The sequence below is a fragment of the Micromonospora sp. NPDC049497 genome (assembly GCF_044465805.1).
GTDB lineage: Bacteria > Actinomycetota > Actinomycetes > Mycobacteriales > Micromonosporaceae > Micromonospora.
This window is the reverse complement of sequence record NZ_JBITMC010000007.1, coordinates 57672-254209: the sequence shown is the minus strand read 5'-3', so window position 1 is coordinate 254209 and position 196538 is coordinate 57672. Positions and strand designations below refer to the sequence as shown.

Genomic DNA, 196538 nt, shown 5'->3' with positions numbered 1-196538 from the left:
GCGTCGACAACCTCGCCGACTGGATCGCCACCCGCGGCTACATCTCCTGACCCACACCAGAAAGGGCCGGCCCCCACAAGGGGCCGGCCCTTTCGGTGTCCGCGACGTGTCCACTCGGTGTCAGTGACGTCGGGCTGACGACCTCACCCGGACACCCCGATGTCAGTGACGTCGAGTCGATCACGTTCCGAAAAGCCCGTAGGTGCGCCTGGCACCTGGCCGTGGTGGTCGGTCCGGGTCAGGTGCCGGGCTCGCGTTGCTGTCGGAGCCGTTCGTCGAGCCGTCCCAGCTCGTAGATGGCGTTGAGGTCGGTGGGCAGCCGGGTCACGTTGTCCGGGGCCGGGTCGCCGTCCGACGGTGGCACGACACCGGAGGGACCGGATGCGGCCGGCACACCGGGCCAGGTCGGACCGCCGGTTTCAGCCGGCGTGACCGCCGGGCCCGGGACGGAACGGCGCCGCCGCCACAGCAGGACCAACGCGGCCACCGCGAGGACGCCGGCGCCGGCGGCGTACGCCATCCGCCGGTCCGCGCCCTGCTCGGACCCGGCCGGCGGCGCGGCGCGGCCCTCTCGGGTACCGGGCGTCGGGCCCGGCCGTTGCGGCACCGCGGCCGCACGACGGACCGCGTCCGTGGCGACGGAGGACGGCCGGGGCGCGCCCGGCGTCGGTCCGGCCGAGCGGGACAGCGGGGGCGACGGGTCGGACGGGCTCGCCGTCGGGGAACCGACCGACGGGGTCGCCGAAGGTGCCGGGGTGGCGTCGGCACCACCGGGCAGCAGGCCGTCGACCAGATCCCCGACACCTCCGAGGAGGTCACCGACCGGGCCGGTGGAGCCGGACGGCGTCGGGGCGGGAGCGAGCGCCAGGATGAGGGCGAGTACGGCGGCGGCGGGCATGAATCACCTCGGAGGAGCTCAATGTCCGGGGCACCGTACCGCAGACCGGTGATCAAGTGGTGACGGCGTGACACGCCCCGGTCGTCCGGCGGGGCCGGACGACCGGGGCGCGCGGACGCCGCCGGTCGCGGTCGACGTCAGAGCGGCAGACCGCCGACCTGCGTGTTGATCCAGGACCGGATCGAGGGCAGGTCGCCGTAGATGGACGGTCCGGTGGCGCACGTCGAGTTGTTGTTGCCGGAGCGGCTGGTCGCGCCGATCAGGTTCCACACCCCGTTGATCCTGCGGACCTGCGGGCCGCCGGAGTCGCCGTAGCAGGCGCCGGAGTTCCCGCCGGTGTTGTTGGTGCAGATCTCGTACGGGCCGTTGATGCCGATGCAGCGGCTGTCCGACACGATCGACGTGTCCAGTTCGTGTGCGACGGTCGGCGCGGAGCCGCAGCCCCGGTACGGGCAGGTCAGGCCCCAGCCGATGATCCGGGTGGCGGTGCCGACCGCGCCGGAGGTGCTGGGGATCGGTGCCGGTGCGTACCCGACCGAGCTGGAGAGTTGCAGCAGCTTGACGTCGATCGTCGGGTGGCTGACCGACCGGGTCACGCCGACCACCGTGCCGCCGCTGGTGCGGTTGACGCTGCCGACCCGCACCGACGAGGGCGTGGAGCAGTGCCGCGCGGTGACCACCCAGTTGGCCTTGACGAGGGTGCCGGTGCAGCCGGAGGTGTAGACCAGCCACGGGTAGTTCTCGGTGGCCGGTCGACCGCCGACGACGAACGGCGTGACGTCGAAGTCGTACGTGCCGGCGGGTGCCGCCTGCGACGCGGCCAGGCTGCCGGCGAAGAGGGAGTTGACCCGGCTCGCCTCGGTGGAGCTGGGGTACGCGTTGCGGCACGAGATCGGCGCGCTGCTGCCGGACATCAGGTCGGAGCAGAGGCCGGTACGCCGGTCGGGCAGCCCGAGGATGTGGCCGAACTCGTGGCTGGCGATGCGGGTGCGGTCGTACCCCTGGTTGACGGCGGTCCAGCCCATCCAGATCCGGCCGGAGCCGAGGCCGGTCACCTGCGCCCGCGGCCACCCGCTGTCGACGTAGATGGTCACGCTGGCCGGGGTGCCGGGGACCAGCCGGACGTTGGTGACCCGACTGTTCCAGATCTGGGCGGCCTGGTCGAAGTTGGTGCGGAACTCGCCGGCCCGGCTGGCGTCGTAGTAGACGGTGCGGGCGGCGGAGGCGGGCGCGCCGGTGGCGACCTGCACCCCGGCCGCCGCCAGCACCGCCGCCAGCACGGCACCGGCCGCGCGCAGCAGTTGTCGTCGGATCATCACGAACTCCCCTGCGGTGATCGGCGGCCCGAGGCCGCCCACTCATTGATGTACGCGAATGTTAGATCGAGAAGTCTCGATGTCCGACATACCGGAAGCGTCATACCGACGCCGACCCCGATCTCGACCCCTGTCGGCAGCTGTTACCCGGCCGTTACGGCTCGGCGAAAGTCCGGTGGCGTAGCCGCTCCACCGTGGAGCCCACACCGCTACGGCGACGCGGCCGGAAGGTGGTGACACAGGAGACACACCGAGGAGGACGTCATGCGGATCAGGAATGGACTGACGGTCCTGGTGGTCGTGCTCGCCGGACTGGCCGCCGGGGGCGGCACGGCCGGCGCGGGCACGGCGACGACGGGCACGACGACGGGTACGACGAGGGCCGCGGCGACCGGGTCGCCGTACTGCGGGATCACCTGGGGCAGTGTGGAGAAGACCGCCGGCGATCTGAGCGGCGCTCCCCTGGCCGCGGTGCGCACCGGCCGGCACGACTGCTTCGACCGGGTGGTGTTCGAGTTCGCCGGTGCGGTGGAGGGCTACTCGATCGCGTACGGGGAGACCTGGACCGACGGCGAGGGGCTGGCGCTGTCGCCGTACACCGCCGGGGACCAACTGCTGCGGGTGTCGCTGCGGGCCCCGGCGTACGACGACGACCACCTGGCCACCGTGCCGTACCGGGTCGGCGACCGCGCGGCGAACGTCCTGCGGTACCGCACCCTGCGGGACGTGGTGTTCGGCGGCAGCTTCGAGGGCTACACGACCTTCGCCGTCGGGGTACGGGCCCGGCTGCCCTTCCGGGTGTTCGTGCTGGCCGGCCCCGGCACGCACAGCAGGATCGTGCTCGACGTCGCCCACCAGTGGCAGGAGTAGGTCAGGTGACCGACCAGGGCGGGCCCGCCACACCGGCCGTTCCGGCAGGTCACGGCGGGCCCGCCCGGCGCTACGCTGACGGCATGGACGGCCGCCTGCTGGTGGTCGAGGACGACGCCTCCATCCGGGAGGTCGCCGCCCTCGGCCTGCGCCGGGCCGGCTTCCACGTGGAGACCGCCGTCGACGGGCGCGCGGGCCTGGCGGTGTGGCGGTCGCGTCCGGTCGACCTGATCGTGCTCGACGTGATGCTGCCCGGCCTGGACGGCCTGGAGGTGTGCCGGGAGATCCGCCGCACCAGTCAGGTGCCGATCCTCATGCTCACCGCGCGCACCGACACCGTGGACGTGGTGGTCGGTCTGGAGTGCGGCGCGGACGACTACCTGCGCAAGCCGTTCGACCTGCCGGAGCTGGTGGCCCGGGTGCGCTCGGTGCTGCGTCGGGTCACCGGGCCGACGGCCCGCACGACGATCGAGGTGGGTGGGCTGACCATCGACCCGGCGGGTTTCACCGCCCGCCGGGACGGGCGGGAGCTGCCGCTGACCGCCACCGAGTTCCGGTTGCTGCTGGAGCTGGCCCGCCGCCCCGGCCAGGTCTTCACCCGCGAGCTGCTGCTGGAACAGGTGTGGCAGCACGGCTTTCTCGGCGACTCCCGGCTGGTCGACGTGGCGGTGCAACGCCTGCGGGCGAAGGTCGAGGTGGATCCCGCGCACCCCCGGCTGATCCGGACCGTCCGCGGGGCCGGCTACAAGCTGTCCGCGACCTGAGCCGGGTGCCGGGATGCGGGCGACGGGAGCGGTGGCGCCGGGTCGACTGCGCCGCCGGCTGACCGTCGCCTTCCTCCTCGTGGCCGGAGTCTCCGCCGGGTTGCTCGCCGGTGGCGCGTACCTGCCGCTGCGGCAGGCCCGCTTCGACGGCTCACTCCAGCAGGCCGCGGCCGACGCCCGCTACCAGCTGGTCCTGGCCGGACAGTTCGCGCCGTTGACCGAGCAGCGCCGCACCGAACTGCTGACCAGCTTCGAGGGCAGCGGCCGGCACGTGGTGCTGGTCGACGGCGAGACGTACCCGTCACACCCCGGGTACGCGCCGTCGTTGGGGGCGCAGCTACGGGCCACGGTCGCGGCCGGCCAGCTCGGGTACGAGCGGACCGCGCCGGAGGTACGACCCCGGCTGCTCACCGTCGGCGGGCGGGTGCCGGGCTCCACCGCCGAGCTGTACGTGGTCACGGTCGAGGACGACATCGCCGCCGGCCTCGACCAGCTGCGTACCGCGCTGCTGGCCGGCTGGGTGTCGGTGGTGCTGCTCGCCGCCGGGGTGGGTCACCTGCTGGCCCGGCGGACGCTGGAGCCGGTCGGCCGGGCCAGTCGCGCCGCGCGGGCGCTCACCGAGGGGTTGCTCGACACCCGGCTGCCGGTGCGCGGGCGGGACGAGTTCAGCGCGTGGGCGGCGTCGTTCAACGAGATGGCCGAGGCGCTGGAGGGGAAGATCGAGGCGCTGTCCCGCGCCCAGGACCGGGAGCGGCGGTTCACCGCCGACGTCGCGCACGAACTGCGTACGCCGGTCACCGCCCTGGTGGCCGCGGCGTCGCTGCTGCGCGACCACCTGGACCAGCTCCCCACCGACGCCCGGCGGCCGGCGGAGCTGCTGGTCACCGACGTGGTGCGGCTACGCCGTCTGGTGGAGGACCTGATGGAGATCTCCCGCCTGGACGCCGGCCGGGAGGTCGTCACCGTCGTCCCGGTCGACGTCACGGCCCTGCTGCGGGGGCTGGCACGGCAGCGCGGCTGGGTGGACCGGGTCACGGTCACCGGACCGTCCACCACCCTGGCCACCGACCCGCGCCGGCTGGAACGGATTCTCGCGAACCTCGTCGCCAACGCGGTGGAGCACGGCGGTGGCGAGGCCCGGGCCACCGTCACGACCACTGGTCCGTCCGTCGTCGTCGAGGTCGGCGACGAGGGGCCCGGCATCCCCGCCGACCACCTGCCGCGGATCTTCGACCGCTTCCACAAGGTGGACGCGGCCCGGTCGGGACGGGGCAGCGGCCTGGGGCTGGCCATCGCGTGGGAGAACGCGCGCTTGCTCGGCGCACGGCTGGACGTGCGCAGCGCGCCGGGCGTGGGCACGTGCTTCACGCTGGAGCTGCCGACCGCCGGAGGCGAACCGGGCGGTGCGCGGTGAGGCGCCGTACCGTCGCGGTGGTCGCGGCCGTCGCTCTCCTGGCCGGCGGCTGCGCCACGGACCGCTCCGGCGCACTCGGCCCGGCCCCGACCGCTCCCCCGCCGACCGGCGCCGTCGCACCGACTCCGTCCCCGACGCCGTCGCCGACCACCGCCGCGCCGTCGGGCGCGGTCCCCCGACCGTCGGTCTCCGTGCCGGCGACGACCGCACCGGCGGCGTCGCGGCCCGGCACGGTCACCATCGAGCTGTGGTACGTCCGCGACGGGCACATCGCGCCGACCCGGCGTACCCGTCCGGCGACCGTGGCGACGTCGGGGCTGGCGCTGGCCGAACTGGCCGCCGGGCCGACGGCGGTGGAGGCGGACGCCGGCCTGGCCACCCTCCTGCCGGCCGCCCTCGGCATCACCCGGATCGCCGACGGCGTCGCGGTGGTGGGCGCGGTGCCGGGCGACGGCGACGACCGGGTACGGCGGCTCACCGAGGCGCAGGTGGTGTACACGCTGACCCAGTTCCCCACGGTGCGGCGGGTCCGCTTCGGTGCGGGACCGCCGATCGGCCGCCCGGAGTACGCCGACCTGCTGCCGCCCATCGTGGTGACCGCCCCGACGATCGGCCAACGGGTAACCACCCCGGTCGTCGTGACCGGCACCGCCGACGTGTTCGAGGCGACGGTCAGCGTGCGTGTGCTCGACGCCGCCGGCCGCGAGGTGGGCACCGCGTTCACCACCGCCACCTGCGGCACCGGCTGCCGGGGCGCCTTCCGGGTCACGGTCGGCTACCGCGTCGGCCGGGATCAGGTCGGCACCGTGGAGGCGTACGAGGTGTCCCCCGCCGATGGTTCCCGGACCAAGGTCGTGGCGGTGCCGGTGCTGCTGGTCGGCTGAGGCCCGTTCAGCGGTACGAAACGTATCCGTTTCCGCTAGACGGTGCGACGCTCCTCATAAAACGCTGAGAACGACGTCCACCCTCAACTAGGGTCAGTACGACATCGTTTCATGGGGGTGTGCGATGCAGGTCGGCAGGCGGTGCGGTGCGGAGGCGGTGGTGCCGGCGGCACGCGGCGCGGGTGGGGCGGACCTGCTGACCACCGTGATCGACCTGCTGCGCGAGGTCGGCTACGACCGGATGACCATCGACGCGGTCGCCGCCCGGGCACGGGTCAGCAAGGCCACCATCTACCGGCACTGGCCCGGCAAGGCGGAGCTGGTCGCCGACGCCCTGCGGCAGCGGCAGACCCGGGTGCACACCCCACCGGACACCGGCTCGCTCCGCGGAGACCTGCTGGAGCTGCTGCGGGCCACCGCCGCGATCTGCGTCGCCGACGCCGACCTCATGCAGGCGCTGACCTTCGCGATGCGCACCAGTCCCGAGCTGGAGCGGCTCATCCGCCACCACGTCATGCCGGCCGGCCGGGTGGCCAGCACCGCCGTCCTGGTCCGCGCCGCCGCCCGTGGCGAGATCCCGCCCGAGGCCGGCGAGCGCGACCTGTTCCACGACCTCGCTCCGGCGCTGACCATGTCCCGCGTCCTCGCGCACGGGCTGCCCGCCGACGACGAGTTCCTCACCCAGGTCGTCGACCAGGTGCTGATCCCCGTGCTCTGCCACCGCAGCCCGCAGACCTGACCACCTCGCACACTCACGGAAGGCACGACATGCCTGGAACCACCTCGACCATGCCCGGTGGGCCGGACGCCGAGGTCTCACCGTCCACGCCGCACCCACGGCGCTGGATCGCCCTCGCGGTCATCGCGATCTCCCAGCTGATGGTGGTGCTCGACGCCACCATCGTGAACATCGCGCTCCCGCAGGCCCAGGCCGACCTCGGCATCTCCAACGCCGACCGGCAGTGGGTCGTCACCGCGTACACCCTGACCTTCGGCGGCCTGCTGCTGCTCGGCGGTCGGATCGCGGACTACTGGGGCCGCAAGCGCACGTTCCTGGTCGGCATGGTCGGCTTCGCGATCGCCTCCGCCATCGGCGGCCTGGCCACCACCGGCGGCATGCTCTTCGCGGCCCGTGCGCTTCAGGGCGCGTTCGGCGCGTTGCTCGCCCCGGCCTCGCTGGCGCTGCTCACCGTCCTGTTCACCCAGGCCACCGAGCGGGCGAAGGCCTTCGCGGTGTACGGGGCGATCGCCGGCGGTGGCTCCGCCGTCGGCCTGCTGCTCGGCGGTGTGCTCACCCAGTACGCCGACTGGCGCTGGTGCCTGCTGGTCAACATCCCGATCGCCGCCGTGGCGCTGTTCGCCGCCATCCCGCTGGTGCCGGAGAGCCGGGCACACGGCAACACCCGCTACGACGTGCCCGGCGCCGTCGTGGTCACCGCCGGCCTGGTGTCCCTCGTGTACGGCTTCACCAGGGCCGCCGAGGACGGGTGGGACGCCACCGCCACCATCGGGTTCATCACGGCCGGCGTGGTGCTGCTCGCCGCGTTCGTGGTGATCGAGATGCGCTCGTCCCACCCGCTGCTGCCGCTGCGGATCCTGCTCGACCGCAACCGGGGCGGGTCCTACCTCACCTCCACCCTGGTCGGTGCCGGCCTGTTCGGCGCGTTCCTCTTCCTCACGTTCTACTTCCAGAACAGCCTCGGCTACACGCCACTGGAGGCCGGTCTCGCCTCGCTGCCGATCACCCTCGGCGTGCTGATCGCCGCCGGCGTGGCCAGCCAGCTGATGCCCAGGATCGGTCCCAAGCCCCTGATGCTGGCCGGCACGATGCTGGCCGCCGCGGCCATGCTGTCACTGACCCGGATCGACCTGGACACGTCCTTCCTGGCGCACCTGCTGCCCGCCCAGGTGCTGCTGGGCCTCGGGCTGGGCTTCACGTTCGTGCCGCTGTCCAGCCTCGCCCTGGTCGGGGTGCCCGAGCACGACGCGGGCGCGGCCAGCGCGACGCTGAACGCCACCCAGCAGATCGGCGGCTCGCTGGGCACCGCACTGCTCAACACCTTCTTCACCAGCGCGGTGACCGCGTACCTGGCCAGCCGCGTCCCGAACCAGGCCACGGCGGCGCAGGCGCAGATCGAGGGCTACACGGTGGCGTTCGCCTGGGGTGCCGGGCTGATCCTGCTCGCCGGTGTGGCCACCCTGGTGCTGGTCAAGGTGCGCAAGGACGAGATCCCGTCCGGCGGCGCGGTGCACGTCGGCTGACGCTCGACTCCGACCGCACCCGTGGCCGCCGACCCCGTACCGGGCCGGCGGCCACGCGCCGTTGCGCCCCGCCGAGGTCAGCCGGCGTCCGGGTAGCGGCAGGCGGACCGCCCGGCCGCCGCCCGCTGCTCCCCGTCCAGGACCGTCGGGACCGTGCGGCCGTCACGGCGCACCGACCGGGCGTCCAGCACCTCCGTCGGTCCCTGGCCGCCCAGGCACGCCACGGCGACCACCGGCACCGGATCCGCCCCGATCACCGGCGGCACCGCCCAGTCGACGTCGGTGCCCGCGGCGGCGTCGACGAGGGCGATCTGGTGCCACCGCCGGGTGTCCGGCAGCGCGGAATCCGCGGGGAACCGGGCGGCAAACCCCACGACGTCCACGCGCGGGCCGGCGGCGGCGAGCCGCACCCGCCCCTTCGCCGCGGGCCGCACCGTCAACCCGATCGCCGCCGGTGGGGGCAGTCCCTCGTGGCAGGTCCCCGGACCCATCCCGGCCGGGGGCAGGCCGTGCACCAGCGCGGAGGTCAGCACGCCGCCGTCGGGCAGCCGGTACCACCGCACGTCCGGGGTTCCGGCCGTACCGTCGATCAGCTTCTCCCCCAGGCAGTAGCCCACGAGCCCGATCCGGCAGCCGGGCGGGACCGTGTAGAGCACCGGGTGGTCCCGGGCCGGGCCGCGCCGGACGTGGACGCCGCTGCCGTACGTCTCGGCGGTGAAGGCGGCCGACGCGTCGGGGCCGGGCGGGCACCCGCCTGCCGTCGGGGCCGCCACGGGCGTGTCGCCGCCGTCGCCGGTCAGCACCACCCCGGCCGTCGCGGTCGCCGCCACCAGGGCCCCGGCCAGACCGTACGCCAGCGGCCGTCGCCACCGGCGCGTCGGCCCGCTGCCCGACGGCATCCGCCGCGCCGTGGAATCCGGCGCCGGCGGCGCGGTCGGGCGCGCGGGAGGGCCTGTCTCGTCCGCCTCGTCGGGACCGGTCGGCGCGGCGGCTGCCCGGGTCACCTCGTCGTCGAGGTCGTGCCAGCGCCGCCGCCAGTCCTCGACGTCGCCCCCGCAGGCCCCGACGTACGCGAGCACCACCTCCAGGGTCGGCTTCCGCAGCCCGTTCGCGGCCTCCGACAGCGTCGTCGCGCTGTAGCCGGCCGCACGGGCCAGCGCGCGGTAGGTGGGGTTGCCCGCCTCGACCCGCACCTTGCGCAGGTCATAGGCGAACGCCTGAAGGGGGCCGGCACCCGGGTCCACCGGTCGTTCCTGACGGGCCACGCTGACGGTACTCCTCACGCTCCGAGCCGAATCCATCATGGAGTGTCACGTCGCATCCTCCCGAATGGATCAAGGGTCCGTTCAGGTGGCCCCCACCCCGGGCGCCACACGCCTGTCCGGAGTTGATTGATCGCCTGGTCGGAGTGGCCCGACCAATCAACGCGGCGACTACAAAAGCGGTGGGACGACACAGGGCCGGCGGTCGGACGTCCCGTCCCCACCCCGGGACACGGCGACGACGCCGGGTCCGGGGACGCGAACCACACCGGTTCCCCGCCGGCCCGGAACACCACTGCCAGGAGGGCAGACATGCGCACCATCGGAAGCCGGATCGGCGCACTCACCGCAGGAGTGCTCCTCAGCGGCTCGCTCGCCGTCGCGGCCACACCGGCGTCGGCGTCGGCATCGGAGGCACCGCGGGCCGACGCCGCGCCCGTCCGGACCGTCTCCGCGCCGGTCGGGACGCTCGCGATCCAGGGCTGCGCCATCACGCCGTACAAGGTCACCACGCGGGGACCGATCAAGGGCAAGGTGAAGACGGTCAACTGCTCGGGCTGGCAGGTCTGGTACGGCATGCAGGTCCACCGCTGGCACGGCTGGACCCGGATCGCCGGCCGCGACGCCTTCGCGGGCTCGTCGGGCACGAAGGAGTACACCGTCAAGGCCTGCAAGTTGGGCACCTTCAACTACCGGATGTACGTGGGCCGCAACGGCGGCTTCCCGCGCGCCGTCCAGATCAGGAACAGCGGATCCGTCCGCCGCTCCTGCTGACCACGTACGCCGGAACCGGGCGCCCGCCCCGACACGACTGGGGGCGGGGCGGGCGCCCACCGCCCCCAGGGAGGCAGCACGTGACCAGGACCGCGCTTCTCGCCGCGGGCACCGCCCTGCTGGCGCTCACCGCCTGCGCCGCGACACCGGCGCCGGCCCGGCCGGCCGGCGAGGTCACCGTCGTCGCCTTCACCGAGACCTCGCACGAGCCCGGCGGCGCGGCGTACGAGACCCGGGTGAGCGTCCACCTCGCCCACCACGACGGAATCCTCGACGCGATGCGCTTCGAGACCCGGACGGGCGGCAGCCTCGTCGAGGAACGGCTGTGGCGGTCGGACCGCCCCGACACGGTCGCCGTCCGCTCCTGGCCGGAGTGCCGGCAGTCGGACGAGCCGATGCCACCACCCCGGCCGGAGACGGTCGAGCAGGTGCTCACCGAGTACTTCGGTCCGCGTACCCCGGCCGGCACCCCGGCCGCCGACGGCCGGACCTCGTGGACGGACCGCCCCGACGGCGGCATCGTCCGCACGTTCACCGACGACGGGAGCGGCTACCCCGGCGGCCGTACGGTCACCATCGGGGCCGACGGCGACGCGGGCACCACGATCGGCGCGGCCACGGTCGCGCCCGCCACGGAACTGTCCGGGTGGACGCCCGGCTGGGACGTCTGCGTCCCGTACGCCTGACGTCCCCGTACGCGTCGACCGGCGCCCGCCCCCGACGGGCGCCGGTCGACGCCTCAGCGCCTGAGCGTGCAGGTGAGATCGAAGAGAGCTCGCCTCTGTACCGGACTGTCGAAACGAGTTCGCCGTCCGTGATGACGTCGATCAGACGAAGGGTGCCGCTTGCGGGGAAGCGCTCGGACGCGCGCGCGTGGCACCGGCAGAGAACGAGCGGCAGGCAGGTGGGCACGACCACCCAGTTTGTGAGCATAGAAGTACACCGTTTCCAGTGAGAAGTCCGCAGCAAGAGGGAGCGCGGCGCACACAGGCGACGCGCCACGAATCAGCGCTCGGGAGGTCTCACAGGGTGTACAACGGCGTGTCCTCGACTCAGACGATGTCGTTCGGCAGAACGGTAGTGGCGCACAGCGGTGTTGCTCCACTGGTTTACGCCCGCTCCGCGACGGTCGACCGGGCCAGGGCGGGACGGCCGTCAGCCCTTCACGCAGACCACCTGCTTGAGGTGGGCGACCACCTCGACCAGGTCCTCCTGCTGCGCCATCACCTCGGTGATGTCCTTGTACGCGCCGGGGATCTCGTCGACCACCCCGGCGTCCTTGCGGCACTCCACCCCGGCGGTCTGCGCGACAAGGTCGGCGGTGCTGTACGTCCGCTTCGCCTGCGCCCGCGACATCCGCCGCCCGGCCCCGTGCGAGGCCGAGCAGTACGCGTCCGGGTTGCCCTTGCCGCGCACGATGTACGAGCCGGTGCCCATCGACCCGGGGATGATGCCCAGGTCCCCCCGGCCGGCCCGGATCGCGCCCTTGCCGGTGACCAGCACGTCCACGCCGCCGTAGGTCTCCTCGGCCACGTAGTTGTGGTGGCAGCTGATCGGCTCGTCGAACCCGGCCTGCGGGAACGCCTCCCGCACCACACCGCAGAGCAGGGCGAGCATGACGGCCCGGTTGCGCCGCGCGTACTCCTGCGCCCACCACAGGTCCCGGCGGTACGCCTCCATCTCCGGGGTGCCGGCGAGGAAGACCGCGAGGTCCCGGTCGGGCAGGTCGACGTTGTGCGGCAGGTGCCGCGCCACCGCCATGTGCCGCTCGGCGAGTTCCTTGCCGATGTTGCGGGAGCCGGAGTGCAGCATCAGCCACACCCGGCCGGCGTCGGCGCCGCCCTGCTCCAGGCAGACCTCGACGAAGTGGTTGCCACCGCCGAGGGTGCCCATCTGGTGCCGGGCCCGGTGCTCCAGCTGCGCGACCCGCCGGTCGAGGGTGCCGAACCGCCGCCAGAAGTCGTCCCAGCCGGCCTGCTCCAGGCCCCGGACGCGGCGGGGGTCGACCGGGTCGTCCCGCTTGGCGAAGCCGACCGGGATGACCGCCTCGACGGCCGAGCGCAGCCCGGCCAGGTCGTCCGGCAGGTCCGCGGCGGTCAGCGACGTACGGACGGCCGACATGCCGCAGCCGATGTCGACACCGACCGCGGCCGGGGACACGGCCTGCCGCATCGCGATGACCGAGCCGACCGTCGCGCCCTTGCCGAAGTGGACGTCGGGCATCACGGCGACGCCCTCCACCCAGGGCAGAGCGCCGATGTTGCGCAGCTGCTTCGCCGCCTGCGCCTCGATGGCGTACGGGTCGGTCCAGACGCGGACGGGCGCGCGGGTGCCCGCCAGCGGGGTGTAGCCCATGGTTGTCTCCTCGGGTCGTCGGCTCGCCGCCCGTCTTTCGACGGCGACCGGAAGTCGTCAGCCGGCACGGCTGGGAGGGTTCCGCCACGTCAGGCGTGCGGAAGGGACGCCGCGGTCGGGTCGGCGGGGTGACGCGTCAGGTGTGGACGTGCGTCACGCCGCCGGGCACGACCGGCGCGGGCGTGGATTTCGCAGAGCGGTGTCCGACCGTCCGCCGCCACGCGGGACCGTACGTGTGCGCGATGGTCCGGTGCGCTGCTCCACGATGTCCCTCCCCTGCGGCTCGTCGGTCGACAACGTGCGGACAACGCTAGGTCGGGCGTGCGGTGACCGCAATGGATATTGCCGCCCCGGCCGGCGATAGGGTCGGTGCCATGCGGAGCAAGCGGGAGCTGACCGAGGCCGTCCGGCGGGACCGGCGCGCGGCCCTGGTCGTCAACGCCCGCTCCCGCCGGGGCCGCCACCACTACGAACGGGCCCGGACGCGGCTCGCGGCGGCCGGGTTCGACCTGCTCGGAGAGTTTCCCGTCGACCGGCCCGGCCAACTGGAGCGCAGCCTCTCGGCCGCCCTCGACCTCAGGCCGGACCTGCTCGTCGCGGGCGGCGGCGACGGGACGCTGAGCACCGCCGCGCGCCTGCTCGCGCACACCGACGTCGCGATGGGCCTGCTGCCGCTCGGGACCACGAACAACTTCGCGCGTACGGTGGGCATCCCGTTGCACCTGGACGGCGCGGTGGCGGTGCTGACCGAGGGCAAGGTCATCGACCTGGACCTGGGGCTCGCCGGTGACGTGCCGTTCACCAACCACGTCGGTGTGGGCCTGTCGGCGGACATCATGCTCCGGACCCCGCCGCGGCTGAAGCGGGCCACCGGGCGGCTCGCGTACCCGGCGACCGCGTTGGCGCTGCTGACCCGCCACCGTCCGCTGCGGGCAACCGTCCGGGCCGGCGGCACCGTGCACGAGTTCGTCACCCACCAGCTGTACGTGGCCAACGGCGGCTTCCACGCCGGCCGCCCGATCACGGCGGACGCCAACGCCGACGACCGGCTGCTGGTGGCGTACCCGGTGGGCGGTGCGACCCGGCGGGACCTGCTGCGGCACACCGCGCGCAACGCGGCGACGGGTCACCGCCGGACGCTGGGCGACGCGCCGTTCCTCGCCGTCGACGAGCTGTGGCTGGAGACCGACCGGCCGGCGGGTGTCGAGGTCGACGGCGAGCTGCACGGCCGGACACCGGTACGCGTCGGCCTGGCCCCGAACGCGCTGCGGGTGATGGCGCCGGCGGACAGCCCGGACCGCTGAGCGCCACGCGGGTCCGCTCACTGGGCCGCCTCCTGGCGGCAGCCGACCGCAGAGTGGTGCACCAACGGGTCGCGAATCACGTACGCGACGAGCCCTGCTCCCTCAACTACTGATCCCCACCGTGCGGCGTGCCCGGTTCCCGGACCGGGCGCGCCGCCGTGCCGGCCGGCAGGTGGGATCGCACCGGCAAGGGGTACCCCGGTCGGATGAGGCCGGACACCGAGGCCGTGGACGTCGACGAGCCGCTCGCCGTGGACGTACCTCCGGCGCCGCACGACGCCAGCGGCGAGCGCGTACCGACGCGTGACCTGGCGGCGCTGGCACCGGCCGCGCGGCCGGCGCGGCGCTGGACCCCACGGCGGGTGGTCGCCACCCCGGCGGCGCTGGACCACCCACACGGACGGCGGATCGCCGCCCGGGTCGAGGCCCTCGGCATCGAGGTCGAGCGGTTGCGCGCCAACCGCCTGACCGGGATCCGCGGCGAGACCGAGCGGGAGACGTACGCGCGGGCGAAGGCCACGCTGGCGATCGTGGTGAGCCCACCGTCGCGCCGGAAGCTGCAACCGATCGCACCGAGCGCGGACTGGCGGTTCGACCTGGCGGAGGGCTGCCCGGCGCACTGCCAGTACTGCTACCTCGCCGGTTCGCTGTCCGGCCCGCCGGTCACCCGGGTGTACGCGGACCTCGAGGGCATCCTCGCCGGGTTGGCCGACTACGCCGGCCGGGGCACGGTGACCAGCCGCAGCGCCGAGCGGGCCGAGGAGGGCACCACGTTCGAGGCGTCCTGCTACACCGACCCCCTGGCGCTGGAGCACCTGACCGGGAGTTGGCGGCGGGCCGTGGAGCACTTCGCCGCCTGGGAGGCGCCGGTGCAACTGCGCTGGACCACCAAGTACGCCGACGTGGACACGTTCGTGGGCCTGCCGCACGCCGGGCGCACCCGGGTGCGCTTCAGCGTCAACGCCGCACCGGTCAGCACGCGCCTGGAGGGCGGCACCGCCACCGTGCCGGACCGGCTCGCGGCGCTGCGCCGGCTGGCCCTCGACGGCTACCCGGTCGGCCTGACCATCGCCCCGATCATGCCGCTGCCCGACTGGCCGGAGCACTACGGCGCACTGCTCGACCACGTCGCGACGGCCGTGGCCGGGGTGCCCGGCCTGGACCTGACCGCCGAGCTGATCACACACCGGTTCACCCCGGGCAGCAAGGAGGTGCTGCTCGGCTGGTACCCGCGCACCCGGCTGGAGATGGACGAGGAGTCCCGCCGCCGCAAGTACGGGAAGTTCGGCGCGGTGAAGTACGTGTACCCGCGCGAGGTGATGACCGAGCTGCGTACGTGGTTCGAGCGGGAGCTGGCCGCCCGGGTGCCGGGCTGCCGTATCCTCTACTGGACCTGACCGATCGCGTAGCATCGGCCGCCGTGGCCCTGATGCGCGTTGACTGCTACTCCGAGGTGCTCGGCCTCAACACGTCCCTGACGGTGATCCTGCCCCAGCGCGCCTCGTCGCAGATCGGCATGGCCGGCAGCGCCCCGGCCGGCGACCCGCCGGTGCTCTACCTGCTGCACGGCCTCACCGACGACGACACGATCTGGCTGCGCCGCACGTCGATCGAGCGGTACGTCGCGCCGCTCGGCCTGGCCGTCGTCATGCCGCAGGTGGGTCGCAGCTTCTACTGCGACGAGGAGCACGGCAACCGCTACTGGACCTTTCTCAGCGAGGAACTGCCGGCCCTGTGCCACGACTTCTTCCGGCTCTCCGACGCCCGGGAGGACACCTTCGTCGCGGGCCTGTCGATGGGCGGCTACGGAGCGGTCAAGTGGGCGCTGCGGGACCCGGACCGGTTCGCCGCGGCGGCCAGCCTCTCCGGCGCCCTGAACGTCGCCAACCGCCGGCACGACCCCACGCACCCCGTGGACCCGCGCGTCTGGCACACCGTCTTCGGCGAGCGCGCGGTGGCCGGCACCGACGACGACACCGTGGCGCTGCTGGACCGGTACGGCGCGGACGGCACCGACGGTCCCGCACTCTACGTCGCCTGCGGCACGGAGGACTTCCTGTACGACGACAACCGGCAGTTCGTCGACACCGCCCGCCGGCGGGGCGTCCCGCTCACCGTGGAGTTCTCCCCCGGCGCGCACGACTGGGCGTACTGGGACGCGACGATCCAGGACGTGCTGGAGTGGCTGCCACTGCGGCACCGGCCGGCCGGCGGGGCGTGAACCCCGCCGCCCGGGCCGTGGGCGGTCAGCCGCGGCTGAGCACCACCTTCAGCGCGCCGGTCTCGGCCGGGCTGGCGAACACGTCGTACGCCCGCATGATCTCCTCCAGCGGGAACCGGTGGGTGACCATCTGCCCGGTGTCGAACTGCCCCGCCACCAGCATGTCGAGCAGCCGGGGCGTGGTGCGCGTGTCGACCAGGCCGGTCGTGATGGTGACGTTGCGGATCCAGAGGTCCTCCAGGTGCAGCGTCGCCGGCCGGCCGTGCACGCCGACGTTGGCGACCCGGCCACCGGGCCGGACCAGCGCGGCGCACAGCTCGAACGTGGCCGGCACGCCGACCGCCTCGATCGCCACGTCGGCGCCGAGACCACCGGTCAGCTCGCGGACGACCGCGCGTGGGTCGTCGTCGGCGGAGACCGTGACGTCCGCGCCGAACTGTTTGGCGGCCTCCAGGCGACTCTGCGCCTTGTCCACCACGACGATGTGCGCCGGGGAGAAGAGCCTCGCGGTGAGGATCGCGGCCAGCCCGATCGGTCCGGCGCCCACGATCACCACGGTGTCGCCGGGACGCACCTGCCCGTTCAGCACACCGACCTCGTACGAGGTGGGCAGGATGTCCGCGAGCAGCACCGCGGCCTCGTCCGACACCGTCTCCGGCAGCTTGTACGTGGACAGGTCCGCGAACGGGATGCGGGCGTACTCGGCCTGCACGCCGTCGACCGTGTGCCCGAGGATCCAGCCGCCACCGCCGAGGCACTGCCCGTAGCTGCCCTCCCGGCAGTAGCGGCAGGTCCCGCACGCGGAGATGCACGAGGCGAGGACCCGGTCGCCCACGGCCAGGCCGGCCACCCCCTCGCCGATCTCCACCACGGTGCCGACCGCCTCGTGGCCGAGCACCCGGCCGGGCTGGACCTCGGGCACGTCGCCGCCGAGGATGTGCAGATCGGTGCCGCAGATCGTTACGGCGTCCACGCGGATGACCGCGTCCCGCGGGGAGACGATGGTCGGGCGTGGGACGTCCGTCCAGGACCTGTTTCCGGGGCCGTCGTAGACGAGTGCTTTCATGGCTCCTCCTTCCGCCGTCGTCACCTCCCACGCTGCTCCCGTGGGGTGCGGCGGGGCAGGGCCGGAGGTCCCCCGGCGGCGGGTCGGCGGTCCGGTCCCCCGGGCGGCGGAGCGGTCAGGCGCCCACGGTGCCGTCGACGCCCTCCCGGATGAGGTCGGCGTGCCCGTTGTGCCGGGCGTACTCGTGCATGAGGTGCAGCATCACCAGCCGCAGTGACACGGTGTCGTCCCACCGGGCGTTGTAGCCGGTCACGTCCAGCGAGTCGGCCTCCCGCTCGATCCGGCGGGAGTGCTCCACCTCGTCCTGCCAGGCGGCGAACGCCTCGGAGCGGGTCGCGTCCCGCGCGTCGTACGCCGCCTGGAAGTCACCGGAGTCCGACCAGACCAACCCGATGTCCTCGCCGGCGATCACCCGCCGGAACCAGGTGCGCTCCACCTCGGCCATGTGCCGCACCAGGCCGAGCAGCGACAGCGTGGAGGGGGGCATGGACCGCCGCCGCAGTTCCTCGTCGGTGAGGCCGTCGCACTTCCAGGCCAGGGTGGCCCGGTGGTAGTCGAGGAACGCCCGCATCATCTCCCGCTCGTCCCCGACGACCGGTGGACCGATCCGCTCGGTGGGCACGTCGACACCTCCTCCTCCGGCGGCCCCGCGGGCCGTGGAGGAGTGATCATGCCTCAGCGGGCGGAGGAGCGGGCGACCGGCACGTCGAAGTACCGGTCCGGGTACGGCTCGTCGCGGTAGCGGTAGTGCCACCACTCACGGTCGTAGTTGACGAACCCGGCGTCGGTCATGAGGCTACGCAGCAGGTGCCGGTTGGCCCGCGCGGTCGCGTCCACGCCCCGGCTGTCGGTGTGGGCGAGCGGGTCGAAGCAGTCGAAGCCGGTTCCCATGTCGACGCTGTTGTCCGGGAACCGCTGCGCCCGCGGCGCGGTGCACGGCACGAGGGGCCGACCCGGGTCGTACGCCGGCTGCGGGGGCGTGGGCACGTCGACGAGCGTCAGGTCGACGGTGCTGCCCCGGCTGTGCGCGGTGGGCGCGCCGAGATACCCCCGGTCGAACAGCTCCGACTTGGCGACCCGCGGGTAGAACTCGCCCTTGGCCTGCTCCTCCCCCGGCCTCCGCCCCCACGCCACGAAGTCGTCGACGGCGCTCTGCGGCCGGTAGCAGTCGTACACCTTCAGGCTGCGGTTCCGGGCGAGCGCGGCGTCCTGCGCCCGGCGCAGCGCCTCCGCGGCGGGCCGGGTGAGCAGGCACAGCGGTTCGTCGTAGCCGGCGACGGGACGGCCGACGAAGGTGTGCGCCGTGGCGTACCGGATGTCGGTGCGGATGCGCGGGTCGACGTCGGTGAGCACCACCAGGTCGGGCGCCGGCGTGGGCGCGCCCGTCGCCGTGGGCTCGGGCTCGGGTGCCGGGCGGTCGCAGGCGCCGGCCAGGACGGCCACCGCCAGCAGCGCGGCCATGCCGACGGATGCGGGCGTACGCCGGGCGACCGGGCCGGGCCGCCGGGAGGTCCCCCGGCAGCGCGTCACGGGCGGCGGTCGTACCGCTGCCGTACCACCCGGCGACGCAGGAGCAGGGCCACCAGGACCGCACCGCCGGCCACCGCGCCGAGGGCCGGCCACGGCACGCTCGGCCCGCCGCCGAGGGGACCGCTGGCGGCCGCCTGCCGGGCGTCCCCGGTGGCGACCGGTGGCGGCGGGGCGGACGGGGAGGCGTCCAGCTCGCCCGGGTCGACGAGGCGACCCACGGTGGCGGTCCGCGGCAGGGAGAAGCCCCAGTCCAGCAGGGCGGCACCCTGCTCCCAGCCTCGGGCCGGCTGCGGCTCGGCGCCGAGCAGGGTCACCACCAGGCGGCGCCCGTTCCGTTCGGCCGCACCGACGTACGTGTGCCGCGCGAGGTCGGTGAAGCCGGTCTTGCCGCCCAGCGCACCGGGATAGCGGTAGATGAGCTGGTTCTCGTTCTGGATCTCGAATCCCTTGGTGCGGTGCACCCGCTGGGCGGGGATCAGGTGGGTCTCGGTCAGCGCGTACCGCCGGAAGGTCGGGTCGGCGAAGCACGCCCGGGCGATCAGCGCCAGGTCGTACGCGCTGGTGAACTGGCCCCGGCCGTCCAGCCCGGACGGGGTCACCGCGTGGGTCTGCCGCGCGCCGAGGCGGTGCGCGTACTCGTTCATGGCGCGGACGCCGCCGGCCGCCCCGTCGGATCCGCCGCCGAGGCGGGCCAGCACGTTGGCGGCCTCGTTGCCGGACTGCAGCAGCAGCCCCAGCCACACCGTCTCCACCCGGTAGCGACCGCCGGCCACCAACCCCACCGCCGACGAGCCCGGCTCGATGTCCATGTCCTCGTCGGTGACGGTGACGACCTGGTTCGGGTCGAGGCGGGGCAGCATCGTGGCCGCGAGCAGCAGCTTCTGCACGCTCGCCGGGGTGCCGTACTCGTGCGGGCCGCAGCCGCCCAGCACCTGCCCGGTGTCGAGGTCCGCGACCAGCCACGACGTCGCGGTCACCCCGGGCGGCCGGGTGACCCCGGCGGGGATGACCAGCCCGGCGGTGGCCAGCGCCGGCCCGCCGACCGCCCGCTCCGCCGGCACCGCCGGGGGTGGTGCGGGACGCGGCGGGCGGGACACGCGGGGTGCCGGCACGCGCGGGCACGGCATGTCCGCCGCGCCCGATCCGACCGGAGTACGCGCCGCCGGGTCCCCCGCCTGGTCCGCCACGTCCGGCGCTCCCGGAGCCGCGGGGGCTTTCGGGGACGTGGACCGGTGCGTTCGCGCGGGGTTCGCCGACGCCCCGGCCGGTGTGGCCGGGACCAGCGCGCCGGGCAGGAGAACGGCGGTCGCCGTGGCCGCCAGCAGCCGAGCTCTCATGCCCCTGACCCTAGTCGGCAAGATCGGCGTCGTGGGCGTGGTTGACCCCGCCCGGCCTTCGGAGATCTTGGTACGGGATGGCCCCTGGAGGGGCCGTTCGCCACCAAGATTTCTCCGGGTCCCGAATGCCGGGAGCCAAATGATCGGATCGGTCAGGAACCGACGGGCGTACGGGGGCCGGCGTCGCTGTCCGCCACCGGAGCGTTCCGGGTGGCGGCCAGGCTCCAGACGATCGACGCGGCGAGGGTGGCGACGATGACGCCGAGGGTGACCGGGATGGGCAGCTTCCCGACCGGGGTCTCCGACAGGATCAGCTTCACCCCGGCGAAGGCGAACAGGAACGCCAGCCCGTAGTGCAGCTTGGTGAAGCGGCGCAGCAGTCCGGCCAGGCAGAAGTAGAGGCTGCGCAGGCCGAGGACGGCGAAGGCGTTCGCGGTCCAGACGATGAAGGTGCTGGTGGTGATCGCCAGGACTGCGGCGACCGAGTCGACGGCGAAGATGAGGTCGGTGGCCTCGACCGCGATCAGCACGACGAACAGCAGCGTCGCCACCCGCTTGCCGTCGATCCGGACGAAGAAGCGCTCCCCGTGGTAGCGGGCGTCGGTGGGGACGATCCGGCGGACCGCGCGGACGACCAGGTTGCGGTCGGGGTGGATCTCCTGGTCGTGCTGGAAGGCCATCTTCCAGCCGGTGTAGAGCAGGAAGGCACCGAACACGTACGCGGTCCAGAAGAACGTCTCCAGCAGTTCCGCGCCGACGAAGATGAACACCAGGCGGAACAGCAGCGCGCCGACGACACCCCAGAAGAGCACCTTGTGCTGGTACGCCGGGGGCACCGCGAAGTAGGTGAAGATCAGCGCGAAGACGAAGACGTTGTCGACGGAGAGCGCCTTCTCGATGAGGTAGCCGGCGTAGTAGGCACCGGCCGCCTCGTCGCCCTGCCACAGCCAGAGCAGGACACCGAAGGCGAGCCCGGCAGCGATCCAGATGGCCGACCAGACCGCCGCCTCGCGGAAGCCGATGACGTGGTTGTCGCGGTGCAGGAACAGGTCCACGGCGAGCATGAGGGCGATGGCGACGGTCAGCGCCACCCAGGCCCACCACGGGACGGGGAAGGACATTGGACTCCCTTCGACCGGCCGGCGCACGTCGCCGGCGAGCGGGCCGAAGGTCTCCCCGAACCGCCGTGGCGGCGGCCCGCACCGCCGGGACCGGTGTGGATCCGTACTGACGGCGGCGCGTCCGGTGGCGGGTACTCCCCCTCGAACTACGTACTAGTATTCACGAAGTGCTGTTCGCTTGTCTAGCGCTTCGGCCGCGCGATTCCCGTTGAACCTTCCGACCCCCACCCCCGTATCCATCGCCGGAAGCAGCGGACGGATCCGGGTCGCGGTGGGAGCGATCCCGGGACCTCCGCCGAACGTTCGAGGGAGGCCAGGGAACCGTTCCACCGACGCGGCGCGAATTCTCGCCGGCCGCCGTCGCCGTTCCGACGTCCTCCCGTCACACCGCGCCCAGGGTGGTCCGACACCCACCGTCGGCCCGCGCGCGGTCACACCAAGGATGAGGTGCATGGTCACGCGTACGCAGAAACAGGCCGTCCTCAAGCTCGGCGGGATCGGCGCCGTCGCCGCCCTGCTGCTCGGCGCGGGACTGCAGTTGGCCTCCGCCGGTGAGAACAGCCGGGGCACGCGGGCCGCCGGCGCGGTCACGGTGAGCTGCCCGTCGGTGGCCGACAGGGTCGGTGCCGTACCGGCCGCCGCTCGGGCCGGCGTGGATCAGGAGCTGCGCAACCTGGAGCAGCAGATCGTCAACGTCAACGCCCGGCTGGCCCGGGAGCCGGGGCAGGCGGCCAACCAGCTCAACGACATCGCCGGCAAGCGGCGCGCGGTGCTCGACCGGATCCGGCTGAACATCACCCGCGTCGGCGGCACGGCCCCGGCCGGCCTGGAGTCCCTCGCCGGGTGCGTCCTGAACGGCGCGGACAACGCGGGGAACGGGAACACCGGCGACGCGGGCGGCGTCGCCGGTGCGCGTACGGTGAACTGCCCGAGCGTCAGCGACAAGCTGCCCGCGATCCCCGCCGCGGCGGCGGCCGGCGTCGAGCGGGAACTGGGCAACCTGGACCGGGAGATCGCCAACGCCAACGCCCGCCTGGCCCGGCTGGCGGTCAAGCCGGAAGGCGGGCCGAACTTCGTCCAGAACGCCATCCTCGGCCCGCTGAAGAGCAAGCGGACCGCCGTCCTGGACCGCATCGAGATCGACATCAACCGGGCCGGTGGCCAGCGGCCGAACCTCGACGCACTCGCCACCTGCACCCTGAACTGACCCGGCGACGACCGACGGGCGGCGCTCGGCTCCCGGCGCCGCCCGTCCCCGTCAATACCCTGCGTACTTCCTCACAAGCCGTTGTCCACGGCGTCACCCTCCGACTAGAACCGGAGCAACGATCGCCCGGATCTCCCGGCGACGGTGGCGAGGTGATGGCCGTGGCTCTGATCTCCTACGACGACACCGATTCGGCGGCGTTCGCCGCCACCCGCGAGCTGCCCCCGGCGAGCCTGGATCGCTGGCGGCACGCGGTGCACCACCACCTGCGCCTCCGCACGACCACCACGCTCCTGGACCTGGGCGCCGGCACCGGGGCGTGGGCGTCGGCCTTCACCGAGTGGTTCGGCGTACGGGTGGTGGCGGTGGAACCGGCCGCGTCGATGCGGGACCGCTGCGCCCACCGGCCCCTGCTCGCCGGGGACGCCACCGCGCTGCCCCTGCGCGACTCCAGCGTCGACGCCGCCTGGCTGTCCACGATGGTGCACCACATCCCGGACCTCGACGCGGCGGCCCGGGAACTGCGCCGGGTGCTCCGGCCCGGCGCACCGGTGCTCGTCCGCTCGCCGTTCCCCGGCCGGCACCAGCGGATCGGCCTGTTCCACTGGTTCCCCGAGGCGATGCGGGTGCTGCGCACGTACCCCGATCTGGCCCGCGTGCGCACCGCGTTCGCGGCGGCCGGGTTCCCGGTGAGCAGCGTGGAGCCGGTCGCGCAGACCACCGCCACGTCCCTGGCCGACTTCGCGCGACGCCTGGACCGGCAGGCCCACACGCCCCTGCAACTGATCAGCGACGCGGAGTACGAGGCGGGGGTGGCCCGGCTGCGGGCCGCCGCACCGCACGTCACGGGCCCCGTCGTGGACCACCTCGACCTGCTGGTGCTGCGCTGAGACACGGACCCTAGGCGATACCCCGCAGCCAGCGCCGCTGCCAGGGCGTCTCCACCGCGCGGGGGCGGTAGTGCGCGCGTACCCACGGCACGGCCTCCCCGGCCGGCAGCCCATCGAGGACGGCGAGGGCGGCCAGGGCCGTCCCGGTCCGGCCGGTACCACCGCGGCAGGCCACCTCGACCCGCTCGCCCGCGTGGGCCCGGCGCAGCGCCTCCCGCAGCGCGTCGAGGGCGTCGGCCCGGTCCACCGGCACCCAGAAGTCCGGCCACCGGATCCGCCGGTGCGGCCACGCCGGCAGCGGCCCGTCCGCCAGCAGCAGGGCGAAGTCCGCGGGCACGGCGGCCGGGTCCCCGATGCGGCGTCCGCGCACGACGGCACCGCTGGGCAGGACGACCACACCGGGGGAATCCGCCCAGCTCGCTTCCGGTGTCACGCGACCTCCTCGGCGTCCCGATCCGATCCACCATCACTGTCGCATCCGTTACCTTTCAGTGCGCTCTAGCGAGCACAGGGTTGAAGGTAGTCCCGCCTTGCGGTGGGACGGTCCCGGTCTGATCCGCGTGCGCGGTGCCGGGTTGACGTTTCACGGCCACCGGCCCCGTGAGCGGGGTCTTTAAGGTCGGCTCCACGTCCTGCCACCGGGCCACTCCCGGCGGTTGCTGCGTTGGCCGCGAGCGCGGCCAGGTTACGGGCGGCGTTGAGGTCCCGGTCCAGGCCCACGCCGCAAGCCTGGCACTCGTATTTACGTTCGGACAGGGCGAGTTTGGCTTTCACTGCGCCGCATGCCGAACAGGTTTTCGAGGATGGATACCAGCGGTCGGCCACGAGCAGCCGGCCACCGTTCCAGGTGGTCTTGTAGGCGAGTTGGCGGCGCAGTTCGGCGAACCCGGCGTCGGCGATGTGCCGGGCCAGACGCCGGTTGCGCAGCATTCCGGTGACGTGGAGGTCTTCGACCACGATCACGCCGTGCTCGCGGGTCAGTCGAGTGGTGAGCTTGTGCAGCCCGTCGCGGCGCAGATGGGCGACCCGAGCGTGCGCACGCCCGAGCCGAGCCTGAGCGCGCCGCCACCGATTCGACGGACGCCGGCCGGTACGCCGATCCGGACCCACCTTGCGAGACAGAGCCCGCCCGAGTGCCCGTAGCCGTGACTGCGCGTGGGCGAGGTGTCGCGGGTTCGCTACCAGCTCGCCGGTGGACAGCGTCGCGAGGTGCGTGATGCCGAGGTCCACACCGATCACCGAGCCAGGCCGGGCCGGAGCGCGTTCAGCGCGGTCGACCTCGACACAGAACGCGACGTGCCAGCGTCCGCCGTCACGGCGCACAGTCGCGGACATGATCCGGGCGGTGCCGGCCTCGACGCGGCGGGCGAGTTTGCGGGCCGACTCGTGCAGCTTCAACCGGCCCAGTCGGGGCAGCACCACATGTTTGCGGTCCGGCTCGACGCGGATCGCGCCGGTGGTGAACCGCACGGCAGGGGTGGCACGGCGTCGGGACTTGAACCGGGGAAACCCCACCGGCCGGCCCGCGCGCTTCCCGGATCGGGAGTCGGACCAGTTCTTCAACGCCCTGGCCAGGGCGTCCAAGCCGGTGTTGAACGCCTCCTTCGAGCACTCCCGCCACCACGGCGCCACGTCCTGCTTGGCGACGTTCCACGCTTTGCGCAGGGCGGGAAGCGACCACGACACCACCTGGGTCAGCTGCTCGTCCGGGACGCCGTAGGAACGTTCCGCAACCCGCTGGTCCATGACCGCCTTCACCCGTGCCAGGGCCCAGTTGTGCGCGACCCGCGCCGCGCCGGCGTGCGCGAGCACCGCACGTTCCTGCGACGGAGTGAGGTCAAGCGCGAACCGGTACGCCTGGATCGCCTTCACGACGGGGCGTCCTGCGTGGCGGCTTCGACCGCGCGGCGGGCGCGATTCGCTGCGGCGCGGCGGCCGTACAGGCGAGCACACGACGACGTCAGAATCTCGGTAACGTCACCCACGAGGTCATCGTCCACCACGGCCGGATCAACCACCAGCAGCCGGCGGCCCTGCGCCGCGAGGGCCGCCTCGACACACTCGGCACCGAAGCGGACGAACCTGTCACGGTGCTCGACCACGATCGTCGACACGGCAGGGTCGCGCAGCAGAGCGAGGAACTTCTTGCGATGTCCGTTGAGCGCCGAGCCGACCTCGGTTCCCACGCGCGACACGGAAAGCTGCTGGCTCGTGGCCCACATGGTGACCCGGGCGACCTGCCGGTCCCGGTCGGGTCTCTGACCGGCCAACGACACACGTGCGTAGACGACAACCCGCCCCGCCTGCGGCACGGCAGTCAGCGGCTCGCCGACCATGACGAGCCGTCCGAGCCGGTACTTGGCAACGGGCAGCGCCCCGTCCGCGTAACGCCGCCGCGCGGTCGCGTACGAAACGCCGGCGCCGCCGCCCACTCCTTCACGTTCACAAGGTGACTTAGCACGCTCATGAGCACCAAAGCCACCGCTGCGCTGACCGTTAACGACCCCCGCGGTGAGCGGGAGCGCCGGCCTCAAGGGTGGCGAAGACAGTGCCGCCCCCGGAGCCCTGACGGGCGCCGGGGGCGGCACGAGGTGTCGGTGTGCAGGTCGCCTCTCGGCGAGTGGCACGGCGCGGCTCCAGCCGAACGGTATTCCGCGACGGCGATTTAGGTGAGGCCCGGGGACACTGGACACACCGACACCCGACTCAACACGCTACCCCGACTCCGCCTTCCCCACCCCCACGTGACGGACACCACGCCGACCGCCGTCAGCGGACGCCGTCGCGGTCACGCGACGAGGGCGCGTCGGACCAGGCACTGCGGTAGAGCGTGCCGCGGCCGGCGGGGTCGGGCACGCCGTGCGACCCGACGGGTGGCGTCTCCGGTTCCACGGGGACGGCGGCCGCGCGGCGGGTCCGGATGATCCGGGACACCACGAACCAGCCGACAGCCGCCACGACCGCGAGGATGACGACGTTCTGGAGCACGCCGACGTACCCCTCGACGAGGTGCCAGTTGTCCCCGAGCAGGTACCCGGCCATCACGAACGTGCTGTTCCAGATCAGGCTGCCCAACGTGGTGTAGACGACGAACGTCCGCACCGGCATCCGCTCCACCCCGGCGGGGATGGAGATGAGACTCCGGAAGATCGGGATCATCCGCCCGAAGAACACCGCCTTGGTGCCGTGCCGCAGGAACCACTCCTCCGTGCGGTCGACGTCGGTGAGCTTCACCAGCGGCAGCCGCTCGACGATCGCCCGCACCCGCTCCCGGCCCAGAGCCGCGCCGATCCAGTACAGGGCGAGGGCGCCGACCAGCGATCCGAGGGTGGTCCAGAAGATCGCGCTCACCACGCTCATCCGGCCCTGGCCGGCGACGAAGCCGGCGAGCGGAAGGATCACCTCGCTGGGGATCGGGGGAAAAAGGTTCTCCAGGGCGACGGCCAGGCCCGCGCCGGGTCCGCCGAGCCGCTCGACCAGGTCGGTGACGTAGCCGACCAGGCCGTCCTGCGGCGGAGCGGCCTCCCCCGTGGTGGTGCCGGCGGCGAGCAGGGCGTGCGCGGTGCGAGACATGGGCTACACGCTACGAACCGTTCCTGAGAGCCCGCCACGAGGCCCACCGCCTATGCTGCGGGTCGTCGCGGGGAGAGGAGCCGACGGTGCGTACGTCGTTGCGGATCGCCGTCGCCCAGCCACCGTGCCGGGCGTACGACGTCGCCGCGAACGCGGCCCACCACGCCGCCGCGGTCCGCGCGGCCGGCGCCCGGGTGGTGGTGTTCCCCGAGCTGTCGCTGACCGGGTACGAGCTGGACGCACCCGTGGTCCCCGAGGACGATCCGCGGTTGGCGGCGCTGGTGGCGGCGTGCGCCGACACCGGCACGCTCGCGCTGGCCGGCGCACCGGTGCGCGGCGACCACATCGCCACGCTCGCCGTGGACGGCACCGGGGCGCGGGTGGCGTACCGGAAGATGTTCCTCGGTGGCGCGGAGCCCGGCCGCTTCTCCCCCGGCGACGCTCCGGCGGTGCTCGACGTCGACGGTTGGCGGCTCGGCCTGGCGATCTGCAAGGACACCGGCGTGCCGGAGCAGGCGGCGCGGACGATCACGCCCGGCGTCGACGTGTACGTGGCGTCGATGGTCGACCTGGCCCGGGACGCGGCGGTCCAGGACGAGCGGGCGGTCCGGATCGCCACCACCCACGGGGTGTACGTGGCGGTGGCGAGCTGCGCCGGGCCGACCGGCGGCGGTTTCATCCGGACGGCCGGCCGGTCGGCGATCTGGTCGCCGGACGGTACGGTGCTGGCCCGGGCGGGCACCGGGCCGGGCGAGGTCGTCGGGGCGGTCCTCGGCTGAGGGGCCGGCGCGCGTCGCACCCCCTTCGACGCGGGCCTCGACGACGCTCAGTCGTCGTCCTGCCCGCTCCCGCCGGAGGTCGTGTCGACCCGGTCGAGCAGGGCGTCGAGCTGGGACGCGACCTGGGGGGAGAGGCGGTTGTCCTCGACCGCCTCCACCAGCCGCTCCCGCAGGTCCTGGACACGCTTGTCGCGGTCCTTCGGCTTGCTCCGGCTCAGTTCGGCGAGCTTGTCCGCCACCTCCTCGGCCGTCTTCGGGTCGATCTGACCGTCCCTGCGTGCCTGCAGGAGCACGGCGGCGAACTCGCCGGCCAGCTGCCGCAGGCTGACCTGCGCCGGTCGGGCGGTGACCGGCGGCGGGGCCGACGTGGCGGGTGCCGGTGGAGCGGAGCTGCTCGGCGCCTCGGTGGGGGCCGTGCTCGACGGAGCGGCCGGTCCGGCCGTGGTGGGCCGGTCGCGGTCGTTGTCGAGGGTCAGCACCGCGACCAGGCCCACGAGCAGGGCGAGGCCGGCGGCGACCAGCGCGGCGATCGGCCCGTTCGAGCGCCGGCGGGGCGGTGCCGCCGGGACGGGACGCGGGGTCGCACGGCCGGCAGCGACGGGTGGGGCGGCCGGCGTCACCGAACGGTCGACGAGGGTCGGGGGGTGCGCCACCGCCGCACCGACGGCGGCGTCGCGGCCCGGCGCTCCGTCGGCCGCCGACGGCAGGACGGCCGTGTCCTGGTCGGTCGGCCGCGCAGCGCCGAAGCGGGTGGCGAGGTGCCCGGCGCCGGGCCGGCGGGCGGGGTCGGCGTCGAGGCAGGCCAGGACGAGCCCGGCGACGTCGGCGGGGAGACCGGGCACCCGCAGCGGCGGCACCGGCGTCCGCCGGGTGTGCACCTCGAGGGCGTCCTCCCAGGTCTGCACGGGCCGGGGGGCGCGGCCGGTGAGGGTGCGGTAGAGAAGCGCGCCCAGGGCGTAGACGTCGCTGGCCGGATCGGGGGGCCCGGGACGCATCCGCTCCGGCGCGAAGTACGCGGGCGTACCCATCAGCAACTCGCCGGTCTGGCCGGCGAGCGGGTGGTGCGGCCCGGCGAGCGCGGCGATACCGAAGTCGAGCACCTTCGCACCGGTGTCGGTCAGCATCACGTTGCCCGGCTTGATGTCGCGGTGCACGACGCCGATGCGGTGGGCGGCGGCGAGCGCGGCGGCGACCTGTCCGGCCATCCGGACGGCCTCCGGCCAGGGCAGCGGGCCGCTGGTGAGCCGGTCGGCGAGGTTGCGCCCCTCGACCAGTTCCATCACCAGGTACGGCACGACGACACCGCCGGCGAGGGTCGCCTCGCCGTAGTCGTACACCTGGGTGACGTGCGGGTGGCTCAGCCGTGCGGCGGCGCGGGCCTCCCGCTGGATGGTGGCCCGCAGCTGCGGGTCGGTGGCGAGTTCCCCGGCGAGGGCCTTCACCGCGACGGGCCGGTGCAGGACCTCGTCGTCGGCGCGCCACACCTCGGACATCCCGCCGCGGCCGATGCGCTCGCGCAGGACGTAGCGGTCGTGCAGCCGAAGGCTGGTCGTGAACGGCGACATAGGCGCCCAGTCTGCCTGGTCGATGCCGGCAGTCACCACCCGCCGTGCCCGGTTAGGTGCTCTTAGCCGTGGATGGTCCCGCTTTCGGCCGACGCCCGGAGTGGCCGGGGTAACGCCGACGCACGCCCGCCGGTCCCGACCGTGGACGACGTCGGCCGTTCCGCGGGGCAGACGCGACGCCGGACGGTGTCAGGAGCAGCGGGGTGTGGCGGGCACCGGTGCGGGTTGGATGCGATCGGCGAGGCGGCGCAGGGCGCTCGCGGCGACGCGCCGGGTCGGCGCGAGCGGCGCGCGGCGGGGGCGGTCCGGACGGACCGGCGCATCCGGGCGCGCCGAGTTGACGTGCCGGAGCACCGCGTCGACGGCGACGACGTACCCGGTGGGCTGTTCCATGGTCATCTCCTCGGGACAGGTCCGGTGGAGGTCCGGACGACGAGTTCGGTGGGGAGCAGGACGTGGCCGGCGACCGGGTCCTCGGGGGGGTCGAGCAGAAGTTCGGCGGCGAGCCGGCCCTTCTCCTCGGCGGGCTGCCGCACGGTGGTCAGACCGGCTGCGGCGGCCTCGGCGACATCGTCGAAGCCGGTCACCGCGCACGGCGGCCCGCCGGCGGCGGCGAGGGCGCCCAGGACGCCGAGGGCCAGGACGTCGGAGCAGGCGAGGATCGCCGTCGGGCGGTCGGGGGCGGCGAGGACGGCGGCCACGGCCCGAGCGCCGGCCGTCCGGCTGTTGCCGGCCGCGGTGAGCAGGGTCAGCTCCGGCCAGGCCACGCCGACCTCGGCGAACGCGTCGGCGAAGCCGGTGAGCCGGCCGCGGGTCGTGGGGTGCGGGACGTCGGCGACGTCGGCGAGCCGCAGCTCGCCGGGGGGCGCGTCGGGCAGGACGGTGTCGCCGAGCAGCGCGACCCGGCGGTGGCCGAGGGCGGCCACGTGGGCGGCGGCCGAGCGGGCCGCGGCCCGCTCGTCGATCGCGACGTAACGGTCGGCAGGGCCGGCGTCCACGCGCGGCGCGGTGGTGACGAAGGGCAGGTTGCGGGCACGGATCGCGTCGAGGGCCGCGGTCTCGTCGCCCGCGCAGTAGACGCAGAAGCCGTCGACTCCGGCGTTGTCCACCGCGCGCCGGGCGCCGGCGGCGTCGGCCGGCAGCGGCACGAGCAGCAGCCCGGTGCCGTGCCGCTCGGCCGCCGACGCGACGCCGGCCAGGAAGCGGACCGCGAAGGGGTCCGTGAAGGCGTACGACAGCTGGGACGTGAACAGCACCCCGACCGCCCCGACGACGCCGCGCCGCAGCGAGCGGGCGGTGGGGTTGGGCCCGGGGTAACCGATCTGCCGGGCGGTCTCCAGGATCCGCTCCCGCAGCGCGGCGGAGAGCTGGTCGGGCCGGCAGTACGCGTTGGAGACGGTGCTCCGCGAAACGCCCACGGCGTCGGCGACGGCCTGGAGTGTCGGCTTCACGGTCACCTCTCGCTGGCTTCTGGATCGATTCAGCTTTCTGTATCGATCCAGAGATTAGCGACAGTGACCACCGCCGGTCAATACCGGACGCCGGGAGAAAAACGACGCACCCCGCCGGGCCGAGGCCGGACGGGGTGCGATGGGCGCGCGAGCGGGTCAGGACACGCGGGCGACAGCCCCGTACATGCTGACCTCGGCGACCGACGGGCGGGGCTGCGGGGCACCCTCGGCACGCCACTCGGCCACCGAGGTGATGCCCGGCTCCACCACGTGGAGCCCGTCGAAGAAGCGGGTGAACTCGTCCAGGCTGCGCAGGTTGATCACACCGTGCGGACCGCCACCCTTGGCAGCCGCCCTCGCCTCGGCGGCGACCTGCGGCGGCAGGTAGTCGTGCGTGGCGTGCGAGGCGGCCAGGTAACTGCCGTCCGGCAGCGCGTCGAGCAGCCGCCGGACCACCGCGTACGGGTCGTCGCCGTCGGGCACGAAGTGCAGGATGGCCACCAGCATCAGCGCGACCGGCTGGGACAGGTCGATGGTGCGCCGCAGGTCGGGGTGGTCGAGGATCTTCTCCGGGTCCCGCAGGTCGGCGTCGATGTAGGCGGTCGCGCCCTGCGGCGAACTGGTCAGCAGCGCCCGGGCGTGCGCCAGCACGATCGGGTCGTTGTCGACGTACACCACCCGGGACTCCGGCGCGATGGACTGGGCGACCTCGTGGGTGTTGTCCGCGGTCGGGATCCCGGTGCCGATGTCGAGGAACTGCCGGATGCCCGCCTCGCGGGTCAGGTAGCCGACGGCACGCTGGAGGAAACGGCGGTTCTCCAGGGCCGACGTGCGGATGGTCGGGAAGGCCGCCGCCATCGCGTCACCGGACTCGCGGTCGGCCTGGAAGTTGTCCTTGCCACCCAGCCAGTAGTTGTAGCGGCGGGCCGGGTGGGCGACCGAGGTGTCGATGCGATCGCTGGGATGGGCGGAACCGGTCGTCGCACCTGGAGCATCGGTGGTCAAGGCAGCCTCCATGACTCTGTGCCACCCGCGATGGTGGGTCCGTCCACTGTCGCCGGACCCGACCATGCTAGTGCCACATCGGGTCGTGGCGCGGCCCCCGGGAGCGACTCATTCCCGGTACAGGTCGTCCAGGATGCGATGGAGGATCTCCGGCGTACGCTCCGGCGGCTCGGCCTCCACGCAGAGCCGCTCCATGGCCACCGCGTAGTAGTCGAGGTCGTCGCGCTTGTCCAGGTAGAGCGCACTGGTGAGCTGTTCGATGTAGACGATGTCGGGCAGCTCCGCGTCGCCGAAGCGCAGGATGGTGAAGGCCCCTCCGGCGGCGGCGTGCCCACCCGCGGCGAACGGAATCACCTGGAGGCGGATGTGGGACGACTTGGTCGCCTCGATGAGAGCCTCCACCTGGCCGCGCATCACCTCCGGCCCGCCGATCGGCCGGCGCAGCGCGGCCTCGTCGAGCACCACCCACAGTTGCGGCGGGCTCTCCCGGCGCAGGAGGTGTTGGCGCTGCATCCGCAGCTCGACCCGGCGTTCGATCTCGCCCGGGGCGGCACGGCCGTGGCCGAGCAGCACCACGGCCCGCGCGTAGTCGCGGGTCTGGAGCAGTCCCGGGACGAACTGCACCTCGTACGTGCGGATCAGGGACGCGGCGGCCTCCAGCCCCAGGTACGCCTGGAACCAGGTGGGCAGCACGTCGGTGTACCGGTGCCACCAGCCGGGGCTGTTGGCGTCGCGGGCCAGCTTGAGCAGCGCGTCCCGCTCCTCGGGCACCGTGACCCCGTAGAGCGTGAGCAGGTCGGCGACATCGCGTTCCTTGAAACCGACCCGGCCCAGCTCCATCCGGCTGATCTTCGACTCGGAGGCCCGGATCTCCCATCCGGCGCCCTCGCGGGTCACTCCGCTGGACTCGCGCAGCCGGCGCAGCTGGGCGCCGAGGAGGATGCGCAGGACGGTGGGGCCGGTCGCCGGACCTCCCTCGGCGGGAACCATCGCCACTGCCGCCCTCCGCACGCCGGAACCCATGCCGGGCGGGCCACCGCCGACCCGACCGACGTGTAAGCATGCCATGGACGGTCAGTGAGGTGAATGCCTCCGGACCGGATAATCGGTCCCTTCCGCCGGACGGCAGGTCAGTCGATCAGGTGGTCGAAGTCCCCGTCACGGGCGCCGAGGACGAAAGCCGCGATCTCGTCGACGGTGTAGATCAGGGCGGGCCCCTCGGGGTGACGGGAGTTGCGCAGGGCGATGCCGGCCCCGCCGGGCAGTTCGGCCAGCTCGACGCAGTTGCCGCTCGGGTTGCTCCGGCGACTCTTCTGCCAACGCAGCGGCGGGAGCTGGTTGATGGGAACGCCGTTCGGTGGCTGCTGCTGCATGGGCGTCTTCCTCTTCGAGCGCCCCGGCCGGTGCCCGGTGTGCAGACGGTGCTGGCACGAGGGGCGGGCATCGACGAAAGCGCTTCCTGCACGTGCATTTGCTATTGCATCTGCATTAGACAGCGAGCATGATAACGCACGTGCGCGGTACCCATCCGTTCACTTTGAGTTACCTGAAACTGGGCTGCCACCAGGGAAAACACCGCGCGGCGCGGAGGCGCCGAGCGACCGCCGGCGAGGCCGGGGGAAACAGCGTGACGGGAGGGCTCGTGGCGGATCCGTTGACCATCGCGTCCGGCATCTGCGCCGCGGGAGCTCTCCTCTCGACCTGGCAGTTGCGCCGGCGCGCGGTCCACGCCGAGGCCGAGATCGGGCTCCTCCAGGCCGAGCTCGCCGCCGAACGGCACGCTGCCAGCCACGACCCGCTCACCGGGCTGCCCAACCGCCGGGCCTTCTACCGGCTCGCGACGACCCTGCTGACCGACGCGGCCGGCCGGCCCCTGATCGCCGTCGTCCTGGACCTCGACGACTTCAAGCAGATCAACGACCGCTACGGGCACGCGGCGGGCGACCAGGTGCTGGTGAGCGTGGCCGAGCGGTTCGCGGCCTTCGCCGGGGACAACCTGGTGGCCCGCCTCGGCGGCGACGAGTTCGCCGGGCTGCTGACCACCCCGACCGTCGACGGCCGGTGGATCGAGCACGCCACCCGTCGCCTCTGCGAAACCCTCGCCGCGCCGATCCCGCTGGGCGGGTTCAGCCTCCGGGTCACCGCGTCCGTGGGCCTGGCCCCGGTCACCGGGCCGACCCAGCTCACCGAGGCCCTCGACCACGCGGACGCGGCGATGTACCGGGCCAAGAGCCTGGGACCGGCCCGCACGCGGCGGCAACTGGTCGAGAGCGCCCCGCTCGCCGACTGAACCCCTACGCCGGCAGCCGTGCGGCGCTGCGGCCCCGCGTCGAGGAGGTCGCCGGATCAGCGGCACCCGGGTCTGGCCGGCGGCCGGCGCGACGTACTGGGTCGGCGAGGCGCTGCACAAGACCGACCACGTAGACGCCCGACCCCAAGCCGCACACCACTGGCCGCACCACGAAGGCCCTCGCGCTCAACAGCGCGCACCTGGCCCGGCTGCTCGTGGAGCAGCCGTACCCGCCGCCGGAGGCGCACAGCGCCGCCGTGGGACCCAGCCGCGAGCCGGGCTGACCGGGCCGGGCCGCCACGACGAAACGGTCAGCGCCAGCCGTAGCCGGTGCGCAGCGCCAGCCCCACCCGGTCGAACCGCGGCCGGTCCAGCACCGCGCCCTCACGCCGGATGCTGTCCTCGCGCATGGTCAGCACCCGGTCCAGGCGTACCCAGCTAGCGCGGTTGTCCCGGTCCCACGAGCCGGGCCCCAGCGCGAGCCAGTGGCGCTGGCCGTCCCGCTCGCTCTGGCTGGACAGCATCAACCCGAACAGGGTCCGGCTGTGCCGGCCGACCACCAGCACCGGCCGGTCCTTGCCCTGCCGGGGATCGTCCTCGTACGGCACCCAGGTCCAGACGATCTCCCCCGGGTCGGCCTGTCCGTCGGGCTCCGGCGCGTACGTCAGCTCGCGCCGTTGCAGCGCCGCGACGTGGCGCCGCCGGGCGACCTGGGCGGGCGCGGGCCCGGGACGCCGGGGCCCCGGGATGACGCCGCCGAGACGCGCGGCCACGTTCCTGAGAAGACCTGCCACGGCGGGCAGCCTATCCCGCGTGGTGCGGGCATGATCGACGGCATGACGCCTGCCCTGCCGGACGACTTCCCCGTCATCGAGCGCCACGCCGTGCGGGTGGTGGTCCTCGACGCCGACCAGCGGGTGCTGCTCTTTCACACCCGGGACCCCGAGCACCCTCGGCTCGGCACCTGGTGGGAACTGCCCGGCGGGGGGATGGACCCGGGTGAGACGTACCTCGACACGGCCGTCCGGGAACTGCGCGAGGAGAGCGGCATCGTGGCGCTCCCCGCGCAGGTGGGACCGCCCGCGTGGCGGCGCCGGGCGAGCTTCCTGCACCGTCGTACGCGCCACGTCCAGGACGAGGTGGTCGTCACGGTCCGGCTCACCGGTCCCGGGCCGGAGGTCGACGAGGCGGACCGGCTGGCGTACGAGCGGGAGGACTACTTCGGCTTCCGCTGGTGGCCGGTGGACGAGATCGTGGCCGGGCGGGAGCGGTTCTACCCGGGCCGCCTGCCGGACCTGCTCCCCGTCCTCCTGGCTGGCGAGGAGATCGACGAACCGTTCGAGCTGTGGTCGTGACGTACGGCGCGGGACCGGGCACAGTAGGGCGGTGACCGATCTGCGCCCGCCCCTCGCCCGGTACGCCGAGCGCCTGCACGCCACGCTCGGCGACCGGCACCACGTCGCCTCCCCGCTCGGCGCCTGGCTGCTGCTGGCCCTGAGTGGACCGGCCGCCACCGCCGGGACCCGGGACGATCTGGAGTCGGTGCTCGGCATGGACGTGGACGCCGCCGCCGCGACCGCCCGCGCGCTGCTGGACGATCCACACCCGCTGGTCGGCGCCGCGAGCGGGGTGTGGCACCGGCCGGGGTCCGACACGCGCCAGCTCGACGACTGGTCGGCGGGCCTGCCATGGCGTACGGCGACCGGCCCGCTGCCCGACGGGTCCGCTCTGGACGCCTGGGCCCGGGAGCACAGCCTGGGGCTCGTGGAGCGGTTCCCGATCACGGTCGGGCCCGACACCCTGCTGGTGCTGGCCAGCGCGCTGGCCACCCGGATCTCCTGGGCCGACCCGTTCACGGTGACCGAGGCGGACGCCCTCGGCGCCGGCAGCCCGTGGGCGGGGACGCTGCGGTGGGTGCTGCGGACACCCCCGTACGGTCACCGGTGCTGGATCGCCCGCACCTCGCGGGCGGGGGACGTCGTCGTGCACGCCGCGCCCGCCCGGCCCGCGGACGACGGGGCCGGACTGCTGGTGGTGTCGGTGGCGGCGATGCCCGACGTGCCGCCGGTCGACGTTCTCGCCGCCGCGCACGACATCGCCGCGCAGGCCGCCGCCGGCACCGGCGGACACCGGGCCGGCTCCCTCTACGACCTCCCGCTCGGCGACACTCCGCTGTGGACCGTATGCGAGGAGCCCACCCGGACATCCGCACCCGACGGGCGAGCCGAGTCCGTCGCGGCGGTGCTGCCCGCGTGGTCGGCGGAGAACCACCACGACCTGTCCGCGCCCGCCCTCGGCTTTCCCGCCGCCGCGCGCGCCCTCGGTGACCTGCTGGGCGCGCCGGACCCGCCGTTCGAGGTGGCTCAGGCGGCGGTGGCCCGGTACGGCCGCTTCGGCTTCGAGGCCGCCGCCGTCACCGCCTTCGGGGTGGCCGCCGGCCTTCCGCCCGAGGGGGTGATCCGGGTCGCGGAGCTGCGCTTCGCCCACCCGTACGCCGTGGTCGCCGTCGCCACCGACGACCGTGCCGGCGGCGCGGCGGCCGGACCCTGGCACGGTGTCCCGGTCTTCTCCGCCTGGGTGGCCGAGCCGGAGGAGGTGCCCGAGGCCGACCTCGCGGACCCGCCGATGCAGTGGTGAGTCCGCTCAGCTCTCGTGCGGCGGGCGCGGGATCGGCTGGGCCATGCCGTCGAAGTCGCGGGGCAGCTGGGCCACCATGTCGCGGAACTCCTCGACGGTGACCGCCTCGCGCAGGGTGACGAAGACCGCCGCGGCGCCCACCCGGGCCGTCTCGTCGTCGACCCCGGCCCGCTCGGACACCCGGCGCAGGAAGTCCGCCGGCCCGCCCCCCTCGGCCGGACCGTCCCACGCTCCCGGGCCCGGCTCGGCGAGGTAGCCACCGGTCTCGTCCGGCAGGTGGCCGGCCAGGTCGGCGACGTCCCCACCGGTCATCCGGTCGACCATCGTCTGCAGCACCGCGCGGGAGATCACGGCGGCCTGCGCGGTGGGAAGGCCCGACCGGCGGGACACCGCGTCGACGAAAAGGGGAAACCGCACGCCGCCCTCCTGACCTCACCGGACCCGCCGCGCTTACCCCCATCGGCTCCCGGCAAACGACCGCGCCGGGCTCGTCGATCTTCGCGTTGCCGGGCGCGTCAACGCTCCGGGTCGTCGTCGGCGAGGACGTCGAGCAGCAGGGCGGCGGTCCAGCCGAAGGCCGGTGAGCCGAGCCCGACGCCGGTGTCCGGGTGGAAGTACTCGTGGCATCCGGACCGCGCGACGAGGTCGATCATCGACTGCCGCAGGCCGGCCGCGAGGTCCGGCCGGCCGTGGTCGCGCAGCCCTCGACGCAGCAGCCAGGCCAGGTTCAACCAGCTCGGGCCGCGCCAGTAGCGCAGCGGCTCGAAGTCCGGTGCGGTCCGGTCGTGACTGGGCAGCGGCCGGTCCATCCGGCGGGCCACCCCGAACCGGGCCGAGCACGCCTCCTCGATCACCGTCGCCGCCGGGCGGGCGGGCAGGTCGGGCAGCATCAGGGGCATCAGGCCGAGGGCCGTCCGGGCCGGGATCAACCGGTCGGTACGCAGGTCGCGAGGCTGGAACGTCCCGGTGACCGGGTCGTACAGCCGCCGCAGGAGGGCCTCGGTGATCCGCGCCGCCCGCTCCCGGTGCGGACCGGGGTCCGCGCCGACCACCGTGGCGATCCGGGCGAGGGCGTGTTCGGCGGCACCCGCGGCGGCGTTGAGCAGCGGACACTCCACCAGCCACGGATGCCGGTCGGCGAGCCCGTCGTCGCGGTAGCGCTGCTCCCGATAGGAGGCCACGATCGCGACGTAGCGCGCGTAGTCCAGGTCCGTGGGGCGGTGCGCGGCGTCGGCGTGCGCGGTGTCGTGCCGGCGGTACGCGGACATGACGGCGACGTCGGCGGGCACCGCCGCCATCGGGGCGTCCCAGGCGGGGCTGTTGTCCACGCCGGACTCCCAGGGGTGGACGACCGCCGCCAGCCCACTGCCGGCGACGTCCCGGTGGGTGGCGAGGTAGCGCTGCTGGGCCAGCAGTCGGGGGTAGAGCCGGCGCAGCTCCGACCGGCCCTGCTCCGACGGCGCCCGGCGGTACGCGAGCCACGCCGCGAGCGCGTGCACCGGCGGCTGGATCAGCCCCGACGTGGCGGCGGTCGGCGCGGCGTCGGCGACGGCCGAGTGCCAGAACTCCGGCCCGGGGAAGTACGAGCCGACCGGCAGCGCCGCGTTGAACACGATGTGCGGCACCCGCCCGTCGGCCCACTGGGCCCGGAACAGGCTGGCCAGCTCCCGCCAGGCGCGCTCGGGACGGACGTGGGACCAGCCGATCGCGATGAACGCCGAGTCCCAGCTCCACTGGTGCGGGTAGAGGGTCCGGGACGGCACCGTGTGGTCGTGTTCCCAGTTGCTCTCCAGGGTGTCGACGGCGAGCTGCCACAGCTCCGCGGGGGCGCGCACCGCACCGGTGCTCGTCCCGGTCATGCCGCCGCCGCCCGGGGCTGGGCGTGCCGCAGCACGGTCGCCGCCTGTTGCAGGGCCCGGACCGGGTCGCCGCGCAGCCGGCACTCCAGCGCCAGCCACCCGGTGTAGCGGATGTCCAGCAGGGTCCGCAGCAGCAGTGGCCAGTCCAGGTGGCCGGCACCGGGCTGGTAGCGGTTGGAGTCGCTGACCTGGACGTGGCCCAGGTACGGCGCGGCGGCGCGCAGCGCGGCGGGTGCGTCGTCCTCCTCGATGTTCATGTGGAAGGTGTCGGCGACCACCCGCACCGAGGGCAGGCCGACCGCCGCGCAGAGGGTGACCGCGTCGTCGAGCCGGTTGACCATGTGGTCCTCGTACCGGTTCAGGGGCTCCAGGAAGAGGGTGACCCCCTCGGCGCGGGCGTGCTCGCCCAACTCGCCCAGGGCGTCGACGAGGACCTGCCGGTCGCCGGCCGGCGACCGGGGCGGGTCGAACGGCGGCAGCCGGCGGGAGAACATCCCCCACGCGGCCGGGGTCATCGCCCCGATACCGCCCACCTCGGCGATGACCGACAACTGCGAGCGCAGGTTGCGCACCGCGTCGCGGGACCGCTCGGGGTCGAAGTCCCCGATGAAGTGGTCCATCTCCACGCAGACGGTGGGCATCACCACCCCGGCGGCACGGGCCCGGCGCAGCTCGGGCAGCCGCCCGGCGAACGACAGGTCACCACGGCCGCGCAGCTCGACGGCGTCGTAGCCGAGCGCGGTGGCGAGGGCGTACTTGCGGATCAGGTCGGTGCCCGGCAGGAGCTGTTCCTGGCAGGCCAGTGGAATCGTCATTCAGAACCTCAGCACGACTTGGAGGACGTCACCGTCACCGCGGTCGAGCAGCGCCAGCGCGTCGGCCACCGCGCTGGCGTTGACGACGTGGCTCACCAGCGGCAGCGGGTCGACGCTGCCGTCCGCCACCAGTTCCATGAAGGTCCGTGCGACACGCTCACCGGTCCACCGGCCGGCCATGCCGGGTGCCGGAGTCGGCCCGGAAACCTGGGCCGCCACCAACTGGATCCGGTTGTGGTGGAACTCCTCGCCCAGGCCGAGGCCGTCGGCCTGCCCCTGGTAGAAGCCGGCGGCCACGACGCGGCCGGCGTGGGCAGTGGCCCGGATCGCCTCGTGCAGCGCCGGGTAGGCGCCGGACAGCTCCAGGCAGACGTCCGCACCCCGACCCCCGGTCGCCGCGCGCAGCACGGCGGCGGCGGAGTCGGTGCCGGCGTCGACGACCGTACGCGCGCCGAGGCGGGCGGCGTGCGCCAGCCGGCTGGGCACCCGGTCGACCGCCACCACCCGGGCACCGGACAGCGCCGCGAGCCGGGTGGCGAGCAGACCGATGACGCCCTGCCCGAAGACCCCGACCCAGTCTCCGAGGTGCAGGTCGGCCGCGAGCACGGCGGTGAGGGCGATGGCGCCGGGGCGGGCGAAGACCGCGGCGAGCGGGTCGAGCCCGACCGGCAGCGGGTGTACCGCACCGGCGGGGAGCACCGCCTCGGCGCGGTGTCCCCAGATGCCCCACACGATCTGGCCCCGTTGCCGGTCGGCGACGTCCGGCGCGACCTCGACGATCTCACCGACCTCCTCGTAGCCGAAACCCACCAGGGGGTACGGCACCGAGGTCTGGCGGGGGACGAACATCCGGGTGACGTCGTCCCAGTCCTTGCTGAGCCGGGGGTTGCTGCCGCGGTAGAGGGTCAGCTCCGTGCCGGCGGAGATGCCCGAGTAGCAGGTGAGGACACGAACCTGGCCGGGGCCGAGCGGATCCGGGGGAACGGGCTCGAGGCTGATCTGTCGAGGCCCGGCAAGAGAGACAACCCAGTTGACCATGAGTCACATCCCGGTAGCACTGGGTTTCATCGTAGGCAAAAAATCGTTATATGTCTTGTAATTGATCAATCGAAGGGGTTCAATCCGTCATGTACCCTTCGAGAGGAGTGCCACCGATGTCAGCACCTCCGATGCGGACGATCGCCGCCACCCTGATCATGGCACTAGCCGGGACCACCCTGCTGGCCTGCGGCGACGACGAGTCCGAAAGCGACAGTAAGAAGATCACCGTCTGGAGCCTGGAGGACGTGGCCGACCGGGTCACCGCCACCCGGGCGATCATCGCCGACTTCACCGCGAAGACCGGCGTCACCGTCGAGCTGGTGCCGGTCAGCGAGGACCAGTTCCCGTCCCTCATCGCCTCCAGCGCCGCCGCCGGCGAGCTGCCCGACGTGGTCGGGTCCGTCTCCCTGGCCGGTGTCCGCACCCTGGCCGGCAACGACCTGCTGCACCCCTCGGCGAATGCGGAGGTCGTCGAGACGCTGGGTCGCCAGACGTTCTCCCCCCGGGCGCTGGAGCTCACCGCCGACGGCGACACGCAGCTGTCCGTCCCGAGCGACGGGTGGGGCCAGCTGCTGGTCTACCGCAAGGACCTCTTCGACGCCGCCGGGCTGCCGGCTCCCGACACGTACGAGAAGATCGCCGCCGCGGCGGCGAAGCTGAACACCGGCGGAGTCGCCGGCATCACCGCGGCGACCGCCCCCGGCGACGTCTTCACGCAGCAGACCTTCGAGCACCTCGCACTGGCCAACAACTGTCAGCTCACCGACGATTCGGGGGCGGTGAAACTCGACTCGCCGGAGTGCGTCGAGGCGTTCCGCTTCTACGGCGACCTCATGCGCACCAGCTCGGTGAAGGGCGCGCAGGACGTCGACACCACCCGGGCCACCTACTTCGCGGGCAAGGCGGCGATGCTGGTGTGGTCGCCGTTCATCCTCGACGAGCTGGCCGGCCTGCGCAACGACGCCAGACCGACCTGCCCGCAGTGCCAGGCCGACCCCACGTGGCTCGCGAAGAACAGCGGATTCGTGACCGCGATCAAGGGGCCGAACGGCACCGAACCGGCCCAGTACGGTGAGATCAGCTCCTGGGCGGTGCTCGACGGCGCCGCCGCCGACTCGGCGAAGTCCTTCGTGGAGTACATGCTGGACGACGGCTACCCGCGCTGGTTCGGCATGTCCCCCGAGGGCCGCTTCCCGGTCCGCAAGGGCACCGGCGGGGAGCCGGAGAAGTTCCTCACCGCCTGGAACACCAGCCAGGCCGGCGTGGACGCGAAGAAGCCCCTGGCCGAGGTCTACGGCGACCAGGTGCTCGCCGAGCTGCGCCGCAGCCCGGACACCTTCTCCCGCTGGGGCCTGACCCAGGGCCAGGGCAAGCTCGTCGGCGCGATCCTCGGCGAGCTTCCGGTGCCCAAGGCGCTGGCCGACGTCGTCTCCGGCAAGTCCGACGCGGCGGCGGCGGCCGGACGGGCCCGCAAGGACGTGGAGGCGATCAAGGCGGGCGTCAATTGACCACCACCGCGCCCGGTACCGGCCGCTCCCCCACCCGGGAGCGGCCGGCCCCGGCCCGCCGGCGGGGGCCGCTGACGCTGCGCCAGCGGGAGTCCCGCGCCGGGCTCGCGCTGGTCGCGCCGACCCTGCTGGTCACGATCGCGGTGATCGGCGTACCGATCGTGTGGACGGTGGTGCTGGCCTTCCAGCGCGTACGCCTCGCCACCCTGCGCAAGACCGGCCTGTTCGGCGAGTTCACGCTGGACAACATCGACCGGGTGCTCAACACACCGGGGTTCGCCGACACCCTCTGGACGACCCTGGTCTACAGCGTCGGCAGCACCGCCGGCTCGATCCTCCTCGGCCTGGCGGCGGCACTGGTCGTCCGCCGACCCTTCAGGGGCCGCACCCTGGTCCGCGCCTCGATGCTGCTGCCGTACGTGGCGCCGGTCGTCGCGGTCACCTTCGTCTGGCAGGTGATGCTGGATCCGCAGCTCGGCATCGTCAACGACTGGGGGCGTCGGTTCCTCGGCTGGGACACGCCGGTCGCGTTCCTGTCCCAGGAGTCCACCGCCCTGGCCACGGTCATCGCCTTCGAGGCGTGGCGCTACTTCCCGTTCGCGTTCCTGTTCCTGCTCGCCCGGCTCCAGGCGGTCCCGGGTGAGCTGGAGGAGGCGTCCCGGGTCGACGGGGCCACCCCCACCCAGCGGTTCCGGCACATCCTGCTGCCCCAACTGCTCCCGGTGATCGCCCTGCTCGGCGTGCTGCGGTTCATCATGACGTTCAACAAGTTCGACGACGTCTACCTGCTCACCGGCGGCGCGGCCGGCACCGAGGTGGTCAGCGTCCGGGTCTACACCTTCCTCACCGCGCGTACCGACATCGGCGCGGCGGCGGCGCAGGCGGTCGTGCTGGCCGTGGTGCTCATCGTCTTCGTCGCGGTCTACCTGCGCTTCTTCGGCGGACGGAGGGCCGACTGATGGACCGGGACCGGATCGAGACGGTCGGCCTGCGCTGGCTGCGCCGCCTGGTCGTCGCCGTCTTCCTGCTGGTGACCCTCTTCCCCTTCTACTACATGCTGGTGCTCTCGGTGCGCCCCATCGAGCGCCTGCTGCTCGACCCCGGTTCCCTGGTCGTGGGGCTGGGCGAGCTGACCGTCGAGACGTACGCCGAGGTCCTCAAGGCCGCCGAGGACGGCGGCCAGGGTTTCCTCACCTTCATGCGCAACAGCGGCCTGGTCGCCGTGGCGGCGACGATCCTGACGCTGGTGGTGGCGATCCCCGGCGCGTACGCGGTCTCCCGGCTGCGGTTCTTCGGTCGGCGGCAGGTCGACGTGCTGTTCCTGGCGGTCTACCTGTTCCCGTCGATCGTCATCGCGATCCCGCTGTTCGTGGTGTTCACCCGGGTCGGGCTGCGCGGGTCGCTGTTCGGGCTGGTCCTCGTCTACATCTCGCAGACGCTGCCGGTCTCGGTGTACATGCTGAAGAACTACTTCGAGACGATCCCGGTGAGCCTGGAGGAGTCGGCGGCGATCGACGGGGCAGGGCGGCTCGGCATCATCCGGCGGGTCAGCCTGCCCCTGGCCGCGCCGTCGATCATGGCGGTCGCCCTGTACGACTTCATGATCGCCTGGAACGAGTTCCTCTTCGCGCTGCTGTTCCTGGTCGACAAGCCGAACCGGTGGACGGTGTCGCTGGGGCTGGCGCAGCTCGCCGACGGGGTGGAGGTGCCCAAGACGGTGCTGATGGCCGGCTCGGTCATCCTCACCCTGCCCATCGTGATCCTCTTCTTCGCCAGCGAACGGCTGCTCACCGAGGGCCTGACCAGCGGCGCGGAGAAGGGCTGACCGGCGCGCGCCCGCCCGGCCCGCGCCCCGCAAGATCGTGCACGATCAGGGAGGTAGTGGCCTCGCGGCGCCCGCGAGGCCACTACCTCACGGGTGCAGCGTGATCTTGTCCACGGCCTCCCCGGTGCCGGCTCGCGCTCCCCGGGGAGCGGTTACGGTGGCGCCATGGGCAAGCCGACCCGCTGGGTGACCGAGACCGGTCCCGAGCACACGCAGTGGTACATCGACCGGTTCCGCCGGCTGGCGGCCGACGGGGTGGACCTGGCCGGGGAGGCCCGACTGGTCGACGCCATGGTCGCTCCCGGTTCCCGGATCCTCGACGCCGGCTGCGGCACCGGCCGGGTCGGCGCCGCGCTCGCCGCGCGCGGCCACACCGTCGTCGGGGTGGACGCCGACCCGGCGCTGGTCGAGGCGGCCCGCGCCGACCACCCCGACCCCCACTGGCTGGTCGCCGACCTGGCCGAGCTGGACCTGGCGGCGGCCGGGGAGCCCGAGCCGTTCGACGCCGCGGTGGTGGCCGGAAACGTGATGGCGTTCGTGGCACCCGGCACCGAGCCGGAGGTGCTCCGCCGCGTCGCCGCGCACCTACGGCCCGACGGGGTGGCGCTGGTCGGCTTCGGCCTGGACCGGGGCTACCGACTGGCCGACTTCGACGCCGACACCGACGCGGCCGGACTGCGCCGGGAGCACCGCTTCGCCACCTGGGACCTGCGGCCCTGGCACGAGGAGAGCGACTTCGCCGTCACCGTGCTGCGCCGCCCCGCCGCCTGAGCGACGGCCCGCCGGCTGATCGCGCCCCTCGACTGATCCCGCCCGCCGGCTGAATCGTCCGTCGGCTGGGCCGCGGTCGCGGCCGGACACGGTGCGGGCGGTCAGGCCGGTGCGGCGACCTCCCGGGCGGAGGCCGGGTCGAGGGTCGCCCCGGCCGGCACGAGACTGACCAGGCTCGCCGGGAGGCGGGCCGGGCGGACACCGGAGTAGCCGAGCATGCCGAGCACGTCCCCGCCGGCCAGCACGTAACGACGGCCGAGGTCGGTGACCACTGACACCGCACCGCCGGTCGCGCCCGGCGCGGCCACCGACTCCACGACCGCACCCCGCCCCGGCTCGACCACGACGTGGTCGGCGAGCACCGGCCCGCCGGGCGTTGCGGGCGCGGTTCGCGGGGTGGTGGCCAGGTCCGGCAGCCGTACGCCGAGGCGCACCTCGGCCGCGCCGCCGTCGTCGCCGACCCGAGCGCAGAGCGCACCGGTGTCCGGTGCGGCCAGCTTCGGTGGCACGGCCGGCGGCGCCGTCGGCCCGGTCGGGGCGAGGTCGGGCACCTTCGGCAGCTCGGCGAACCGCCCGAGGGTGATCGGCTCCGGCTCACCCTGGCCGGTGCGGGCCAGCAGCAGACTGGCCTGCATCTCGGTGATGCCGGCCAGTCCGTCACGGAGGGCGACCGCGTACTGGCGGCCATTGCCGACGTTGCGGACCAGGTAGACGTCGCCGACGCGGGCCCCGTCGACCTCGTCGGACCGCTCCCCCGCACCGGGCAACGCGAGCGGCGCCAGGTCGCTGCCGGCCGGCAGGGTGTTGAGCAGGGCCGGCGCGACCGCGACCGCCCGGGCCCGGGTGGTCGCCAGCGCCGCCAGCACGCGGTCGGGGTCGCGGATGAGGTGGCGGCGCTGCCGCCAGACGAGGTGCAGCGCCCCGTCGGGCCCACGGAGGAGCAGCCCGTCCTCGCCGAGCGCCCGGCCACCGCCGCCGGAGACACCGATCAGCACCGCCGAGCGGGGCGCCGCACGGTCGGGGTCGAGGCCGGCCACGGAGCAGACCGTCCACGGGGTGTCGGCGAGGCGCCTCGCGGCGGGCAACGAGTCCGGCGCGTCGGCGATGCCCAGCGGCAGGCCGCGCGGCACGCCCTCGATCGACCGGCGGGACACCAGCACGGTCTTCGGACGGTCCGCGCCGATGATGAGCAGGGCCGACGCGTAGTTGAGCACGGGATGCAGTTTCTGCTCCCGGTAGACGAACCGGGCGCCGGACTCCTTCTCCACGATCACCGCGCCGGCGTCGCGCCACTTGGTCCCGCCGCCGGCGAACAGCCCGTAGAGGGCGAAACCACCCAGCACGATCGCCGCCACCAGGACGCTGGCCAGCCCGGCGCCGGCCAACCGCCGGAACGGCGACTGCACCGGGTCGGTCTCACGCATCACCAGTGCGGCCACCGCCCGCTGGATGGTGAACTGGTAGGAGTGCAACTGGTCCTGCCGCGACGGCATCGGGTCTCCTCCGCTCGGTGGCCGGCACAGGATAAGCGTTCCGTCGATGTCCCGAGGACCCGGTGTAGCCAGCGCGCGGGATCCCACCCGGGCTAGGCGATCGGTACCCCCCTGGGTATGGTTACGGTGGAGGTGAGGACGTGAAGCTACGACCCGAGATGACGACCGACGCGCTGACCCGACTCAAGCGTGCACGTGGGCAGCTCAACGCGGTGATCGAGATGATGGAGAACGGCGAGGACTGCCGGGCCACGCTGACCCAGCTCGCCGCCGTCTCCAAGGCTCTGGACCGGGCCGGCTACAAGCTCATCGCCTCCGGGATGCGGCACTGCAACACCGCCCGGGAGAAGGGTGAGCAGCCCGAGATGACCGAGGACGAGCTGGAGAAGCTGTTCCTGGCCCTGTCCTGACCACGATCTCCACCGTCCGCGCCGCTTGAGGGTGGCGCGGACGGGTAGCCCGCGTCACATCAGTCCGCCTGCTATATACCCCTGGGGGTATATAGCGGTATGGAGAGGAGCACCCGATGACACTGGACATCTCCGTCATCTCGACCTCGTCGCTCGGCGACCGGAGCTACCTGGCCTCCGACGGCCGGATGGGCATCGTCGTCGACCCGCAGCGCGACATCGACCGCGTCCTGTACCTGGCCGGTGCGAAGGGCGTCCGGGTCACCCATGTCGTGGAGACGCACATCCACAACGACTACGTCTCCGGTGGGCTGGAACTCGCCCGCGTCACGGGTGCGCACTATCTGGTCGCGGCGGCCGACGAGGTCGGCTTCGACCGGATGCCCGTCTCGGACGGCGACGAGGTGGCGGTCTCCGACACGCTGCGGCTGCGGGTGGTGGCCACGCCGGGCCACACCTTCCACCACCTCTCGTACGTCCTCGACGAGGCCACGGCCGGCGACTGGCGGCCGGTGGGCGTCTTCACCGGCGGATCGCTGCTGTTCGGCACCACCGGCCGTACCGACCTGCTGGGCAAGCAGCACGCCCACGACCTGGCCCACCGCCAGTACGCCTCGGCGCAGCGGCTCGCCGACCTCCTCCCCGACGGGGCGCAGGTGTGGCCGACCCACGGCTTCGGGAGCTTCTGCTCCGCCGGCCAGTCCGACGCCCCGGAGTCGACGATCGGACGCGAGAAGCAGGTGAACCAGGTGCTGCGGCTGGCCGCGGACGACTTCGTCACCGAGACGCTCGCCGGTCTGGACGCCTATCCCGCCTACTACGCCCACGTGGGGGTGGCCAACTTCGCCGGTCCCGCGCCGGTCGACCTGACCCCGGTCAGCCGGGCGGACGCCGCGGAGCTGCGGAAGCGGATCGCCGACGGCCAGTGGGTCGTCGACCTGCGGCACCGCAAGGCGTACGCCGCGTCGCACCTCGCCGGCACCGTGAGCCTCGGCCTCGACGGCCCGATGTCGACCTGGCTCGGCTGGCTGATCGACTGGGGCGTCCCGATCACCCTGCTGGCGGAGACGCCGGGGCAGGTCGCCGACGCCCAGCGCGAACTGGTCCGGATCGGCATCGGCCGGCCGGCCGCGCAGGCCACCGGCGGGACCGACCAGTGGGCGGTCGACCGCGAACAGGTACGCGAGCTACGCACCGCCGACTTCGCGGCCCTGGCCGCGGCCCGCGGCGGCACCGTGCCCGGCGGCCTGCCGGCGCCCGATGTCGTGCTCGACGTCCGGATGACGAACGAGTGGCGCGAGGGCCACGTCGACGGTGCCGTGCACATCCCGCTGCCGGACCTGCCGAGGCGGATGGACGAGGTACCGGCCGGCGTCGTCTGGGTGCACTGCGGATCCGGCTACCGCGCCACGGCCGCCGCCTCACTGCTGGCCAACGCCGACCGGGAGGTCGTCGTGATCGACGACAAGTTCGGTCAGGCCGAGGCCGCCGGCGTCGCCATGGCCCCCGGCGCCTGACCGGATCCCCCGGGGCCCGGGCGGCGCGACCAGCGCCGCCCGGCCCCACGTTCCTTCCCCTGAATGAGGAGACCATGAGCAACCCCGAGACCACCCGTACCGCCACCGTCGACGCCGCGACGCTGCGCGAGCTGATCGCCTCCGGGCGTCCGCCGCGCCTGCTCGACGTGCGTACCCCGGCGGAGTTCGAGACCTCGCACATCCCCGGCGCCTACAACGTGCCGCTCGACCTGCTGAAGGAGCACCGCGAGGAACTGCGCAACCACCTCAACGAGGACGTGGTGCTGATCTGCCGTTCGGGCGCCCGCGCCGCCCAGGCCGAACAGACCCTCGCCGGGGTGGGGCTGCCCAACCTCAAGGTCCTGGGCGGCGGCATGATGGCCTGGCAGGCCGCCGACGCGCCGCTGAACCGGGGCGCCGCGCGCTGGGACCTCGAACGGCAGGTCCGCCTGGTCGCCGGCTCGATCGTCCTGGTCAGCATCCTGGGCTCGGTCCTCGTGCCCGGTCTGAAGTGGGTCGCCGGTTTCATCGGCGCCGGGCTGACCTTCGCCGCGGTGACCAACACCTGCGCGATGGGGATGCTGCTCGGCAAGCTGCCCTACAACCGCGGCGCCAGCTGCGACCTCGACACCGTCGTCGGTCAGCTGCGTACGGGCCCGACCGCCGGGCAGCGGGCCTCGCGCTGACCGTCGGACTGGCCGTCCTCATGCCGGTCGTCGCCACCCGGCCGGAAGCGGCCGGGTGACGGCGACCCGGGCACGGTTCAAGGGCGCAGGATCAGCCGGATCGGGTTGCCCTGCTTGCTGTGCACCCGCTCCACCGCCTGCTCCGCCTCGGCCAGCGGCAGCACGTCGCTGATCGACCCGCTGAGGTCCAGCCGCTTCTGCCGCGTCAGCGACACCAACTGCTCGACGTGCTCGGCCTCGGAGCCGTAGTGGCCGAGGATCGCCTGCTGGAAGTAGTTGAACGAGCTGTCCGACGGGATCGTGACCGGCTTGTTGGCGATTCCGGCGAGCACCAGCCGTCCCCGCCGGCCGAGAACGGTCAGCGCCTGTTCCCGGACCGGGGTCACGCCGGCGAAGTCGAACGCCACGTCCAGCCCCCGCCCGGCGGTCAGGGCCAGGACCGTGTCCCGGAACGCCGGGTCCGCCGGGTCGAGGGCCGCGTCCGCGCCGAGCACGAGGGCCCGGTCGCGCGCGGCGGCGAGCGGCTCGACCGCGATCACCGGCGCCGCGCCGACGACGCGGAGCAGTTGTACGGCGTGGGCACCGAGACCACCGACGCCCCAGACCGCGACCGCCTCCCCGGGACGGGTACGCGCGGTGTCGGTCACCGCCGCCCACGGGGTGGAGACCGCGTCGGGAATGATGCACGCCTGCTCGAACGGCAGGTCGTCGGGGATCGGCACCAGGGTGTCCCGGCTGGCCACGGCGTACTCGGCCCAGCCGCCGTCGTAGTCGACGCCCCGGGTGAAGATGGTGCCGCGCTGGTCCCGTTCCCCGGCCTGGAGCAGCACCCGTTGGCCCGGTTGCCAGCCCTCGACGCCGTCACCGAGGGCCTCGACCACCCCGGCGACCTCGTGTCCCAGCGTCACCACGTCGCCCGGGAGGTAGAGCGGGGTCAGCGTGCCGTCGATCAGGTGCACGTCGGAGAGGCACACCCCGGCCGCCATCACCTTGATCCGCACCTGTCCCGGCTGCGGCTCGGGCACCGGTACCGACTCCAACCGCAGCGTCCGGTCCTCCAGGTGCAGCCGTCCGGCCAGCATGTCCGCCACGTCCACGTACTCCCTGTCCGGCCGCCGGTCGGCGGCCTCGACTGTCCGGCATACCCGACGACGCGGGATGAATGCGGGATGTCCCGGCCCTACCGCTTGACGATCTCTCTGCCCTAAAGGACGGAGATTCCCTCCACGCTGCGCGTGGAACACGCGGCGTCCGGGCGGATTCCTGCTTCGTCGCGCGGTGCCGGCACGAGTGCCGGTCTTACCTGCGCTCCACAGGCGTTTGAGTTGTCCCAGCGTCCCTGGGCCAACACGTTGATCGCCGCGTTGACGTCCCGGTCGTGGATGGCCCCGCAGGGGCAGGTCCACGATCGGACGTTCAGCGGCTTGGGACCGTCGAGCCGGCCGCACGCCGAGCACGTCTGCGACGTGGGCGCGAACCGGTCGATCTTTGCGAAGGTGCGCCCGTACCGGGCGGCCTTGTACTCCAACATGCGCGTGAACGCCGCCCAACCGGCGTCATGCACGGACTTCGCCAGCCGGGTCCGGCCGAGACCGACGACGCACAGGTCCCGTGCGTCAGTACATCGAGCAGCAGAACCGCCCGGTCCAAGGCACCGCCCAGACCTTGGCGGCACTCCCAGCGCGGCCCTTCACCCCCGCCCTAAGGGCGGAGCACTGGCCCGCATCCCGGTAGCATCCGGCGGATGGGCGCACGATTCGAGGAACTGGCCTGGCGGGAAACCCCGATCGGCGCCGTCAGCCTGCGCCGGCGCCGCGACCCGACGCTCGGCGTCGAGGTGTACGAGGTGAAGCTCGACGACGAGTACCTGATGTCGAGCCTCTTCCCGGTGGCGGAGATCGAGCTGGCCCGGTTGGGGCTGGCCGCGCTGGCCGGAGGGGACCTCGACGTGGTGGTCGGCGGCCTCGGCCTCGGCTTCACCGCCCGCACCGCGCTCGACGACGACCGGGTCCGTTCGCTGGTGGTGGTAGAGGCGGTCGAGGACGTCATCGACTGGCACCGGCGTGAGCTGCTCCCCTTCGCCGCCGGGCTGGCCACCGACCCGCGGACGCGCTTCGCGCGGGCGGACTTCTTCGCGGCCGTCGCCGAGGGCACGGGCTTCGACCCGGACGACGCGGCACGGCGGTTCCACGCCGTCCTGTTGGACGTGGACCACTCCCCCCGCAACGTGCTGCACCCCAGCCACGCCGCCTTCTACACGCCGGAGGGCCTGCGCCGGCTGACCGCACACCTGCACCCGGACGGGGTGTTCGCGCTGTGGTCGGACGACCCGCCGGACGCCGAGTTCGAAAAGGTTCTCGGCGCGGTGTTCCGCACCGCGCGGGCCCACGTGGTCCGCTTCCCCAACCCGCTGACCGGCGGGGAGTCGGCCAACACGGTCTACGTCGCGCAGCGCTGACACCGGCCGGCCCAGATACCTACGGGACCGTAGGTTACCGTGGGGTAGGCGACTGGGTGGCACCGTGAGGAGAGACACATGGACCTGAGCGAACGGCCCTGGCTGCGCAGCTACGCACCGGACGTGCCGGCGACCATTCCGTCGTCGGAGGAGTCCCTGGTGGACCTGCTGCGGAACTCGGCACGCCGGTTCGGTGCCCGCGAGGCGCTGGACTTCTACGGCGCCACCACCAAGTACGCGGACCTCGCCGGCCAGGTGGAGCGGGCGGCGGAGGCACTGCGCCGGCTGGGTGTCGGGCGCGGCGACCGGGTCGCACTGGTCCTGCCGAACTGCCCGCAGCACGTCGTCGCCTTCTACGCGGTGCTGCGGCTCGGCGCCGTCGTGGTGGAGCACAACCCGCTCTACACCGAGCAGGAGCTCACCCACCAGCTCGCCGACCACGGCGCGCGGGTCGCGGTGGTCTGGGACCGGATGGCGCCGCTGGTCCTGCGTACCGCCGGCGCCACCGCCGTGGAGACGGTGGTCGCGGTGGACCTCAGCCGCGCCCTGCCCCGGCTCAAGCGCTGGGCGCTGCAGCTGCCGCTGCCGGCGGCCCGCGCCACCCGCGCCGCCATGACCGGGCCCGCGCCCGGCGCGCTGTCCTGGGAGAAGCTGGTCACCGCCGCCGGCCCGCTCGCCGCCGACCACCCCGCGCCGGGACCGGACGACACCGCGCTGCTGCAGTACACCGGCGGCACCACCGGCACGCCGAAGGGCGCCGTCCTCACCCACCGCAACCTGCGCGCCAACGCCGCGCAGGGCCGCGCGTGGGTGCCCGGTCTGCGCGACGGCGCCGAGACGGTGTACGCGGTGCTGCCGCTGTTCCACGCCTACGGCCTGACGCTCTGCCTCACCTTCTCGGTGAGCATCGGGGCGACCCTGGTGCTCTTCCCCCGCTTCGACCTGGACCAGACCCTCGCCGCGGTCCGCCGCCGCCCGCCGACGTTCCTGCCCGCCGTCCCGCCGATCTACGAGAAGCTGGCCACCGCCGCCCGCGAACGCGGGGTGGACCTCACCTCGGCCCGGTACGCCATCTCCGGCGCGATGGCGCTGCCACCGGCCACGGTGGAGCTGTGGGAGTCGGTGACCGGCGGGCTGCTCGTGGAGGGCTACGGGATGACCGAGACCTCCCCGGTGGCCCTGGGCAACCCGGTGTCGCCGGCCCGCCGGCCCGGGACGGTGGGCGTACCGTTCCCGTCCACGGAGGTCCGGATCGTCGACCCGGCGGACCCGACCCGCGACCGCGCCCCGGGCGAGGCCGGCGAGCTGCTGATCCGGGGTCCGCAGGTGTTCGCCGGCTACTGGCGGCGGCCGGAGGAGACGGCGGCGGTGCTGCTGCCCGACGGCTGGCTGCGCACCGGGGACATCGTGGTGATGGACGACGACGGTTTCGTGACCGTGGTGGACCGGATCAAGGAACTGATCATCACCGGCGGCTTCAACGTGTACCCGTCGGAGGTGGAGGAGGCGCTGCGCCGGGTGCCGGGCGTCCACGACGCCGCCGCCGTGGGGCTGCCCTCCGACAGCGGCGGCGAGGAGGTCGTCGCCGTGGTGGTCCTGCACACCGACTGCACCCTGGACGAGGCGGGGATCCGCACGGCGTGCCGGACGCACCTCACCGGGTACAAGGTGCCGCGTCGGGTCGTTGTGGTGGAAGACCTGCCACGCTCCCAGATCGGCAAGATCCTCCGTCGCGAGGTCCGCGACCGCCTGCTCGCCGACTGAGTTGTCAGCGCGACATCACCCGAGCAGCGACGAGCGGGAGGCGAGGTCCTCCCGCTCCTCGGGGGTCATCTCCTGATAGCGGCTCCAGAAGGTCTGGAAGGGTGCTGTCAGCTCCGTGCCGTAGGGTTCGCTGGTTGCGGCCTGGCGGAGGGTGAGTCTGCCGTCCAGGACCGCGGTCGCCATCTCGCGGAGTAGCGGACTGTCGCTGCGGGCGAGCTGGTCCAGGACCCGGCGAAGGGCCCGGGTTCGTTGCTCGTCGCCGTCGGTGATGTCGTCCTGGTGGTCCATGACGGTCACGCCCTCGCGCCGGCGAGGGGGTGGTCGTAGCGGCCACCACCGGGGAGTGCGGGAAGGGCGACGGTGTCGAGGTCACTGAGTTCGCGGGTGAGGGCGGCGCGGAAGACGAAGACGGCGGCGGCGATTTGCTGGCAGAGTTTGGTCGCCTCCCCCCAGAGCCGGAACATGTTCGCGACCTCCGCGGCGGCAACGCCGTAGCCGACGAGCGCGCCGACGCCAGTTTGCGCAGTGACGGTACCGGCAGCGGCGGCGACTCCGGTGATGATGGCGGCGTCGACGAGGCTCTTGACGACACCCCCGAGAGCTTCACCGGCGGACCAGACGGCGTCGGCCATCTCCCGGTATGCCTTGCTGATGGCGGACAGGGGGGCCCGGAGGTCGGCGGTGGCGTTGGCCGTGGTGGTGAAGTAGCGGAAGGCGCCGTCTCCGGCCACTCCGTGCCAGAGGGGACGCAAGGTGGTGGTGCCGGACTGGACGTTGTAGGCCAGGTCGTGCAGGGCGCCACCCACGTTGTCCACGACCGGCCCCATCCTGGCGAGGGCTTCCCAGTCTCCGGAGACCTGGCTCTGAAGCCTGCCGATGGGGTCGAAACCGAAGACGCGGTCGAAGACCTCGTTGAGCCAGTTGGCGGGGCTGATGTGGTCCATCCAGCCCAGGGCGTTCGCGGGCTTGTCGGGGTCTCCCGGAGTGTCGAGATGACCGCGAACGTCTCGGACGTCGACGAAGTCCGCCGGGGTGCACGGGTTGTTCGCCAACTCCAGTTCCAGAGGGGTGATGCACCGGTCGAGCGCTGGTGGCAGGGTCCGGTCGAGAAGGTCGGCGTTGGCCAGGTCGGTCGTGCGGTAGTAGCCGGCGGAGGCTCGCAGTTCGGGAGCGGAGTTCTCCAGGAGGCAGGCCAGCCGGTTGAGGGTGCTGTCGATGACGTCCACGGCGTGCTCGTGGGCGGCTCTGGCGATCTGAATCTGCTCGCCGCCCGTCGCGACGTCGGCGTGACGATTGAGGTAGGCGCGGATCTCCCGCACGTCGGCGGCGGCACGATCGACCTGCCGGGCGAAGCCGACCAGCGCTTCCGGTTCAACGGACAGCGTCATCGGTGACCGCCTAGTCCGCGAGAAAGATGCCGGTCACACCCACCACCGCGAGAGCGACGGCGACCGCGAGAACGTACAGCCGCGCACGCGGCTCCCGGACGACGTAGGTGGCCAGGCCGAACGCGCCACTGAGAATCGCCACCCCGTACCACAGGAAGCTCGCCGGCGTGGCCTGACCGATGAAGAGCATCCAGGTGGCCGTCACCGCAACGAAGATCGTGGCGTAGGCGACGCTCTGCCGCAGATTCCGGTAGGCCGTGTGCTGCAATCGGTCGACCGACTCACGGTAGTCCCCCACCGCCGCGGCGCGTTCCTCCTCGCTGACCTGCCGTCGCCTTCTGCGGCTACCAGACCTCTGGCTCCCACTCATGCCGCCGAAGATACCAACGACGGTCTCACCGTCGCGGCCCTGAACAGCCGGACCATCCGGGCCGCGACCAGTCAAGATCCGTGCACCTATCGCCGCTGCCGGCGGCGAACTAGCCCTGCTTGCGCCGGTGGAGCAGGTCAGAGCCAGGTGTCGCGCATGTCCAGGGTGGTCCGGTCGAGGCTCTCCAGCAGGTCGAACTGCGGGCCGGTGCGGGGCAGCTCGTACCGGAAGAAGTAGCGGGCGGCCTGCCGCTTGCCGGCGAGGAAGTCCCCGTCCGATTCGTCCGCCCCCTCCACGGCGAGGAGCTGCTCCAGCCACATCCAGGCGATCACCACGTGCCCGACCGCCTCCAGGTACACACTGGCGTTGGCCAGCGCCACCTCCGGGTCGCCGGTGCTCCACAGGCGGCGGGTGACCAGGGCGACCCGGTCCAGGGCGGCACCGAGCGCCCCGGCCAGCTCGGCGGCCTCCCCCTCGGCCTTCCAGGCCCGGGTGACGGTGGCGCGGATCGTGTCGAGGAGCAGGGCAAGACCGGCGCCACCGGCCATGGTCGCCTTGCGGCCGAGCAGGTCGAGCGCCTGGATGCCGTGGGTGCCCTCGTGGATGGCGTTGAGCCGGTTGTCCCGCCAGTGCTGCTCGACGTCGTAGTCGCGGGTGTAGCCGTACCCGCCGTGCACCTGGATCGCCAGGTCGTTCGCGGCCAGGCACCACTGCGACGGCCAGCTCTTCGCGATCGGCGTGAGCAGCTCCAGCAGCAGGTGCGCCCGCTCCCGGTCGGCCGGGTCCGGTGCGGTCCGCTCCTCGTCGAGCAGGCGTCCGCAGTAGAGGATCAGCGCGAGCGCGCCCTCCACGTAGCTCTTCTGCGCCAGCAGCATCCGGCGCACGTCGGCGTGGGCCACGATCGGCACCTGCGGTGCGGTGGGGTCCTTGTCGGCTACCGGCCGTCCCTGCGGGCGCTGCCGGCCGTACTCGACCGACTTGAGGTAGCCGGTGTAGCCGAGCGCGGTGGCGCCGGCACCGACCCCGATGCGCGCCTCGTTCATCATGTGGAACATCTGCGCCAGGCCCTGGTGCGGCTCCCCCACCAGGTAGCCGACGGCGCCGGGACGACCGCCGGGCCGGTGCACACCCTCGCCGAAGTTCAGCAGCGTGTTGGTGGTGCCCCGGTAGCCCAGCTTGTGGTTGAGGCCGACCAGCACCACGTCGTTGCGGGCGCCGAGCGCGCCGTCGTCGTCGAGCAGCACCTTCGGCACGATGAACAACGAGATGCCCTTCACCCCGGGTGGGCCGCCGGGAATGCGGGCCAGCACCAGGTGGACGATGTTCTCGGCCAGCTCGTGGTCCCCACCGGAGATCCACATCTTGGTGCCGTACAGCCGGTACGTACCGTTGTCCTGCGGCTCGGCGCGTGTGGTGACGTCGGCGAGGGAACTGCCGGCGTGCGGCTCGGACAGGCACATCGTGCCGAAGAAGCGACCCTCCACCATCGGCCGGACCCAGGTGTCCACCTGCTCGGCGCTGCCGTGCGCCAGCAGCAGGTTCGCGTTGCCGAGGGTCAGGAACGGGTACGCGGACGTGGCCACGTTCGCGGCCTGGAACCAGGCGAAGCAGGCGGCCTGCACGACGTGCGGCAGCTGCATCCCGCCGATCGAGGAGTCCATCGTCGCGGCCAGCAGACCCGTCTGCGCGAAGGCGTCGAGGGCCTCTTTCACCTGCGGGATCATCCGCACCCGGCCCTCGTGCACGGTGGGTTCGGTGCGGTCGGCGGCCCGGTTGTGCGGGGCGAACCGCTCGGTCGCCACCCGCTCGGCGAGGTCCAGCACCGCGTCGAACGTGTCGCGGGAGTGCTCGGCGTAGCGGGGACGCTCGGTCAGCCGGGTCACGTCCAGCCAGTCGTGCAGCAGGAACCGCAGGTCACGCCGGGAGAGCAGGGTGGACGACACGGGGGTCTCCTTCCGTCGGGCCGGACCGGGCGGACGCTCAGCCGCGGCGCAGCCCGACGATGCCCTCCCGCAGGTCATCCTGGCTGATCGGACCGGCCGGCGCACCACCGGTCGCCTCGCTCATCGCCTTGGCGAGCTGGACGCGGCGCAGTACCTCGCGGATGTCCGCGCCGGTCAGGCCCGGGCTGACCGCGGCCAGGGCCGCGGGGTCGACGTCGTCGGCGAACATCCGGAAGCCCGGCCCCGCGTGCCGGTCCACCAGCTCCCGGATCATCTTGGCGATGATCTCCGCCCGGCCGCCCTCGTCGGGTGTCGGGATCGAGAGCTTGACGTCGAAGCGGCCGGAGCGGACGAGGGAGGCGTCCACCCGCTGCGGGAAGTTGGTCGTGGCCACGACGATGACGTTCGGGTTCTCCTCGATTAGGGTGTTCATCTCCTGCTTGAAGATCCCGGCCACCGCGTTGACCGCCTGGCTGGCCGCGTCGCCACCGGCCCCGGCGTAGCTGATGATGCTGTCGAACTCGTCGAACAGCAGCACCGTGGGCTCCCGGTAGCGGCGGGCCTCGCGGAAGATCTGCTTGATGTTGCGCTCCGAGCCGCCGAGCCACTTGTCCAGGATCTCGGGGGTGCGGATCTCCTTGAAGTTCGCCCCGATCTCGTTGGCCAGCGCGCGGGCCAGCATGGTCTTGCCGGTGCCGGGCGGGCCGTACAGCAGGATGCCCTGCGGCCGGCGCGCTCCCCACCGTGCCATCACGTCCGGGTGGCGGAACGAGATCGCGATCTCCCGGAACCGCGCGACCACCTCGTCGAGGCCGCCGACCTGGTCGAGGGTCACCGACTCGCTGCGGGGGGCCGCCGGACGCGGCGGCGGGGTCGTGCCCGCCGGACGCCGCAGCACGTACGTCCGTCCGCGCAGGACCCGGGGCTCGGGGTCGTCGCCGGCGAGGTCCCGCACCACCTGGAGCACCACGGCGACGGTCGCCCCCAGGTGCGCCGGGGCGACCGTCGCGACGGGCACCTCGACCCGTACGGTGACGGTCCGGCCGGCGGCGGACGGCGCGTCGACGACCTCGGGGCGCAGGTCCAGCGCCTCGGCCTCGGCGAGCACCGCCGCGGCGGCGGGGTCGGCGGCCGGGGGCCGGTCCACCACCGTCGTGTGGGACGGGTCGTCCAGGCCGAGCCGCCGGGACGCCTCGGCGGCCATCCGGCCCACCCGCACGCCCAGCGACCCGGTGGCGACACCGGTCGCGGCGAGCCGCCGCACCAGGAGCACACCGGCCGGGCTGGCCATGCCGAGGGCGAGCCAGCGTAGGGCGGCGTCGGCCGTGCGGTCCCCCGCTCCGGTACGGATCTCGGCGACCATCCGCAGCATCCGGTCGGCGGTGTCCGGGCGCAGGGTGATCCGCACGCCGGTGACCGGCGGCGGGAAGTCGCTGCCCAGTAGCAACTCGACCGGCTCGGTGCGGGCCGCCGCCAGGAGGGCGTCGGGGTCCACGATGGTGACACGGGCGCCGAAGCGCTCGACGGTGTCCTGCTCCGACATGATCTCCGCCCTCCACCCGGCAGTGACCAGCCAAAGTCTGACACCCGAACCACCCCACCGCCACCGGACCACCCCCGACCCCCCGATCCCGCCCCGCCCGCGATCTTGCACTTTGTGCCGCGGCATAGGCCACAAAGAGGACAAACAAGCGACCGAAACTGCAAGATCGCGGCGGAGAGGGGGCGGGAGCGCGGGGCCGGGGTGGGGACAGGGGGTGGGGCGGGACGGGGTGGGGGATTAGTGGCGGCGGAGGGTTCGGCGGATCTGGGCCATGACCCGGTTCGGCGTGATCGGCACCACCGAGATCATCAGGCGGCCCGACTCGTCGAGGACCGGGGTGATCACGTACAGGCGGGTGCCTCTCCGGCGCAGCAGCGGCGCGGTCGCGCGCAGGCGGGGGGCGCGCAGCGCAGTGGAACCGCCCTCGCCGGTGGCCCGGTTGACGCCCTGCGCGAGGCCGGGGTCGAAGGCACCGACCTGGGCGGATACGGCCCGGCGCCGCCCGGTGGGCCCGGCGCCGGCGAGCAGGTCGGCGGCCCGGAAGCGGATCCGCAGCGTCGTACCGTCCGGACCGGCCGCGAGCTCCTCCGTCTCCCCCGGGATCTCCTCGGCGCTGACGCTGATCCGGTCGACGCCCAGCGCCGTCAGGTCCGGCACCGGCGTGCCGGCGGTGATCGCGAGGATCCGCTCCCCCCGGGCGTCGGTCTCCCAGGCCAACGCCGTGACGTCGAGCTTCACGGCCCAGTCCGGGGCGGTCGTCACGTCGAAGCAGGAGTCGGGCACGCTGCGGCCCGGAGCCCGGAAGCCGGGGTACGCGGCGTACCGCCGGTCGCCGTCGACGACGGTGGCGGGCACGCCCGTCCGGGCGTCCTGCCGGATGACGGCGAGCAGGTCGTCCAGCGTGCCGTCGCGGGTCAGCGCGAACCGGATGCGGGTCTCCGCGTTGAGCTGAAGCGCGATGTCGTCGGTCAGGTACGCGGCGACCAGCCGGCCCACGCCGGCGTGCACGAGCTGCTGGGTGTCCCGGTCCAGGCGGAGCAGGTCGTCCTCGATCAGCTTGGCGATCTCGTGGTCGAAGCGGCGGCCCAGCACCGCGTCGCGCTGTTTGCCGGGGCCGATCAGGTCGGCGACGAACGCGGTGGTCGCCTCGACCGTGCGCAGCCGGTCCGCGTGCCGGCTCAGGTAGGTGATGTTGGTGCCGCTGAACCGGCGGACGGCGTGGTAGTACTCGTAGTCGGCCAGCACCGAGATGCGCCGCGCCCGGTAGCAGGCCTGAAGCGTGAACGGCAGGTCGCTGCCGATCGGCATGCTCTCCGGGTAGCGGATCCGGTGCCGTTCCAGCAGCTCCCGGCGGAACAGCTTGGTGTTGGCCAGCGACCGGGGCAGCGGCGAGTCGAACAGGTCCAGGTCCGGTTCGGTACGGGCGAAGATGTCCTGGTAGATGTGCCGGCTGTTGACGCCGACGACCTTGCCGAGCACCACGTCGGACCGCCACTCGTCGGCCGCCTCGACCAACCGGCGCAGGGCGTCGCGGCCCAGGTGGTCGTCGGCGCCGACGAAGAACACGTACCGGCCGGTGGCCACGTCCAGCCCGCGGTTGAAGGGGCCGGCGGGTCCGCCCGAGTTCGGCTGGTGGAGGACGGTGAACACGCCGGGGTGGCGGGCCGCGAAGCGGTCCAGCTCGGCGCCGCTGCGGTCGGTGGACCCGTCGTCGACGGCCACGACCTGCAACCGGTCCAGTCCGATGGTCTGGTCGACCAGCGAGGTCAGGCAGCGGGTCAGGTACGGCATGGTGTTGTAGACCGCCACCACCACGCTGACGTCCGGCGTCCTCATCGCCGGGTCGCCTTGGTCCCGGAGGAGGCGGCGCTGTCGAGCAGGCGACGGTAGAGCGCGTCGAGCCGACCGGCCTGCGCCTCCCAGGTCCAGCCGGGCAGCGGCGAGTCCGGCCCGTCGTAGACGCTCCGGTAGCGCCGCGGGTCGGCCAGCACGGCGCGGATCGCGCGGACGAGGTCGCTGACGTCCCGGGCCCGGAACACCTCGCCCTGACCGGTGGCGCGGACGGTCTCCGCCATCGTCCGCACGTCGCTGACCACGATGGGCAGTCGCGCGTGCGCGTACTCGAAGAACTTGGTGATCAGCGCGATCTCGTGGTTCGGCCAGTGGTGGATGGGGATCAGCCCGACGTCGGCCGCGCCGAGGAACGCCGAGACCTGCCCGTGCGGCACGTACGGCACCACGTGCACCCGGTCGGCGACACCGAGCCGCGCGGCGGCGGCGCGCACCTCGAGGACGTACGCGGCGGACGGGTCCCCGGCCACGAGCGCGAGGTGCACACCGTCCAGTCGGGGCAGTGCCGCCACCACGTCGCCGACGCCCCGCTGCACCGCCATCGCGCCGCTGTAGACCAGCAGCGGGGTGTCGCGGCCGACGCCGCAGAACTGCCGCAGGTCGGGCACCGGCCGGGCGTCGGCGGGCGGGACCTCGGCGACCACCGGGGCGTTGAGCAGCACGGTCGGCGGTTCGGTCAGGTCGTGCTCGGCGCGCAGCAGGTCGGCGAGGGTGTCCGACACGGTGACCACGGCGTCGACCGCACCGACGTACTCCCGCACGTAGGCCAGGTGGGCGGGCAACCACCGCACGTTGTCGCGCCGGGGCTTGGCCCCGGGCAGCCACTCGTGGGCGTCCCACACCAGGCGGACGTCGCGGCCGGCGTCGCGGGCCCGCCGTACCGCACGGGCGGCCACCCCGAGCATGCGGAAGTCGTGGGCGTGGACCAGGTCCGGTGCCAGCGCGTCGAGCACCGGGCCGAACGTGCGCTCGTAGGTCCACAGGCCCGGCTCCAGCCGCCGCCAGGCCCGGTCGCCCTGCACCGTCCGCCACAGGGCGACCTGGGCGTGCTCAACCGGACGGCGGGCGAGTCGCGCCGCCCGCAGCGGCAGCCCACCCCGGTCGACCAGGCGCCGCCGCAGGCCACGCACACCGCGCGGCGCCGCCCCGGCCGGAGCGGGTCCGCCCATCGGCAGCACCCGCACGTGCGCCGGGCCGAGACGCCAGTCCCGCTCGGTGTCGGTACGCGCACAGCCCAGCAGCGTGACCTCCCAGCCCGCCTCGGCCGCCGACCGGGCCGCCTTCTGCACGCGGGAGTCCCCCTCGACCCCGTTGTCCACGAGCATGACCACGCGGCCGGCACTGTCACCGGAAGTGGTGCCGTCGAACTGCACGAATGGTTCTCCGATTCATCGTGTCCCGAGTCGGTGCCCGGCGAGTGTACGGCAGTTCCGGGCCGGCGAAATCGCGCCCGGCCACGGCTCACGGCGCCGCACAAAGGCGCTCTGAACAGGGCGGCAAGCATCTGATATCCGGCTGTATACGTACTGGACTCCTGTTCCTCACCCGCCTTTTCCCCGGTGCCGGTTAGGTCGTGCGTACCGCGCCGCCCCGCTTCTCCGCACCGTCCATTCCGGCCGGCAACGGGAATTCGGAACGTGGCCGCCATCAATGAGTAGGCGGAAATTCATGTCGCGTACACCTGACGTCAGCGTCGTCATCCCGACCTGTGACCGGCCGGACCTCGTCACCCGGGCCGTGCGCAGCGCGCTGGCCCAGTCGGTGCGGGAGATCGAGGTGCTCGTCGTCGTCGACGGCGCGGACGCCGACACGCAGGCGGCCCTCGCCGGGGTCGAGGATCCCCGCCTGCGCGTCCTGCCGCTGCCGGAGCGCGGTGGCGCGCCGAACGCCCGCAACGTCGGCGTCCGGGCCGCCCGGGGACGCTGGACGGCGCTGCTGGACGACGACGACGAGTGGCTGCCCCGGAAGCTGGAGACGCAGCTGGCGCTGGCCGCGACCGCGTCGGTGCCGCTGCCGATCGTCGGCAGCCGGCTGGTCAACCGCACCCCACGGGCCGAGTTCGTGCTGCCCCGGCGGCTGCCCGAGCCGGGCGAACCGATCTGCGAGTACCTCACCGTCCGGCGCGGGCTCTTCCACGGTGACGGCTTCATCCAGACGTCCACCATCATGGCGCCCACCGAGTTGCTGCGGCGCGTCCCGTTCACCGTCGGCCTGCGCCGCCAGCAGGAGCTGGACTGGACGCTGCGCGCCCTGGCCCACGACGACGTCGCGCTGCTGATCGCACCCGAGCCGCTGGTGCTGTGGCACCAGGACGAGGACCGTCCCCGGATCAGCCTCTCGTCGCCCTGGGAGGCGCAGTGGGAGTGGCTGCGGGCGAGCCGGCCGCTGCTCACCCCGAAGGCGTACGCGGCCATCGCGATGAGCATCGTCGCGTCGATGGCGGCGACGACGCGCAGCCTGACGGTGTTCCGGATGCTGCTGGCCGACGCCCGCCGCAACGGCCGTCCCAGCGCGGTCGACTACCTGACGTACCTCCAGATCTGGCTCATCACGCCGCAGCTGCGCCACGCCGTGCGGGACCGGATCCTCGACCGCCGCCGCCGCCGTCCCGTCGCGTCGGCGCGGCCGGCGGCGGTCGTCGACCGCGTCCTCACGGCGCAGGTCCCTCCGGTGGGCGCGCCCCCGGCGTGGGATCGTCGACCGTGACCTCCTCCGCGACCGCTCCCCGCGTCGTCGTCTGGCGCAGCCACCTGCTCCCCGGTTCCGAGACGTTCGTCCGCAACCAGGCGGACGCGCTGACCACCTGGCGGCCGTCCTACCTGGGTGCGGTCCGGGTGGCCTCGCCGCTGTCCCGGGACACCGATGTGCTCGCCTTCGGTGACGGCGCCCGGGGCAGTCGCGACCTGCTCGCGCTCAAGGTGACCGGCCGCTCCGGCCGGCTCACCCGGACGCTGGCCGCGCTGCGGCCGACGGTGGTGCACGCCCACTTCGGCGGTGACGGGTGGCTGGTCAGCCGGGCCGCCGCCGCCCTCGGTGTCCCGCTGGTGGTGACCCTGCACGGGCAGGACGTCACCCGCCAGCCCGCGCTGCCCGGTCTGCGCGGCGCCCGCCAGCGCCGCAACCTGGGCGAGGCGTTCGACCGGGCCGCGCTGGTCATCGCGGTCAGCGGGTTCATCCGGGACCGGGCGGTCGCCCTCGGTGCGGACCCCGCGAAGGTACGGGTGCACCACATCGGCGTACCGGTGCCGGCCGCGCCCGCCGCCGGTCCGAAGCGCTGGGACGTCGCCTTCGTCGGCCGGTTCGTGGCGAAGAAGGGCATCGACGACCTGGTCGAGGCGGTCGGCCTGCTGGCACCCGAGCGGCCCCGCGTGGTGTTCATCGGCAGCGGACCGCTGGAGGAGCCGCTACGGGCACGCGCCGCGCACCTCGGCCTGGACGCCACGTTCCTGGGCGCGCAGCCGCCGGCCGAGGTCGCCCGCCACCTCGCCGCGTCGAAGCTGCTGGCCGCGCCCTCGAAGACGGCGCCCGACGGCGACACCGAGGGGCTGCCGACGACCGTCCTGGAGGCGGCGAGCCTCGGGCTGCCGGTGGTGTCGACGTACCACAGCGGCATCCCGGAGGCCGTGGTGCACGGCGAGACCGGCCTGCTCGGGGCCGAGGGCGACCGGCACGCCCTCGCCGCGAACATCCGACGGCTGCTCGGCGACGGGACGCTGCGGGACCGGCTGGGCCGGGAGGGGCGCCGGCACGTCGAGGACCGCTTCGACCTGCACGCGCAGACCCGACGGCTGGAGCGGCTCTACGACGACGCCGTCGCCGCGCGCTGAGCGAACCGCGCTCCGCCCGGACAGGGTCGCACCCGATCCCGGATGTAGTGGCATCGGCGGTCCTTCGAGGCCACTACATCCGGGATGTTGCGCGAACCAGGTGGGCTGGTCGGTGCGGTCAGGCGTTGGCGGAGGCCAGGGCGGGGGCGCGCCGGTCGTCGACCGGGGTGGCCGTGCGCCGGTTGGGCAGCGAGAGCCGGATCACCTTGTGCCACGCGGAGAAGACCTGCCGGGGCAGCGAGCCGGTGACGTACTTCAGCCCGTACCGGTCGAACAGCGCCCGCACCTCGGGGGCGATCTCCTGGTAGCGGTTGCTCGGCAGGTCCGGGAAGAGGTGGTGCTCGATCTGGAACGACAGGTTGCCGGTCATGATGTGCATCAGCCGGCTGCCGCTGATGTTGGCCGAGCCGAGCATCTGCCGCAGGTACCACTCACCGCGCGTCTCGCCCTCGATCGACGTCCTGGAGAAGGTCTCCACGCCCTCCGGGAAGTGCCCACACATGATCACCGAGTGGCTCCACAGGTTGCGGAGCAGGTTGGCGGTGAAGGTCGCGGCGAGCGTGCTGAGGAAGGACGGACCGGACAGCAGCGGGTGGATGACGTAGTCCTTGAGGACCTGGCGACGGATCTTGCGGCCGACCGCGCGGGCCCGGGCCCGGAACTCCGGGGCCTTGTGCCGGCCCTTCTGCAGGTTCTTGCCCAGCTCCAGGTCGTACGCGGCGATGCCGTACTCGAAGAAGCAGGCGTTGATGAAGTTCCACAGCGGCTGGCCGAGGTGCATCGGGTGCCACTTCTGGTCCTCGTCGACGCGCATGATGCCGTACCCGAGGTCGTTGTCCTTGCCGAGGACGTTGGTGTACGTGTGGTGCAACTGGTTGTGCGAGTGCTTCCACTGGTCGGCCGGGGAGACGTGGTCCCACTCCCAGGTGGTCGAGTGGATCTTCGGGTCGCGCATCCAGTCCCACTGGCCGTGCAGGACGTTGTGCCCGACCTCCATGTTCTCCAGGATCTTGGCGACCGTCAGCCCCGCGGTGCCCACCACCCAGGCCGGCGGGAACAGCGAGAAGAGCAGCACCGCCCGACTGCCCATCTCCAGGCTCCGCTGGGTCTTGATGACCTTGCGGATGTAGCGCGCGTCCCGCTCGCCCCGGTCGGCGATCACGCGGTCGCGGATCGCGTCGAGTTCCTTGCCGATGATCTCGATGTCCTCGGCCGTGAGGTGGGCGATCGGGTTGACGGGCTTCTTCTGGATCACGGTCACGTCGGTGTCTCCGATCAGTGGTCGATGTCGCAGGGGCCGGCCGCGGCCGACACGCAGGTCTGGATGAGGACGCCGTCCCCGGGAACCGCCGTGGTCAGGGCGCCGTTGCGCAGGTCGCGGACGGCGCCCTCGCGCAGCGGCAGAACGCAGCCGTAGCAGATGCCCATCCGGCAGCCGGACGGCATGAGCACGCCGGCGGCCTCACCGGCGTCGAGCAGCGGGGTGGCGCCGTCGGCGGCGACGGTGACACCGGAGCGGCCGAAGCTGACCGTGCCGCCCTCACCGGCGGTGACCACGGTCGGCCGGAACCGTTCGGTGTGCAGCCGGTCGGCCCGTCCGGCGGCCGCCCAGTGCGCCTCCAGGGCGTCGAGCAGGCCGACCGGCCCACAGGCCCAGGTCTCCCGATCGAGGAGGTCCGGCACGAGGGCGTCGAGGTCGCCGACGGAGAGCAGCCCGGCGGTGTCGGTGTGCCGCTCGACCAGCCGGAGCGCCCCGGCGTCGGCGAGGGCGCGCAGTTCCGCGCCGAAGATCACGTCCGCCGGGGTGGGGGCCGAGTGCACGACGACCACGTCGGCGCCGGCGAGGGCACCGGACCGGAGGATGCCCATGACCGGCGTGACGCCGCTGCCGGCGGTCACGAACAGCACCCGCTCCGGCCGCGTCGCGGGCAGCACGAAATCGCCCCGCGCCTGGTCGAGGTGGACGACCGTGCCCGGGCGTACGCGGCGGACCAGGTGGTTGCTGACCACCCCGTCGGGGATGGCCTTCACGGTGATCGCGATCGGTCCGGTACGCGGGCCCGGCGAGGACGTGACCGAGTAGGCCCGCCACTGCCGGACGCCGTCGACGTCGACGCCGAGCCGGACGTACTGCCCGGGGGTGTGGCCGCGCCAGTCGCGGCCGGGACGGATCACCAGGGTCGCCGCGTCGGCGGTCTCCGGCCGGACGTCCAGGATCCGGCCGCGCAGGTCCGCACCGGCGCGCAGGGGCGCGACCAGGTCGAGGTAGTCGTCGGGCAGCAGCGGGGTGGTGACCGCCGCGGCGAGCCGCAGGATCCTGCCGCGCAGGGATGGTGCGGCGGCAGACCGGGGGACGGTGGTGGTCATATCCCGATCGTCGCGGCAGAATGGCATAAAAGCTTCACCTCCGAAGGTGAACCGGGCCGACTCTTTTGTTCGGAGGTGACAAAGGTGCCGGAAAGCTTCGAGGCCACGCGGCGCGCCGCCCACCTCGAACTGGACGAGCGGGTAGCCGGAGCGCTGCGGGACCGGCTGCCGGTGCTCGCCGAACGGACCATCACCGCCATCACGGCCGAGGTACCCAGCTACTCGGGCACCCTAACCGGGCAGATGCGCGAGAAGATCGAGACCGCCGTGCAGCTCGCACTCGGCACGTTCCTCCAGCTCATCGAACGCCCGCAGGGCGGCGACCCGAGTACGCCGCTGGTGTCGGCCCTGGAGGCCGCCTACGCCCTGGGCAGCGGGGAGGCCCGCTCCGGCCGGAGCATGGACGCGCTGCTGGCCGCGTACCGGGTCGGCGCCCGGGTGTCCTGGCGGGAGATGGCCACCACCACCGTGCGGGAGGGTCTCACCGCCGCGACCGTGGCCGAGTTCGCCGAGCTGATGTTCGCCTACATCGACGAGCTGTCCGCGGCCAGCGTGGCCGGCCACTCCGACGAGCTGGCCAGCGCCGGCCGCGCCCAGCGCCGCAACCTGGAACGCCTCGCCGGGCAGTTGCTCGCCGGCGAGCGGGAGGAGGCGCTGCTGCGCAGCGCTGACCGGGCGGACTGGCCGCCGCCGCAGACGCTCACCGTCGTACTGCTGCCCCGGGCGAACCTGCGGGCGGCGCTGGCGCTGCTGCCCGAACACACGCTGGAGGGGCCCGACGACCTTCCGGTGGCCGGGCCGGGCGAGGATCTGGCGGTGCTGCTGGTGCCGGACACGCACGGCGACCGGCGACGGCAGCTCGCCCGGGTGCTGCACGGACGCCGGGCGGTGGTCGGGCCGGCACGGCCGTGGACCCGGGCGGCGTCGTCCTACGAGCGGGTCACCCGGGCGCTCGCCCTCGGCCGGCGACCGCCCGCCGAGGGGCCACCCCTGGACACCGAGGAGCACCTCGCCGAACTGGTGCTCGGCGCGGACCCGGAGGGTCTCGCCGACCTGCGCGCCCGGGCCCTGCTCCCCCTGGCGTCGCTGCCGCCGGCCACCGCCGAGCGGCTCACCGAGACGCTGCGGTCATGGCTGCTGCACCACGGCCGGCGTGACGACGTCGCCGCCGACCTCTTCGTGCACCCGCAGACGGTCCGCTACCGGATGGGCAAGCTGCGCGAGCTGTACGGTGACCGGCTGCACGATCCCGCCACGGTCCTGGACCTCACCCTCGCCCTGGCCTTCCCACCCGAGCAGGGCGACGAGGCGTCGTCGCCGCCCTGACCTCGGCGCGGACGGGGCCCGGGTTCCCACCCGGGCCCCGCTGCCGACGCCGGTTCGGCGTCAGCGCTCGCGGCGCAGGCCGGCCCACTGCAGGACGGCGAAGCCGGCCACCGCCGCCGCCTGGGCGGCGACCACGGCGACCCCGAGCGCGGTCGGCGAGAGCCAGCCCCCGAGGAGCAGGCCGACACTGTCCACCGCCCAGACGAGGTTCCCCACGACGACCACGGCGGCGAGCCGCCGGTTGATCCGCGGGCGGGAGGCGAGCAGCCACAGCGCGGTGGCGTACCCGAGCAGGAAGATCCCCACCGGCACGAGCAGCGCCGTCGGGAGGCCGAGCGGCTCGGGGAGCGCGGTGGCCCCGGGCAGGGCCACGAGCCCCAGGGTGCCGGAGGCGAGCGCGTCGATCCGCAGGGCCAGGCGCAGCAGCGACCGGTCCTGCCGGGCGGGTGCGGCGGTGCGGGCGGTCAGGTCGGTGGTCATGGTGACTCCCTCTCTCGTCGGGAGCACCACCGTCGGCCGGAATCCGCTGCCAGGACGACACCGCACACTGCCATCCGCTGCCAGTTGGCAGGAACATTCCGGGCGGATCTGCTACAACCGGCCGCGCAGGTCGGCGGCGACGAGCCGGGCGGCGGCGTTCTGCCAGTTGTGCAGAGTCCGCTCCGGGACGTCCCGCCGGAACCACGCGAGGGCCTCCCGGCCGGTCGCGTCCAGCCCCCGCGTCTCGACATGCCGACGGTACGGGCGGATGCCGACCACGTAGGAGAAGTAGAGGGCGTTGTAGTAGCGCCACTCCCCGCTGGTGCCGAACTCCCCCTCCCGGGGCTTGAGCCGCGTGATGCTCTCCAGCAGCAGGCCCTTCAGCTCGGCGGCGCGATCCAGCGGCTGGCCGTCCACGCCCCGCGCGGCCAGCCGCTTGTCGACCTCGGGGTGCGCGGCGAGCGGGCTCGCGACCAGCCGTCCCAGGTCGCCGTAGTGGCTGAGCGCCCGGCGGGTGAGCCGGACGAACTCCGCCTCCTCCAGCGCGGCCAGCTCCGGCGTACCGTCCCGGCGGGGCAGCGCGTCCGCCGCCGAGCGCAGCTCGGCCCTCGTCTCCGCCACCGCCGGGGCGCCGGGAAAGGCCAGCCGGTCCAGGGCGTTCTGGAACGGGCTGGCGAGCACCTGGACGGCGATCGCGGCGGCCACGGTGCCGAACAGCAGCGCGACGACCGCCGGACCGGACCGCGGGGCGACCAGCAAGGCCGCCGCCACCTGACCGCCGAACAGCGCCGCGGCCACGCCGGCGGCCAGGGCCGAGCGGACCATGTCGGCGCGCAGCGTCTCCCCCTCGGCGAACGCGTCGAACGCGGCCACCGCGAGACCCAGCAGCACGAGGTCCACCCCCACCCCGGCGAGGGAGACCGCGCGGGGCAGCACGTCCCCCGGCAGCAGCACGAGCGTCAGGCCGAGGCCGAGCAGGAGGGTGACCACGACCGTCACGCCGGCCGGCGCGGCCGGCCGCAACGCCCGGCGGTGCCGCAGCACCAGCACGAACGCGCCGAACAGCGGCAGGACGGCCACCGCGCCGGCCACCACGCGGGCCGGCGCCCCGGCGAGCAGCCCGGCCGCGCCGAGGACCACCAGCACCCCGGCGGTGACCGGCGCGGCGGCCCGCCAGACCCGGTCCAGCCGGGCCCGCGCCCCGAGGCGCTCGGGCAGCAGGAGCAGCAGCACGCCGGTCCAGGCCAGGGCCGGCAGATGGGCGAGGCCGCCGCCCAGCTCGGCCAGCCGCCGCCCGGCCTCGCCGCCCGCCGCGACCGCCAGGCCGTCGCAGGCCAGCACCAGGGCGTACGCGAGCAGGCCCGCCCCGGCGCGGCGCAGGACCGGCTCCCGGGGGTTGCGGGCGATCAGGTACAGACCGAGCCACCAGGCGAGGCCGAAGGCCACCACCGCGACGGCGGTCACGTCAGGTCCACGCGTCGTCGAGGCACCACGCCATCGTGCCGTACCGCCGGACGCGGGGCGGGGCCCGGTCGGTGCGTCCCGACCGGGCCCGGTGCCGGTGTCAGCTCTCGTCGGGGGTCAGCCGGACCCGGCGCAGCAGTTGGGCGTTGACGGCCACCACGATCGTCGAGGCGGACATCAGCACCGCCCCGACCGCCGGGCTGAGGGTGAACCCGGCCCAGGCGAGGACACCCGCGGCGAGCGGGATCGCCACCACGTTGTAGCCGGCGGCCCAGGCCAGGTTCTGCACCATCTTCCGGTACGCCGCCCGGGACAGCCGGATCACGCCGGTGACGCCGCGCGGGTCCGACGACGCGAGGATCACCCCGGCGGACTCGATCGCCACGTCGGTGCCGGCGCCGATGGCCAGGCCGACGTCGGCGCGGGCCAGGGCCGGTGCGTCGTTGACCCCGTCGCCGACCATCGCCACGGTCAGGCCCCGGCTCTGCAGCTCGACGACCGCCCGGTCCTTGTCGGCCGGCAGGACCTCGGCGAAGACCTCGTCGACGCCGGGCCGGAACCCGAGGTCGGCGGCCACGGCCTCGGCGACCGCCCGGGCGTCACCGGTGATCATGGCGATCTTCTTGATGCCCTGCTCCCGCAGTTCGGCGATGGCCGCGCGGGCCTCCGGCCGGACCTCGTCCTCGAGGGCGAACGCGCCGACCGCGACCGGTCGGTCGCCGTCGGCGAGGCGGACCAGGTGCAGCACGGCGGCACCTCGCTTCGACCAACCCTCGGCGGCGGTGGTCAGCTCGTCCGGCACGGTCACCTCACGCTCCCGCAGGAGGGCGGGGCCGCCGACCGCCCAGGTCGTCTCGTCGACGACGGCCTGCACGCCCCGGCCGGTCAGCGACCGGAAGTCGCGGGCGACGGCCCGCAGGCCGCGCTCGGACGCCACCGCGACGATCGCCTTGGCGAGGGGGTGCTCACTGTCCGCCTCGACGGCGGCGGCGACCCGGAGCACCTCGTCCTCCGTCGTCCCGCCCGCGGCGGCGATGCCGGTGACGGTGTGCTGCCCCTTGGTGAGCGTGCCGGTCTTGTCGAACAGCACCGCGTCGACGGTCCGCATCCGCTCCAGCGCCAGCCGGTCCTTCACCAGGACGCCCGCCTTCGCCGACAGCGCGGTGGACAGGGCGATCACCAGGGGAATGGCCAGCCCGAGGGCGTGCGGGCAGGCGATCACCAGCACCGTCACGGCGCGGGCCACGGAGTTGTCCAGGTTGCCGACGGCCCACCAGACGACGAAGGTGACCACCGCGGCGGCCGTGGCGATGTAGAACAGCATCGCCGCGAACCGGTCGGCGAGCACCTGGGCCCGGCCGCCGCTGGCCTGCGCCTGGGCCACGAGCCGGCCGATCCCGGCCAGCGCGGTGTCCTCGCCGACGGCGTCGACACGGACCCGCAGCGACGAGTCGGTGGCGACCGTGCCGGCGACCACGCGGTCGCCGACGCCGCGCGGCACCGGCCGGGACTCCCCGGTGATCATCGACTCGTCCAGTTCGGCGGCGCCGTCGACGATCCGCCCGTCGGCGGGCACCCGCCCACCGGAGCGGACCAGCACCACGTCGTCGACGCGCAGGTCGGCCACCGGGACCCGGGTCACCGCGCCGTCGTCGGCGACCCGCTCGGCGTCGTCGGGCAGCAGCGCGGCGAGGGCGGCCAGGGCCCCCTGCGCCTGGCCGATCGCCTTCATCTCCTGCCAGTGGCCCAGCAGCATGATCGTCACCAGGGCGGCCAGCTCCCACCAGAAGTCCAGGTCGAAGGCGCCGAGGCTGGTGAGCAGCGAGGCCGCGTACGCGACCGTGATGGCCATCGAGATCAGCAGCATCATGCCGGGGGCCCGGTCCCGGACCTCGCGCACGCCGCCGACGAGGAACGGCCAGCCCCCGTAGAAGAAGACGAACGATCCGAGGACCGGGCCGACCAGGTCGATCCCGGGGAACTCCAGTGAGTAGCCGAACCAGTCCATGACCATGTGACTGGTGACCACGATCGGTAGGGTCAGCGCGAGGCTCAGCCAGAACTTGCGCCGGAACTGCTCCGGGTCGTGACCGGCGTGCTTGTCGTGCCCGCCCCCGTGACCTGCCTGGGGATCATGCCCCCCGCCGTGGCCGCCGTGGGCGTCGTGCCCGGCGGTGTGCTGCGCCATGGCGCCCGCGGTGCCGCCGTGTGTCGTGGGTTCGTCTCTCATCCCGTCCACCTCCACAAGCAAGCTATACCCCTAGGGGGTATAAGGCAAGTACCCCCAGGGGGTAGGGACCTTCGTCTCTGGGCGACGGGGCCTTCCGCCGTTACCGAGCCTCCCGCAGAGGGGCAGCCTGAAGGGGAGGGAACAGCAAGGCGACCACCCGATGAGGGCGTCGGTGACGAATCGCCCCGACCGGCGGGGCCGGGACGGCCAGACTCGGCCCCGACACCACCCGACGTTCGCCTGGACGTCCCCGTCAGACCGAGGAGCCGTCATGAGTCGCACCTTCACCCGGCGTCGCCTGCTCGGCGGGATCGCGGGCACGGCCGCCCTCGCCACGACCGCCGGCGCCGTCACCTGGGCCAACCGCCGCCCCGGCCTGGTCGCCCCGGACGCCGAGCTGGTGGCGCGCGTCGAGGCGGCCCGCCGGCACCCCGGCGCGACCACCGTCACCGCACGGCTGCGGCCCCGGCCGGTGACGCTCGACCTGGGCGGGCCCACGGTCTCCACCTGGGGATACGCCGAGGACGCCCCCGGCCCCCTGCTGCGCGTCCGGGCCGGTGACCGGCTCCGGATCGAGGTACGCAACGACCTGCCGGTCCACACCAGCGTGCACTGGCACGGCGTCGCCCTGCGCAACGACATGGACGGGGTGCCCGGCCTGACCCAACCGCCGATCCAGCCCGGTGGCCGGTACGACTACGTGTTCACCGCCCCCGATCCGGGGACCTACTTCTACCACCCGCACACGGGGGTCCAGCTCGACCGGGCGCTCTACGGCGTGCTGATCGTGGACGACCCGCACGAGCCGGGCCGGTACGACCACGAGTGGGTCCTGGTGCTCGACGACTGGGTCGACGGCACCGGCCGTACCCCGGACGACGTGCTCGCCGCCCTCACCACGATGGGTCACCAGGGCGGCATGCCCGGCATGGACGACGGCGGCATGCCGGGCATGGACCACGGTGGTATGGACCACGGCGGCCACGGCGGCATGGACGGCGGACCCGGCGACACCGGCGGCATGGAGATGCTGACGTCGCCGCTGCTCGGCGGCGCCGGGGACGTCGCGCACCCGTACCACGTCGTGAACGGTCGCGTCCCGTCGGCGCCGCGAACCTTCCGGGCCCGGCCCGGCGAGCGGGTCCGGCTGCGGATCGTCAACGCGGGCTCGGACACCGCCTACCGGGTGGCGCTCGGCGGGCACCGGCTGACCGTCACACACACCGACGGCTTCCCGGTCGTGCCGGTCGACACGGACGCCCTGCTGCTGGGCATGGGTGAGCGGGTCGACGTGGTGGTGACGCTGGGCGACGGCGTGTTCCCGCTGGTCGCCGCCGCCGAGGGCAAGCCCGGTCAGGGGCTGGCGGTGGTGCGTACGGGCGGGGGCGAGCGGCCACCGTCCACCGTGCGGCCGACGGAGCTGGACCGCGCGGTGCTCGACACCGGCACCCTGCGGGCGGCCGACGAGGTGACCCTGGCCGACCGGCGGCCGGACCGGGTGCACCGACTGGAGCTGGGCGGGTCGATGATGCCGTACCGCTGGACGATCAACGGGGCGACGTTCGACGAGGCCGAGCCGTTGACCGTGCAGTGGGGCGAGCGGGTGCGACTGCAGTTCGTCAACGACACCGACATGTTCCACCCGATGCACCTGCACGGGCACACGTTCGCGGTGACCGGCGGCGGCGTCCGCAAGGACACCGTCGTCGTGGTGCCGGACCGGACGGTCACGGTGGACTTCGACGCGGACAACCCCGGTCGCTGGATGACCCACTGCCACAACGCGTACCACGCCGAGACCGGCATGATGACCACGCTGGCGTACCGGGCCTGACCGCCGGGGCGGACACGACCACCGGGCTGCCCGGTGGTCAGCGGGCGACGAGTTCCCCGAACCAGCGCCGACCCGCGCCGAAGACGGCCCGGACGCCCAGGCCCACCGACACCGCCACGCCGTGCACCGCCCGCGTGTCCAGCCGCGCCCACCGGAACGCCGAGCCCCGGCTCAGCTCGCCGTCGGCACGGCGGGACACCAGGCGGGCCTGCCCGCACCACAGGCCCGGCCCGGGTGCTTCGAGTTCCACCAGGACGCTCCCGTCGGGCCGGATCAGCTCCCGACACCGGGCGAGCAGCGCCGCCGGGTCACCGCCGATGCCGATGTTGCCGTCCATCAGCAGCACGTGCGCCCACCGGCCCTCGGCGGGCAGGGGCGCGAAGACGTCCCGCCGGAGGGCGACCACTCCACGGGACCGGGTCAGGTTCACCGCGTACGGGGAGACGTCGACACCGACCGCCGCGTGCCCGGCACGGGCCAGCGCGAGGGTGAGCCGGCCGGGCCCGCAGCCGACGTCCAGGGTCGGGCCGCCGCACCGGGCGACCACCTCCCGGGTCGCCGGTTCCGGCGGCCCGTGCCAGCGGTGCACCGGCAGCTCGCTGCGCTGGCCGTCGCTGTGCTGCAGCCAGTGCGCGGCCGGCCGCCCGCCCAGGGCGGCGGCGAACGCGTCGCCGGCCGGCTCGCGGGTAACGGTCCCGACGGCGGCCGGCAGCAGGTCGGAGGTCACCGGACGGCACCGACGACGGTACGGCGCAGTGCCGTGACCCGCCCGGCGAAGCGGCTCGCCGGCACCTCGCGCGCGACCGCCAGCGCGTCGGACCATTCGTCGACGTCCCGGAGCACCGCCAGGGGCGCCACCCGCAGTCCCCGCCCGACCAGGGCCGCCCAGGTGTGCCGGCCGGTCTGCGGGGTGGACATCGGAACGTGCCGGAGGGCGTCGGCGTGCCGGGGATCGCGCAGCCCGACCACCCACCACCCCCCGTCGACGGCACGACCGAGCGTCGCCTCGGCCACGCCGAGACGCCGCACCGCCGCGCGCAGCCGCACCGGGTCCACCTGCGGGGTGTCCATGCCGATCTGCACGACCGGACGGTCGCCGAAGGCCGCGGCCACGTCGGCGTGGGCGTTGGCCAGCCGGTCACCGAGCCCGTCGCCGCGCTGCGGGAGCACCGTCCAACTCCGCACCGCGTCGGTCAGCGCGGCACCGTCCTCCGCGTCGGTGAGTTCTCCGTGCAGCGCCAGCACGGGAGTCACCCCGGGGGTCGCGCGGACCGCGTCCAGGGTGTCCAGCAGGGCGGCGGCGGCGATCCGGGCCGCCTGCGCCGGCGTGGCCGGTGGGCAGAGCCGGGTCTTGACCGCACCGGGCACCGGTGCCTTCGCCATCACCAGCAGGACGGTCACCGGGCACCGCCGACGGTACGCAGGACACCGGCGAAGTCGCGGGTGGCCCGCCACGTTCCCCGCACCGATCCGGACACCTTGGACCGGGTGCCGGCGGCACGCGGGGCGTAGGTGACGTCCCGCTCGTGGATCTGCCATCCGGCCGCCGCGGCGCGGATCAGCAGTTCCAGCGGGTAGCCGAAGGCGCGGTCGGTGACGCCCAGGGCGAGCAGCGCGTCGCGGCGGGCCACGCGCACCGGGCTGAGGTCGTGCAGGGGCACGCCCCGGTGCCGCAGCAAGGCGGCGACCAGGGCCGTACCGGCCCGCGCATGCCATGGCCAGGCCGCGGCGGAAACCGGTCGGCGGCGTCCCACGCTCAGGTCGGCCGTGCCCGCCGCGACCGGCGCCACCAGGGCGGGCAACTCGGCGGGGTCGAAGGAGCCGTCCGCGTCGAGCACGCAGACCAGGTCCGCCTCGGCGGCCTCGATGCCGGTGTGCACGGCCGCGCCGTAGCCGCGCCGGGGCTCATGGACCACGCGGGCGCCGTACGCGGCGGCGACCTCCGGCGAGCCGTCACGGGATCCGTTGTCCACCACGATGGCCCGGTAGCCGGGCGGCAGGGCGGAGAGCACGCCGGGCAGGGCGGCGGCCTCGTCGAGGCAGGGCAGCACCACGTCGATCGGTGTCGGCATACCGCCGACGCTAGGGCGGCGCACGAGGGGCCGTGGGCGAATCCGGCCTTACGGATCTCTTACCACCTGATCGGTTCTTACCGGACGGTGACGTTCCTGCGGTTCGGCTGTCGCCGGGCCGTACCGGGCCGTACCGTCCGGTCGACATGGAAGCCACCACCACCCGGCCCGAGGTTCCTGCGAGCACGCCGGAGCGCCGTTCGCGCGCCGACCTCACCGTGCTCGGCGTCGAGGTCGGCCTGGTCGGCGCCGCCGTGGCGGTCGGCGCGGTCCTCAACGCACGCGGCGTGGGCCTGCACGCCGACGCGGCCCCGCTCTTCGCCACGTGGGGGCCACACGTCGGCTGGGGTACGCCGGCGGCGGTGCTGGTCGCGCTCGGTGTGCTCGGCCCCGGGCTCGCCTGGGCCCGTACCGCCGGCTGGGTCCCGTTGCTCGGGGCGGCCTGGGTGACCTCGGTCGCCTGGACGCTGGCACTCGGCCTGGTGGACGGCTGGTCCACGGGTCTCACCGAGCGGCTCACGCCCCAGGCGGAGTACCTGCACGAGGTGCCCCGCGTCACCGACGTCGCCGCCATGCTGGCCGGGTTCACCGGCCGGATCCTGGACTTCCAGCCGGACTCCTGGTCCACGCACACCGCCGGGCACCCACCGGGCGCGCTGCTGGTCTTCGTGGGGCTGGACCGGGTCGGACTGGGCGGTGGGACCGCCGCCGCGCTGGCCTGCGTCCTGGTCGGGGCGACCGTCACCGTGTCGGTGCCGGTGGCGCTGCGGGCGCTCGGCGCGGTCGACGCCGCCCGTGCCGTGGTGCCGTTCCTGGTCCTGCTGCCCGGGGCGGTGTGGGTGGGCGCGTCGGCCGACGGGCTCTTCGCCGGGGTGGTCGCCGCCGGCCTGGCCCTGCTCGCGGTACGCGGACGCGCGGCACCTGCGGCCGGCGGACTGCTGCTGGGCTTCGCGCTGCACCTGTCGTACGGCTTCGTGCTGGTCGGCCTGCTGGCCCTCGCCGTCCTGGCGCTGCGGCCCTCGGGCCGGCTGTCCGCCCTCACGGCCGGCGCGGTCGGCGTCGGCGCGGTGGTGCTCGCCTTCGAGGTAGCCGGCTTCCGCTGGTGGGACGGGTACCAGTTGGTCGTGGAGCGCTACTACCAGGGCTGGGCGGCCGACCGCCCGTACGCCTACTGGGTGTGGGCGAACCTGGCGGCGCTGCTGCTCTGCGCCGGTCCGGTGCTGGGGCCGGCGCTGCGGCGGGCCGTCCGCGCGGGCGTCGGGGCGGTCCGGGCCGGGCTCCGACGGGCGGGTGGGCCGCGCGCGCTGCCGATGGTGGTCGGGCCGACGGTGCTGCTGCCGGCGACGGCGGCGGTGGTCGTCCTCGCCGCCGACCTGTCGGGGCTGAGCAAGGCGGAGGTGGAGCGGATCTGGCTGCCCTTCGCGGTGTGGCTGCTGGTGGCGACCGTCCACCTGCCGCCGGGTGCGCGCCGCTGGTGGCTCGCCGGGCAGGCCGCGACGGCGCTGGCGGTCAACCACCTGGTGTGGACGGTGTCCTGAGCCGCCCGACCGCGCCAACCCGCCGCCCCGTGGTCGGCGGGCCGGCGCGGTCGGTGTCAGGCCGCGACGGCCGCCGGTTCGCGCAGCGGATCGGTGGCGAACGCCGCCACGCCCTCGGCGAAGCCGACGCGGGCGGTGTAGCCGAGCAGGTCGGCCGCTCGTCGCGGGTCGGCGACGACGTGCCGGACGTCGGCGGAACGGGCACCCCCGACGACCACCGGCGCCGGCCCGCCCATCGCGGCGGCCAGGGTGGCCGCGAGGTCGCCGACCGTCCGTGGCTCGCCGGAGCAGACGTTGACCGGCACCAGATCCTCCGGTGGCGGCGTGCGCAGGGCGTGCAGGTTGGCCCGTGCCACGTCGGTGACGTGGACGAAGTCGCGGCACTGCCGGCCGTCCTCCAGCACCCGGGGCGGCCGGCCGTCCGCCAGGGCGGACCGGAAGATCGAGGCGACCCCGGCGTACGGGGTGTCGCGCGGCATCCGGGGTCCGTAGACGTTGTGGTAGCGCAGCGCCCACACGCCGCCCCCGGTCTGCCGGGCCCACGCGCCGGCCAGGTGCTCCTGGGCGAGCTTCGTGGCGGCGTACGTGCTGCGGGGCTCCAGCGGGGCGTCCTCCGGCACCAGTTCGGGCGCGAGGGTCTCCCCGCAGCGGGGGCAGGTGGGGTCGTAGCGGCCGGCGGTCAGGTCGTCCGGGCGGCGCGGGGCGGGGCGGACCACGCCGTGCGCCGCGCAGGAGTAGCGCCCCTCGCCGTAGACCACCATGGAGCTGGCCAGCACCAGCCGCGACACCCCGGCGGAGTGCATGGCGGCCAGCAGCACCGCCGTGCCGAGGTCGTTGTGGCTCGCGTACGCCGGGGCGTCGGACGGGTCCAGGCCGTGGCCGACCATCGCCGCCTGGTGACAGACCGCGTCGACCCCGCGCAGCAGCCGGTCGAGCAGGTCCGGGTCCCGCACGTCACCGACGATCGGGGTGTGCCGCCGGGACCATTCCGGCAGCTCTCCCCCGTGCGCCTCGGGCAGCAGGGCGTCCAGCGCCACCACCTCGTGCCCCTCGGCGGCGAGCAGGTCGGCGACGTGCGACCCGACGAAACCGGCCGCGCCGGTGAGCAGTACGCGCATGCCGGCCAGCGTAGGGCGGTCGGCGGCGGTCGGTGCCGACTTCGTTCCGCCGTAAGCAGCTCGCAACATGTGCGCCCCCACCGGGCGGCCCACCCGGGCCCGGTAAGGCTTCGGTAATGCGCCAAACCCGGCCCCGACGCCCGGCGCGGACCTAGCCTTCCGGGAGTGGACGCCGCGGGCGGCGCGGCGCCCCGGACGAGGAGGACCGGTGAGCAGCGACGACGCCTCTCCCGCCGGGAACGACCGCGCCGGGACGGGGTACGGCTTCCCGCGGCGCTGGTGGCGGACCCTGGCCGCCCACCCGCCGCCCGGCGTTGACGGTCTCCCCCGGCGGTGGCGCAGTCCGCTGCGGGGTCCCTGGCTGACCTCGACGTTCGGCCTGGTCCTGCTCGTCACCCTGCCCCTGGTGATCGTCACCGGGCTGCTCGACTACCTGGCGTACGGCCCGCGGTTCTCCCAGGCGTTCCCGAGCGACGTCGGATGGCTGCGGCCACCCGCCGTGGACTGGCCGACCCGGCCGTCCTGGCTGTTCCGGGTCACCCAGGGCCTGCACGTGACGCTCGGGATCATGCTGGTGCCGGTCGTCCTGGCGAAGCTGTGGTCGGTGCTGCCGAAGCTGTTCGACTGGCCGCCGGCCCGCTCGGTGGCCCAGGTGCTGGAACGGCTCACGCTGCTCCTGCTGGTCGGCGGGATCCTGTTCGAGATCGCCACCGGGCTGCTGAACATGCAGTACGCGTACCTGTTCGGGTTCGACTTCTACACCGCGCACTACTTCGGCGCGTGGGTCTTCACGGCCGCCCTCGTCGCGCACGTGGCGCTCAAGCTGCCCCGGATGGTCACGGCGCTGCGATCCCGTCCGCCCCGCCGGGAGCTGGCCACGCCGCGCGCCGCCACCCGCCCCGAGCCGCCCGACCCGGACGGGCTCGTGGCGCCCGCACCGGGGGCGGCGACGGTCAGCCGGCGCGGCGCGCTCGCGCTGGTCGGCGGCCTGTCCGTGCTGCTGGGGGCGCTCACCGTCGGGCAGAGCCTGGACGGTGTGTGGCGGCGTACCGCCCTGCTGCTGCCTCGCGGCCGGCAGCCGGACAGCGGTCCGAACGGGTTTCCGGTCAACCGCACCGCGCTCGCCGCCGGGATCCGCCCGGACGACACCGGGCCGGCCTGGCGGGTGACGCTGCGCGCCGGCGACCGGCAGTTCGCCCTGGACCGCGCCGCGCTGCTGGCCCTGCCGCAGCACACCGCACGCCTGCCGATCGCCTGTGTGGAGGGCTGGTCGACGCTGCAGACCTGGACCGGCGTACGCCTGCGCGACCTCGCCGCCGTCGTGGGCGCCGACGACGTCGACGCCGCGACGGTACGGTCGCTGGAGAAGGCGGGCCTGTTCAGGCAGGCCACGCTCGCCGCCAACCAGGTCCTCGACCCGGACTCGCTGCTCGCGCTGCGGGTCAACGGCGCCGACCTGACCCCGGACCACGGGTGGCCGGCGCGGATCATCGTGCCGGCGCTGCCCGGGGTGCACTGCACGAAGTGGGTGGCCGAGATCGACTTCACCCGGGCGCCCCGGTGAGGGCCGTCTACGGGGCACCGCTCCGGCATCTGCTGCTGATGGCCGGCGCGTTCGCCGTCGCCGGGTGGGTGCTGCTGCGGATCGCCGGTGAGTCGACGGCCGGCCGGATGCTGCTCTGGTTCGTGGGCGCGGTGGTCGCGCACGACCTGGTTCTCTTTCCCGCCTACGCGGCGGTGGACCGGGTGCTGCGCGCCCGGCTGACCGCCCCGGTCGACGGTCCGTCCCCGCTCAACCACGTACGCGTGCCGGCGCTCGCCGCCGGGCTGCTGTTCCTCGTGTACCTGCCGGGGATCCTCGCCCAGGGCCGGGACACGTACCGGGCCGCGACCGGGCTGGAACGGGAGCCGCTGCTCGGGCGGTGGCTGCTCCTCACCGCCGCGCTCTTCGTGGCCAGCGGTCTGGCCTACGCGCTGCGGCGGTGGCGGGCGCGCCGCCGGTGACGGACTGTGCTAGCTGCCGGTGGCGGCCATCGCCGCGAGGCGGCGGGCGAGCAGGGCGGCGGCCTCCCGCAGCTCCGGGGGCTCCAGCACCTCCGCCTCGAAGCCCAGCCGGGCCACGTGTGCGGCGAGCCAGTCCAGGTCGTCCCCGCCCACGACGAGCACGCACCACCCGTCGCGGTCGTCCTCGACGCGCCCCACCTGGGGCGGCACCCGCTCCCGCACCGTGTCGGGCCGGGCGTGCACCCGCACCCGCGCGAGATACCGGTACGGCGCCCCGGTCACCGACCGCTGCACGTAGGCGACCGGGTCCGGATGCTCCCTCGCCCGGAAACGCCAGGTCGTCGCCACCGCCTCCCGCATCCGGTCCAGCCGGAAGGTGCGCCAGTCGTCGCGGTCGACGTCCCGGGCCATCAGGTACCAGCGGCGGCCGGTGGTGACCATCCGCACCGGCTCGACCGTGCGTTCGCGTTCCCCGCCGTCGCGGCCGGCGTACCGGAACCGCACGCGTACCGCGTCGCGACAGGCGCGCGCGAGCGTCACCAGCAGCTCCGCGTCGATCTCGACGCCGGGGCCGACGAGAATCTCGGTGGCGTCGTGCACCGCCCGCACCTCGGCGCGCAACCGGGACGGCATCACCTGGTCCAGCTTCGCCAGCGCCCGCAGTGCCGCCTCGGCCGCCCCGGCGACCGTGCCCCCCGACGCCAGCCGTAGGGAAACCGCCGTCGCGATCGCCTCCTCGTCGTCGAGGAGCAGCGGCGGCAGCCGGGTGCCGGCGCCGAGCCGGTAGCCGCCGCCGACGCCCACCGTCGCGTGCACCGGGTAGCCGAGCGCGCGCAGTCGCTGCACGTCGCGGCGCACCGAGCGCTCGGTGACGCACAGCTCGACGGCGAGTTCGGTGGCGGTCCAGGACGACCGCCGCTGCAGCAGCCCCAGCAACCGCAGCACCCGCTCGGTCGTCGCCTCGACGGTCACGTGCTCATCGTTCCACAGATAGCGGAACGATCCTGTCCGCGATATGCGGCAGGGTGGAAGCCATGACCGACCAGGACTGGAATCCCCTGCTCCGAGACCAGCTCGCCGCGCACTGGACCAACCAGGTGCGAAACCGCCTCGACGGACTCACCGACGACGAGTACTTCTGGGAGCCGGCACCGGGTTGCTGGAGCGTACGTCCGCGCGGCACCGCCACCGCGCCGGTGCAGGCCGGGTCCGGCTCGATGACCATCGACTTCGCGATGCCGGAGCCCGACCCGCCGCCGTTCACGACGATCGCCTGGCGACTCGGGCACGTGATCGTCGGCGTGCTCGCGGTCCGTAACGCCGCGCACTTCGGTCGGGCGCCCACCGACTACCAGTCGTTCGAGTACGCCCCGACCGCGACCGCAGCGCTGGCGCAGCTCGACACGGAGTACGCCACGTGGCTGGCCGGGGTCGAGTCTCTCGGCGAAACCGGCCTGTCCCGCCCCTGCGGGCCGGCGGAGGGACCGTACGCGGAGCATCCGCTGGCCGCGCTGGTGCTGCACATCAACCGCGAGATGGTCCACCATCTGGCCGAGGTGTGCCTGCTCCGCGACCTCTACCTGCACACTCACCGGCAGACCCGACAGGAGGCGAGCTGACATGGCCCGCGACGTCCAGATCACCTTCGACTGCGCCGACCCGGCCGGGTTGGCCGCGTTCTGGGCCGAGACCCTCGGCTACCGGATACAGGACCCACCCGAGGGCTTCGGGTCGTGGGAGCAGGCTTTGGAAGCCATGGGCGTGCCGCCGGAGCGCCGGAACGACGCCTCGGCGCTGGTCGACCCCGAGGGCTTGAGGCCACGGCTGTTCTTCCAGCGGGTGCCCGAAGGCAAGCAGGCCAAGAACCGGGTGCACCTCGATGTGCGAGCCGCACCCGGGCTGCAGGGCGACGCGCGGATGGCCGCCCTGGAGGCGGAGGCCGAGCGGCTCGTTTCCCACGGCGCCACCCGGATCCGGCGCCACGAGCCCGCTCCCCCCATGGACGCCGGTCACCTCGTGATGGCCGACCCCGAGGGCAACGAGTTCTGCCTCGACTGACCAGCCGCGCGGCGGGGCCGGCGACCACCGTCGGCCCCTGCCGCGCAGCGCACGGCCGGATCAGCCACCGATGCCGCGTACCGCCTCGATGATCGTCTCGGCGACCTCGCCGGGCTGGGACACGGTCATCGCGTGCGACGCGCCCGCGACCTCCCGCACACCCCCGGCGCCCGCCCGCTCGGCCATGAACCGGTGCGCGGCGACCGGGATGTTCCGGTCGGCGTCGCCGAACACGAACCAGGACGGCAGGGACCGCCAGGCCGGCGACGCGGCGGACAGCCCTCCGCCGAGCGCCGCCTCGGTGACCGGGCGCTGGGTCCGCGCCATCAGCTTCGCGAGGTCACCCGGCACGTCCGCCGCGAACTGCGCGGGGTAGCCGTCCTGCCCGATCGCCACCTCGTTCCCGCCGGTGGCCACCGGGTAGGACACGAGGGTGTCGGGGAGTGTGCTGCCGGGGAACCGTCCGGACAGCGTGAGCGCCGACTCGCCGGTGTCCGGGCAGAACGCGTTGACGTAGACCAGGGCCCGCACGGACGAGTCGTCGGTGGCGGCCTCGGTGATCACCATGCCGCCGTACGAGTGCCCGACGAGGACGACCGGCCCACCGATCCCGGCCATCACGTCCCGCACGTACGCGGCGTCCCCCGCGACGCTGCGCAGCGGATTGGCGGCGGCCACCACCGGGTACGCGGCGCCGAGGCGTTCGATCACACCGTTCCAGCTCGCCGACTCGGCGAACGCGCCGTGGACGAGAACGACGGTGGGCTGCTCATCTGGCACGACGGTCCGCTCCCTTGCGTCGGGACGGTGGCGCGTCCACACCCCGTCCGTTCTGCGTCGGCGCGGCTGATTACCCGCCCGTCGGACGCGAAACGCCCCCCGGCGCGCGCATGCCGCCGCTCGGTCGCACCCGCATACCGGCCGCCGAACCCGCCCCGACGGGCGAAGAGGCACCGCGACATGCCGAACACCTACCGCCCGTCGATCCTGCTGGCGTCGCTCGTGCTGGTCCTGGCAACACCGGTCGCGGCGCTCGCCGCGGCGCGGCTGCGCTCCGCCCGCACCCCGTAGGACCGGGTCACGGCACCGGACTGCTCGCCGGTCGCTGGGCCTATGCTCTGCCGCGTGAACGAGAAACGGTGGACCGGCGTGGATCTGGGCAATGTGCTGCACGCCGTCGAGGACGCCGCCCCGGTCGACGCGGTGGAGGCCGTGACCCGGGGCATCGGCGTGGACCTCGGGGCGCTGTGGGTGTCGTTTCTCGTCGCGGACATGAGCGGCCGGGCTCTCGTCCGGCTGGCCCACGTTCCCTTCGGCACCCGGCCTGGCAGGCGCCGGCAGGACGAGGACGTAGCCACCGTGCTGCCCTTCGACGGCGGACCACAGGAACAGGCGCTGCGCCTCCAGCGCGTGCAGGTTCGTTCGAGCGGAGATGATCACGTCGTGATGGCGCCCGTGACGCAACGGGGCGAGGCCATCGGACTGTTGGAGATCTCGTTGCCGGTCGAGCCGGACAACGATGCTCTGGCCGAGATCTCCCGGGCCGCGCACGCGCTGGCGTTCGTGGTGATCGCTGCCCGGCGCCACACCGACCTATTCGAATGGGGTCAGCGGACCACTCCGTTCAGCCTCGCCGCCGAGATCCAGCGGCGGCTCCTGCCCTCCTCGTTCACCTGCGAGGCCGGCTCCTTCACCCTCTCGGCGTGGCTGGAGCCGGCGGCCAGCATCGGCGGAGACACCTTCGACTACAGCCTCGCGCGCAACCTGCTGCACCTGAGCATCACCGACGCCGTCGGCCACGGCGTTCACAGCGCCCTGACCGCGACCCTCTGCGTCGGCAGCCTGCGCCACACCCGCCGTCGGGGCCACACCCTGCTCGACCAGGCCCAGGCCGCGAACTCGGCGCTGATCGAGAGCCCGCCCGGAGGGTTCACCTTCGCCACCGGACTACTCGGCCGGCTCGATCTGCGCACCGGCGTGCTGGCCATGGTCAACGCCGGCCACCCGACGCCACTCCTGGTACGCGACGGAACAGTCCAGCCCCTCGCGCTACCGGTCGATCCGCCGTTCGGCGTACTGCGCCACGGGACCTACCGCACGACCGACGTCCCGTTGCGCCCCGACGATCGGCTCATCCTGCTCACCGACGGCATGCTGGAACGCGGCGCCGCCCGCCTCGACCTGCCCGCACGGCTGCCAGGCCTCACCGGCCTGCACCCCAGGGAGGTCGTGCGCGAACTCGGCGACGCCATCCTCGACGTCGCCGGACCCACCCTGCCCGACGACGCCTGCATGCTGGTCCTCGACTGGCACGGCGATCACGGCGACGAACGCTCCACGATGGCCGGCGCCGATCCACACCGAGCGAGTGCCTGATGCCCGGTCGGCGCCCCTGGCCGGTCGTTCGTTGCGCAGCAGGTCCTCGGTGACCCGGCTGCTGCTCCTGCTCGCCGGAGCCCTCGCGGTTCACCTGCGCAAGGGAGACGGCCCCCAGAAGTACGCCCCGGCGCTCGTCTGCGGGCTCCTCGTCGCCGTCTACCTCGCCCTCCACCTCGGATCGGCCCGGTGAGGACCGTCCCCGTGGTGATCGTCGGCGCGGGCCCCACCGGGCTCACCGCCGCGGCGCTGCTCGCCCGGTACGGCGTCGAGTGCCTGATCCTCGAGCGCTGGGAGTCGGTGTACCCCCAGCCTCGCGCCGTCGCCCTCGACGACGAGGTCCACCGCATCCTGGCGCGGCTCGGGCTCCGGGACGAGTTCGCCGCGATCTCCCGGCCGCACCTTGGTCTGCGCCTCCTCGACCGGAACATGCGGGTGCTGGCCGAGTTCCGGCGCGACACGGCGTCGGGCCGGCACGGCTACCCCCAGGGGAGCATGTTCGACCAACCGGAACTGGAGGCGATCCTCCGCCGCAATCTCGAGCGGCACGACACCGTCACGTTCCCCGGAAGCGCCGAGGTCACCGCGTTGACCCAGGATGCCGGCGGGGTGCGGGTCGACGTCACCGACACCGCCACGGGAGAGCAGGAGTCCGTCCGGGCGGCGTGGGTCCTGGGCTGCGACGGTGCGAACGGCCTGTCCAGGGCCGCCATCGGCGCCGCCATGCAGGACCTGGGCTTCACGCAACGCTGGCTCGTCATCGACGTGGTGACGGAGGCCGACCTCGGCCAGTGGGAGGGCGTGCACCAGCTCTCCGACCCGGCCCGCGCCGGCACCTACATGCGGGTCGGGAAGACCCGCTACCGCTGGGAGTTCCAGCTGAAGCCCGGCGAGACCGCCGACGACCACCGCGACATGGCCCGCCTGCATCCGTTGATCTCGCGGTGGACCGGGGACATCCCCGTCACGGAGTTGGAGGTCATCCGCGTCGCCGAGTACACCTTCCGCGCGCAGGTCGCCGACCGGTGGCGCGACCGGCGGGTGATCCTGCTCGGCGACGCCGCCCACCTCACCCCACCGTTCATCGGCCAAGGCATGTGTGCCGGGCTGCGCGACGCGATGAACCTGGCCTGGAAGCTCGCCGGTGTGCTCGACGGGACTCTGGCCGAGACCGCGCTCGACACGTACGAGACCGAACGCAAGCGGCACGTCCGCGCCATGATCAAGCTGGCGATGGTCATCGGTACGGCGATGACGGCCGGCGGGGAGTTCGGCAACGTCATCCGTCGCGCCGTGGCGCCGCGGCTGCACCTCGTACCGGGCCTGACGGCCCTGGCCACGGACAGCCCGACGCCCCCGCTGCACCGCTCCGACCTCGTGGTGAGGCCCCGGCTTCGTCGCGGCCTCGCGGGCGGGCTGTGCCCGAACGCGGTCATCGACGGCGACCGGCGTTTCGACGACGTGGCGGCCGGCCGGTTCGCGGTCGTCACGTCCGTCGAGCCGTCCACGGCACTACGAGCCGACATCGAACGGCGCGGGGCGGTACTGGTCATCGCCAGGCCGGGCAGCGAACTGCACCGCTGGTTGGGCACCGGCGGCGCTCGCGTGGCCGTCGTCCGTCCCGACGGCGCCGTTCTCCGTGCCAGCCGGCACCTGCTCCCCCGTACGATCAACGCTGTCCCGTCGGTCGGCGGATGACCGGAAGCTCAGCCGCCGGGCGGGCGGCGCGTGGCTGAGGTGGCCCCACCCATGCGACAGGAATCAACCTCTCAGCCCCTGCAGCCGTGCCGGTTGGGGGCACCGCGAGCGACGGGCTCGCCTAGACTCCGCGGGGTGATCGTGCGGAGGGCCGGCGCCGCGGACGTGGCGGTGCTCGCGGAACTGCGCGGCGTCGACGGGGACAAGTCAGCGCGTACGCCGACTGGGTTGCCGCCCACGCGGAGACGCACCTGCCGTTCGTCGCCGAGATCGACGGGCACGTGATCGGCGCCGCCTGGCTCCACGTCGCGCAACGGGTGCCCAGTAACGAGTCGCTGGACCGGTGGTACGGCGACATCCAGTCAGTCGAGGTCCGCGAGGAGCACCGCAACCGCGGCGTCGGCGGTGCGCTGATGGCCGCGATCCTGACCGAGGCCCGCACGCGGGGGCTGCTGCACGTGACCGTCCACTCCGGCCGCCGCGCGGTCGGCTTCTACCTGCGCAACGGCTTCAGCCACCACCGCCAGATCCTGCTCTGGGAGCTGGCGGCGTCCTGACCGGACCCGTGGACGGGTACCAATGCAATCCCGCTGCATCAGCGCTCACTGACGAGGTCAGCTTGGCGGATGCGGTCCTTTCTGCTTCTGGCCCTACATGGCTATGTTGGCCGGCGCCGGAGTGCTCCTCTGGCGGGCTGGAGTTCCAGTCGCACGACACGGTTGGTCGGTGGAGCTAGGTACCGACCCCAAGCTCAACCGCGCCATCACCTCCGACTTCTTCTTCCGACGACAGTAACGACGCGCTGCTCCGACGAAACACGGCTTCCAGAGGGGACCGGGGTCCACTCGCCCGTCAGCGCCACTTCCGCCGGGCAGAGCCCGTTGCGCAGCGGTAGATCGAGCGGTCAGCGACAGCACGGCCGACAGGTCGGGACCTTCTGCCCCGCCAATCCTGTCCTTGCGGCCTTACCCCGGATCGTGACGCCACCGCACTGTGGAGTTGAGCGCCGTTCCGTTCTCGCCGCTGTCGAGGAGGTCGCCGTGCGACATCGATCGCTCGTATCCACGGTCGCCGGCGCCGCCGTCGCCGCGATCCTGCTGGTCGTCATCGTGGTCGCCGTCGTCCGGCGTGGCGACCACGATGCGGCACCCCTGCCGGCACCGTCGGTCCCGGCGGTGACGACGCCCTCGCTGTCCTCACCGTCACCGTCAGTGTCACCGTCCCCGTCCCAGCCATCGGACGTCTCTTCGTCGAGTTCCCCGACGAGCGGCCCGACGGGCGACCCGACGATGGCGTTGACGCGTTCTCCCGCACCGGCGGTGCCGGGCCCGCCGCGCGGTCTGCTCGGCAAGGACATCGAGGTGATCCCCACCTCGCAGCCGATAGTCGCGTTGACGTTCGACGCGGGAAGCAACGCCGACGGCCTGCCGGCGATCCTGCGTACGCTGGTCAGCGAGAAGGTGCGGGCGACCTTCTTCCTGACCGGCAGCTTCGCCGACCGGCATCCCGACGCCGTGCGGAGCATCGTGGCCGCCGGTCACCGACTGGGTAACCACACCGCGACCCACCCGTACGCCACCAGGCTGACCGACGCCGCCGTCCGTTTCGAGGTGGCCACCGGACAGCGGCAGGTTCTGGCCGCCGGTGGTACGGACACCCGCCCCTTGTTCCGCTTCCCGTACGGCGACCGGGACGCCCGCACGATCGCCGCGGTCAACGGCGCCGGCTACGTGGCCGTCCGGTGGACGGTCGACACTCTCGGCTGGAAGGGCACCGATGCCGGCATCACCGTGACACAGATCGTGAGCCGGGTGATCGCAGCGGCGCGGCCCGGCGAGATCGTGCTCATGCACATCGGATCCCACCCCGAAGACCGTTCCACGCTCGACGCCGAGGCGTTGCCGGCCGTGATCGACCAGTTGAGAAGCCGGGGCTACCGGTTCGTCACCCTCGACGCCCTGCTGGCATAGAGGAGGTGCCCCGTGCATCCACAGGATTACAGCCGGTGCATCACGTACCGGCCTCCGGCCGCCTGGTACCGGCGTATCAGCAATCGGCTCGGGGTGGTTCTCACCTCGCTCGGTCTCGCTCCCCGCGACGCCGTCACCCTGACGGTGCGTGGCCGCCGGTCCGGCAAGCCCCGTCGGGTTCCCATTCTCAAGAAGCCGTACCAGGGCGACGACTATCTGGTCGCGCTGGCCGGAGAGTCCGAGTGGGTCCGAAACCTGCGGGCGGCGCAGGGTCGTGCCGTGATCCGCCGACGGTCGGCCTGTCCGGTCCATCTGGTGGAGATCCTCGGCGGAGACCGCGGTCCGGATCGTGCGCTGCCCTCGGCGGCTGACCCGCACCGTCCGCGTCACCGCACGCTCCTGCAGCCGCCTGGCCCCTGACGTGTGCACACGCCATGCCGGTGAAACCGACGGCACCTTCGCGACCCTGCTCCGAGCTCTCCTCCCCCCGACAGACGAGCACAAAGTGATCATGACGAAGTCGATGACGGCGAGTTCGGAGGCTTGGCCTTCTGCGGGTAGATCGTCTCGTGGCGGGCCAGCATGGCGACGAACTCGCCGATCTTCCGCTCACGGGTCTGTGCCTGTTTGACGGCGTTGAGGCGGTGGATGAGGGCGTACCGGTTGGTCTTGGTGAGTACGTCGAACATCGCCCGGGCGGCGGGGTCGGCGGCGACGGCGGCCAGGAGGTCGGCCGGCACCTCGGCCTCCGACGGCGGGGCGTAGGCGGCCGCCCACCGCCCGTCCGCCTTCGCGGCTTCCACCACGGCGCGCCCCGGGGGCAGCATCCGTCCCTGCGCCTCCAGCCGGGCCACGTGGGAGACGTTGCGTTGGGACCAGGAACTGCGGGGCCGGCGAGGGGTGAACCGGATCCAGGAGGTCTCCTGATCCCGTTTACGGGCCTGGCCGTCGATCCAGCCGAAGCACAGGGCCTCGTCAACCGCCTGCTGCCAGGTCAGCGTCGTGACCGTGCCGCCCTTCTTGGTCAGGGCGAGCCAGACACCGGGCGACGTGGCGTGGCTGGCCGACAACCACGCACGTAGCTCGCCAGCGTCCGCGACGATCAACTCTTCCAGTTCCGCGCTCCCCATGGAAGCAGGCTAACCGCGCGCCGATCGCTCGGTGAACCCTCGGGGGGCCGGACCTCGATGCTCAGGACGATCCCCGCACCGGCCCCGCCCGCACCGGCGATCCGGGAGCCGCACAGTCGCATGGTGCACGAGGAGCGGATCCGGCAGGCGTACGCCTCCGCGCCTCGGTAGCGACTGACCACGGCGATCGGCGGTCCCGCGCGGTCGGAGCGCGCGCCCGTGCTGTCCCTGCTGAACGCAGCCAAGGCCGTACTCGCCGTCGAACTCGGGCGCGAGGAGTGGCGCGACAACCGGGCGCTGTGCGCGTACTGCCAGGTCGCGACCCTCGCCTCGGCGGCCAGCGCGGTACTCGCGCTGCCCGAGGCACGGCGGGCGCTGCGCCGGCTGCTCAGCCGCTGACCCGCGACGGACGCCGGCGCTGTCGGGCCGACATCACCAGACCTGGAGCTCCCAAAGCGAGTTGACGCGATGAAGCCTTTCGATGTCCTGTCTCGCTGTCAACCCGGAGCCGGCTGGCGGCGTACGACGCGGGCGGGCCAGGTGCGGCGTCAGTCGGCGCGGGGAAGCGTGATGGTGAAGGTCGTCCCGACTCCGACCTCGCTCGTGACCGTGATGGCGCCCTGGTGATCGGTGACGATCTGCCGGGCGATGGCGAGGCCGAGGCCGCTGCCCCCGGTACGGCGGCCCCGCGCGGCGTCGGCCCGCCAGAACCGGTCGAACACATGCGGCAGTGCGTCCGCTGCGATTCCCGAGCCGGTGTCGACGACCTGGACGACCGCCTGTGTGTCGGTGCGGCTTGCGACCAACCGGACGCTGCCGTCGGCAGCGGTCGCCTGTAGGGCGTTGGTGACGAGGTTGCCCACCACCTGGCGGAGGCGGTCTGGGTCGGCGTGTACCGCGACCGGCTCGGCATTCACGCGCAACGACACCCCGGCCGACTCGGCCCGTGCGTGGTGGGCGGTGCGGCAGGTCTCCAGGAGTTCGGCCAGATCCACCGTGACCCGGTGGTACGCCAGGTTGCCGGCCTCGGCCAGGGCCAGGTCCTGCAGATCGTCGACGATGCGCTGCTGCAGCACCGCCTCTTCGTGGAGGGATGCGAAGAGAGTCCGGTCCGGCGTGATCACGCCGTCGGACAGTGCCTCGAGATAGCCGCGCAGGTTTGCCAGCGGGGTGCGCAGTTCATGGGCGACGTCGGCGACCATCCGGCGTTGCCGCTCCTCCCCGCGCTGCAGGGAGTCGGCCATCCGGTTGAACGACCGGGCCAACTCCGCCAACTCGTCGTTGCCCCGCACCGCAACCCGTCCGGTGAGGTCGCCCCGGCCCAGCCGCTGAGCGGCCGCGGTGAGCGTGTCGATGGGGCGCAGGACCCGCCGGCTCAGCAGCAGGGTGCCGATGACCACGACCGCCGCGACGCCCGCCGCCGCGGCGAGCAGTGGACCGGCGGCCAACACGGATGCGGGATCGCCGCGAGCGCCGAGATAGACCCGGGCGGGTACCGGCGCGACGTCACTGATGTCGTTGGTGAATGCCTGGGCCAGGCAGGAATCCAGTGTTTCCACCGTCGAGAGGGCGCACGCCTGCACCGAGGCGGCGTCCGCCAGGCTCCGGCCCGGCTCCGCCGCGACATCGGCGCAGCCGTCGACGATCTCAGCGACACCAGGGCGATCACGCACGCCGGCCGCCCGCAGGTCGGCGTCGAACTGCGGAACCCCCGTGCTGGTGGGTGAAGCGACGACAGGGACGGATTCCCGTGTCAGGCAGGCCGCGAACAGCACGCCGGTGCGGTAGCCGGTGATCGCACCGGCCACACCTTTCTGCCGGCTCGCCGGCTCCGCCGGCAGTGCGGCCAGATTCAGGACCGGCCGCGGGTCGACGACTCCGACCATCGTGCCGAGTGGCCGGGCGGTGCGGTCCTCCTGGGTGTCCGTGTCCACGATCACCTGGCCCGTGTCGGCGACCAGGTGGATCCGCTGACCGGTCTCGGCGCGCAGGTCCCGCACCAGCTCGGGCACGCCCTCCCAGGTGCCGTGCCGGCTGCCGTACGTCGTGAGTCGGCCGACGACCTCGTCGAGTTGCGCCCGGTCGGTGGTGGCCGATTCGTTGATCTGTTGCGAGGCCTGCCGCAGGGTCAGCCACGCGGTCGCCGCGGTCGCACTCACCGCGACGAGGATGACCAGCCAGAGCACCCGTACCCGAAAACTCACCGGCCGGCTCCGGGCGTGCCCCCGGGTGTCGGCTTCGCCGCCGGCTCCGGTTCGGCGAGCCGGTAACCGCGGCCGTAGACGGTCTGGACGTACCGCGGCTCCGCGACGTCGTCCTCGATCTTGCGGCGGAGGTTCATCACGTGCGCGTCCACGGTGCGCTCGAGCACGAAACGATCGAATCCGAAGGCTCGGTCGATGATCTGCGCCCGGGTGAACGCCCGCCCGGGCTCGCCGGCGAGCACCTCCAGGATGCCGAACTCCTTGGCCGTCACGGCGACCGGCCGGCCGCCGACGCGTACCTCGAACCGGCCGGCGTCCACCTCGAGTTCGCCGACGCGCAGCACCGCCCGGTTGTCGGCGCTCACCACCCGGGCCCGGCGCAGCAGCGCCCGGACCCGAGCGGCCAGCTCGCGCGGGCTGTACGGCTTGGTGAGGTAGTCGTCGGCACCGAGATCGAGGCCCAGCAGGACGTCCTCCTCGGTCGTACGGGCGGTCAGCAGCAGGATCGGAATGTCCGATTCGGCGCGCAGGATCCGGCACACGTCGAGGCCGTCGACGACGGGCATCATCACGTCGAGGACCACCAGGTCCGGCCGGCGGGACCGGCACTGGTCCAGCGCGGTCCGCCCGTCGCCGACCAGCAGAACGCTGTGCCCCTCGCGTTCGAGATAGATCCGCACGAGGTTGGCCTGCTTGGGGTCGTCCTCGGCGACCAGGATCCGCGCGCTCATGTCTCCCCGTCCTGCCTGGTGGTTGCGGGGTCAAGTAAACCCGAAACCCGTGAAGAACCGATGTGGGCGGGATCCGGAGAGCGGTGAGCGGAATCCCCGCACAGCCGGCCCACCGCTTCTTCAAAGGTTCTTCACCACAGGCTGCCTACCGTGCCCGTCATGTCAGACAGGAGCCGGGACATGATCGTCGGACCGGCACACCCGGGCCGCCGCGACGAGCGACTGCGGCGGGCGGTCCGGCGGCGGATCCGGGAGACGCCGGCGGTGCGCCGGGCCGCCGGGGTCGGCGGGCACGGGGCCGCCGACCCGCCGGATGAACCGCCCGCCGGACCCGGGGCTGCCGCGTGACGCCGGGTACGCGCGCGCGGCGTGCGCCGACCTGTGTGATCAGCGGGAGCGCCCCGCTGGGCGAGGCCGTGATCGATCTCGCGGCGATCGCGGGAAACATCCGGACGATCGCGGCGATCGCACGCACCGGGTTGATGGCCGTGGTGAAGGCCGACGCGTTCGGGCACGGCGCGGTGCCGGTGGCGTGGGCTGCGCTGGGAGCCGGCGCCGCGTGGCTGGGTGTGACCTCGGCGACGGAGGCGGTGGCACTGCGATCGGCGGGCATCGACGCGCCCGTCCTGAGCTGGCTGCACCGCCCGGACGAGGACTTCACCCGCCTGATCGCCGCGGACGTCGACATCGCGGTGTCGACCCTCACCCATCTGCGGGCGATCGCCGACGCGGCCACGGAACTCGGTGTGCCGGCCGCGGTCCACCTCAAGGCGGACGTCGGTCTGTCCCGCAACGGTGCCGACGGCGACGAGTGGCCCGACCTGGTCGCCTGGGCTCGCAAGCACGAGGCGGAGGGCACCGTCCGCGTACGCGGGGTGTGGTCCCACCTGACGAACGCCGATGTGCCGGGATGCCCGAGCATCGCGCGGCAACTGTCGACGTTCCGGGAGGCGCTGCGGATTGCTCGGGATGCCGGGCTTGAGCCTGACGTGGTGCATCTGGCCAACTCGGCGGCGGCACTGGCCGCCCCGGAGACCCGGTTCGATCTCTGCCGGATCGGCCTGGCCATGTACGGCATCGACCCCTTCGGCGCGACCGGTCCTCGCCGCCTCGGCCTGCGACCCGCCATGGCCCTGCGGTCACGGGTGATCAACCTGAAGCGCGTGCCCGCCGGGACCGGCGTCTCGTACGGACCCGACCACGTGACCCGTCGGCCGACCACGCTCGCTCTGCTGCCGCTCGGGTACGCCGATGGCCTGTCGCGCACCGCCGAGGGCCGCGCGCGGGTCTGGCTCGCTGGTCGACGGTGTCCGATCGTCGGCCGCATCGCCATGGATCAGTGCGTCGTCGATGTCGGTGATCTACCGGTGGCCCTCGGCGATCCCGTGGTCGTCTTCGGCCCCGGCGCCGCGCCGGGCTCGCCGGACACGGCCGAGCCGACGGCCGCCGAGTGGGCGCGGTGGGCCGGCACCAACCCGCACGAAGTCTTGACCGGAATCGGCGCGCGAGTGGCGCGCGTACACCTGCACGGGGAAGCGGCGACATCATGACTGTTCGTCTGGCGGTGCTGTTCGGTGGGCGCAGCGGGGAGCACGACGTCTCCCGGCGCTCGGCGGAGAGCATCCTGGCCCATCTCGACCGCGACACGTACGACGTGACCGAGGTGCTGATCGAGCGGGACGGCCGGTGGCGGGTGGACGGCGAGCCGGCCACGTTCGCGCAGGCGCTGCGGATTCTCGGCAACCAGGACGTGGTGTTCCCGGCGCTGCACGGCCCGTACGGCGAGGACGGCACCGTCCAGTCGATGCTGGAGTGGCTCGGCGTCGCGTTCGTCGGAAACGGTGTCTTCGCCAGCGCCGCGGGGATGGACAAGCCGGTCACGAAGAAACTCCTCGCCGCCGACGGCCTGCGCGTGGCCGCCGGGGTGACGCTGCGGCCCGACGAGGAACTGTCGTCGCGGGACCAGGAACGCCTGGGACTGCCCGTCTTCGTCAAACCGGCCCGGGCCGGCTCCAGCCTGGGGGTCTCCAAGGTCGAACAATGGGCGCAGCTACCCGCCGCCCTGCGGCTCGCGCGCGAGAGCGACGCGAAGGTTCTCGTCGAGCGCGCCGTAAGCGGGCGCGAGATCGACGTCGGCGTCCTCCAGCACCCGGACGGTCGCGTCGAAGCCGGGCCGCCGCTGGAGATCCGGGTGACGGACGCCGCCTTCTTCGACTACGACGCCAAGTACGACGGCGGTGCCGACTTCCACATTCCGGCCCGACTCGACCCCGGCATCGCCCGACTGCTGCAGGGCCGGGCTGTGCAGGCATTCCACGCGCTCGGCTGTCGTGGGCTGCTCCGCGTCGACTTCTTCCTCCCCGAACCGGACGCCGACCACGACCGCGACCACGACCACGGCACGGCGTGGACCGGAGACGGCCGGGAGCCGGTGATCAACGAGGTCAACACCTTCCCCGGATTCACCGCCGCATCCCAGTACCCGCAGATCTGGCAGCGGGCCGGAATCGACTTCCCGGCGCTGCTCGACATCCTCATCCAGGGCGCACTGCACCGAGACGTCGCCGTCTCCGCCTGCTCGAGGTCCTGCTGATGGCCGTCTACACCGCCGGACATCTCCGCAGCATCCGCGTGATCGTCACCGGCGGAGGAACGGGCGGACACACCTACCCCGCGCTCACCACGATCCGTACGCTCCGCGCCCGACTGGCGGCGGCCGGCACCGCGCCGGACATCCTCTGGGTGGGCGTCGCCCACGGACTGGAGGCCGGAGTCGCCCGGCAGGAGGGCATACCCTTCACGGCGATCACCACCGGCAAACTCCGCCGCTCGCCGAACCTGCACGAGTGGGGCCGCAACCTCGCCGACGCCTTCCGGGTGCCGCTCGGCATCGTCCAGGCCGTCATGGTCCTCGTGCGCGCCCGGCCCGACGTGGTCTTCTCCACCGGCGGGTACGTCTGCGTCCCGATCGGGATCGCCGCCTGGGTGACCGGCACCCCGCTGGTCATGCACGAGCAGACCCTCACGGTCGGGCTGGCGAACCGGGTCCTCGCCCGCCTGGCCGACCGGGTCCTGCTGAGCCACGAATCCTCCATCGCCCATCTGCCCGCCCGGGCGAAACTCCGCGCGGTGGTCACCGGCAACCCGATCCGGCCCGAGATTCTCGCCGGTGTCCGCGACCGGGCGCTCGCCGCGTACCACCTGGATCCGCGCCTGCCGCTGGTGTACGTCACCGGCGGCGCCCAGGGCGCCGTCCAGGTCAACGACCTGATCGCCGACATCCTCCCCGGCCTCCTGCCGAGATGTCAGGTTCTGCACCAGTGCGGCGACCACTCCCTCGACCGGATGCGGCAGGTCGCGGCCGCCCTCCCGGAACACCTGCGCAGCAGGTACCGGGTCGTCGACTACGTCCACGGCGAGCTGCCCGACGTCCTGAGCGCCGCGGACATCGTCGTCGCGCGCAGCGGCGCCGGTACCGTCGCCGAACTCACCGCCCTGGGCAAGGCATGCGTCTTCATCCCGCTCATCCCCACGGGGGGTGACGAACAGCGGCGGACCGCCCGGCACCTCGCCGACGCCGGCGCCTCCCGCATGCTCGCCGGCTCAGACGCGTCCGCCGACCGCCTCTACCAGGAGATCATGGCGCTGCTCGACCGCCCGGAGCGACGCCGGGAGCTGGCCGACGCCGCCCGTCGACACGGCCGCCCCCAGGCGTCCACGGCCGTGGCCGGCGCGATCATCGACGCCGCCGACCGGTACCGATCGTGACCCCTGCGTCTGACGGGAGCGAGGCGCTGGTCGGCAGCGCGTCGATGCGGGCGCAGGGACGCTCCCGCCCCTTCGTCCTGGGCACCTGGACCGAACGATCGCCCGAGCCCGGGCCCGTCGCGGCCGCCTGGCCTGACGAAGCAGTTCCTCGGACCCGAATCCCTCGCTGACAGCGTGACCCGATCTGCAGGTTGCTCCCCACTCTCGAGGGCTACATGTTGCCTGTCAGGGTTGCAGGGGAAGCCCAGGCAACAGCGATACCAGAATGCTGCCCTGTCCGTCCGACCGGCTATCCGGAGGAGAAATCGTCCGCGCGGCCCTGCCGGTGCCGAGAATGAGACCGATGGCGAACAGTGACGGGACGACGAGTGAGGGAGCAACCATGGATCGACGACCCAGCCCGGTACAGCCCCCCGGTGAGTCGACGACCCTCTGGCACCAGGGCCTGTCGCTCGGGTCCAAGGCCTTGCAGGACACCGCGCCGTTGAAGGGATTCGACGCCTACGTCGTCGGGTTCCACCCAGCCAAGGACGAGCCGTCCATGCAGATGGAGGCGCACCATTACTGCCGCCAGGTCAACGACGACTTCCTGCAGTGCGTGCTGTTCGACGGCAACACCGCCGAGGCGAACCTCATCGGCGTCGAGTACATCGTCTCCGAACGCCTCTACGACACCCTGCCCGAGGCGGAACGCCCCTACTGGCACCCGCACAACTACGAGGTGCTCGGCGGCTCACTCATAGCGCCAGGGCTACCGGCGCCGGCCGAGCGGGCGCTGATGGCAATGCTGATGAACAGCTACGGCAAGACCTGGCACACCTGGCACACCGGCCGCCTCGACACCGGCCCCGGTGACACTCTGCCGCTGGGCGACCCGATGCTGATGTGGTCCTTCAACCGAGACGGTCAGTGCGACCCCGCCCTCGAAGAGCACCGCAACCAGGCGATGGGCGTAGATCGGACCGACAAGCGGGAGTCCCGGTCCGGCCTGCTCGACCGCGCCCACCCGCAGGTCGGAGTCGCCCTGCTCGATGACGCCTTCCCGCACAGCACGCCGGTTCCTGGGGTGGTGGACCGGCGCACCGGGCGATAGCCGCGAGCACACCGGGGGCTGTCCCCCGAGCGCCCCGACTGACAGTGCGGCGCCACAGGGAATGGAGAGTGCGAAATGGGCGGAACCGGCGATGCGCCGGCTGCCAGCCACGCTCATTTACACCGACTACAGCGCCTCCGGCCGGTCGCTCGGTCTCATCGAGGAATGATCCCGGACACCGACGGACATGTTCGCGGTTCCGCGGTCGTGCACGCCGGAATGGTCAGGAACGTTCGGCGACCACGACCGTGTCCAGGGCGTCCACAGCTCGGCCCTCCACCGTCACGGGCCGGCGAGCAGTCTCAGCCCGGCGGATCCGCAGCCCCGGCAGCTCTTTCACCACCGCCTCGGGGGTGAGCAGGATAGCGGGGTCCTGCGGGCCACCCGTGCCGCCGGAGAGGTTTTCGAGGTCGTGGCCGACCACGAGGACCCGCCCGTCGGCACGTACCGCGGAGCGGGCGTTGGCCAGCACGGCGGCGATCTCGGCGGCAGGCAGGTGCAGGTACGCGATCAGCACCAGGTTGAAGCCGTCGGCGGGCGGCTTGTACTCGGTGACGTCGGCCACCTGCCAGTCGACGCTGACGTCTCGCTGGCGGGCCAGCTCCCGGCCCCGCTCGATGGCTACCGCGGAGAAGTCGACTGCGGTGACCTCCCAGCCCTGCTGTGCCAGCCACACCGCGTTGCGTCCCTCACCGGCGGCGAGGTCGATCGCCCTGCCGGGGGACAGACCGGCGACCTCTTCCACGACGAAGCGGTTGGGTTCGGCGGTCCACACGAGTTCCGGGGCGCTCGCGTACCGCTCGTCCCAGGCATTGCTGTCCATCGTCGTGCTCCTTTCGAGGTGCGAAGGATCGTTTCCCGGCGCAGCCTCATCCTTGCCGAAGTCGGCGGCGGACGGGGCCGAGGCCGTCAGCTGCCTGCCAGGTGGGCGGGACTCTCGGCCGGGGGTGGCGAGTTGGTCGGACAGGTGGCGTCCTGGAGGGCCAGGCCGGCGGAGGCGACCGCCACGGCCGGCGGTCCGGTCAGGAGCAGTCCGATCGCGCTGGCGGCGACGAGGCGATGGAGGATCCGGGGTCGGGCCGGCGGGGCGAGCATCCGGCGTACCCGCTCCACCGCCGCCGTCCCCGTCCCCGTCCCCGCACCCAGAGCGTGCCGGGGAGCGCGGTCGGCGAGCTGGACGATGGCGGTGGCGACAGCATGCCTTCCGTGGCGCTCGCTCGCCCGGTCGTCGGCCAGGTGCTCCACCAGCCGTCTGATCTCCGTCTCGGCCGCGTCGGCCATCGGCAGTCCCGGCAGAGCGCGGTGGAACGCGACGGCGAGGGCGACGAGGAGGTGGTGTCGGCCTCTGAGGTGCGCCCGCTCGTGCCGCAGTACGGCTGCGAGCTCGTCGGCGGTGAGTGCGTCGATCGCGGCGCTGGTGACGACGACCTGGCCCGGGCGGCCGGGCAGGCAGTAGACCGCGGCCGTGGCGTGGTCCACGACCGTCCAACCGTTGGCGCCCGGTCGGCCGAGGGGCAGCAGTGCGGCGAGGTGGCGGCGGCGCCAGCGGCGGGCGGAGGTGAACGTCACGATGAGACTGATCAGAAGGCGGGCGGCGAGAACCGCGGTGGCGAGCAGTCCGATCACGGCGAGCGTCTCGTTCGGGGCACCGAGGCCCGCCAGGGCCCGCGTGCACGCGACGACGACGCCTTCCAGGCCGGCGGCGAGGGCAGCGGGCGGTACGGCGACCAGCAGCCCGGCGGTGAGGACGGCGACGCTGACGGAGAGCTCCGCGCCGAGCCAGAGTCCGACAGTGAGCCGCGGCAGGGAGGTCGTCCATCGCCCGGTCAGGGCCGGACGGGCGAGGACCGCCACCGCGGCCGCCCAGGCCAGCAGTACCAGACTGGTCACGGGTTCGGCGTTCCGCGCTGGTCGAGCAGCTCGCGCAGGGCGGCAGCCTCCTCGGGAGTCATGGTGTCGACGAACCGGGCCAGTGCGGCATGCTGGTCGGCGGCCGAGGAGAGCGCCTCGGCCATGAGCTGGCCAACGTGTTCCTCCCGGCTGGCCTTCGGGCGGTAGCGGTACGCGCGGCCGGCAAGGTCGCGCTCCGCCCAGCCTTTGCGATGCAGGTTGTCCAGGACCGTCATCACCGTGGTGTAGGCGAGGCCGCGGTCCGCCATCGCGTCGACCATCTGCCGCACCGTGAGCGGCCCAGGAGCTTCCCACAACGCGTTCATCACCGCGGATTCCAGCGGACCCAGCGGACGGTCGTTGCCGGGGTCCTTCCTTCCGGATCGGCTCACCGGACGACCCTACCGTCGGCGGCGACCGGATCCGACGCCACCGGAGCCGGGCAGGCCCGTTCACCGGCGAGCCGACGCCGGAGCGTCCAGGCGAGCAGGACGATCGAGGCCGCGGCGAGTACGGGCTGCGCCGGGGCGAACCAGCTCATCGCGCCGCTGTAGCCGAGCGCGATGAGGACGATCTTGTTGCAGACGGGGCAGCCGACGGCGAACAGGGACAGGGTCGCCCCGGTCACGCCGGTCCGCGACTCTCTGCGACCGGTCGCCTTGTCGCCGGTTCCGGCGACCGGCGCGACGTAGGTCGCCAGGAGCAGCCCTGACAGGACCGCGGTCACCACCAGCACCGGCCACGCCCACCAGGTGACGGCCATGTCACGGCTGAAGTAGGGGGTGTCGATCAGGTCGGTGGGAACCCCGATCACCACCGTGGTCGCCACGGCGCCGGCGACCACCGCAATCCACCGTCGAGCCGGCCACGCCCACGGCTCGGGCGCGAGGTTCACCCCGGCCATGTCGGTCGCGGCCGGAAGCCGGGCGGCAGCGGTTTCCTCGGCGGTCTCCGGGGTGGCGGCGGTTTCCGCAGTCGCGGCGGCACGACGCCGGCGCAGCATCAGGACGGTGATCGCCGCCAACCCCGCGACGAGAAGGACCAGTTCGTCCGGCACGTCGCCGAGTGTTCCGGTTACCCACTCCTGCGCGGCGCCTTCGATGTCGGTCAGGCCGAAGCCGCCGGCGAGGCCCGCCGTGCCGTCGAAGAGCAGGAAGAGTACGCCCAGGGCGACGAAGAGCAGACCCGACACGGTCGACGTGGTGTGCAGGTGCAGCCGGCCGAGGGAGAACTGCCGGCCCCGCAGCCACCGACGCTCGCCGATGCGCCACCGGTCCCAGACGAGGGCGAGCAGCAGCAGGGGTGCCGTCATGCCCAGGGCGTAGACGGCCAGCAGAGCACCGCCCGTCGCGGGCTGCTCGGAGGTTGCGGCGACCGTCAGGATGCCGCCCAGGATCGGCCCGGAACAGAAGCCGGCGAGCCCGTAGACCGCGCCGAGGGCGAGCACCGACAGCGGACCGTCGCCGGTGATCCGTCCCATCAACCGCTGCGCAGGCCCGAAGGTGAACCCCTTGCCGAGCAGCTGCATGGCGCCCAGCGCGATGATCGACCATCCGGCGACCAGGATCAGGGTCTCCCGGTGCTGGAAGAAGACTCCGGCGACGACCGAGGATCCGGCGCCGAGCGGCACCAGCACGGCGGCCAGGCCCAGGTAGAAGATGCCGGTGCGGGCGAGCAACTGCCGCGGGTGCTGGAAGGCGTACGCGAAGAAGGCCGGCAGCAGCATGGCGCTGCATGGGCTGAGCAGCGCGAGCACTCCTCCGAGCAGGGCGGCGAGGTAGCCGATGTCGCTCATTCGGCACCCACCTGCCTGTCGATGGCCTGCTGGAAAGCCTCGTACGGCTGGGCGCCGACAATCGGGGTGTCTCCGACGATGAACGCCGGGGTGCCGGTGATGCCCATCGAGGTCGCCTCCTGCTGGTCGCGCAGGACGGCGGTGCGGGTGGCGGCGGAGGTGCGGTCGGTGTCGAACCGGTCGAGATCCAGCCCGATGCTCCTGGCGATGTCGCGCAGGGCGTCCTCGCTCAGGGAACCGCTGTTCACCCGGCGCTCCTTGGCGTACACGGCGTTGTGGAACTCCCAGAACTTCCCCTGGGCGGCGGCGGCGCGCCCCGCGGCGGCCGCGTCGTTGGACTCGGCACCGAGGTAGGGCAGGTCGCGCCATTCGATGCGGACCAGGCCCTTGTCGACGTATTCCTTGATCAGCTTCGGCTCGGTCTCGCGGGCGTGCCGTCCGCAGAAGGGGCACTGGAAGTCGGCGTACTCGAGGATCACGACGGGCGCGTCGGGCTTACCGAGCGCGAGAGGGTCGTTGGGCGCGCGCCGGGCAAGGCCGGCGAAGGGGTTCTCCGTCTGGCCACCGGCCGATCCGCCGGCGGCGGCACCGGTGGCTGGCTCCGCCGGCTCGTCGGCCGGCCGGGCGAGGATCGCCAGGATCGCGACGATCGCGATAACCACAACCGGGCCCAGCCAGCCAGCCGTCCGACGGATCGGGGGTGTACGCCTGGCGTTTGTGGGCGTCGGCTTCGTCGGGCGTTGCATACGTCCTCCAACTGTTGTGCGCATCTACTATGCAGCCTAGTACTAGAGACCCTAGTACTAGGCTGGCTAGTAAAGCGGGCGAGGGGCACCCGGATCTACCGGGCGCCCCTCGTGAGCCAGGAGCTCAGCGACGGGACGCGGACTCGGCCGGCTCCCGAACGGCCGACTCGCCGTGCGCCCCGGGCTTCCGCCGGCCGAGCGACACGGCCACCGCCACCGCGGCCGCAGCGGCAACGCTTACGCCCGCCCAGAGCAGCGGGTTGCTCCGCAGTTCCGCGGGCAACTGCTGGCCGAGCACGAAGACACCCATCACCACCACGAACCAGCCGAACGACTTGCGCAGCACGTCGGCCGGGATCTTCCCGGCGAGCCGGCCGCCGAGGAAGCTGCCGACGATGGCGGCGGCGGTGACGGCAGCGGCGAGCCCCCAGTCGATGCTGACGCTCGACAGATAACCGGCCAGACCGGCGATGGACTTCATCGCGATGACCACCAGCGAGGTGCCGACCGCGACGGGCATCGGCAGGCCGCCGAGCAGGGCCAGGGCGGGCACCACCAGGAAGCCGCCGCCAGCGCCGACCAGGCCGGTGACCAGCCCGACGACGATGCCGTCGATGATCACCCGGAACACCGGCAGCTCGTGTGGCACGGGCTTGCCCTCGGCGGAGCGCCGGCCGCGGATCATTGCGATCGCGGTGGCCAGCATCATGATCGCGAAGCCGGTGAGCAGATATGCCGCCGGGATGAACTCGGCCAGTCGGCCGCCACCGTAGGCGCCCGTCATGCCGGCCAGGCCGAAGATCAGGCCGGTACGCCAGCGCACCCGGTGGGCCCGGGCGTGCGGGAGGACGCCGACCGCGCTGGTGACGCCGACGACGAGCAGTGAGGTGGCGATGGCCTCCTTCGCGGGCAGGTCGGCAACGTAGACCAGCAGCGGTACGGCGAGGATGGAGCCACCGCCGCCGAGGAGGCCGAGGCTGATCCCGATCAGCACGGCCAGCCCGACGATCAGCAGCAGACTCCCACTCATGCCCGGCTCCCTGCACCGCGCAGCTGGCCGACGATGCTCTCCAGGTCGCAGCTGGCGCCGCGGTTGTAGGGCAGCTTGCCGAGCATCATGCCCATGGCGCAGGTGTTGGTCACCGCGGCGAAGGTGAGGCCGGCGCCGATGAAGCCGGCGACCCACGTCAAGCCGGGGACGAACACCGAGCCCAGGACGCTGGCCAACACGATGGAGCCGGCGACGAGGCGGACCTGGCGCTCCAGGTCCCAGCGCTGCTTCCCCTGCTTGATCGGGGCCTTGGTGGCCTGCCAGGCGAGCATTCCTCCGTTGAGGACCTTGAGGTTCGGCAGGCCGATCTCGGCGAGGGCCTGCTCGGCCTGGGTGGCGCGGGCGCCGGAGCGGCAGATCAGAACCACGTCCTCGTCGAGGTGGTTGCGCAGTTCCTCGCGGTGTTCCTTGAGCAGGTCCAGCGGGACGTTGTAGGCCCCGGGGATGTGCACGGTCTCGAACTCGGCCGGGGTACGCACGTCCAGCAGACGGGGAGCCCGACCGGAGTCAATCAGCTCACGCAGGCTGGTGGCGTCCAGGGTGGCGGGGCGGGTGGTCTCGGAGGTGGTCATTTCTCCTCATTCAGGTCACACCGTCGCGATCAACGGCAGGGTGGGATGCCGGCCAGCGCCGAATCGCGCCGGCCGTTCCGGGGGTACGGGTCAGCTGTTGTCGGCCATGGCGACGCCGGCCGCCTCGGCCTGGTCGAACCTGTCGTCGATGACGACGACCTCGCGGCCGGCGTTGGCCAGCAGGGAGGCTGCCGCGGTGGCCCGGTAGCCGGAGCCGCAGTGCACCCAGACAGCGCCGGCCGGTACGTCGGCGAGCCGCTGGGGCAGGTCGGGCAGCGGCACGTGCACCGCGCCCTCGATGTGGCCGTTGCGCCACTCGTTGGTCATCCGCACGTCGAGGACGACGTCCGGGGCCGGCAGGCCCGCCGGGGTGTTGCCGGCACGAGCCGCCGCCAGCGCCGGGAAGTCGGCCATCCGCTGCTCCCGCAGCTCCTCGGGCCTGCTCACCCACTGCTCCGGCTGGCCGGTGGCCTGGGCGGCCGGGCGGTCGATGCCGATGCGGACGAGTTCCCGCTGGGCGTCGGCGACCTGCTCGGGCGTCTCGGCGAGCAGGGTGATCGGTACGCCCCGGTCGATCAGCCAGCCGAGCCAGGTCGACATCGGGCCGTCCAGCCCGAGGCTGACCGTGCCGGCCAGGTGCGAGGCGGCGTACGCCTTGCGGTGTCGCAGGTCCACCACCCACTGCCCGTCTTCCATCCGCTCGCGCAGTTCGGCTGCGTCGGCGCGGGTCACCGGGGTGAGGTCGACCGGGGCCGGACCAGCGGCGTTCGCCACGCCCATGTGGGCGTAGTACGCCGGGTAGGCGTCGAGACCGGCGAGGGTCTGGGTGACGAAGCTGTCCGCCGCGAGCCGCAGCACCGGGTTCGCCTGCTTCTCCCGCCCGATGGTCGAGTCGGGGGCGTCGGCCTGACTGGCCGAGCAGAAGCTACCGAAGCCGTGTGTCGGCCATACCTGGGCGCCGTCGGGCAGCAGGTCGGCCAGCCGCCGCGCCGAGGCGTACTGGTGGTGGGCCAGTTCGTGGGCGTGCTCCTTGCCGAGCAGATCCGTCCGGCCGGTCGTGCCGAACAGCAGCGACCCACCGGTGAAGACGCCCGCCGGCTGCCAGTCGCCGTCGGTCGCCTCGTCGAGGACGTACGACAGGTGGTGGAAGGTGTGACCCGGGGTCGCGATGACCCGCAGGCGCAGGGCGCCCGAGACGGGCACCACGTCGCCGTCGGTGACCGGCATGCGGTCGAAGCCGACCTCGTCGGCGGCGACCAGGTAGTGCGCGCCGGTCACCCGGGCGAGCTCCAGGCCACCGGAGACGTAGTCGTTGTGGATGTGCGTCTCCACCACATGGGTGATCCGCACCCCCTTCTTGCCGGCGAGATACAGGACCCGGTCGATGTCGCGCTGCGGGTCGACCACGATCGCCACCCGGCCGTCGGAGGCCAGGTAGCTGCGGTCGCCGAGCGAGGACGTCGCGATGACGGACACCTCTACTGCCATTGCCGTTCTCCCTTCGCAATTCTCTATATACCCGGGGGGGTATGCAGGAGGCAGACTTCCGCGTCGACTCGGACGCGAGATGACTACCCGCCTAGGCCGTGGTCACGGCTGCCTGCGGGTAGTCATCTGCCGTTCAGGCCAGAGCGAGGAAGAGCTTCTCCAGCTCCTCTTCGGTCATCTCCGGCGCCTCGCCCCTGTCCCGAGCGGCGTTGCAGTGCCGCATCCCCGAGGCGATGATCTTGTAGCCCGCGCGGTCGATCGCCTTCGACACCGCAGCCAGCTGGGTCAGCGCCTCACGGCAGTCCTGCCCGCTCTCCATCATCTCGATGACCGCGTTGAGCTGCCCCCGTGCCCGCTTGAGCCGGGTCAGCGCCTCGCTGGTCATGTCAGGCCGAAGCTTCACCGCACTACCTCCCGCGTCAAAAGATACCCCAGGGGGTACAGCCTCGCCACTGGATACCCCCACGGGTATCCTCAACCGCAAGGGTCGCCCGGCCATTCCCCGGCCCATCCGGAGGACGCACCCCGGCGACCGCCCTTCTCACCCCAGGAGGTTCCATGGCTTCGGTACGGCACCACCAGGTGGTCATCGTCGGCGGTGGCACGGCGGGGATCAGCGTCGCGGCGCGGCTGCGCCGGGGGAACGTTCACGACATCGCTCTGATCGAGCCCGCCGAGCAGCACTACTACCAGCCGCTCTGGACGCTCGTGGGCGGCGGACTGGCCACCGCGGCGGAAACGGTAAGGCCGGAACGAAAGCTCATCCCGAAGGGGGTGACCTGGATCCGGGACCGGGCAACCGGGGTCGACCCGGACAATCGCACCGTCTCGCTCGCCGGCGGCGAGACCGTGGCATACGACCTGCTCGTCATGGCGCCAGGGCTCCAGCTCGACTTCGACGCGGTACCCGGCCTGGCCGAGTCGGTGGGCCAACGCGGGGTGTCCAGCAACTACCGACCCGACCTGGCCCCGCTCACCTGGGACTTCATCCGGGCCGTACGCGGCGGCACGGCGATCTTCACCATGCCGGCCGGACCGATCAAGTGCGGCGGCGCCCCACAGAAGATCGCCTACCTGGCGGCCGACTGGTGGCGGCGGCAGGGCCTGCTGGACGGCATCCGGACAATCCTGGTGCTGCCCACGCCGGCGATCTTCAGCCAGCCGGACTGGGCGAAGGTCCTCACCGGAATCGCCGCGAACTACGGCATCGAGGTGCGCTACGACTCCCAGCTCGTCGGGGTGGACGGCGAGGGCCGGCGGGCAGTGATCCTGGACAACGCCTCAGGCACCAAGGAGACGATCGACTACGAGCTGCTGCACGCGGTGCCGCCGCAGAGCGCGCCGGACTGGCTCAAGGGCGGCCCACTGGCCGATCCGGCCAGCCCGTTCGGCTACCTGGCGGTCGACCAGTACACCCTGCAGAGCACCGGCTGGCCCGATGTGTTCGCGCTCGGGGACGTGGCCAACCTGCCCACCTCCAAGACCGGGGCGGCCATCCGCAAGCAGGCGCCGGTCGTGGCGACCAACCTGCTCGCGGCCCGCCGGGGTGAGCCGTTGCCGGCCCGCTACGACGGCTACACGTCCTGCCCACTGGTGACGGCACACAACCGCATGCTGCTGGCCGAGTTCGACTACGAGCTCAAGCCGAAGCCGAGCTTCCCGTTGATCGACACGATGAAGCCGCGCTACGACATGTGGCTGCTCAAGCGGTACGGGCTGCCGGCGATGTACTGGCACGGGATGCTCCGCGGATTGGCCTGAGCGGGCATCTCCAAACAGCCGGAGCCGACCCGTCGGGGTCGGCATCATGTCAACTGAGGGGAGCAAACGCATGAGCTACGCGATGACCGTCCGCCTGTCCACCGGGTTCGGCCCGACCGTCGAGCGCGTCCGGGCGGCACTGAAGGACCAGGGCTTCGGGGTGCTGACCGAGATCGACATGCAGTCGACGCTCCGCGAGAAGCTGGGTGCCGACGTCGAGGACTACGTCATCCTCGGTGCCTGCAACCCGCCCCTGGCGCACCGCGCCATGCAGGCGGACCCGGCCATCGGCCTGCTCCTGCCGTGCAACGTGGTGGTCCGCGCCGAGGGGGCGGACAGCACGGTGGTGCAGGCCATGGACCCACAGGTGATGGTGCAGCTCAGCGACGCGCCCGAGCTGCGAGGGGTGGCCGACGAGGCCGCCGCTCGGCTGCGGGCCGCGCTTGACGCCCTGTCGGCCTGACGCGCGGCAGGGGTGCGGGATGTGCCCGCACCCCTGCGCCGTAGCGTCAGCGGCCGGCCGTGCTTTCGGCCACCTTCGCCCGCACCTCGTCCATGTCCAGGTCGCGAACGGCCTGGACAACCTGCTCCAGCGCGGCGGCCGGCAGCGCGCCGGGCTGGGCGAAGACCAGGATGCCGTCGCGGAAGGCCATCAGCGTCGGGATGGACCGGATCTGGGCGGCCGCAGCGAGGTTCTGCTCCGCCTCGGTGTCGACCTTGCCGAACACGATGTCGGCGTGCTTCTCGCTGGCCTTCTCGAAGACCGGCGCGAAGCTGCGGCAGGGGCCGCACCAACTGGCCCAGAAGTCGACCAGGACGATGCCGTCCCGGGTGACGGTCTCCTCGAAGTTGGCTGCAGTCAGCGCCACGCTCGCCATGTTCCACCCTCCGTGTGTCGACGGCGTTCTACGGTGGCAACAACATACCCGCGGGGGTATATCTTCCCGGCAACCCTGCTCACACCCGCCTAACCGGGTGGACGGAATGCGAGGCGACCTGACCGGGTTACGCTGGTCGCTGGTACCCCCCGGGGTATGGACGTCCGAGGAGAAGAAAATGCGAGAGGTGAACCTGACGGACTTCGCCGCCGCGCACGCCGATGGCGCTACGGTGGTCGATGTCCGGGAGCCGTTCGAGTACGTCGAGGGCCACGTGGCCGGCGCACGCCTGGTGCCGCTGGCCCAACTGCCCACCGCGGTGAGGGATCTTCCCCGTAGCCGACCCGTCTACGTCATCTGCGCCAGCGGCAACCGCAGCCTCACCGCCGCGCAGTTCCTGGCCCGCGCCGGCATCGACGCCCGCTCGGTCAGCGGCGGCACCGGCGGATGGGTCCGCAGCGGTCGTCCCGTCGTGGCGGGGCTGGACGCATGAAACTCGGCGGGATCCTGAAAAAGGTCTTCGGAAAGTCCTACACGTCCGTGGGACCCGAGCAGGCGGCTGACCTGATGGCCAGCGGTGGGGTGCTGCTGGACGTCCGGGAGCCGGCGGAGTGGCGGGCTGGGCACGCACCACGGGCCCGGCACATCCCGCTCGGCCAGTTGGCCGAGCGACTCAGGGACATCCCGGCCGACCGGCCGGTCGTCACCGTGTGCCGCTCCGGAGCACGTTCCCGGCAGGCGGCCGCGCTGCTCGCCCGGGACCACGGCCAGGTCCACAACCTGGCCGGCGGCATGCGGGCCTGGGTCGACGCCGGGTTGCCGCTGCGGGCGAAGGGCGGCCGGCCGGGCCGGTTGATCTGACCACCCGGCCCGCAGGCCGAGGTCCCGGAAGGGCGGAACCTTGGGCCCTCGGCATACCCCCCGGGGTATGCGCTATCGTATTTACATCGCCGGTCATCACTACGAAGGAGTTCAGCACCATGTTGTTCACCCAGTACTACCTGGACTGCCTGTCCCAGGCCTCGTACCTCATCGGTGACGAGACCACCGGTCGGGCGGTGCTCGTCGACCCGCGCCGGGACATCGACGAGTACCTGACCGACGCGCGGGCGCACGGCCTGACGATCGAAGGGGTGATCAACACCCACTTCCACGCCGACTTCCTCGCCGGCCACCTGGAGGTGGCCGCGGCGACCGGGGCGTGGATCGGCTACGGGCACCGGGCCGAGACCGAGTACCCGAGCCGCAAGCTGCGCGACGGGGAGCGGATCAGCCTTGGCGATGTGACCCTGGAGATCATGGAGACCCCGGGCCATACGCCGGAGTCCGTCAGTGTCCTGGTCTACGAGCGCGCCGACGACGCGGTGCCGTACGGGGTGATGACCGGCGACGCGCTGTTCATCGGTGACGTCGGCCGCCCCGACCTGCTCGCCTCCCTCGGTGTGACCGCCGGCGAGCTGGGCAGCATGCTTTACGACAGCGTGCAGCGCAAGCTCATGGGGCTGCCGGACGAGGTGCGGGTCTTCCCGGCCCACGGCGCGGGCTCGGCCTGCGGCAAGAACCTGTCCACCGAGCGGCAGTCCACCATCGGCGAGCAGCGCCGCACCAACTACGCCTGCGCCCCGATGAGCGAGGAGCAGTTCGTCGCCCTGGTCACCGGCGGCCAGCCGTCGGCGCCCGGCTACTTCGCCTTCGACGCCGTGCTCAACCGCAAGGCGCGGGAGCTGTTCGACCACAGCAAGGCCTCCCGTCCGCTGGGCGCCGCCGAATTCGCCCAGGCCCGGGCCGAGGGCGCGGTGGTGATCGACGCCCGCGACCCACAGGAGTTCGCCGCGGGTCACGTGCGGGGTGCGATCAACATCCCGGCCGACGGCCGGTTCGCCGAGACCGCCGGCAGCGTGGTCGCCCCGGACCGGAAGGTGCTCGTGGTCGCCCCACAGGACCGGGAAGAGGAGATCGTCGTACGCCTCGCCCGGATCGGCTTCGACCAGGTGATCGGGTACCTGCGGGAGCCCGAGGGGGCCTTCCTGGAGATGGCCGCCGACATGACCCGGGCCAGCCGGGTGACCGCCACGGAACTGCGCGGGGCGCTGGACGGGCCCGAGGCGCCTGTGGTGCTGGACGTGCGCAACGCCGGTGAGCGGGAGCAGGGTGCCGTCGACGGCTCGCTGCACATCCCGCTGGCCGAGCTGACCCGACGGGTCGACGAGGTGCCGACCGACCGGCCGGTCGTGGTGCACTGCGCCGGCGGCTACCGCTCCTCCGTTGCGGCCAGCCTGCTCCGCAACGCCGGTCGGGCGGACGTCTCCGACCTGCTCGGCGGGTACGGCGCGTGGCAGACGCTGCACGCAGCGGTCTGATTCCACCACTACGAGGCGGGCAGGTGACCGAGGGCGCCTCGGTCACCTGCTCGTCTGCGGGGCGAAGGAGAGGGATGAAAAAGCAGGCAGCGGACCACGCACCGGCGGAAGGTCCAGCATCCCGCCACCTCAACCGTGCGAGGGAGCCCCGACGCTGCGGCGGGCGACCAGGGTCGGCGCGATGGTCCGCCGCAGCGCGCCGCCGGTGGCCGACTCGATCTGCGTCAGCAGCATCTCCAGGCTCGCCTGAGCGACGGCGGCGAAGTCCGGCCGGATCGTGGTCAGCGGCGGGATGAAGTAGGCGGCCTCCGGCACATCGTCGAAGCCCACCACGCTGATGTCGTCCGGCACCCGGCGGCCGTGCTCGTGCAGGGCACGCAGCACACCGAGGGCCAGGTGGTCGTTGGCGGTGAAGACCGCGGTGACCTCCGGCATCCGGGCCAGCATCTGCCCGCACCGGTAGCCGGCCGCGGCGGACCAGTCCGCCGGCACCAGCGGCGGCACCTCCGCTCCCGCCGCCTGCAACGCCTCCCGCCACCCCTCGATCCGGCCGGCACTGTCGAACCAGTCCGGTGGCCCGGACACGTGCCACACCGTCCGGTGCCCGGCCTCGAGCAGGTGCGCGGTGGCGGCCCGGGCGCCGGCCACCTGGTCCACGGTCACCAGCGGCACCGGCCGGTGCGGATCGCCGTCGACCGTGACCAGCGGAACGTCCTTGGGTAGCCGCTCGAGGGCCTCGCCGGCCGACTCGACCGGCGCGATCACCACGATGCCGGCGACCCGGTGCGCCAGGTGCCGCTCCACCGCCGCCGAGATCGAGCGGTGGTCCAGGTCGCGCACGCTGCCGACGCTGACGGCGAAACCCGCCTCGGCAGCCGCCTGTTCGAGGGCGGCCAGCAGAGACGCCGGGCCGTAGAGGGTGGTGTTCTGCGCGACGACGCCGATCACCTGGGAACGGCCGGTCACCAGCGCGCGGGCCGCCCGATTGGGCCGGTAGCCGAGTTCGGTGATCGCCGCCTGCACCCGGAGCCGGGTCTGCTCCCGCACGTTCGGATGCCCGTTCAGCACCCGGGACACCGTCTGGTGGGACACGCCGGCGAGGCGAGCCACGTCCGTCATCGCAGGACTGCGCACGGCCACCTCACTCTCCTGCCTGCCCGCGGCGACCGCGTCCGGTCGATGTCGACTGAACCGGCGGGTGGTACGAATCCCTCACGCAGGCCACGACGTGTTTCGAGTGGCCCACGGATCGCCGACAGTCTACGCCAGTTGTCCTGGCGGCCACGGCGTGGCCATAGTCACCGATCGAGTCTTTCATCGAGATACCGACAAAATTGGCGGGCGTCCTTCTTCCCTTCGCACCCGGAGTTGCGAAAGGCCCCTTGTCCAGCGGTGCTGGAGGAGACAACAGAACCTCGACGGGTACGCGTGCCCGGGGTGGGGCCGTGGTTCTCGCGACCCCACCCCGGGCCATTTCCCAGCCCATCAGCGGGACAGAGGGCAATCAATCACGATCGACGTCAGGGCGTTGTCAGGGAGAACCGGCGCACCGTCACCGCACCGCCTACGGACTGGGTGGCGTAATTGAAAATGCCGAACCGATATCCCATGAAGAACTGCCAGGCGTTGTTGAGGGTCAGCGCGTTGCCCAGCGGAACGAAGGTGACCCCGTCGGTGCTGTACGAGAACCGCGCCTGCCGGCCCGAGCCGGGCCGGATGTCGGCGTTGGCCCGCAACCAGATCCGCCCGCCGGACACCGGGGCGCTGGCGATCTCGGTCCCGGTGCCGGTGGTGTTCCAGTTGTCGGTGCCCATGGTCAGGCCATTGGTCATGACCACGCGTGTGACGCCGTTGTCCCGTCTGACGCCGATCCACGCGGACGTGTCGCGCAGCATCGCGAGCCCGGCCCGGTCGCCGTCGCGCATCTCGGAGTAGTCCAACTCGATGGTTCCGGTCGAGGTCGGACCCTGAATCGGGTGGGTCAGCGTGTTGCGGGCCCGGTAGAGGTCGGTGGTCACCGACGCAGCCTGCAGGCGCAGGCCGTTGTTCACCGACCACCGGCTGTTGTCCGGGTTGTGGTTCCATTCGTACTGGACGCCGAGGGTGGTGCCGCCGAAGGTGTCGGTGCCGGTGAGCGGCTTGACCGGACGCAACGGCAGCGGGTTGGGGTAGTTGACGCCCCATGAGCCGTTGACGGTCTGCACCTGCGGCCAGCCGTCGGCGGTCCAGGTGATCGGCGCCAGCGTGGGCATCCGGCCGCCCGGGTACGCGTCGGTGAAGGCCATGTAGTACCAGGCGCCGTTCTGGGTCTGCACCAGGCCGCCCTGGTGCGGCACGCCGCCGCCGGCGATCGGACCGGGCATGTCGAGCAGCACCTGCCGCTGCTCGTACGGGCCGAACGGGCCGTTGGTGGACTTGAGCACGTACTGACCGTTGGCCGGCCGGGTGAGCCAGATGTAGTAGGCGCCGTTGCGCTTGTAGAACCGGGCCCCCTCCAGGGTGCCGATGCTCGACGGCGTCTGGTAGACCTGCTGGGCCCGTATCTGCGTACGCCCGTCGGCGGACAGCTGGGCGACGCTGATGGTTCCATTGCCGTACGCGACGTACATGGTGTCGTTGTCATCGATCAGCATCCCCGCGTCGTAGTAGCAGTTGGGGATGGTGGCGTGCCGGCTCCAGGTGCCGTCGACGGCCGAGGCGGTGTAGATGTGCGTCTGGGCGAAGTCGATGCAGCCGGCCCAGTAGAAGGTCCGGTTGCTCGGCCGGTAGTTCAGCGTCGACGCCCAGATGCCGTCGACGTACGCGTGGCTGCCGTTGGCCATGTCGTACTTCGACCCGAAGTCCAGCCGGGGCACCGAGTGCCCGGCGACCTCCCAGTTCACCAGGTCCCAGGAGCGCAGAACCGGCGCGCCCGGCGAGTAGTGCATGGTGGAGGCGGACATGTAGTAGACGTCGCCGACGCGGATGATGTCGACGTCCGCGAAATCCTGCCAGACCACCGGGTTGGTGAAGGTGCCCCCTGGCGTGCCGGGGTTGCCGGTGTCGCCGACGCGGACGAGTTGCCACTGCTGGTTGTTCCCGCCCCAGTCGTCGTACTGCACCACATTCGCGCCGTCAGCGGTCGAGGCGCCCTGCACCTCCACCACCTTGTTCGAGTTCCGGTTGACCAACCGCACATAGCCACCGGCCGAGTCCGCCAACCGGAACTGCTGGTTCGCCCCGTTGTGATCCGCCCACTGCACAATGCCCGCACCGTTGGCCGTGGAGAAGTTGTACACATCCAGCACCTTGCCGGAATGCCGCGACTTCAGCCGGTAGTAGCCACCACCGGAATCCACGAACTGCCACTGCTGCCAGTTCCCGTCGTTACGCGACCACTGCGTGATCCGCGCCCCGTCGTTCGTGGCCAGGTTGTACACATCCAACGCCTTACCACTGTTGCGATTCACCAACACGTACCACGCGTTGGTATCCACCGTCGCCGCCGACGCAGGCGACGGCGCGACACCCACCAGGGCACCACCCACCACCACCGCCACAACCGCAGCGACCAACCGCGACAACCACCCACGCGGTACGGCACGCAAGAGCCCACCGATGGCAACCATGATCCTCCTCCGTCAGATTGTCGGCCGCCGGCCAGGCGGCAGGTCTGTCGAATGGGGCCGGCGCCCCCGCGCGAGCGGGGGCGCCGGCTTGTCAGCAGGTGGAGTTGGTCTGCGTCAGCAGACCCATCCGCCAGGGCAGCGCGATGTAGTCGCCGCCGGCGTTCGGGTCCTGTCCCTGATAAAGGAACTGCAGCCGGCAGGGGTTGATCGGCACGGTCTGATCGTTGCCGGACCGGATCAGTTCACCGTGGCTGAAGTCCTGCGTCCACGTGGTTCCGGAGAACGTCACGTTGTTGCGGTGGGCGAACGGGTTGGACTCGGTGGCCAGGTGCGGCGTCCACGAGCCGTTGAGGCTCGAGGACGTGAACGACCGGTACCAGCGGCGCCCGTTGGAGCCGATCGCCTCCTGGAGCAGCAGGTACTGGTTGCTGCCCGCCACCTTGTAGACCGCGGTGCCCTCGAACAGGTTGAACGCGTTCGAGTCCCGCAGGGCGATCTGCGTGTTGCCGAACCCGTTCGGGAAGTTGGCCAGCGTGGTCTGCGACCGGTAGATGTTGCCGTTGTCGTCGCTGGAGAAGAGGTAGCAGTTGGCGGTGTCGCAGATCATCCAGAAGTCGAGCCATGCCCCGTTGCCCTTGTTCTGGGTGACGATCGCCGGCTCGCTGCTCATGAAGTTGCGCGGAGTCGTCCAGGACCGCGGGTTGCTCGGGTCGGTGCTGGTCGAGTAAGTCGGCAACCCGGTCTGGTAGACCATGTACCACAGGTTGTGCGGCGCGAAGTAGAAGATGTGCGGCGCCGCCCGGTAGCCGCGCCCGATCGGGGTCGCGGTGTCAAGGTAGGTGTGCGTCGCGGCGTTCGCCTGCGGCCAGTCCGCGAAGGAGAAGTGCACCAGGTTCCAGCCCTGCGACGGGCTGGCCGTGGTGGCGTACACCTGCCACGCGTTGTTGTGGCGCACCACCGTGTAGTCCTTGATCGCCCTGATGTCCGGGTGGGCCGCGTCCGGCTTGGGACCGGCGAGGACGCCGCTGGAGCTCCACCGGATCGACGACGGCAGGGTGCCGGGGTCGCCGGTGTCGCCGACGCGGACGAGTTGCCACTGCTGGTTGTTCCCGCCCCAGTCGTCGTACTGCACCACATTCGCGCCGTCAGCGGTCGAGGCGCCCTGCACCTCCACCACCTTGTTCGAGTTCCGGTTGACCAACCGCACATAGCCACCGGCCGAGTCCGCCAACCGGAACTGCTGGTTCGCCCCGTTGTGATCCGCCCACTGCACAATGCCCGCACCGTTGGCCGTGGAGAAGTTGTACACATCCAGCACCTTGCCGGAATGCCGCGACTTCAGCCGGTACCAGCCACCACCGGAATCCACGAACTGCCACTGCTGCCAGTTCCCGTCGTTACGCGACCACTGCGTGATCCGCGCCCCGTCGTTCGTGGCCAGGTTGTACACATCCAACGCCTTACCACTGTTGCGATTCACCAACACGTACCACGCGTTGGTATCCACCGTCGCCGCCGACGCAGGCGACGGCGCGACACCCACCAGGGCACCACCCACCACCACCGCCACAACCGCAGCGACCAACCGCGACAACCACCCACGCGGTACGGCACGCAAGAGCCCACCGATGGCAACCATGATCCTCCTCCGATGACAGGTACTGGAACGGGTCCACTGAGCCGCCATCCCGAGGCACCCGGATCACCCGGACCTGCGACGTCGCCGCGATGTGATCGCTAACACGCGCTTCTCTGCCCAATGAGTGCGCAACTGTCAGCCTGTCGACGACCGTCGACCCGGTAGCCATAGATGTCGGCCATCTATGCATCGACTGTGAGCGATAACACGACCGGAGTCAAGCCGTGGCACTCGGAGCCCGACGAGGCGTCCCCCGCCCGTCGGCGCATCGCCGACGGCACCGCACTCGCGGCAGGGTACGGACGCGGACGGGTGGCACTCCCCGCGGTGAGGCGGACGGGAGCGCCACCGGTTCCGGCTGGTCCGGCCGTGGTCAGAACCCCCGGGCGAGCCGGTAGTACGCCTGGTTCCACCGAAGCTCGTCGGCGAAACGGCTCGGGTCCGTGTCGGCGTCGATGACCACCAGTTCGGTACGGCTCATCTCGGCCAGGTCACGCAGTTCCTCCACGCCGACCGCCTGCGATAGCACCGTGTGGTGGGGAGCGCCGGCGGTGATCCACGCCTCCGCCGAGCCGGGCAGGTGCGGACGGGGCCGCCAGACCGCCCGCGCCACCGGCAGCCGGCGCAGCGGGTGCGGCGGCGGCACGACATCGACGACGTTGGCCACAAGCCGGAACCGCTCCCCCATGTCCGCCATGCCGAGCACCACGGCCGGGCCCGGCGCGGCGTCGAACACCAACCGGACCGGGTCCTCCCGGCCCCCGATGCTCAGCGGGTGGACCTCCACGTTCGGCACACCCGCGGCGATGCTCGGGCACACCTCGAGCATGTGGGCGCCGAGGACGAGCTCCTGACCAGGGGTGAGGTCGTAGGTGTAGTCCTCCATGAAGGAGGTCCCACCGTCGACGCCGACCGCCATCGCCTTCAGCGTCCGGACCAGGACGGAGGTCTTCCAGTCACCCTCGCCGCCGAATCCGTACCCGTCGGCCATCAGGCGCTGCACGGCGATCCCGGGGAGCTGACGCAGCCCGCCCAGGTCCTCGAAGTTGGTGGTGAAGGCCCGGAAGCCGCCATCGTCCAGGAACGTGCGCAGACCGATCTCCAGGCGCGCGGCGTACCGCAGGGAGTCGTGCCGGGCGCCGCCGGGACGCAGGTGCGGGTCGACCCGGTAGGTGTCGTCGTACTCCTTGATGAGGTCGTCCACCTGCGCCTCGGACACCGCGTCGACCACGGCGACGAGGTCGTTGACGCCGTAGGTGTTGACCGACACGCCGAAGCGCAGTTCCGCCTCGACCTTGTCGCCGTCGGTCACGGCGACGTCGCGCATGTTGTCGCCGAACCGGGCGAGCCGCAGCGATCGCACCGCTGACCAGCCGAGGGCGGCGCGGACCCAGGCGCCGACCCGGCCGACGACCCGGGGGTCGGTGACGTGGCCGGCGACGGTCTTGCGAGCCACGCCGAGCCGGGTCTGGATGTACCCGAACTCACGGTCGCCGTGGGCTGCCTGGTTCAGGTTCATGAAGTCCATGTCGATCTCGTCCCACGGCAGCAGGACGTTGGCCTGGGTGTGCAGGTGCAGCAGCGGTGTCTGCAGCGCGTCCAGCCCCGCGATCCACATCTTCGCCGGGGAGAAGGTGTGCATCCAGGCGATCACCCCGACCGCTCCCTGCACGGCCGCATCCCGGCACGCCGCGAGGATGTCGGTGCTGGAGGTCAGGACCGGCTTCCAGACCACCCGGACGGGGATGTCCGGCGACTCGTCGAGCCGCGCGGCGATCTGCCGGGACTGGTCGGCGACCTGCCGGAGGGTTTCCTCGCCGTACAGGCCCTGGCTGCCGGTGAGGAACCAGACCTCAGGCTGGGGGTGCGTTGACATGGTGTTGCCTTCCGCGGTAGGGGCCGTCACTTGAAGCGGATGCCGATGAGGCGCTGGAGAAGGATGAAGGCGAAGAGCAGCCCACCAATCACGATCTTGGTCCACCAGGAGTTGAGGCTGCCGTCGAAGGTGATCAGGGTCTGGATGACACCCAGCACCAGCACGCCCAGGACGGTGCCGAAGACGTAGCCTGACCCACCGGTGAGGACGGTGCCGCCGATGACGACGGCCGCGATCACGTCCAGTTCCATGCCGACGGCGATCAGCGGCGCACCGGAGAGCGTGTAGAACGACAGCAGGATGCCGCCGATGGCCGAGCACAGCCCGCTGACCGTGTAGACGGCGATTCGCGTCCGGCCGACCGGCAGGCCCATCAGCAGCGCGGACTGGGAGTTGCCGCCGATCGCGTACACGTTGCGGCCGAAGCGGGTGTAGGCCAGCACGTACGCGGCGACCAGGACCACCACGAACACGATCAGCACGCTGATCGACACGAAGTTCCCGCCCGGGTTTCCGACGCGCTCCTGGGACATGGTCGTCCAGAACCCGTCGGTGATGGGGATGGACGCGTCGCTGATGAACGTGCACATACCGCGGGCGAAGAACATGCCCGCGAGAGTGACGATGAACGGCTGGATGTCGAAGAAGTGAATCGCGCAGCCCATGAGAAGCCCGAGCGTCGGGCCGATCAACAGGGCGATGACGAGCACCAGGGCCGCGGGCAGACCGTCCTGGAGCAGGGAGGCCGACACCATCGCGGTCATCGCGACCACCGAGCCGACCGACAGGTCGATGCCGCCGGTGAGGATCACGAAGGTCATGCCGACCGCGACGACGAGCAGGAACCCGTTGTCGATGAAGACGTTGAAGACGACCTGGATGTCGGAGAACGCCCGGTACTGGGACACCCCGATGCCGTACATGACCAGCAGCAGGGCGAGGGTGGCCAGGACCGGCACGTGGCGGCGGGGAACGGTGGGCCGCCAGGCGCGGCCGGTGGTCAACGAGGTGCTGCTCATGCCGGCACCTGCTCCTTCTCCCGCTGCGGCGACGCCGGCTCGGGCATCGGCCTGTTGCGGCGCCGGCTGAGCGTGGCGCGGAACGCCGGCGACTGGACGAGGCAGACAGCGATGACGACGACCGCCTTGAACAGGAGGGACGTCTGCGGCGAGATGTTCATGGCGTACACCGTGGTGGTGAGGGTCTGGATGATGAGTGCGCCGAGGATGGTCCCGCTCAGGGAGAACCGGCCGCCGGCGAGGGACGTGCCGCCGATGACCACCGCGAGGATCGCGTCGAGTTCCACCCAGAGACCCGCGGCGTTCCCGTCGGCGCTGGACACGTTGGCGGTCATCATGAAGCCGGCGACCGCGGCGCAGGCGGCGCTGACCGCGTACACGAGGAAGATGACCCGTCCCGAGCGGATGCCGGCCAGTCGGCTGGCCCCGGCGTTGCCGCCGACCGACTCGACGATCAGGCCGAGGGCGGTGCGGCGGGTGAAGGCGGCGACGAGAAGGGCCGCCGCCAGAGCGATGAAGATCGCCAGTGGCAGGGTCAGGAAGTGCCCGAGCCCGATCGCCCGGTACGGGCCGGAGTTGATCGTGATGATCTGACCCTCGGTGATGAGCTGGGCGAGACCCCGACCGGCCACCATCAGGATCAGCGTGGCGATGATGGGCTGGATGCCGATGACAGCGACCAGCACCCCGTTCCACATGCCGAGCACGAGCGCCGCCCCGAGGGCCAGGGCGAGCGCCGTGAAGACGGTGGAGATGCTGTTCTGGTCGGGTGCCTTGCTGATGTAGAGACAGGCGACAGCACCGCTGATGGCACAGAGCGAGCCGACGGACAGGTCGATGCCGCCGGTGGCGATGACCAGGGTCATGCCGAGGGCGACCAGGATCAACGGCGCACTCAGCCGGAGGATGTCGATCGGGGTGCCGTAGAGGTGCCCATCCTTGACCTCGATGAAGAGGAAGCCGGGCCGGTAGATCGTGTTGGCGACGATCATGAGCACGAGAACGAGTGCGGGCCAGAACAGCCGGTGGCCGGTCATCGGGCGGAGGCGGTCGGCGACGGCGCTCATCGGTTCGCCTCCCCCCGCTGGGTTCCGCTGGCGATGGTCTGCATGACGCGGTCGGCGTCGAGGTTTTCGTCGTTGTCGAGCTGGGCGACCATCGTCCGGTCGCGCATGACGGCGACTCGGTGGCTCAGCCGCAGCACCTCCTCCAGCTCGGCGGAGATGAACAGCACGGCCATGCCCCCGTCGGAGAGCTCGACCACGAGCTTCTGGATCTCCGTCTTGGCACCGATGTCGATGCCGCGGGTGGGTTCGTCGAGGATCAGCAGCCGTGGCTCGGTGATGAGCCACCGGGCCAGCAGCACCTTCTGCTGGTTGCCACCGGAGAGGTTGCGCACCGGCAGGTCGGGATCGGCCGGCCGGATGCTCAGCGCCTTGACGTACTTCTCGACCAGCTCGTCCTGGCGGCGACGCGGGATGGGCCGCGCCCAGCCACGCGCCGCCTGCATCGCGAGGATCATGTTCTCCCGGACCGACAGCTCGGGCACGATGCCCTCTGCCCGGCGGTTCTCCGAGCAGAACCCGATGCCGCGGTCGATGGCCTGGACGGGGGTCCGCAGGGCTGCCCGGCTTCCGTCGACCGCCACCTGGCCGTTGTCGGCGCGGTCGGCGCCGAACAGCAGCCGCGCCACCTCGGTACGCCCGGAACCGAGCAGGCCGGCCAGCCCCACCACCTCGCCGGCGTGGACGCGCAGGCTGAACGGGGCGACGGCGCCCTTGCGACCGAGCTCCGACGCCTCCACCAGGGGGGTCCCTGCGGACTGCGCGGTGACCCGCCGCTTGGGTTGCTCGTCCAGCCGCTCCAGCACGTCGAGTTCCTTGCCGATCATCTTCTCGACGAGGCTGAACTGTGGCAGCTCCTCGGTCCGGTACTCCCCCACGAGCGTGCCGTTGCGGAGCACGGTGATCCGGTCGGCGATCTCGTACACCTGGTCGAGGAAGTGGGTGACGAACAGGGTGGCGATCCCCTCGTCGCGCAGCTGCCGCACGATCCGGAACAGGTGCGCGACCTCGCGGGCGTCCAGACTCGACGTCGGCTCGTCAAGGATGAGCACCCGCGCCCGCACGTCGATCGCCCGGGCGATGGCGACCGTCTGCTGCACGGCCAGTGAATACGACCCCAGCGGCGCGGAGACGTCGATGTCGAGGTCCAGGCGGGCCAGGAGGGCCTGCGCCCGCCGGCGGACCTCGCCCCAGCGGACGGCGCCGAGACGGCGCGGCTCCCGGCCGATGAAGATGTTCTCCGCCACCGACAGGTTGGTGCAGAGATTGACCTCCTGGTAGACGGTGCTCACACCGGCTGCGGCGGCCTGCATCGGCCCGCTGAAGGCGATCTTTTCACCGGCGAGGGTGATCACGCCCTCGTCGATGTCGTAGACGCCGGTCAGCGCCTTGATCAGCGTCGACTTGCCGGCGCCGTTCTCACCCATCAGGGCGTGGACCTCGCCCGGGAAAAGCCGGAAGTCGACGTTGTGGAGGGCGCGGACCCCCGGGAAGGACTTGCTGATTCCGGTCATAGTCAGGACCGGACGGCTACCCGTCATCCCATCAGACCTCTTCTGGATGGTGTCGGCACGGAAACGAGCGACGAGTCGGGGCCGCCGTCCGGTGGACGGCGACCCCGGCGGCGGTCAGTACTTGCGGTTGGGCAGCGCCTCCTTGGCCTGCGCCTGGGTGAAGGTGGTCTCCTCGGTCTCGATCCGGGGCGGCACCTCCTCGCCGGCGTGGACCTTCTTCGCCAGGTCCATCAGCTGCGGGCCGAGCAGCGGGCTGCACTCCGCGATGAAGTTGAACTTGCCGTCCGCGAGGGCCTGCATGCCGTCCTTCACGGCGTCGACGGTGATGATGATGATGTCCTTACCGGGCACCTTGCCGGCGGCGTTGATCGCCTCCAGGGCGCCGAGCCCCATGTCGTCGTTGTGCGCGAAGAGCACGTCGATGTCCGGGTTGGCCTTGAGGAACTGCTCCATCACCTGCTTGCCGCCGGCCCGGGTGAAGTCACCGGACTGGGAGGCGACGATCTTCAGGTTCGGGTTGGCGGCGATCGCGTCGGCGAAGCCCTTCTTGCGGTCGTTGGCCGGCGCGGAGCCGGTCGTGCCCTGTAGCTCGACGATGTTCACCGGGCCGGTGGCGGACTTGGTCTGCTCGACCAGCCACTCCCCCGACAGGCGGCCCTCCTTGACGAAGTCCGAGCCGAGGAAGGTCTTGTACAGCGACTTGTCGGCGGAATCCACGGCACGGTCGGTGAGGATCACCGGGATGCCCGCGTCCTTGGCCTCCTTGAGGACGGTGTCCCAGCCGGATTCCACCACCGGCGAGAAGGCGATCACGTCGACCTTCTGCTGGATGAAGTTCCGGATCGCCTTGATCTGGTTCTCCTGCTTCTGCTGGGCGTCGTCGAACTTCAGCTCGATCCCCGCCTCGGTGGCGGCCTCCTTGATCGAGCTGGTGTTCGCCGTCCGCCAGCCGCTCTCCGCGCCGACCTGGGAGAAGCCCAGGACGATCTTGCCGTCGTCGTCGCCGCCACCACCGCCGGTGTCGCTGTTGCCGCAGGCCGCCATGCTGCCCACGAGCAGCATGGTGGCGACGACCGTGACGATGGTGCGTGTCGTTCTCCTGGTTCTCATGGTTTCTCCTCGGGTTGGTATCCGGACCGCGCCGGCCGGCGGCGTACGGGCCGGGGTGTGGTGGGGATGGTGCGAGAAGGGACGGTGTCGGCGAGGAAGCTCGTCGTGGCCGGGATCATCCGGTCGCCGGGCGTTGGCCGTAGACGTTCTGGTACCGGTCGTGCAGCGAGTCGACGTCGGCCGGCGCGATCGGCAGCGGTTGCCCGAGCGCGCGGGCCAGGTGTGCGGTGCGGGCGACGTCCTCGCACATCACCGCCGCCTTGACCGCTGCGCGGGCGTCCTTGCCGATCGTGAACACCCCGTGGTTACGCATCAGCACCGCGGGTGAGCGGTGCCCGGACAGGGCGCTGACGATCCCCTTGCCGATGTCGTCCCCGCCGATCAGCGCGAACGGCCCGACCGGGATCTCCCCGCCGAACTCGTCGGCCTGGGCGGTCAACCAGCACGGGATCGCCTCGCCCCGGGCCGCCCAGGCGGTGGCGTAACCGCTGTGCGTGTGGACGACACCGCCGACCTCGGGCATCGCCCGGTAGACGTAGGCGTGGGCGGCGGTGTCGCTGGACGGGGATCCGGCCCCGTCGACGACATTCCCGTTGAGGTCGCAGACCACCATGTTGTCCGCTGTGAGGTCGTCGTAGTCGACGCCGCTGGGTTTGATGACCATCAGGTCCTGGCCGGGGACCCGGGCCGAGACGTTCCCGGCGGTCCACGCCACCAGGTCGTACCGGGTGAGTTCGCGGTGCAGGCGGGCAACGGTCTCCCGCAGCGCGGCCACCTGCTGAACCACGTCGGTGTTCATCCGACCGCCTCCAGAACCGTGTCGGCCTGCGCCGCGGCCGCGTCGAGGGCCGCGTTCCGGATCGTCCGCAGGCGGAGCATGACGTCGTTGCCGCCGCGGCCGAAGTGGTCGTGCAGGGCGCGGTACTCGGCGTAGAGGGCGTCGTACGCACGCACGTTGTCCGAATCCGGCCGGTAGGCGCCCTCGTGCACCCGGCCCATCGCGGCCGACGCCTCACGGATCGACGGATACGCCCCGGCGGCGACCGCCGCGTGGATCGCCGACCCGAGCGCCGGCCCCTGGGCGGAGCCGATGATGCTCAACGGGCGGTTGGTGACGTCGGCGTAGATCTGCATCAACAGCGGGTTCGAGGTGAGACCGCCGGCCACGACCAGGTCGGTGACCGGCACCCCGGCGTCGACGAACGCCTCGATGATCATCCGGGTGCCGAACGCGGTGGACTCCAGCAGTGCCCGGTAGACGTCCTGCGGCCGGGTGGCCAGCGTCATCCCGACGATCAGACCGCTCAGGTCGTGGTTGACCAGCAGCGAGCGGTTGCCGTTCCACCAGTCCAGCGCCACCAGGCCGTGCGCGCCGACCGGCTGGGCGGCGGCCAGCTCGGTCAACCGATCGTGCGAGTCCACCTCGGCCGGGGCTGCGTGCGCGACGAACCAGCCGAAGATGTCGCCGACGCCGCTCTGCCCGGCCTCGTAGCCCCAGGCGCCGGGGCTGATGCCGCCCTCGACGACACCGCACATGCCGGACACCTCGGCGGGATGGGTGCCGTTGAGAACGTGGCAGGTGGAGGTGCCCATGATGGCCACCAGCCGGCCGGGCTCCAGGGCCTGGGCGGAGGCGGCCGTGACGTGCGCGTCGACGTTGCCGACCGCGACGGCGATGCCCTCCGGCAGGCCGGTCCAGGCGGCGGCCCGGGCGCTGAGGCTGCCGGCGCGGTCGCCCAGGGGCAGCAGCGGACCGTCCAGTTTGGTCACGAAATCGGCGAAGCCCGGGTTGAGCGCGCTCAGGTATTCCCGCGACGGGTACCGGCCGTTCTGACGGATGCCCTTGTAGCCGGCGGTGCAGACGTTGCGGGTCTCGGTGCCGCACAGTTGCCACACGATCCAGTCGGCCGCCTCGATGAAGCGCTCGGCGCGCCGGTAGGTCTCCGGATCCTCCTCCAGGATCTGCAGACCCTTGGCGAACTGCCACTCGGCGGAGATCTTGCCGCCGTAGCGGCCGATCCACGGCTCGCGCCGCTGGTGCGCCAGGGCGTTGATCCGGTCGGCGTGCGGCTGCGCGGCGTGGTGCTTCCACAGCTTCACCCAGGCGTGCGGCCGGTGGCGCAGCTCCGGGACCTCGCACAGCGGGGTGCCGTCGGCAAGGGTGGGCAGGACCGTGCAGGCGGTGAAGTCGGTGCCGATGCCGACGACCCGGGACGGATCGACGCGGGCGGCGGCCACCGCGGCGGGGACGGCGTGGCGCAGCACGTCCCGGTAGTCCTCCGGATCCTGCAGCGCCCAGTCCGGTGGCAGCGCCGGCCCGCCGCCGGGTAGCGCGGACTCGATGACATCGTGGCGGTACTCGTGCACCGCGGTCCCGACCTCCGCGCCGTCGCTGACCCGGACCACCAGGGCCCGCCCGGAGAGGGTGCCGTAGTCGACTCCGACCACGTACCGCTCGCCGACACCGTCCACATTTCCCATGGCCACCTCCGAACTACGATCGAGGTTAGTGTTAACGCTCACATTGAGCGTCGTCAAGACACTCGTCGGCAACAGCTCCGTAACGGGGCGGGCGCCGCCGGATCCTCCTCCCCGCAAGCCCGCCGGCCGACGCGCCACCGGGCACCCGACCCACCTTGACGTCTGTCCAAATATTTACATTGGTTAATGTCAGCGATAACATCCCTGCCACCGCGTCACTACCCGCAGCCGCCACGACCGGCGCCGACCCGCGAGGTATCCCAGCGCCGGCACCGCTCACCCTCTCTGGATCAAGGAGGTAACCGTGCGTAGACCGAAGAGATGGTTGACTGCTGTCCTGGGCGTCCTGACAGTGACCCTCACGACGGCGGTCGCCGACGGCGTCGTCGCGCCCCGTCCGGCGCAGGCCCTCGACAACGGCGTCGCCCGCACCCCGCCGATGGGCTGGAACACCTGGAACACGTTCGGCTGCACCATCGACGAGGCGCTCATCCGCCAGATGGCCGACGCGATCGTCAACCACGGCCTGCGTGACCTCGGGTACAAGTACGTGGTCGTCGACGACTGCTGGTTCAACCCGAACCGGGACGCGCAGGGCAACCTCCAGGCGCACCCGCAGCGCTTCCCGAGCGGGATGAAGGCCCTCGGTGACTACCTGCACTCCCGAGGGCTGCTGTTCGGCATCTACCAGGGCCCCCTGGACCAGACCTGCGCCCAGTACTTCGACGCCTTCCCCGGCTCCACCGGCAGCCTCGGCCACGAGTACCAGGACGCCCGGCAGTTCGCCGCCTGGGGTGTGGACTACCTGAAGTACGACTGGTGTTCCCCCACCGGCACCATCAACGACCAGGTGGCCAGGTTCGGCATCATGCGCGATGCGCTGGCGGCCACCGGCCGGCCGATCGTGTACAGCATCAACCCGAACAGCATCCACGAGAAGACCGGGCCGCAGCGCAACTGGGGCGACGTGGCGAACCTCTGGCGGACCACCGAGGACATCACCAACGCGTGGGACACCGGCCAGACCAACGGCTACCCCATGGGCATCCAGAACATCGTCAACGTCAATGTGCCGCTGGCCGGGTACGCCGCCCCGGGCGGGTTCAACGACCCGGACATGCTGGAGGTGGGCAACGGCGGCATGACCGACACCGAGATGCGCAGCCACTTCGCCCTGTGGGCGATGATGGCCGCGCCGCTCATGATGGGCAACGACCTGCGCTCGGCCAGCTCGGCGACGCTCAGCATCCTGGGAAACCAGAATCTGATCGCGATCAACCAGGACACTCTGGGCCGGCAGGCGGTTCAGGTGTCCAACGACGGCACCCGGCGGGTGCTGGCCAAGCGACTGGCCAACGGCGACGTCGCGGTCGCCCTGTTCAACCAGGGCAACTCCACGACGACGATCTCCACCACAGCAGCGGCGATCGGCAAGAGCGGAACCTCGTTCGCCCTGCGGGACGCGTGGACCAACGGCACTTCCACCACCACCGGGACCATTTCCGCGAGCGTTCCGGCGCACGGCACGGTGGTGTACCGGGTCAGCGGGGGCGGCACCGAGCCGCCGCCCCCGAGCACGTTCCGGCTGCGCAGCGAGTCCGCCGGGCGGTGCCTCGACGTCGACAACTCCACCACCGCCAACGGCACCGGCACGTTGATCTGGGACTGCCACGGCAATGCCAACCAGCAGATCACCCAGAGTGGCCAGACGCTGCGGATCCTCGGCAAGTGCCTGGACGTACCGCCGAACGCCGTCAACGGCACCCGGGTGCAGATCTGGGACTGCAACGGCGGCACCAACCAGCAGTGGACGTTCAACGGCAACGGCACGGTGAGCACCGTCCGCTCCCCGTCGCTGTGCCTGGACGTCAACAACGGCGGCACCACCAACGGCACGACGGTGATCCTCTGGTCCTGCCACGGCAATGCCAACCAACGGTGGAGCCGGGTGTGACCGGCGGCCGGCGATCGTAGGACGGCTGGGTACGCGCGCCGTGCCGTCACCGGTTGCCCGCAGCATGCCGTGATTGCGCCCCCGGATCGATGGGCCTTGATGGAGACGGCGCACTCTGACAATGTTATGAACATCAATGTTAGCGCTCCCACGGAGCATGCGGCTCATCACACCGTTGGTCGACCGGAAGCCAGGTGGCGCTGACCACGGATCCGTCCCGCATCAATCGACCGTTCAACACTGAAGGGAGTCACCGTGACACCACCGGTCCGACCGCACCGGCACCGCCGGTCCCGACCGAGACGCGCGCTCCTCGCGCTGCTCTCCGTCGCAACCCTGCTCGCCACCCTGGTCGCCCCGACCAATCCCGCCGCCGCTGGTACGACCCTCGGGACGTCGGCCGCGGAAAGGGGCCGCTACTTCGGCGCCGCAGTCGCTGCGCACCGCCTCTCCGACAGCCAGTACGTCACGATCCTCGACCGTGAGTTCAACTCGGTCGTCGCCGAGAACGAGATGAAGTGGGACGCCACCGAGCCCCAGCAGGGCGTCTTCACCTTCGGCAACGGCGACCGGATCGTCAATCACGCCCAGCCCCGCGGCATGTCGGTGCGCGGACACACCCTGCTCTGGCACGCGCAACAGCCCGGGTGGGCGCAGAACCTCTCCGGCTCGGCCCTGCGCAACGCCGCGATCAACCACGTCACCCGGGTGGCCAGCTACTACCGCGGGAGAATCCACTCGTGGGACGTGGTGAACGAGGCGTTCGCCGACGGCAGCAATGGCGCCCGCCGCGACTCCAACCTCCAGCGCACCGGCAACGACTGGATCGAGGCGGCGTTCCGTGCCGCCCGGGCGGCCGACCCGAACGCCAGGCTCTGCTACAACGACTACAACACCGACGGCATCAACCCGAAGTCCACCGCCATCCACAACATGGTCCGCGACTTCAAGGCCCGCGGCGTACCCATCGACTGCGTCGGCTTCCAGTCCCACCTCGGCACCAGCCTGCCCGGCGACTACCAGGCCAACCTGCAACGCTTCGCCGACCTCGGCGTCGATGTCCAGATCACCGAACTCGACGTCGCCCAAGGAACCAACCAGGCCAACATCTACGCCGGCGTCACCCGCGCCTGCCTGGCCGTCACCCGCTGCACCGGCATCACCGTCTGGGGGGTCCGGGACAGCGACTCCTGGCGGGACGACAACCCGCTCCTGTTCGACCGGAACGGGAACAAGAAGCCGGCGTACACGGCCACCTTGGAAGCCCTCAACGCCGGCGGGCCGAGCAACCCGGGGCCGATCGACACCAGCGCCTGGTACGTGCTGGTGAACCGTAACAGCGGCAAGGCGCTGGACCTGTACAACCTGGGCACCGCCGACGGCGCGCGGATCACGCAGTGGACGCGGCACAACGGCGCGAACCAGCAGTGGCAGTTCGTGGACTCGGGAGGTGGCTACTACCGGGTCAAGTCCCGGCACTCCGGCAAGGTCCTCGACGTGTACAACTGGTCGACCGCCGACGGCGGTGCGATCGTCCAGTGGTCCGACCACAACGGAACCAATCAGCAGTTCCGGCTGGCCGACTCGGACGGCGGTCACGTCCGCCTGATCAGCCGGCACAGCGGCAAGGTGGTGGAGGTGCAGGGCGCCTCCACGGCTGACGGCGGCAACATCGTGCAGTACGCCGACTGGAACGGCGCCAATCAACAGTGGCAGATCGTCCGGGTCGGGTGACACCCCCTCGACAAACGGACCAGCAAGCGCTCCGGTCCGGCGGAGCCTCCGCCGGACCGGAGGCGCTGCGTCGACGCGCCGAACGACACCAACAGCGCCGGCTGTCTTGTCCGTTCATAGCTCATGCATCGGACTCAACCGCTGCTTGAGCTGGCTGTGATCAGCCTCGATCTGATTGTTCGCGTACTGCTCGACGTGATGCCATGCCTGGGATCAGCTCGTCGAGCACGGCCCCTGCTGCCCCGCCATCATCGCCACGGGCAACGGGAGCCGTGCGCCGACGAGCCCACCAACGGATCAGCCGCTTCGGCGGTTACCCCACTGACGCGGGCTCTGGACCGAGCCCCGACCGCCGAGGCTCTGACCCTTCCCATACGGTTGCGGCGAGGCGACCTTGCCCTTCGCGCGTCGGGCAGCCCGATTTGAGTAAGCGGCAGGATCGCCGGTCTCGGTCTCGGTCTCGGCCGTGGTCGGCGTGTCCGCATCCTCGGCGTGGGCGCCTTGAACGGACTCGGGCTCCGGCATCGGTATCTCCCTGGATTCGTCGGGTGCCCTGCGGACCATCGCCAGCCGACGGACGCGGACTGCTCGACGCCGGTGTGGGCGCCTTGACGGTATCGCAACGCCGAGTCCGACCGACGGTCCGTGTGACTGGTGCCCCTCAGAGCCGGCCGGCCAGCTCGTCGGTGAGCCGCGCGGCCACCCGGGCCGGGTGGTCCGGCGGGATCGCTACCAGTCCGACGAAGATCTCCGGGCGGCGCTGTCACTGTGAGTCATCGGTGCTCCTCCCGGTAGCCGGGCTCGTCGCCGTCCGTCGCCTTAACCGGGTAATGAGCTCTCCGACCGTTGTCATGGCGCTCCCCTCTCGGTGTCGGCACCGAGGTCTACCCGCAACCCGGTCGGCGTCATGTGGCCGGATTCAGCGGTGGCGCAGCCTGCGCCGCAGGTCGTACAAGCCGTTGCTGGACTGGCCGTAGAAGAGGGGGAGCAAAGCAGGACGACCGGCGCCGCCGCTACGTCGACCAGCCAGGCGACCACGCCGGCTGCGCCGTAGACCATGATCCCGAACAGCGCCCGGAGCCGCTCGACGGCGAAGAGCCGGGGCGTGACGTGCCGTTGCGCAGCAGCTCCCCGTGCCGGCTGAGATGGTGGTAGAGCCGGAGCCCGGCCGCCGAAAGGGCATCCCGACCAGCCCGTACAACGCCACCGCGACGCCTTCGTCGAACCGGTCGCCCGCCTCCACCGCCTGAGAGATCACCGTGGGCGGGCATGTCCGGCTAGCGGTGGCCGCCTCACGTCCACCCGCTTACGAGCGACATCTCGAACGGCGGCTGCCGTACTAGCGTCGACCGTCGGGGTGCAGCAGGACCTTGGTCCAGCCGTCGTTGCGGGCATCGAAGTTCTGGTATCCCGTTGGCGCTTCGTCCAGCGTGAGTTCGTGGGACACCAGGAACGAGGGCTCGGCCTTGTGTGACTCGATGAGGTTCATCAGCTGCCGGTTGTAGGCCTTCACGTTGCACTGCCCGGTGCCCATGCTCTGTCCCTTGAACCAGAACATGCCGTAGTCGAACGGCGCCTTGCCCTGTTTCTGCAGCGGGTCCGGCGACCCGGGGTCCTCCGGGATGTACACGCCGACCACGCCGATCGTGCCGCCGAACCGCACGGAGTGCACGAGGTTGTTCAACGTCAGTGCCGCCTTCTCCTGGCCCTGCGGTTCGTGCGCCTGGTAACCGACGGCCTCGCAGCCGCGGTCCGCGCCCCTCCCGCTGGTCTGCTCCAGGATCTGGTCCACCGGTGATGCCTTGGAATCGTCGATGGGGATCGCGCCGATCTGTTCTGCCAGGCGCAGCCGGTCCGGATGGCGATCGACCACCATCACCTTGTTGGCACCCTTGATGATCGCGGAGTAGGCGGCGAGCAGGCCGACCGGCCCGGCACCGTAGACCGCCACGTTGTCGCCGGGCCGCACGCAGGCGAGTTCGGTGGCGTGCCAGCCGGTCGGGAAGATGTCCGCCAGCATGACGTAGTCGCGTTGACGCTGCACGTCCACCGCGTCCGGTGGGAGAACCAGGCAATTGAAGTCCGCCCACGGCACCCGCAGCAACTCGGCCTGACCGCCGCTGTAAGGACCCATGTCGGCGTAGCCGTAGGCCGCGCCGGCCATGCCGGGTGCCGGGTTGGCCACCAGACAGTACGCGGTCAGCCCCTGGTTGCAGTTGGCGCAGGACCCGCACGAGACGTTGAACGGCATGCACACCATGTCGCCGACCTTGACCAGATCGACCCCTTCGCCGATCTCGATCACCTCACCCATGTTCTCGTGACCGAGCACCCGGCCGGGCTCCATGTCCGTGCGTCCCTCGTACATATGGAGGTCGGACCCGCAGATGTTCGTCGTCGTAATCCGGACCAGGGCATCCGTCGGTCTCTCGATTCTCGCGTCCGGAACATCCTTGACGCTGATCGTCCTCGGTCCCTCGTACACGACCGCCTTCATCTGCGTTCCCCCGTAAGAATCCGCTCACTGCGTGAGCCATGCCCTTGCTGGCGTTCACATCCTCGCAAGCCGTTCCGACCCTAGAGGCGAGTTTGCGAGGACCCAGGACATAGCCCAACCGCAGTTGGCGTAGGTGGGCGCGGAAGACGCCGCAGTTGCGGTAGGCCTCGTCCGGGGCGGCCCCGTCGGGCGGCCACCGGCCTTCGACAAGGTGGTCTACAAGCAGCGCAACGTTGTGGAGCGCTGCTTCAACCGGCTCAAGCAGTAGCCTGTCGCCGGACGCCCGTCACGTCCGTCTGGCATTCCCGATATCCGCTGCTTGCCACCGGATCCGATGACACCCTGAACGCGGGGAGTGCGTTCGCGAGCTCAGGAGAGGCGGCATCGGGATCACGGTGAACGGCCTCTGATGCATACCGCGTTGATCGTGTTGGCCGCGCTTACGGCGGCCCTGGTCGTGGACCTGGTCTCCGGCGTGCTGATCCGCCGGGCTGCCCGTGGCCGGTACAAGTGGCTGCTGGAGCCGCTGCGGCACGCCTGCCGCCGCCCAGCGGGCGCGGTCCTGCTGGTCGGGGCGCTGTACTTCGCGCTGCCGCCCGGACCGGCCGCGTGGCAGCGTTACCTGCGGCACACCGTCCTGCTGGTCCTGATCGCCATCAGCTCGTGGCTGGTGATCAGGACATTGAACGTCATCGAAACGGTCTCGTTCACCAAGCTGCCGAGCGACTTGGTCACCAACCGGCGGATCCGGCGCGCCCGGACCCAGATCCGCCCCGTGCGGCGGCTCACCGTCGCCGTGGTTACGGTCGTCGCGATCGGCCTGATTCTGATCACCTTCCGGCCGGTACGCCTCGCCGGCATCTCCATTCTCACCTCGGCCGGCGTGATCGGCGCGGTGATCGGCCTCTCCGCCCGAACCGCGCTCGGCAACGCGTTCGCCGGCATCCAGATCGCCTTCGCCGATGGGATGCACGTCGGCGACGTGCTGGTGGTGGACGGCGAATGGGGCCGGGTCGAGGAGGTGAAGCTGACTAACGTGGTGATCCGGCTCTGGGACGACCGGGTGCTCATTCTGCCGACCACGTACTTCACTGAGCGGCCGTTCCAGAACTGGACCCGGAACGAGTTCCGGGTGCTCGGCAAGATCCAGATCCATGTCGACCACACCGCCGACCTGGACGACCTGCGCCGGGAGGCATGCCGACTGGTCGAGTCCTCACCGCTGTGGGATCGAGACCAGTGGGTGCTCCAGATGGTCGACGCCACCCCGCAGACCGTGGTCATCCAGATGCAGGCCTCAGCCGCGGACGGCGCCAGCGCCTGGGACCTACGCTGCGACCTGCGCGAGGGACTGGTCCGCTACCTGCGCGACCACCATCCCCAATGGCTGCCCCGCACCCGCAGCCAGTACCAGCCCTGACCGGCGGGCCCGGGTGGCCGCCGGACACCGGTGCCCGGCGGTGTCGACCCGGCCGCTTGGCGGGTCGGCTGATCCGATGACAGGCGGGCGGCGAGTTCGATCGAGCTGATGGACGAGATCTGGCAGTACCGTGAGCGGCCGCCGAACGGGCCGGTCCGTCGTGGTCAGGGTGACCGGGTGGTCGGCGTGGTCGGGCGCCGGGGTGAGTCCTCGCCGGACCGGCTCAGGGGGTCGGGGCGAGGGCTTCGAGGACCTCGTCGGGGGCGGCTGGCGATCGCCCGCGTCGGCGGGGCGTACCCGGACAGCGCCGCGGCAGACGAATCGCAGCGTGGCAGTGACCAGGCCGTTGTTGACCTGCACGTGTTGGTCCACCCAGTTCCCGCCCGCGTTGCGGATGTCGGTGCGCAGGCTGGGGACCGAGGTGACGGTCCGGCCGTTGACGATCCCCGTCTCGGCAAACGACCAGGGGCCGTGACAGATCGCCGCCACCGGCTTCTGTTGCTGGAAGAACGCCCGGACGAAGTCCATCGCCTGAGGGTTGATCCGGAGCCGGCCGGGGTTGACCGTCCCGCCCGGCAGCAACAGGGCGTCGTAGTCGGCTGCATTGGCCTCGTTCACGGTCCGGTCCACCCGATAGTGGTTGGCCGGATCGATGTCCTGGTTCATCGACTGAATCTCGCCGGATGTCAACGAGATCAGGTGGACCTCGGCCCCCGCCTGCTCCGCGATAGCGGCGCATCCGAGCTTCTGACGGTCCGCGCGCCCTAGCTAGGTGCCGACCCGGCGGGTCTCGAGCCGTCCCGCCCCCGGGCCAGTCAACTGCCAGAACTCCTGCGGCAACTGGTCCACAAGGTCCCCATACTCCTTCGCGCTGGCCGACTCACGGAGGGTATCCAGCACGGCCTGTGCTCCGTCGGTGGCCACCTGGCGATCCACCCCGGCCCGTGACTGCACCCGTTCGAAGAATTCGGCCAGCCCGAACCGTTCCGGATCTTCCGTGGGCCTACGCACCAGGCCTCGTAGCTCCTCAGGGAGCTGGGAGGCGAGGTCCCTCGCCTGGCCGCCAGTGAGCCGTTCTGCCAACGTCTCGAGCGTGGCGCGGGTGATCGGTTCCGACTGTCCCGGCGGAACCTTCGGTCGCGCTGCCACGGACTGGATGAACTCGGTGTAGTTCACCTCGGATCCCCTCTCCAACCGGATTGCGGCGGGTACCCGCGCTCGTCGGGGTGAAACGGCGGTTCGCCCGCCCTCAGCCGGGTGGTCGGGGTGCCGGGCCAGGTAGTGGTAGAACGCGCCAGCCAAGTCGCGCACAGCAACGCGCCGATCAGCGCGTAGAAGGCGATGGCCACACGCTGGCCCCGCGTTGTCGTGCTCCTGCAGCGTGTGCGACACGACGATGGTCGGAAACGGCAGCAGCGCTGTGGTGAACAGTCCGGACAGGAGGCGGCCGGGCGGGACGTTCGGCACCCGGAGATCCAGGACCAGCAGCGTGATGACGATGGCAAAGATGGCGCCGCTGATCCGCCGTCTCCTCGGCCGCATCCCTGAGCCGTTTGATGCGTCGGCACACGGGTAGACCGCGACCCGGTCCGAGGGGGTGGGCCGAGGATCGGAGCCATGTACCGATGGTGGGCTCCATCCGGTCCGCATGCTAGGCGAAACCCGAGGAGTGCGGGATGGCCGAACCGGAGAGCCGGGACACGGGCGCACGGGAGTCGCCCGCGCAACCGCGCGAGCAGGCCGATCGGCAGCGCGACGCCGAGGAGGGCGCGGAAGTCGCCGGTGGGGGCCAGAACCTCTGTCCCGTCGGCGGGCCAACCGGTGCCGAGCCAAGCAAACGCCCCGCCGTCCCGCAGAGTGGTGAGCACGGGCTTCCCCAGCCGGCTGGCGGGCACAGCAGCAAGACGATGTCAGACCCCGACGTCGTCCTCCAGATCCCGCAGGTCAAGGTCGAACAGATCTACATCGAGGTCGACAACCTGGACGCCTCCGTCTCACTGCGAGCCCGGCTGGGGAGCCTGCTCCAGCTCGACGTGGGCGTTCAGGCGCATCTCGGCACGGTGAAGATCGACATCAAGGGCGTCGAGACCGAGGCGATGCTCGAGGTTCGACTCGAAGAGCTCCGCGGCATTCTCGACAGTGCCCTCCGCACCATCGAGCGCAACCCCCAGATCATCGAGTCGGTGGTGAAGACGGTGGACACCGCCGTGAACCAGGTCGGGGAGACAGCTCAGCAGGTGCTCGGGCCGCAGGGGCCGCTAGCGCGGACGCTCGACCACGTCGGGCAGACGGCGCAGGAGGCGCTGGGGCCCGATGGGCCGCTGTCGCAGACGCTGCAGCAGACCACCGAGCAGGTCGGTCAACAGCTCGGACAGACCACCCAGCGACTGGCTCAGGACGGCGGGGCAGCGGCCGGCGGCGGTGGGGGTCTGGGTGGCGTGCTGGGCGGATCTCCGTCCCGAGCGGCGTGGCAACGGATGAAGAAGATTGTCAACAGCAGCCAGCCACTGAGGCAGGTCACGGCCCGGCTGGTAGGACCGCTGGGGCAACAGCCGCAAAGCTGATCGACGTCCGCCATGGTGCCTGGCACTCCAACGTCACCCGCCAGCAACCCGACCGGTCCGGCACCATGAGCTGCCACGCTGTCGCCCGGCTGCACGCACGCGAGCTCCGTCGCGTGCCAGCCGGTGGGGAAGATGTCCGAGAGCATCACCTAGTTGTACTGGCGTACGTCCCCATGTCGGCGTTGCCGTAGGCGGCACCCATGCCGGGGAGCCGGGTTGGCCACCAGACGGTACGCGGTCAGGCCCTGGTTGCAGTTGGCGCAGGCGCCGCAGGAGACGTTGAACGGCAGGCGGACCGTGTCGCCCGCCTTGACCAGGGCGGCCCCTTCGCCGACCTCGATGACCTCACCCATGTTCTCGTGCCCGAGCACCGTGCCCGGCTGCAGATCAGTGCGCCCGCCGTACATGTGCAGGTCGGACCCGCGGTTATCGTGGGCGTCGGTGGGTAGCCACCGGCCGTGGGCAGGCCAACCGACGACCTCGGCACCCGGTCGGACACCAGCCGTGCCATAGCGTTCAGCGACGCCGTCTTGGCCATCATCATCACGCTGCTCGTGGTGGATCTCCGGGTGCCGGACGTACCGCCCGGTCGCCTGCTGTCGGGGCTGCTGGAACAGTGGCCGAGTTACGTCGCCTATCTCGCCTCGTACGCCTACGTGGCCGTCGTCTGGCTGAACCACAAGGGCGCGTTCAACCGCGTCAAGGAGAGTGACCGGGGCCTGCACTGGGTGAATCTCTTCGTCCTGTTCACCACCGCGCTGCTTCCATTCCCGACCGCCGTCGTCTCGGACGCGTTTCAGGAGCACGACCAGCAGGACCAACGCGTGGCCGTCGCCTTCTACGCGCTGATCGGCGCCCTGCTCTGCGCGAGCTGGATGGCGTTCTTCCACTACCTGGCCCGGCGCAAAGACCTACTCAAGGAGGAGGTGAGTGAACGGCACTTCCCCGCCGAGCGGGTGCGGGCACTCATCGGGGTCATCCTCTATGCCGCCGCAGGGCTCATCGGGTACCTGGTCGCACCGCTCGCCGGCCTGGTGATCTTCGTCGTGCTGCCGGTGTTCTACGCCGTCACCAGCGCCGGTCTGTACCAGGTGCCTCTCGCCCGCCGGATCGCGCATCGCCCCCCGGCATCGGGGAGCTGACGGTCAGGCGACCGGCTCGAAGACGGCGCAGAAGCTGCTGCTTGGCGTGCGGATCGTCGTGACCGCCCGTTCCCCCAGGGACCAGCAGGTCCTGCGCAGCGTCGGGGCGTCGGGTCGGTGTCATTGATCTCCAGCAGTTTTAGACCTAAGGCCATTCACGACGGCGGCTAGAGGAAGCCCCATGGTCGGTAGATCGCGTTGTTCGTGGCTCGGCTGTTCGTCGAGCGGTGACGTCCGTCGCCCGCGCGGGGTCGCGCCCGTACCACTGCCCCTTGCCGGGTGCGGGAATCCCCAGCGTGACAGTGCACCGACATGACAGGGTTTGTCCGTGACGGAGCCGCCGGTCGGGCAGATCCGTCGACGGGTGGGGTCGATTCGGGGGCGTACATGAGAGCGTTGGTCAAGGCGGGGGTCATCGTGGTCGGGGGGTTGGCCCTCCGCAGGTTCCTCCTTCCGTCGGCCCGGCGAGGGCCCTGGCAGCGGGCCCCGTTGATGCGGCGCGAACCGCGGTGGCACGTGGTGACCGTGAAACCGGCCCGCGACGAGCTGACCCCGGACTCGCCACTTCCGGAACCACTGGCCGGTCTCGGTGACGCCGTGGAGGTGCAGATCCGCCGCGCCCCGGCTGACCGCGGCATCGAGCTGGCGGTACGGCTGCGTGACGGCGCCCAGTCGCCGGTGACCGCGGGAGCCAGGCGACTCGCTGGTCGCGATCCCCACCAGGCGATCCGCGCCGCACTGCGCGAGGCGAAGCAACTGCTGGAGACCGGCGAGGTGCTGCACCCCGACTCTCCACCCACCACCCGGACGACGGCGGTCAACAAACCGCTGCAGATGGCGACGCGGCAGGGTCGCCGGGAGGGGCGACTGTGAAGGCGCTCTTGTGGCAAGGCGTCAACGAACTGTCGGTGGACGAGGTTCCGGACCCGACGATGCGCAACGAGCAGGACGCCATCATCCGGGTACGCAAGACGGCGACGTGCGGCTCCGACCTGCACCTGCTGGGTGGGTACGTTCCGTTCATGGAGCGGGGCGACGTCCTCGGGCACGAGTTCCTGGGCGAGGTGGTCGAGGTCGGCCCGCAGGTGCGTAAGCACAAGGTGGGCGACCGGGTGGTGGTCTGCTCGTTCGTCTCCTGCGGCCGCTGCTGGTACTGCCAGCAGCAGCAGTACTCCTTGTGCGACAACGGCAACACCAACCCCGCAATCACCGAGAAAGTCTGGGGCTTCGCACCCGGCGGCTGCTACGGCTACTCGCACGCGCTCGGCGGCTTCGCGGGCAGCCACGCCGAGTACATCCGCGTTCCGTACGCCGACCAGGGGGCCTTCACCGTCCCGGACGGGGTGAGCGACGAGCGTGCTCTCTTTGCCTCCGATGCCGCCCCGACCGGCTGGATGGGCGCGGACCTGGGTGGGGTCAAGGCCGGTGACGTGGTCGCGGTGTGGGGCGCGGGCGGCGTGGGCCAGATGGCCGCACGCGCGGCGGTCCTGCTCGGCGCGGAGCGGGTGATCATCATCGACCGTTTCGCCAATCGGCTTCAGATGGCGGAGAAGTACCTGGGCGTGGAGACGCTCAACTACCAGACCCAGGACATCGGCGGTGAACTGCTGGAACGCAGCGGCGGGCGCGGGCCTGACGTGTGCATCGAGGCGGTGGGGATGGAGTCCCACAGCACCGGACCGCAATACCTGTACGACCAGGTCAAACAGCAGCTGCGCCTGGAATCGGACCGTCCGATCGCCGCCCGGGAGGCCATCTACCACTGCCGCAAGGGCGGAAGCGTGTTCCTGCTCGGCGTCTTCGCCAACCTTGTCGACAAGTTCCCGCTCGGGGCGCTGATGAACAAGGGCCTCACCCTGCGCGGCGCCCAACAGCACGGACACCGCTACATCCCGATGTTGCTCGACCGGATGGCACGCGGCGAACTGGTCACCGAACACCTCGCGACACACACCATGCCACTCGACGAGGCGCCACAGGGATACAACATGTTCAAGAACAAGCTCGACGGCTGCGTACGCGCCGTCTTCGAGCCCGCCCGATGATCGGTGCGCGGGGTCGTGTCGCCGGTCGGCCCGACACGAACGGGGCGATGAGGACCCGGTAGGAGCGGTGGTCCGTCGGCAGCGCCACGACGCTCACGGCGAACACCGCGTACCTGGCACAGCTGTTGGCCGAGCGGCCGTACGCGCCGGCCGAGCCGGCGCTCCGTCGTCCGCGCCGAGCTTCTCCCCGGCACGCAGCTGACCCAGGTGCCGGCGGAGTTGTCGGCGCGGAGCCTGCTGGCACGGCTGGCGCTCGGGGTGCAGTTCGATCCGGTCGACCTGGCGTCGTACCCGTAGGGGTGACCCGCTGGCGGTACCAGCGTTTACCCAGGGCGTTTGCCGCTCAGGGCTTCGGGAAGAAGCCGTCGCACCGGCAGTCAGGAGCAGCGAATGAACGGGCCCTTGGCCGACGAACCCGTCGGCGACCTCGAACTCGTGCACACCTTCACCGGGCCTATGCCCACCGGGGTGAGCGTCTCGCACACCGGCCGGGTCTTCGTCAACTTCCCCAAGTGGGGCGACGAGGTGCCCGCCACGGTGGTCGAGCTACGCAACGGTCGCGAGGTGCCCTTCCCGGACCAGGCATGGAACCAGCCCGCCCGGGACGACGACGCCGGCGCTTTCGTCTCGGTGCAGAGCATCGTGGTGGACCCGGCCGACCGGCTCTGGGTGCTCGACACCGGCAGCCCGATGTTCCGGCCGACGCAGCCGGGCGGGCCGAAACTGGTCCGCGTAGACCTGGACAGCAACGCCGTCGCCCAGGTCATCACCTTCCCGACCGACGTCGCGCTGCCCTCGACGTACCTCAACGACGTGCGGTTCGACCTGCGCAGGGGTGACGCCGGGATCGCCTACATCACCGATTCCTCGGACTCCGGGCCGAACGGGATCGTCGTGGTCGATCTAGCCAGCGGCGCGTCCTGGCGGCGGCTGCACGACCACCCGTCCACCAAGGCCGAGCCGCTGTCCACCTACCGGCCGATCGTCGAGGGACGGCCGTTCCTGGAACGCCCGGCCGATGGAGCGCCGAAGCCGCTGTCGATGGGGTCGGACGGGATCGCCATCTCCGCCGACGGCTCCCGGCTGCACTACTGCCCCCTCGCCTCCCGCCGCTGGTACAGCGTCGCCACCGACGCGCTCGCCGACCCCGCCCTCACCGAGGACCTGGTCACCGCCACGGTGGCGGACGAGGGTGACAAAGGCGGCGGCTCCGACGGCCTGGAGACCGACGACGCCGGCCGGTTCTACCTGACCTCGTACGAGAACAACGCCGTGCTGCGCCGCCGGCCGGACGGCGAGTACGAGACCGTCGTGCACGATCCCCGCCTGCTCTGGCCGGACACCATGTCCGTCGCCACCGACGGGCACCTCTACGTCACTGCCAACCAGCTGCACCGGCAGCCGAAGTACCAGCGGGGACAGGACCTGCGGCGCAAGCCGTACGCCCTGTTCCGCACCCGCATCGACGCCGGACCGGTCCTGCTGCGCTGAACCGCGGGGAGTGGCCGGGATCGAGGCGGCGACGGTGTCCCGCGCCGGCCCGAGACCCGCTCCGGTCGCCCGGCCGCCGCCCGGCCGGGTTCATGACTTCCGGGTGCGGGACAAACGGTGGTGCGCGGTACCGGGTCCGCTGACAGGATGCCGGGATGGACCTCGACTCCGGCGCCGGGCTGCTGCACCGACTCACGTCGTACGTGCCGAACCGCGAGTGGGACGTACCCGTCGACCACCCGGCCGTGCGCGGCGACCTCGTCCCGAACGACCCCGCGGCGCTGCCGCCGCCGATGAAGGGCTACCCGGACGCGCTTCCCGTCCTCGCCCTGCCGCGGGAGCTGCCCGACCCCGGCATCGCCGCGACGGCCGTCCTCGCGGGTGTCCCCGCTCCGACGCGGCTGCTCGACGCGGCGCAGCTCGGCCGGGTGCTCTTTCTCGGCGCCGGCGTCGTCCGCACCGCGGAACGCAACGGTCGGCGGGTCCTCTACCGCGCCTCCGGTTCGGCCGGGGCCCGCTTCCCGCTGGAGGTCTACGCGAGCACGCGCGGCGTCGCGGGGGTCCCGGACGGCGTGCACTGGTACGACGCGACACGGCATGGGCTCGTCCAGGTCGCACCCGCCGCCACCGGCACGGTCACCACGCTCGTCGTGACCGGCGTGCCGTGGCGGACCGGGTGGCGCTACGCCGAACGCGGGTGGCGACATCTCTACTGGGACGCGGGGACGCTGCTGTCCCAGCTGTCGGCGGCGGCCGACAGCGCCGGCCTCTCGCCGCAGCTGCGGTCCCTGTTCCCGGACGCCGCGGTGCGGGAGCTCGTCGGCGCGGACGGGGTGCACGAGTACCCGCTGGCCCTGCTCTCCCTGGGCGACGGCGAGCCGGCGATCGGGCCCACCGCACCGGCGGCCCCGGGTGAGCTGCCACCGGTCGAGCTGCCACTGTGCACCGCGGCGCAGCGCACGGGCGAGCGGGACGAACTCGGCACGCCCTGGCCGCGGACGGCCGCGCTCCCGGACTTCCCGCCGTCCGACCTCCTCGATCAGGTGGTGCGCCGGCGCGGTTCACAGCGACGCATGGACCGGACCCGGACCCTGCCGCGCCACCTGCTGGAGTGGCCTCTCGCCGCGGCCCTGCGCGGGGTGCGGGTGCCGCACTGGGTCGCCGTCCACGGCGTCGACGGTGTGGCGCCCGGCCTCTACCGCTGGCCCGATGTGTCGACGCCGGTCCGCGCCGGCAACCTGCGCGACGAGCTGCTCCGGATCTGCCTGGACCAGTCGCTCGCCGGCGACGCCGCGTACGTCGTCATTGCGGCCACCCGACTGTCGTCGCTGGACGACCGCGGCTACCGTGACGCCCAACTCGCGGCAGGGCTGGTCGAGGGCCGGCTGCACCTGGCCGCATACGCCCTCGGCGCGGGCGCCTCCGGCATGACCTTCCTCGACTCGGAGGTCCCGGGTCTGCTGGACGAGCCGGACGACCTGGCGACGCTGCTCTTTACCTGCGTGGGTATCCCGGAGTACACCTCGCGCAGCGGCGGCGACCCGGGTGCGCCGGTCGAGGTCCGACCCGTCGTGCCCCGCCTCGGATCGCGCTGACCGCCACCGTCGTCGACACCCCGTGGCCCCGCGGCCACGGGAGGCCGTGGCCGCGGGGTCGGTCAGGGGCGGATGAGGACCTTGAGCGCCTCCCGGTCGGCCATCGCGTGGTAGCCGTCGGGCACGTCGTCGAGGCCGACCGTGCGGTCGAAGACCCGTCGGGGCTGGATCGTGCCGTCGAGGACGTCGGGCAGCAGTTCCTCGACGTACGCCCGGGCCGGGGCGACGCCACCGGTCACGGTGATGTTCCGCATGAGGGTGTCTGAACCCAGCGGGGGGCCGTTGCGTTATCGGATCGGCGGACGTGTTGAACCCGGGTCGGGTCCGCGGTCAGATCGCTTTGGGCGAGTTCGGTGAACGCAACGGCGACCCGTTCCTGACGGACAGTGATCGGTCAGCCGTGGCCGTGCTGCCTCCCGGCAACCTGGCGGCGCAGTTCGTGCCGCGCCAGGGCGTTCTTGTGCACCTCGTCCGGTCCATCGGCGAACCGCAGGGTGCGGATGCGGGCGTAGGCGGCCGCCAGCGGGAAGTCCTGGGAGAGGCCGGCGGCGCCGTGCACCTGGATCGCCTTGTCGAGGATCCACTGGACGGTCGCGGGGGTGGCGATCTTGATCGCCTGGATCTCGGCGTGCGCGCCCTTGTTGCCGACGGTGTCCATCAGCCAGGCCGTCTTGAGCACCAGCAGGCGCAGCTGCTCGATCCGCACCCGGGACTCGGCGATCCAGTCTCGGATCACGCCCTGCTCGGCCAGCGGCCTGCCGAACGCGATCCGCCGCTCGGCGCGACCGCACATCAGCTCGACGGCCTGCTCGGCGACGCCGATGGAGCGCATGCAGTGGTGGATGCGGCCGGGACCAAGACGGGCCTGGGCGATCGCGAAGCCGTCGCCTTCGCCGCCGATCAGGTTCTCGACCGGCACGCGTACGTCGTGGAACTCCAGCTCGGCGTGCCCGCCGTGGTCGTGGTCGTCGTACCCGAACACCTCCATGCCCCGCTTGATCACCAGACCCGGGGTGTCCCGTGGGACCAGCACCATGGACTGCTGACGGTGCCGCTCGGCGTCCGGGTCGGTCTTGCCCATGACGATGAGGATCCGGGCGTTGGGGTTCATCGCGCCGGTGATCCACCACTTGCGTCCGTTGATCACGTACTGGTCGCCGGACCGCTCGATCCGGGTCGCGATGTTCGTGGCGTCCGAGGACGCCACGTCCGGCTCGGTCATGGCGAACGACGACCGGATCTCGCCGTCCAGCAGGGGCTCCAGCCACTGCTTGCGCTGGTGCTCGGTGCCGAACATCGCCAGCACCTCCATGTTGCCGGTGTCCGGGGCGGCGCAGTTCAGGGCGGCGGGCGCCAGGTGGCTACGTCCGGTGATCTCCGCGAGCGGGGCGTACTGCAGGTTGGTCAGGCCGGCCCCGTGCTCACCGGGCAGGAAGAGGTTCCACAGCCCGCGCTTCCTCGCTGCGGCGCGCAGCTCCGCGAGCACGGGCACCGAGTCCCAGGCCCAGCGGTCCCCGAGCTGCCCGAGCTGCTCGCGGAAAACGTGCTCGGCGGGGTAGATGTGGCTGTCCATGAAGTCCAGGAGGTTGTCGCGCAGCCCCTCGGTCCTCGGGTCCAGGGCAAAGTCCATCAGTGCTCCTTGAGGTAGGTCAGGCCGGCGCCGAGCAGCGCCTCGGTGACCTCGCCGAGGCCCTCGAAGCCGGAGCCGACGGTCTGGCCGCGCAGGTGCCGGTAGTGGATGCCCTCGAGGATCGCGGCCAGCTTGAAGGCCGCCAGGCCGAGGTGGAAGCCGAGGGGCGGGAGGGGGCGGGTGCTGCTCGCCGCGTACCGGTCGAGGATCTCGTCCTCGGTCAGGAAGCCGGGCGCGGACGAGGCGTCGGCGACCGCCAGCCCGACGAGCCGCCCCAGGCGCTGGTAGAGCACCAGCAGTGCCAAGTCGGTCAGCGGGTCGCCGAGCGTGGCCATCTCCCAGTCGATGACGGCGGCAAGGTGGTCGCGCTCGTCGGTGAGGACGTTGTCGAGGCGGTAGTCGCCGTGCACGATGCCCGGCGCCGACTCCGTCGGCACGCCGGACGCCAGGCGGGCATGCAGCTCGTCGGCGGCCGGCAGGTCCCGGCAGTACGACGCGTCGAGCTGCTTCTTCCAGCGGCTCACCTGCCGAGCCAGGAAGCCGTCGGGCCGGCCGAAGTCGGCCAGCCCCACGGCCGTCGGGTCGACCGCGTGCAGGGCGGCCAGGGTGTCGACCAGCCGGGTCGAGATGACCCGGGTGCGTTCCGGGCCGAGCCGCTCGAGTTCGGCCGCGTGCCGGTACGCGGTACCGCCGACCCGCTCCATCACGTAGAACGGTGCACCCAGCACGTCGGCGTCGGAACAGAGCCCGTACGTCTTCGGCACCGGCACGTCGGTCGTCCAGAGCGCCGACATAACGCGGTACTCCCGGCTCATGTCGTGCGCGGTGGCCAGCACATGCCCCAGTGGTGGCCGCCGGACGACCCAGGTATTCCGCCCATCACCGACCTCGTACGTGAGGTTTGACTTGCCGCCGGCGATCAGCCGGGCGGTCAGACCCCCGGCCACCCCGGGCACGGAGGCGGCGAACCAGTCGGAAAGCCGGGCCAGGTCGAGGCCCGGCGGGTTCTGCCGTGCGGAGGCGATCACGGCACCAGGATGCTGACGGTCTCGACCACGCACGCCGGCTTCTCGGCGCCGGCCAGCTCGACGGTCACCTTCGCCGTGAGCTGGTAGCCACCGCCGCCGCGCACCAACGACAGCAGCTCCACCCCGGCCCGCACCTGGGAGTCGACGGGAACCGGGGAGGGGAAGCGGAGCTTGTTGGCGCCGTAGTTCACGCCCATGTTGAGCCCCTCCACCTTGTACACCTGCCAGACCAGCATCGGCACCAGCGACAAGGTCAGGTATCCGTGCGCGATGGTGCTGCCGAACGGGCCGTGCGCCGCCTTCGCGGGGTCGACGTGGATCCACTGGCGGTCACCCGTCGCCTCAGCAAAGGCGTCGATCTGCTGCTGGGTGACGGTGTGCCAGTCGGAGTAGCCGAGGTGGGTGCCGACCGCCTGCTCCAACTCCTCGATGCCGTGGAAGACCTTCATCATCTCTCCTTTCCCGGTCAGGCCTTCGGCCCGCCGGCGACGTACAGCACCTGGCCGGACACGAAACCGGCTCCCTCGCTGGCGAAGAACGACACGGCGTGCGCGATGTCCTCCGGCGTGCCGGTGCGGGCGACGGGGATCTGCGCCGCGGCAGCGTTCTTGAAGTCCTCGAAGGCCATGCCGACCCGCGCCGCGGTGGCGGCGGTCATCTCGGTCTCGATGAAGCCGGGGGCGATCGCGTTCGCCGTGACCCCGAACTTCCCGAGTTCCAGGGCGAGCGTCTTGGTGAAGCCCTGCAGACCGGCCTTGGCGGCCGCGTAGTTGGCCTGACCGCGGTTGCCCAGCGCCGAGGTGCTGGACAGGTTGACGATCCGCCCCCAACCGGCCTTGGTCATGTAGCCCTGCACGGCGCGGGTGACGAGGAACGAACCACGCAGGTGCACGTTCAGGACCGCGTCCCAATCGCCGGCGGTCATCTTGAACAGCAGGTTGTCGCGGGTGATGCCGGCGTTGTTGACCAGCACGGTGGGCTCACCCAGTTCCTCGGCGATCCGGTCCACGGCGGCCTGCACCGCCTGCTCGTCGGCGACGTCGGCGCCGACCGCCAGGGCACGACCGCCACCGGCCTCGATCTCTCCGACGACCGGCTTGCCCGCCGCTTCGTCCAGGTCGACGACGGCGACGGCGAAGCCGTCCCGGGCAAGGCGCTTGGCGACGGCGGCGCCGATGCCACGGGCCGCTCCGGTGACGACTGCGGTGCGGGTGACGGTCATGGGGTCAACTCCTCGGGGCGGGCGGGATGGGGCAGGTCGGCTCCGGACCGCGGCCGTGGGAGGCCGGTGCGAGAGGCGGGAAGCAACTCGGCGATCGTGGTCCGCGTGGTGTCGGCGTCGGTGTGCAGCAGCGCCCGCATGCCTACCGCGCGGGCGCCGAGCACGTTCGGTTCGGCGTCGTCGACGAAGAGCACCCGGTTGGCCGGCAGCCCGAGCCGCTCCAGGGTGAGGGCGTAGATCGGGGCGAGCGGCTTGCGCAGGCCTACCTCGCCGGAGATGACGACGGGATCGAAGAGCCCGTCGATCAGCTCGCGCGGGTACGTGTTGCCCCAACTGTTGGAGAGCAGGCCGACGCGCAGGCCGGCGTCGCGCAACTGCCGGGCCAGGTCGAACATCGCCGGGTCGGGGGGCATCCCGGCGAAGAGCCGGGCCAGGACGCCGACAGGGTCGATCGCACGCCCGTCGAGCGTGGTGAGCTCGGCGGCGAGCAGCGCGTCGACCTCGTCGACGGTCAGCGACCCGGTCTCCAGCCGGTGGACGGGGGTGCCGTCCGGGGCGTCGCGGGACAGCCAGGCCTTGAGCGTGCGCGAGAACGACGCCGGGTCGATGCCGTCGGCGTGCAGCCACGCGGCGATCGAGTCCCGGACCGGTCCGGTGAGCACGCCGCCGTAGTCGAAGACCACGGCGTCCACCTGGTTCGCGGCGCTCACGCGACGTACACCACGCGCCCGACGGTGACGCCGTCGGCGAGCTCCTGCACCCCGTCGGCCACCTCCTCGAGCGCGAGGCGTTGGCTGACCAGGGGTCGTACGGCGCCCTGGGCGGCCAACGCGCTGAGGGCACGATGGCATTCGGCGACGGCCGCCGGGTCGTAGCGGTGGTACAGGCCCCAGTGCAGGCCGACGATCGAGTAATTCTTGACCAGGGCGTGGTTGAGCGCGGCGGACTGGATCTGACCACCGGCGAAGCCGACCACGAGGATCCGACCCTCGAAGGCGATGCACTTGGTCGAACGCTGGTAGGTCTCGCCGCCGACCGGGTCGTAGACGACGTCGGCACCCTGGCCGCCGGTCTCGGCCCTGACCACCTCGACGAAGTCCTCTTCGCGGCGGTCAACGACCACGTCGGCGCCCAGTGCGCGGGCCACCGCCATCTTCTCCGGACCACCCACGACGCCGATCACCCGGGCGCCGGCCGCTTTGCCCAGCTGGACGGCAGCGCTGCCGACGCCGCCGGCCGCGGCGTGCACCAGCAGCGTCTCGCCCGCGCGCAGTCCGGCCCGGCGGTGCAGGCCGAACCAGCCGGTCTGGTAGCCGATGTAGAGCGAGGCCGCCTCAGCGTCGTCGAGCGCCGCGGGCGCGGGGAACGTGGTCGCCGCGTTCAGCAGCGCGAATTCACCGAACCCGCCGAACGGCAGCACCGCGCCGCCGAGCACGCGGTCGCCGACGGCGAACCCGTCGACGCTCTCGCCGAGCGCCACGACCTCGCCACACAGCTCGACACCTGGGGTGAAGGGGAGCTCCGGCTTGACCTGGTACTCGCCGCGGCACATCAGGACGTCGGGGAAGTTGGCCGGACAGGCCAGCACCTTCACCACGAGCTGCCCGGGACCCGGCTCCGGGTCCGCCACGTCGACGAGCCGCAGTACGTCGCGGGGCTCACCGAGCTCGGCGACCCGCCATGCCTTCATCGAAGTGCCCCCTGGTCCTCGAGCCGTCGCTGGAGCTTGTTCATGGCGTTCAGCCACCGGTCGGTGTCGAGGGCGCGGTGGGTGTAGTAGTCGGCCACCTGGGGATGCGGGAGGACCAGGAACCGGTCGTCGTGCAGGGCCTGCCACGTCGATTCGGCGACGTCCTCCGGCGTGAGCGCCGCATCGTGGCTGAGCAACTCCTGCAGCGGCGCGGCGTCGTCGAGCATCCGGGTCTGCACGCCCTGTGGGCAGATCGCCTGCACCACGACCCCACGGTGCCGGTAGGTCGCCGACAGCCACTCGGCGAACGCGAGGCAGGCGTGCTTGCTGACCGAGTACACCGCGCTCCCGAGCATCGTGAGCAGCCCGGCCGCCGACGCGGTCACGACGAAGCGACCGGAGCCGCGCTCCACCCATCCGGGCATCAGCAGTCGCGCGGCCCGCACGTGCGCCATGACGTTCACCTCGTGGGTGGCGGCCCAGTCCTCCTCGGCGGCCCACAGCCCGTGGCCACGGTCGATGCCGGCGTTCCCGAACCAGATGTCGATGGCGCCCAGGTGACCTCGGGCCGCCTCGACCAGCGCGGCGACCCCCTGCTCGCCGGCGGCGTCACCGGGAGCGGCGAAGCCACCGATCTCCTGGGCCACCCGGATGGCCGCCTCGGCGTCGAGGTCGTTGACCACGACCCGCGCTCCCCCAGCGGCGAGTCGGGTGGCCAGAGCACGGCCGATGCCGTGGCCGGCGCCGGTGACGACAACACCCTTGTCCCGTACCGACATCAGACACCTCCGGTCAGGGTGACGCCGCCGTCGACGACCAGCAGCTGACCGGTCATCCAGGCGGCGTCCTGGGAGAGCAGGAACGCGACGACGCCACTGATGTCCTCGGGGACGCCGAGCCGCTTGAGCGGGTACGCCGCAGCCACCTGCTCCTCCCGACCCTCGTAGAGGGCGGTGGCGAACCTCGTCTTCACTACGGCCGGGGCGACGGCGTTCACCCGGATGCCCGGGCCGAGCTCCACGGCGAGCTGCTGGGTGATGTGGGTGAGCATCGCCTTGCTGGCGCCGTAGAAGCCGATGCCGGGCGCGGGCCGGACGCCGGCCACCGAGGAGACGTTGACCACGGCACCGCCGTGCTCCCTCATCCAGCGCCGATGGACCTGCTGCACCCACGACAGGGCGGCCAGGCAGTTCACCTCGAAGACCTTGCGGGCCGCGGCCAGGTCCATCTCGACCATCGGGCCGTACGCCGGGTTGATGCCGGTGTTGTTGACCAGAAAGTCGGCGCTGCCAAAGGTGTCGACCGCGCGCGCGACCACGTCGGCCTGGTGGTCGGCGTCATCGGCGTGGCCGGCGACGCCGAGCGCGTGTTCGGGGCCCAGCTGGGCGACCGCCCGGTCGAGCGCCTCCCGCTTGCGGCCGGTGATGACGACCTTGGCTCCGTCGGCGACCAGCCGCTCGGCAACGGCGAAACCGATGCCCCGGCTCGCGCCGGTGACGATCGCCGTCCGTCCGGTGAACCTCTTCGCCATCGGCGGTGGCGGGTCACTCGCTGCTTCGGGCACGGTCTCCCCTCCAAACTTACTAAGCGCTTGCTTAGTAGTACAGTTCATGAAGTGTGCGACACACGGCGGCCGCCGTCAACAGGTCGGACCTCGCCGGCAGGTGTCCGCCTCGTCCAGCGGCACCGTGGTGCCACTGCCCGGGCGAGGCTCAGATAGGAAGGATGGGACGCGTTGACCGACACGGCCGAGCACTCCCGCGCCGACGTCACCCGCGCCCGGCTGCTCAAGGCGGCCGTCAGCGCGTTCGCCGAGCGCGGCTTCCACGGCACGACGACACGCGACATCGCCGCGGCGGCCGGGCTGAGCCCGGCCGCGCTCTACGTGCACCACAAATCCAAGGAGGAGCTCCTCTACCTGATCTCACGATCAGGACACGACCACGTGCTGCGGCAGGTGCAGGCCGCGATCGCGTCGTCCGACGACCCGGCCACGGCGCTACGGCGGGTGGTCCACGACTTCGTCGTCACCCACGCCCGCGACCACACCAGCACGCGCGTCGTGAACTACGAGCTGTCCGCACTCAGCCCCGAGCACCTCACCGAGATCCGCGAACTCCGCCACCGCATCGAGCAGGCGATCCGCCAGCTCGTCGAGGCGGGCGTCGCCGAAGGGGTCTTCGACACCCCCGACCCGCGGATGGCGGCCGCGGCCCTGCTGTCGCTGGGCATCGACCTCGGCCGGTGGTACCGCGACGACGGCGGCTGGAGCCCCGAGCACATCGCCGCCCAGTACGCCGAGATGGCGCTCCGCATCGTCGGCGCCCCCTGATAGGCACGTCGGCGCTCGCCGACGTTCCCGCCGAGCCGAGCACGGCGGCTTCAGCCGCGCGGCCGCGGCGCTCGACGTCGCCCAGCCGATGCTGTCGCAGTCGGTGCGCGCACTCGAACGCGAACTGCGTCGCGCCGCCATGATCACCTTGTTCCTAGCGCCCCACCCTGCGCCGATGGCACTGACAGCGGGGTCAGCCCGGCAGCGGCGCCCGGGCACGCAGAAGCGCCGCGGCCTGCTCGCACCACGTGCGGTTCTCCTGCTCGAACCGGCGGCCGCGCAGACACGTCAGGTACGGCCCGATCCGGTCGCCTTCGCGCAGGAACGTCTCCTCGTCCAGCTCGCCACGCAACCGCCGGAGCATCCGGTCGAAGATCTCCACCTTTGCCGCGGCCGCGACCGCCCGCTCCTCGAGCTGGGCGATGACCGGGGCCGGGTCCAGCCGGTCGACGGCTTGAACCATGACGAGCAGGTCCTCCCGGATGGACGTCGGCTTCGACGGCGTCGCGGTGAACGCGGCCAGCTCCGCGAGGCCGGCGTCGGTGACCGTGAACAGTCGCTTGTTGGGCCGGTCGTGCTGAATGACCTGCCGGCCGGCGATCAGCCCCTCGCGCTCCAGCTTGGCCAGTTCGGCGTAGAGCTGCTGGGGCACCGCGTACCAGAAGTTCGCCAGCGACACGTCGAAGACCTTGGCCAGCTGATACCCGCTGTACTCGCCGTCGAGCAGTGCCGCCAGCACCGCGTGGCGCAACGCCATCGCCACACCTCCCGCTTCCCTCGTCCCATAGTCAGTGATATGACTACTCCTATCGTTGACTATAGGGGAGGCAGCCGTGACGACCGTCGAGCGGTTCCGTGTCGCCGTCGAGGCCCGGGACCTGGCCGCGTTCGACGGGCTGTTCAGCCCGAACGTGCGCTTCTACAGCCCGGTGAAGTTCACGCCGTTTCAGGGAGCACAGGCCGTTCACGGGCTCCTCGGCGTCCTCCTGCGCACCTTCGAGGACTTTCGGTACGTCGGGCAGCTGACCGGCGAGGCCGAGATCGGCACGGCAGGCCGGCCGGTCGAGTCGCACATCCTCATCTTCCGCGCGACCGTGCGCGGCAAGCAGATCCACGGCCTCGACCTGCTCCAGCTCGGCGACGACGGTCTGATCGAGGAGTTCACGGTCATGGTCCGCCCCCTGTCCGCCGTCACCACGTTGAGCGAGGCGGTCGTCGCCGGCCTTGCCGCCGACGGCATCGCCCCATGATCCTGGAGGACGCGAGATGAAACTCGGATACACCACCGGCTACTGGTCCTCCGGCCCACCCGCCGGCGTCACCGAGGCCATCGCGGAGGCCGACCGCCTCGGCTTCGACTCGGTCTGGGCCGCCGAGGCCTACGGGTCGGACTGCCTGACCCCGCTCGCCTGGTGGGGCGCCAGCACCTCCCGGGTGCGGCTGGGCACCAACATCATGCAGATCTCGGCCCGTACGCCGACCGCGGCCGCGATGGCGGCGCTCACCCTCGACCACCTGTCCGGCGGTCGGTTCATCCTCGGGCTCGGGGCCTCCGGCCCGCAGGTCGTGGAGGGATGGTACGGCCAGCCGTACCCGCGGCCGCTGGCCCGCACCCGGGAGTACATCGACATCGTCCGCGCCGTCCTGGCCCGCACCGGTCCGGTTGAGTACGACGGCGCGTTCTACCAGCTGCCGCAGCGCGGCGGCACCGGCCTGGGCAAGCCGTTGAAGTCCACCGTCCACCCGCTGCGCACCGACATCCCGATCTTCCTCGCCGCCGAAGGGCCGAAGAACGTGGCGCTGGCCGCCGAGATCGCCGACGGCTGGCTGCCGTTGTTCTTCTCCCCCAAGGCGGACGGCTTCTACCGCGCCGCGCTGGCCGAGGGCTTCGCCCGACCGGGCGCCCGCCGTGGCCCGGACGAGTTCGAGATCGCCGCGACCGTGCCGATCGTCGTCGACGACGACGTGGAGCGGGCGGCCGATCGGATCCGGCCGTTCGTCGCGCTGTACGTCGGCGGCATGGGTGCCAAGTCGGCCAACTTCCACCGGGACGTCATCGCCCGCCTCGGCTATGAGCGGGAGTGCGACGTCATCACCGAGGCGTATCTGGCGGGCAACAAGCAGGAGGCGATCGCCGCCGTGCCGACCGCACTGGTGGAGGACATCGCGCTGGTCGGGCCGACCGCAAAGATCAAGGACGAGCTGCAGCGGTGGCGCGAGAGCGTGATCACCACCCTCCTGGTCTCGGGCGGCCCACGGCAGCTGCGCCAGATCGCCGAGCTGGTCGACTGACGACACGCGTCGACCCTGGAAGGCAACTCCCCTGCGCGGAACCCCCTCGCCGAGGACCAATCTTCCGAGGTCGTCTTCTCTCCATTGCCCAGGCCCACGACGACTATGGTGTGATCATGGCTGGCGACCAGGTTGACGAGGCCGCCTCGGAAGCACTCCGCCCGACGCTGCAGAGTCAGCGCACCGGTGAGGAGTCATTCTTCGACCGCGGCCCGGGCTGTGCACGGCTCCCCGGCGGCCGCTCGTACGCGGAGGTCGACCGGGCGTGAGGAGATCGGCACGGGACCTGATCGAACTGGTCATCGACCCCGGCACGTGGGTGTCGTGGGATGAGGCGGTTGCCGATCCGGCCCCGCTCGACGCCGACTATGCGGCTGCCCTGGCCGCCGCGCGCCGGGCTACAGGCGTCGACGAGGCGGTCATCACCGGCGCGGGCCGGCTCGGCGGGCGGCGGGTCGCCGTCATCGCCGGCGAGTTCGCATTTCTCGGCGGCTCGATTGGCGTCGCGGCGGCCGAGCGGCTCACCCGGGCCGTCGAGCGGGCGACCGCCGAGCGGATTCCGTTGCTTGCCGCGCCCGCGAGCGGCGGCACCCGGATGCAGGAAGGCTCGATCGCGTTCGTGCAGATGGTGAAGATCAGCCAGGCGATCACCGCGCACAAGGTCGCGGGGCTGCCATACCTCGTATACCTGCGACACCCGACAACCGGCGGCGTGTACGCGTCGTGGGGGTCCCTCGGGCACCTGACAGTCGCCGAGCCGGGCGCGCTGATCGGCTTCCTCGGGCCGAAGGTGCACGAGGCGCTGACCGGCTCGCCGTTCCCGGCCGGCGTGCAGGTCGCCGAGAACCTCCACAGACACGGTCTGATCGACGCGGTCGTTGCGCCGGAGCAGGTGGCGCCGCTGGCCGAGCGGGCGCTGGCCACTCTGAGCGCGCCGCGCCGCCTCCCCCGTACGCCGATTCCGATGGAAGACCCGCCCGGCGAAGGCACCGCCTGGGACGCCGTGCGGCGATCCCGCCGGGCAGACCGTCCCGGAATCCGCCGACTGCTGAGACACGCCGGCCGGGACGTCGTGCCGTTGCACGGTACGCAGAGCGGGGAAACCGGAGCCGGTGTGATCGTGGCGCTGGCCCGCTTCGGGGAAGCCCCCGCCGTGGTTGTCGGACACGACCGGCGCGACAGCCCGCCTGACCCCGCCGGCCTGCGGGCCGTCCGGCGGGGGTTCAAGCTCGCCGCAGAGTTGGGCCTGCCCGTCGTCACCGTTGTCGACACGCCGGGCGCCGCCCTGTCGCCACAGGCCGAGGAGGGCGGCCTGGCCGGGGAGATCGCCCATTGCCTTGCCGACCTCGTCACCCTGCCGGTGCCGACCCTGTGCGTGTTGTTGGGTCAGGGCAGCGGCGGCGCCGCCTTGGCCCTGCTGCCGGCCGACCGTGTCATCGCCGCAGCGCACGGCTGGCTCTCGCCGCTGCCGCCGGAGGGCGCGTCGGCGATCCTCCATCGCACCGTCGACCGGGCGCCGCAGGTCTCCGCCGCGCAGGGCATCCGCGCGCAGGACCTTAGGGCGAGGGGCATTGTGGACCGGATCGTGGCCGAACGACCCGACGCCGCCGACGAGCCCGCGGCGTTCCTCGACCGGCTGGGGGCGGTACTGGCGCACGAGCTGGCCACCCTGCTCGACGTCGACCCGGCGGACCGCCTCCAGGCCCGCCGGGTCCGTTACCGTCAACTCTGACCGCAAACTCTCGCCGTTTTCCTTCAGCTGCCCGTCCGCGGTCACCCGTCGGCCCCTGGGGCCGACACTCGCTCGTCCGGCCGCTGGTTGAGTACGTCATCTGCCGATGATCCGCGGAGCGCTGACATCGCGGTTGTCGATGAGGATATCGGCTCGCTGTTGCGGGGAGCAGGCTCTGAAGTAGATGCGCTGGGCCTCCACGTAGCGCCGCATGCTCGGGTGCTCTGGATCGGGGTTCGTGCCGTCACGAGCGGCCATACGCCTGGCCGTTTCGTCGAAGGGGACATCCAGGAACACCGACAAGTCCCAGGCCATGACCATCTCGTCCCGAAGCAGAAAGAGCCCGTCGACGACGAGCACCGTCCCAGGAAGGGCAGAAAGGGGTTCCGGGTCGAGGATGATGTCGGTCGCGAGGTCATGCGCGGCTGGCCGGTATCGCCGGGAGCCGGCCGGGCCGAACGGATCCAGGACGTCGCTCTGGAATCGCGGGTAGTTGTATGAGTCCTGCCAGAAGCCTTCCGGCGACTCGCGTCCCTGTCGGTACCGGAGCGCTCGGACGTTGTGGAAGTCGTCGAGTGATATCCGCACGACACGGCGGCCGAGAGCGCGCACGGCCGCGGCGAGTTCGTCGGCGAAGGTGCTCTTGCCGGAGCCGTCCGGGCCGTCGACAGCAACGCGGAGACATCGAGGGCCGTCGGGTGCGGGAATGCGTTGTGCGACCTGCCCAATGACGTCACGCCGCTCCGCAGAGGCAATCATCCGGCAAGTCTCCCAACCGGCACACCGAACAGCTGGCCGGGGCAATGAAACATACTCTTCTCGGCTACCGGGTACGCCTTGCGGTCGATGCAGGGCTCGCTCGGAGCGGAACGGCACGACGCCCAGTTGCCCGCCCCTGTGGGTATCTTTGACCTCGCCGGCCAACTCGGGGACGCGCCAGTGCCGATTCCATCTCACGGCTGGATGTTCGTCGTGCCCGATCTGATCTGGCGAAGAACAAAGCCCCGGCACGAGGGCGGGGCCGCCGATGCAGTAGCCGCACATGACGTCGGCCTCATACGTCCGCTCCCCCAGCCAGCTTCCCAGGCCGCTGAGCACTGCTGTTGAGTGCCGTTGACCGCGGTTCAGAGCGGCCGTCTGCTCCCATCCCGCTCGCCGATCCTCCTGCCCGTTCTGCGGCGCCGGATGACACGTGATACTCACCTTCACCACGATCCCTGAACGGCTGGAGGCCACCGTTGCCCTCAATCCATGACTTCGCGACCTGGGAGCCGGTGCTGAGGCTTCTGCGGTCGGGCAACGCGAAGAGCCTCGCCGCCCCCGGCGGCCACGTGGCGGGACAGATCGGCCGCCACGCGTGGAGTCTGCCGCTACCGCGGCGATTCCCGCCGCCCGGCCGAGCCTCCCAGGTCGAGGACATGCAGGACGAGGTCGACGCGGTGCAGCGGATACTGAGCGCGCTGGCCGACGTCGGTCTCGACAGCATCACGTTCGTGGCGGAAATGTCGTCGACCGGGCGGTCCGTGCTCCACCTGCTCACTTTCGGCCCCGCTGTGGAGGCCGGCATCGGGCCGTACCCCGGCTCGCTCATCCTGGTCGAGGGCGCCGTCCCGGAGCCCTGGCGCCGCCGTCCCCATCCGGTACCCAGGGCGGCGCCGGCCGCGTCAGTGGATGCGGCGCTGCTGGAGCGCACGCTGCGCGAGCGGATTCCCGACGCTACTGGTGCGACCGAGGCGGAGATCGCTGCCGCGGAAGCGTGGCTCGGCGTCGCGTTGCCCGACGAGCTCAAGGCGCTCTACCGGGTGACGCGGGGGCGGTGGCAGGACTGGGGTGACGACTACGCGGCAGCGGAGCGCGTCGCCCAGGCGGTCGGCTGCGAACTCTTCCCCCTCGACGAGCTGTACGTCGCCAGCGCGCTATCCCGTCCGTGCCCGTGGCGATTCGCGGCAACAGAGGCGGTCGTCAGCCCGCCCGACGCCGCGGTGCAGGGGCTGGTCGGCTCGCCGGGCTGGATCGTCTTCGGCGACAACGGAGGCGGCGACCGCATCGCCGTCGACCTGACCCCGGGCCCCCGCGGACACGTGGGGCAGATCATCATGCTCGACCACGAGCAGAACATCGGCGCCAGCCTGCTCGCCGACTCCCTCACCAACCTGGTGGTGCATCAGCGCGGGGACCGGCAGTCCAGCTACCGCGTGGACCAGCCAACGGCTGTGGCCAGGGTCAACATCCAGAGCATGACAAGCATCCAGGCCGCCGCCCACCCCGGGCTGGAGGTCCTGAGCATCGGCGTCTGGGACGGTGAGCCGCTCAGCCTCGCCCCCGTCACCGGGCTGCCCCGGCTGCGGACCCTCACCGCCTACCCCGGCACGCTCGCCGACCCGCTGGAAATCGCCAAGCTGAGCGGGTTGGAGTATCTGGAGCTCGGGCCGGAAGAGTGGCGCGTCCTCCTAGACGCCGGGGCGGTGCCGCGCACTCTGTCAGCGGCCGGCATCGAGGTGCACGGCAACCGACACCCGCTCCCGATCGTGGCCCTCGCCAACGAACTCCTCGCCCTATGGGACCGCCCTCCGATCAGTCAGACCATCCTCGAAGGCCACGTCGAGGTGTGATCAGCGGTGGCGGCCGGCGGATCCGAGGACCTGAAGGAGGCCCCGGACCCAGGAGGTGTGCTCAGAGTGGGAACCCGGGTGACGTCGCGGCTCGACCTTCGTTGCGCCAGCTTCGCCGCCACCCATCGAGCCCCCTCACACGAGGTGGCAGGCTCTCAAGAGCCGGACGTGTTGCAGTCGAACAGAACGCGGCTTCAGTGGTCTGATCGTTGCCCGCCACACGAGGTCGTTGAGTCTGGCCACGCTGGCCAGTCGCTGGATCAATCCGCCGGACGATATATGGCGGTGAGACGTGGCAGGCGGGCGCGCATCTGCTCATCGTCGTCGAGGTCGAAGTCCTCGCCTGCCGGGCCCTTGACGTCGCGTTCGGGGCCGTCAAGGCGGGCTGCGTCCAGTGCTGACAACCGGGAGCAGCCGGCGGACGAGCTTGTGGTGCGGCTGGAAGGTGCAGAGCTGACAGTCGCCCGGCCCCGGTACGGCTCCCGCGGATGCGGCCATCCCGCCAGCACGGGTTTACCGGAAAGTCAGGTGTCGCGGGGCCGCCTCACGTCAGCCGGCGGGATCGAGGAGGACGCCGGGGTTGAGGATCCAGGAGGGGTCGAGCGCGCTCTTGGCGGCGCGCATGGCGAGCGCGACCGGGTCGGGACGCTGCCGGTCGTACCACGGTCGGTGGTCGCGGCCGACGGCGTGGTGGTGGGTGATGGTGCCGCCGGCGGCGAGCAGCGCGTCGGAGACGGCGTGCTTGATTTGGTCCCACTGGGCGAGCGTCGCGCCCCAGCGGCCGCTGGCGTACATGCCGAAGTAGGGGGCGGGGCCGTCCGGGTAGACGTGGGTGAATCGGCAGGTGACCACACCGGTCGCGCCGACTGCGCGGAGCGCGTCGCCGGCCGCGTCGAGCACGGCGGCGCGCAGGGCGGGGAATCGATCCCAGGTGCAGGCGGTCTCGAACGTCTCCACGATCATCGACCGGGCGGCGAGGGCGTCGCGCTGGTACGGCATCCGCAGGAAAGCCGACCGCCAGGCGTCGGCGGCGGTGCGCTCTCGTGGGCCGGACGAGTTGTCGCCGTGAGCCGCCTCCGGCAGGGTTCCCCCGTGGTCGCGGCACAGCTCGACGGCGCGGTCCAGCCAGGGTGTGACCGGATGGTCGGCGGACTCGAATCCCAGGACGAGCACGCCGCCGGTGGTGGCGACACCGGCGTTGAGGAGCGCCTCGGCGGGGTCGAGCAGCCGGCAGTTGCTCGGGTACAGCGCGGACTGCGCGATGGCCCGGGTGGCGTCGACCGCCTCGTCGTAGTCGGTGAAGTGCACCGAGGCGCCCGCCCGCCAGCGTGGCCGGTCCTGCAGTCGCATCCACGCCTCGGTGATGACGCCGAGCACGCCCTCCGAGCCGAGGAACAGCCGGTCCGGTGACGGCCCGGCACCGGAGCCGGGCAGTCGGCGGGACTGGCTTGTGCCCACCGGGGTGATCACCCGCAACGACTCGACCAGGTCGTCGATGTGGGTCAGGACGGTGGCGTAGTGACCGCCGGCACGGGTGGCCAACCAGCCGCCCAGGGTGGAGAACTCGAACGACTGCGGGAAGTGCCGCAGCGTGAGGTCGTGCCGCCGGAGCTGGTCCTCCAGCGCCGGGCCGAACACGCCGGCCTGAATGCGGGCCGCCCGGCTCGTCGGGTCCACCTCCAGCACCCGGTCGAGGCGCCCGAGGTCGAGACTGACCGCCGCGGGATAGGCGTCGTCCAGCCGCGGCTCCACGCCGCCGACCACCGACGAGCCGCCGCCGTAGGGAATCACCGCGATGTCCCGGCCCGCGCACCAGTCCAGCACGTCGACGACGTCCTGCTCGATCGCCGGCCGGACCACCAGGTCCGGCGGATCATCAAGCTCCCCGTGCAGGTTGCGGACGACGTCGCGGAACGCCTTGCCGTGGGTGTGCGCCGCCCGGTCGGTCGGGTCCGTCGAGCACAGCCGGGCAAGCGACGCCGGTGGAGCGACCCGCGGACGGCGCAGGCCGAGTTCGGCCACCGGTGGCGCGACATGCTCGGTCAGGTCGGCGCCGGGCAGCAGGATACGCACCCGGTCGGCCAACGCCGCGGCCTCCGCACCGGTCACCGCGTCCTCGACGTGCCCCCAGCCCCACCACGAACGGTTCTTCCCGGCCATACGGCCTCCCCGCCGTCCACCATCGCCAGATCGACTCGCCGGTAACGTACTCGACACCCGGCACCCCGTCGATGCCGTCGTCGTAGGCGTGGACTCCCTGCGCCGCGAACCGGTAAGGGACGCCTTCGCCGGCCACGACGGACACCGGCACGACGGCTGCGTTCGGCACCCATGTGCGAACCGCACCTCGGTGGTCGCCCGTTCCAGGCCGAGACGTCTGGGGCTTCGCCGCTGCAGGACGCCCTGGTCAGAAGGTTGCCGGTGGGTCCTCTCTCAGCTATCGAGACCGATACGAGCCGGGCATGGGCCGAACAGCCGATCCGCGCTGTCGTCCGGCGCGCATGCTGTGGGCCGCGCGACCGACCGTCCCGGCCTGAACAGGTGACCGTCACAGATTGACGACTGATATTAGTGTTCCTCGGGTTGTGCCTGGTCCGGGCGGTCGTTGGTCCTGTCGGACTGCCCAGTTCCCGCCGGCGAGCGGGAACCGACACTCGACCAAGGAGTTCTATGCGCACGCCCAGGATTGTCGGCGCCGCGGTCGGCGCGTTCGTTCTCTCGTCCCTGGCTCTGGCCGGTTCCGCCCAGGCCGCGCCCGGCGATCCGGTGTGGGCGGCCAATGGTGACTCGGCCATCACCGGCCAGCACGCCGTCACGCTGATCGGCGGCAACACCTCGGTGGAGGCCGCGAACCTCGGCGTCGAGGTCGAGGCCGGCACCGAGATCAGCTTCTCCTACGAGCTGTCCGAGGGCGCGGTGTGCAACGGTGGCGCACCGCGCGTCTTCGTCGTCGTCGACGGCGTCAACACCAACTCGTGGGATCAGAACATCGGCGGCGGCACGCAGTGCGGCGCGGACGGCGCGATCACCTTCACCGTCGCCGAAGCCGGCGCCATCGGGGCGGCCGGCGTGGTGTACGACAACGGCACCGCCGGCACAGTGGTCGTGCAGAACCTGAAGATCGACGGCAAGGCCGTCGACTTCCAGGCGGTCGAGCCGGGCGCCGAACCGACGAAGACGCCGACCACCCCGCCGACCAGCCAGCCCGCGGAGCCGCGCGACTGCGAGGCGTACGTCTACACCGGCACTACGCAGGACCTGTGCGCCGACTTCCCCAACCCTCCCGGCACGGTCAACTGCTCTGACGTGAAGTACCGGGTCACGTTGGTGGACGTGAACAACGACCCGTGGGGCCTGGACGGCAACAGGGGCACGCCGGGGATTGGCTGCGAGTCCAACCCCCTCAAGCCGAACACCGCCCCGCCGACCACCAGCCCCGCGCCGGACGCTGGCGGTGGCCTTCCCGTGACCGGTGTCAACACCAGTGCGCTCGGCGCCGTCGGTGTGATCGCGGTGCTGGCTGGCGTGGCGCTGGTGGTGGCGCGCCGCCGTCGGGTCCGCTTCGACGCCTGACCTTCATCGGAACGCCCCCTCCGCCGTGAGGTGGTGGGGGCGTCCGCTTTGCCCGACACGGCTACCGGATCAGTGCGGCCCCGCGACCGCATCGAGGACGACGGGGCGCAGCCAGATGTGGGCGACGCCCTCCACCGCCCCAGGCATCCCGCACGGGCAGCCCTCGCCCTCGACGAGGCCGACGCCGGCGCAGAGCCGGTTGGTTGGCGCAGTGGACGGTCCAGGACGGCACGGGGCCCGCGGTCTGGACGTAGAGCTGCCGTTCGCCGCACGCACTGACTCCGGCGTGCCGCAGTCAGGATGGCATCAGGGCGAGGCGTAAGAGCTTGACAGCTTTCACTCTGAGCTAGCTTGAGTGGCTGCGGTCAGCGCGGGATCGATGGTCGTGCCTCCGTGGCGGCCAGCGCGGCGCCGCCAGCGGCGGCGAGCCCGATGGCCGTCCAGGCCGCCACCACGAGCACGCGTTCGGCCGAGGACCGCTGCTCGGTCGCGGTCGTGGGCGACTGCGTACGCCACCATCGGACCAGCCAGACCACGACGGCGGCGGCACCGACGACGCCGCTCACGCGCTGCGCCCAGCGATAGCCGGCCGTGCCGAGGTGCGACTCGGCCAGCCAGCCGATGTGCGCGGTACCCCACATCCCGTCGTGCGTGGACGAGTCCCACACCACGTGGGTCGCCGCGCCAACCACCAGCGAGACGACCACCATCGCCATGCGGATAGCCGGCCGAGAACGTCGACGCGCGGGCGGGGGTAGGCGATCGCGTAGCCGGACCGGCGAGATGGCGATCAGGAAGCGAGCCAACAGCCCGTGCCACAGGGCCACTGCCGCCAGACCCAGCACCACGTCAACGCCGAGGACGCCGGCGAGCGAGTGGGTCAGCGTCGCCTCCACCGGCAGCGGCACGTAGTAAGGCAGATCAGGAATCATGCTCCCGATCACCAGGGCCGACGGCACCAGCCACGCTGACCGCGTCAGCGGCAGCACGGCCGCGACGTGACTACTGGTGAACGGCACCTCGCCTCCCTCGCTCGGATGGATCCCTGGTGCACTGTCACCGCTGGCGGTGTACAGGCAGGGCGGTGCGGCCGTGTCGCCGCGGGGTCAGCCGCGCAGGGAGCCGGTGCGTTCGAGTAACGCCAGCGGGTTGCCCTCAGCCTGATCAAGGACGAGCTGGCGCGTCCTCAGGCTCAGGTCCGGGAACCGCATCGTCACCAGGCAGGCAGCGGCGTCGTCGTCGAGTGGCTTGAACTCCAGCTCGTCGAGTCCGGCGCCTTCGAAGCAGCCCCCTTCCCCCGTCCTGAAGGCGGCGAGGAAACCCACCCGACTACCGGCGAGTCGACGGGCGACGAAGGCGAGCACCGTGGCACTGACCGCGTCGATCCAGGGCAGGTCGTCCACGATCAGGAGCAGTGGCTGGCCGACCGTCGAGCCCCGCAACAGCGACAGCGTCGCGTTCGCCACCGCCAACTGGCTCGGGGGCTGCCCCTCGGCGAGCCCCACGGCAACACTCAGCGCCTGTTCCTGCGCCGGGCTCAGCCGACCGAGCCCGGCCAGCAGCGGGGTCAGCACCCAGAGGAGACCGGTATAACTCATCTCCGACTCGAACTCGACACCCGCCGCGCGAAGGACGCGGAATCCGCGTACCGCCGCTCGCGGTGCGGCCAGGTCCAACAACGCCGTCTTACCGGCACCCGCCTCCCCCGATACCAGCAGGGCAGCACCACCGGTCGCGCTGTCGGCGAGGAAGCCATCGAGCAGAGCCACTTCCCCGCTACGTCCGATCAGCTCGACTTCTGACTGTTCCTGCGCCGTGCCGTCCCGCGCCGGGAGAATGGACCTCACCTCGCCGCCCCTGCTCACGCCTGGATCGTACTCACGGCCGCCCTGACCAGCGGCCGGTTCACCCGGGCCCCGCAACAGGGGCCGCTCGCGGACCGGCCCATCCGACCGCGCTCGTTCCTGGGCGACCACTGGGCGCCGAAGAGCAAGAAGGAACGAGCGACAAGAAGGCTGCCGGCGGCCGCGGCTCCTCCGGCAAGACCGCCGGCGGGGTCGACGCCAACGCCAGCAAGCAGGACCTGATGGACGTGGCGAAGAAGCTCGACATTCGTGGCCGGTCACGCATGAACAAGACCGACCTGGTCAACGCCACCCGCAAGGCCAACAACAGCAGCACCCGCAAGGCCCGCGGCAAGTAGCTCCATCGACCTGGCGCCCGGCGAACCGCGGCGCGGGCACCGTTGTCCTACGGCCGCACCGTCTGGGCGAATGCGCGCACCGGTTCCGACCACGCCTGCGGGTCCAGCCAGGGAAACGTGTGAGCGCCCGGAAATTCGCGGTACCGGCCGTCCGCGACGATACCGGTCAGTCGCCGCCCCCACTGCGGCGTGCTCAACCGGTCCTCCTCGCCGCGCAGGACCAGCAGCGGCACGGTCAGTCGCGCCAATGGTTCCTCCATGACATGGCGCAGATGAGCCCGCACCAGGTGGACCAGTCGACGCAGGCCGGCGCGTTTCCACTCCGGCCGATGCGACTCGGTCAGGCCCGGCGGTTCGTGCCGGCCGTCGAGCTGCCAGCGCACAAGCAGACGCAGCGGGCCGCGGGCGACGGGGTCGACGGTGGGACTGGCCAGTACCAGCCCGGCGACGCCGGAGTGGATCACGGCGGCCTCGGCTGCTACCTGGGTGCCGCTGGAATGCCCCGCCAGGACAACAGGGCCAAGATGGCGCTTGGTTAGCCAGTCGGCCACGGCGTGGCCGAACTCCGGCACCGACAACTCGTGCGGCGGATCGCCGCTGCCGGCGAATCCGGGCAGTTCCACCAGGTGCGCGCGGGTCCACTGGGCGAACGCGGCCAGGCCTGGTAGCAGATAGTCGGCCACGGCCATGCCCTGCACGAGCACGACCTCCGGGACGCCAGGTCGTGGCGCACCGATCGCGCGGCTGCGCATCCGACCCAGGATCCCGTCGTGGTAGGACGTGGTCACATCGCGCGGGAACTTGGGCATGGCCTGCTTGATACCCGTGCGGGCGGGCATGATTCGGCCGGAGGTGCTCATGAAGTTGCCGCGTGAGATCGCCGGTTTCGACTCCGCGTCCGCGATGGTCGTTGCGTTGGCCCGGTTCCTGCACGGGCGGGACACGCCGCCGCTGGGCAAACCCGCCCTGCGGGTGTTGCGGCCGGCCGCGATGGTTGCCGCGAGGCTGCCGCTTCGCACCCGTGAGTGGATCTACAGCGTGTTCAGCGGCGCCGAGGGGCGTCCCGAGCCGGATATTGCCAGGATCGACATCGACGCCGTGGCGGGATCGATTGCCGGGCTGTATCCGCGCCGCCGCTACCCCGCGGTGGTGATCGGGTCCTCCGATGGTGCGCTGATCCATCTCTGCGCCGCGCTGGGTGTGCCCTGGCTGCCGCAGACGCTGCTGTTGCCCGTACGCCAGCGTGGGGTTCCGCCCGACGATCCGGTGCTGGCCGCGCACGCGTTCGACACCACCGCCCGCGCGATGCTCGATCGCAACCCCGATCTGGTGCTGCATCACATGCATGATCCGAGCCAGGATCGGCTCACGCTGCGCCGAATGGCGTACTTTCGGGTCAAACGCATCCGGCTGGGTCGCGCGTACGAGAAGTTCCTCGCCGAGGTTCTCGAACCAGGCGGCGTCATTCTGACGGCCGAATGCGGCCAGCGGTGGCCCACGAGCCGCATTGGTGAGCGGCATCTGTTCCAGTTCGGTGCCGTCGGCGGCATGTCACCGCAGGAGTACCGCGACGGAGGGCCGCGGGTCGCGGGATATCTTCATCGCTACGGCGCCCCGGTCAGCAAGTGGCAGGCGCCGCCAGCCGACGCGGAGAGCCCGGAAGCGGAATGGGGCTTCGAGCCGGCGCTTCACGACGATCTCGCCGCCTTCGCCGACCGCCACGGATACCGGCTGAGCAGGCTGGTGTTCGACGAGCCTGAGAACCTCAGCCCGCTGATCGCGGACCTGTACCGCTGGTGGTACCGGCAACGCGACCTACCGGGCGACCGGCTGCTGATCGACTCGTTCATGCTGCTGGACCCGTGGTGGACCCTACGCACCGGCGCCGTGCCCTACTGGACCGCTTTCCCTGTTCAACCGTCTCTCGACGCTGTGCACCGCTATCTAGACAGCGGCGAGCAATACGACTACCTGCACCTAGGGTTGTTCTGCCACGGTGTCGACTCGGTGGGCATAGCCAGCGCCGACCAATGGCGTGAGCTGCTACGGCGAGCCCGCATCGCCGGCGTCTTCGCAGGTGTATCACCCAACCGGTATCCCAACGACCCGCAAGTGTTCTTCAGCTACCAGCGCGGGATACGCGCAATCCCGCACCGCCACCCCATACCGAAGCCCCTGCCGCTGGCCGCCTTCGAGATGTTCGTGCGCAACGCACCAAGCCGATACCCGCGGGTGCAACTCCACACCACCTGAGTGCAAAGGGCCCTCGGTCCATGGCTGAGCTTCGGGTTGGGTTCCTTTACTACTGCGCATTGAGGAATCCGATGGTGGTGGCGGTCCACCAGCCGGTCTGAGAGATCACCATGACCAGGGCGGCGGTCAGCAGGAGCCTGAGCGGTGGGCTCTTCCGGTTCAGTTCGGCCAACCGCCGCTGGACCTGCCGCGCGCAGAGGCCGTTGATCGCCACGGCGAGCACGGCGACGAGTTTGACCACGGTCAAGGGCGTGGATGTGTCGGGCGCGAGGACCACCCCGCTGAGCGTCAGTCCGCCCAGGCCGAGCCAGATCGGTGTGTGGACGCCGCGTGCGACCTGCATGACGGTCGCCAGGGTTCGGCGTCGCAGCAGCCACAGCAGAGCGAACCAGTCCAGGGTCAGCACCGCGCCGAAGCCCAGCACCAGCGCGGCCAGATGGGCGAAGAGCGCCAACTGCCGGACACCCGCGCTCACCCCTACGTGTGGGGCGACAAGGAACATCGCCGTCCAGGCGACCAACAGCGACAGCGCCACAAGCAAGGAGGTGGTCCGGTGCCGGAATCGGGAGCGGCGCAGCCGAGGGACGCCGTCGAGAGCTGTCATGGCAATCTCCGCAGTTGCTGGGGATCCGGCCCACGGCCTGGCGGTCATCGACGAAGGGTGCGTGGGGAACGGTGGTGGGTGGTGCCGGAACGGCGTGGGCGGGCCGTGTCCTGCTGCGGCCCGCCCACGGCGCGTCGGTGGTGTCGTCAGCGCTCGGCGATCCAACCGGTCATGATGCCCATGACGTCCTCGTGCGGATGGTCGGCGACGTAGCGGGCCGCGATCTCCAGGACATCGCCGCGACGGATGGTCTGGATCGGAGAGCCGATGCAGGGGGGTGCGCTGGAGATTTCGGCGTTGCCGTGCTCGTCGATGAACTCCGGCGAACCGCCCTGGACCACGGCGACCTCGCAGATTCGCTGACCGGTGGTGAGGTTGGTGGCCGTGATGGTTTTACCACCGTGGTGCAGGTGACCCTTCATGTAGACGACCTCACCGCTCACCGTTGACGTCCACCGTGCGGTTCGGGTGGTGTCTCCGGCGGGAGCGTCGAAGGTCGGGTTGAGGCAGCTGGCCACGTCCAACCACATCGGGGTGACCGGCGTCAGTCGCCGGGCGGCGGAGCCGGTCAGGTAGGTGTACTCGATGGAGATGTAGACGGTTCTCTCCGCGTGGGCGTGGTTCATCAAGTCGTACACCAGGCTCCAGCGGTCGCCTGAGTCGATCCGCATCCCAAATCCGGCGGGCAGGGTCACAGGCGTCCGCTCGTTGCCCGACGAGAACAGGCGCTTCGGGCCCAATCCGCCGAGGCGGCACACCAGGTCCGGCTCGCCGAACTGGCCGATCACGGCGTGGTGCAGCATCGGACCGGTGTTGATGTTGGCGTTTCTGCCGTCCTCGTACACCAGGTTCGGCTTGATCGCCGTCAGCATGCAGTTGGTACAGGGCTTCTCGATGTTGAACGCCACTCGGTTGCCGGTGCCGCCCATCTCGTCGTGGGTGTGGCCAGTGGCGGCGGGAATCGTCCACGGGCCGTACCGGATGGTCCTCGTCTCGGTCGTCGCGAGCTGTTGCTCGCCGCTGTCCGCGGCGCTGGCCACCGGGATCCCGGCGATCGCGGTGCCGGCGACGGCGACCGCGAGGGCCACCGCCAAGTTCAGTCTGCGCAGAGACACCATGTCCTCCTTAACTGGCTGGGGCTCACGTCCCAAAACGCCCATATGCGGATGCATATGGATAGTGACCGTTCAGTAACTTGACTCTCCCAGGATGGCCAGCGAAGCGATGGATGTCAATGAATTGGTTACCGTTCGGTGCCACCGGAGGAAACGCGAGGGAGGATCTCCCACACTGGCGAAACCACGCGGATCCAGGTGACCATGGCCACCCGACAGGAGCCGACGCGGCAGCGGTGCCGCCGCACCCACCGTCCTCCATCAGCCAGTGACCACCGAGACTGGTTCGGTTCGACGACGTGTCGAATGTCTCGGCATGCTTGCGCACGCCGTTGAGGCCGACCGGCGACTCGGTCAGATGCCGTCGGTACAGGTCCGGCCGCGCCGACAGGACGCACACACGGGGCGCCCCGCCTCGCACGATCCGGCCTGGCAGCACCCCTGCACGACGCCGAAACGGGGCCCGTCGGCCTAGCGGGGGTCCTCGTCCACCGGCAGTCCGTGATGGCGGGCGAGGGCCACCAGGGCCACGCGCAACTGCTGTACGGGTAACGACGTCACCGGGCCGTCAAACCAGCGCGCGATCGCGGTCCCGCCGACCACGCTGAGCATGAAGCGGGCGAGCTCGCCGGCGACGGCAGGGCGGTCGGCGAGGCCGAAGACGTGGCCGAGTGAATCGGTGGCCCACTGGCGCAAGGCCAGCCGGTACTGCCCCAGCTCAGCGATCGCCGCGGCACCGGCGCGCTGCTCCAGCATGCCGAGATCCAGCAGCAGCCGCAGGTCGTGCGGGTGGCGCTCGAACGCGGCGCCGGCGCCGTCGAGGAACCCGGTGAGCCGCTCCCCCACGGTGTCACCGACCGGAGTCCCCGGGAGCGAGGCGACGAGATTGTCGCGGGCACGGCGGAGCACCGCGAGGTAGATCCCGTCCTTGTTGCCGAAGTGCCAGTAGATCGAGCTGGCCGGTGAGCCGGAGGCGGCGGAGATCTTCGAAATGGAGGTACCGGCGTAGCCGAGCCGCGCCATCAGCGCCGCGGCGGCGTCGAGGATCACTTCGCGGGAGGGCACCTCGGCACCGTGAAGGGCGGCGTCCTGCATGGCGTCCAGCGTAGGGCCGACGACCGACGGTCGCGGCATCCCGGCCCGGCGGCGCCGGGGCCGAACCTGCCGATGCCGGCGCAGGACAGCACCAACCCGTGTGCGACTCGGTGGAACAGGTCGACGCCGAGTTCGCCTTCGAGCGCGCGCACCGACTGCGGCAGTGTCGGCTGGGCGACACCGAGCGCCCAGCCCGATCTTCTGAAGCCGCCGGCTCGGCTCCTGGGCGACGCGGAGGGACCGGCGACGAGACTTCCTGAGCCTCAGCATGTGCGCAGCGTCCACGGAACGGGCCGCCACAGCGCCGTGGCGGCCCGTTCCGATCGCTCCGCCGGCCTGGCAGCCGACGGTCGGGGTCAGGATGTCGGAATGGCGTCGGCCGGCGGTGCGACCGGCGGCTCGGGGAACTCCCTGACCTGGTCCTCGCCGTCGTCCGTCATGTAGGTCGGACCGAAGTAGCTCTGCACTCCCTGCTGCACCTTGGTCAGCCGGACGCCGCTGTAGCCGGCGTGGACGAACTTGCTGTACCGGAACGGGGTTAGGCCAGGCCCCCGGAAGCCGTCCTTCTGCACCGCCTCGACCAGCTTCTCGCGGGTGAGGTCCGTGCCGGCTGTGAGCAGCGACTGCACAAAGGTGTACGCCATCGAGTAGCCGTAGATGGCGTTGCCGTCGAGCGGGTTCGCGGCGTTGTACCGCTCGTGGATCGTCCGGAACGCCCGGATCCACGGGTCGTTCGCGTCGCTGGCCATCGGCAGGTAGTTGTCGGCGATCATGCCCTCCAGGATCACCTTCTTGTCGCCGAGCTGCTTCGACAGTGTGGTGTAGTCGGCGCCCACGTTGGACACGATCCACTGGGCCGTGAACCCCTGGGCGGCGGCCTGCCCCATGGCGAGAGCGGTGAAGCCGGGAATGGTCGCGGAGATGACCACCTGGCAGCCGGCTGCCTTCAGGGCGCCGATCGCCGGGCCGACCTGCTGGTTCGTGGTGGTGTAGGTCTGCTTGGCCGCCACCGGCCCGAGGATCTTCTCGACGCCGGCAAGGGAGTCGCGCCCGAAGTCGTCGTTCTGCCCGAAGTGGCACACCTTCCGGCTCGGGAACTCCTTCTTCACGAACGTGGCCAGGATCTTGCCCTCCACTGTGTAGTCCGGCTGCCAGCCGAAGGTGGTCGGGTACTTTTCGGGCTGGTTCCAGGCGCGGCTGCCGGAGGAGACGAAGAGGTCCGGCACCTTCTGGGCCTTGACGAACTCCAACACGTTGGTGTGGGTGGGGGTACCCAGGCCGCCGAGAAGCGCGAAGACCTTGTCGTCGAGGACGAGCTTGCGGACGACGTTCTCGGTGTTCGCGGGGTTGTAGCCGTCGTCCATCACCTTGTAGACGATCTTCCGGCCGTTCACCCCGCCCTTGCTGTTGACGTGCTCGAAGTACGCCTTGGTGGCGGCGGAGATTCGCGAGTACCCGGGAGCGGCCGGGCCGGTGAGCGGTTGGTGGGTGCCGATCACGATCTCGCTGTCGGTGACGCCGGGGACGTTCTCGGCGGCCCGCTGGGCGTCGTTGGCGCAGGCCGAGGCGCCGACCAGCAGCGCGAGGCCGGTGGCAGCCGCTAGGCCGCGACGTGCGGTGAGATACATGGTTCTCCTGTCCTGTGCGAGGTGGTGGGGGTGGGTGCAACCGGTGGCTCAGCGGCTGGAGGCTCGTCTCCGGAGCCGCGCGGCCAGGGAGCGGGCGGCGCCCTGCAGGCCGGCGGGAGCCATGATCATGACGACGATGAGGATCAGCCCGAACACGGCGAGGGCGAGGTTGCCCTCCAGTCGCTGGGCAAGGTCCGAGGGCAGGGTGAAGGTCTCGGTGATCAGGCTCGGCAGTTCCTGCAGCGCCACCAGCAGGATCGCTCCCCAGACCGCGCCGGCGAGGCTGCCCAGGCCGCCGATCACGATGGCCATCAGCAGGAACAGCGAGAGGTCGAGCGCGAACTTGCCCGGGGCGACGGTCGCCGTCAGCACGGCGTACACGCCGCCGCCGAGGCCGGCGCAGGCGGCGCTCACCACGAAGGCGAGCACCTGACTACGGGCGACGTGGATGCCGGAGAGCCGGGCGGCCACCTCGTCGTCGCGGACGGCCCGCAGCGAGCGGCCGATCCGGCTGCGCACCAGGTTCGCCATGAGCAGCATCGTCAGCAACGCGGCGACCAGCGCGATCCAGGCCAGCCAGCGCTCGGGCTGGAAGTACGCGCCGAGGAAGGCCGGCGGCGTCTCCGACGGGAAGCGCAACCCCTGCTCCCCGTTGAAGACCTCGGTGAAGATCGTCGTGATCGCCGGGACCAGCGTCGCGATGGCGAGCGTGACACCGGCCAGGTAGGGCCCGCGCAGCCGGGCGGCGGCCAACCCGATGACCAGGCCCACCACCGCGGTCACCGCGATGGCGAGCAGCAGCGACAGCGGCAGGATCCACCGGCCCTGCACCGCCCTCTCGTCGAAGGCCTGCTGGGTCAGGGCCACGGTGTAGGCGCCGGTTGCCATCAGCGCCCCGTGCCCGAGGGAGAGCTGGCCGTTGAGCCCGACCAGCACCGTGTAGCCGGCCGTCACGCAGAGGAACGCGCAGACCCGGGCCACCTGGAGGTTCTGGTACGGCTCGAGCTGGTTGGTCACGAGCACGACGATGGTGCCCGCGAGCCCGGCCAGGATCAGGTGGCGTAGCAGGGCGGAGTCACCCGGGACGGGGTTCCCCGGCGGGCCGGGCAGCAACCGGCGTAGCGGCGACGGCCGGGTGGGCTGCGGATCTGCTGTGGACAGGCCGGTCCGAGTGGCGGTCACACGTGCCTCGCTTTCACACTGGAGAAGAGGCCACCGGGGCGGACCAGGAGGACTGCCAGCAGCAGAACGAGGACGGCCAGCGGTGTGGTGTCGGGGCCGAGGTAGCCGGTGACGTAGGACAGGATCAGACCGACCAGCAGCCCGCCGACCACGGCTCCGGCCGGACTGTCCAGGCCCCCGACCACGGCGGCGGTGAACGCGACGACGAAGACCATGTCCATCGCGTGCGGGTGCAGTCCCAGCCCGGTGGGGATGACCAGCATCCCGGCGAGTGCGCCCACCGCGGCGGCCAGCGCCCAGCCCACCGTGAGCATGCGAGCCACGTTGACGCCGAGTAGCCGGGACACCTCGGGCGCGAAGGCGGACGCCCGCATGCGCAGGCCGATTGACGTCCGGGTGAACAGCAGCGCGAGCAGCACCACGACCACCATGACCGCGCCGAACACCCACAGGTCGTACGGGGAGACGGCGGTGATCCCGCCGACCGAGAGGGCGTCGGTCTCGAACGGTACGTTCGCCGGCCGGTACTCGTTGCCGAACACCATGCCGAGCACCGCCTGGATCAGCAGCACCAGGCCGAGGGCGACGATGACGTCGCCCAGCGGATTGGCGTGCCCGACGAAGCGCATCAGCACCCGTTCCACGAGCGCACCCAGGGCCAGACCGGCCAGGACGGCCACGCCGAGACCCAGCCAATACGAGCCGGTCGCGGAGACGACGGCGTAGCCGACGTAGGTTGTTGCGACCGCCATCGCGCCCTGCGCGAAGTTGACCAGGCGTGCCGCCCGCCAGATGAGCACCAGGGCGAGGGCGAACGCCGCGTAGACGGCACCGGTGGAGAGGCCGTCGAAGGTGAGGAACAAGAACCGGTCCAACCCGCGGGATCCTTCCTGAAAGGGGGTTTGTCAGAACCCGAGGTACGCGTGGCGGAGCTTCTCGTCGTCGCGCAACTGCGCCGCCCCGGTGGCCATGACCACCCGCCCGAGGGACATGACGACCCCCTGGTCGGCGACGGAGAGGGCGCTGCGCACGTTCTGCTCGACGAGCAGAACCGTCAACCCCTTGCTCTCGCAGAGCTGACGCAGCAGCGCCATGATCTGCGCGGTCACCCGGGGGGCGAGCCCGAGCGACGGCTCGTCCAGCAGCAGCAGCCTCGGGCGCCCGATCAGCGCCCGCCCGAGGGCGAGCATCTGCCGCTCCCCGCCGGAGAGCTGGTGCCCCGCGTGCCGGCGCCGCCGGGCCAACGGCTCGAACAGCTCGTACACCTCGTCCTGCGCCCGCCGGGCGTCGGCCCGGTCCCGGCGCCACAGCCCGCCGAGGCGCAGGTTCTCGTCGACGGTCAGTTCGGCGACGATGCCGCGCCCCTCGGGCACGTGTGCCAGGCCGCGTCGGACGAGGCCTTCGACGCGGACGCCGCGCAGGTCGACGCCGTCGAAGATGACCCGGCCGCCGGTGGGCCGGAGCAGGCCGGAGAGCGTGCGCAGCAGGGTGGTCTTGCCGGCGCCGTTGGCCCCGAGCACAGCGGCGATGGTCCCGGTAGGCACGCTGAGCGTGACCTCCCGCAGTACCGGCACCAGGCCGTAGCCGGCGCTGAGGCCGTCGACCTGGAGGATGGGGTCGGCGCTCATGACCCGGCCCCCCGGCTCGGCGCGGTCCCGGTCACCTCGGTCGGGACGTCGGCGCCGAGATAGGCCTCGGTCACCTTCGGGTCGTCGCGCACGTGACCGGGCGGCCCGGCGGCGATGACCTTGCCGAAGTCGAGCACCACGATCTCGTCGCAGACGGACATGACGAGGTCCATGTGGTGCTCGACGAGCATGATCGAGCACGCGCCGTCCGCGCGGCCCGGCAGCGCGGCGATGAGCTCACCGAGCTCGGCGATGTCGTCGGCGCCCAGCCCACCGGCCGGTTCGTCGAGCAGGAGCAGGCGAGGTCGGGCGATCAGGGCACGGGCCAGCGCGACGCGTTTGCGCACGGCGTACGGCAGGGTGGCGGGGGCCGCGGCGGCGTGCTGCGCAACGCCCAGCTCGGCCAGCAGGTCCAGGGCCCGTTCCCGCAGCCGCCGTTCGTCGCGGTCACTCCTCGGGAGGCCGAACAGGGCCGCGGCGAAGCCGGCGCGGGCGGCGTGGCTCGCGCCGGCCATCACGTTCTCCAGGACGGTGAGACCCGGGAACAGGCCGACGCTCTGGAGCGTGCGGGCGATGCCGAAACGGGTCAACCGGTGCGGGCGCGGCCGGAACGGTCGGCCGTCCAGGGTGAGCGATCCGCTGGTCGGCGCGACGAAGCCGCAGACCACGTTGAACAACGTCGTCTTCCCGGCGCCGTTGGGGCCGATCACGCCGACGATCCGGCCGGCGGGTACCCGCAGGGAGACGTCGTCGAGCGCGACGAGCCCGCCGAAGCGCACGCCGACGTGGTGCAGCGACAGGTCGAAGCCGTCACCGGGGGTGCCGGATGGTGGGTGGCTCATCTTCACCTCCGATGAGGACGCGGCGTCGGGAGAACGCGCGGTATGGGATCGGACGAAGGACAGTCACGCTGGGCAGGGCAGATGGCGGTCCGGTGACGCCGACCCGCAACAGGCCGGCCGCCCGGCACCCCGCCCGGAGAGCTCGTCGACCTGGGCGTAGCTGAACGTCAGGTCGTTGACGTGGCAGAGCGGCTTGTCCGGCTGCTCCCGGCGTGGCTCCCGGAGGATGGTGGCGAGGTTGAAGCTCATGCTGCTCCTCCTGTGGCGGCGAGTCGCGGTACATCGAGCGAGTGATAGCCGTCTACGCCTACGCCCGTGGACATCACGGCATGACGGGGCTCACCCGGACCCCTCACGTTTGCTCGGTCACGTTCTCTGGACGCCGTACCGACTAGTCGGTATGTTCGGCGTCCGGCGACGGTAGCGAGCCGCCGGCATGTGCGTCAATGGGCAGACCGGTGCAGGACCTCGAACCGGAGGCGCGAGCTCTGGAGTACCTGCACCGGCCGCGGGACTCCCGGGACAGCCAGGTGATCCGGTCGGCTCCCGCGATGAGGCGAGCCGGACGGGAGCGTGCGACGTGAGCGGTGACGAGCCGTCCACCGGGGAGGCCGCCGCGGGCGGAGACCCGGTCCCCGCCGAGCTGGCCGAGGTGCTGGAGCGCCAGGCCGGGCTGCTCGATGCGGCCCGCGCCGACGCGACCGCGAGGCGACACGCGGCGGGGCGACGGACCGTACGGGAAAACCTTGCCGACCTGCTCGACGAGGGCACCTGGCTGGAGTACGGCGGCCTGGCCGTGGCGGCGCAGCGCTCCCGCCGGCCGCTCGCGGAACTCACCGAGGCGACCCCCGCCGACGGCGTGATCGTCGGGGTCGGCCGGGTCGGCGGTGCCCGCGTCGGCGCGATCGCGTACGACTACACCGTGCTCGCCGGCACCCAGGGGCTGACCGGTCACCGCAAGACCGATCGGCTCTTCGAGATCGCCGCGCGGGAGGACCTGCCCGTCGTCATCTTCACCGAAGGTGGGGGTGGCCGTCCCAGCGACACCGATCATCCGACCGTAGCGGGCCTGGAGCTGACGACCTTCGCGTCGCTGGCTCGGCTGCGCTCGCTGCGGGTCGGGATCGCGGCCGGCTTCTGCTTCGCCGGCAACGCCGCCCTGCTGGGCATGTGCGACGTCACCATCGGCGTCGCGGGCGCCAGCATCGGCATGGGTGGACCGGCGATGGTGGAGGCGGCCGGGCTGGGTGCGGTCGCACCGCAGGACGTCGGCCCGCTCGACGTCCACCTGGCCAGCGGCGCCGTCGACATCCGCGCGGCGGACGACGCCGACGCCGTGCGCCTGGCCCGGCGGGTGCTCGGCTACGCGAACGGGCAACCGGTGAACGGACGCCACGAGGACCAGCGCCGGCTGCGCCGCGTCATGCCGGAGAACCGCCGCCGCGCCTACGACGTACGCGGGGTCATGCGCCTGCTGTTCGACGTGGATTCGGTTCTCGAACTCCGGGAGCGGCACGGTCGGTCCCTGGTGACCGCATTTGCCCGCCTCGGCGGGCATCCGGTCGGCGTGATCGCCAACAACCCGCTGCACCGGGCCGGCGCGATCGACGCCACCGCCGCCGGCAAGGCGGCCCACTTCCTGCGGCTCTGCGACCGCCTCGGCCTGCCCGTGGTGAGCCTCTGTGACACCCCGGGGATCATGGTGGGTCCGGACGCGGAGCGAACCGGGCTGGTGCGGGCGGTCGGGGAGCTCTTCACGGCCGGCGCGTCGCTGCGCACCCCACTGGTGACGGTGGTGCTGCGTAAGGCGTACGGCCTCGGCGCCATGGCGATGGCCGGCGGAAGCTTCCACGAGTCCCGCCTCACCCTCGCCTGGCCGACCGCCGAGGTCGGCGCGATGGGTCTGGAGGGGGCGGTGCGGCTCGCGCACCGCCGGGAGCTGGCGGCCATCGCCGTCGACGTCGAGCGCCAGCGCCGGTACGACGAGTTGGTGGCGCTCGCCTACGCCCGCGGCAAGGCGCTCTCGGCCGCCGCGAGCTTCGAACTCGACGACGTGGTCGACCCCGCGGACACCCGGACGAAGCTCCTCGCCGCGCTCTTCTGAGGTCTCGATCCGCCACAGCGACGAGGTCGAGGCCGCGGCTCGACCCGGCTCACGAACCGACCGGGGTGTCCGTCGGCCGTCACGGCGAGCTACGCATCGTCGCCTGGGTGGCAGGCCCCGGAAACGCCGTACCGTCCCGCCATGCAGTAACGCCTCCGGCTGTCACCTGGCGACCACGGTCAGCGGGCCGGTTCGGGACGCAGCGATGCCAGGAGCAGGTCGGCGAAGTGGTCGCCGACCTGCTCCGGGGTGAGCCGGCCGTCGCTGCGGAACCACGCGCCCAGATGGTGCACCGCGCCGAAGAAGTAGTCGACCACCAGGTCCGCCGGCACGTCACGGCGGAACGGCCCCGCGCCCTGGCCCTCCTCGACCAGCGAGCGGAAGCGCTCGTGATACTCGCGGCGGGACGCCCGCACCGCGCGCTGGCGGTCGGCGGTGAGCAGATGCATCGACTGCAGGAAGATGGTGGCGTCGTCGAGGTTGGCGATCGCGGTGACCACCACGTCGGCGGCGGCGGCGTGCAGGCGCCGCGCCACCGGCTGCGGACTGGCCATGATGGTTTCCAGGCGTTCGCGCTGCATGCGCAGGAGCCGCTGGTAGATCTCCTGGAGCAGGTCGTCCTTGGCGGCGAAGTAGTGGTACATCGCGCCCTTGGTGACCCCGGCCGCCTCCACGATCTCCTGGACCGAGGTCTTCTCGAAGCCCTTCTCCGCGAACAGCCGGGTGGCGACCGCCAGCAGCCGCTGCGGCAGTGCCTCGCCGCCGACCGTACGACCCACCGTCGCCCTTCCCTTCCGGGCCGCCGGCCGGCCCGGTGCGCCAGCGTACGCGCGTCAAGCGGGCTCGACACGCACCGGGATGCCGTTGATCATGACGTTGCCCGACAGCGGCCGACGGCCGTCTCGTCGGTGATCGGGTCAGTTCACCCGGCGCCGGGCCTCGTCGATGCGCGCGCCGATTCCCGATCCGGCTCCGGTGACGACGACACCGGCGTCGCTCAGATCCATCGCTGGCATCCTTTACGCGTCCGCGACCTGGAGCACCAGCTTGCCGAGGTTCTCGCCGCGGAACAGCCGGAGCAACGTCTCGGGAAACGCGCTCACCCCACCGGGAACCACGTCCTCCATCGACCGCAACTGTCCGGCCGCCAACCACTCGGCCAGCTTCGCGACGGCCTCGGGGTACCGATCGGCGTAGTCGAAAACGACCATCCCCGTCATGGAGGCGCGGTTCACCAGCAGCGACATGTAGTTGCTCGGGCCCTTGACCGGCTCGGTGTTGTTGTACTGGGAGATGGCACCGCAGATGACGATTCGGGCACCTCGGGCCAGCCGGGTCAGCACCGCGTCGAGGATGTCGCCGCCGACGTTGTCGAAGAACACGTCCACCCCGTCCGGGGCGTGCTGGCGTAGAGCCTTCTGCACATCCTCGGACCGATAGTCGATCGCCGCATCGAACCCGAACTCGTTCACCACCAATCGGCACTTGTGCTCGCCGCCGGCAATGCCGATGACCCGACAGCCCAGGAGCTTGGCGATCTGGCCGACCACACTGCCGACCGCGCCGGCCGCTGCGGAGACCACGACGGTCTGCCCAGGCTGCGGGCGGCCGACGTCGAGCAGGCCGAAGTAGGCGGTGAATCCGGTCATGCCGAGGGTGCCGAGATAGACCGGCAGCGGTGCGAGCGCAGGGTCCACGATGGTGACGTCGCGCCCGTCCGACACGCAATACTCCTGGACGCCGAACGCCCCGGACACGTGGTCGCCGACCGCGAACCCAGGGTGCCGCGAGGCAATGACCCGGCCCACCGCACCGGCGCGCATCACCTCGCCGATCTCCACCGGCCGGATGTACGACCTGGCCGCGTTCATCCAGCCGCGCATCGCCGGGTCGAGTGAGAGGTACAGCACCTGCACGAGGAACTCATCCTCGCCGGGCTCGCCCACCGGCACCTCGAGCAGTTCCCAGTCGGTTGACGTGGGCAGCCCCATGGGACGCGCAGCCAGGAGCAGTTGACGGTTGATGCGCTTCATCTCGGCGGTCCCTCGATTGTCTCGGTTTGCGGATACCTGGATGTGCACAGCGACAAGTCCGTGCCGCAGATCGACGTGGCGACCCGTGGGCTAGGCGTACCGACCGGTCGGTATGTCATGCCAAGCTACGTTCGCGCCCCAACGGAAGCAAGCGCCGCTCGGTTTCTGGACGTTGCCCACGGGCGAGATCTACATCTCGCCGTTGGGCTGAAGCGCGCCGTTGCACGCGCAAAATCGGTGATCCGGTCCCACTAGCGGGCGTGACACATAGTGGGACGTTGATTACATGGGGTGTCGCTCAGGAGGTGGTGTGGCTACCGTGACCACGCATCGGTTCATGCACCTAGATCATTCGGTCAGGAGTGACGATGACGACGACCCCCGCCGTGGATCTTCCGTTCCTCGACATCACCGCGCCGGACTTTCGGTTCGACTCCCCCGCGGTCGCCGCGGCGCGCGAGGCCCACTGGTGTGCCATGACGCCGATGGGACTCATCGTGCTGCGCCATGCCGAGATGCACCAACTGCTCCGCGACCCCCGGCTGACGCAGAGCGGCGAGCGCTACCTGGAGCTGATGGGCATTTCCGACGGACCGCTGTACGACTGGTTCGTGCCGATGATCCTGCACCAGCGAGGCGCCGAGCATCTGCGTCTGCGGCGACTGGTCGGCAAGGCGTTCTCGCCACGGATGATCGAGGGCCTCCGGCCATTCATGCGTGACACCGCGACGAGTCTGACCACCGCGATCGCCGAGCGGGGCGAATGCGAATTCATGGCAGATTTCGCCGACCCGATGCCGGTGCGGGTGATGTGCGCGCTGCTCGGCGTCCCACCAACCGACTACGAGTTGTTCCGCCGCTGGTCGACAGATGTCGGACTCGTCTACAGCTTCACCCTGCCGCAGCTGCGTACACGGGTGGAGAAGGCCGTCGTGGGGCTGCGGGCGTACGTCGACTCACTGATCGAGCAGCGCCGCGCCGAGCCGCAGGACGACCTCCTGTCGGCGCTCATCGCCGCCGAGGAGAGCGGGGACCGGCTCAGCACCGAAGAACTGCGCAACCTCGCCCTGACCCTCGTGTTCGCCGCGCACGACACGACCCGTAACCAGCTCGGTCAGGCGCTGGCGACGTTCAGCGAGTACCCCGACCAGTGGCGGCTGCTCGCAGATCGCCCGGAGCTTGCGCCACAGGCCGTGGAGGAGGTCATGCGGTGGGCGCCGGCGGTACCGACGATCCTCCGGTTCGCCGCCGAGGACCTCGACCTGCACGGTGTCCACGTCCCGGTGGGCACCTTCCTGCTGCTCGGCACGCACGCCGCCAGCCGCGACCCGCGCGCCGTCGACGACGACGACCGTTTCGACATCACGATCCACCGGCAGGTGCCGCACCTGACCTTCGGCGGTGGAGCGCACTACTGCATCGGCGCACCGACCGCCCGCGTCGAGATGGCTGAGTCGCTGATCGCGCTCAGCAGCCAACTGGCGCCGCCGTCCATAGCCGGCCCCGTGACCTGGCGTCCGCCCACCGCCATCCACGGACCCGAGAGCCTGCCGCTCCAGTTCCGGCGGCGGTGAGCATGCGCCGCGCCTGGATCCTGGGCGGCACGGCCGTCGCGCTGCTCGGTGCCGCGACCATCGCGGCGGCGCGGGCGGCGGTCGCCAGGATCGAACGCAACCCGGACCCCTTGCCGTACGAACGGCTCGCTCGTGAGCCGCAGGGCGAGGAGGTGCTCGTCCCGCGTCCGGACGGAACGGTGCTGCGCGCGATCGTGGCCGGGGAAGGCCCGCCGGTCGTGCTCGCGCACGGATATGCGGCCTCGGCGCTGGAGTGGAACGTGGTGTGGGACACCCTGGTCGCCCGCGGTCACCGGGTCATCGCCTTCGACCAGCGCGGCCACGAGCGCTCGACGCTCGGTTCCACCGGTACCGGCTCGAAACCCATGGCGGCGGACTACGCCGCCATTCTGGAGCACTTCGACGTGCGGGACGGCGTGCTGGTCGGCCACTCGATGGGCGGGTTCATCGCGATCCGTGCCGTACTCGACCACCCCGAGCTGGCCCGGCGCCTGCGCGGTCTGGTGCTGTTCGCTACCTGGGCGGGCCGCATCCTCGACCAGGCACCGCAGAATCGGCTGCAGATTCCGCTGCTGGAAACCGGTGTCCTGCAGCGGCTCGCGCGTACTCGTACCGGCGGTGTGCTGTTCGGAGCCGCGCAGTGCGGCACCCGGCCGTCGCCGGCCATGATCTCCGTATTCCGGGACGTTTTCGTCCGTCAGAGCCACCAGCCGCTCATCCCGATCGTGCGGGCCTTCAGCCGGGAGGACCACTACCCCCGGCTGAGCGAGGTCACCGTACCGACCGTTGTCGTGGTGGGCTCGGCGGACCGCTCGACGCCCCCGAGCCACTCACACCGGCTCGCCGCCGGTGTGCCCGGAGCGCGGCTGGTGACCGTCCCCGACGCCGGACACCTGCTCAACTGGGAGGCACCCGACGTCCTTGTCGAGGTGATCGCGTCACTTCAGGAGTGACCACCAGCCCAGCTGACCGCCGCGCGGGGAATCACGGCGTGGAACCGACTTGGGTCGAGGACCGGCGCAGGTGCTGTCGTGGCTGATCGGCTCCTTGCCGGAGTCTGCGGTTCCAAGAGCCTGGCCGACCCTGGGCCAGATCCCTGAGTCGCCGGTGCTCTGTCACCTTCGCTCAGCACGATCCGTGCCTGCTCAACAACGCATGTGACGGCGGTCAAAATCGTTTCACGCCGATACAATCGCGTGGCACCTCACCCGGCTCCGGTCACCCGGCGCCGGGCAACTCGGCGCGAAGGGGAGCGCGAGGGTGAGCCCACGTCATGGAATCGACCCTGACGGCATGTGGCGGATCGGGCCGCTCCGCCTGCTGACGGTGGTGGGAGTCGGTTACCTGACCGTCGTGCTGGTACTGGCGGCGGTCGAATTGGACCTCGACCTCGGGCAGTCGACCGCGGTCGGTCGTTCTCCCGCGACCGGCGTTGTGACCGGCGTCCCCGGATCGCCGGTGACGGAGGGGCAGGGTTACGACCCCTCCAGTGCGCCGGTGCCGCCCCGTGCCACGCCGGTCGGCCCGGCCGAGGATGTGCGCGTCGGATCCGCGAAAACCCAGCCGGCAGCACCGCCCCCGCCGCCCCCGGCGCCGCCCGTCACCCGGCGGCCCACCGCCCCGGCCGCACCGCCGGTCGTGACGTCGTATGAGGCCGAGTCGTCGGCGAACGGCCTGGCGAACACCCGGATCTACACCTGCTACGGCTGCTCCGGCGACAAGAAGGTGGGAAACATCGGCCGCGACATGGGGACGCTGCAGTTCAACGGCGTGACCGCCCGAACGGGGGGCTTGGCCACCGTGACGATCGCCTACGTCAACGGTGAGGCCCCACGAGTGGGGAAGATCAGCGTGAACGGCGAGCCGCCGATCACCCTGACCTTTCCGGGTACGGGCGGCTGGAGCAGCGTCGGCACGATGATCGTGACGATGTCTCTCCGGCCCGGGCCCAACACGCTGAAGATGTTCAACCCGGACTCGGCGGCACCCGATTTCGACAAGATCACAGTCAGCGTCCGATAGGGACCGTGATGAACCGATGGTGAACTGGCTACATGCGATGGTTCACACCCTTGGTCCGCTTCGCTCGTATCGAGCGCCCCTACCTTGCGGTAGCTGATGGCGGGTCCGCCGCCACGACGACCACCAGGTCGCGGAAATCGCGCGGCGGCGGCGGACCCGCACCTGGACTACCGCTCGTCGAGCAGGTCGCGCAGCTCACGCAACGCTTCGCGGAGCCGATCGGCAAACGTGTACATCATGTCGGCGACCGGGCGTGGGGTGCTGAGATACAGGTTGAACCGGTCCGGCAGGAGCACGTACGCGATCCCGATGCAGCGACTGCTGGTGGCCCCGAACCCGAAGTAGCGGATGCTGGTCGACGGCGCCGAGCTGGTGCTCAGGTAGTCGTCGCGCATCTTGAGCCACCCCGGCGTCTCGTACAGTCGGGACGACTCGGGCACGCCGAGCGCCGCCCCGCGCCGCTTCTGGATCAGCTGCAGCTCCCACAGGTGCTGCTCGGGTGCCGCACCGGCCTGGCACTGCTTCGCCCGTTCGACATGCTTGTCGGCCGCGGCCCGGAACGCCGCCCGCCGCTCGTCGCACGACGCGGCGGCGTCGTCCATCGTGGATACGAATCGCAGCACCTCGGGGGTGACGACGCGCATCGCTTCGGTCCGCCCCCGGAGGTACTGGCGGGTGGCGATGGACTCGTACGTGGCGCCGATGAACCCCTTGGCCCGCTTGTGCGCGAGCTGGTATGCCACCTGCACGAACGCGTCCGGCGACATCCGCAGCCGCTTGACCTCGTCCACCCCGAACTCGTCGAAGGACAGGGTCACGGTGGCGGTGTCCGCACCGTATTGAGCGAACGACCGTGCCGCGGCGGCGATGTCGGCCCGCAGCGCGTCGTCGAGCACGAACGTGACCGGCTCGATCGCCGGCACCCCCTGCGCCACCGCACCCGACTGCGCGGCGTGCTCCTCGGGCGACGCGGCGAGCATCGTGTCGACGAAGCTGAGGATGGTGGTGCCGTCCAGCCCGCAGTGCTCGACGTTGATGCCGGCCGTGCCGTCGGCGAACACGATGAGCGACACCGCCTTGTCGAACCACCGGTTGCCGCTGTCGCCGTGCAGCAACTGGTCGCAGGCCGCCAGGTCGTCGGCCGGCGTCAGATCCTCCAGGCACACGCAGAACAGCGCCGTCTCGATGGTGTCCAGCGCCGCGGCGTTACCGGGATCCAGTGCCGCCAGCCGGTCCCTGGCCGCCGCCCACTCGGCCCGGGCCATCGTGGTGAGATGACCGGCCGCGGTGGGCGTCGTGGCCCGCGCGGCACCGACCTTCTGCACCTCACGCAGGCCGGCCGCCAGGTCGTCGAGGGAGTACGGGCGCCCGTCCGGACCGACCGCGTCCATCCGGAACGCGTTGCCGCGCTGGAACACCACGATGTGCCGCGCCGTCGACGGGCCCGGCATCTCGTCGCTGTACGGCGCTCGGACCGTGTCCTGCACCGGCCCCGGGATGCGGGTGGTCGAGAACAGGAACTTGTTCTGCTCCATCGACAACGGCTGCCCGCGCGTCACGATCGGCGGGATGCGCTCGTCGTCGAGCTGGGTCTTGTAGTTCACGGCGGCTGCGATGAGCCTCGCCGCGCGCTCCACCTGCGGCTCGGCGAACCCGCGCAACGGCGTGTCGCGGAACAGGAAGATGAAGTTGGCGTTCAACGCGATCCGGTCCCGGCGACCGAGATAGCGCGCCGGCCAGAACGTGTCCAACCAGCTGTGCGTGGCCGGATCCGCGTTGTACCGCACCAGATCGGCGTGCAGCTTCGGCCCCGGACCGTCGGCCCGCCCGAACTCCTGCACCGCGGCCTCGGTGTCGGCGAACTCCTCCTCCGTCAGCAGCGGCGCAGACCACTCGAGGAACCGGGCGCAGGTGTCCTCCAGCGCGGGCAACGGCACCCGCGGCAAGTTGTCCTCATTTTCGAACGTGCTCACTCGGTCTCCTGGAATTCGCTGCTCATCGGGCGGCCTTCTGGGTCAGTGACTGGTCAACGTCAAAGGTCAAGGGGTCTGGAGTGCCGATGGGCCGGGAAACGTAGAGCTGAGCGTACAACCAGCCGTTGGTCTCCAGACCCTCCGAATCAACGCCGGCGGCGGACATCGTCTCCAGCACCTGCCGTTGTTCCCGGTCGGAGGCGAAACGGCGCTGCCGGAACGTCCCGTCCACCAGCACCGTCTCGTAACCGAGAGCCGCGAGGCTGTCGGCGATCGGTTCGAACGGGAACATCCGCAGTGCGAAATGCGCCATCCACGGCAGCCCGTCCCGGCGGGAGTCGACTACGCGCACGAGCGTCCGGCCGGTGACGTAGCCGAGGCATCCGGTGGAGATCACGATATCGGCACCGGCGAACAGGGCGCGCTGCCGCGCCGTGGGTTCGCGCGCCTCCAGGTCGGCCTGCACGGCGTCGTCGAGGAACCCGGCCGCCGATGCGTACCCGAGCGCCGGCCGGGACACGTCCAGCCCCACGAACCGGGCCGGGGACCGGTGCGCCCGGACCAGCTCGCGATCGCGCTCCAGCAGCGCCTGCCGGGTGCCCTCGGCGCCGGCGTAGCGGTCGTACAGGTCGTTCATGGTGGCGTCGCAGCGCAGCAGCGCCGCGTTGACGCCGTAGGAGCAGCCGATGTCGATGACGGTCGGTACGGCCACCTGCCGCGATTGGCGGTACTGCCCGATGATTTGCTGGAAATAGGGCTTGGCGAGTTGGGGAATGTAATAGTCGAGCTCGCGCAGGGTGGTGAAATAGGCGCGGGGATCGGGTTGCGTGTAGATGCCGTCGAGGGAAACTTTTCCGGTCCGATCGAAACGCACGGGGGCGGCTCCTCGCGATTACTAATCCAGCAACTGGTCGACTCGCACGGCATTGCGCTCGGCGTCGAGGTGCGCGGGCAGGACCCGGCCGAACAGCTGCCGCGTACGGGCGACGCTGCCCATCACGCCGGGGCGTTCGGAGTAGGCGAAGATCGCTGAGTGCCGGGCGGTGGCGCCGCGCACCGCACTCACCCGGTGCAGCGCGTACCGGCCCTTGAACAGCTGGAGGTCACCGGGGCGCAGGGTCAGGGCCCGCACCGGCGAGCGGTCGGCGCCGGTGAGCACCGCACGTACGGCGCCGAAGTTCTCCGCGCCCGCCGAACGGATGTTCGGGCAGTACTCGAAGACGCCGCCCTCCTCCGGCTCCTGGGTCAGCATGCTGACGGTGAACTCGTTGGTGTCGAAGTGCCACGGGTGCTCCATGCCGGGCTGCACGACGTTGAGCACCAGGCCGGACAGCGGGTCGGCGAGCTCGTGCAGCTCCGGGAGTTCGAAGCAGGCGGCGACGAAGCGCACGAACGACGGGTCGGTGTAGAGCCGGTGGATGACGCTGTCGGTGGGGATCCGGTCGCGCGGGACGAACGCGTTGCCGCGCTGCATGACGATGCGGCCCGGGTGCTCGGCCGGCAGGTTGTCGTCGAACGCGATGTTGTAGACGTTGGTCTCCTCAACGTCGTAGTACGCCAGCGGGGCGACCCCGGCGCCTTCCCGCCGCAGCGCCTCCCAGCTGCTCGGCAGAATGAACCCCGGCAGCACGCTGCACCCGAGTTCGCTCAGTTCGGTGCGCGTTCGGGAAACGACGCGTTCCCATGCGTCGCTTCCCAGGTCGGCCAGTGGATAGCGCGCGGTGTCCACGATATGCATTTGGACGGACCCCTTCTTCAAGGGTGGCGGCATGAAGAAATGCGGAATCCTAACAAGATTCACCGGCGTCTAGCCCCATGTTGGTTACATTGTTCACAGCACCGCGGCCGGAGCGCGGTCCGCTGGACCAGCCCAACTACTGGTAGTCCGCCCGAGGTGCCGCCCCGGGACTGGCCGACGGTCATGGCGCGGCCCGTCGTACCAGCGAGGCGCTACGGGCGGCGTCCGAACAGGCCCGGAACCTCGTGCTGAGCACCGTCTCCCCGGCCCGGGTCAGCTCACGGCGCAGCAACGAGGCGGGACTGGTGAGGGGCCCGCGCCGGCCGCGGATCTCCAGCTCACAGCTGCCGGCGGCCAGCACGTTTCTCGCCCAGTCGGTTACCCCGTAGGTCAGGGCGGCGACGTGACCGTCGGACGTCCGGAAGATGTTGATCGGCGTGCGCGTCGATCGCTGCATTGGTCTTGCTACCGGCCGACCAGTTGCTCAGCTGTTCTGTGGGAAGCCGAGGTTCACGCCGCCGTGGGACGGATCGAGCCACCTGCTGGTGACCACCTTGGCCCTGGTGAAGAAGTGCACACCGTGCGGCCCGTACGCGTGCGAGTCACCGAACAGTGAGTCCTTCCACCCCCCGAACGAGTAGTACGAGACCGGAACCGGGATCGCCACGTTGACGCCGACCATGCCGACCTCGATCTCACTCTGGTACCGCCGCGCGGCGCCGCCGTCGTTGGTGAAGATGGCGGTGCCGTTCCCGTACGGGTTGGCGTTCACCACGTCGACCGCCGCGTCGTAGCTCGGGACCCGTACCACCGAGAGCACCGGACCGAAGATCTCGTCGGTGTAGATGGACATGTCCACGTCGACGTGGTCGAAGAGGGTCGGCCCCAGCCAGAAGCCGGTGTCGTCACCGTCGATCGAATGACCGCGTCCGTCGACCACCAGCTTCGCGCCCGCGGACCGGCCGGCGTCCAGATATGACCGCACCCTGTCGCGGTGCGCCCCGGTGACCAACGGTCCCATCTCGCAGCCCGGGCGGCGACCGTCGCCGACATGCAGTTCGGCGATCCGCTCGCTGATCTTGCCAACCAGCTCGTCACCGACCGGATCCACCGCCACGACGACGGAGATCGCCATGCAGCGCTCACCGGCCGAGCCGAAACCGGCCGAGACGGCGGCGTCCGCGGCGAGGTCGAGGTCGGCGTCGGGCAGCACGACCATGTGGTTCTTCGCGCCGCCGAGCGCCTGCACCCGCTTGCCGTTACGCGTTCCGGTCTCGTAGACGTACCGGGCGATCGGCGTCGACCCGACGAACGAGACCGCCTTGACCTCCGGATGCTCGAGGATCCGGTCGACCGCCTCCTTGTCGCCGTGCACGACGTTGAACACGCCATCCGGTAGCCCGGCCTCGGCGAAGAGCTCCGCCAGGAAGTTCGCCGCGGAGGGGTCCTTCTCGCTCGGCTTCAGCACCACGGTGTTGCCGCAGGCGATGGCGTTGGGCACGAACCACAGCGGCACCATCGCCGGGAAGTTGAACGGGGAGATCACCCCGACCACACCGAGCGGCTGCTGGATCGAGTACACGTCCACCTTGGTCGAGGCGTTCTCGCTGAACCCGCCCTTGAGCAACTGCGGGATGCCGCACGCGAACTCCACCGCCTCCAGCGCACGCTGTATCTCGCCCGCCGCGTCGGAGAGCACCTTGCCGTGCTCGGCGGTGACAATCTCGGCGAGGTCGGACTTCCGGGCGTTGAGCAGTTCGCGGAACGAGAACATCACGTTCGCGCGGTGGGCGAGGGAGGCGTGGCGCCAGCGGGCGAAGGCCTCGCGGGCGGCGTCGACCGCCTCGTCGACGTCCGCGGCGCTGGCGAAGTCGACCCGTCCGCGGACCTGACCGGTTGCCGGGTCGTACACCTCACCCGCGCGCTGCGCGACACCGGTCCAGGCCTTGCCGCCGATCCGGTGAGTGATCCTCATGCCGACACCGCCTCGATAGCCTCGGACAGAATTCCCAGCGCCTCCTCGGCCTCGTCCTCGGTCAGCGTCATCGGGGGCGCCAGCCGGATCACGTTGCCGTACAGGCCGCCCTTGCCGACCAGCAGTCCATGCCTGCGGGTCTCCTCCAACAGGGCGGTCGCGGCCGCGGGGTTGGGTTCGCCGGCCGGGCCGACCAACTCGAGGGCGATCATCAGGCCCTTGCCGCGTACGTCGCCGACCACCGGGTGCGTCGCGGCGACCGAGCGCAGGCCGTGGATGAGGCGGTTGCCCAGCTTCGCGGCGTTCGCCTGCAGGTCGTGATCCAGCAGGTAGTTGAGGGTGGCCAGGGCCCCGGCGGTGGAGATCGGGTTGCCGCCGAAGGTGGAGATCGAGTTGGCCTGCAGGCAGTCCATGAGTTCCGCGCGCGCGACGACCCCGCCGATCGCCAGACCATTGCCGAGTCCCTTGGCGAAGGTCATCGCGTCCGGCACGACGTCGTGCGCCTGGATGCCCCAGAAGTGCTCGCCGGTACGGCCCCAACCGGTCTGGACCTCGTCGGAGACGAACAGGATGCCGTACTCGTCGAGCACCTTTTTGAACTCGCGGAACAGGCCGTCGGGCGGGGAGGCGAAGCCGCCCACGCCCTGGATCGGCTCGACGATCATGCACGCCACGTCGCCGGCGGTCGCGGTCTCGATCACCTCGCGCAGGTCGGCGACGCACGCTTTGACGTAATCGGCGTCCGACAGGTCCTTGAAGGGGCTGCGGTACCGGTAGCCACCGTGCACCCAGCTCACCTTGATCGGGCTGAGCTCACTGGCCGACCAGCCGCGGATGCCGGTGATCGCGACGGTGGCGAACGCGCGCCCGTGGTACGAGTTGCGCAGCGCGAGCACCTGCCCGCTGCGCCGGTACTGCGTGGCGAGCATCAACGCGGTCTCGTTGGCCTCGGTACCGGAGTTCGTGAAGAACACCTTCGCGTCCGGGATCCCGGAGAGGTCCGCGATCTTCTCGGCGAGCTCGACCTGCGACTCGATCAGGTACAGCGTCGAGGAGTGCAGCACGCCGGTGTCGATCTGCGAGCGGACCGCGTCGCTGATCTCGGCCACGTCGTAGCCGACCGAGTTGGTGAGAATGCCGCCGAAGAAGTCGAGGTACGTGCGGCCCTCGCGATCGGTCACCCGGCGACCGTGCGCGCTGGCGATCTCGATCGGCTCCTCGTAGTAGAGGGCCAGCCACTTCGGCAGCACGGACCGGTGTCGATGCAGCAACTCCCGATGCGCCATCGCGTCCTCCGTATCTCGTGACTGAGCCGAGTGTCCCGAGACTTCGGTGTTCGCCGCCACCGACAACCTGTACGGGTCGCCATCGCTGGCACTACGTTGTGTGCATCCCCCGCACGGGAGGCCGCATGTACCCCACGGTCGCCGAAGCCATGGCGCTGCCCGTGATCCGGCGCGCCAGGCCCCGCGTCGTCGCCGGATCCGCCGGCTTGCCGGGGCCTGTCCGCTGGGTCCATGCGGCGGAGGTCGCCGACATCGCTCATCTGCTGCGCGGCGGCGAACTCGTGCTGACCACCGGCATCGCGCTGCCGGACGAGGAGACGGCGCTGACGACGTACGTGGACGACCTGGCCGCGGTCGGCGCGGCGGGGCTCGTGGTGGAGCTGGTCCGGCGCTGGAGCGACCACCTGCCGGAGGCGCTGGTGGCGGCTGCGGAACGACACCGGCTGCCATTGATCACGCTGGCGCGGGAGACCCAGTTCGTGTCCGTCACGGAGGCGGTCGTGGCGTTGATCGTGGACGCGCAGCTCGCCGAGCTGCGGGCGGCTGAGCAGGTGCACGAGACGTTCACCGCGCTCACGGTGGCCGGGGCGGAGCCGGCCGAGGTGTTGCGCGAGGTCGCGAGGATCTCCGGGCTGCCGGTCGTCCTGGAGACGCTGGGGCACGACGTGCTCGCGTACGACGCGGCCGGGCAGGACCCGATCGAGCTGCTGACCGACTGGGGGCAGCGATCCCGATCCGTGGCGGTCTCCCAACGGACCGCCTACGACGAGGAAGCCGGCTGGCTGATCACCGCCGTCGGCGCGCAGGGCGCCGACTGGGGACGACTGGTGCTGCTCTCGCCGGCCCCTCCCCCGCACCGGCATGTGGTGGTCGCGGAGCGGGCCGCGTCGGCACTGGCGGTGCACCGGCTCGTGGCGCGGGATCGGGAGAGCCTGGAGCGGCAGACGCACCGGATGTTGCTCGCGCAACTGCTCGGCCAGGCCCTGCCGCCTCCTGATCTGACCACCCGGGCGGCCGCGTTGGGCGTTGCGCTGGAGCGGCGGAAACTGGTCGGAGTGGCGATCCGGCCGGGGAGCATCACGCCGCGCGCCCCCGCACTGGCCACGCAGGAGGTGTTGCGGGACCTCGCGGAGGCCACCGCATTGGCCGCGCGGCGGGTGAGCGTGCCGGCGTTGGTGGGCGTCGTGGACGACACCAGCGTGCGCGCGTTGTTGTCGTTGCCGGCGCAGGCGGATGTCGACGCGATCCTGCGGCGGTTGGCCAGAGAAGTCCACCGCTCGACGGCCAGTGCGGTGGTGGTGGCCGTCGGGACGACGGTGTCGCACGTGTCGGACGTGCGGCGCAGTCTGGGGGAGGCTGCGCACGTCGCCGGTGCCGCGCTGCGCTCCACCGGCACCCAGCTCTACCACCGCTTGGATGACGTGCGACTGCGCGGCCTGCTGCACCTGCTGCGCGAGGACGAGCGGGTCCGGGCGTTCGCCGACCGGGAGCTCGGGCCCCTTTTGGTCCGCGATGACAGCCAGGGCAGCCGGCTGGTGGAGCTGCTGCGCTGCTTCTGCGAGCAGGGCGGGAACAAGTCGGCGGCGGCCGCCGTGGCGCACCTGTCACGGACGGCCTACTACCAGCAGCTGTCGCGGATCGCGCAGGTGCTCGGGGTGTCGCTGGAGGACCCGGAGTCGATGTTGTCGTTGTACGTGGCGCTGCTGGTGCACGAACTCGACGAGGCGTGACGGGTCAAGGGTCCGGCAGGAGACCCGAATCCAGCCACCGCGGCGATTGACGGCTCCGTGCGGGCATGCCCGTGGACAGAGTGTGCCCCGATCATGGCAAGCGTGGACACTTTGCCGCTGCCCGTGGCGGGTCCGGGACACCCACCATTCCGAGATAAAGATCGTGCTGATCCGCCCCCACCCGCAGCACGCGCCGGTTGGCCGGCCGCTGTTGCGGCAGCGTGACAGGGAGGTGACCGATGGCCGTTGAACCCCTGCCCCCCGCCGAAACCACCGCGGCCGAGCCGGGCACACAGATCACCCATCCGGATGGCCGAGTCGAGTTGCGTGACTTCTCGACGATCCGCGACAGCCGATACTTCAACGAAGAGCTCGCCCCGGTCCCCATCGAGAAGCGCACCTGGAACACGTACAACTTCGCGGCGCTGTGGATCGGCATGGCGCACAACATCCCCACCTATCTGCTCGCCGCCGGGCTCATCCAGCTCGGCATGAACTGGGTGCAGGCATTCCTCACGATCACGCTGGGCAATCTGCTCGTCCTGATCCCGATGCTGTTGAACAGCCACGCGGGCACGAAGTACGGCATCCCCTTCCCGGTCTTCGCCCGCGCGTTCTACGGGGTCCGCGGCGCCAACCTCCCGGCCCTGCTGCGCGCCTTCATCGCCTGCGGCTGGTTCGGCATCCAGACCTGGATCGGCGGCGAGGCGATCTACGCGATTGCCGGCAAGCTGCTGGGCTCCTGGTGGGTCGACGCGGCGGTGGTGATGGACTATCCGTGGACGCTGTGGGCCTCGTTCTTCCTGTTCTGGGCGATCGAGATGGCGATCATCTGGCGGGGCATGGACACCCTGCGGCGCTTCGAGAACTGGGCCGCACCGTTCGTCATCGTGGTCGCCGTCGCCCTGCTGATCTGGGTGATGGTCGAGGCGGGCGGGCTCGGCCCGATCCTGTCCGAGCCGTCGAAGCTGGGCTGGGGCGCCGACTTCTGGAAGCTGTTCGCCCCGTCACTGATGGGGATGATCGCCTTCTGGGCGACTCTCTCGCTGAACATCCCCGACTTCACCCGCTTCGGTGGCAGCCAGCGGCAGCAGGCGTACGGGCAGATTCTCGGGCTGCCCACCACGATGTCGTTCTTCGCCATCCTGTCGATCCTGATCACCTCCGGCACGGCCGTCATCTACGGCGAGGCCATCTGGGACCCCATCCAGCTGGCCGCGAAGTTCGAGAACCCGCTGGTCGTCGCGCTCGGGCTGTTCACGGTCGTGGTCGCCACGCTGTCGGTGAACGTCGCGGCGAACACGGTCAGCCCGGCGTACGACTTCTCCAACGCCGCGCCCCGACTGGTGAGTTTCCGGACCGGCGGCCTGATCACCGGCGTGCTCGGCATCCTGATCCAGCCGTGGCGGCTCGTGCAGGACCCCAACATCTACATCTTCGTCTGGCTCGGCTTCTACGGCGGCCTGCTCGGCGCGGTCGCCGGCGTCCTCATCGCTGGGTACTGGCTCCGCCACCGCACCCGCCTCCAACTGCCGGCCCTCTACCGCCCCGAGGGCAGGTACTGGTTCTCGGGCGGCTGGAACTGGGCGGCGCTCGTCGCCACCGTCGTCGGCGCGGTCCTCGCGGTGGGTGGCGCCTACTCCGCCCCCGGCAAGGGGCCGTTCCCGTCCGACGGGCTCATCCCGGTTCTCAAGCCGCTCTACGACTACAGCTGGGTGGTCGGTCTGATCGCCGGGTTCCTCGTCTACCTGGCGCTGTCGATGCCGCGCGCCAGCCACGAAAAGGGGGAGAACGTATGAGCAACATCGTCCGAGCCGGGCTGGTGCAGCAGAAGTGGACCGGCGACAAGGAGTCGATGATCGCCAACGCGGTCGAGGCCATTCGCAGCGCCGCTTCGCAGGGCGCACAGGTGGTCTGCCTGCAGGAGTTGTTCTACGGCCCGTACTTCTGCCAGATCCAGGACGCGGACTACTACTCGTACACGGAGGCGATCCCGGACGGGCCGACGACGGCGCTGATGCGCGAGGTCGCCGAGCAGCACGGCGTGGTCCTGATCGTGCCGATGTACGAGCAGGAGCAGCCCGGTGTCTACTACAACACCGCCGCGGTGATCGACGCCGACGGCACCTACCTCGGCAAGCACCGGAAGAACCACATTCCGCAGGTGAAGGGGTTCTGGGAGAAGTTCTACTTCCGGCCGGGAAACCTCGGCTATCCGGTGTTCGACACCGCCGTGGGGCGCATCGGCGTCTACATCTGCTACGAGCGGCACTTCCCCGAGGGCTGGCGGGCGCTCGGCCTGGCCGGCGCGAAGATCGTTTTCAACCCGTCGGCGACCAGCCGCGGCCTGTCGGAGTACCTGTGGCGGCTGGAGCAGCCGGCGGCGGCGGTGGCGAACGAGTACTACGTCGGCGCCATCAACCGGGTCGGTGTGGAGCCGCTGGGCGACAACGACTTCTACGGCCAGTCGTACTTCGTCGACCCGCGCGGGCAACTGGTCGGCGACGCCGCCTCGGACACCGAGGATGAGGTCGTCGTCCGCGACCTCGACATGGACAAGCTGGCCGAGGTCCGCGACCTGTGGGCCTTCTACCGCGACCGCCGTCCGGACACGTACGAATCGCTGGTGAAGCCGTGAGCATCGTCATCCGCAACGGAACAGTCGTCAACGCTACCGGGGCGTACCCGGCGGACGTCCTGGTCGAGGGCGAGCGGATAGCGGCGCTCGCCGCGCCCGACTCGGGTCTGGCCGAGCAGTGGGGGGCTGGGGCCGAGCGCGTGATCGACGCCGCCGGGAAGTACGTGGTGCCGGGCGGCATCGACGGCCACACCCACATGGAGATGCCGTTCGGCGGCACGTTCTCGGCGGACAATTTCGAGACCGGGACGATCGCGGCAGCCTGGGGCGGCACGACGACCATCGTCGACTTCGCCGTACAGGGCAAGGGCACGTCCGTGCTGTCCGCGCTGGACAAGTGGCACAGCAAGGCCGACGGCAACTGCGCGATCGACTACGGGTTCCACATGATCGTCTCGGACGTCAACGACACCTCCCTGAAGGAGATGGAGGCCTGCATCGACGCGGGCGTCAACACGTTCAAGATGTTCATGGCCTATCCGGGGGTCTTCTACGCCACCGACGGGGAAATCCTGCGGGCGATGCAGAAGGCCCGGGACACCGGGTCGATGATCATGATGCACGCGGAGAACGGCATCGCCATCGACCAGCTCGTCCTCCAGGCGCTGGCCAACGGTCAGACGGACCCGGTGCAGCACGGCCTGACCCGGCCACCCGAGCTGGAGGGCGAGGCGACCTCGCGGGCGATCGCGCTGGCCAAGGTCACCGGCGCGCCGCTGTACATCGTGCACCTGTCCGCCGCGCACGCCCTGGACGCGGTCACCCAGGCCCGCGACACCGGGCAGAACGTGTTCGCCGAGACCTGCCCGCAGTACCTGTTCCTGTCGCTGGAGGATCTGGCCAGGCCCGACTTCGAGGGCGCGAAGTACGTCGCCTCTCCCCCGCTGCGCCCGAAGGAGCACCAGGCGGAACTGTGGCGGGGCCTGCGCACCAACGACCTGTCGCTGGTCTCCACCGACCACTGCCCCTTCTGCTTCAAGGACCAGAAGGAGCTGGGCCGGGGAGACTTCTCCAAGATCCCGAACGGGATGCCCGGCGTCGAGCACCGGATGGACCTGCTCTATCAGGGCGTCGTGAAAGGCGAGATCACCCTGCCGCGCTGGGTGGAGATCAGCTCGACCACGCCCGCCAGGATGTTCGGGCTCTACCCGCGTAAGGGCGTCATCGCGCCGGGCGCCGACGCGGACATCACGGTGTACGACCCCACGGCCCGGCAGACCATATCGGCCAGCACGCACCACATGAACGTGGACTATTCCGCGTACGAGGGCATGGAGCTGACCGGAAAGGTCTCCACCGTGCTTTCCCGTGGCCGGGTCGTGGTCGACGACAACGCCTTCCACGGCGCGGCCGGGCACGGCAGGTTCCTCAAGCGCGATCTCAGTCAGTACCTCGTGTCAACTACCCGCCTATGAATGGGCAGGCTTGCAGGTCAGTCCCCCTACTGGATGCAGGGTGATGCCGCGTGCGGACGGTTGACTGCGCCCCAACCCTCGACGCCGCGCTGGGCGATGTTGAGGGCCGCGTTGTGATCGGCGTGGGCAACGACCCCGCACGACCGACAGTGAAAGGTTTCCTGGTCCGGCCGGTTCCGCTTGTCGCGGTGCCCGCAGCCGTGGCAGGTCTGGGAGGTGTACCGCGGGTCGACCTGGACCAGCGGTACACCTGCTCGGCGGGCCTTGTAGTCCAGGAAGCTGCCGAGCTGGTGGAACGACCACGAGTGCAGTGTGACCCGTTGGGGCTTGCGGAGCCGGACCCGTTCGCGGATCCCCGTCAGTTCCTCTACGGCGATGCCGCGACCGGTGCGTACAGCCTCGGTCACGATGGTCTTGGCGATGCAGTGGTTCACATTCGCGGCGTGCCGCGCTTCCTTCTTGTTACGCCGGGCCAGCAGCCGCCGAGCCGACTTAGTGCCCTTCTCCTGCAACCGCTTGCGCAGCCGCAGCTGCCGCCGACGGTAGCCGTTGAGCCGGTCACCGGCGTAGCCAGTGCCGTCGGAGTCGTACGCGATGTTGACGATGCCCATGTCCACGCCGAGGAAGCCGCACGGGTCGATCAGCTCAGGTTCGACCACCTCGACGGTGGCGTACAGGAACCACATGCCGTCCCGGAAGATCAGGTCCGACTCGCCGGTCTTGCTGGTGGCGATCGCCTTGAGCTGGTCGGCGGACCCGGTATAGGCGACGCCCTTGAGCCGGCCGTGCGTGCTCCAGATGGACACGGTCCGGGCATCGGCCTGCCAGGACAGCATCCGAGCGTCATAGGGCTGGGCCGCGTTCCAGCGGAACACGACCGCGTTGGTCTCGACCTTGCGGCGTCGCTTCGAGCCGGGCTTGCCGTAGTTGCCAGCCCGCAAGTTCGCCTTCAACGTGGCGTAGGCGTCGGAAACCTTCTTGATCACATGCTGAGCCGCCTGGGCACCCAGGGCGTAGTCAGCCTTGATCCCGGCGTAGACCTGCTTACGCAGGTCGTAGTTCCGGTACACCCCGGTCTCCCGGGCCACGACCGCCACGTCGGACGCCGCTGCATTGCACGCGCGCAGGGTCGCCTCCAACGCCGACGCCTGCCCGGGCGTCGGCAGCAGCTTCACCTGCACGACCAGCTTCACACGACCACCGTAGCGCTGGCCTATGTCACCCAGATGGACCCCCAACCCGGATGTTCGCCGAGGTCGCTCAGTCGTCCACAACCTGCATGCCCACTTGGTCCTCACCAGGAAGTACCGGCGGGGCGCGCTCACCCGCGGCGATCCTCACTCGCTGCCAACAGATCATGGTCGACGTCTGCACCGACTTCCGCGCGGAGCTGCGCGAGTTCAACGACGAGGACGACCACGTCCACCTGCTCGTGCAGTACCCGCCGGCCGTCGCACTGTCGAAACCGGTCAACAGCCTCAAAGGCGTATCGGCCCGACTGCGCCAGGAGCACGAACCGCACCTGCGCCGGGACCTGTGGGGCGTGGACCTGTGGTCCCCGTCGTACTTCGCCGGGTCCTGCGGCGACGCACCACTCGCCGTGGTCAAGGAGTACATCGAAAACCAGAAACATCCCCGTCCGCAAGAGCGTTCCTCCGGCCCTGAAGGACCAGGGCTCCCGCCTAAGCAACTGTTGAAAAGGAGAAGCCGTGGACTTCGGTGTCGTACTCCAGACCGACCCGCCAGCGCGCGACGTCGTGACCGGCCTCACCGCCGCGGAGGACAACGGGTTTCGCTACGGGTGGACGTTCGACTCCTGCGTGCTGTGGCAGGAGCCGTTCGTCATCTACTCGCAGGTCCTCGCCGCAACCAAGCACCTGATCGTCGGGCCGATGGTGACCAACCCGAGCACCCGCGACTGGTCGGTCACCGCGTCGCTCTTCGCCACGCTCAACGACATGTTCGGCAACCGCACGGTGTGCGGGATCGGCCGCGGCGACTCGGCCCGGCGGGTCATCGGCCAGCCGCCGGCGAGCCTGGCCACGCTGAAAGAAGCGATGCACGTGATCAAAGAGCTGGCCGAAGGCAACGAGGTCGAACACCACGGCACGCCGGTGCGCATTCCGTGGGTGCGGGACGGCAGGCTGGAGATCTGGATGGCCGCCTACGGCCCGAAAGCGCTGCGGCTGGTCGGCGAGCAGGCCGACGGCTTCATCCTGCAGACGGCCGATCCCGACATCGCCCGCTGGACGATTGGCTCGGTACGCGACGCGGCCAACGCAGCAGGTCGAGATCCCGACTCGATCACGATGTGCGTGGCCGCGCCGGCCTACGTGGGCACAAACCTCGCGCACCAACGGGATCAGCTGCGCTGGTTCGGCGGCATGGTCGGCAACCATGTGGCCGATTTGATCGCCCGCTACGGCGACTCCGGGGTCGTGCCGAAGGCGCTGACCGACTACATCAGGGGCCGCGAGGGCTACGACTACGCACACCACGGCCGCGCCGGCAATCCGTCCACCGACTTCGTGCCCGATGAGATCGTCGACCGGTTCTGCCTGGTCGGGCCCGAGTCAGCCCATGTGGACCGGCTGCAGGAGCTCAAGGAGATCGGGGTGCACAACTTCGCCCTCTACCTCATGCATGACGACAAGGAGAAGACCCTCTCCTCGTACGGCAAGAACGTGATCACGCACGTCTGATCCCGGCCACTCCCGCTCTGGCCCCGGACACCACCACCGGGGTCACGCTGTACGCAGCCAGCCGAGGGTCTTCATAGTGGAGAGGCTGGTCGCCTTGAGGCCGGCGTCGGAAACGGTCCAGAGGACTCCGTCGACGACCAGTGAGCGGCGGATCGGCGCCAGATCCCCGCGACGGCGCGTGCCCAGTGTGTGATCGACCGTGCCGACCTTGGTGAACCCGCCGTCGCCGACCCGCAGCGCCAGCGCCACGTTGCTCGGCAGGCGCGTGTCGTAGACGGTCAGTGGGACCACGACCAGGCGTTCGGCCGGCCAGTAGAGGAACGCGTGCGGGTCGAACTCCGCCTCGGAGTGCCCCTGCCTGACGTGGTGCTGGGCGATCCGGGTCGGCTTGGCCGGATCGGCGACGTCGAAGAGCGAGAGCTGGGTGCCCTGGACCCGGCCCCGGTCGGACGCCTCCTGCCCGACACCGAGCAGCCGTCCGTCGCCGGCCGGGTGCAGGTACGCCGAATACCCGTTGATCTTCAGTTCGCCGCTCACCTTCGGCGCCTGCGGATCACGCAGGTCGACGGTGTAGAGCGGGTCGGTCTGCCGGAAGGTGACGACGTACCCGGTGCCGCCGACGAACCGTACCGCGTAGATCCGTTCCCCCTTGCCCAGTCCGGTGACCTTGCCGACCTGGGTCAGCGCCGTGCCGTCGGCGCGCAGGACGTACACGCTCGACGTCGAGTTCGGCTTGTCGCCCCAGGTGCGGCCACTGGTGGTGGCGACTCGCAGGTGCCCGTCCCACTCGGACATGGCGTACTGGTTGATGAGCCAGCCGGGCACGGACGCGGCGGCGACGTACCGCGGGGCACCCGCGCCCGAGATGTCGAACTGATAGATCTCGGTGGTCTCGTCCCTGGGATCGGGTGCGATGTTCCGCGCGGTCAGCATCGGCAGCACCCGCCAGCGCTGGTCGTTGGCGACGTACAGCCGGGGACCGTTGCTGTAGACGGTGTCGCCGTCGGCGATCACGGTGACCGGGTCGCCAGCGCCGAGCGTAGCCGCACCGAGGTCGAAGCTGAGCACAGTCACCAGCGAGGTGCCGGAGTAGGCGGCCCGCCGGCTCACCCGTTCGCAGCCGACCCGTCCGGCGCTGGTTCGCCCGCCGGAGGTGACCTCGTACCGGGGCAGCCAGTCGTCGGCGGTGGCGTTGTCGATGATCTCGCGGTTGGCGGTGGTGCGCTGCTCATCGGTGGCCCGTTCCCGGTACGGGAAGTTCAGCCGGGGCGCGGAGCGGACCACGACCCGGACCGTCGTGCCCACCTGGCGGGCGTCCACCAGATTGCCGTCGATCCGGTATTCGCCGATGATCTTCGGCGCGCCGGACAGGTCGACCATGATCAGCCGGGGACCGACGATGCCGTCCGGCGTCGGGGCGTCGGGCTGGGCGGGGCGCCCGCCTCCCTCGGGGACGGCCGGTTTCGCCATCCCGGCCCATCCGTCGCGGCGCAGCACCAGCGCCCGGTCACCCTGCAGCAGCAGGCCGTCTTCGGCCCCGCCGAACCCATCGGCACCCGGTGCCAGTTCCAGCTCCCCGATCAGTCGGCGGGTGGCCGGATCGACCACGTACAGCTTGCCGTGGCTCACGGTGACAATCCGCTTGCCATCGGTCTTGACCAGGTCCGGTTCATCGGCCCCGGCCTCGTGCGTGTTGGTGCCCGAGTAGCCCTTGGCCGCCGCATCCGCCCGCCCCGCCGCGGCGGGCGCCTCAGCCTGTTCGGCGTTGCCGAAGGTACGCATGTCCCCGATCGGCCCGAACCCCCAGGGCCCGACGTAGGCCTCGGCAGCCGTCTTCAGCTGCCGCAGCGCCTCTGGGCAGGAGTCGAACGCGACGAGCCGGAACCCGCCGGCCGGCACTCCCCGGTCACGTGGCGGCGCGGGGACCGGCTCCGCCGTACAGCCGGTGACCAGCGCCAGGCCGGCGATCAGGGCCAGCCCCATGACGCGAGCTGGAGTCATGGCTCGGGGGACGCCGGTGGTGGCCGTTGGCTGGGGTACGTGGGCGCTGCTACCCGTCATGCCCCCTACGACGTGGCTGCCCCGGGC

Annotated in this window: 184 protein-coding genes and 3 pseudogenes; 80 read left to right on the top strand and 107 right to left on the bottom strand. The window is 71.7% G+C overall.

Annotation, left to right across the window (positions count from 1 at the left end; translation table 11 throughout):
• Positions 1-238: 238 nt before the first annotated feature.
• Together ACIBR0_RS13600 and ACIBR0_RS13595 are read right to left on the bottom strand one after the other, a co-directional pair.
• Complete coding sequence (locus tag ACIBR0_RS13600; protein ID WP_396715327.1) at positions 239-898, bottom strand: hypothetical protein; 660 nt, start codon at positions 896-898, stop codon at positions 239-241.
• A gap of 137 nt (positions 899-1035) precedes the next feature.
• Complete coding sequence (locus tag ACIBR0_RS13595; protein ID WP_396715325.1) at positions 1036-2214, bottom strand: snapalysin family zinc-dependent metalloprotease; 1179 nt, start codon at positions 2212-2214, stop codon at positions 1036-1038.
• Positions 2215-2478: 264 nt separating this feature from the next.
• Between ACIBR0_RS13595 and ACIBR0_RS13590 the strand changes: the two genes are divergently transcribed.
• The 6 genes from ACIBR0_RS13590 to ACIBR0_RS13565 all read left to right on the top strand — a co-directional run bounded on the left by ACIBR0_RS13590 (position 2479) and on the right by ACIBR0_RS13565 (position 8408).
• Positions 2479-3084 carry a hypothetical protein gene (locus ACIBR0_RS13590; protein ID WP_396715324.1) on the top strand — a complete coding sequence of 202 codons (606 nt, stop codon included), beginning with the start codon at positions 2479-2481 and terminating at the stop codon, positions 3082-3084.
• Positions 3085-3167: 83 nt separating this feature from the next.
• A complete protein-coding gene (locus ACIBR0_RS13585) occupies positions 3168-3848 on the top strand; it encodes a response regulator (protein WP_396715322.1) in 681 nt (226 codons plus the stop codon).
• A gap of 13 nt (positions 3849-3861) precedes the next feature.
• Positions 3862-5262 (top strand): ATP-binding protein, encoded by a 1401-nt coding sequence (locus tag ACIBR0_RS13580; RefSeq protein WP_396715320.1) that lies wholly within the window; start codon positions 3862-3864, stop codon positions 5260-5262.
• A complete protein-coding gene (locus ACIBR0_RS13575; RefSeq protein WP_396715318.1) occupies positions 5259-6146 on the top strand; it encodes a Gmad2 immunoglobulin-like domain-containing protein in 888 nt (295 codons plus the stop codon). The genes ACIBR0_RS13580 and ACIBR0_RS13575 overlap by 4 nt, the downstream gene beginning before the upstream one ends.
• Positions 6147-6270: 124 nt before the next feature.
• Positions 6271-6885 carry a TetR/AcrR family transcriptional regulator gene (locus tag ACIBR0_RS13570; protein ID WP_396715316.1) on the top strand — a complete coding sequence of 205 codons (615 nt, stop codon included), beginning with the start codon at positions 6271-6273 and terminating at the stop codon, positions 6883-6885.
• Between the two features lie 29 nt (positions 6886-6914).
• Complete coding sequence (locus tag ACIBR0_RS13565) at positions 6915-8408, top strand: MFS transporter (protein WP_396715314.1); 1494 nt, start codon at positions 6915-6917, stop codon at positions 8406-8408.
• Between the two features lie 77 nt (positions 8409-8485).
• Here ACIBR0_RS13565 and ACIBR0_RS13560 read toward each other — a convergent pair whose 3' ends face one another.
• Positions 8486-9691 (bottom strand): helix-turn-helix domain-containing protein, encoded by a 1206-nt coding sequence (locus ACIBR0_RS13560; protein WP_396715312.1) that lies wholly within the window; start codon positions 9689-9691, stop codon positions 8486-8488.
• A 291-nt stretch (positions 9692-9982) separates the two neighbouring features.
• On the opposite strand from ACIBR0_RS13560, the gene ACIBR0_RS13555 reads away from it, so the two are divergent.
• Both ACIBR0_RS13555 and ACIBR0_RS13550 read left to right on the top strand, forming a co-directional pair.
• Positions 9983-10444 (top strand): hypothetical protein, encoded by a 462-nt coding sequence (locus ACIBR0_RS13555; protein ID WP_396715310.1) that lies wholly within the window; start codon positions 9983-9985, stop codon positions 10442-10444.
• An 80-nt stretch (positions 10445-10524) separates the two neighbouring features.
• The gene (locus ACIBR0_RS13550; protein ID WP_396715309.1) at positions 10525-11130 is read left to right on the top strand and encodes a hypothetical protein; all 606 of its coding nucleotides are present in this window, start codon (positions 10525-10527) and stop codon (positions 11128-11130) included.
• A 469-nt stretch (positions 11131-11599) separates the two neighbouring features.
• Here the strand turns inward: ACIBR0_RS13550 and ACIBR0_RS13545 are convergent, their stop codons facing one another.
• Positions 11600-12799: an RtcB family protein gene (locus ACIBR0_RS13545; RefSeq protein WP_396715307.1), complete on the bottom strand. Its 1200-nt coding sequence runs from the start codon at positions 12797-12799 to the stop codon at positions 11600-11602.
• A gap of 374 nt (positions 12800-13173) precedes the next feature.
• Here ACIBR0_RS13545 and ACIBR0_RS13540 point away from each other — a divergent pair, with 374 nt between their 5' ends.
• The 3 genes from ACIBR0_RS13540 (at position 13174) to ACIBR0_RS13530 (ending at position 16324) form a co-directional block, all read left to right on the top strand.
• On the top strand, positions 13174-14103 hold the full coding sequence (locus ACIBR0_RS13540; protein ID WP_396715305.1) for a diacylglycerol/lipid kinase family protein: 930 nt from the start codon (positions 13174-13176) through the stop codon (positions 14101-14103).
• A 206-nt stretch (positions 14104-14309) separates the two neighbouring features.
• Positions 14310-15500: a spore photoproduct lyase family protein gene (locus ACIBR0_RS13535; RefSeq protein WP_396715303.1), complete on the top strand. Its 1191-nt coding sequence runs from the start codon at positions 14310-14312 to the stop codon at positions 15498-15500.
• A 23-nt stretch (positions 15501-15523) separates the two neighbouring features.
• Positions 15524-16324, top strand: a complete 801-nt coding sequence (locus tag ACIBR0_RS13530) for an alpha/beta hydrolase (RefSeq protein ID WP_396715301.1) — start codon at positions 15524-15526, stop codon at positions 16322-16324.
• Between the two features lie 25 nt (positions 16325-16349).
• Here ACIBR0_RS13530 and ACIBR0_RS13525 read toward each other — a convergent pair whose 3' ends face one another.
• The 5 genes from ACIBR0_RS13525 to ACIBR0_RS13505 form a co-directional block, all read right to left on the bottom strand.
• On the bottom strand, positions 16350-17390 hold the full coding sequence (locus tag ACIBR0_RS13525) for a zinc-dependent alcohol dehydrogenase family protein (RefSeq protein ID WP_396715299.1): 1041 nt from the start codon (positions 17388-17390) through the stop codon (positions 16350-16352).
• 115 nt (positions 17391-17505) lie between these two features.
• Entirely contained in the window at positions 17506-18012 is a 507-nt protein-coding gene (locus tag ACIBR0_RS13520) for a DinB family protein (RefSeq protein WP_396715297.1), read from the bottom strand.
• Between the two features lie 53 nt (positions 18013-18065).
• Positions 18066-18851 carry a M15 family metallopeptidase gene (locus ACIBR0_RS13515; protein WP_396715295.1) on the bottom strand — a complete coding sequence of 262 codons (786 nt, stop codon included), beginning with the start codon at positions 18849-18851 and terminating at the stop codon, positions 18066-18068.
• Positions 18852-18916: 65 nt separating this feature from the next.
• A complete protein-coding gene (locus ACIBR0_RS13510; protein WP_396715293.1) occupies positions 18917-20257 on the bottom strand; it encodes a D-alanyl-D-alanine carboxypeptidase family protein in 1341 nt (446 codons plus the stop codon).
• Between the two features lie 152 nt (positions 20258-20409).
• Positions 20410-21378: a TerC family protein gene (locus tag ACIBR0_RS13505; RefSeq protein WP_396715291.1), complete on the bottom strand. Its 969-nt coding sequence runs from the start codon at positions 21376-21378 to the stop codon at positions 20410-20412.
• Between the two features lie 451 nt (positions 21379-21829).
• Here ACIBR0_RS13505 and ACIBR0_RS13500 point away from each other — a divergent pair, with 451 nt between their 5' ends.
• Together ACIBR0_RS13500 and ACIBR0_RS13495 are read left to right on the top strand one after the other, a co-directional pair.
• The gene (locus ACIBR0_RS13500) at positions 21830-22585 is read left to right on the top strand and encodes a hypothetical protein (protein ID WP_396715289.1); all 756 of its coding nucleotides are present in this window, start codon (positions 21830-21832) and stop codon (positions 22583-22585) included.
• A gap of 161 nt (positions 22586-22746) precedes the next feature.
• Positions 22747-23475, top strand: a complete 729-nt coding sequence (locus ACIBR0_RS13495) for a class I SAM-dependent methyltransferase (RefSeq protein WP_396715287.1) — start codon at positions 22747-22749, stop codon at positions 23473-23475.
• 10 nt (positions 23476-23485) lie between these two features.
• On the opposite strand, the gene ACIBR0_RS13490 is transcribed toward ACIBR0_RS13495, so the two are convergent.
• The 4 genes from ACIBR0_RS13490 to ACIBR0_RS13475 all read right to left on the bottom strand — a co-directional run bounded on the left by ACIBR0_RS13490 (position 23486) and on the right by ACIBR0_RS13475 (position 27048).
• A complete protein-coding gene (locus ACIBR0_RS13490; RefSeq protein ID WP_396715285.1) occupies positions 23486-23908 on the bottom strand; it encodes a protein-tyrosine phosphatase family protein in 423 nt (140 codons plus the stop codon).
• Positions 23909-23973: 65 nt separating this feature from the next.
• Complete coding sequence (tnpB, locus tag ACIBR0_RS13485) at positions 23974-25347, bottom strand: IS607 family element RNA-guided endonuclease TnpB (RefSeq protein WP_396715283.1); 1374 nt, start codon at positions 25345-25347, stop codon at positions 23974-23976.
• Positions 25344-25907, bottom strand: coding sequence for an IS607 family transposase (locus tag ACIBR0_RS13480; protein WP_396715281.1), 564 nt, complete (start codon positions 25905-25907; stop codon positions 25344-25346). The genes tnpB and ACIBR0_RS13480 overlap by 4 nt, the downstream gene beginning before the upstream one ends.
• 337 nt (positions 25908-26244) lie before the next feature.
• Positions 26245-27048: a DedA family protein gene (locus tag ACIBR0_RS13475; protein WP_396715279.1), complete on the bottom strand. Its 804-nt coding sequence runs from the start codon at positions 27046-27048 to the stop codon at positions 26245-26247.
• A gap of 86 nt (positions 27049-27134) precedes the next feature.
• Between ACIBR0_RS13475 and ACIBR0_RS13470 the strand changes: the two genes are divergently transcribed.
• Positions 27135-27827, top strand: a complete 693-nt coding sequence (locus ACIBR0_RS13470; RefSeq protein WP_396715277.1) for a carbon-nitrogen hydrolase family protein — start codon at positions 27135-27137, stop codon at positions 27825-27827.
• Positions 27828-27874: 47 nt separating this feature from the next.
• Here ACIBR0_RS13470 and ACIBR0_RS13465 read toward each other — a convergent pair whose 3' ends face one another.
• From ACIBR0_RS13465 to ACIBR0_RS13440, 6 genes are all read right to left on the bottom strand, one after another.
• Positions 27875-29392 (bottom strand): protein kinase, encoded by a 1518-nt coding sequence (locus ACIBR0_RS13465; protein ID WP_396715275.1) that lies wholly within the window; start codon positions 29390-29392, stop codon positions 27875-27877.
• A gap of 189 nt (positions 29393-29581) precedes the next feature.
• Positions 29582-29785: a hypothetical protein gene (locus tag ACIBR0_RS13460; RefSeq protein WP_396715273.1), complete on the bottom strand. Its 204-nt coding sequence runs from the start codon at positions 29783-29785 to the stop codon at positions 29582-29584.
• A 2-nt stretch (positions 29786-29787) separates the two neighbouring features.
• The gene (locus ACIBR0_RS13455; RefSeq protein ID WP_396715271.1) at positions 29788-30843 is read right to left on the bottom strand and encodes a LacI family DNA-binding transcriptional regulator; all 1056 of its coding nucleotides are present in this window, start codon (positions 30841-30843) and stop codon (positions 29788-29790) included.
• A 156-nt stretch (positions 30844-30999) separates the two neighbouring features.
• Positions 31000-31860 (bottom strand): SAM-dependent methyltransferase, encoded by an 861-nt coding sequence (locus tag ACIBR0_RS13450; protein ID WP_396715269.1) that lies wholly within the window; start codon positions 31858-31860, stop codon positions 31000-31002.
• Between the two features lie 96 nt (positions 31861-31956).
• Positions 31957-32844, bottom strand: a complete 888-nt coding sequence (locus ACIBR0_RS13445; RefSeq protein ID WP_396715352.1) for a helix-turn-helix domain-containing protein — start codon at positions 32842-32844, stop codon at positions 31957-31959.
• Between the two features lie 134 nt (positions 32845-32978).
• Positions 32979-33221: a DUF397 domain-containing protein gene (locus tag ACIBR0_RS13440; RefSeq protein WP_357038003.1), complete on the bottom strand. Its 243-nt coding sequence runs from the start codon at positions 33219-33221 to the stop codon at positions 32979-32981.
• Between the two features lie 269 nt (positions 33222-33490).
• Between ACIBR0_RS13440 and ACIBR0_RS13435 the strand changes: the two genes are divergently transcribed.
• Positions 33491-34138: a GGDEF domain-containing protein gene (locus tag ACIBR0_RS13435; RefSeq protein ID WP_396715267.1), complete on the top strand. Its 648-nt coding sequence runs from the start codon at positions 33491-33493 to the stop codon at positions 34136-34138.
• A gap of 311 nt (positions 34139-34449) precedes the next feature.
• Here the strand turns inward: ACIBR0_RS13435 and ACIBR0_RS13430 are convergent, their stop codons facing one another.
• Positions 34450-34932, bottom strand: a complete 483-nt coding sequence (locus tag ACIBR0_RS13430) for a type II toxin-antitoxin system PemK/MazF family toxin (RefSeq protein WP_396715265.1) — start codon at positions 34930-34932, stop codon at positions 34450-34452.
• A gap of 42 nt (positions 34933-34974) precedes the next feature.
• Between ACIBR0_RS13430 and ACIBR0_RS13425 the strand changes: the two genes are divergently transcribed.
• Positions 34975-35493, top strand: a complete 519-nt coding sequence (locus ACIBR0_RS13425) for an NUDIX hydrolase (RefSeq protein WP_396715263.1) — start codon at positions 34975-34977, stop codon at positions 35491-35493.
• 31 nt (positions 35494-35524) lie between these two features.
• On the top strand, positions 35525-36775 hold the full coding sequence (locus ACIBR0_RS13420) for a hypothetical protein (protein WP_396715261.1): 1251 nt from the start codon (positions 35525-35527) through the stop codon (positions 36773-36775).
• A 6-nt stretch (positions 36776-36781) separates the two neighbouring features.
• Here ACIBR0_RS13420 and ACIBR0_RS13415 read toward each other — a convergent pair whose 3' ends face one another.
• The 4 genes from ACIBR0_RS13415 to ACIBR0_RS13400 form a co-directional block, all read right to left on the bottom strand.
• Positions 36782-37192 carry a DUF2267 domain-containing protein gene (locus ACIBR0_RS13415; RefSeq protein WP_357042233.1) on the bottom strand — a complete coding sequence of 137 codons (411 nt, stop codon included), beginning with the start codon at positions 37190-37192 and terminating at the stop codon, positions 36782-36784.
• 98 nt (positions 37193-37290) lie between these two features.
• The gene (locus tag ACIBR0_RS13410) at positions 37291-38634 is read right to left on the bottom strand and encodes an MGH1-like glycoside hydrolase domain-containing protein (RefSeq protein ID WP_396715258.1); all 1344 of its coding nucleotides are present in this window, start codon (positions 38632-38634) and stop codon (positions 37291-37293) included.
• Complete coding sequence (locus ACIBR0_RS13405) at positions 38631-39449, bottom strand: sugar phosphate isomerase/epimerase family protein (RefSeq protein ID WP_396715256.1); 819 nt, start codon at positions 39447-39449, stop codon at positions 38631-38633. Before ACIBR0_RS13405 ends, ACIBR0_RS13410 begins: the two co-directional genes overlap by 4 nt.
• Positions 39450-40487, bottom strand: coding sequence for a zinc-binding dehydrogenase (locus ACIBR0_RS13400; protein WP_396715254.1), 1038 nt, complete (start codon positions 40485-40487; stop codon positions 39450-39452). It abuts the gene before it with no gap.
• 116 nt (positions 40488-40603) lie between these two features.
• Between ACIBR0_RS13400 and ACIBR0_RS13395 the strand changes: the two genes are divergently transcribed.
• From ACIBR0_RS13395 to ACIBR0_RS13380, 4 genes are all read left to right on the top strand, one after another.
• Positions 40604-41998, top strand: coding sequence for an ABC transporter substrate-binding protein (locus ACIBR0_RS13395; protein ID WP_396715252.1), 1395 nt, complete (start codon positions 40604-40606; stop codon positions 41996-41998).
• Complete coding sequence (locus tag ACIBR0_RS13390; RefSeq protein ID WP_357039369.1) at positions 41995-42957, top strand: sugar ABC transporter permease; 963 nt, start codon at positions 41995-41997, stop codon at positions 42955-42957. The genes ACIBR0_RS13395 and ACIBR0_RS13390 overlap by 4 nt, the downstream gene beginning before the upstream one ends.
• Entirely contained in the window at positions 42957-43823 is an 867-nt protein-coding gene (locus ACIBR0_RS13385) for a carbohydrate ABC transporter permease (RefSeq protein ID WP_396715249.1), read from the top strand. The genes ACIBR0_RS13390 and ACIBR0_RS13385 overlap by 1 nt, the downstream gene beginning before the upstream one ends.
• A gap of 165 nt (positions 43824-43988) precedes the next feature.
• Positions 43989-44594: a class I SAM-dependent methyltransferase gene (locus ACIBR0_RS13380; RefSeq protein ID WP_396715247.1), complete on the top strand. Its 606-nt coding sequence runs from the start codon at positions 43989-43991 to the stop codon at positions 44592-44594.
• Positions 44595-44695: 101 nt separating this feature from the next.
• Here the strand turns inward: ACIBR0_RS13380 and eccB are convergent, their stop codons facing one another.
• Complete coding sequence (eccB, locus tag ACIBR0_RS13375) at positions 44696-46087, bottom strand: type VII secretion protein EccB (RefSeq protein ID WP_396715245.1); 1392 nt, start codon at positions 46085-46087, stop codon at positions 44696-44698.
• Positions 46088-46227: 140 nt separating this feature from the next.
• On the opposite strand from eccB, the gene ACIBR0_RS13370 reads away from it, so the two are divergent.
• From ACIBR0_RS13370 to ACIBR0_RS13360, 3 genes are all read left to right on the top strand, one after another.
• Positions 46228-46497: a metal-sensitive transcriptional regulator gene (locus tag ACIBR0_RS13370; RefSeq protein ID WP_396715243.1), complete on the top strand. Its 270-nt coding sequence runs from the start codon at positions 46228-46230 to the stop codon at positions 46495-46497.
• Positions 46498-46613: 116 nt separating this feature from the next.
• Positions 46614-48014 carry a rhodanese-like domain-containing protein gene (locus ACIBR0_RS13365; RefSeq protein ID WP_396715241.1) on the top strand — a complete coding sequence of 467 codons (1401 nt, stop codon included), beginning with the start codon at positions 46614-46616 and terminating at the stop codon, positions 48012-48014.
• 74 nt (positions 48015-48088) lie between these two features.
• Entirely contained in the window at positions 48089-48700 is a 612-nt protein-coding gene (locus ACIBR0_RS13360; RefSeq protein WP_396715239.1) for a rhodanese-like domain-containing protein, read from the top strand.
• Positions 48701-48777: 77 nt separating this feature from the next.
• Here the strand turns inward: ACIBR0_RS13360 and ACIBR0_RS13355 are convergent, their stop codons facing one another.
• A complete protein-coding gene (locus ACIBR0_RS13355) occupies positions 48778-49782 on the bottom strand; it encodes a zinc-binding dehydrogenase (RefSeq protein WP_396715350.1) in 1005 nt (334 codons plus the stop codon).
• A 122-nt stretch (positions 49783-49904) separates the two neighbouring features.
• Positions 49905-50231, bottom strand: a complete 327-nt coding sequence (locus ACIBR0_RS13350) for a zinc ribbon domain-containing protein (protein WP_396715348.1) — start codon at positions 50229-50231, stop codon at positions 49905-49907.
• Positions 50232-50444: 213 nt separating this feature from the next.
• On the opposite strand from ACIBR0_RS13350, the gene ACIBR0_RS13345 reads away from it, so the two are divergent.
• Complete coding sequence (locus ACIBR0_RS13345) at positions 50445-51158, top strand: spermidine synthase (protein ID WP_396715238.1); 714 nt, start codon at positions 50445-50447, stop codon at positions 51156-51158.
• A gap of 78 nt (positions 51159-51236) precedes the next feature.
• Positions 51237-52922 carry a long-chain-fatty-acid--CoA ligase gene (locus ACIBR0_RS13340; RefSeq protein WP_396715236.1) on the top strand — a complete coding sequence of 562 codons (1686 nt, stop codon included), beginning with the start codon at positions 51237-51239 and terminating at the stop codon, positions 52920-52922.
• A gap of 15 nt (positions 52923-52937) precedes the next feature.
• On the opposite strand, the gene ACIBR0_RS13335 is transcribed toward ACIBR0_RS13340, so the two are convergent.
• The 7 genes from ACIBR0_RS13335 to ACIBR0_RS13305 all read right to left on the bottom strand — a co-directional run bounded on the left by ACIBR0_RS13335 (position 52938) and on the right by ACIBR0_RS13305 (position 61342).
• Positions 52938-53210, bottom strand: a complete 273-nt coding sequence (locus ACIBR0_RS13335) for a hypothetical protein (protein ID WP_396715234.1) — start codon at positions 53208-53210, stop codon at positions 52938-52940.
• Between the two features lie 5 nt (positions 53211-53215).
• Positions 53216-54310 (bottom strand): WXG100 family type VII secretion target, encoded by a 1095-nt coding sequence (locus tag ACIBR0_RS13330; protein WP_396715232.1) that lies wholly within the window; start codon positions 54308-54310, stop codon positions 53216-53218.
• Positions 54311-54320: 10 nt separating this feature from the next.
• Positions 54321-54680 (bottom strand): hypothetical protein, encoded by a 360-nt coding sequence (locus ACIBR0_RS13325; protein ID WP_396715230.1) that lies wholly within the window; start codon positions 54678-54680, stop codon positions 54321-54323.
• A gap of 137 nt (positions 54681-54817) precedes the next feature.
• Positions 54818-56623 (bottom strand): acyl-CoA dehydrogenase, encoded by a 1806-nt coding sequence (locus tag ACIBR0_RS13320; RefSeq protein WP_396715228.1) that lies wholly within the window; start codon positions 56621-56623, stop codon positions 54818-54820.
• A gap of 37 nt (positions 56624-56660) precedes the next feature.
• Entirely contained in the window at positions 56661-58166 is a 1506-nt protein-coding gene (locus ACIBR0_RS13315) for an ATP-binding protein (RefSeq protein ID WP_396715226.1), read from the bottom strand.
• Between the two features lie 237 nt (positions 58167-58403).
• A complete protein-coding gene (locus tag ACIBR0_RS13310; RefSeq protein ID WP_396715224.1) occupies positions 58404-60002 on the bottom strand; it encodes a glycosyltransferase family 2 protein in 1599 nt (532 codons plus the stop codon).
• On the bottom strand, positions 59999-61342 hold the full coding sequence (locus tag ACIBR0_RS13305; protein WP_396715346.1) for a glycosyltransferase family 4 protein: 1344 nt from the start codon (positions 61340-61342) through the stop codon (positions 59999-60001). Before ACIBR0_RS13305 ends, ACIBR0_RS13310 begins: the two co-directional genes overlap by 4 nt.
• Before the next feature lie 343 nt (positions 61343-61685).
• Between ACIBR0_RS13305 and ACIBR0_RS13300 the strand changes: the two genes are divergently transcribed.
• Positions 61686-62723: a glycosyltransferase family 2 protein gene (locus ACIBR0_RS13300; RefSeq protein WP_396715222.1), complete on the top strand. Its 1038-nt coding sequence runs from the start codon at positions 61686-61688 to the stop codon at positions 62721-62723.
• Positions 62720-63844 carry a glycosyltransferase gene (locus ACIBR0_RS13295; protein ID WP_396715220.1) on the top strand — a complete coding sequence of 375 codons (1125 nt, stop codon included), beginning with the start codon at positions 62720-62722 and terminating at the stop codon, positions 63842-63844. The genes ACIBR0_RS13300 and ACIBR0_RS13295 overlap by 4 nt, the downstream gene beginning before the upstream one ends.
• A 118-nt stretch (positions 63845-63962) precedes the next feature.
• On the opposite strand, the gene ACIBR0_RS13290 is transcribed toward ACIBR0_RS13295, so the two are convergent.
• A complete protein-coding gene (locus tag ACIBR0_RS13290) occupies positions 63963-65105 on the bottom strand; it encodes a fatty acid desaturase family protein (RefSeq protein ID WP_396715218.1) in 1143 nt (380 codons plus the stop codon).
• Positions 65106-65119: 14 nt separating this feature from the next.
• Entirely contained in the window at positions 65120-66211 is a 1092-nt protein-coding gene (locus tag ACIBR0_RS13285; RefSeq protein ID WP_396715217.1) for a ferredoxin reductase, read from the bottom strand.
• Positions 66212-66295: 84 nt separating this feature from the next.
• On the opposite strand from ACIBR0_RS13285, the gene ACIBR0_RS13280 reads away from it, so the two are divergent.
• The gene (locus tag ACIBR0_RS13280; protein WP_396715215.1) at positions 66296-67537 is read left to right on the top strand and encodes a PucR family transcriptional regulator; all 1242 of its coding nucleotides are present in this window, start codon (positions 66296-66298) and stop codon (positions 67535-67537) included.
• A gap of 60 nt (positions 67538-67597) precedes the next feature.
• Here ACIBR0_RS13280 and ACIBR0_RS13275 read toward each other — a convergent pair whose 3' ends face one another.
• The 3 genes from ACIBR0_RS13275 to ACIBR0_RS13265 all read right to left on the bottom strand — a co-directional run bounded on the left by ACIBR0_RS13275 (position 67598) and on the right by ACIBR0_RS13265 (position 71669).
• Complete coding sequence (locus ACIBR0_RS13275; protein WP_396715213.1) at positions 67598-68017, bottom strand: hypothetical protein; 420 nt, start codon at positions 68015-68017, stop codon at positions 67598-67600.
• A 111-nt stretch (positions 68018-68128) separates the two neighbouring features.
• The gene (locus ACIBR0_RS13270; protein WP_396715211.1) at positions 68129-69481 is read right to left on the bottom strand and encodes a hypothetical protein; all 1353 of its coding nucleotides are present in this window, start codon (positions 69479-69481) and stop codon (positions 68129-68131) included.
• Between the two features lie 100 nt (positions 69482-69581).
• The gene (locus tag ACIBR0_RS13265) at positions 69582-71669 is read right to left on the bottom strand and encodes a heavy metal translocating P-type ATPase (RefSeq protein ID WP_396715344.1); all 2088 of its coding nucleotides are present in this window, start codon (positions 71667-71669) and stop codon (positions 69582-69584) included.
• Positions 71670-71982: 313 nt separating this feature from the next.
• On the opposite strand from ACIBR0_RS13265, the gene ACIBR0_RS13260 reads away from it, so the two are divergent.
• Positions 71983-73545 (top strand): multicopper oxidase family protein, encoded by a 1563-nt coding sequence (locus ACIBR0_RS13260; protein ID WP_396715209.1) that lies wholly within the window; start codon positions 71983-71985, stop codon positions 73543-73545.
• Between the two features lie 37 nt (positions 73546-73582).
• Here ACIBR0_RS13260 and ACIBR0_RS13255 read toward each other — a convergent pair whose 3' ends face one another.
• Genes ACIBR0_RS13255 through ACIBR0_RS13245 form a run of 3 tightly spaced genes read right to left on the bottom strand, consistent with a single transcriptional unit; the run spans position 73583 to position 75617 of the window.
• Positions 73583-74272 (bottom strand): class I SAM-dependent methyltransferase, encoded by a 690-nt coding sequence (locus ACIBR0_RS13255; protein WP_396715207.1) that lies wholly within the window; start codon positions 74270-74272, stop codon positions 73583-73585.
• Complete coding sequence (locus ACIBR0_RS13250; RefSeq protein WP_396715205.1) at positions 74269-74946, bottom strand: DUF2064 domain-containing protein; 678 nt, start codon at positions 74944-74946, stop codon at positions 74269-74271. Before ACIBR0_RS13250 ends, ACIBR0_RS13255 begins: the two co-directional genes overlap by 4 nt.
• Positions 74943-75617 (bottom strand): glycosyltransferase family 2 protein, encoded by a 675-nt coding sequence (locus ACIBR0_RS13245; RefSeq protein ID WP_396715203.1) that lies wholly within the window; start codon positions 75615-75617, stop codon positions 74943-74945. The genes ACIBR0_RS13250 and ACIBR0_RS13245 overlap by 4 nt, the downstream gene beginning before the upstream one ends.
• 146 nt (positions 75618-75763) lie before the next feature.
• On the opposite strand from ACIBR0_RS13245, the gene ACIBR0_RS13240 reads away from it, so the two are divergent.
• The gene (locus ACIBR0_RS13240; RefSeq protein ID WP_396715201.1) at positions 75764-77155 is read left to right on the top strand and encodes a hypothetical protein; all 1392 of its coding nucleotides are present in this window, start codon (positions 75764-75766) and stop codon (positions 77153-77155) included.
• 56 nt (positions 77156-77211) lie between these two features.
• Here the strand turns inward: ACIBR0_RS13240 and ACIBR0_RS13235 are convergent, their stop codons facing one another.
• The gene (locus ACIBR0_RS13235) at positions 77212-78273 is read right to left on the bottom strand and encodes an NAD-dependent epimerase/dehydratase family protein (RefSeq protein ID WP_396715199.1); all 1062 of its coding nucleotides are present in this window, start codon (positions 78271-78273) and stop codon (positions 77212-77214) included.
• A gap of 208 nt (positions 78274-78481) precedes the next feature.
• Here ACIBR0_RS13235 and ACIBR0_RS13230 point away from each other — a divergent pair, with 208 nt between their 5' ends.
• Positions 78482-79837: a molybdopterin-dependent oxidoreductase gene (locus tag ACIBR0_RS13230; protein ID WP_396715197.1), complete on the top strand. Its 1356-nt coding sequence runs from the start codon at positions 78482-78484 to the stop codon at positions 79835-79837.
• Positions 79834-80277, top strand: a complete 444-nt coding sequence (locus ACIBR0_RS13225) for a hypothetical protein (RefSeq protein WP_396715195.1) — start codon at positions 79834-79836, stop codon at positions 80275-80277. Before ACIBR0_RS13230 ends, ACIBR0_RS13225 begins: the two co-directional genes overlap by 4 nt.
• Positions 80278-80286: 9 nt before the next feature.
• On the opposite strand, the gene ACIBR0_RS13220 is transcribed toward ACIBR0_RS13225, so the two are convergent.
• Positions 80287-81249 (bottom strand): helix-turn-helix transcriptional regulator, encoded by a 963-nt coding sequence (locus ACIBR0_RS13220; RefSeq protein ID WP_396715193.1) that lies wholly within the window; start codon positions 81247-81249, stop codon positions 80287-80289.
• A gap of 62 nt (positions 81250-81311) precedes the next feature.
• Here ACIBR0_RS13220 and ACIBR0_RS13215 point away from each other — a divergent pair, with 62 nt between their 5' ends.
• Positions 81312-81896: a DinB family protein gene (locus ACIBR0_RS13215; RefSeq protein ID WP_396715191.1), complete on the top strand. Its 585-nt coding sequence runs from the start codon at positions 81312-81314 to the stop codon at positions 81894-81896.
• A gap of 1 nt (position 81897) precedes the next feature.
• Positions 81898-82335, top strand: coding sequence for a VOC family protein (locus tag ACIBR0_RS13210; protein WP_396715189.1), 438 nt, complete (start codon positions 81898-81900; stop codon positions 82333-82335).
• 60 nt (positions 82336-82395) lie between these two features.
• Here the strand turns inward: ACIBR0_RS13210 and ACIBR0_RS13205 are convergent, their stop codons facing one another.
• Complete coding sequence (locus ACIBR0_RS13205) at positions 82396-83115, bottom strand: alpha/beta fold hydrolase (protein ID WP_396715187.1); 720 nt, start codon at positions 83113-83115, stop codon at positions 82396-82398.
• Positions 83116-83460: 345 nt separating this feature from the next.
• Here ACIBR0_RS13205 and ACIBR0_RS13200 point away from each other — a divergent pair, with 345 nt between their 5' ends.
• The 6 genes from ACIBR0_RS13200 (at position 83461) to ACIBR0_RS13175 (ending at position 88799) form a co-directional block, all read left to right on the top strand.
• Complete coding sequence (locus tag ACIBR0_RS13200) at positions 83461-84711, top strand: PP2C family protein-serine/threonine phosphatase (RefSeq protein WP_396715186.1); 1251 nt, start codon at positions 83461-83463, stop codon at positions 84709-84711.
• Positions 84704-84904: a hypothetical protein gene (locus ACIBR0_RS13195; RefSeq protein WP_396715184.1), complete on the top strand. Its 201-nt coding sequence runs from the start codon at positions 84704-84706 to the stop codon at positions 84902-84904. Before ACIBR0_RS13200 ends, ACIBR0_RS13195 begins: the two co-directional genes overlap by 8 nt.
• On the top strand, positions 84901-86409 hold the full coding sequence (locus ACIBR0_RS13190; RefSeq protein WP_396715182.1) for a bifunctional 3-(3-hydroxy-phenyl)propionate/3-hydroxycinnamic acid hydroxylase: 1509 nt from the start codon (positions 84901-84903) through the stop codon (positions 86407-86409). The genes ACIBR0_RS13195 and ACIBR0_RS13190 overlap by 4 nt, the downstream gene beginning before the upstream one ends.
• A 251-nt stretch (positions 86410-86660) precedes the next feature.
• Positions 86661-86966: a GNAT family N-acetyltransferase gene (locus ACIBR0_RS13185; RefSeq protein ID WP_396715342.1), complete on the top strand. Its 306-nt coding sequence runs from the start codon at positions 86661-86663 to the stop codon at positions 86964-86966.
• A gap of 483 nt (positions 86967-87449) precedes the next feature.
• Entirely contained in the window at positions 87450-88379 is a 930-nt protein-coding gene (locus tag ACIBR0_RS13180; RefSeq protein ID WP_396715181.1) for a polysaccharide deacetylase family protein, read from the top strand.
• A gap of 12 nt (positions 88380-88391) precedes the next feature.
• A complete protein-coding gene (locus ACIBR0_RS13175; protein ID WP_396715179.1) occupies positions 88392-88799 on the top strand; it encodes a nitroreductase/quinone reductase family protein in 408 nt (135 codons plus the stop codon).
• An 89-nt stretch (positions 88800-88888) separates the two neighbouring features.
• Here the strand turns inward: ACIBR0_RS13175 and ACIBR0_RS13170 are convergent, their stop codons facing one another.
• Positions 88889-89509 carry a YdeI family protein gene (locus tag ACIBR0_RS13170; RefSeq protein ID WP_396715177.1) on the bottom strand — a complete coding sequence of 207 codons (621 nt, stop codon included), beginning with the start codon at positions 89507-89509 and terminating at the stop codon, positions 88889-88891.
• A 219-nt stretch (positions 89510-89728) separates the two neighbouring features.
• On the opposite strand from ACIBR0_RS13170, the gene ACIBR0_RS13165 reads away from it, so the two are divergent.
• Positions 89729-89908, top strand: a complete 180-nt coding sequence (locus ACIBR0_RS13165) for a hypothetical protein (RefSeq protein ID WP_396715175.1) — start codon at positions 89729-89731, stop codon at positions 89906-89908.
• A gap of 149 nt (positions 89909-90057) precedes the next feature.
• On the opposite strand, the gene ACIBR0_RS13160 is transcribed toward ACIBR0_RS13165, so the two are convergent.
• Positions 90058-91713, bottom strand: a complete 1656-nt coding sequence (locus ACIBR0_RS13160) for a sensor histidine kinase (RefSeq protein WP_396715173.1) — start codon at positions 91711-91713, stop codon at positions 90058-90060.
• Complete coding sequence (locus ACIBR0_RS13155) at positions 91710-92444, bottom strand: response regulator transcription factor (protein WP_396715172.1); 735 nt, start codon at positions 92442-92444, stop codon at positions 91710-91712. Before ACIBR0_RS13155 ends, ACIBR0_RS13160 begins: the two co-directional genes overlap by 4 nt.
• Positions 92445-92603: 159 nt before the next feature.
• Between ACIBR0_RS13155 and ACIBR0_RS13150 the strand changes: the two genes are divergently transcribed.
• From ACIBR0_RS13150 to ACIBR0_RS13130, 5 genes are all read left to right on the top strand, one after another.
• The gene (locus ACIBR0_RS13150) at positions 92604-92792 is read left to right on the top strand and encodes a hypothetical protein (RefSeq protein WP_396715170.1); all 189 of its coding nucleotides are present in this window, start codon (positions 92604-92606) and stop codon (positions 92790-92792) included.
• Between the two features lie 68 nt (positions 92793-92860).
• Positions 92861-93994, top strand: a complete 1134-nt coding sequence (gene alr, locus ACIBR0_RS13145) for an alanine racemase (protein WP_396715169.1) — start codon at positions 92861-92863, stop codon at positions 93992-93994.
• A complete protein-coding gene (locus tag ACIBR0_RS13140; RefSeq protein WP_396715167.1) occupies positions 93991-95037 on the top strand; it encodes a D-alanine--D-alanine ligase family protein in 1047 nt (348 codons plus the stop codon). The genes alr and ACIBR0_RS13140 overlap by 4 nt, the downstream gene beginning before the upstream one ends.
• Positions 95037-96212, top strand: a complete 1176-nt coding sequence (locus ACIBR0_RS13135) for a UDP-N-acetylglucosamine--N-acetylmuramyl-(pentapeptide) pyrophosphoryl-undecaprenol N-acetylglucosamine transferase (RefSeq protein WP_396715165.1) — start codon at positions 95037-95039, stop codon at positions 96210-96212. The genes ACIBR0_RS13140 and ACIBR0_RS13135 overlap by 1 nt, the downstream gene beginning before the upstream one ends.
• 382 nt (positions 96213-96594) lie before the next feature.
• Positions 96595-97305: an OBAP family protein gene (locus ACIBR0_RS13130; protein WP_396715163.1), complete on the top strand. Its 711-nt coding sequence runs from the start codon at positions 96595-96597 to the stop codon at positions 97303-97305.
• A gap of 223 nt (positions 97306-97528) precedes the next feature.
• Here the strand turns inward: ACIBR0_RS13130 and ACIBR0_RS13125 are convergent, their stop codons facing one another.
• The 9 genes from ACIBR0_RS13125 to ACIBR0_RS13085 all read right to left on the bottom strand — a co-directional run bounded on the left by ACIBR0_RS13125 (position 97529) and on the right by ACIBR0_RS13085 (position 105250).
• On the bottom strand, positions 97529-98128 hold the full coding sequence (locus tag ACIBR0_RS13125) for a class I SAM-dependent methyltransferase (protein ID WP_396715161.1): 600 nt from the start codon (positions 98126-98128) through the stop codon (positions 97529-97531).
• Between the two features lie 86 nt (positions 98129-98214).
• Complete coding sequence (locus tag ACIBR0_RS13120; RefSeq protein WP_396715159.1) at positions 98215-99195, bottom strand: M56 family metallopeptidase; 981 nt, start codon at positions 99193-99195, stop codon at positions 98215-98217.
• Positions 99192-99587, bottom strand: a complete 396-nt coding sequence (locus tag ACIBR0_RS13115; RefSeq protein ID WP_396715157.1) for a BlaI/MecI/CopY family transcriptional regulator — start codon at positions 99585-99587, stop codon at positions 99192-99194. Before ACIBR0_RS13115 ends, ACIBR0_RS13120 begins: the two co-directional genes overlap by 4 nt.
• A complete protein-coding gene (locus ACIBR0_RS13110) occupies positions 99584-100990 on the bottom strand; it encodes a cytochrome c biogenesis CcdA family protein (RefSeq protein WP_396715156.1) in 1407 nt (468 codons plus the stop codon). The genes ACIBR0_RS13115 and ACIBR0_RS13110 overlap by 4 nt, the downstream gene beginning before the upstream one ends.
• Positions 100987-101652, bottom strand: coding sequence for a DsbA family protein (locus ACIBR0_RS13105; RefSeq protein WP_396715154.1), 666 nt, complete (start codon positions 101650-101652; stop codon positions 100987-100989). The genes ACIBR0_RS13110 and ACIBR0_RS13105 overlap by 4 nt, the downstream gene beginning before the upstream one ends.
• Before the next feature lie 208 nt (positions 101653-101860).
• Positions 101861-102766 carry a sulfite exporter TauE/SafE family protein gene (locus tag ACIBR0_RS13100; protein ID WP_396715152.1) on the bottom strand — a complete coding sequence of 302 codons (906 nt, stop codon included), beginning with the start codon at positions 102764-102766 and terminating at the stop codon, positions 101861-101863.
• Positions 102763-103359: a rhodanese-like domain-containing protein gene (locus ACIBR0_RS13095; protein ID WP_396715150.1), complete on the bottom strand. Its 597-nt coding sequence runs from the start codon at positions 103357-103359 to the stop codon at positions 102763-102765. The genes ACIBR0_RS13100 and ACIBR0_RS13095 overlap by 4 nt, the downstream gene beginning before the upstream one ends.
• A gap of 90 nt (positions 103360-103449) precedes the next feature.
• Complete coding sequence (locus ACIBR0_RS13090) at positions 103450-104847, bottom strand: rhodanese-like domain-containing protein (RefSeq protein WP_396715149.1); 1398 nt, start codon at positions 104845-104847, stop codon at positions 103450-103452.
• Positions 104848-104980: 133 nt separating this feature from the next.
• Entirely contained in the window at positions 104981-105250 is a 270-nt protein-coding gene (locus ACIBR0_RS13085; protein ID WP_101409340.1) for a metal-sensitive transcriptional regulator, read from the bottom strand.
• Positions 105251-105405: 155 nt separating this feature from the next.
• On the opposite strand from ACIBR0_RS13085, the gene ACIBR0_RS13080 reads away from it, so the two are divergent.
• A complete protein-coding gene (locus ACIBR0_RS13080; protein ID WP_396715146.1) occupies positions 105406-106608 on the top strand; it encodes an FAD-dependent oxidoreductase in 1203 nt (400 codons plus the stop codon).
• A gap of 70 nt (positions 106609-106678) precedes the next feature.
• A complete protein-coding gene (locus ACIBR0_RS13075) occupies positions 106679-107071 on the top strand; it encodes a DUF302 domain-containing protein (RefSeq protein WP_396715144.1) in 393 nt (130 codons plus the stop codon).
• 46 nt (positions 107072-107117) lie between these two features.
• Here the strand turns inward: ACIBR0_RS13075 and trxA are convergent, their stop codons facing one another.
• Positions 107118-107486 (bottom strand): thioredoxin, encoded by a 369-nt coding sequence (gene trxA / locus ACIBR0_RS13070; protein WP_396715143.1) that lies wholly within the window; start codon positions 107484-107486, stop codon positions 107118-107120.
• A 178-nt stretch (positions 107487-107664) separates the two neighbouring features.
• Between trxA and ACIBR0_RS13065 the strand changes: the two genes are divergently transcribed.
• The 3 genes from ACIBR0_RS13065 (at position 107665) to ACIBR0_RS13055 (ending at position 109846) form a co-directional block, all read left to right on the top strand.
• Positions 107665-107979, top strand: coding sequence for a rhodanese-like domain-containing protein (locus tag ACIBR0_RS13065; RefSeq protein WP_396715141.1), 315 nt, complete (start codon positions 107665-107667; stop codon positions 107977-107979).
• Positions 107976-108347, top strand: coding sequence for a rhodanese-like domain-containing protein (locus ACIBR0_RS13060; RefSeq protein ID WP_396715139.1), 372 nt, complete (start codon positions 107976-107978; stop codon positions 108345-108347). The genes ACIBR0_RS13065 and ACIBR0_RS13060 overlap by 4 nt, the downstream gene beginning before the upstream one ends.
• Positions 108348-108466: 119 nt before the next feature.
• Positions 108467-109846: a rhodanese-like domain-containing protein gene (locus ACIBR0_RS13055; RefSeq protein WP_396715137.1), complete on the top strand. Its 1380-nt coding sequence runs from the start codon at positions 108467-108469 to the stop codon at positions 109844-109846.
• Positions 109847-109975: 129 nt separating this feature from the next.
• Here the strand turns inward: ACIBR0_RS13055 and ACIBR0_RS13050 are convergent, their stop codons facing one another.
• The 10 genes from ACIBR0_RS13050 to araB all read right to left on the bottom strand — a co-directional run bounded on the left by ACIBR0_RS13050 (position 109976) and on the right by araB (position 124157).
• Positions 109976-110965 (bottom strand): LacI family DNA-binding transcriptional regulator, encoded by a 990-nt coding sequence (locus tag ACIBR0_RS13050; RefSeq protein WP_396715136.1) that lies wholly within the window; start codon positions 110963-110965, stop codon positions 109976-109978.
• A gap of 401 nt (positions 110966-111366) precedes the next feature.
• Positions 111367-113454, bottom strand: a complete 2088-nt coding sequence (locus ACIBR0_RS13045) for a family 43 glycosylhydrolase (protein ID WP_396715134.1) — start codon at positions 113452-113454, stop codon at positions 111367-111369.
• 91 nt (positions 113455-113545) lie between these two features.
• On the bottom strand, positions 113546-115039 hold the full coding sequence (locus ACIBR0_RS13040) for a non-reducing end alpha-L-arabinofuranosidase family hydrolase (protein WP_396715132.1): 1494 nt from the start codon (positions 115037-115039) through the stop codon (positions 113546-113548).
• A 427-nt stretch (positions 115040-115466) separates the two neighbouring features.
• Positions 115467-116969, bottom strand: coding sequence for an L-arabinose isomerase (gene araA, locus ACIBR0_RS13035; RefSeq protein WP_396715130.1), 1503 nt, complete (start codon positions 116967-116969; stop codon positions 115467-115469).
• Positions 116970-116995: 26 nt separating this feature from the next.
• Positions 116996-117988 (bottom strand): galactofuranose ABC transporter, permease protein YjfF, encoded by a 993-nt coding sequence (yjfF, locus tag ACIBR0_RS13030; protein ID WP_396715128.1) that lies wholly within the window; start codon positions 117986-117988, stop codon positions 116996-116998.
• Positions 117985-119055 carry an ABC transporter permease gene (locus ACIBR0_RS13025; RefSeq protein ID WP_396715126.1) on the bottom strand — a complete coding sequence of 357 codons (1071 nt, stop codon included), beginning with the start codon at positions 119053-119055 and terminating at the stop codon, positions 117985-117987. The genes yjfF and ACIBR0_RS13025 overlap by 4 nt, the downstream gene beginning before the upstream one ends.
• Positions 119052-120593: a sugar ABC transporter ATP-binding protein gene (locus ACIBR0_RS13020; protein WP_396715124.1), complete on the bottom strand. Its 1542-nt coding sequence runs from the start codon at positions 120591-120593 to the stop codon at positions 119052-119054. The genes ACIBR0_RS13025 and ACIBR0_RS13020 overlap by 4 nt, the downstream gene beginning before the upstream one ends.
• Before the next feature lie 87 nt (positions 120594-120680).
• Positions 120681-121676, bottom strand: a complete 996-nt coding sequence (locus tag ACIBR0_RS13015) for an ABC transporter substrate-binding protein (RefSeq protein WP_396715122.1) — start codon at positions 121674-121676, stop codon at positions 120681-120683.
• A 115-nt stretch (positions 121677-121791) separates the two neighbouring features.
• Positions 121792-122475: an L-ribulose-5-phosphate 4-epimerase gene (locus ACIBR0_RS13010; RefSeq protein ID WP_396715120.1), complete on the bottom strand. Its 684-nt coding sequence runs from the start codon at positions 122473-122475 to the stop codon at positions 121792-121794.
• On the bottom strand, positions 122472-124157 hold the full coding sequence (gene araB, locus ACIBR0_RS13005; protein WP_396715118.1) for a ribulokinase: 1686 nt from the start codon (positions 124155-124157) through the stop codon (positions 122472-122474). The genes ACIBR0_RS13010 and araB overlap by 4 nt, the downstream gene beginning before the upstream one ends.
• Before the next feature lie 304 nt (positions 124158-124461).
• Here araB and ACIBR0_RS13000 point away from each other — a divergent pair, with 304 nt between their 5' ends.
• Both ACIBR0_RS13000 and ACIBR0_RS12995 read left to right on the top strand, forming a co-directional pair.
• Entirely contained in the window at positions 124462-126111 is a 1650-nt protein-coding gene (locus ACIBR0_RS13000; protein WP_396715116.1) for a glycoside hydrolase family 27 protein, read from the top strand.
• A 255-nt stretch (positions 126112-126366) separates the two neighbouring features.
• Positions 126367-127845, top strand: coding sequence for an endo-1,4-beta-xylanase (locus tag ACIBR0_RS12995; protein ID WP_396715114.1), 1479 nt, complete (start codon positions 126367-126369; stop codon positions 127843-127845).
• A gap of 1339 nt (positions 127846-129184) precedes the next feature.
• Here ACIBR0_RS12995 and ACIBR0_RS12990 read toward each other — a convergent pair.
• Positions 129185-130342 (bottom strand): glutathione-independent formaldehyde dehydrogenase, encoded by a 1158-nt coding sequence (locus ACIBR0_RS12990; RefSeq protein WP_396715112.1) that lies wholly within the window; start codon positions 130340-130342, stop codon positions 129185-129187.
• A 427-nt stretch (positions 130343-130769) separates the two neighbouring features.
• Between ACIBR0_RS12990 and ACIBR0_RS12985 the strand changes: the two genes are divergently transcribed.
• The gene (locus tag ACIBR0_RS12985) at positions 130770-131762 is read left to right on the top strand and encodes a mechanosensitive ion channel family protein (protein WP_396715111.1); all 993 of its coding nucleotides are present in this window, start codon (positions 130770-130772) and stop codon (positions 131760-131762) included.
• Here ACIBR0_RS12985 and ACIBR0_RS12980 read toward each other — a convergent pair.
• Together ACIBR0_RS12980 and ACIBR0_RS12975 are read right to left on the bottom strand one after the other, a co-directional pair.
• The gene (locus tag ACIBR0_RS12980; RefSeq protein ID WP_396715340.1) at positions 131670-132491 is read right to left on the bottom strand and encodes a DJ-1/PfpI family protein; all 822 of its coding nucleotides are present in this window, start codon (positions 132489-132491) and stop codon (positions 131670-131672) included. The genes ACIBR0_RS12985 and ACIBR0_RS12980 overlap by 93 nt on opposite strands.
• Before the next feature lie 39 nt (positions 132492-132530).
• Positions 132531-133304, bottom strand: coding sequence for a DUF2267 domain-containing protein (locus tag ACIBR0_RS12975; protein ID WP_396715109.1), 774 nt, complete (start codon positions 133302-133304; stop codon positions 132531-132533).
• Positions 133305-133438: 134 nt separating this feature from the next.
• Between ACIBR0_RS12975 and ACIBR0_RS12970 the strand changes: the two genes are divergently transcribed.
• Positions 133439-134326, top strand: a complete 888-nt coding sequence (locus ACIBR0_RS12970) for a hypothetical protein (RefSeq protein WP_396715107.1) — start codon at positions 133439-133441, stop codon at positions 134324-134326.
• 149 nt (positions 134327-134475) lie between these two features.
• Here the strand turns inward: ACIBR0_RS12970 and ACIBR0_RS12965 are convergent, their stop codons facing one another.
• Complete coding sequence (locus ACIBR0_RS12965; protein WP_396715338.1) at positions 134476-134739, bottom strand: alcohol dehydrogenase catalytic domain-containing protein; 264 nt, start codon at positions 134737-134739, stop codon at positions 134476-134478.
• Positions 134740-134784: 45 nt separating this feature from the next.
• Here ACIBR0_RS12965 and ACIBR0_RS12960 point away from each other — a divergent pair, with 45 nt between their 5' ends.
• From ACIBR0_RS12960 to ACIBR0_RS12940, 5 genes are all read left to right on the top strand, one after another.
• A complete protein-coding gene (locus ACIBR0_RS12960; protein WP_396715105.1) occupies positions 134785-135468 on the top strand; it encodes a TMEM175 family protein in 684 nt (227 codons plus the stop codon).
• Positions 135469-135987: 519 nt separating this feature from the next.
• Positions 135988-136341 (top strand): hypothetical protein, encoded by a 354-nt coding sequence (locus tag ACIBR0_RS12955; RefSeq protein ID WP_396715103.1) that lies wholly within the window; start codon positions 135988-135990, stop codon positions 136339-136341.
• Positions 136338-137513: a zinc-dependent alcohol dehydrogenase gene (locus ACIBR0_RS12950; protein WP_396715101.1), complete on the top strand. Its 1176-nt coding sequence runs from the start codon at positions 136338-136340 to the stop codon at positions 137511-137513. The genes ACIBR0_RS12955 and ACIBR0_RS12950 overlap by 4 nt, the downstream gene beginning before the upstream one ends.
• 390 nt (positions 137514-137903) lie before the next feature.
• Positions 137904-139004 (top strand): L-dopachrome tautomerase-related protein, encoded by a 1101-nt coding sequence (locus ACIBR0_RS12945; RefSeq protein ID WP_396715099.1) that lies wholly within the window; start codon positions 137904-137906, stop codon positions 139002-139004.
• A 155-nt stretch (positions 139005-139159) separates the two neighbouring features.
• Positions 139160-140599: a nitroreductase family protein gene (locus ACIBR0_RS12940; protein WP_396715097.1), complete on the top strand. Its 1440-nt coding sequence runs from the start codon at positions 139160-139162 to the stop codon at positions 140597-140599.
• 62 nt (positions 140600-140661) lie between these two features.
• On the opposite strand, the gene ACIBR0_RS12935 is transcribed toward ACIBR0_RS12940, so the two are convergent.
• From ACIBR0_RS12935 to ACIBR0_RS12895, 9 genes are all read right to left on the bottom strand, one after another.
• A complete protein-coding gene (locus ACIBR0_RS12935; RefSeq protein WP_396715095.1) occupies positions 140662-140853 on the bottom strand; it encodes a hypothetical protein in 192 nt (63 codons plus the stop codon).
• A 140-nt stretch (positions 140854-140993) separates the two neighbouring features.
• Positions 140994-142229 carry an acyl-CoA dehydrogenase family protein gene (locus tag ACIBR0_RS12930; protein WP_396715093.1) on the bottom strand — a complete coding sequence of 412 codons (1236 nt, stop codon included), beginning with the start codon at positions 142227-142229 and terminating at the stop codon, positions 140994-140996.
• The gene (locus ACIBR0_RS12925; protein ID WP_396715091.1) at positions 142229-143257 is read right to left on the bottom strand and encodes a phosphotransferase family protein; all 1029 of its coding nucleotides are present in this window, start codon (positions 143255-143257) and stop codon (positions 142229-142231) included. Before ACIBR0_RS12925 ends, ACIBR0_RS12930 begins: the two co-directional genes overlap by 1 nt.
• Positions 143254-143706: a MaoC family dehydratase gene (locus tag ACIBR0_RS12920; RefSeq protein WP_396715090.1), complete on the bottom strand. Its 453-nt coding sequence runs from the start codon at positions 143704-143706 to the stop codon at positions 143254-143256. The genes ACIBR0_RS12925 and ACIBR0_RS12920 overlap by 4 nt, the downstream gene beginning before the upstream one ends.
• A 17-nt stretch (positions 143707-143723) precedes the next feature.
• On the bottom strand, positions 143724-144479 hold the full coding sequence (gene fabG, locus ACIBR0_RS12915; RefSeq protein ID WP_396715089.1) for a 3-oxoacyl-ACP reductase FabG: 756 nt from the start codon (positions 144477-144479) through the stop codon (positions 143724-143726).
• A complete protein-coding gene (locus tag ACIBR0_RS12910; protein ID WP_396715087.1) occupies positions 144476-145189 on the bottom strand; it encodes an HAD family hydrolase in 714 nt (237 codons plus the stop codon). Before ACIBR0_RS12910 ends, fabG begins: the two co-directional genes overlap by 4 nt.
• A complete protein-coding gene (locus ACIBR0_RS12905) occupies positions 145186-146169 on the bottom strand; it encodes an NADPH:quinone oxidoreductase family protein (protein ID WP_396715085.1) in 984 nt (327 codons plus the stop codon). The genes ACIBR0_RS12910 and ACIBR0_RS12905 overlap by 4 nt, the downstream gene beginning before the upstream one ends.
• Complete coding sequence (locus ACIBR0_RS12900; protein ID WP_396715083.1) at positions 146166-146948, bottom strand: SDR family oxidoreductase; 783 nt, start codon at positions 146946-146948, stop codon at positions 146166-146168. The genes ACIBR0_RS12905 and ACIBR0_RS12900 overlap by 4 nt, the downstream gene beginning before the upstream one ends.
• On the bottom strand, positions 146948-147733 hold the full coding sequence (locus ACIBR0_RS12895) for an SDR family oxidoreductase (protein ID WP_396715081.1): 786 nt from the start codon (positions 147731-147733) through the stop codon (positions 146948-146950). Before ACIBR0_RS12895 ends, ACIBR0_RS12900 begins: the two co-directional genes overlap by 1 nt.
• Before the next feature lie 171 nt (positions 147734-147904).
• Here ACIBR0_RS12895 and ACIBR0_RS12890 point away from each other — a divergent pair, with 171 nt between their 5' ends.
• Complete coding sequence (locus ACIBR0_RS12890; RefSeq protein WP_396715080.1) at positions 147905-148501, top strand: TetR/AcrR family transcriptional regulator; 597 nt, start codon at positions 147905-147907, stop codon at positions 148499-148501.
• Between the two features lie 46 nt (positions 148502-148547).
• A pseudogene (locus ACIBR0_RS12885) lies at positions 148548-148619 on the top strand (LysR family transcriptional regulator); the annotation flags it as partial.
• Positions 148620-148694: 75 nt separating this feature from the next.
• Here the strand turns inward: ACIBR0_RS12885 and ACIBR0_RS12880 are convergent.
• Positions 148695-149258 carry a PadR family transcriptional regulator gene (locus ACIBR0_RS12880; RefSeq protein ID WP_357027666.1) on the bottom strand — a complete coding sequence of 188 codons (564 nt, stop codon included), beginning with the start codon at positions 149256-149258 and terminating at the stop codon, positions 148695-148697.
• 76 nt (positions 149259-149334) lie between these two features.
• On the opposite strand from ACIBR0_RS12880, the gene ACIBR0_RS12875 reads away from it, so the two are divergent.
• From ACIBR0_RS12875 to ACIBR0_RS12860, 4 genes are all read left to right on the top strand, one after another.
• On the top strand, positions 149335-149751 hold the full coding sequence (locus tag ACIBR0_RS12875) for a nuclear transport factor 2 family protein (RefSeq protein ID WP_396715078.1): 417 nt from the start codon (positions 149335-149337) through the stop codon (positions 149749-149751).
• A 16-nt stretch (positions 149752-149767) separates the two neighbouring features.
• Entirely contained in the window at positions 149768-150793 is a 1026-nt protein-coding gene (locus ACIBR0_RS12870) for an LLM class F420-dependent oxidoreductase (RefSeq protein WP_396715076.1), read from the top strand.
• Between the two features lie 116 nt (positions 150794-150909).
• Entirely contained in the window at positions 150910-151062 is a 153-nt protein-coding gene (locus ACIBR0_RS12865) for a hypothetical protein (protein ID WP_396715074.1), read from the top strand.
• A complete protein-coding gene (locus ACIBR0_RS12860; protein ID WP_396715072.1) occupies positions 151059-152525 on the top strand; it encodes a carboxyl transferase domain-containing protein in 1467 nt (488 codons plus the stop codon). Before ACIBR0_RS12865 ends, ACIBR0_RS12860 begins: the two co-directional genes overlap by 4 nt.
• Positions 152526-152621: 96 nt before the next feature.
• Here the strand turns inward: ACIBR0_RS12860 and ACIBR0_RS12855 are convergent, their stop codons facing one another.
• Complete coding sequence (locus ACIBR0_RS12855) at positions 152622-153284, bottom strand: uridine kinase (protein ID WP_396715070.1); 663 nt, start codon at positions 153282-153284, stop codon at positions 152622-152624.
• Between the two features lie 659 nt (positions 153285-153943).
• Here ACIBR0_RS12855 and ACIBR0_RS12850 point away from each other — a divergent pair.
• Positions 153944-155137 carry an SMI1/KNR4 family protein gene (locus ACIBR0_RS12850; RefSeq protein ID WP_396715068.1) on the top strand — a complete coding sequence of 398 codons (1194 nt, stop codon included), beginning with the start codon at positions 153944-153946 and terminating at the stop codon, positions 155135-155137.
• Between the two features lie 549 nt (positions 155138-155686).
• Here ACIBR0_RS12850 and ACIBR0_RS12845 read toward each other — a convergent pair.
• Positions 155687-157297 (bottom strand): FAD-binding oxidoreductase, encoded by a 1611-nt coding sequence (locus ACIBR0_RS12845; protein WP_396715066.1) that lies wholly within the window; start codon positions 157295-157297, stop codon positions 155687-155689.
• 510 nt (positions 157298-157807) lie between these two features.
• Between ACIBR0_RS12845 and ACIBR0_RS12840 the strand changes: the two genes are divergently transcribed.
• Positions 157808-158710, top strand: a complete 903-nt coding sequence (locus ACIBR0_RS12840) for an LPXTG cell wall anchor domain-containing protein (RefSeq protein ID WP_396715064.1) — start codon at positions 157808-157810, stop codon at positions 158708-158710.
• 365 nt (positions 158711-159075) lie between these two features.
• Here the strand turns inward: ACIBR0_RS12840 and ACIBR0_RS12835 are convergent, their stop codons facing one another.
• The 3 genes from ACIBR0_RS12835 to ACIBR0_RS12825 form a co-directional block, all read right to left on the bottom strand.
• Positions 159076-159729 (bottom strand): DUF4184 family protein, encoded by a 654-nt coding sequence (locus tag ACIBR0_RS12835; RefSeq protein WP_396715062.1) that lies wholly within the window; start codon positions 159727-159729, stop codon positions 159076-159078.
• A gap of 87 nt (positions 159730-159816) precedes the next feature.
• Entirely contained in the window at positions 159817-160575 is a 759-nt protein-coding gene (locus tag ACIBR0_RS12830; RefSeq protein ID WP_396715060.1) for an AAA family ATPase, read from the bottom strand.
• Between the two features lie 385 nt (positions 160576-160960).
• Positions 160961-161773 (bottom strand): alpha/beta fold hydrolase, encoded by an 813-nt coding sequence (locus ACIBR0_RS12825; RefSeq protein WP_396715059.1) that lies wholly within the window; start codon positions 161771-161773, stop codon positions 160961-160963.
• On the opposite strand from ACIBR0_RS12825, the gene ACIBR0_RS12820 reads away from it, so the two are divergent.
• Positions 161772-163166 carry a hypothetical protein gene (locus ACIBR0_RS12820; protein ID WP_396715057.1) on the top strand — a complete coding sequence of 465 codons (1395 nt, stop codon included), beginning with the start codon at positions 161772-161774 and terminating at the stop codon, positions 163164-163166. The two genes, ACIBR0_RS12825 and ACIBR0_RS12820, sit on opposite strands and share 2 nt — an antisense overlap.
• Positions 163167-163215: 49 nt before the next feature.
• Here the strand turns inward: ACIBR0_RS12820 and ACIBR0_RS12815 are convergent, their stop codons facing one another.
• From ACIBR0_RS12815 to ACIBR0_RS12770, 10 genes and pseudogenes are all read right to left on the bottom strand, one after another.
• Complete coding sequence (locus ACIBR0_RS12815; RefSeq protein ID WP_396715055.1) at positions 163216-163770, bottom strand: hypothetical protein; 555 nt, start codon at positions 163768-163770, stop codon at positions 163216-163218.
• A gap of 146 nt (positions 163771-163916) precedes the next feature.
• Positions 163917-164885 carry a hypothetical protein gene (locus ACIBR0_RS12810; RefSeq protein ID WP_396715053.1) on the bottom strand — a complete coding sequence of 323 codons (969 nt, stop codon included), beginning with the start codon at positions 164883-164885 and terminating at the stop codon, positions 163917-163919.
• 471 nt (positions 164886-165356) lie between these two features.
• Positions 165357-165980 carry a TetR/AcrR family transcriptional regulator gene (locus ACIBR0_RS12805; RefSeq protein WP_396715051.1) on the bottom strand — a complete coding sequence of 208 codons (624 nt, stop codon included), beginning with the start codon at positions 165978-165980 and terminating at the stop codon, positions 165357-165359.
• A pseudogene (locus ACIBR0_RS12800) lies at positions 165932-166186 on the bottom strand (LysR family transcriptional regulator); the annotation flags it as partial. The pseudogene ACIBR0_RS12800 and the gene ACIBR0_RS12805, both read right to left, overlap by 49 nt.
• 150 nt (positions 166187-166336) lie before the next feature.
• Positions 166337-167608 (bottom strand): ABC transporter substrate-binding protein, encoded by a 1272-nt coding sequence (locus tag ACIBR0_RS12795; RefSeq protein ID WP_396715049.1) that lies wholly within the window; start codon positions 167606-167608, stop codon positions 166337-166339.
• A 48-nt stretch (positions 167609-167656) separates the two neighbouring features.
• Positions 167657-168790, bottom strand: coding sequence for a branched-chain amino acid ABC transporter permease (locus ACIBR0_RS12790; protein WP_396715047.1), 1134 nt, complete (start codon positions 168788-168790; stop codon positions 167657-167659).
• Positions 168787-169665: a branched-chain amino acid ABC transporter permease gene (locus ACIBR0_RS12785; protein ID WP_396715045.1), complete on the bottom strand. Its 879-nt coding sequence runs from the start codon at positions 169663-169665 to the stop codon at positions 168787-168789. The genes ACIBR0_RS12790 and ACIBR0_RS12785 overlap by 4 nt, the downstream gene beginning before the upstream one ends.
• A gap of 30 nt (positions 169666-169695) precedes the next feature.
• On the bottom strand, positions 169696-170418 hold the full coding sequence (locus ACIBR0_RS12780; protein ID WP_396715043.1) for an ABC transporter ATP-binding protein: 723 nt from the start codon (positions 170416-170418) through the stop codon (positions 169696-169698).
• Positions 170415-171260 carry an ABC transporter ATP-binding protein gene (locus ACIBR0_RS12775; RefSeq protein ID WP_396715042.1) on the bottom strand — a complete coding sequence of 282 codons (846 nt, stop codon included), beginning with the start codon at positions 171258-171260 and terminating at the stop codon, positions 170415-170417. Before ACIBR0_RS12775 ends, ACIBR0_RS12780 begins: the two co-directional genes overlap by 4 nt.
• 63 nt (positions 171261-171323) lie before the next feature.
• Positions 171324-171509, bottom strand: coding sequence for a hypothetical protein (locus tag ACIBR0_RS12770; RefSeq protein WP_396715040.1), 186 nt, complete (start codon positions 171507-171509; stop codon positions 171324-171326).
• A gap of 331 nt (positions 171510-171840) precedes the next feature.
• Here ACIBR0_RS12770 and ACIBR0_RS12765 point away from each other — a divergent pair, with 331 nt between their 5' ends.
• Positions 171841-173364: an acyl-CoA carboxylase subunit beta gene (locus ACIBR0_RS12765; protein WP_396715038.1), complete on the top strand. Its 1524-nt coding sequence runs from the start codon at positions 171841-171843 to the stop codon at positions 173362-173364.
• Between the two features lie 179 nt (positions 173365-173543).
• Here ACIBR0_RS12765 and ACIBR0_RS12760 read toward each other — a convergent pair whose 3' ends face one another.
• Together ACIBR0_RS12760 and ACIBR0_RS12755 are read right to left on the bottom strand one after the other, a co-directional pair.
• Positions 173544-174143: a TetR/AcrR family transcriptional regulator gene (locus ACIBR0_RS12760; RefSeq protein WP_396715036.1), complete on the bottom strand. Its 600-nt coding sequence runs from the start codon at positions 174141-174143 to the stop codon at positions 173544-173546.
• A gap of 240 nt (positions 174144-174383) precedes the next feature.
• Positions 174384-175397 (bottom strand): NADP-dependent oxidoreductase, encoded by a 1014-nt coding sequence (locus tag ACIBR0_RS12755; protein ID WP_396715034.1) that lies wholly within the window; start codon positions 175395-175397, stop codon positions 174384-174386.
• A 368-nt stretch (positions 175398-175765) separates the two neighbouring features.
• On the opposite strand from ACIBR0_RS12755, the gene ACIBR0_RS12750 reads away from it, so the two are divergent.
• The 3 genes from ACIBR0_RS12750 (at position 175766) to ACIBR0_RS12740 (ending at position 178993) form a co-directional block, all read left to right on the top strand.
• Positions 175766-176971 carry a cytochrome P450 gene (locus ACIBR0_RS12750; protein WP_396715032.1) on the top strand — a complete coding sequence of 402 codons (1206 nt, stop codon included), beginning with the start codon at positions 175766-175768 and terminating at the stop codon, positions 176969-176971.
• Positions 176972-176973: 2 nt separating this feature from the next.
• Entirely contained in the window at positions 176974-177924 is a 951-nt protein-coding gene (locus ACIBR0_RS12745; RefSeq protein ID WP_396715336.1) for an alpha/beta fold hydrolase, read from the top strand.
• Positions 177925-178264: 340 nt separating this feature from the next.
• Complete coding sequence (locus ACIBR0_RS12740; protein ID WP_396715030.1) at positions 178265-178993, top strand: hypothetical protein; 729 nt, start codon at positions 178265-178267, stop codon at positions 178991-178993.
• A gap of 167 nt (positions 178994-179160) precedes the next feature.
• Here the strand turns inward: ACIBR0_RS12740 and ACIBR0_RS12735 are convergent, their stop codons facing one another.
• The 6 genes from ACIBR0_RS12735 to ACIBR0_RS12710 all read right to left on the bottom strand — a co-directional run bounded on the left by ACIBR0_RS12735 (position 179161) and on the right by ACIBR0_RS12710 (position 185965).
• A complete protein-coding gene (locus tag ACIBR0_RS12735; RefSeq protein ID WP_396715028.1) occupies positions 179161-180966 on the bottom strand; it encodes a choline/carnitine O-acyltransferase in 1806 nt (601 codons plus the stop codon).
• A gap of 22 nt (positions 180967-180988) precedes the next feature.
• A complete protein-coding gene (locus ACIBR0_RS12730) occupies positions 180989-181840 on the bottom strand; it encodes a hypothetical protein (RefSeq protein WP_396715026.1) in 852 nt (283 codons plus the stop codon).
• A 21-nt stretch (positions 181841-181861) separates the two neighbouring features.
• Positions 181862-182704, bottom strand: coding sequence for an arpA protein (locus ACIBR0_RS12725; RefSeq protein WP_396715024.1), 843 nt, complete (start codon positions 182702-182704; stop codon positions 181862-181864).
• Between the two features lie 181 nt (positions 182705-182885).
• Positions 182886-183161, bottom strand: a complete 276-nt coding sequence (locus tag ACIBR0_RS12720) for a hypothetical protein (RefSeq protein WP_396715022.1) — start codon at positions 183159-183161, stop codon at positions 182886-182888.
• A gap of 27 nt (positions 183162-183188) precedes the next feature.
• The gene (locus ACIBR0_RS12715; RefSeq protein ID WP_396715020.1) at positions 183189-184679 is read right to left on the bottom strand and encodes a CoA-acylating methylmalonate-semialdehyde dehydrogenase; all 1491 of its coding nucleotides are present in this window, start codon (positions 184677-184679) and stop codon (positions 183189-183191) included.
• Entirely contained in the window at positions 184676-185965 is a 1290-nt protein-coding gene (locus ACIBR0_RS12710) for an aspartate aminotransferase family protein (protein ID WP_396715018.1), read from the bottom strand. Before ACIBR0_RS12710 ends, ACIBR0_RS12715 begins: the two co-directional genes overlap by 4 nt.
• Before the next feature lie 125 nt (positions 185966-186090).
• On the opposite strand from ACIBR0_RS12710, the gene ACIBR0_RS12705 reads away from it, so the two are divergent.
• From ACIBR0_RS12705 to hydA, 4 genes are all read left to right on the top strand, one after another.
• Positions 186091-187695, top strand: a complete 1605-nt coding sequence (locus ACIBR0_RS12705; protein WP_396715016.1) for a PucR family transcriptional regulator — start codon at positions 186091-186093, stop codon at positions 187693-187695.
• A 239-nt stretch (positions 187696-187934) separates the two neighbouring features.
• Positions 187935-189494 (top strand): NCS1 family nucleobase:cation symporter-1, encoded by a 1560-nt coding sequence (locus tag ACIBR0_RS12700; RefSeq protein WP_396715014.1) that lies wholly within the window; start codon positions 187935-187937, stop codon positions 189492-189494.
• Positions 189491-190333 (top strand): nitrilase-related carbon-nitrogen hydrolase, encoded by an 843-nt coding sequence (locus tag ACIBR0_RS12695; protein ID WP_396715012.1) that lies wholly within the window; start codon positions 189491-189493, stop codon positions 190331-190333. Before ACIBR0_RS12700 ends, ACIBR0_RS12695 begins: the two co-directional genes overlap by 4 nt.
• Positions 190330-191748 carry a dihydropyrimidinase gene (gene hydA, locus ACIBR0_RS12690; protein ID WP_396715010.1) on the top strand — a complete coding sequence of 473 codons (1419 nt, stop codon included), beginning with the start codon at positions 190330-190332 and terminating at the stop codon, positions 191746-191748. Before ACIBR0_RS12695 ends, hydA begins: the two co-directional genes overlap by 4 nt.
• Before the next feature lie 26 nt (positions 191749-191774).
• Here hydA and ACIBR0_RS12685 read toward each other — a convergent pair whose 3' ends face one another.
• Positions 191775-192941 carry an RNA-guided endonuclease InsQ/TnpB family protein gene (locus ACIBR0_RS12685; RefSeq protein WP_396715008.1) on the bottom strand — a complete coding sequence of 389 codons (1167 nt, stop codon included), beginning with the start codon at positions 192939-192941 and terminating at the stop codon, positions 191775-191777.
• Between the two features lie 22 nt (positions 192942-192963).
• Here ACIBR0_RS12685 and tnpA point away from each other — a divergent pair.
• A pseudogene (tnpA, locus tag ACIBR0_RS12680) lies at positions 192964-193384 on the top strand (IS200/IS605 family transposase); the annotation flags it as partial.
• Positions 193385-193457: 73 nt separating this feature from the next.
• Positions 193458-194450, top strand: a complete 993-nt coding sequence (locus tag ACIBR0_RS12675; RefSeq protein WP_396715006.1) for a TIGR03842 family LLM class F420-dependent oxidoreductase — start codon at positions 193458-193460, stop codon at positions 194448-194450.
• 42 nt (positions 194451-194492) lie between these two features.
• On the opposite strand, the gene ACIBR0_RS12670 is transcribed toward ACIBR0_RS12675, so the two are convergent.
• Positions 194493-196433 carry a beta-propeller domain-containing protein gene (locus ACIBR0_RS12670; protein ID WP_396715004.1) on the bottom strand — a complete coding sequence of 647 codons (1941 nt, stop codon included), beginning with the start codon at positions 196431-196433 and terminating at the stop codon, positions 194493-194495.
• Positions 196434-196538 lie beyond the last annotated feature (105 nt).

Coding starts and splice junctions, on each gene's coding strand:
- ACIBR0_RS13130 (WP_396715163.1), top strand. CDS start 96,595: ATGGATCGACGACCCAGCCCGGTACAGCCCCCCGGTGAGTCGACGACC.
- ACIBR0_RS12775 (WP_396715042.1), bottom strand. CDS start 171,260: ATGAGCCACCCACCATCCGGCACCCCCGGTGACGGCTTCGACCTGTCG.
- ACIBR0_RS12820 (WP_396715057.1), top strand. CDS start 161,772: ATGAAGTTGCCGCGTGAGATCGCCGGTTTCGACTCCGCGTCCGCGATG.
- ACIBR0_RS12975 (WP_396715109.1), bottom strand. CDS start 133,304: ATGCGGCCGAGGAGACGGCGGATCAGCGGCGCCATCTTTGCCATCGTC.
- ACIBR0_RS13540 (WP_396715305.1), top strand. CDS start 13,174: ATGCGGAGCAAGCGGGAGCTGACCGAGGCCGTCCGGCGGGACCGGCGC.
- ACIBR0_RS12945 (WP_396715099.1), top strand. CDS start 137,904: ATGAACGGGCCCTTGGCCGACGAACCCGTCGGCGACCTCGAACTCGTG.
- ACIBR0_RS13335 (WP_396715234.1), bottom strand. CDS start 53,210: ATGGACCACCAGGACGACATCACCGACGGCGACGAGCAACGAACCCGG.
- ACIBR0_RS13460 (WP_396715273.1), bottom strand. CDS start 29,785: ATGGAACAGCCCACCGGGTACGTCGTCGCCGTCGACGCGGTGCTCCGG.
- ACIBR0_RS13340 (WP_396715236.1), top strand. CDS start 51,237: ATGGACCTGAGCGAACGGCCCTGGCTGCGCAGCTACGCACCGGACGTG.
- ACIBR0_RS13450 (WP_396715269.1), bottom strand. CDS start 31,860: ATGGAGGCTGCCTTGACCACCGATGCTCCAGGTGCGACGACCGGTTCC.
- ACIBR0_RS13325 (WP_396715230.1), bottom strand. CDS start 54,680: ATGAGTGGGAGCCAGAGGTCTGGTAGCCGCAGAAGGCGACGGCAGGTC.
- ACIBR0_RS12670 (WP_396715004.1), bottom strand. CDS start 196,433: ATGGGGCTGGCCCTGATCGCCGGCCTGGCGCTGGTCACCGGCTGTACG.
- ACIBR0_RS13055 (WP_396715137.1), top strand. CDS start 108,467: ATGTTGTTCACCCAGTACTACCTGGACTGCCTGTCCCAGGCCTCGTAC.
- ACIBR0_RS13140 (WP_396715167.1), top strand. CDS start 93,991: ATGACTGTTCGTCTGGCGGTGCTGTTCGGTGGGCGCAGCGGGGAGCAC.
- ACIBR0_RS12725 (WP_396715024.1), bottom strand. CDS start 182,704: ATGCATATCGTGGACACCGCGCGCTATCCACTGGCCGACCTGGGAAGC.
- ACIBR0_RS13275 (WP_396715213.1), bottom strand. CDS start 68,017: ATGACCACCGACCTGACCGCCCGCACCGCCGCACCCGCCCGGCAGGAC.
- ACIBR0_RS12845 (WP_396715066.1), bottom strand. CDS start 157,297: ATGGCCGGGAAGAACCGTTCGTGGTGGGGCTGGGGGCACGTCGAGGAC.
- ACIBR0_RS13125 (WP_396715161.1), bottom strand. CDS start 98,128: ATGGACAGCAATGCCTGGGACGAGCGGTACGCGAGCGCCCCGGAACTC.
- ACIBR0_RS13515 (WP_396715295.1), bottom strand. CDS start 18,851: ATGGCCGCGCTGCTGGCGGTGGCCGTCCTGGCCGGCGCCTGCGACCGC.
- ACIBR0_RS12770 (WP_396715040.1), bottom strand. CDS start 171,509: ATGAGCTTCAACCTCGCCACCATCCTCCGGGAGCCACGCCGGGAGCAG.
- ACIBR0_RS12710 (WP_396715018.1), bottom strand. CDS start 185,965: ATGGCGCATCGGGAGTTGCTGCATCGACACCGGTCCGTGCTGCCGAAG.
- ACIBR0_RS13050 (WP_396715136.1), bottom strand. CDS start 110,965: ATGACGGACGTGGCTCGCCTCGCCGGCGTGTCCCACCAGACGGTGTCC.
- araA (WP_396715130.1), bottom strand. CDS start 116,969: ATGTCAACGCACCCCCAGCCTGAGGTCTGGTTCCTCACCGGCAGCCAG.
- ACIBR0_RS13465 (WP_396715275.1), bottom strand. CDS start 29,392: ATGTCGCCGTTCACGACCAGCCTTCGGCTGCACGACCGCTACGTCCTG.
- ACIBR0_RS13150 (WP_396715170.1), top strand. CDS start 92,604: ATGTCAGACAGGAGCCGGGACATGATCGTCGGACCGGCACACCCGGGC.
- ACIBR0_RS12795 (WP_396715049.1), bottom strand. CDS start 167,608: ATGTATCTCACCGCACGTCGCGGCCTAGCGGCTGCCACCGGCCTCGCG.
- ACIBR0_RS12815 (WP_396715055.1), bottom strand. CDS start 163,770: ATGACAGCTCTCGACGGCGTCCCTCGGCTGCGCCGCTCCCGATTCCGG.
- ACIBR0_RS13260 (WP_396715209.1), top strand. CDS start 71,983: ATGAGTCGCACCTTCACCCGGCGTCGCCTGCTCGGCGGGATCGCGGGC.
- ACIBR0_RS12990 (WP_396715112.1), bottom strand. CDS start 130,342: ATGAAGGCGGTCGTGTACGAGGGACCGAGGACGATCAGCGTCAAGGAT.
- ACIBR0_RS13545 (WP_396715307.1), bottom strand. CDS start 12,799: ATGGGCTACACCCCGCTGGCGGGCACCCGCGCGCCCGTCCGCGTCTGG.
- ACIBR0_RS12750 (WP_396715032.1), top strand. CDS start 175,766: ATGACGACGACCCCCGCCGTGGATCTTCCGTTCCTCGACATCACCGCG.
- ACIBR0_RS13240 (WP_396715201.1), top strand. CDS start 75,764: ATGGAAGCCACCACCACCCGGCCCGAGGTTCCTGCGAGCACGCCGGAG.
- ACIBR0_RS13405 (WP_396715256.1), bottom strand. CDS start 39,449: ATGACGATTCCACTGGCCTGCCAGGAACAGCTCCTGCCGGGCACCGAC.
- ACIBR0_RS13395 (WP_396715252.1), top strand. CDS start 40,604: ATGTCAGCACCTCCGATGCGGACGATCGCCGCCACCCTGATCATGGCA.
- ACIBR0_RS13045 (WP_396715134.1), bottom strand. CDS start 113,454: ATGGTTGCCATCGGTGGGCTCTTGCGTGCCGTACCGCGTGGGTGGTTG.
- ACIBR0_RS13285 (WP_396715217.1), bottom strand. CDS start 66,211: ATGACCACCACCGTCCCCCGGTCTGCCGCCGCACCATCCCTGCGCGGC.
- ACIBR0_RS12695 (WP_396715012.1), top strand. CDS start 189,491: ATGAGCAACATCGTCCGAGCCGGGCTGGTGCAGCAGAAGTGGACCGGC.
- ACIBR0_RS13535 (WP_396715303.1), top strand. CDS start 14,310: ATGAGGCCGGACACCGAGGCCGTGGACGTCGACGAGCCGCTCGCCGTG.
- ACIBR0_RS13095 (WP_396715150.1), bottom strand. CDS start 103,359: ATGACCACCTCCGAGACCACCCGCCCCGCCACCCTGGACGCCACCAGC.
- ACIBR0_RS13305 (WP_396715346.1), bottom strand. CDS start 61,342: ATGCTCGTGGACAACGGGGTCGAGGGGGACTCCCGCGTGCAGAAGGCG.
- ACIBR0_RS13100 (WP_396715152.1), bottom strand. CDS start 102,766: ATGAGTGGGAGTCTGCTGCTGATCGTCGGGCTGGCCGTGCTGATCGGG.
- ACIBR0_RS13555 (WP_396715310.1), top strand. CDS start 9,983: ATGCGCACCATCGGAAGCCGGATCGGCGCACTCACCGCAGGAGTGCTC.
- ACIBR0_RS12705 (WP_396715016.1), top strand. CDS start 186,091: ATGTACCCCACGGTCGCCGAAGCCATGGCGCTGCCCGTGATCCGGCGC.
- ACIBR0_RS13510 (WP_396715293.1), bottom strand. CDS start 20,257: ATGAGAGCTCGGCTGCTGGCGGCCACGGCGACCGCCGTTCTCCTGCCC.
- ACIBR0_RS12825 (WP_396715059.1), bottom strand. CDS start 161,773: ATGAGCACCTCCGGCCGAATCATGCCCGCCCGCACGGGTATCAAGCAG.
- ACIBR0_RS12780 (WP_396715043.1), bottom strand. CDS start 170,418: ATGAGCGCCGACCCCATCCTCCAGGTCGACGGCCTCAGCGCCGGCTAC.
- ACIBR0_RS13265 (WP_396715344.1), bottom strand. CDS start 71,669: ATGGCGCAGCACACCGCCGGGCACGACGCCCACGGCGGCCACGGCGGG.
- ACIBR0_RS13310 (WP_396715224.1), bottom strand. CDS start 60,002: ATGAGGACGCCGGACGTCAGCGTGGTGGTGGCGGTCTACAACACCATG.
- ACIBR0_RS12905 (WP_396715085.1), bottom strand. CDS start 146,169: ATGAAGGCATGGCGGGTCGCCGAGCTCGGTGAGCCCCGCGACGTACTG.
- ACIBR0_RS12930 (WP_396715093.1), bottom strand. CDS start 142,229: ATGGACTTTGCCCTGGACCCGAGGACCGAGGGGCTGCGCGACAACCTC.
- ACIBR0_RS13475 (WP_396715279.1), bottom strand. CDS start 27,048: ATGTCTCGCACCGCGCACGCCCTGCTCGCCGCCGGCACCACCACGGGG.
- ACIBR0_RS13380 (WP_396715247.1), top strand. CDS start 43,989: ATGGGCAAGCCGACCCGCTGGGTGACCGAGACCGGTCCCGAGCACACG.
- ACIBR0_RS13580 (WP_396715320.1), top strand. CDS start 3,862: ATGCGGGCGACGGGAGCGGTGGCGCCGGGTCGACTGCGCCGCCGGCTG.
- ACIBR0_RS13025 (WP_396715126.1), bottom strand. CDS start 119,055: ATGAGCGCCGTCGCCGACCGCCTCCGCCCGATGACCGGCCACCGGCTG.
- ACIBR0_RS13590 (WP_396715324.1), top strand. CDS start 2,479: ATGCGGATCAGGAATGGACTGACGGTCCTGGTGGTCGTGCTCGCCGGA.
- ACIBR0_RS13155 (WP_396715172.1), bottom strand. CDS start 92,444: ATGAGCGCGCGGATCCTGGTCGCCGAGGACGACCCCAAGCAGGCCAAC.
- ACIBR0_RS13525 (WP_396715299.1), bottom strand. CDS start 17,390: ATGAAAGCACTCGTCTACGACGGCCCCGGAAACAGGTCCTGGACGGAC.
- ACIBR0_RS13600 (WP_396715327.1), bottom strand. CDS start 898: ATGCCCGCCGCCGCCGTACTCGCCCTCATCCTGGCGCTCGCTCCCGCC.
- ACIBR0_RS13010 (WP_396715120.1), bottom strand. CDS start 122,475: ATGAACACCGACGTGGTTCAGCAGGTGGCCGCGCTGCGGGAGACCGTT.
- ACIBR0_RS13060 (WP_396715139.1), top strand. CDS start 107,976: ATGAAACTCGGCGGGATCCTGAAAAAGGTCTTCGGAAAGTCCTACACG.
- ACIBR0_RS13565 (WP_396715314.1), top strand. CDS start 6,915: ATGCCTGGAACCACCTCGACCATGCCCGGTGGGCCGGACGCCGAGGTC.
- ACIBR0_RS13075 (WP_396715144.1), top strand. CDS start 106,679: ATGAGCTACGCGATGACCGTCCGCCTGTCCACCGGGTTCGGCCCGACC.
- ACIBR0_RS12900 (WP_396715083.1), bottom strand. CDS start 146,948: ATGTCGGTACGGGACAAGGGTGTTGTCGTCACCGGCGCCGGCCACGGC.
- ACIBR0_RS13345 (WP_396715238.1), top strand. CDS start 50,445: ATGGGCGCACGATTCGAGGAACTGGCCTGGCGGGAAACCCCGATCGGC.
- ACIBR0_RS13385 (WP_396715249.1), top strand. CDS start 42,957: ATGGACCGGGACCGGATCGAGACGGTCGGCCTGCGCTGGCTGCGCCGC.
- araB (WP_396715118.1), bottom strand. CDS start 124,157: ATGGGAAATGTGGACGGTGTCGGCGAGCGGTACGTGGTCGGAGTCGAC.
- yjfF (WP_396715128.1), bottom strand. CDS start 117,988: ATGAGCAGCACCTCGTTGACCACCGGCCGCGCCTGGCGGCCCACCGTT.
- ACIBR0_RS13090 (WP_396715149.1), bottom strand. CDS start 104,847: ATGGCAGTAGAGGTGTCCGTCATCGCGACGTCCTCGCTCGGCGACCGC.
- trxA (WP_396715143.1), bottom strand. CDS start 107,486: ATGGCGAGCGTGGCGCTGACTGCAGCCAACTTCGAGGAGACCGTCACC.
- ACIBR0_RS13235 (WP_396715199.1), bottom strand. CDS start 78,273: ATGCGCGTACTGCTCACCGGCGCGGCCGGTTTCGTCGGGTCGCACGTC.
- ACIBR0_RS13350 (WP_396715348.1), bottom strand. CDS start 50,231: ATGTTGGAGTACAAGGCCGCCCGGTACGGGCGCACCTTCGCAAAGATC.
- ACIBR0_RS13015 (WP_396715122.1), bottom strand. CDS start 121,676: ATGAGAACCAGGAGAACGACACGCACCATCGTCACGGTCGTCGCCACC.
- ACIBR0_RS13330 (WP_396715232.1), bottom strand. CDS start 54,310: ATGACGCTGTCCGTTGAACCGGAAGCGCTGGTCGGCTTCGCCCGGCAG.
- ACIBR0_RS12755 (WP_396715034.1), bottom strand. CDS start 175,397: ATGAAGCGCATCAACCGTCAACTGCTCCTGGCTGCGCGTCCCATGGGG.
- ACIBR0_RS13245 (WP_396715203.1), bottom strand. CDS start 75,617: ATGCCGACACCGATCGACGTGGTGCTGCCCTGCCTCGACGAGGCCGCC.
- ACIBR0_RS13595 (WP_396715325.1), bottom strand. CDS start 2,214: ATGATCCGACGACAACTGCTGCGCGCGGCCGGTGCCGTGCTGGCGGCG.
- ACIBR0_RS12740 (WP_396715030.1), top strand. CDS start 178,265: ATGTGGCGGATCGGGCCGCTCCGCCTGCTGACGGTGGTGGGAGTCGGT.
- ACIBR0_RS12935 (WP_396715095.1), bottom strand. CDS start 140,853: ATGCGGAACATCACCGTGACCGGTGGCGTCGCCCCGGCCCGGGCGTAC.
- ACIBR0_RS13505 (WP_396715291.1), bottom strand. CDS start 21,378: ATGTCCTTCCCCGTCCCGTGGTGGGCCTGGGTGGCGCTGACCGTCGCC.
- ACIBR0_RS13300 (WP_396715222.1), top strand. CDS start 61,686: ATGTCGCGTACACCTGACGTCAGCGTCGTCATCCCGACCTGTGACCGG.
- ACIBR0_RS13570 (WP_396715316.1), top strand. CDS start 6,271: ATGCAGGTCGGCAGGCGGTGCGGTGCGGAGGCGGTGGTGCCGGCGGCA.
- ACIBR0_RS13065 (WP_396715141.1), top strand. CDS start 107,665: ATGCGAGAGGTGAACCTGACGGACTTCGCCGCCGCGCACGCCGATGGC.
- ACIBR0_RS12805 (WP_396715051.1), bottom strand. CDS start 165,980: ATGCAGGACGCCGCCCTTCACGGTGCCGAGGTGCCCTCCCGCGAAGTG.
- eccB (WP_396715245.1), bottom strand. CDS start 46,087: ATGCCGTCGCGGCAGGACCAGTTGCACTCCTACCAGTTCACCATCCAG.
- ACIBR0_RS12970 (WP_396715107.1), top strand. CDS start 133,439: ATGGCCGAACCGGAGAGCCGGGACACGGGCGCACGGGAGTCGCCCGCG.
- ACIBR0_RS12840 (WP_396715064.1), top strand. CDS start 157,808: ATGCGCACGCCCAGGATTGTCGGCGCCGCGGTCGGCGCGTTCGTTCTC.
- ACIBR0_RS13425 (WP_396715263.1), top strand. CDS start 34,975: ATGACGCCTGCCCTGCCGGACGACTTCCCCGTCATCGAGCGCCACGCC.
- ACIBR0_RS12920 (WP_396715090.1), bottom strand. CDS start 143,706: ATGAAGGTCTTCCACGGCATCGAGGAGTTGGAGCAGGCGGTCGGCACC.
- ACIBR0_RS13400 (WP_396715254.1), bottom strand. CDS start 40,487: ATGGTCAACTGGGTTGTCTCTCTTGCCGGGCCTCGACAGATCAGCCTC.
- ACIBR0_RS12745 (WP_396715336.1), top strand. CDS start 176,974: ATGCGCCGCGCCTGGATCCTGGGCGGCACGGCCGTCGCGCTGCTCGGT.
- ACIBR0_RS12855 (WP_396715070.1), bottom strand. CDS start 153,284: ATGATTGCCTCTGCGGAGCGGCGTGACGTCATTGGGCAGGTCGCACAA.
- ACIBR0_RS13410 (WP_396715258.1), bottom strand. CDS start 38,634: ATGACCGGGACGAGCACCGGTGCGGTGCGCGCCCCCGCGGAGCTGTGG.
- ACIBR0_RS13315 (WP_396715226.1), bottom strand. CDS start 58,166: ATGTCGGAGCAGGACACCGTCGAGCGCTTCGGCGCCCGTGTCACCATC.
- ACIBR0_RS13020 (WP_396715124.1), bottom strand. CDS start 120,593: ATGACGGGTAGCCGTCCGGTCCTGACTATGACCGGAATCAGCAAGTCC.
- ACIBR0_RS12720 (WP_396715022.1), bottom strand. CDS start 183,161: ATGCAGCGATCGACGCGCACGCCGATCAACATCTTCCGGACGTCCGAC.
- ACIBR0_RS12940 (WP_396715097.1), top strand. CDS start 139,160: ATGGACCTCGACTCCGGCGCCGGGCTGCTGCACCGACTCACGTCGTAC.
- ACIBR0_RS13170 (WP_396715177.1), bottom strand. CDS start 89,509: ATGGGGAGCGCGGAACTGGAAGAGTTGATCGTCGCGGACGCTGGCGAG.
- ACIBR0_RS12715 (WP_396715020.1), bottom strand. CDS start 184,679: ATGAGGATCACTCACCGGATCGGCGGCAAGGCCTGGACCGGTGTCGCG.
- ACIBR0_RS12850 (WP_396715068.1), top strand. CDS start 153,944: ATGCAGGACGAGGTCGACGCGGTGCAGCGGATACTGAGCGCGCTGGCC.
- fabG (WP_396715089.1), bottom strand. CDS start 144,479: ATGACCGTCACCCGCACCGCAGTCGTCACCGGAGCGGCCCGTGGCATC.
- ACIBR0_RS13360 (WP_396715239.1), top strand. CDS start 48,089: ATGAGCAACCCCGAGACCACCCGTACCGCCACCGTCGACGCCGCGACG.
- ACIBR0_RS13210 (WP_396715189.1), top strand. CDS start 81,898: ATGGCCCGCGACGTCCAGATCACCTTCGACTGCGCCGACCCGGCCGGG.
- ACIBR0_RS13110 (WP_396715156.1), bottom strand. CDS start 100,990: ATGAGCGACATCGGCTACCTCGCCGCCCTGCTCGGAGGAGTGCTCGCG.
- ACIBR0_RS13135 (WP_396715165.1), top strand. CDS start 95,037: ATGGCCGTCTACACCGCCGGACATCTCCGCAGCATCCGCGTGATCGTC.
- ACIBR0_RS13355 (WP_396715350.1), bottom strand. CDS start 49,782: ATGCTGGCCGGACGGCTGCACCTGGAGGACCGGACGCTGCGGTTGGAG.
- ACIBR0_RS12865 (WP_396715074.1), top strand. CDS start 150,910: ATGGCTGGCGACCAGGTTGACGAGGCCGCCTCGGAAGCACTCCGCCCG.
- ACIBR0_RS12870 (WP_396715076.1), top strand. CDS start 149,768: ATGAAACTCGGATACACCACCGGCTACTGGTCCTCCGGCCCACCCGCC.
- ACIBR0_RS13080 (WP_396715146.1), top strand. CDS start 105,406: ATGGCTTCGGTACGGCACCACCAGGTGGTCATCGTCGGCGGTGGCACG.
- ACIBR0_RS13500 (WP_396715289.1), top strand. CDS start 21,830: ATGGTCACGCGTACGCAGAAACAGGCCGTCCTCAAGCTCGGCGGGATC.
- ACIBR0_RS13440 (WP_357038003.1), bottom strand. CDS start 33,221: ATGCAGCAGCAGCCACCGAACGGCGTTCCCATCAACCAGCTCCCGCCG.
- ACIBR0_RS12880 (WP_357027666.1), bottom strand. CDS start 149,258: ATGGCGTTGCGCCACGCGGTGCTGGCGGCACTGCTCGACGGCGAGTAC.
- ACIBR0_RS12700 (WP_396715014.1), top strand. CDS start 187,935: ATGGCCGTTGAACCCCTGCCCCCCGCCGAAACCACCGCGGCCGAGCCG.
- ACIBR0_RS13365 (WP_396715241.1), top strand. CDS start 46,614: ATGACACTGGACATCTCCGTCATCTCGACCTCGTCGCTCGGCGACCGG.
- ACIBR0_RS13585 (WP_396715322.1), top strand. CDS start 3,168: ATGGACGGCCGCCTGCTGGTGGTCGAGGACGACGCCTCCATCCGGGAG.
- ACIBR0_RS13215 (WP_396715191.1), top strand. CDS start 81,312: ATGACCGACCAGGACTGGAATCCCCTGCTCCGAGACCAGCTCGCCGCG.